General features: G+C 64.0%; 173 protein-coding genes, 2 tRNA genes, 1 other RNA gene and 2 pseudogenes (1 of these 178 running past the window's edge). 100 read left to right on the top strand and 78 right to left on the bottom strand.

From position 1 onward, the window contains the following. Positions 1–322: 322 nt before the first annotated feature. The 3 genes from JL811_RS10155 to pyrC all read right to left on the bottom strand — a co-directional run bounded on the left by JL811_RS10155 (position 323) and on the right by pyrC (position 3,918). Positions 323–1,834: a replicative DNA helicase gene (locus tag JL811_RS10155; protein ID WP_237684898.1), complete on the bottom strand. Its 1,512-nt coding sequence runs from the start codon at positions 1,832–1,834 to the stop codon at positions 323–325. 245 nt (positions 1,835–2,079) lie between these two features. Further along, positions 2,080–2,760, bottom strand: a complete 681-nt coding sequence (locus tag JL811_RS10150; RefSeq protein WP_202688487.1) for an orotate phosphoribosyltransferase — start codon at positions 2,758–2,760, stop codon at positions 2,080–2,082. A 117-nt stretch (positions 2,761–2,877) separates the two neighbouring features. Then, positions 2,878–3,918, bottom strand: coding sequence for a dihydroorotase (gene pyrC / locus JL811_RS10145; RefSeq protein ID WP_202688486.1), 1,041 nt, complete (start codon positions 3,916–3,918; stop codon positions 2,878–2,880). A gap of 108 nt (positions 3,919–4,026) precedes the next feature. Between pyrC and JL811_RS10140 the strand changes: the two genes are divergently transcribed. After that, positions 4,027–4,461 carry a lysozyme inhibitor LprI family protein gene (locus tag JL811_RS10140; RefSeq protein WP_237684897.1) on the top strand — a complete coding sequence of 145 codons (435 nt, stop codon included), beginning with the start codon at positions 4,027–4,029 and terminating at the stop codon, positions 4,459–4,461. Between the two features lie 70 nt (positions 4,462–4,531). Here the strand turns inward: JL811_RS10140 and JL811_RS10135 are convergent, their stop codons facing one another. Continuing rightward, positions 4,532–5,587 (bottom strand): phosphoadenosine phosphosulfate reductase, encoded by a 1,056-nt coding sequence (locus JL811_RS10135; RefSeq protein ID WP_202688485.1) that lies wholly within the window; start codon positions 5,585–5,587, stop codon positions 4,532–4,534. Positions 5,588–5,860: 273 nt separating this feature from the next. Further along, positions 5,861–6,829 (bottom strand): hypothetical protein, encoded by a 969-nt coding sequence (locus tag JL811_RS10130; RefSeq protein WP_202688484.1) that lies wholly within the window; start codon positions 6,827–6,829, stop codon positions 5,861–5,863. 129 nt (positions 6,830–6,958) lie between these two features. Between JL811_RS10130 and JL811_RS10125 the strand changes: the two genes are divergently transcribed. From JL811_RS10125 to JL811_RS10090, 8 genes are all read left to right on the top strand, one after another. Next, positions 6,959–8,341: an NAD(P)/FAD-dependent oxidoreductase gene (locus JL811_RS10125; protein ID WP_202688483.1), complete on the top strand. Its 1,383-nt coding sequence runs from the start codon at positions 6,959–6,961 to the stop codon at positions 8,339–8,341. Between the two features lie 205 nt (positions 8,342–8,546). Beyond that, positions 8,547–9,647, top strand: coding sequence for an ABC transporter substrate-binding protein (locus JL811_RS10120; protein ID WP_202688482.1), 1,101 nt, complete (start codon positions 8,547–8,549; stop codon positions 9,645–9,647). Between the two features lie 99 nt (positions 9,648–9,746). Further along, complete coding sequence (locus JL811_RS10115; protein ID WP_202688481.1) at positions 9,747–10,613, top strand: ABC transporter permease; 867 nt, start codon at positions 9,747–9,749, stop codon at positions 10,611–10,613. Next, on the top strand, positions 10,610–11,392 hold the full coding sequence (locus JL811_RS10110) for an ABC transporter permease (RefSeq protein ID WP_202688480.1): 783 nt from the start codon (positions 10,610–10,612) through the stop codon (positions 11,390–11,392). The genes JL811_RS10115 and JL811_RS10110 overlap by 4 nt, the downstream gene beginning before the upstream one ends. Then, complete coding sequence (locus JL811_RS10105) at positions 11,392–12,450, top strand: ABC transporter ATP-binding protein (RefSeq protein WP_202688479.1); 1,059 nt, start codon at positions 11,392–11,394, stop codon at positions 12,448–12,450. The genes JL811_RS10110 and JL811_RS10105 overlap by 1 nt, the downstream gene beginning before the upstream one ends. 109 nt (positions 12,451–12,559) lie before the next feature. Beyond that, positions 12,560–13,213 carry a protein-L-isoaspartate O-methyltransferase family protein gene (locus tag JL811_RS10100; protein WP_202688478.1) on the top strand — a complete coding sequence of 218 codons (654 nt, stop codon included), beginning with the start codon at positions 12,560–12,562 and terminating at the stop codon, positions 13,211–13,213. 52 nt (positions 13,214–13,265) lie between these two features. Then, on the top strand, positions 13,266–14,639 hold the full coding sequence (locus JL811_RS10095; protein ID WP_202688477.1) for a TolC family outer membrane protein: 1,374 nt from the start codon (positions 13,266–13,268) through the stop codon (positions 14,637–14,639). A 131-nt stretch (positions 14,640–14,770) separates the two neighbouring features. After that, positions 14,771–15,790, top strand: coding sequence for a hypothetical protein (locus tag JL811_RS10090; protein WP_202688476.1), 1,020 nt, complete (start codon positions 14,771–14,773; stop codon positions 15,788–15,790). A gap of 321 nt (positions 15,791–16,111) precedes the next feature. On the opposite strand, the gene JL811_RS10085 is transcribed toward JL811_RS10090, so the two are convergent. The 3 genes from JL811_RS10085 to JL811_RS10075 all read right to left on the bottom strand — a co-directional run bounded on the left by JL811_RS10085 (position 16,112) and on the right by JL811_RS10075 (position 19,336). Continuing rightward, positions 16,112–16,432 (bottom strand): DUF6280 family protein, encoded by a 321-nt coding sequence (locus tag JL811_RS10085; protein ID WP_202688475.1) that lies wholly within the window; start codon positions 16,430–16,432, stop codon positions 16,112–16,114. Positions 16,433–16,760: 328 nt separating this feature from the next. Beyond that, positions 16,761–17,534 carry a CAF17-like 4Fe-4S cluster assembly/insertion protein YgfZ gene (ygfZ, locus tag JL811_RS10080; protein WP_202688474.1) on the bottom strand — a complete coding sequence of 258 codons (774 nt, stop codon included), beginning with the start codon at positions 17,532–17,534 and terminating at the stop codon, positions 16,761–16,763. A 38-nt stretch (positions 17,535–17,572) separates the two neighbouring features. Continuing rightward, positions 17,573–19,336 carry an ABC transporter ATP-binding protein gene (locus JL811_RS10075; protein ID WP_202688473.1) on the bottom strand — a complete coding sequence of 588 codons (1,764 nt, stop codon included), beginning with the start codon at positions 19,334–19,336 and terminating at the stop codon, positions 17,573–17,575. 247 nt (positions 19,337–19,583) lie between these two features. Between JL811_RS10075 and JL811_RS10070 the strand changes: the two genes are divergently transcribed. Beyond that, positions 19,584–20,792: a pyridoxal-phosphate-dependent aminotransferase family protein gene (locus JL811_RS10070; protein WP_202688472.1), complete on the top strand. Its 1,209-nt coding sequence runs from the start codon at positions 19,584–19,586 to the stop codon at positions 20,790–20,792. A gap of 4 nt (positions 20,793–20,796) precedes the next feature. After that, positions 20,797–22,005 (top strand): NAD(P)/FAD-dependent oxidoreductase, encoded by a 1,209-nt coding sequence (locus JL811_RS10065; protein ID WP_202688471.1) that lies wholly within the window; start codon positions 20,797–20,799, stop codon positions 22,003–22,005. 69 nt (positions 22,006–22,074) lie between these two features. Here the strand turns inward: JL811_RS10065 and JL811_RS10060 are convergent, their stop codons facing one another. Next, entirely contained in the window at positions 22,075–23,127 is a 1,053-nt protein-coding gene (locus tag JL811_RS10060; protein WP_202688470.1) for an extracellular solute-binding protein, read from the bottom strand. 240 nt (positions 23,128–23,367) lie between these two features. On the opposite strand from JL811_RS10060, the gene JL811_RS10055 reads away from it, so the two are divergent. The 8 genes from JL811_RS10055 to JL811_RS10020 all read left to right on the top strand — a co-directional run bounded on the left by JL811_RS10055 (position 23,368) and on the right by JL811_RS10020 (position 34,953). Further along, the gene (locus tag JL811_RS10055) at positions 23,368–24,603 is read left to right on the top strand and encodes an aminotransferase class V-fold PLP-dependent enzyme (protein ID WP_202688469.1); all 1,236 of its coding nucleotides are present in this window, start codon (positions 23,368–23,370) and stop codon (positions 24,601–24,603) included. Between the two features lie 1,542 nt (positions 24,604–26,145). Next, on the top strand, positions 26,146–27,573 hold the full coding sequence (locus JL811_RS10050; RefSeq protein ID WP_202688468.1) for a cryptochrome/photolyase family protein: 1,428 nt from the start codon (positions 26,146–26,148) through the stop codon (positions 27,571–27,573). A 56-nt stretch (positions 27,574–27,629) separates the two neighbouring features. Further along, positions 27,630–28,889, top strand: coding sequence for an SAM-dependent methyltransferase (locus JL811_RS10045; protein WP_202688467.1), 1,260 nt, complete (start codon positions 27,630–27,632; stop codon positions 28,887–28,889). Between the two features lie 90 nt (positions 28,890–28,979). Beyond that, positions 28,980–29,420 (top strand): TrgA family protein, encoded by a 441-nt coding sequence (locus JL811_RS10040; protein ID WP_202688466.1) that lies wholly within the window; start codon positions 28,980–28,982, stop codon positions 29,418–29,420. 1 nt (position 29,421) lies between these two features. Next, positions 29,422–30,540, top strand: a complete 1,119-nt coding sequence (locus JL811_RS10035; protein WP_202688465.1) for an NUDIX domain-containing protein — start codon at positions 29,422–29,424, stop codon at positions 30,538–30,540. A 95-nt stretch (positions 30,541–30,635) separates the two neighbouring features. Then, positions 30,636–31,670 (top strand): cysteine synthase A, encoded by a 1,035-nt coding sequence (locus tag JL811_RS10030; RefSeq protein WP_202688464.1) that lies wholly within the window; start codon positions 30,636–30,638, stop codon positions 31,668–31,670. Beyond that, positions 31,667–34,234: a DUF3772 domain-containing protein gene (locus JL811_RS10025; protein ID WP_202688463.1), complete on the top strand. Its 2,568-nt coding sequence runs from the start codon at positions 31,667–31,669 to the stop codon at positions 34,232–34,234. The genes JL811_RS10030 and JL811_RS10025 overlap by 4 nt, the downstream gene beginning before the upstream one ends. Continuing rightward, entirely contained in the window at positions 34,234–34,953 is a 720-nt protein-coding gene (locus JL811_RS10020; protein WP_202688462.1) for an alanyl-tRNA editing protein, read from the top strand. Before JL811_RS10025 ends, JL811_RS10020 begins: the two co-directional genes overlap by 1 nt. Here JL811_RS10020 and JL811_RS10015 read toward each other — a convergent pair. From JL811_RS10015 to JL811_RS09975, 9 genes are all read right to left on the bottom strand, one after another. After that, positions 34,931–35,197 (bottom strand): ribbon-helix-helix domain-containing protein, encoded by a 267-nt coding sequence (locus JL811_RS10015; RefSeq protein WP_202688461.1) that lies wholly within the window; start codon positions 35,195–35,197, stop codon positions 34,931–34,933. The genes JL811_RS10020 and JL811_RS10015 overlap by 23 nt on opposite strands. Beyond that, positions 35,194–35,382, bottom strand: coding sequence for a DUF4169 family protein (locus tag JL811_RS10010; protein ID WP_202688460.1), 189 nt, complete (start codon positions 35,380–35,382; stop codon positions 35,194–35,196). Before JL811_RS10010 ends, JL811_RS10015 begins: the two co-directional genes overlap by 4 nt. Before the next feature lie 106 nt (positions 35,383–35,488). Beyond that, positions 35,489–36,883 (bottom strand): class II fumarate hydratase, encoded by a 1,395-nt coding sequence (gene fumC / locus JL811_RS10005; RefSeq protein WP_202688459.1) that lies wholly within the window; start codon positions 36,881–36,883, stop codon positions 35,489–35,491. A gap of 125 nt (positions 36,884–37,008) precedes the next feature. Then, on the bottom strand, positions 37,009–37,476 hold the full coding sequence (locus tag JL811_RS10000) for an SspB family protein (RefSeq protein WP_202688458.1): 468 nt from the start codon (positions 37,474–37,476) through the stop codon (positions 37,009–37,011). 146 nt (positions 37,477–37,622) lie between these two features. After that, positions 37,623–38,285 (bottom strand): DUF1194 domain-containing protein, encoded by a 663-nt coding sequence (locus JL811_RS09995; RefSeq protein ID WP_202688457.1) that lies wholly within the window; start codon positions 38,283–38,285, stop codon positions 37,623–37,625. 72 nt (positions 38,286–38,357) lie between these two features. Beyond that, on the bottom strand, positions 38,358–38,933 hold the full coding sequence (locus JL811_RS09990) for a retropepsin-like aspartic protease family protein (protein ID WP_202688456.1): 576 nt from the start codon (positions 38,931–38,933) through the stop codon (positions 38,358–38,360). A gap of 69 nt (positions 38,934–39,002) precedes the next feature. Beyond that, positions 39,003–39,617 carry a MarC family protein gene (locus JL811_RS09985; protein WP_202688455.1) on the bottom strand — a complete coding sequence of 205 codons (615 nt, stop codon included), beginning with the start codon at positions 39,615–39,617 and terminating at the stop codon, positions 39,003–39,005. A gap of 179 nt (positions 39,618–39,796) precedes the next feature. Then, on the bottom strand, positions 39,797–40,423 hold the full coding sequence (locus JL811_RS09980) for a nitroreductase family protein (protein ID WP_202688454.1): 627 nt from the start codon (positions 40,421–40,423) through the stop codon (positions 39,797–39,799). A gap of 254 nt (positions 40,424–40,677) precedes the next feature. Next, positions 40,678–42,528 (bottom strand): ABC-F family ATP-binding cassette domain-containing protein, encoded by a 1,851-nt coding sequence (locus tag JL811_RS09975; protein WP_202688453.1) that lies wholly within the window; start codon positions 42,526–42,528, stop codon positions 40,678–40,680. Positions 42,529–42,723: 195 nt separating this feature from the next. Here JL811_RS09975 and ndk point away from each other — a divergent pair, with 195 nt between their 5' ends. From ndk to JL811_RS09960, 3 genes are all read left to right on the top strand, one after another. Further along, entirely contained in the window at positions 42,724–43,146 is a 423-nt protein-coding gene (ndk, locus tag JL811_RS09970) for a nucleoside-diphosphate kinase (protein WP_202688452.1), read from the top strand. Between the two features lie 145 nt (positions 43,147–43,291). Next, complete coding sequence (locus JL811_RS09965) at positions 43,292–45,130, top strand: ABC-F family ATP-binding cassette domain-containing protein (RefSeq protein ID WP_202688451.1); 1,839 nt, start codon at positions 43,292–43,294, stop codon at positions 45,128–45,130. A gap of 252 nt (positions 45,131–45,382) precedes the next feature. Continuing rightward, positions 45,383–45,982, top strand: a complete 600-nt coding sequence (locus JL811_RS09960) for an outer membrane protein (RefSeq protein WP_202688450.1) — start codon at positions 45,383–45,385, stop codon at positions 45,980–45,982. A gap of 108 nt (positions 45,983–46,090) precedes the next feature. Here the strand turns inward: JL811_RS09960 and JL811_RS09955 are convergent, their stop codons facing one another. From JL811_RS09955 to JL811_RS09945, 3 genes are all read right to left on the bottom strand, one after another. After that, a complete protein-coding gene (locus JL811_RS09955; protein ID WP_202688449.1) occupies positions 46,091–46,855 on the bottom strand; it encodes an SDR family NAD(P)-dependent oxidoreductase in 765 nt (254 codons plus the stop codon). Positions 46,856–47,020: 165 nt separating this feature from the next. Then, on the bottom strand, positions 47,021–47,908 hold the full coding sequence (locus JL811_RS09950; protein WP_202688448.1) for a TPM domain-containing protein: 888 nt from the start codon (positions 47,906–47,908) through the stop codon (positions 47,021–47,023). Then, positions 47,905–49,299 (bottom strand): pyridoxal phosphate-dependent decarboxylase family protein, encoded by a 1,395-nt coding sequence (locus tag JL811_RS09945; RefSeq protein ID WP_202688447.1) that lies wholly within the window; start codon positions 49,297–49,299, stop codon positions 47,905–47,907. The genes JL811_RS09950 and JL811_RS09945 overlap by 4 nt, the downstream gene beginning before the upstream one ends. Before the next feature lie 246 nt (positions 49,300–49,545). Between JL811_RS09945 and cysS the strand changes: the two genes are divergently transcribed. The 3 genes from cysS to JL811_RS09930 all read left to right on the top strand — a co-directional run bounded on the left by cysS (position 49,546) and on the right by JL811_RS09930 (position 53,731). After that, positions 49,546–51,054: a cysteine--tRNA ligase gene (gene cysS / locus JL811_RS09940; RefSeq protein WP_202688446.1), complete on the top strand. Its 1,509-nt coding sequence runs from the start codon at positions 49,546–49,548 to the stop codon at positions 51,052–51,054. Between the two features lie 168 nt (positions 51,055–51,222). After that, positions 51,223–52,869, top strand: a complete 1,647-nt coding sequence (gene cimA, locus JL811_RS09935; RefSeq protein WP_202688445.1) for a citramalate synthase — start codon at positions 51,223–51,225, stop codon at positions 52,867–52,869. 91 nt (positions 52,870–52,960) lie between these two features. Then, entirely contained in the window at positions 52,961–53,731 is a 771-nt protein-coding gene (locus JL811_RS09930) for a squalene/phytoene synthase family protein (protein WP_202688444.1), read from the top strand. A 3-nt stretch (positions 53,732–53,734) separates the two neighbouring features. Here JL811_RS09930 and JL811_RS09925 read toward each other — a convergent pair whose 3' ends face one another. Further along, positions 53,735–54,292 (bottom strand): LOG family protein, encoded by a 558-nt coding sequence (locus JL811_RS09925; protein WP_202688443.1) that lies wholly within the window; start codon positions 54,290–54,292, stop codon positions 53,735–53,737. A gap of 1,937 nt (positions 54,293–56,229) precedes the next feature. On the opposite strand from JL811_RS09925, the pseudogene JL811_RS20300 reads away from it, so the two are divergent. Continuing rightward, a pseudogene (locus tag JL811_RS20300) lies at positions 56,230–56,412 on the top strand (LysM peptidoglycan-binding domain-containing protein); the annotation flags it as partial. A gap of 102 nt (positions 56,413–56,514) precedes the next feature. Next, on the top strand, positions 56,515–58,347 hold the full coding sequence (locus JL811_RS09915) for an ABCB family ABC transporter ATP-binding protein/permease (RefSeq protein ID WP_202688442.1): 1,833 nt from the start codon (positions 56,515–56,517) through the stop codon (positions 58,345–58,347). A gap of 58 nt (positions 58,348–58,405) precedes the next feature. On the opposite strand, the gene JL811_RS09910 is transcribed toward JL811_RS09915, so the two are convergent. The 3 genes from JL811_RS09910 to JL811_RS09900 form a co-directional block, all read right to left on the bottom strand. Beyond that, complete coding sequence (locus JL811_RS09910) at positions 58,406–58,954, bottom strand: hypothetical protein (RefSeq protein WP_202688441.1); 549 nt, start codon at positions 58,952–58,954, stop codon at positions 58,406–58,408. A gap of 128 nt (positions 58,955–59,082) precedes the next feature. Continuing rightward, positions 59,083–62,688: an efflux RND transporter permease subunit gene (locus JL811_RS09905; RefSeq protein ID WP_202688440.1), complete on the bottom strand. Its 3,606-nt coding sequence runs from the start codon at positions 62,686–62,688 to the stop codon at positions 59,083–59,085. After that, positions 62,685–63,935, bottom strand: a complete 1,251-nt coding sequence (locus tag JL811_RS09900) for an efflux RND transporter periplasmic adaptor subunit (RefSeq protein WP_202688439.1) — start codon at positions 63,933–63,935, stop codon at positions 62,685–62,687. Before JL811_RS09900 ends, JL811_RS09905 begins: the two co-directional genes overlap by 4 nt. 270 nt (positions 63,936–64,205) lie before the next feature. Between JL811_RS09900 and JL811_RS09895 the strand changes: the two genes are divergently transcribed. The 3 genes from JL811_RS09895 (at position 64,206) to der (ending at position 67,825) form a co-directional block, all read left to right on the top strand. Further along, the gene (locus tag JL811_RS09895) at positions 64,206–64,859 is read left to right on the top strand and encodes a hypothetical protein (protein ID WP_202688438.1); all 654 of its coding nucleotides are present in this window, start codon (positions 64,206–64,208) and stop codon (positions 64,857–64,859) included. Between the two features lie 64 nt (positions 64,860–64,923). Beyond that, the gene (locus JL811_RS09890; RefSeq protein WP_237684894.1) at positions 64,924–66,291 is read left to right on the top strand and encodes an outer membrane protein assembly factor BamB family protein; all 1,368 of its coding nucleotides are present in this window, start codon (positions 64,924–64,926) and stop codon (positions 66,289–66,291) included. Between the two features lie 58 nt (positions 66,292–66,349). Beyond that, complete coding sequence (gene der / locus JL811_RS09885; protein ID WP_202688437.1) at positions 66,350–67,825, top strand: ribosome biogenesis GTPase Der; 1,476 nt, start codon at positions 66,350–66,352, stop codon at positions 67,823–67,825. Between the two features lie 162 nt (positions 67,826–67,987). On the opposite strand, the gene JL811_RS09880 is transcribed toward der, so the two are convergent. Genes JL811_RS09880 through JL811_RS09865 form a run of 4 tightly spaced genes read right to left on the bottom strand, consistent with a single transcriptional unit; the run spans position 67,988 to position 72,328 of the window. Next, a complete protein-coding gene (locus JL811_RS09880) occupies positions 67,988–68,614 on the bottom strand; it encodes an ABC-type transport auxiliary lipoprotein family protein (RefSeq protein WP_202688436.1) in 627 nt (208 codons plus the stop codon). Between the two features lie 51 nt (positions 68,615–68,665). Next, entirely contained in the window at positions 68,666–70,384 is a 1,719-nt protein-coding gene (locus JL811_RS09875; RefSeq protein WP_202688435.1) for an MlaD family protein, read from the bottom strand. Between the two features lie 4 nt (positions 70,385–70,388). Then, positions 70,389–71,198, bottom strand: coding sequence for an ABC transporter ATP-binding protein (locus JL811_RS09870; RefSeq protein WP_202688434.1), 810 nt, complete (start codon positions 71,196–71,198; stop codon positions 70,389–70,391). After that, the gene (locus JL811_RS09865; RefSeq protein ID WP_273542488.1) at positions 71,195–72,328 is read right to left on the bottom strand and encodes an ABC transporter permease; all 1,134 of its coding nucleotides are present in this window, start codon (positions 72,326–72,328) and stop codon (positions 71,195–71,197) included. Before JL811_RS09865 ends, JL811_RS09870 begins: the two co-directional genes overlap by 4 nt. A 146-nt stretch (positions 72,329–72,474) precedes the next feature. Here JL811_RS09865 and JL811_RS09860 point away from each other — a divergent pair, with 146 nt between their 5' ends. The 3 genes from JL811_RS09860 (at position 72,475) to JL811_RS09850 (ending at position 74,732) form a co-directional block, all read left to right on the top strand. Then, positions 72,475–73,749 (top strand): glutamate-5-semialdehyde dehydrogenase, encoded by a 1,275-nt coding sequence (locus tag JL811_RS09860; RefSeq protein ID WP_202688432.1) that lies wholly within the window; start codon positions 72,475–72,477, stop codon positions 73,747–73,749. A 207-nt stretch (positions 73,750–73,956) separates the two neighbouring features. Continuing rightward, the gene (locus tag JL811_RS09855) at positions 73,957–74,274 is read left to right on the top strand and encodes a hypothetical protein (protein WP_202688431.1); all 318 of its coding nucleotides are present in this window, start codon (positions 73,957–73,959) and stop codon (positions 74,272–74,274) included. 38 nt (positions 74,275–74,312) lie between these two features. Then, the gene (locus tag JL811_RS09850; protein WP_202688430.1) at positions 74,313–74,732 is read left to right on the top strand and encodes a hypothetical protein; all 420 of its coding nucleotides are present in this window, start codon (positions 74,313–74,315) and stop codon (positions 74,730–74,732) included. Between the two features lie 124 nt (positions 74,733–74,856). On the opposite strand, the gene JL811_RS09845 is transcribed toward JL811_RS09850, so the two are convergent. Beyond that, on the bottom strand, positions 74,857–75,456 hold the full coding sequence (locus JL811_RS09845; RefSeq protein WP_202688429.1) for a histidine phosphotransferase family protein: 600 nt from the start codon (positions 75,454–75,456) through the stop codon (positions 74,857–74,859). Between the two features lie 29 nt (positions 75,457–75,485). On the opposite strand from JL811_RS09845, the gene JL811_RS09840 reads away from it, so the two are divergent. From JL811_RS09840 to olsA, 3 genes are all read left to right on the top strand, one after another. Then, positions 75,486–75,671 carry a DUF3553 domain-containing protein gene (locus tag JL811_RS09840; RefSeq protein ID WP_202688428.1) on the top strand — a complete coding sequence of 62 codons (186 nt, stop codon included), beginning with the start codon at positions 75,486–75,488 and terminating at the stop codon, positions 75,669–75,671. Between the two features lie 175 nt (positions 75,672–75,846). Further along, entirely contained in the window at positions 75,847–76,629 is a 783-nt protein-coding gene (olsB, locus tag JL811_RS09835; protein WP_202688427.1) for an L-ornithine N(alpha)-acyltransferase, read from the top strand. Further along, positions 76,626–77,432: a lyso-ornithine lipid O-acyltransferase gene (olsA, locus tag JL811_RS09830; protein WP_202688426.1), complete on the top strand. Its 807-nt coding sequence runs from the start codon at positions 76,626–76,628 to the stop codon at positions 77,430–77,432. The genes olsB and olsA overlap by 4 nt, the downstream gene beginning before the upstream one ends. 89 nt (positions 77,433–77,521) lie before the next feature. Here the strand turns inward: olsA and JL811_RS09825 are convergent, their stop codons facing one another. Further along, entirely contained in the window at positions 77,522–78,142 is a 621-nt protein-coding gene (locus tag JL811_RS09825) for a thiamine phosphate synthase (protein WP_202688425.1), read from the bottom strand. A 153-nt stretch (positions 78,143–78,295) separates the two neighbouring features. On the opposite strand from JL811_RS09825, the gene JL811_RS09820 reads away from it, so the two are divergent. After that, positions 78,296–79,045 carry an RNA methyltransferase gene (locus JL811_RS09820; RefSeq protein ID WP_202688424.1) on the top strand — a complete coding sequence of 250 codons (750 nt, stop codon included), beginning with the start codon at positions 78,296–78,298 and terminating at the stop codon, positions 79,043–79,045. Between the two features lie 69 nt (positions 79,046–79,114). Here the strand turns inward: JL811_RS09820 and JL811_RS09815 are convergent, their stop codons facing one another. Continuing rightward, positions 79,115–79,951 carry a MipA/OmpV family protein gene (locus JL811_RS09815; RefSeq protein ID WP_202688423.1) on the bottom strand — a complete coding sequence of 279 codons (837 nt, stop codon included), beginning with the start codon at positions 79,949–79,951 and terminating at the stop codon, positions 79,115–79,117. 332 nt (positions 79,952–80,283) lie between these two features. Here JL811_RS09815 and ctaA point away from each other — a divergent pair, with 332 nt between their 5' ends. The 3 genes from ctaA to JL811_RS09800 all read left to right on the top strand — a co-directional run bounded on the left by ctaA (position 80,284) and on the right by JL811_RS09800 (position 84,181). Beyond that, a complete protein-coding gene (gene ctaA / locus JL811_RS09810; protein WP_202688422.1) occupies positions 80,284–81,450 on the top strand; it encodes a heme A synthase in 1,167 nt (388 codons plus the stop codon). Continuing rightward, positions 81,447–82,940 (top strand): carboxypeptidase M32, encoded by a 1,494-nt coding sequence (locus JL811_RS09805; RefSeq protein WP_202688421.1) that lies wholly within the window; start codon positions 81,447–81,449, stop codon positions 82,938–82,940. Before ctaA ends, JL811_RS09805 begins: the two co-directional genes overlap by 4 nt. A 74-nt stretch (positions 82,941–83,014) precedes the next feature. Next, positions 83,015–84,181 (top strand): MFS transporter, encoded by a 1,167-nt coding sequence (locus JL811_RS09800; RefSeq protein ID WP_202688420.1) that lies wholly within the window; start codon positions 83,015–83,017, stop codon positions 84,179–84,181. Positions 84,182–84,191: 10 nt separating this feature from the next. On the opposite strand, the gene JL811_RS09795 is transcribed toward JL811_RS09800, so the two are convergent. The 3 genes from JL811_RS09795 to JL811_RS09785 all read right to left on the bottom strand — a co-directional run bounded on the left by JL811_RS09795 (position 84,192) and on the right by JL811_RS09785 (position 89,134). Continuing rightward, the gene (locus tag JL811_RS09795) at positions 84,192–86,615 is read right to left on the bottom strand and encodes a GcvT family protein (RefSeq protein ID WP_202688419.1); all 2,424 of its coding nucleotides are present in this window, start codon (positions 86,613–86,615) and stop codon (positions 84,192–84,194) included. A 223-nt stretch (positions 86,616–86,838) separates the two neighbouring features. Continuing rightward, the gene (locus tag JL811_RS09790) at positions 86,839–87,963 is read right to left on the bottom strand and encodes an SLC13 family permease (protein ID WP_202688418.1); all 1,125 of its coding nucleotides are present in this window, start codon (positions 87,961–87,963) and stop codon (positions 86,839–86,841) included. Between the two features lie 187 nt (positions 87,964–88,150). Next, positions 88,151–89,134 carry a LacI family DNA-binding transcriptional regulator gene (locus tag JL811_RS09785; protein ID WP_202688417.1) on the bottom strand — a complete coding sequence of 328 codons (984 nt, stop codon included), beginning with the start codon at positions 89,132–89,134 and terminating at the stop codon, positions 88,151–88,153. Between the two features lie 138 nt (positions 89,135–89,272). Here JL811_RS09785 and JL811_RS09780 point away from each other — a divergent pair, with 138 nt between their 5' ends. The 9 genes from JL811_RS09780 to gluQRS all read left to right on the top strand — a co-directional run bounded on the left by JL811_RS09780 (position 89,273) and on the right by gluQRS (position 100,521). Beyond that, positions 89,273–90,337 (top strand): ABC transporter ATP-binding protein, encoded by a 1,065-nt coding sequence (locus JL811_RS09780; RefSeq protein WP_202688416.1) that lies wholly within the window; start codon positions 89,273–89,275, stop codon positions 90,335–90,337. Positions 90,338–90,362: 25 nt separating this feature from the next. Further along, positions 90,363–91,493, top strand: coding sequence for an extracellular solute-binding protein (locus JL811_RS09775; protein WP_202688415.1), 1,131 nt, complete (start codon positions 90,363–90,365; stop codon positions 91,491–91,493). Positions 91,494–91,575: 82 nt separating this feature from the next. After that, positions 91,576–92,454: an ABC transporter permease gene (locus JL811_RS09770; protein WP_202688414.1), complete on the top strand. Its 879-nt coding sequence runs from the start codon at positions 91,576–91,578 to the stop codon at positions 92,452–92,454. Next, complete coding sequence (locus JL811_RS09765; RefSeq protein WP_202688413.1) at positions 92,451–93,287, top strand: ABC transporter permease; 837 nt, start codon at positions 92,451–92,453, stop codon at positions 93,285–93,287. Before JL811_RS09770 ends, JL811_RS09765 begins: the two co-directional genes overlap by 4 nt. Before the next feature lie 5 nt (positions 93,288–93,292). Beyond that, on the top strand, positions 93,293–94,108 hold the full coding sequence (locus JL811_RS09760) for a metallophosphoesterase (RefSeq protein ID WP_202688412.1): 816 nt from the start codon (positions 93,293–93,295) through the stop codon (positions 94,106–94,108). 101 nt (positions 94,109–94,209) lie between these two features. Then, entirely contained in the window at positions 94,210–96,930 is a 2,721-nt protein-coding gene (gene gyrA / locus JL811_RS09755) for a DNA gyrase subunit A (protein ID WP_202688411.1), read from the top strand. Positions 96,931–97,045: 115 nt separating this feature from the next. Further along, positions 97,046–97,912 (top strand): LysR family transcriptional regulator, encoded by an 867-nt coding sequence (locus JL811_RS09750; protein WP_202688410.1) that lies wholly within the window; start codon positions 97,046–97,048, stop codon positions 97,910–97,912. A 412-nt stretch (positions 97,913–98,324) separates the two neighbouring features. Further along, entirely contained in the window at positions 98,325–99,665 is a 1,341-nt protein-coding gene (gene trmFO / locus JL811_RS09745) for a methylenetetrahydrofolate--tRNA-(uracil(54)-C(5))-methyltransferase (FADH(2)-oxidizing) TrmFO (protein WP_202688409.1), read from the top strand. 4 nt (positions 99,666–99,669) lie between these two features. Continuing rightward, positions 99,670–100,521, top strand: coding sequence for a tRNA glutamyl-Q(34) synthetase GluQRS (gluQRS, locus tag JL811_RS09740; RefSeq protein WP_202688408.1), 852 nt, complete (start codon positions 99,670–99,672; stop codon positions 100,519–100,521). Between the two features lie 7 nt (positions 100,522–100,528). Here gluQRS and JL811_RS09735 read toward each other — a convergent pair whose 3' ends face one another. Then, entirely contained in the window at positions 100,529–101,677 is a 1,149-nt protein-coding gene (locus JL811_RS09735; RefSeq protein WP_202688407.1) for a PQQ-dependent sugar dehydrogenase, read from the bottom strand. A 187-nt stretch (positions 101,678–101,864) separates the two neighbouring features. On the opposite strand from JL811_RS09735, the gene JL811_RS09730 reads away from it, so the two are divergent. The 5 genes from JL811_RS09730 to JL811_RS09710 all read left to right on the top strand — a co-directional run bounded on the left by JL811_RS09730 (position 101,865) and on the right by JL811_RS09710 (position 107,118). Then, on the top strand, positions 101,865–103,049 hold the full coding sequence (locus tag JL811_RS09730) for an ABC transporter substrate-binding protein (RefSeq protein WP_202688406.1): 1,185 nt from the start codon (positions 101,865–101,867) through the stop codon (positions 103,047–103,049). A gap of 132 nt (positions 103,050–103,181) precedes the next feature. Then, positions 103,182–103,973 carry an ABC transporter ATP-binding protein gene (locus tag JL811_RS09725; RefSeq protein ID WP_202688405.1) on the top strand — a complete coding sequence of 264 codons (792 nt, stop codon included), beginning with the start codon at positions 103,182–103,184 and terminating at the stop codon, positions 103,971–103,973. A gap of 125 nt (positions 103,974–104,098) precedes the next feature. Continuing rightward, complete coding sequence (locus JL811_RS09720) at positions 104,099–104,809, top strand: ABC transporter ATP-binding protein (RefSeq protein ID WP_202688404.1); 711 nt, start codon at positions 104,099–104,101, stop codon at positions 104,807–104,809. Positions 104,810–104,812: 3 nt separating this feature from the next. Then, positions 104,813–105,823, top strand: a complete 1,011-nt coding sequence (locus JL811_RS09715) for a branched-chain amino acid ABC transporter permease (RefSeq protein WP_202688403.1) — start codon at positions 104,813–104,815, stop codon at positions 105,821–105,823. Next, complete coding sequence (locus tag JL811_RS09710) at positions 105,820–107,118, top strand: branched-chain amino acid ABC transporter permease (RefSeq protein ID WP_202688402.1); 1,299 nt, start codon at positions 105,820–105,822, stop codon at positions 107,116–107,118. The genes JL811_RS09715 and JL811_RS09710 overlap by 4 nt, the downstream gene beginning before the upstream one ends. Before the next feature lie 138 nt (positions 107,119–107,256). On the opposite strand, the gene rocF is transcribed toward JL811_RS09710, so the two are convergent. After that, complete coding sequence (gene rocF, locus JL811_RS09705) at positions 107,257–108,180, bottom strand: arginase (RefSeq protein ID WP_202688401.1); 924 nt, start codon at positions 108,178–108,180, stop codon at positions 107,257–107,259. A 191-nt stretch (positions 108,181–108,371) separates the two neighbouring features. Between rocF and JL811_RS09700 the strand changes: the two genes are divergently transcribed. The 10 genes from JL811_RS09700 to JL811_RS09655 all read left to right on the top strand — a co-directional run bounded on the left by JL811_RS09700 (position 108,372) and on the right by JL811_RS09655 (position 121,917). Continuing rightward, positions 108,372–108,683, top strand: a complete 312-nt coding sequence (locus tag JL811_RS09700) for an SH3 domain-containing protein (protein ID WP_202688400.1) — start codon at positions 108,372–108,374, stop codon at positions 108,681–108,683. A 371-nt stretch (positions 108,684–109,054) separates the two neighbouring features. Next, a complete protein-coding gene (locus tag JL811_RS09695; RefSeq protein WP_202688399.1) occupies positions 109,055–110,809 on the top strand; it encodes an acetolactate synthase 3 large subunit in 1,755 nt (584 codons plus the stop codon). A gap of 76 nt (positions 110,810–110,885) precedes the next feature. After that, positions 110,886–111,446 (top strand): acetolactate synthase small subunit, encoded by a 561-nt coding sequence (ilvN, locus tag JL811_RS09690; RefSeq protein ID WP_202688398.1) that lies wholly within the window; start codon positions 110,886–110,888, stop codon positions 111,444–111,446. Between the two features lie 140 nt (positions 111,447–111,586). Further along, positions 111,587–113,557, top strand: coding sequence for a heme lyase CcmF/NrfE family subunit (locus JL811_RS09685; protein WP_202688397.1), 1,971 nt, complete (start codon positions 111,587–111,589; stop codon positions 113,555–113,557). Next, positions 113,554–114,015 carry a cytochrome c-type biogenesis protein gene (locus JL811_RS09680; RefSeq protein WP_202688396.1) on the top strand — a complete coding sequence of 154 codons (462 nt, stop codon included), beginning with the start codon at positions 113,554–113,556 and terminating at the stop codon, positions 114,013–114,015. Before JL811_RS09685 ends, JL811_RS09680 begins: the two co-directional genes overlap by 4 nt. Positions 114,016–114,096: 81 nt before the next feature. Further along, complete coding sequence (locus JL811_RS09675; protein WP_202688395.1) at positions 114,097–114,873, top strand: enoyl-CoA hydratase-related protein; 777 nt, start codon at positions 114,097–114,099, stop codon at positions 114,871–114,873. A gap of 521 nt (positions 114,874–115,394) precedes the next feature. Further along, positions 115,395–118,277: an Rne/Rng family ribonuclease gene (locus JL811_RS09670; protein WP_202688394.1), complete on the top strand. Its 2,883-nt coding sequence runs from the start codon at positions 115,395–115,397 to the stop codon at positions 118,275–118,277. A gap of 161 nt (positions 118,278–118,438) precedes the next feature. Further along, positions 118,439–119,191, top strand: a complete 753-nt coding sequence (locus tag JL811_RS09665; RefSeq protein WP_202688393.1) for a cytochrome c biogenesis CcdA family protein — start codon at positions 118,439–118,441, stop codon at positions 119,189–119,191. A 108-nt stretch (positions 119,192–119,299) separates the two neighbouring features. After that, positions 119,300–120,535, top strand: coding sequence for a hypothetical protein (locus JL811_RS09660; RefSeq protein ID WP_202688392.1), 1,236 nt, complete (start codon positions 119,300–119,302; stop codon positions 120,533–120,535). Beyond that, positions 120,535–121,917 carry a cytochrome P450 gene (locus JL811_RS09655; protein WP_202688391.1) on the top strand — a complete coding sequence of 461 codons (1,383 nt, stop codon included), beginning with the start codon at positions 120,535–120,537 and terminating at the stop codon, positions 121,915–121,917. The genes JL811_RS09660 and JL811_RS09655 overlap by 1 nt, the downstream gene beginning before the upstream one ends. Before the next feature lie 39 nt (positions 121,918–121,956). On the opposite strand, the gene JL811_RS09650 is transcribed toward JL811_RS09655, so the two are convergent. Next, positions 121,957–122,595 (bottom strand): J domain-containing protein, encoded by a 639-nt coding sequence (locus tag JL811_RS09650; protein WP_202688390.1) that lies wholly within the window; start codon positions 122,593–122,595, stop codon positions 121,957–121,959. A 73-nt stretch (positions 122,596–122,668) separates the two neighbouring features. On the opposite strand from JL811_RS09650, the gene JL811_RS09645 reads away from it, so the two are divergent. After that, positions 122,669–122,923, top strand: coding sequence for a BolA family protein (locus JL811_RS09645; RefSeq protein ID WP_202688389.1), 255 nt, complete (start codon positions 122,669–122,671; stop codon positions 122,921–122,923). 8 nt (positions 122,924–122,931) lie between these two features. Here JL811_RS09645 and JL811_RS09640 read toward each other — a convergent pair whose 3' ends face one another. Then, positions 122,932–124,173: an MFS transporter gene (locus tag JL811_RS09640; RefSeq protein WP_202688388.1), complete on the bottom strand. Its 1,242-nt coding sequence runs from the start codon at positions 124,171–124,173 to the stop codon at positions 122,932–122,934. 257 nt (positions 124,174–124,430) lie between these two features. On the opposite strand from JL811_RS09640, the gene JL811_RS09635 reads away from it, so the two are divergent. Both JL811_RS09635 and JL811_RS09630 read left to right on the top strand, forming a co-directional pair. After that, the gene (locus JL811_RS09635) at positions 124,431–125,060 is read left to right on the top strand and encodes a DNA-3-methyladenine glycosylase family protein (protein ID WP_202688387.1); all 630 of its coding nucleotides are present in this window, start codon (positions 124,431–124,433) and stop codon (positions 125,058–125,060) included. Beyond that, a complete protein-coding gene (locus tag JL811_RS09630) occupies positions 125,057–125,725 on the top strand; it encodes an alpha/beta hydrolase (protein WP_202688386.1) in 669 nt (222 codons plus the stop codon). The genes JL811_RS09635 and JL811_RS09630 overlap by 4 nt, the downstream gene beginning before the upstream one ends. 30 nt (positions 125,726–125,755) lie before the next feature. Here the strand turns inward: JL811_RS09630 and JL811_RS09625 are convergent, their stop codons facing one another. After that, positions 125,756–126,223 carry a disulfide bond formation protein B gene (locus JL811_RS09625; protein WP_202688527.1) on the bottom strand — a complete coding sequence of 156 codons (468 nt, stop codon included), beginning with the start codon at positions 126,221–126,223 and terminating at the stop codon, positions 125,756–125,758. 14 nt (positions 126,224–126,237) lie between these two features. Next, the gene (locus JL811_RS09620; protein WP_202688385.1) at positions 126,238–126,816 is read right to left on the bottom strand and encodes a YqaA family protein; all 579 of its coding nucleotides are present in this window, start codon (positions 126,814–126,816) and stop codon (positions 126,238–126,240) included. Between the two features lie 203 nt (positions 126,817–127,019). Here JL811_RS09620 and ypfJ point away from each other — a divergent pair, with 203 nt between their 5' ends. After that, complete coding sequence (gene ypfJ / locus JL811_RS09615; protein WP_202688384.1) at positions 127,020–127,865, top strand: KPN_02809 family neutral zinc metallopeptidase; 846 nt, start codon at positions 127,020–127,022, stop codon at positions 127,863–127,865. 161 nt (positions 127,866–128,026) lie between these two features. Beyond that, positions 128,027–128,110 (top strand) — tRNA-Leu (locus JL811_RS09610). A 227-nt stretch (positions 128,111–128,337) separates the two neighbouring features. Here JL811_RS09610 and JL811_RS09605 read toward each other — a convergent pair. Then, the gene (locus JL811_RS09605; protein WP_202688383.1) at positions 128,338–131,523 is read right to left on the bottom strand and encodes a valine--tRNA ligase; all 3,186 of its coding nucleotides are present in this window, start codon (positions 131,521–131,523) and stop codon (positions 128,338–128,340) included. Between the two features lie 111 nt (positions 131,524–131,634). Then, the gene (locus JL811_RS09600) at positions 131,635–132,066 is read right to left on the bottom strand and encodes an Lrp/AsnC family transcriptional regulator (protein ID WP_202688382.1); all 432 of its coding nucleotides are present in this window, start codon (positions 132,064–132,066) and stop codon (positions 131,635–131,637) included. 222 nt (positions 132,067–132,288) lie between these two features. Between JL811_RS09600 and JL811_RS09595 the strand changes: the two genes are divergently transcribed. The 3 genes from JL811_RS09595 to JL811_RS09585 all read left to right on the top strand — a co-directional run bounded on the left by JL811_RS09595 (position 132,289) and on the right by JL811_RS09585 (position 136,891). After that, positions 132,289–133,434: a type III PLP-dependent enzyme gene (locus JL811_RS09595; RefSeq protein WP_202688381.1), complete on the top strand. Its 1,146-nt coding sequence runs from the start codon at positions 132,289–132,291 to the stop codon at positions 133,432–133,434. Positions 133,435–133,532: 98 nt separating this feature from the next. Continuing rightward, the gene (locus JL811_RS09590; protein ID WP_202688380.1) at positions 133,533–135,827 is read left to right on the top strand and encodes a xanthine dehydrogenase family protein molybdopterin-binding subunit; all 2,295 of its coding nucleotides are present in this window, start codon (positions 133,533–133,535) and stop codon (positions 135,825–135,827) included. Then, on the top strand, positions 135,824–136,891 hold the full coding sequence (locus tag JL811_RS09585) for a DUF2235 domain-containing protein (protein ID WP_420496776.1): 1,068 nt from the start codon (positions 135,824–135,826) through the stop codon (positions 136,889–136,891). The genes JL811_RS09590 and JL811_RS09585 overlap by 4 nt, the downstream gene beginning before the upstream one ends. Positions 136,892–136,907: 16 nt before the next feature. Here JL811_RS09585 and JL811_RS09580 read toward each other — a convergent pair whose 3' ends face one another. The 3 genes from JL811_RS09580 to gltX form a co-directional block, all read right to left on the bottom strand. Then, the gene (locus JL811_RS09580) at positions 136,908–137,390 is read right to left on the bottom strand and encodes a PaaI family thioesterase (protein WP_202688378.1); all 483 of its coding nucleotides are present in this window, start codon (positions 137,388–137,390) and stop codon (positions 136,908–136,910) included. A 68-nt stretch (positions 137,391–137,458) separates the two neighbouring features. Beyond that, a complete protein-coding gene (gene gltA, locus JL811_RS09575; protein WP_202688377.1) occupies positions 137,459–138,754 on the bottom strand; it encodes a citrate synthase in 1,296 nt (431 codons plus the stop codon). 113 nt (positions 138,755–138,867) lie between these two features. Further along, positions 138,868–140,274, bottom strand: a complete 1,407-nt coding sequence (gene gltX, locus JL811_RS09570) for a glutamate--tRNA ligase (protein WP_202688376.1) — start codon at positions 140,272–140,274, stop codon at positions 138,868–138,870. A 175-nt stretch (positions 140,275–140,449) separates the two neighbouring features. On the opposite strand from gltX, the gene JL811_RS09565 reads away from it, so the two are divergent. Beyond that, on the top strand, positions 140,450–142,561 hold the full coding sequence (locus JL811_RS09565; protein WP_202688526.1) for a ComEC/Rec2 family competence protein: 2,112 nt from the start codon (positions 140,450–140,452) through the stop codon (positions 142,559–142,561). 238 nt (positions 142,562–142,799) lie between these two features. Here JL811_RS09565 and lexA read toward each other — a convergent pair whose 3' ends face one another. The 7 genes from lexA to JL811_RS09530 all read right to left on the bottom strand — a co-directional run bounded on the left by lexA (position 142,800) and on the right by JL811_RS09530 (position 148,511). Next, a complete protein-coding gene (lexA, locus tag JL811_RS09560; protein ID WP_202688375.1) occupies positions 142,800–143,522 on the bottom strand; it encodes a transcriptional repressor LexA in 723 nt (240 codons plus the stop codon). Positions 143,523–143,670: 148 nt separating this feature from the next. Beyond that, positions 143,671–144,852, bottom strand: a complete 1,182-nt coding sequence (locus JL811_RS09555; RefSeq protein ID WP_202688374.1) for a molybdopterin molybdotransferase MoeA — start codon at positions 144,850–144,852, stop codon at positions 143,671–143,673. Then, on the bottom strand, positions 144,849–145,355 hold the full coding sequence (gene moaC, locus JL811_RS09550) for a cyclic pyranopterin monophosphate synthase MoaC (protein ID WP_202688373.1): 507 nt from the start codon (positions 145,353–145,355) through the stop codon (positions 144,849–144,851). The genes JL811_RS09555 and moaC overlap by 4 nt, the downstream gene beginning before the upstream one ends. Next, a complete protein-coding gene (gene trpC / locus JL811_RS09545) occupies positions 145,355–146,170 on the bottom strand; it encodes an indole-3-glycerol phosphate synthase TrpC (RefSeq protein ID WP_202688372.1) in 816 nt (271 codons plus the stop codon). Before trpC ends, moaC begins: the two co-directional genes overlap by 1 nt. A 105-nt stretch (positions 146,171–146,275) precedes the next feature. Continuing rightward, positions 146,276–146,920, bottom strand: a complete 645-nt coding sequence (locus JL811_RS09540) for a uracil-DNA glycosylase (protein ID WP_202688371.1) — start codon at positions 146,918–146,920, stop codon at positions 146,276–146,278. After that, the gene (gene trpD / locus JL811_RS09535; RefSeq protein ID WP_202688370.1) at positions 146,920–147,933 is read right to left on the bottom strand and encodes an anthranilate phosphoribosyltransferase; all 1,014 of its coding nucleotides are present in this window, start codon (positions 147,931–147,933) and stop codon (positions 146,920–146,922) included. The genes JL811_RS09540 and trpD overlap by 1 nt, the downstream gene beginning before the upstream one ends. Further along, a complete protein-coding gene (locus tag JL811_RS09530) occupies positions 147,930–148,511 on the bottom strand; it encodes an anthranilate synthase component II (RefSeq protein WP_202688369.1) in 582 nt (193 codons plus the stop codon). The genes trpD and JL811_RS09530 overlap by 4 nt, the downstream gene beginning before the upstream one ends. 393 nt (positions 148,512–148,904) lie before the next feature. Between JL811_RS09530 and JL811_RS09525 the strand changes: the two genes are divergently transcribed. From JL811_RS09525 to JL811_RS09495, 7 genes are all read left to right on the top strand, one after another. Beyond that, positions 148,905–150,701 carry a DUF6538 domain-containing protein gene (locus JL811_RS09525; RefSeq protein WP_202688368.1) on the top strand — a complete coding sequence of 599 codons (1,797 nt, stop codon included), beginning with the start codon at positions 148,905–148,907 and terminating at the stop codon, positions 150,699–150,701. Positions 150,702–150,776: 75 nt separating this feature from the next. Beyond that, positions 150,777–151,988: a phage portal protein gene (locus JL811_RS09520; RefSeq protein ID WP_202688367.1), complete on the top strand. Its 1,212-nt coding sequence runs from the start codon at positions 150,777–150,779 to the stop codon at positions 151,986–151,988. Continuing rightward, on the top strand, positions 151,981–152,367 hold the full coding sequence (locus JL811_RS09515; protein WP_202688366.1) for a gene transfer agent family protein: 387 nt from the start codon (positions 151,981–151,983) through the stop codon (positions 152,365–152,367). The genes JL811_RS09520 and JL811_RS09515 overlap by 8 nt, the downstream gene beginning before the upstream one ends. After that, on the top strand, positions 152,364–153,866 hold the full coding sequence (locus JL811_RS09510; protein WP_202688365.1) for a phage major capsid protein: 1,503 nt from the start codon (positions 152,364–152,366) through the stop codon (positions 153,864–153,866). Before JL811_RS09515 ends, JL811_RS09510 begins: the two co-directional genes overlap by 4 nt. A gap of 1 nt (position 153,867) precedes the next feature. Next, on the top strand, positions 153,868–154,482 hold the full coding sequence (locus tag JL811_RS09505; RefSeq protein WP_202688364.1) for a hypothetical protein: 615 nt from the start codon (positions 153,868–153,870) through the stop codon (positions 154,480–154,482). Beyond that, a complete protein-coding gene (locus tag JL811_RS09500; protein WP_202688363.1) occupies positions 154,479–154,823 on the top strand; it encodes an HNH endonuclease in 345 nt (114 codons plus the stop codon). Before JL811_RS09505 ends, JL811_RS09500 begins: the two co-directional genes overlap by 4 nt. Continuing rightward, positions 154,816–155,076 (top strand): hypothetical protein, encoded by a 261-nt coding sequence (locus tag JL811_RS09495; protein WP_202688362.1) that lies wholly within the window; start codon positions 154,816–154,818, stop codon positions 155,074–155,076. The genes JL811_RS09500 and JL811_RS09495 overlap by 8 nt, the downstream gene beginning before the upstream one ends. Here JL811_RS09495 and JL811_RS09490 read toward each other — a convergent pair whose 3' ends face one another. Beyond that, entirely contained in the window at positions 155,077–155,493 is a 417-nt protein-coding gene (locus tag JL811_RS09490) for a DUF6941 family protein (RefSeq protein ID WP_202688361.1), read from the bottom strand. Next, positions 155,480–155,908, bottom strand: coding sequence for a helix-turn-helix domain-containing protein (locus JL811_RS09485; protein WP_202688360.1), 429 nt, complete (start codon positions 155,906–155,908; stop codon positions 155,480–155,482). The genes JL811_RS09490 and JL811_RS09485 overlap by 14 nt, the downstream gene beginning before the upstream one ends. Before the next feature lie 785 nt (positions 155,909–156,693). Between JL811_RS09485 and JL811_RS09480 the strand changes: the two genes are divergently transcribed. The 4 genes from JL811_RS09480 to JL811_RS09465 are packed head-to-tail and all read left to right on the top strand — an operon-like array spanning position 156,694 to position 158,184. Beyond that, on the top strand, positions 156,694–156,996 hold the full coding sequence (locus JL811_RS09480; RefSeq protein ID WP_202688359.1) for a head-tail connector protein: 303 nt from the start codon (positions 156,694–156,696) through the stop codon (positions 156,994–156,996). Beyond that, the gene (locus tag JL811_RS09475; protein WP_202688358.1) at positions 156,996–157,454 is read left to right on the top strand and encodes an HK97-gp10 family putative phage morphogenesis protein; all 459 of its coding nucleotides are present in this window, start codon (positions 156,996–156,998) and stop codon (positions 157,452–157,454) included. The genes JL811_RS09480 and JL811_RS09475 overlap by 1 nt, the downstream gene beginning before the upstream one ends. Further along, positions 157,451–157,876 carry a tail completion protein gp17 gene (gene gp17, locus JL811_RS09470; protein WP_202688357.1) on the top strand — a complete coding sequence of 142 codons (426 nt, stop codon included), beginning with the start codon at positions 157,451–157,453 and terminating at the stop codon, positions 157,874–157,876. Before JL811_RS09475 ends, gp17 begins: the two co-directional genes overlap by 4 nt. Beyond that, a complete protein-coding gene (locus JL811_RS09465; protein WP_202688356.1) occupies positions 157,873–158,184 on the top strand; it encodes a phage head closure protein in 312 nt (103 codons plus the stop codon). Before gp17 ends, JL811_RS09465 begins: the two co-directional genes overlap by 4 nt. 5 nt (positions 158,185–158,189) lie before the next feature. On the opposite strand, the gene JL811_RS09460 is transcribed toward JL811_RS09465, so the two are convergent. After that, positions 158,190–158,570, bottom strand: coding sequence for a hypothetical protein (locus JL811_RS09460; RefSeq protein WP_202688355.1), 381 nt, complete (start codon positions 158,568–158,570; stop codon positions 158,190–158,192). Positions 158,571–158,617: 47 nt separating this feature from the next. Here JL811_RS09460 and JL811_RS09455 point away from each other — a divergent pair, with 47 nt between their 5' ends. The 9 genes and pseudogenes from JL811_RS09455 to JL811_RS09415 all read left to right on the top strand — a co-directional run. Next, on the top strand, positions 158,618–159,016 hold the full coding sequence (locus tag JL811_RS09455; protein ID WP_202688354.1) for a P27 family phage terminase small subunit: 399 nt from the start codon (positions 158,618–158,620) through the stop codon (positions 159,014–159,016). Continuing rightward, the gene (locus JL811_RS09450) at positions 159,013–160,629 is read left to right on the top strand and encodes a terminase large subunit (protein ID WP_237684892.1); all 1,617 of its coding nucleotides are present in this window, start codon (positions 159,013–159,015) and stop codon (positions 160,627–160,629) included. Before JL811_RS09455 ends, JL811_RS09450 begins: the two co-directional genes overlap by 4 nt. 11 nt (positions 160,630–160,640) lie before the next feature. Continuing rightward, on the top strand, positions 160,641–162,971 hold the full coding sequence (locus JL811_RS09445) for a phage tail tape measure protein (protein ID WP_202688353.1): 2,331 nt from the start codon (positions 160,641–160,643) through the stop codon (positions 162,969–162,971). A 452-nt stretch (positions 162,972–163,423) separates the two neighbouring features. Continuing rightward, positions 163,424–163,894, top strand: a complete 471-nt coding sequence (locus tag JL811_RS09440; RefSeq protein WP_202688352.1) for a hypothetical protein — start codon at positions 163,424–163,426, stop codon at positions 163,892–163,894. 64 nt (positions 163,895–163,958) lie between these two features. After that, the gene (locus JL811_RS09435) at positions 163,959–164,549 is read left to right on the top strand and encodes a hypothetical protein (RefSeq protein ID WP_202688351.1); all 591 of its coding nucleotides are present in this window, start codon (positions 163,959–163,961) and stop codon (positions 164,547–164,549) included. 116 nt (positions 164,550–164,665) lie between these two features. Beyond that, on the top strand, positions 164,666–164,893 hold the full coding sequence (locus JL811_RS09430; RefSeq protein ID WP_202688350.1) for a hypothetical protein: 228 nt from the start codon (positions 164,666–164,668) through the stop codon (positions 164,891–164,893). A gap of 248 nt (positions 164,894–165,141) precedes the next feature. Next, entirely contained in the window at positions 165,142–165,669 is a 528-nt protein-coding gene (locus JL811_RS09425; RefSeq protein WP_202688349.1) for a hypothetical protein, read from the top strand. A gap of 111 nt (positions 165,670–165,780) precedes the next feature. After that, positions 165,781–166,221 (top strand): hypothetical protein, encoded by a 441-nt coding sequence (locus tag JL811_RS09420; protein ID WP_202688348.1) that lies wholly within the window; start codon positions 165,781–165,783, stop codon positions 166,219–166,221. Beyond that, a pseudogene (locus tag JL811_RS09415) lies at positions 166,221–166,461 on the top strand (biotin/lipoyl-containing protein); the annotation flags it as partial. The gene JL811_RS09420 and the pseudogene JL811_RS09415, both read left to right, overlap by 1 nt. Before the next feature lie 345 nt (positions 166,462–166,806). Here the strand turns inward: JL811_RS09415 and JL811_RS09410 are convergent. Beyond that, positions 166,807–166,881 (bottom strand) — tRNA-Gln (locus JL811_RS09410). A 163-nt stretch (positions 166,882–167,044) separates the two neighbouring features. Between JL811_RS09410 and JL811_RS09405 the strand changes: the two genes are divergently transcribed. After that, positions 167,045–168,220, top strand: coding sequence for a BaiN/RdsA family NAD(P)/FAD-dependent oxidoreductase (locus tag JL811_RS09405; RefSeq protein ID WP_202688346.1), 1,176 nt, complete (start codon positions 167,045–167,047; stop codon positions 168,218–168,220). Positions 168,221–168,342: 122 nt separating this feature from the next. On the opposite strand, the gene ssrA is transcribed toward JL811_RS09405, so the two are convergent. The 9 genes from ssrA to miaA form a co-directional block, all read right to left on the bottom strand. Then, positions 168,343–168,697, bottom strand: a transfer-messenger RNA (tmRNA) gene (gene ssrA / locus JL811_RS09400). A gap of 121 nt (positions 168,698–168,818) precedes the next feature. Beyond that, positions 168,819–169,460: a 3-oxo-tetronate 4-phosphate decarboxylase gene (gene otnC / locus JL811_RS09395; RefSeq protein WP_202688345.1), complete on the bottom strand. Its 642-nt coding sequence runs from the start codon at positions 169,458–169,460 to the stop codon at positions 168,819–168,821. After that, positions 169,457–170,698: a 3-oxo-tetronate kinase gene (gene otnK / locus JL811_RS09390; RefSeq protein ID WP_202688344.1), complete on the bottom strand. Its 1,242-nt coding sequence runs from the start codon at positions 170,696–170,698 to the stop codon at positions 169,457–169,459. The genes otnC and otnK overlap by 4 nt, the downstream gene beginning before the upstream one ends. Before the next feature lie 81 nt (positions 170,699–170,779). Further along, complete coding sequence (locus JL811_RS09385) at positions 170,780–172,861, bottom strand: dipeptide ABC transporter ATP-binding protein (RefSeq protein ID WP_202688343.1); 2,082 nt, start codon at positions 172,859–172,861, stop codon at positions 170,780–170,782. A 99-nt stretch (positions 172,862–172,960) separates the two neighbouring features. Continuing rightward, on the bottom strand, positions 172,961–174,118 hold the full coding sequence (locus JL811_RS09380) for an ABC transporter permease (RefSeq protein ID WP_202688342.1): 1,158 nt from the start codon (positions 174,116–174,118) through the stop codon (positions 172,961–172,963). Between the two features lie 12 nt (positions 174,119–174,130). Continuing rightward, complete coding sequence (locus JL811_RS09375; protein ID WP_202688341.1) at positions 174,131–175,213, bottom strand: ABC transporter permease; 1,083 nt, start codon at positions 175,211–175,213, stop codon at positions 174,131–174,133. 128 nt (positions 175,214–175,341) lie between these two features. Beyond that, complete coding sequence (locus JL811_RS09370) at positions 175,342–177,000, bottom strand: ABC transporter substrate-binding protein (protein ID WP_420496775.1); 1,659 nt, start codon at positions 176,998–177,000, stop codon at positions 175,342–175,344. 224 nt (positions 177,001–177,224) lie between these two features. Continuing rightward, positions 177,225–178,022, bottom strand: coding sequence for a helix-turn-helix domain-containing protein (locus JL811_RS09365; RefSeq protein ID WP_202688340.1), 798 nt, complete (start codon positions 178,020–178,022; stop codon positions 177,225–177,227). A gap of 234 nt (positions 178,023–178,256) precedes the next feature. Next, the gene (gene miaA / locus JL811_RS09360; RefSeq protein ID WP_202688339.1) at positions 178,257–179,135 is read right to left on the bottom strand and encodes a tRNA (adenosine(37)-N6)-dimethylallyltransferase MiaA; all 879 of its coding nucleotides are present in this window, start codon (positions 179,133–179,135) and stop codon (positions 178,257–178,259) included. Positions 179,136–179,259: 124 nt separating this feature from the next. On the opposite strand from miaA, the gene JL811_RS09355 reads away from it, so the two are divergent. Continuing rightward, positions 179,260–179,811 carry a histidine phosphatase family protein gene (locus tag JL811_RS09355; protein ID WP_237684891.1) on the top strand — a complete coding sequence of 184 codons (552 nt, stop codon included), beginning with the start codon at positions 179,260–179,262 and terminating at the stop codon, positions 179,809–179,811. A gap of 2 nt (positions 179,812–179,813) precedes the next feature. On the opposite strand, the gene typA is transcribed toward JL811_RS09355, so the two are convergent. The 10 genes from typA to JL811_RS09305 all read right to left on the bottom strand — a co-directional run bounded on the left by typA (position 179,814) and on the right by JL811_RS09305 (position 188,609). After that, positions 179,814–181,631, bottom strand: a complete 1,818-nt coding sequence (typA, locus tag JL811_RS09350; protein ID WP_202688338.1) for a translational GTPase TypA — start codon at positions 181,629–181,631, stop codon at positions 179,814–179,816. A 78-nt stretch (positions 181,632–181,709) separates the two neighbouring features. After that, entirely contained in the window at positions 181,710–182,312 is a 603-nt protein-coding gene (locus JL811_RS09345) for a YitT family protein (protein WP_202688337.1), read from the bottom strand. Between the two features lie 71 nt (positions 182,313–182,383). Beyond that, positions 182,384–183,070, bottom strand: coding sequence for a M48 family metallopeptidase (locus tag JL811_RS09340; RefSeq protein ID WP_202688336.1), 687 nt, complete (start codon positions 183,068–183,070; stop codon positions 182,384–182,386). 39 nt (positions 183,071–183,109) lie between these two features. Next, positions 183,110–183,715, bottom strand: coding sequence for a DedA family protein (locus JL811_RS09335; protein ID WP_202688335.1), 606 nt, complete (start codon positions 183,713–183,715; stop codon positions 183,110–183,112). After that, positions 183,712–184,131: a hypothetical protein gene (locus JL811_RS09330; protein ID WP_202688334.1), complete on the bottom strand. Its 420-nt coding sequence runs from the start codon at positions 184,129–184,131 to the stop codon at positions 183,712–183,714. The genes JL811_RS09335 and JL811_RS09330 overlap by 4 nt, the downstream gene beginning before the upstream one ends. Beyond that, the gene (locus JL811_RS09325; protein ID WP_202688333.1) at positions 184,128–185,312 is read right to left on the bottom strand and encodes a vWA domain-containing protein; all 1,185 of its coding nucleotides are present in this window, start codon (positions 185,310–185,312) and stop codon (positions 184,128–184,130) included. The genes JL811_RS09330 and JL811_RS09325 overlap by 4 nt, the downstream gene beginning before the upstream one ends. Before the next feature lie 4 nt (positions 185,313–185,316). Beyond that, complete coding sequence (locus JL811_RS09320; protein WP_202688332.1) at positions 185,317–185,481, bottom strand: hypothetical protein; 165 nt, start codon at positions 185,479–185,481, stop codon at positions 185,317–185,319. A 40-nt stretch (positions 185,482–185,521) separates the two neighbouring features. Then, positions 185,522–186,901, bottom strand: a complete 1,380-nt coding sequence (locus tag JL811_RS09315; protein WP_202688331.1) for a DUF2927 domain-containing protein — start codon at positions 186,899–186,901, stop codon at positions 185,522–185,524. A gap of 2 nt (positions 186,902–186,903) precedes the next feature. Next, on the bottom strand, positions 186,904–187,353 hold the full coding sequence (locus tag JL811_RS09310) for a hypothetical protein (protein WP_202688330.1): 450 nt from the start codon (positions 187,351–187,353) through the stop codon (positions 186,904–186,906). Positions 187,354–187,772: 419 nt separating this feature from the next. Beyond that, positions 187,773–188,609, bottom strand: a complete 837-nt coding sequence (locus JL811_RS09305) for an AAA family ATPase (protein WP_202688329.1) — start codon at positions 188,607–188,609, stop codon at positions 187,773–187,775. A 183-nt stretch (positions 188,610–188,792) separates the two neighbouring features. On the opposite strand from JL811_RS09305, the gene dksA reads away from it, so the two are divergent. Both dksA and JL811_RS09295 read left to right on the top strand, forming a co-directional pair. Next, entirely contained in the window at positions 188,793–189,215 is a 423-nt protein-coding gene (gene dksA / locus JL811_RS09300; RefSeq protein ID WP_202688522.1) for an RNA polymerase-binding protein DksA, read from the top strand. 77 nt (positions 189,216–189,292) lie between these two features. Further along, complete coding sequence (locus tag JL811_RS09295) at positions 189,293–190,474, top strand: FAD-dependent monooxygenase (RefSeq protein ID WP_202688328.1); 1,182 nt, start codon at positions 189,293–189,295, stop codon at positions 190,472–190,474. 94 nt (positions 190,475–190,568) lie between these two features. Here JL811_RS09295 and xth read toward each other — a convergent pair whose 3' ends face one another. Together xth and erpA are read right to left on the bottom strand one after the other, a co-directional pair. Next, entirely contained in the window at positions 190,569–191,351 is a 783-nt protein-coding gene (gene xth / locus JL811_RS09290) for an exodeoxyribonuclease III (protein WP_202688327.1), read from the bottom strand. Between the two features lie 168 nt (positions 191,352–191,519). After that, positions 191,520–191,855 (bottom strand): iron-sulfur cluster insertion protein ErpA, encoded by a 336-nt coding sequence (gene erpA / locus JL811_RS09285; RefSeq protein WP_202688326.1) that lies wholly within the window; start codon positions 191,853–191,855, stop codon positions 191,520–191,522. 128 nt (positions 191,856–191,983) lie between these two features. Between erpA and JL811_RS09280 the strand changes: the two genes are divergently transcribed. From JL811_RS09280 to JL811_RS09270, 3 genes are all read left to right on the top strand, one after another. Then, on the top strand, positions 191,984–193,171 hold the full coding sequence (locus tag JL811_RS09280) for a deoxyguanosinetriphosphate triphosphohydrolase (RefSeq protein WP_202688325.1): 1,188 nt from the start codon (positions 191,984–191,986) through the stop codon (positions 193,169–193,171). A 442-nt stretch (positions 193,172–193,613) separates the two neighbouring features. Further along, on the top strand, positions 193,614–194,147 hold the full coding sequence (locus JL811_RS09275) for a putative pterin-binding protein (protein ID WP_237684890.1): 534 nt from the start codon (positions 193,614–193,616) through the stop codon (positions 194,145–194,147). Next, positions 194,147–194,592, top strand: partial view of a sensor histidine kinase gene (locus tag JL811_RS09270; RefSeq protein ID WP_202688324.1) — the 5' end (the start) only. It continues 979 nt past the right edge of the window; the window shows 446 of its 1,425 coding nt (coding positions 1–446); its start codon is at positions 194,147–194,149; the stop codon falls past the right edge of the window. Before JL811_RS09275 ends, JL811_RS09270 begins: the two co-directional genes overlap by 1 nt.

Genomic DNA, 194,592 nt, shown 5'->3' with positions numbered 1-194,592 from the left:
GCATCCGCAGCAAAGAAAAAGAAGGAGACAACACAGATCTTGACCCCTGCCTGACCCGAAATCCATACTCAAAGCCGGGTCAATTCTCGATGAAAAACCCGGGTCAGTTCTGGGTGAAAATCAACAGGTAAGTGATTTCAAGGCCTTGCAGGCGTCCCTCCACCGTCTCCATCGGGGATAGTTGCAGCCAGAAAAAACCAGGCCAGGCCGCAAGGCGGATGATCGTTTTTTCTGTCTAGAAATATCCTCGGGGGGAGGATTTGCGCTCTGCAAATCCGTGGGGGGCAGACGGCCCCCCGCGCTGGCGCAAGGGCGGCAGGGATCAGAACCGCTCGCCATCCTGCCAGGGTTTGACCAGATTGCCGAACCGGGTGAACCGCCCTTCGAAGCTGAGTTCGACCGAACCGATGGGGCCATGGCGCTGCTTGCCGATGATGACCTCGGCCTTGCCATGGACCTGCTCCATGATCGCCTGCCACGAGGCCATCTTTTCCAACTCGTGATCGCCGGGCTTCTCGCGTTCTTTGTAGTATTCATCACGGTAGACGAACATCACCACATCGGCATCCTGTTCGATCGACCCCGATTCCCGCAGGTCCGACAGTTGTGGGCGCTTGTCCTCGCGGCTTTCGACCTGACGCGACAGCTGCGACAGGGCGACCACGGGGATATTCAGTTCCTTCGCGATGGCTTTCAATCCTTGTGTGATTTCCGACACTTCCTGCACACGGCTTTCCTTGGACGAGCCTTTCAGAAGTTGCAGATAGTCGACCATCAGCACATCCAGCCCATGCGTGCGTTTCAGCCGCCGCGCGCGCGCCGCGACCTGACTGATCGGCAGGGCGGGCGTGTCGTCGATGTAAAGCGGGCAGGCCTCAAGGCTTTTGGCGGCATCGACGAAGCGGCGGAATTCGGCCTCGGTCATGTCGCCGCGGCGGATCTGTTCGCTTGGCACTTCAGATGCTTCCGACAGGATCCGCGCGGCCAGCTGTTCGGCGCTCATCTCAAGGCTGTAAAAGCCGACAACGCCGCCCTCGACCGCGCCTTCTGATCCGTCGGGCAGGCGGCCCCGCCGGTAAGCCTTGGCGATGTTGAAGGCGATATTCGTCGCCAGCGAGGTCTTGCCCATCGAGGGACGCCCGGCAAGGATCAGAAGGTCGGACGGGTGCAGCCCGCCCAGTTTGCGGTCCAGATCGGTCAGGCCGGTGGAAATCCCGGCCAGCCCGCCATCGCGCTGATAGGCGGCATTGGCGACATTCACCGCATCGGTCACGGCCTTGAGGAAGGACTGGAAACCGCGTTCGGCAACCCCCTGTTCGCCCAGCTTGTAAAGCCGCTGTTCGGCCTCGACGATCTGTTCTTTCGGTTCCGAGGCGACATCGACCTTGGCGGCCTTGGCCGAAATATCGCGCCCCAGCGCGATAAGCTCACGCCGGACCGCCAGATCATAGAGCATCTGGGCATAATCGCGGGCGGCAAAGGCCGAGATCGCCGCCCCCGCCAGACGCGCCAGATAGGCGGGTCCGCCCAACTCCTTCAGCCCCGGATCATCCTCAAGAAACGCCTTGAGCGTGACCGGCGAGGCCAGTGCGTTCTTCTGGATACGGGCCGCTGCGATCTCGAAGATGCGGGCATGGACCGGATCATAGAAATGTTCGGCCTTCACAAGGCTGGAGATACGATCATAGACATCATTATTGGTCAGGATCGCGCCCAGAAGCTGCTGTTCGGCCTCGATATTATGGGGCAGGGCCTCGGCTGTGGCCGCAGTCTCCGCCGTCGCACCGCCCTGGGTTGCGGGAAGCGCGCTGCGCAGGGGGGTGATCTCGGTCATGTCTGCCTCACTTCGGGAAGGTCTCTGGATGCCCGTTCGGGGTGCGTCGCGCAAGGCAGGGACAAGTCTGTGGAAAAGCCCCATCCCGGGCCGCGCCTTGGGGGAGGCCCCGTTTACACCCTACCATATCTGGTAGGGGCGCGCATCAATGCCGCGCGATCTGTGTCGCGAATCGGAGGTTTTCCCCAGAATGGCCGCGTCGGGCCGCGCGTGCCGGGCGGTTTTTGCGCCTTCCGGGCGGGCGCTCAGGCGGGTTTCCGCGCGTCCTGCCAGGCGCGGGGGGAAGTCAGGAAGGCCTCCACCTCACGCAGGGTCTCGGCCTCGAAGGCGCCCGAGGCGCGCGCCTCGGTCAGAACGTCCCACCAGGTGCACAGATGATGCAGCCGCACGCCATGGGCGGCCAGACGATCGGTGGTTTCGGGGAAGATGTCGTAATAGAAGATCACCGCGGTATCGGCGCAAACCGCGCCGGTTTCCCGGATCGCATCGACGAAAGACAGTTTCGATCCGCCATCGGTGGTCAAATCCTCGACCAGCAGCACGCGCTGGCCCTCGGTCATCGCGCCCTCGATCCGGGCATTGCGCCCGTAGCCCTTGGGTTTCTTGCGCACATAGGTCATGGGCAGGGCCAGACGTTCGGCCATCAATGCTGCGAAGGGAATACCCGCCGTCTCTCCGCCCGCGATATTGTCGAAGGCCTCAAACCCCGCATTGCGCATCACCGTCACGGCCATGAAATCCATCAGGGTGGACCGGATGCGCGGATAGGAAATCAGCTTGCGGCAGTCGATATAGGTCGGCGAGGGCAGGCCCGAGGCCAGCGTGAAGGGTTCGGCCGCATTGAAATGCACCGCCTTGATTTCCAGCAACATCCGTGCGGTCAGGCGGGCGATTTCGGTGGCGGGCGGATAGCTGGAGGGGATCATCGCATTTCCTTTTGGGGCGGGCGTGTTTTCACCTTGGGCCAAGTCCCTCTGCCAAAGGCTCCTGCGGCCTCTGCCGGACGCTCCGCGGGAGGTATCTGGACCAAGGTGACCATGCGGTCAGGATTCGACATGCCAATGGACGGTAAAGCCGGGATCGAACACCGTTACCGGCCCGGCCTCGGTCAGGATCTTGTCGGGCCAGGTGGCGGCGTCGCCCTTGCGTAGCGTCATGCGTGTCTCATTCGGCGGCAGACGATAGAAGGCGGGGCCGTTCAGCGAGGTGAAGGCCTCCAGCCGGTCCAGCGCGCCCTCTTCCTCAAAGACATGGGCGAGCAGGGCCATCGTATTGGTCGCGGTGAAACAGCCCGCGCAGCCGCAGGCATGTTCCTTCAGGGCATCGACATGCGGCGCGCTGTCGGTGCCAAGGAAAAAGCGCCCTTCGCCGGATGTGGCCGCGTCGCGCAAGGCAAGGCGGTGCTTTTCGCGTTTGGCGACCGGCAGGCAATAGTAATGCGGCTTGATCCCGCCAACGAGGAGATGGTTACGGTTGAGGATCAGGTGATGAGTCGTGATCGTGGCCGCCAGATCGGGGCCGCCGGAACGGGCATAGGCCACGCCTTGGGCCGTCGTGAGATGTTCCATCACGACACGCAGGCCCGGGGTGGCGCGGCGCAAGGGATCCAGCACCGTGTCGATGAACACGGCCTCACGGTCGAAGATATCGACCTCGGGCGTCGTTACCTCGCCATGCACGCAAAGCGGCAGACCGATTTCGGCCATGCGTTCCAGCACCGGGCGCACGCGATCCAGATTGCGCACGCCGCCATGGCTGTTGGTGGTGGCCCCCGCAGGATACAGTTTCACCGCCTTGACCAGGCCCGAGGCGGCGGCATCGGCCACATCCTGCGGATCGGTGCCTTCGGTCAGATAAAGCGTCATCAGGGGCTCGAACCGCATCCCATCGGGCAGGGCGGCCATGATCCGGGCGCGATAGGCGACAGCATCGGCGCCGGTCACCACTGGCGGTACCAGATTGGGCATGATGATGGCACGGGCGAAATGGCGCGCGGTTTCGGGCAGGACACCTTTGAGCATGGCGCCATCGCGCAGATGCAGGTGCCAGTCATCGGGGCGGCGGATCGAGATTTGCTGGGTCATGTCATGGCGCTAGCCGATCACGCGGCGATTCTCCAGTCCGAAACGCAAGCGGATCCCTGCCGGGAGCAGGGGGGGGGGCGGATTTGCGTTTCGCCACAGGCGCGGTTTATGCTGCGCGAAATCCTTGCCGGAGGCCCGTTCCCTATGCGCCCGATCCCCTTCCTGCTGCTTGCGACCGCATCCACCCTTGGCATCGCCACCGCCGCGCACGCCGATTGCGACAATGCCTATATGCAGGCCGAAATCACCCTCTGTCTGGAGGAGGAGCGGGCCCGGGCCGATGCGCGCCTGAATGAGGTCTATGCCGAGGCCATGACGGCATTGCGCGCGATGGATGCGGCCCTGTCCCCCGAAGATCGCGGCGCCGAAATGGCCCTGCGCGCGGCGCAGCGAAACTGGATCATCTTCCGCGATACGGCCTGTGAAGCCGAAGGATATCTGATGCGCGGCGGCAGCGGTGAGACGATGGTGGTCGTCGGCTGTCAGGCGCGGCTGACCGAGGCGCGCATCGCCGATCTGGAAATCCTGACCGAGACGCGCTGACCGGTTCTGACCGTCTGCGCCCCTGTCCGGCAGCGGCGTGGCGATCCGATGCAGCAGAGGCGGCGGTATGTCAGGATGATGCGTGGATCATATTCTTGCCCGTGTTGTTCTTGACTGTGGTGTCCGTCCCATCGGTCGCGCTGTTCGCTGATGATGCAGGCGCGTCCCGCTCTGATCTTTTCGGAAGCAGCCCCCTTGCCTCAAGATCCTTCAGATGGCGGCGGAAGCTGGGCGCTTTCATCCGCGCGATGACCCAGCGGCAGATTGCGGCCTCGCGCCGGTGATGCCCGGCCCGGGCGCAGCACTGCAGAAGATTGCGCAGATAGCGCGGCGTATCGCGCCGCTTGCGCCAGAGCCGGGCAAAACCGCCGGGCGCAAGTCCGCCCGCCATCGCAAGGGTCAGGATCTCGGGCAGGATGCCCATGGCCTGCAGGTCGCTTTCAGTTTCGCCGCCCAGATGCGGCAGGCGCAGCGGCGTGACATGCGGCCCGCGATACAGTGCTGCATGCATCGCGTCTTCCCGCTGCAGCGGGTCGAACAGCAGATGGACCTGTGCTGCCCCCGCAACCATATCGGGCCCATAGCCGTAGCGGGTGGTGAAATCGAGCCGCCGCAGGGCCCGGTGGCGCTGGTCCCAGCCCGCCTGACGCGGATCCAGTGTCGCGCAGGGATCGAGCGCCAGAACCTGCGCGCCCGGGGCGGCAACTGAAAAGGCACAGGCGGCATGGGCGGCGGCCCCGGCGCCGAAGAACAGCACTCGGTCGAAGCCGCCGAAGAAATCCTCATCCACCAGCCGGTCGAAATAGCGATAGACATTGGCGCTGCGATAGCGGTCCGGCCCCTCGACGATCACGCTCAGATGCGACCAGCCGCGCCGGGTGGCCAGCGCAAAGGCGGGCGGCATCTGGCCGGCGGATCCGGCAGTGATGGTTTCCAGCGCGTCGAAGGTGACCAGCAGATCGCCGCCATCTTCATTGAACAGGGCCCAATGACGGGGGCCAAGCGTCTCGAATCCGCCGCCTTCCTCACCCATGCCGCGCAACAGGGTCAGCCAGTCGTCACGATCCAGCGCCGCTGCGGGCGGCGGCGTGGTTTCGGTGCTGATTTCCATGTCATCGCTGGGCATTGGTCAGTCCTGAGACGTCCGGAAATGTCCCGGATGATGTTACTGTCTCAATGTCGCGTGGCGATGCTGGGCTGACAAGTGGGCAGGAAAGTGAATTCGGCGTGTAGTTTGCGAACAGTCCGGCGGCACTGTTTCCGCGCATATCCTCTCGCATGAATGCAGAGGTCGTTAATCGCGTAAAGGTTGTATTTGATGGAGATTTGCCCCAGCCCTTGTTTTGGTACCGACCCGATCCGCAAGATAATGCATTGGATCGGGGCGGCAAGGCGCGCCTCAGGCCGTGGGTGCGCCGCCGAATTTCGATCCGACCCAGGAGGTCGCCCGCTGGCCCATCGAACGGAACTTGTCCGAGACCTTGGCCAGCCGCGCCTCCCATTCCGGGTCGGGGGTCTGGCCCTTGGTGACCTTGAAAAAGACCTGCAACATGCAGGCAATCGCGAAAGGTTCGATCAGGGCTGCCTTCACCGCCCAGGCAAAGACCAGCGCGAAGACCAGCCCGCCCGCCGACCAGGCACCGGGGATCAGCCAGACCACCGCTGCCGCCGGGGCCAGCATCAACAGAAAGACGAGGAAGGAGAGGCCATAGACGATGGCCGTCAGCCAGGCCGCGTTGATCAGCATCGGCTTCGCGTTCTGCCCGTAAAGCACCAGCGCCTCACGCGCGCTGTCCCAGGGGTTTTCGGCCTTGGTGCGGATCGCGTGGGCCAGGATCACCTCATCCACCAGCCCGACCGCCAGCCGCAGATAGGCCCGCAGCACGCCCATGGCCCGGTCCATTCCGGGAACGAAGGCAAGGATGCCCTGCACCAGACCGGTCACCGCCGCAATCACGCCCTTGATGACCTGATCCAGCGCGAACAGCAGCGACGCCTGACCAAAGCGCTGTTTCACCACCGAGGCGGCATAGTCGATCTGGCCGCGCCCGCCGGGAATGGTGCCGCCTTCCATCAGTTCGACCATCACCGCGATATGGCCCGCCTTGACGACATAAAGCAGGTAATCGCGGAAAAAGAAGATGACCCCCGCCGTGATCCCGAAGCCGCCGATCCCGCCATAGAAGGTCGAGGAAATGCGAAACTCCTCATCCCCGAAATTGCCGATGCCCCAGCCCAGCCCGGCCCCGGTGCCGGTGGCAAGGATCAGCGCGACGGTGATGCCGAAATAGACGACAACCCGGAATATCAGGAAAGGCGCAGTGCGCCGCATGAGGCCAAGCGCCTCGGAAACTGAAAAATCCCACATCGTGAAAACCCCCTGTCAGTTTTAATGCGTGACATAAGGTCATGCCGGTTTGTTTCATGCAACCCTTGTGCGGGTCATAACCCTGCACTTGCCGGGAATTGCCGCATTGCGCATTGTCGGACGGCAAGGATGAAAGGGGCAGGGATGGAACAGGGCGGCGTGTCCTTCTGGTGGGCCGATCTGGACGGCTTGCCCACGCGGCGCGCACCGCTGGCGGGCGATTACACGGCGGACATCTGTATCATCGGGGCGGGCTATACCGGGCTCTGGACCGCCCATGCGCTGCAGGCCTGCAACCCGGATCTGCGCATCCTGATTCTTGAGGCGGAATTTGCGGGTTTCGGCGCCTCGGGGCGCAATGGCGGCTGGCTGACCGGCGGGTTTGCCTGGTCGCATGACCGCTATCTGACCACGGGAAGTGCGGCGGATGTCCGTGCCATGGTGCGCGCGCTGGCGGGCACGGTGGATGCGGTGATTGCCACCGCTGAACAGGGCGGCTTTTCCCAAGGCATCCGGCGCTGTGAGGAACTGGTGGTTGCGACCAACCCTGCGCAACTGGCGCGGATGCGCGACGAGATCGCCCATCGTCGCCACTGGGGTGAGGAGATCTGCGAACTGGATGCCACTGAGGCCACTGCAAGGGTTGCTGTTCCGGGCGTGTTGGGGGCGATGGCAGTGCCGGGCGTGGCGCGGATCCATCCGGCCCGGCTGGTGCAGGGGCTGGCGCGGCTGGTGGAAAACGGGGGGGCTGTGATCGCCGAACAGACCCGGGCGTTGCGCATCCTTCCGGGACGGGTGGATACCGCCCGGGGTACGGTGACCGCCCCGGTGATCCTGCGCTGCACCGAAGGCTTTACCGCAGGGCTTCCGGGCCATCGCCGCGACTGGCTGCCGCTGAATTCGGCGCAGATCGTCACCGCGCCGCTTTCCCTCGCGCAATGGTCGAAGATCGGTTGGCAAGATTATGAAATACTTGGTGATTTTGCGCATCTTTACTGCTATTGTCAGCGAACTGAGGATGGCCGCATCGCGGTCGGCGCACGCGGCACGCCTTATCGTTTTGCCAGCCGCCGCGATGTCGACGGGCGCCCCGATGCCGCCACGATCCGCCGCCTGACATCCGTGCTGCACCGGCATTTTCCCAGTCTGCAGGATCATCCGGTTGATCACGCATGGTGCGGAACGCTGGGTGTGCCCCGCGACTGGTGCGCGACGGTGGGCTTTGATCCGGCCACGGGCATCGGCCATGCGGGGGGCTATGTGGGCGTCGGGGTCTCGACCTCGAACCTTGCGGGCCGCACCTTGGCCGATCTGGCCTTGGGGCGGCAGACGGCGCTGACCCAGCTTCCTTGGGTGAATCGCCCCCTGCGCCGGTGGGAGCCCGAACCGCTGCGCTGGCTGGGCGTGCGCGGCATGTATGCGCTGCTGGCACTGGCCGACCGGCATGAGGCGCGGCCGGGGTCCGGACCCTCGCATTTGGCAAAAATCGGATACCGTCTTGCAGGGCGTTGATTTGTTTAATTTTTCCTGAATTATCATCGGACAATCCTGGCATTGACTGACCAGACAATAAAAACATGTGACAGAACGTCGCCAGAGTGTCACAAATTCCTGTCACATGCTCATCAGGCACAAGGCCTGACCGTCCGGAATTCAAATTCCCGGGAAGCGGAACATGGCAGGACAGCCACGGATATTCATTGACGGGAGTTTACAGATGAAGACCACCACCCTGCTTGCCACCAGCGCCAGCCTGACGGCACTTCTGGCCGCCGGAAGCGCCTCGGCGCAATCGGCCGAACTGATCGAGGCCGCCAAGGCCGAGGGCATGCTGACCACCATCGCCCTGCCGCATGACTGGTGCGGCTATGGCGACATTATCGCCGCCTTCAAGGCCAAATACCCCGAGATCACCGTCAACGAACTGAACCCTGATGCGGGGTCGGCCGATGAGATCGAGGCGGTGAAGGCCAACCAGAACAACAAGGGCCCGCAGGCGCCGGACGTTCTGGATGTCGGCCTGTCCTTCGGACCCTCCGCACAGGCCGAAAACCTGCTGCAGCCCCACAAGGTTGCCGTCTGGGACCAGATCCCCGACGGGCTGAAGGATCCCGAAGGCCATTGGGTCGGCGCCTATTACGGTGTCATGGGCTTTGTCGTGAACAAGGACATGGTTGAGAATGTTCCGCAGGACTGGGCAGACCTTCTCAAGCCCGAATATGCGGGCATGGTGGCGCTGGCGGGCGATCCGCGCGCCTCGAATCAGGCGATCCTCGGCGTTCTGGCCGCAGGCATGGCCATGGGCGGCGCTGCCGGTCAGGAAGCGGGCGAGAAGGGTCTGGATTTCTTCAAGCAGCTGAATGATGCGGGCAATTTTGTCCCGGTGATCGGCAAGGCCGGCACGCTGGCGCAAGGCACGACCCCGATCATCATCGCCTGGGACTATAACGGGCTGAACTGGGGCAAGGGCCTGAACGGCAACCCGCCGGTCGAGGTGGTGATCCCGAAATCGGCGGCCCTTGCGGGCGTCTATGTGCAGGCGGTCAGCGCCTATGCGCCGCAGCCCAATGCGGGCAAGCTGTGGATGGAGCATATCTTCTCGGACGAAGGCCAGCTTGGCTATATCAAGGGTGGTTGCCAGACCGCGCGCTTCACCGAACTGGTCGAGGCGGGCAAGGTTCCGCAGGACGTGCTGGATGCGATGCCCCCGGCCGATGCCTATGCCAATGCCTATTTCCCGACCGTCGCCGAGGTAGAGGCCAATAATGCCGCCGTCACCGGTGGCTGGGATGCGACCGTGGGCGCCAACGTCGAGTAAGGCCGCGCTGCCATCGCCCCGCCCCGGCCGATGCGCCGGGGCGGGGCCCGTCTTTGGGGTCCTGCCGTTCAGGCAGGGCTGGTCGTGACAGGGAATTTCATGGCTTCGAAATCAAGGCGCCTGCCTTTCAACGCGGCATGGCTGGGGCTTTTGCCCTTCACCGCCTTTGCCGTTCTGTTTCTGATCCTGCCGACGATGAAGATCGTCATCGGCGCTTTTCAGGGGCAGGAGGGCGGATTCACATTGCAGAATTTTGTCGATCTCAACACCGCGTCGAACCGCAATGCCTATTGGACCTCGATCAAGCTGTCCTTCGTCACGGCGCTTCTGGGCTGTGCGGTGGGCTTCGGCATGGCGGCGGCGGTGGTGTTCGGGGGCCTGCCCAAGGGCCTGCGCAACCCGCTGATCACCTTTTCCGGGGTTGCGTCTAATTTCGCGGGCGTGCCGCTGGCCTTTGCCTTCATCGCGACATTGGGTCCGGTCGGCCTGATCACCGTCTGGCTGCGCAGTGAATTCGGCATCAATCTGCGGGCGATGGGGTTCAACCTTCTGTCCTATTGGGGCCTTGTCATCACCTATCTGTTCTTCCAGATCCCGCTGATGATCCTCATCATCACCCCGGCGCTGGACGGGCTGAAACGCGAATGGCGTGAGGCGGCCGAGGTGCTGGGCGCCACGGGCGCGCAATACTGGCGCATGGTGGCGCTGCCGATCCTGTTTCCCTCGATCCTTGGCACGTTTGCGCTGCTTTTTGCCAATGCCTTTGGCGCGGTGGCGACCGCCTTTGCCCTGACGGGGCCGCAGTTGAACATCGTGCCGATCAAGCTGTTCGCGCAGATCCGGGGGGATGTGCTGGGCAATCCCAATCTGGGCTATGCGCTGGCCTTCGGGATGATCGTCATCACTGCGGCGGCAAACATCCTGTATATCTGGCTGCGGGTGCGGTCGGAAAGGTGGCTGAAATGATGCGCTTCCTTGCCTGGACCGTGTTTCTGCTGGGATGTTTCTATTTCCTGATGCCGCTGGTCGGCATGGCCGAATTCTCGCTGCGGATGCGGCGGGGGGAATATTCGCTGGATGCCTATGCGGTGGTCTTTGCCGATCCGCGGTTCTGGGCGACCTTCGGCTATTCGCTGAAACTGGCGGGGGCGACGATCCTGTTCGGCGTGCTGCTGGTTGTGCCGACCGCCTATTGGGTGCGGCTGAAACTGCCGCAGGCGCGCCCCTTTGTGGAATTCGTCACATTGCTGCCGCTGGTGATCCCGGCCATCGTGATCGTCTTCGGCTATATCCGGCTTTACAACACCTCGTCCTGGCTGCCGATGACGGGTTCGGCCCTTGGCACCGATATCCTGCTGACCATGGGCTATGCGACGCTGGCACTGCCCTATATGTATCGAGCCGTCGATACCGGGCTGCGCACCATCGATGTCGGAACGCTGACCGAGGCGGCGCAAAGCCTTGGCGCCGGATGGATCACGATTCTGGCGCGGATCATCCTGCCCAATGTCATGGTGGCGGTGCTGTCGGGGGCTTTCCTGACGCTGGCCATCGTGATGGGCGAATTCACCATGGCGGCCCTTCTGAACCGTCCCGCCTTCGGGCCGTTCATGCAGTTGATCGGCGCGAACCGCGCCTATGAACCCCCGGCGCTGGCGGTGATCGCCTTCGCGCTGACCTGGGGCTGCATGGGGTTGATGCAACTGGCCACGCGCCTTGCCAAACATGAAAGGGCCAAGGCCTGATGTCCTATCTGACGCTCAACCATCTGGAAAAATCCTTTGGCGCCAATCATGTCGTCAAGGATTTCAACCTTGATATCGACAAGGGCGAGTTTGTGTCCTTTCTCGGCCCCTCGGGCTGTGGCAAGACGACCGTGCTGCGCATGGTCGCGGGGTTTGAGATGCCCAGTTCGGGCAGTATCGTGATCGAAGGTCAGGATGTGACCGGGCTGCGCGCCAATGCCCGCAATATCGGCATGATGTTTCAGGCCTATGCGCTGTTTCCCAACCTGACCGTGGCCGAGAATGTGGCCTTCGGGCTGCGCGTCAAGGGCGTCGCCCGGGCCGAGCGGGATGCCCGTGTGGCAGAAATGCTGGCCCTGATCGGCCTGCCCGATCTGGGCGCGCGCTATCCGTTCCAGCTTTCGGGGGGCCAGCAGCAGCGTGTGGCACTGGCCCGCGCGCTGGCCCCGCGACCGCGCGTTCTGCTGCTGGATGAACCGCTGTCGGCGCTGGATGCCAAGGTCCGCGTCTCACTGCGCAATGAGATCCGCGCGATTCAGCAGGATCTGGGCATCACCACCATTTTTGTCACCCATGATCAGGAAGAGGCGCTGTCCATTTCCGACCGGATCGTGGTGATGAATGGCGGTGTCGCCGATCAGGTGGGCACGCCGTTTGAGGTTTACAACAAACCCTCCAGCGCCTTCGTGGCGAATTTCGTCGGCACGCTGAACCTGTTTCGCGGCGTGCTTGAGGTTCCGGCCTCGGGCGTGGTGCGGCTGGGGGAGGTGCTGGTGAAACTGGGGCGGGCGGTGGACCGGCCGCGCGGTGCTGCGGTCACGCTGGCCCTGCGCCCCGAGGCGGTGCATCTGGGCCGCGATCCGGCCCGGGAGGTCACGCTGCCCGCCCGCATTGACCAGGTGCATTTTCTGGGTTCGGTCATCCGGATCCGGGTCGGGGCTGCGGGAACGCAGGTCAATCTGGACACGTTCAACCGTCCCGATACGCCGCCGCCGCCGGTCGGATCGCAGACCGAGATCAGCGCCGCTGCCGCAGATTTCATCCTTCTGGAGGAGTAAGTCTGCCACAGCGCCCGGGTTGGGCGGTCGGGTCATCCATCGCTTGTTGCCGTGACCGCACAACTGTGGCAGAACCGATTTTGAAAAAACCAGACCGACGAGTTCAGCTATGACCGACTATTCCTCGCGCCGGACGATGATGGTGGACACGCAGGTGCGCCCCTCGGATGTCACAAAGTTTCCGATCATTGAATCGATGCTGGCGGTCCCGCGTGAGGCTTACGTTCCCGATGCGCAGCGCGAGACGGCCTATATGGGCGAGAATCTGGACCTTGCCCCCGGGCGCGTGATTCTGGAGCCGCGCAGCTTTGCCAAACTGCTGGATGCGATGGATCTGCGCCCCGGGGAACTGGTGCTGGATCTGGGTTGTGGTCTTGGCTATTCGGCGGCAGTCGTGGCACGGATGGTCGATGCGGTCATCGCGCTTGAGGAAGATGCCGACATGGCCGCCGAGGCCGAGCGTCGCCTTGCCGCAGGCGGGGTCGACAATGCCGCGGTTGTGACCGGCCCGCTGACAGAAGGGGCTGCCAAACATGGCCCCTATGATGCCATTCTTGTCGAAGGCGCGGTTGAGACAGTGCCGCAGGCGCTGCTGGATCAACTGGCCGATGGCGGGCGGATCGGCTGCATCTTCATGGAAGGGCGGCTTGGCGTGGCCCGGATCGGATTGCGCAGCGCGCAGGGGATCTCCTGGCGCGATGCGTTCAACGCGGCGGCCCCGGTGCTGCCGGGTTTTGCGAAGGTTGCGGAATTCACGCTCTGATATCAAGGCCGGCGATAACGGCAGGTCGATCAGGCGCAGGAAAGGGCAGGATATGCGGGTATTGAAGCGGGCCTTGACCGTGACGGCGGTTGCGGTTGCCCTGTTCGGCGGCCAGATGGCCAGCGCCGAGACGCTGGCGGATGCGCTGATCGCGGCCTATCGGAATTCGGATCTTCTGGACCAGAACCGCGCCGTGCTGCGGGCTGCGGATGAGGATGTCGCGCAAGCCGTCTCCAGCCTGCGCCCGATCATTGCCCTGCGGGCCGGAGCCACCCATACGAATGAAAGTGGCGGGGGCCTGAATGACGGGCTTGCCGCATCGCTGTCGCTGTCGGCGGAACTGACGCTACTGGATTTCGGGCGCAACGCCGCCGCGATCCGTGCGGCCGAGGCAGGCGTTCTGGCAACCCGTCAGGCGCTGGTTGGCGTTGAACAGGATGTGCTTCTGGCCGCCGTGTCCTCCTATGTGAATGTGCGTCTGACACAGGATGCGGTGTCCTTGCGTCAGGCGAACATGCGTCTGATCACGCAGGAATTGCGCGCCGCGCGCGACCGGTTCGAAGTGGGTGAGATCACCCGCACCGATGTGTCCATCGCCGAGGCGCGGCTGGCCTCTGCCCGGTCCGCGCTGGCCGAGGCCGAGGGCGATCTGGCCATCGCGCGTGAGAATTACCGCCTTGCCGTCGGCAATTCGCCGGGACAGCTGGCGCCCATGCCGCGCCCGCCCGCGATCCCGGCAAGTGTGGATGAGGCCCGCGCCATTGCGCTGCGCACCCATCCCTCGATCCGGCAGTTGCAGCAACAGGTCGCGGTTTCCGAGGCCAATGTCGACCGGGCCAAGGCCGATATGGGGCCTACCCTGTCGGCCAGCGCCGCAATCAATGACCGCGCCGGAAGCTCTGATTCGCAAAGCTTCGGCCTGACGCTGAACCAGACGCTTTATTCCGGCGGGCGCAATTCCTCGCTGTATCGCCAGTCCATGGCGCGGCGGGATTCGACCCGGGCGCAATTGCATCGTCAGGGTGCGGTGATCTCGCAGGCGGTGGGGGAGGCGTGGTCGAACCTTTCGGTTGCGCGCGCCAGCATCTCGGCCAGCGATGAGCAGATCCGCGCCGCCCAGACCGCCTATGAGGGTGTGCGGGAAGAGGCGCGGCTGGGGTCGCGCACCACGCTGGACGTGCTGAATGCCGAACAGGAATTGCTGAACGCCCGCACCACGCGGCTTTCGGCCGACGCGCTGCGCGATACCGGCACCTATACCCTGCTGTCGCGCATGGGACTGCTGACAGTCGAGCATCTGAAGCTTGGCATCCCGACCCATGACCCCGAGGCCTATTACCGCGCGGTGCGCAATGCGCCGGCGACATCGACGCAGGGCAAGCGGCTGGACCGGGTGATGAAATCCATCGGCAAGACCCGGAACTGACGCGTCGCTTTGGGCCGCATTCCGCGCAATCCGTGTCTTTGCGCGGATTTCGTTGACCGCACCCGTGCCAATTCTTGTCACCGGGGCCGGGGGCGGATTAGACTGGGCCCGAGGGGCAAAGGGCAGAGAACATGTCAGAACCGATGAGTTCAGGCGAGATCGAGGATGTCTTGTCCTCTATCCGTAGGCTGGTTTCCGAAGACCTGCGACCCGCGGAACCCCGCATGGGCGCGGCGGCGGGAACGGAAGGGGCCGATGCGGCACGCGCTGCTATGGCTCTTGCCGAGGATGACAAGCTGATCCTGACGCCCGCTTTGCGGATTGTTGAGGATGCCGAGCCTGCGCGCCCGCCGGAAGAGGCCGCGCGGCCTTTTGAAGCGGCCCCTCCCGCCGCGCCGGGGCCTGCGCAACCCGCCAGCAACGAAGGCAGGGCGCCCGACGCTGCAGCCGCAGATGAAGGGCCGGTGCTGTCCTTCACCTCGGTCCGCGCCAGCCCGCTGACGCTGGATGCAAGCCAGCGGAGTGATGTGACCGAAGGGTCACCCGGGCCGCGACCCGCAGATCCGGCATCCGCGCCGATAACAGCGGGGGTGACGCAGCCGCCTGTGGCGGGGCTGGGCGCGGTCCTGTCCTCCATCGGATCTGCCGTCGATCAGAACCGGGAAGAATGGGAATCGGAAACCGGGGATAGCGGTTTCGGCAGTTTCGCATGGAAGCGGCCCGAATGGGGCAGCGATATCGCCTCGCCCATGCCGGATGCGCCGCTGGTGGAAGCCGATAACGGGCTTTCCCCGACCGAGGCCGAAGCCGCCGAGGCCGCCGCCCGGGCCGAGATCGAAGCCGCAGAACGGGCGGAATCCGAGGATGAAACACGGCAGCAGCAGGCCGGGACAGCGCGCGCGGAACGGGATCGTGGTGCAGAGCACCGGGCATGGTTCGGGGGATCAGAGGATGACGACGGCCCGGATGGCGCAGACGACGCCATTGGCGCCGCCGGTCCGCATTATGACGAGGCATTGCTGCGCGATCTGGTCCGCGACATCATCCGCGAAGAGCTGAGCGGCACCCTGGGAGAGCGCATCACCCGCAATGTCCGCAAGCTGGTCCGGGCCGAGATCGCCCGCGCCCTGACCTCGCGCGATTTCAACTGATCTGTTTCGACCGGGCAGGGTGCATGGATCGCAAGGCAGGCCCTGCGGCCTGAGTTGTGCACCCCGTGTCGTTGGAACTGCCAGCGCGGTCTTGTGGCGTAAGTCGAAGGCCTAGGTGCTGCGCATCGCCCCAAGTTTCGTACACAGCAGGATGGACATACCGGGCTTCGCCCTCTTGGTAGGACATCACAAGCCGACCCTGCCGGGGCATGGCGCGACCGCCGATGTGACAGGCAGCCGATATGGCAAGGCAGCAGCCTGCAAAAGCCAAACGCGCCCCGGAAGAGGCGCGCTCAACTGGCTTGCAAAGACAGAAGGATCTCAGGCTGCTTCGGCCTGTTCCAGCGCATTGCGGCGCTCGGATTCCTCACGCGACAATGCGACCGAGGTGCGCACGCCTTTCGAGACGAATTCCATCAGCCCCTTGACCACCCGCTCATTCGGGTCGATCCCGGCGCAGGACAGAACCTCGCGCCCGTCGCGCGACCGCGCCCAGCGGGCAATCTGGTCGGGACCATTGCCATATTTCTTATCATCGGCGATCGCGTCGTCCAGAGCTGCCAGCACGACTGCTGCAAACAGCTTGCGCGCGCGCTGCCCCTGTTCAAAGTTGAACGCTGTACCATCAACGAAATCGACCATCTCGCCGTCCTATTCTTGCTCTTGCGTTTTCTGACGTCCGCGCACTATGACGATTTATCTGCGATTCGTCATTTCCAGTTTGGAATGACTGCCATGCGTCTAGTGCATGGCTTATCGGAGCGATCACAGCATTTCGTGGTAGTCACGGCCTGTTCTTACGTAGATCTAGGGGTCTGGGGCTGATCTTCAAGCTGTTGTCAGGAAATTGCCATATTCCGGGCGAGTCCCTGCTGCCGCAGGCGATGGGGGCACGGTGGCCGAATTATTCTATCCTGGGTTGTCAGGTGGGGGCGTTTCTTGGCCTAGACGACTCAACCCGCGTGGGTTTTCATGGTTCGCCTGAAATTCGGGCAGATCCTGCCTGCATCTCGCCCTTTGCCTGATCGAAGCGCAGATAGGCCAGTGCGGCATCCCCCGATTGCGTGCCAAGGCGCCCCACAACCTTGTCCCCGGCGGTGATCTCGGTGCCGGGCGGGGCCGCGCCCTCGATGCGCACCCGGGCCAGCCCTTTGCGCAACTCGGTCTTGTGCTTCATCCGCGCGGTGACCTCTTGCCCGACATAGCAGCCCTTGCGGAAATCGACGCCATGCAGCCGGTCAAAGCCCATCTCAAGGATGTAGCTGTCATCGGGCACAAGTTCGATCCCGGTCTCGGGGATCAGATGCGCCACGCGGATCGCGTCCCAGTCGATACCGGCCGCATCGGTCGCATCGGGGGCGTAGTGGCGCCAGCCAAGGGCGGGATGGCGCGGATCGGGCAGTGCGCCGGCGGGCGCATCCCCCAGACCGCGCCCGACCGACAGTCCTGATGCCGCAAAGGCGACATCGGCGCGCAGCCGGTACATGTTCAACCGTTTCAGCACCCCTTCGGCCACTGTGGCGGGCAGGTCCAGCAAAAGCGCCGCGCCGGTCTGTACCACGAAGAAATCTGCCAGATATTTGCCCTGCGGTGTCAGCAGCGCGGTCCAGACGATGCCGGGGCCGCGCGACAACGGCAGCAGGTCATTGGTGACCATATCCTGCAGGAAGTTCAGCGCATCGGTGCCGGTCACTTCGGCCAGATGACGTTCGGGCAGGGCGGCAGGGGTGAGGGCGGCAGTCATGGCATTCTCCTGTATCGCCCCAATATAGGGGGCGGGGGTCAGGACTGAAACTGCAGCTTGCACAGATCGGCATAAAGGCCGGAGCGGGCCAGCAGGTCATCATGCGTTCCCTGATCCACAACGCGCCCGCGATCCATCACCACAATCAGATCGGCATCGCGGATTGTGGCCAGCCGATGTGCAATCACCAGCGTCGTGCGCCCTTGCGAAAGCCGGGCAAGCGCGGAGGAGACCAGCGCCTCGGATTGCGCGTCCAGCGCGCTTGTCGCCTCATCCAGCAACAGAACCGGCGCGCGGGCCAGAAGGGCGCGGGCAATGGCCACGCGCTGGCGCTGACCACCCGACAGGGCCGAACCGCGCGGCCCGGCGGCGGTGTCCAGCCCCTTGGGCAGGGCGCGCAGGAATTCCGCAACATGGGCGGCTTCAAGTGCGGCCTCCAGATCCTGCGGCGTGACCTCGCGGCCCAGCACGATATTTTCACGGATCGTTTCGTCGAACAGCGCCGAATCCTGCGACACGACGGCAAATTGCGCGCGCAGATCCGCCAGCGGCAACGTCGCGATATCGGTTCCGTCCAGCGTGATCCGGCCCAAGACCGGTTCGGCCATGCCGGTCAGCAGCGAAAACACCGTGCTTTTGCCCGCGCCCGAGGCGCCGACCAGCGCGGTCATGCGTCCCGCAGGCGCGGTGAAATCCAGACCGTCCAGCACCGGCCCGCCACCCTCATAGGCGAAATGCACATCCTGCAGCCGGATCGCGGGGGCCGCGCCGGCATCGGGCAGGCGGCCGGTCGCGGCGGGGCGGGGCGCGGGTTCGGTGTCGAACAGCCGGAACAACCGTTCCAGACTGGCCGCCGCGATCTGCCAATAGCCCGCGACATCGCCCAGCCGCCGGATCGGCTGAAATGTCAGCGCCATGGCCGAGAAGAAGGCCATGAAATCCCCCACGGTCCGCGACCCATCCATGATCTGCGGTCCGGCCAGCATGAGAACGGCAAAGAATCCGATCCCGGTAATCACGTCGATCAGCGCCGGAATAGTCGAGCGCCCGGCCATTGTGCGGATTTCCCAGCGCAGGATGCGCGACAGGATCTGCTCAAAGCGGCTGGCCTGATACTCTTCCATGCGGTTGAGCTTCACCGCGTTGATGCCGTGAAAGATCTCGTCCAGCCGGGTGGCGCGCAGACCCGCCTCATTGCGCATCAGGGCGGTCTTGCGACGGATATAGCGCTGCACCACCAGCGCGGGCAGGATCAGCAATGGCGCGCCGACCAGGGCGGCCAAGGTCCAGACCGGATCAATCGCCAGCGCCACCGTGAACAGCCCCACCAGCGCCACCGCATCGCGCCCGACCCCGGTGATGAAAACCGACCACACGCCCTGCACGGCCAAAGTGTCGCCCTGAACCCGTTCGATCAGCGCCCCGGGCGGGTTGCGCTGGAAAAAGCCCGCATCCAGCGTCAGGATATGGCGCAGCAGATCGGCCTGCATCCGCGCCGAGGATTTCTGCGCGATGCTGGTCATCAGCGTCTTGGAGGTGATCGAGGTCACCGCGCGGACCAGAAACAGGCCCAGAATTGCAGCGCCCACCCAGACCAGTGCGCCGCCGTCGCCCGCGGCGAAAACCCGGTCGAACAGCGGCTTGATCATCCAGGACAGCGCGCCGAGGGTCGAGCCTTCGATCACCATGATGCCAAAGGCCAACGCCATCAGCCCGCGATAGCGGTGCAGCCATCCCGACCAGAGCCGCCCGAAGAGGCGGGTCGAGCGATAGGGGTTGGTCTTGCGGTCTGCGTCCAACATGCGGGCCTTCCCTGAAGCCTGCCCGGTGTAGCCCGGAATGCCGCCCCCCTCAAGCCGGGGGCTACGGGGCTGCGGCAAGGGAGAGAACCGGGGCCGGGGCGGGGGGGCCGGGGAGACCGCAGGAGACCGGATTGCGCGGCCCTGCTGCCGCATTGCACAGGTGCCGCAGCAGCCCGGCCACAAGCCCGCATTGACGAAGTCTGCGGGCGGGCGTAGCCAAGCCTTGCAACATGTCGGAGCCCCCTCGATGCCGCCTTCCGTTTCCCTTGCCCATGGCCGCCCCTATCTGGCCATTCCCGGACCTTCGGTCATGCCCGACCGGGTACTGAATGCGATGCATCGCGCCTCGCCCAATATCTATGCGGGCGATCTGATCGAGCAGGTTGCAGGGCTTTGGCCCCGCCTGCGCGCGGTTGCGGGCACGGCGGCGCATGTCGCGCTGTATATCGTCAACGGCCATGGTGCCTGGGAGGCGGCCAATGCCAACCTGTTCAGCCGGGGCGACCGTGCGCTGGTGCTGGCGGTCGGGCGCTTCGGCAATGGCTGGGCCGAAAGCGCGCGCGCGGTGGGGGTGGAGGTCGATCTCCTGGATTTCGGCAAATCCTCGCCGGTCGATATGGCCCGGGTCGAGGCGGCACTTCGGGCTGACAAGGACCACCGCATCAAGGCGCTGATGACCTGTCATGTCGATACATCCAGTTCGATCCGCACCGATATTCTTGCGCTAAGGCGCCTGCTGGACGATCTGGGCCATCCGGCCCTGCTGGCCGTTGATTGCATTGCCAGCCTTGGCTGCGACGAATACCGCATGGATGACTGGGGCGTGGACATGACTGTGGCCGCCAGCCAGAAGGGGTTGATGACCCCGCCGGGGCTGGGCTTCATCTGGTTTTCGGAAAAGGCGCGGGAACGCTGCAAGACCAGCGATCTGCGCACGCCCTATTGGGACTGGACGCCGCGCGCCCTTGGCACCGAATTCTGGCAGCATTTCTGCGGCACCGCGCCGACGCATCATCTGTTCGCGCTGTTCGAGGCGCTGACCATGATCGAGGAGGAGGGGCTGGACAATATCTGGGCGCGGCATCGGGCGCTGGCGGGGGCGGTCTGGGCGGCCTTTGACGCATGGGGTGCGGGGAACCCCGCCATTGCGCTGAATGTCGCCAATCCGGCGCATCGCGGTTCGGCGGTCACGGCGGCGCGGATCGGCGGGCGCGATGCCACCCGCCTGCGCGAATGGTGTGAGCATGAGGCTGGCGTGACGCTGGGCATCGGTCTTGGCATGGCGGCCCCGACCGATCCGGCATGGCACGGCTTTCTGCGCGTGGCGCATATGGGCCATGTGAACGCCCATATGACGATGGGGGTTCTGGGCGTGATGGAGGCGGGGCTGACCGCACTGGACATCCCCCACGGCCCCGGCGCGCTGGACGCGGCGGCGCGCGCGCTTCTGGGCTAGGGCGATGGCGACGTTTCAATCCCCGGCCCATGTGGCCTATGATGTCGTCATCATCGGTGGCGCAATGCTGGGCTCTGCCACCGCCTTCTGGCTGACGCGGGATCCCGGCTTTGCCGGGCGGGTGCTGGTTGTCGAACGCGATCCCAGCTATGAATTCGCCGCGACCAGCCACAGCAATTCCTGCATCCGGCAGCAATATTCCACCGAACTGAATGTGCGCATCTCGCAATTTGGCGCAGAATTCGTCCAGGACCTGCCGCGTTTCATGGGTCCGGATGAGCGGCTGCCAAAGCTGCGGATCCGGAATTTCGGCTATCTCTACCTTGCGGCCACCGAGGCCGGGGCCGAGGTGCTGCGCGACAATCAGGCGATGCAGGCGCGGCTGGGGGCGGGCACCAGGCTGCTGACGCCCACAGAGATCGCCGCCGAATATCCGTTCATCGAGGTCGATGACCTGCTTCTCGGATCACTCAATACCCGGGATGAGGGGTATTTTGACGGCATCACCGTGTTCGACTGGTTCCGCCGCAAGGCGAGGGAGGGCGGCGTCGAATATGTCGCGAATGAGGTTGTCGCGATCAACCGGGCCGGTGGCGTGGTGAACTCGGTAGCGCTGGCAACGGGTGAGGTGATTTCCTGCGGGCAGGTGGTGAATGCGGCAGGAACCCGTGGCGGCGCTGTCGCGGCGATGGCGGGGCTTTCAATCCCGGTCGCACCGCGCAAGCGCTTCACCTGGATCATCAGCACCGCGACACCGCTGGCGCGGGATCTGCCGCTGACCGTCGACCCGTCGGGTGTGCATATGCGTCAGGACGGCAAGTCCACCTATATGATCGGGGGGCATGCCGATCATGACCCCGATGTGGACCCCGATGATTTCGACATGGATCACGCGATCTGGATGGACAAGATCTGGCCCGCCATCGCGACCCGCATCCCGGCCTTTGAAGCGGTGCGCGTGCTGCGCGAATGGGTGGGGCATTACGATTACAACCGCTTTGACCGCAACGCGATCACCGGGCCGCATCCGGAACTGCCGAACTTCATCTTTCTGAACGGGTTTTCCGGCCATGGGCTGCAACAATCCCCGGCGATGGGGCGTGCGGTGGCCGAATGGCTGGTCCATGGCGGCTATCGCAGTCTGGACATGACGCCTTTCCATATCGACCGGCTGATCGCGGGCCGTCCCTATGTGGAACGGGCAATCATCTGACACTTCGGCCAGCCGTCAGCTAAAAGGCCCGAGGTGATCCCCGGGCCTTTTGGCTTCAGGTCGGACCGGTCAGAACCCGGCCTTGATATTCTCGAATTCCTGCAGCATCCGGTCGCGCATCGCATTGTCGATCGGCACCTGCGCCAGCAGGGTGCTGTCGACCGGCGACACATCGGCGGCGACAAGATCCTCGGCCGGGATGGTGGCAAGCGCCGCGTCATTGGCATGGGCATAGCCGAAGCCATCGACCAGACCACGGGCGGAACCGTGATCCATCCAGGCATTGATGAAATCATAGGCCTTGTCTTCGGAACCGGGCGAGTCCTTGACGTTCACATAGCCGCAGAACCAGCTTGAGGCGCCCTCGGCCGCGTCGCGCTTGAAGCCGACGGGGAAGCCCTCTTCGCGCATCAGCGCGATGGAATCGTTCCATGACCAGGCGACCTGCACCTGCCCGCCTGCCATCAGTTGCGACAGTTCCGACGGGTCGGCCCAATAGGCCACGACATTCGGATGCGCCGCGCGCAGCCATGTCGCCGCCGCCTGGAACTGGTCCTCGGTCACATCCGACCAGTCCGAAACGCCGGTGGCCAGCAGTGCCAGCGCCCAGACATCATCGGTATTGTCGGGCAGTGAGATGCGCCCGGCATATTTCGGATCGTGGAACACCTGAAGGCTGGCGATATCCTCTTCCGGGACCGCCTCGGTGTTATAGGCGATGGCGGTATAGGCGTAATCCGTCGGGATATACCAGACCGTGTCGCCATCGACGAAGATCTCGGAATCCTTGAAACGCTCGGCGATATTGCCCCATTCGGGGATGCGCGACACGTCCCAGGGTTCGATCAGCCCGGCATCGCGGTATTTCGACACCATCTGCGAGCAGGGATGCACGACATCGGCGCGAAAGCCCGAAGCGACCTTTTGGAAGGCCTCGTCATCATCGCCGAAGAAGGTATAGGTCGGCATCTGGCCGTGTTTTTCGACATAACCGGCGATCAGCGATTCATCCTCAAACCCGGCCCAGTCGAAGACGATCAGTTCAGGATCGGCGGCCTGGGCGGCAAAGGGCAGGGCCAGCGCAAGCGCGCAGCCGGTCAGGAGTCTGGTTCTGGTTTTCATCTTGGCTCCTCATCTGTTGGGTCGTTCGGTCTTGTGACGGAAGGCGCGGTTCTATGGGGCGCCTGCCGCTCCGGGAATGAGGCTAGGCGAGGGTGAGGGACCGCTCAAGGGGGGAAACACCCAAGGGGCGGCGGAAATGCACGCAACGGCGTCACATTTCCGCATGCTGCCGCTTTGTCGGGCAGCCGCTTGCGCGCCCTTCGCCATCGGCTAGGCTGGCCGCAACAGAAAGGCATTGCCATGACCCAGCTAGACAGCGATTTCACCCGCCGCCAGTTTCCCGCCTTCGACAGCCCGCTGTTGTCTGCCGGGGCCTTCTTTGAAAATGCGGGCGGGTCCTTTCCCTGCCGGCAGGTTGTGGACCGGCTGACGCGGTTCTACACCCATCGCAAGGTGCAGCCCTATGCGCCCTATGAGGCGTCCCGCCTTGCAGGCGAGGAGATGGACGAGGCCCGCACGCGGCTTGCCGCCCTGATGGGGGTGGCATCGGATGAAGTGTCCTTCGGCCCCTCGACCTCGGCCAATACCTTCGTTCTGGCGAAGGCGCTGCGGCGGCATATCGCGGATAAGGGCGGTGCGGTGGTCGTTACCGATCAGGATCATGAGGCGAATTCCGGCGCATGGCGCAGGCTGGCCGAGGATGGCATCGAGATCCGCGAATGGCGCATCGACCCGGCGACGGGCCATCTGGACCCGCAGACGCTGCGCCCCCTGCTGGCCGATGGCCGCGTGCGGCTGGTGGCCTTTCCGCATTGTTCCAACGTGGTGGCGGCGATCAACCCGGTGGCCGCGATCTGCGCCATGGCGCGGGAGGCGGGCGCGTTAAGCTGTGTCGACGGGGTCAGCTATGCCCCCCATGGCCTGCCCGACATTCCCGCGCTGGGGGCCGATATCTACCTTTTTTCGGCCTACAAGACCTATGGCCCGCATCAGGGCATCATGGTGATCCGGCGTGAGGCGGGCGAGGCACTGCCCAATCAGGGGCATTTCTTCAATGGCGGCTCGCTTTACAAACGCTTTACCCCCGCAGGCCCCGATCACGCGCAGATCGCGGCCTGTGCGGGCATGGCCGATTACATCGACGCCGCCCATGCGCATCACTTTCCGGGCAGCGGGGCTGGGCCGCTGGCGCGCAGCCGCGCCGTGCATGACCTGATGCGCGCCCATGAAACCGCGATCCTGCAACCCTTGCTGGATTTTCTGGCCGACCGGAACGACCTGCGCCTGATCGGCCCCCGCGACGCCGCGACCCGCGCCCCCACCGTGGCGCTGGTCCATGACCGGGAGGGGGAGAAACTGGCGATGGATCTTGCCCCGCATGGCATCATGGCGGGCGGCGGCGATTTCTACGCGGTCCGCCCCCTGCGCGCGATGGGCGTGGACCCCGACCACGGCGTGCTGCGGCTGAGCTTTGTGCATTACACGACGAAGGAGGAGGTGGGGCGGCTGGTGGAGGCGCTGGGGCGGGTGTTGTGAGGGGGAGGATGGCTCGAAGCTGCCGGTTGAGCATCGCCGATGCTGCGCGGCGGCATTCCCGGGAGCGGCCGCTAGACACCGGTTACAACATTTCAAACTAATGAGGGTCTGCGGTATGGGCGTTCGCAACTGCGCAGCGTGATCTGCTGCCGAATGCTACTCGGAGAGAAAGCGGTAGTTCACCAGACATGTTCCACTACAATCACATCGAATGTCGCTTGGCGGAATCCTAAAGAGAGTGATTTACATGCTGCGGCGCCCGACAATGAATGGTTACAACTAATGGCCATCTGAGACGGTATTTGAAAATTAAAACCCTTGCTATTCAATCTGAAATTCTGGATCGAATTCTCCTACAAACCAATCCAAGCTCATTTCCTGCCTTCCACCAGACAACAAGCAATACTACCCCCAAGGACAGCCCGAGAAATGCGACGATAGTGAAAATGTTGAAGTGCCGCTCCGGCATCGTTGTAGTCAGAAGGGACACAAGGAAAGACAGGCCAACGGATAGGAAAAATATCGAGAAATTGAAGTGTGTAGAACTCGGGGAGCCGCGCTCTAGAACCCCAAGCTCATAATCTGTTATTTCGTAGAGAGTCAGGGAATCGACTTTTCCCCGCTTAATTTTCGGTTCGTTTGTCCCTGATGAGTGCGCATCATTCTGGTCACCGGCATCTGTCATAGCCATTTCTTGAGCCATTCATTTTTGCACCTCGAATTGCGCCAAGCAGCTTCAGTTCCAGACTTTACGACAAAAAGACGGTCATTCTTGTCCATCACATCGAAAAGTCGATCCCTTAGTTCTTTCGCGGATTCATCCGTCACAACCGCCCATGTAGACTCACTAATTTTGGCCCACGCAGTCCTAGACTTTAGCTCTTCGTAGAGCCTTTCATAATCTCCGCCTTTCACTAAGTCGTAAGAAACTATGTAAGTTGTCATACTGCAGATGATCCCCCAGGACGACCTTGAGTGAAAATGTCGCACAAAACATACATAGTCGGAGACGCCCATTCAATGAAAAATGTAATCCAGTAGATACTTATTTTGAAATTTTACGACAACGAAATCGGCACCTGAACGCGCTGATGGGTTGTGTTGACACTGCTCTGCGAGGCGGTCATTTGCCCCCAGAGACCTACAGATAGCTATTTTGCCGTGCAGCAACGAATGCCTTCCCCTCAGAAGACTGCAGCACAGCAGAGCTGGCGGGTCTGTTCCAAGTGTCGTGCCGAACCAACTTGCTGCACGTGCTGCGCTGTGGCCTGCCTGAATGTTGCAGAACGGCTCTGAGTGGCGTGCGGCGGGGTAGAGTGAGTAATCCTAGATTGACGGGACCTCCCGACCGCTGTGTAGGGGCGGGCAGTCCGAAGCTACCGTTCGAAAAGGTCGAGCGAGCGCAGTCGTACGAGGACCATCACTGCCCCTCACCATGGGTTCACACGTCACACCGCCACTCTATTAACAGCCCACCCCCCCAACTGATCCAACCCGCCCCCTCCTGCGTAACCCCTTTCCACACCGGAAAGATCGCAGCCCATGCCCGACCGTCCCCTCCTTCTCTGGTTCCGCCGCGATCTGCGGCTGGATGACCATCCGATGCTCACGGCGGCGGTGGCGACCGGGCGGCCGCTGATCCCGGTTTTCATCCTCGACCCCGAGACCGAGGCTTTGGGCGCCGCGCCGAAATGGCGGCTGGGGCGGGGGTTGGAGGTTTTTGCCGAGACGCTGCAGGGCCTCGGGTCCCGCCTGATCTTCCGGCGGGGTCCGGCGCTGGACAGCCTGCGCGCGCTGATCGCTGAGGCCGATGCGGCGGGGGTGGTCTGGTCGCGCGCTTATGATCCGGCCTCGATCACGCGGGACAAGACCGTGAAGGCAGGTCTGCGGGAGGGCGGCTTGCTGGCCGACAGCCATCCGGGCCATCTGCTGCATGAACCCTGGACGGTGGAAACGGGGCAGGGCGGGTATTACCGCGTCTACACCCCCTTCTGGAAGGCGGTGAAGGACCGCCCGCTGCCCGACGCGGCCCCTGCGCCGAAGGCCTTGCGCAGTCCCGACACATGGCCCGCCAGTGATGCGCTGGCGGACTGGCATCTGGGCGCTGCCATGCGGCGCGGTGCGGATGTGGTCGCGCGCTATTCCATCCCTGGTGCCGCCGAGGCGGAACGGCGTCTGGCCGATTTCCTCGACGGTCCGGTTGACGGCTATGGCGAGCGGCGCAACCTTCCCGCCGAAGCGGCTACCTCCGCCCTGTCGGAATTCCTGAGCCTTGGGGAAATCGGCCCCCGCCGGATCTGGCATGCCGCCTTTCGCCGGATGCAAGAGGGCAGCCCGGGTGCCGAAACCTTCCTGAAGGAACTCGTCTGGCGCGAATTCGCCTGGCATCTCCTGTATCACAGTCCTCATATCGCGACCGCGAACTGGCGTGAGGACTGGGAGGCCTTTCCCTGGCGCGACGACAATCCCGATGCCGAGCGCTGGCGGCAGGGCATGACGGGCGAACCCTTTGTCGATGCGGCCATGCGGGAAATGTATGTGACCGGGCGGATGCACAACCGCGCGCGGATGATCGCGGGGTCCTATCTGACCAAGCACCTGCTGACCCATTGGCGTGTGGGGCTGCGCTGGTTCGAGGACTGCCTGACCGACTGGGATCCGGCCTCGAACGCGATGGGATGGCAATGGGTGGCGGGGTCCGGCCCCGATGCCGCCCCCTATTTCCGCATTTTCAACCCCGCGACTCAGGCCGAGAAATTCGACCCCGATGCCGCCTATCGCCATCGCCATATCGCCGAACTGACCCGCCATCCCGGTGCGCTGGCGCTGGATTATTTCAGGGCGGTGCCGAAGTCCTGGGATCTGGCGCCCGACCGGCCTTATCCTGAACCGCTGGTCGATCTGGCCGAGGGGCGGGCGCGCGCGCTTGCCGCCTATCAGCGGCGGGATACTGCCGCGCAGGACGGCTGAACTTGCGGGAATCACCGAATTTCGGAACAATACACGGCCGGAGGCCAAGGAAACGCATGACGATACCGACCCATACGACAGCGACCGGAACAACATCGGCCAGCGCGATCCTGACCGGCACGGCGGGCCAGAAGGGTCTGCCCCGGCATTTTGCGCAGGTCTTCCGGCAGGCGCAGGGGCTGTCAACCGGACGGCTGGACCTGATCCTGCCCGACGGGCGCCGCTTTCGCGCCGAGGCACCCGCCCCCGGGCCGCATGCCGTGGTCGAGATCCACAATGACGATCTTTTTGCCCGGCTGATCCGAGAGGGCGATATCGGCTTTTCCGATGCCTATCTGGATGGCTGGTGGTCCACCCCCGACCTGCAATCCTTCATGGATCTGGTCCATGCCGACAATGACGCGCTTTATGACGGCTTTTACGGGCTGGCGATCCTGCGCGCGTTCGAGCGGTTCCGCCACTGGCTGCGCGGCAATTCGAAAACGCAGGCGCGCCGGAACATCGCCCATCACTATGATCTGGGCAATGATTTCTACCGGCTCTGGCTGGATGAGACGATGACCTATTCCTCGGCCCTGTTCCGCAGCGGTCAGGAAAGCCTTGAGAAGGCACAGATCCAGAAATACGCCTCCATGGTGGACCGGATGGGCGCGCGTCCCGGCGATCATGTGCTGGAGATTGGCTGCGGCTGGGGCGGTTTTGCCGAATATGCCGCCGCCGAACGCGGGCTGCGCGTGACGGGGCTGACGATCTCACAGGCGCAGTATGATTTCGCGGTGGACCGGATGGCAAAGGCGGGCCTGTCGGACCGGGTGACGATCAAGTTGCAGGATTACCGGGATGAGCGGGGGCTTTACGACGGCATCGCCTCGATCGAGATGTTCGAAGCCGTGGGCGAAAAATACTGGCCGGTCTATTTCGAGACATTGCGCGAGCGGCTGAAACCCGGGGCCAATGCGACGCTGCAGATCATCACGCTGCAGGAAAAGCGCTTTGAGGTCTATCGCAAAGGGGTTGATTTCATTCAGAAACACATCTTCCCGGGTGGCATGGTGCCCAGCCCTTCGGCGCTGCGGCGTGAGGTGGAACGCGCCGGGCTGGACCTGCGGGAAAGTTTCGAATTCGGGCGCAGCTATTCCGACACCCTGCGCCGCTGGCATGAAACCTTCAATGACCGATGGGAGGATGTGGCGCGGCTGGGCTTTGATGACCGGTTCCGGCGGATGTGGAATTATTACCTTACCTCTTGCGCCGGTGCCTTCCAGAGCGGAAACTGTGATGTGACACAGATCACCGTGACCCGTCCTGCTGGCTGAAACTTGGCTTCCTGAAACGGGTCGCCTGAAACCGGGCAGGCGGGGCGGGCCGGACAACGGGCCGGATAGTGAGACAGGCGCAGGGACAGGATGCCGACATTCTCGAAACTGATCGCGGCGGTCGCCTTTGCGGCGGTGGCGCTGTTTTCGGCGCAGGCCTTCATGGCGGCGCATCCGGATGGCGTTCAATATGGCCAGTTCCTGCCTTTCTCGACCCTGATCGGCCTTCTGTGCGGCTGGCGCATCATGGGGCGGGCGACAGGGCAGGGCTACGGCGCGGCCCTTGGGTCCGGGGTCAAGACCTCGGCCATGATCGTGGTCTGGGCGCTGATCGTGTTTTCCATCGTGCTGATGGTGCGCAAGGCGTTCCGCAAACGCTATGACGGGCCGATGGAGGCGGTGGTCGATATTTTCGCGCTGGCGCTGGAACAGGTGCAGTTGATGCTGAACGCGCCGTTCCTGCTGACGCTGCTGATCGGTGGCCTGCTGGGCGGACTGATCTCTGAATGGGCTAGGCGCCGCTGGGAGTGACATGACCGACACCGTTTTCGTCTGGGGGGAGCTGTGCCACCCGCCGCTGCTGTCGCTTGTGCTGGGGTCGGATGATCTGCCGGAGGCCGTTCCGGCGCAGCTGCCCGGCCACGCCCTGCGGCGGATGGATGAGGTTGCGGCCCTGATACCCGATCCAGGCCAGTCCGCGCCGGGGCTGTTGATCGGGCCAGTGCCGCAGGGGATGCGCGCACGGCTGGAACGCTATCAGGGTTTTCACGACAGGGCAGCGCTGGTTTACCGGGTCGAGGGGCCGGAGGGCCCGGTTCAGGCGCTGGTGCATCTGCCCCCCTCTGAAACCGCGGATCTGCCGCCATGGGATGCCGGGCGCTGGCTGGCCGATGGTGCCGCTTTCGCGCTATCTGTCGCGGCCGAGGTGATGCAATTCCACCCCGGCCCCATACCCGCCCCGCAGCGCAAGACCCCGATGCGGGTGCGCGCCGCCAGTCGTGCACGGGCAAGGGCCAAGGACGCGCCGGTGCTGATCCGTCACGATGCCATGGCCGCCGATACCCGCGTCGGCGCGCATCGTGAGACCTATGCGAACTTCTTTTCGGTTGAGGAATATGACCTGACATGGCGGCGTTTCGACGGCACCTTCGGTCCGGTCGTGACCCGTGCCAGTTTCATCTCCGGTGACGCGGTGACGGTGCTGCCCTATGATCCGGTCCGCGACAGGGTCTTGCTGATCGAACAGTTCCGGGCCGGCCCATTGGCGCGGGGCGACCGTCAGCCCTGGCAACTTGAGGTGGTTGCAGGCCGCATCGACCCGGGCGAAAGTCCCGAAGAGGCCGCGCGCCGTGAGGCGGTCGAGGAGGCGAGGCTTCATCTGGGCGCACTTTTGCCAATTGCGGCCTATTATCCGTCGCCGGGGGCGAAAACCGAATATCTTTACTCGTTTATTGCGCTGACGGATCTGCCGGACGGATCGGCCATCATCGGCGGTGAGGAAAGCGAGGCGGAGGATATCAGGGGCCATCTGGTCGGCTTCGATGCGCTGATGGATCTGGTTGCCAGCGGTGAGATCGCAACTGCGCCGCTGATCCTGTCCGCGCTCTGGCTGCAACGTGAACGGCCCCGCCTGCGCGGCGCGGCGGTCTGATCGCGGGCAAATCCCGCAGGTCCGTGAACGCGCCCCGCTTGAGTTTCCCGGCCCCGGGCCCTACACCTTGGGGCAAAGCGGAAAGGATATTCGCCATGCAGATTTACAAGGATCTGGCCGATGCGATCGGCAAAACCCCTCTGATCCGGCTGAACAAGGCCAGTGAGATGACGGGCTGCGAGATTCTCGGCAAGGCGGAATTCATGAACCCGGGCCAGTCGGTCAAGGATCGTGCAGCGCTTTTCATCATCCGCGATGCAGTCGCGAAGGGGCAGCTGAAACCGGGTGGCACGATTGTCGAGGGCACGGCGGGCAATACCGGCATCGGTCTGGCGCTGGTCGGGGCCTCGATGGGGTTCCGCACCGTGATCGTGATTCCCGAAACGCAAAGTCAGGAGAAAAAGGACATGCTGCGCCTTGCCGGGGCAGAGCTTGTTCAGGTCCCGGCAGCCCCCTATCGCAACCCCAACAACTATGTCCGCTATTCGGGCCGTCTGGCCGCTGAACTGGCCAAGACCGAACCCAATGGCGCGATCTGGGCCAATCAGTTCGACAATACCGCCAACCGCATGGCGCATATCGAAACCACCGGCCCCGAGATCTGGGACCAGACCGGCGGCAAGGTTGATGGCTTCATCTGCGCGGTTGGTTCGGGCGGCACGCTGGCCGGGGTGGGCATGGCGCTGCAACCCCATGGCGTGAAGATCGGTCTGGCCGATCCCGAGGGCGCGGCGCTGCACAGTTTCTATACCGAGGGCAAGCTGGAATCGCCCGGAACCTCGATCACCGAGGGCATCGGGCAGGGCCGCATCACCGCCAATCTTGAAGGCTTCCGCCCCGATTTCAGCTATCGCATCCCGGATGCCGAGGCGCTGCCCATCGTCTTTGACCTTCTGGCCGATGAGGGGCTTTGCCTTGGCGGATCCTCGGGCATCAATATCGCGGGTGCCATCCGCATGGCGCGCGAAATGGGACCGGGCAAGACCATCGTGACGGTGCTGTGCGATTACGGCACGCGCTATCAGTCGAAACTGTTCAACCCCGAATTCCTCAAGGCCAAGGGGCTGCCGGTTCCCGCATGGCTTGACCGTCCGGCGGCGGGCATCCCGACCGTGTTCGAGGACGCATGAGATATTCGGTGCCGAAAGTGACCTTGCGTCTTCTGCCCGTTCTTGTGCTGCTGGCTGGACTGCTGCTGGTCTTGCCGGGCAGTGCATGGGCGCAGGCGAATTTCTCGACCGGGGCGGGGCCGAATGACAGTGCCACCGCGCCCGGGCCGGACCAGCCGATTGACTATGAGGCATGGCGCGTCATCGCCGAGGAAAGCGAGGCGCTGATCGGCACGCCCGGTGTCAGCGAGGTGCGGCTGGAACAGATGCGCGCCGAACTGGTGCATTGGCGCGAGCGTTTTCTTGCGGCTCAGGGCGCAAATTCCAGCCGCATCGCCACGCTGCGCGGCCAGATCGAGGCGCTGGGGCCAGCCCCGGCTGAAGGTGCGACCGAGTCCGAGGAAATCGCGGCCCTGCGCAACGATCTGAATGAACAGTTGCTGCGTCTGCAGGCCCCCGGCATCAGCGCGGTCGAGGCCCATAGCCGCGCCGATGGTCTGGTGCGGGAAATCGACCGTATCCTGCGCGACCAGCAGGCCGAGGCGCTGCTGCAACTGTCTCCGTCGCCGGTCAATCCGGTGAACTGGCCTCAGGCCATTACCGCATTTTACGACAATATCGGCAAACTGGTGCAGGAATTGCGCGCCAACTGGTCCGATGCCGGGCGGCGGCAGGAACTGACCGACAATCTGCCGGTGGTGATCGGCCTGCTGCTGTTCGCGGCCCTGATGATCCTGCGCGGCCGCCACTGGATCGAAGGGCTGGCGCAGCGCCTGCAGGCCAAGGCCTCCAGCCGGGGCCGTGAGGTCTGGGCTTTCCTTGCCTCGCTGGGTGCGATCATTGTGCCGCTGACCGGAGTTGTCGCCGTGGCGACCGCTTTCGTGCTCAGCGGCATGGCAGGGCCGGTCGGCATGGTTCTGGCGCAGAACCTTTTCGGCATCGGCTTTTCCATCTTTGCTGCTTTCTGGCTGGCCGGCCGGCTGTTCCCGGCGCGGGAAGAGGCTGCCTCGGCGCTGCGCCTGACCGTGCAGGAGCGCGCACAGGGCCGGTTCCATACGGTTCTGATCGGTGTTGCGCTGGCGGTTGAAACGGTGCGCCGCGTGGTTCTGCCCGAAGAGGCGATGTCACCCGCCGCAGCATCCGTTCTGGCCTATCCGACGGTCGTCGTCATCTGCATCGCGCTGTTCTATATCGGCAAGCTGATGGTGCGCCATGACAAGGCCGTTCTGGCCGCCTCGGAAATCACCGATGGCGCGACCCAGAACCGCGGGGTCTATGACCGGCTGGTCGGCTTCATCGGCAAGGCGATGATGGCGGTGGCGCTGCTTGCGCCGCTTCTGGGGGCAGCGGGCTATGTCGCGGCGGCAACGGCAATGGCCTTCCCGGCCGCGATGTCGCTGGCGCTGATCGCACTGCTGACGCTGTTGCAGCGGTTCGTGGGCGACCTGTGGACCGTCATCACCCGGTCCGACGATTCGGGCCGGGATGCGCTGGTGCCGGTGCTGTTCGGCTTTGTTCTGGTGCTGGCCTCGCTACCGCTTTTCGCGCTGATCTGGGGCGCACGCGGGTCCGAACTCGCCGAGATCCTGTCGCGCCTGCGCGAAGGGTTCGTTCTGGGCCAGACCCGGATCTCGCCCTCCGATTTCATCGTTCTGGGCCTTGTCTTCGGCATCGGCTATCTGGCCACGCGCCTGGTGCAGGGTGCCTTGCGGTCGTCGATCCTGCCCAAGACCTCGATGGATCAGGGCGGTCGGAATGCCGTTGTTGCCGGTGTCGGCTATCTGGGCATATTCCTTGCCGCCCTGATTGCTATCACCACGGCGGGGATCGACCTTTCGGCGCTGGCCATCGTGGCCGGGGCGCTGTCAGTCGGTCTGGGCTTTGGTCTTCAGAACATCGTGTCGAACTTCGTATCCGGCATCATCCTTCTGATCGAACGTCCGGTATCCGAAGGCGACTGGATCGAGGTCGGCACGGTCATGGGCACGGTGCAGTCGATCTCGGTGCGCTCGACCCGGATCCAGACCTTCGACCGCACCGATGTGATCGTGCCGAATTCGGACCTGATTTCCGGCACGGTGACGAACTGGACCCGATTCAGCCTTTCGGGACGGATCATCATCAAGGTTGGCGTCGCCTATGGCACCGATTCCCGCAAGGTGGAGCGTATCCTGTCCGAGATCGCCGAGGCGCAGCCGCTGGCGGTGCTGAACCCGCCGCCTGCGGTGGTTCTGATGGGCTTCGGTGCCGACAGTCTGGATTTCGAGATCCGCATGATCCTGCGCGATATCAATTTCGGGCTGGGCGTGCGGTCGGATATCAATCACGAGATCCTGCGCCGCTTTGCCGAGGAAGGCATCGAAATCCCCTTCGGCCAGCGCGATATCTGGCTGCGCAATCCCGAAAAGCTGCGTGATGCGCTGGTGCCGGGCGGTGGGGGTGAGTCGCCCAAGCCCAAACCCGAGGCGGCAGAGGCTGGTTCTGCGCCACGCCCCACACCGCGGATATCTTCCCTTGATGCGGATGCCCCCGATCCGGGCGAGGGGCCGGATATGACCGGGCCCGCAGATGCAGGACGCTCCTGATGACCGAACTTCTGTTCCGCGACGACCCCTATCTGGCCGAGGCCGAGGCGCGCGTCATCGCGCACACGCCCGAGGGCGGCATCGTGCTGGACCGTTCGGTCTTCTATCCGACCTCGGGCGGGCAGCCGGGCGACAGCGGCCGTCTGATCTGGCAGGAGGGGGTGATTCCTGTCGCCACGGCGGTGAAGGCCGAAGGTGGCCATGTCGCGCTGGTTCCGTCCGAACCCGTGGCGATGCCACCCCCCGGCACGCTGCTGCGCCAGCAGATCGACTGGACCCGCCGCCACCGCCATATGCGTGTCCATACCGCGCTGCATCTTTTGTCAGTGGTGATCCCGCTGCCGGTCACCGGCGGGCAGATCGGCACGGATCGCGGGCGGCTGGATTTCGACATGCCCGACCCGCCCGAGGATATCGCGGCGCTGGAGGTCCGGCTGAACGGACTGATCGCGCGTGATCTGCCGGTGACGGAAAGCTGGATCACGGATGACGAATTGCTGGCCAATCCCGGACTGGTCAAGACGATGTCCGCGCCGCCCCCCATGGGGCAGGGCCGCGTGCGTCTGGTGCGGATCGGGCAGGGCGCGGATCAGATCGACCTGCAGCCCTGCGGCGGCACCCATGTCGCCCGCACCGCTGAAATCGGCCGCATCGCCTTTGGCAAGATCGAAAAAAAGGGCCGTCAGAACCGCCGCGTCACGATTTCGCTGGTGGACTGACCGTTCCGGCCGAAATGACCGGTGCCGCGGCGGCGCGATAGTGGCGCAGCACAAAAACCCGGATCGCCGAGGCCAGCCCGATATCGCCCGCGCGCCCCTCGTCGATCTCGACCGCCAGCGCATTGATGCCAAGGCCCCGCGCAGTGGCGATCTCACGGAAGGCCAGCCAGAATTCCGCCTCAAGCGACACCGATGTACGATGACCGCGTAAGGTAAGGGAATGTTTTTCGGGCCGCGCGCTCATTCCGCTCTATCTTCTTCCCGTCGCGCCCCGTCCAGATCACGCCGCACTTTCGCGGCTTCGGCCTGATCGCGCAGCCGTTCAGCCTTGCTGCGCCCGAATTTCACCGCATTGGCATCAGCCTGCGCCCGCTTTTGCGCGCGCGCCCTCTCCTTGCGGACCCGGTTGAGACTGGTCACTTCCGCCATGCGCCGTCTCCTTCCGGCCCGCCTGCTTTCATCTGTTCCCAAATATCCTCGGGGGGTGCGGGGGGCAGACGGCCCCCCGTTCAAACGGCAACGCCGCGCGCAAACCTCAGCACTTGGGGCCGATCATATCCTCGGGCCGCACCACACGGTCGAAGGTTTCCCCATCCACGAAACCAAGCGCAATCGCCTCTTCGCGCAGGGTCGTGCCGTTCTTGTGCGCGGTCTTGGCCACCTTGGTCGCGTTGTCATAGCCGATGGTGGGTGCCAGTGCCGTGACCAGCATCAGCGATTCCTTCATCAACTTGTCGATCCGCGCGGTATTGGCCTGCGTGCCCGCCACCATATTGTCGGTGAAGGATCCCGCCGCATCGCCCAGAAGCTGCATGGATTGCAGCAGATTGTAGCTCATCATCGGGTTGTAGACATTCAGTTCGAAATGCCCCTGACTGCCGGCAAAGCCGATGGCGGCGTCATTGCCCATCACATGCGCGCAGACCATGGTCAGCGCCTCGGCCTGTGTCGGGTTCACCTTGCCCGGCATGATCGAGGAGCCGGGCTCATTCTCGGGCAGGATCAATTCCCCCAGGCCCGATCGCGGACCCGAGCCCAAGAGCCGCAGGTCATTGGCGATCTTGAACAGGCTGGCCGCCACGGTTTTCAGCGCGCCCGAGAACATTACCATCGCATCATGCGCGGCCAGTGCCTCAAACTTGTTGGGCGCGGTGACGAAGGGCAGGCCGGTGATCGTGGCAATCTCGGCCGCCACGCGGGCATCCCAGCCGACCCGCGTGTTCAGCCCCGTGCCGACCGCCGTGCCGCCCTGCGCCAGTTCATAGATATCGGGCAGGCAGGCCTTTACCCGCTCGATCCCCTTGGCAACCTGATGGGCGTAGCCGCCGAATTCCTGACCCAGCGTCAGCGGCGTTGCATCCTGCGTATGGGTGCGACCGATCTTGATGATATCTCTGAACTCTTCGGATTTCGCGGCCAGCGCGGCATGCAGCTTTTCCAGACCGGGCAGCAGCACATCCCGCGCCATCATGCCGGTTGCCACATGCATCGCGGTCGGGAATGTGTCGTTCGAGGACTGCCCCATATTGCAGTGGTCATTCGGATGGACCGGCTTTTTCGTTCCCATCACGCCGCCCAGCATCTCGATCGCGCGGTTCGAGATCACCTCATTGGCATTCATGTTCGATTGCGTGCCCGATCCGGTCTGCCAGACGACCAGCGGGAAATTGTCGTCAAAGCGCCCCTCGATCACCTCGGTCGCGGCGGCGTCAATCGCATCGGCCAGTTCCGGCGCCATATCGCCCTGTGCCTTGTTGACCAGCGCGCAGGCCTTCTTGATGACGCCAAGCGCGCGGATGATCGCGACGGGCTGACGTTCCCAGCCGATAGGGAAGTTCCGGATCGAACGCTGGGTCTGCGCGCCCCAGTATTTGTCGGCGGGCACGTCAAGCGGGCCGAAGCTGTCGGTTTCGGTGCGGGTCGCGGTCATTTCTCGCCTCCTGTCGCTGTTGCGACGGGCATAGAGCAGGGGCGGGCGTAAATCAATCGGTATGCGGTGGTATACCGATTTTGCACCCCATGGCTGCAGGCGATCTCGGAACCCGCCCTGACGCGTTACTTGCGGAACTTGTCGAGGCTGACCACTTCGGCCTCATGCGGCGGATCGGGGTCGTCGTCGCCGTCATCCCCGGCGGGGTCGTCGCCGTTCTCATCCTCGTCGTCATCCTCGGCATGGGTCTCGAACCGCAGGCCGAATTCCACCGACGGATCGACAAAGGTCACCAGCGCATCAAAGGGAATCACCAGCGGTTCAGGCTGATTGCCGAAATTCAGCGTGATCGAGAATCCGTCCTCGGTGACTTCCAGATCGCGGAACCAGTGCTGGATCACGATGGTCATGTCGCCGGGATAGCGGGCGCGCAGCCAGTCGGCGATATGCACATCGGGATGGGTGGTGTCGAAGGTGATGAAGAAATGATGCGCCCCAGGCAGCCCGTTATTCGCAATATCGGTCAGCACGGACCCGATCAGGCCGCGCATCGCCCGGTGCATCAGATTGCCGTAATCAATGGTCCGCGTCATTTCATCCCCGTTCATCATGTCGCCAGCATAGGGGATTCGTGTCTGAAAGGAAGGGCTGAAAGGCGCTTGCGGCGGGATGAAAGCGCGGCCTTTCGTCAGGTTCCGCCCTTGCCGCCGCCCCGAAATCTGGTGCAGGCCCTCTTCGATCAGCCACTGGGGCGGATCAGTTCGCGCAGCAGTTTTTCGCGCATCGCGCGGGGATAATCCTGCAATCCGCGTGCGGTCATCACAAAGGCCCCCCGTGTGATGACCCAGTTGCGGTAAAAGGCGCTGATCGGGGCGCTCTGGCCCATATCCTCAATCGCGATGGCATTGATCTCGATCCCGGCGGCAATGGCATCCGCCCTTGCGCGCCCGGCGGTGTTGCCGACATTTTCCGGCCCGTCGCCCGATATGTCGATGACCCGTCGGCGACAATCGGGCACAGCGTCGAACTGCTCAGCGGCGAAGGCCAATGCCTCACCCACGGCGGTATCCGAGCCTGAAAACGCGCGGGGCAGCGCATCGACCTGTGCCGTGAAATCGCGCAGATGGCGCGGGGACAGGATCCGGTGCCAGGGCAGGGACAACGCCTGCTGCCCGACGCCCGACCATTGCACCACCGCGACCGCAACCTGCCCCTGCAACAGGGCCGCCGCAACATCCGGGTCGCGCAACGCCTGCGCCAGCCCGACCGTCTGCAGCGCATATTCGCCCCGGTCGATGGACCCCGAAACATCAATCGCCAGCAGCAGCGCCGTGTCGCAGGCCCGCGCGGCAGGGGCGGTCGCGGCGGTCAGGGCAAGGCAAAAGGCAAGCGCGCGGATCATCGCCCGATCCTGCGGCCAAGTCCGGTGCCGGGCAAGACAAATCCGGAAGGCCGCGCCCCAACCCTACGCGCTTTACCGCGTCAGGATCATCCGGTCGCCCGCGATCTCGATGCGGAAGCGGCCAAGGTAATCCATGCCCAGCAGCCCGCCCTCCATATCCCCATCGGTGACATAGGCGTTCAGCCTTGCATCCTGGATCGGCCCCAATGAGACATCCTCCAGCGTGACCCGCGCGGTGCGCACGATGCCGTTCGCGGTTTGCGCCGTGCCCAGATAGACCAGTGCGTCGGGATCAATGCCAAGGGATTCGGCGGTGTCGCGTCCGATCACGATATTGGTGGCCCCGGTATCGGCCATGAAGGTCATGTCCCGGTCGCCGATCTGCAGGGTGACATAGTAATGCCCGTCCGGCGCGCGCGGGATCTCTATCGTGTTGGCATCGACGACCGACTGGCGCGGAACGAGCGTGCTGCGCATATCCGTCCACAGCCCGTAGCCCGCCATCAGCCCGACAATGATCAGCCCCCAGGCCGCCGCCTGCCGCAGCGCCTGTCCCATGCGGCCCCGGAATTCCACGAATACATAGCCGCCCACGGCGACGATCAGGAGGCCGAGATAAAGCAGGCGGGCAGTCATGTCTCCGTCCATGGGGGGTCCTTGTTCTAAAAGGGGACTGGGGTGATATGGGGAAGGGGGCTGCGGCAGGCAAGACGGATCTCAGCCGATCAGGCCGGTGCCGCGCACCCCGTCGATCACGAATTGCACCGAAAGCGCGGCCAGCAACATACCCAGAAGCCGCGTGATGACCACGGTTCCGGTGCGCCCCAGCGCGCGTTCCAGCGGTCCGGCAACCAGAAAAAGCAGGAAAGCCATCAGCACCACGCCCAGCATGACCAGATGCACCGCCAGCGTGCCCTGCCAGCCACCCGATTGACCAACCAGCAGGATCATCGTCGCAATCGCCCCCGGCCCCGCGATCAACGGAATGGCCAGCGGAAAGACCGATGGATCATGGTCGCTGACCGTGGTCTGGCCCTCGCGCCGCTGGGTGCGGCGTTCGAACAGCATGTCCAGCGCGGTCAGGAACAGAAGGATGCCGCCCGCGATGCGGAAGGCAGGCATGGAAATGCCGATGAAGCCCAGAACCGCCTCACCCGCCAGTCCGAACAGCGTCAGGATCGCGATGCCGACAAGACAGGCGCGCAGCCCGATGGCGCGGCGCTGCATGGGTGACATGCCCGGTGTCAGGGCGATGAACAGCGGGATAAGACCCGGCGGGTCGATCACCACGAAAAGCGTGGCAAAGGCGGTGATGAGAAAGGCCATGTCCATGTCCCGCAATAGCCGGCGGCGGCGGCGCGTGGCAAGCCTTCTATGTCGGGCCGGAAGGGCGGATGGGAAACAGCGAAAAGGGGGATGGCAGAACCACCCCCCTGATCATCAGACCGGTCCGGGCGCGCAGGTCCAGCCGGGGCTGAGTGTGCAAAAGCCGGTTGAGTATTCGGCCGTGATTACTCGGCTGCGACTTCGGCGCCTTGGAACACGCGGAACCGGGTTTCGTCCTCGATGAAAGTCTTCGGCCCGATCTCGGCCTCGTTGGACCCGAAGGGCATCTGCGCGCGCAGGGCCCAGCTTGCGGGCAGGCCGAACTCCTTGGCAACGGCCGCGTCGATCAGCGGCTGATAATGCTGCAGGCTGGCCCCGATGCCGACCTCGGCCAGCGCCGTCCAGACGGCAAATTGCGCCATGCCGGCGGAATGTTCGGAAAAGACCGGGAAGGCATCTGCATAAAGCGGGAAGTTTTCCTGCAGCCCTTTCACCGTATCCTGATCCTCATAGAACAGCACCGTACCCGCGCCTGCGGCAAAGGACTCCATCTTGGCCTTGCTCGGTGCGAAATCCGCTGCCGGAACCACGGGGCGCAGCGCCTCGGTCACGATGTCCCAAAGCCGTTCCGAGGCCGCGCCGAACAGGATCACGACGCGCGAGCTTTGCGAGTTGAAGGAGGAGGGCGCAAGCCGCACCGCCTCTTTCACCAGCGCCTCGATCTCGGCGGGGGAGTGTTTCAGATTGCGGCCAAGCGCGTATTGCGTGCGGCGTTTGGTGAAAAGATCGAGTGCTGCGGTTTTCATGGTCATGTCCCGATTTTGCAGTTGCAGCACAGATCTGCGCCCCGGCGCGCGGTTCTTCAAGGCCGGGGTCTGTGCAGGGATGCAGAGGAGGTCTGCGTTTCGGCGTGATGCGCGCGCCACCGCACGGCAGGCGCCCGGAGGGCGGGCAAGACAGCCGGGCCGGGTCAGAAAGTCGGGGCAGGGGGCGCTGCCCCCTCACGGCCCCGGCGGGGCCGTTTCACCCCCGGGGTATTTGAACCAAGAGAAAGGGGCAGAGCGGCTCAGGCGGCGGCGCCTTCCAGCGCCTCCTGCGCCTTCAGCCAGAGCGCCTCGGCCCGGTCGAGCCCTTCCATCACCTCGGCATATTTCTTTTGCCAGGTTTCCATCTCACCAAGGCGTTCAGGCTCATAAAGCGCGGGATCGGCAAGTTTTTTTGCCAGCCGGTCGCGCATATCGTTGAGCTTGGCCAGACGGTCCTCACATTTGCGCACCTCGGCGCGCAAGGCAAGAACCTCGTCGCGCGTGGCGCGGCGGGGTTTGGGCGCGGAGGCCTTGGCCGGTTTGGTATCATCCTCACCGGCAAGCAACTGGCGGCGATAGGCGTCCAGATCCTCGGTATAGGGTTTGACAGTGCCGCCCTTGACCAGCCACAGCCGGTCCGCGACCAGCCCCAGCAGATGCATGTCGTGGGACACAAGGATTACAGCACCCGAATAGGTGGTCAGCGCCTCGACCAGCGCCTCGCGGCTTTCCATGTCGAGGTGGTTGGTCGGTTCGTCAAGGATCAGCAGATGCGGCGCGTCCAGCGTGGCCAGCAGCAGCGATAGCCGTGCCTTCTGCCCGCCGGACAGCCGCCCCACCACGGTTTCGGCCTGATCGGCCAGAAGGCCGAAGCCCGCAAGGCGCGCGCGCAGGCGCGGCTGACCCTCGGCCGGGCGCAGGCGCTGCAGATGCTGCAGCGGGGTTTCGTCGATGAACAGTTCATCCACCTGATGCTGCGCGAAATAGCCGATGCGCAGTTTCGAACTTTGCGTCATCTGCCCCGCGCCCGGTTTCAGCTTGCCCGCCAGCAGCTTGGACAGCGTCGATTTGCCCTCGCCATTGCGGCCCAGCAGCGCGATGCGGTCATCCTGATCAATGCGCAGATCCAGACCGCGCAGCACCAGCGGCCCGCCATAGCCGACACCCGCCGCGTCAAGATTGATGATCGGGGGCGAAAGCTCCTCGGGCTCGGGAAAGGTGAAGACCTGTTTGCGCGCCTCCTCGGGCGGCGTGATGGTTTCCATCTTTTCCAGCATCTTGACCCGGGACTGGGCCTGCACAGCCTTGGAGGCCTTGGCCTTGAACCGGTCCACGAAGCTTTGCAAATGGGCGCGGCGGGCCTCCTGCTTTTTCGCCTCGGCAATCAGCACGGCACGGCGTTCGGCCATCTGGCGGGCGAACTGGTCATAGGGGCCGGTCCAGTAGGTCAGCTTTTTCTCATCCAGATGCAGGATGCCCTGCACCGCACGGTTCAAGAGGCCGCGATCATGGGAAATGATGATGACCGTATGGGGATACTTCGCCAGATAGCTTTCCAGCCACAGCGCGCCTTCGAGATCAAGATAGTTGGTCGGTTCGTCCAGCAGCAGCAGGTCGGGCTGCGCGAACAGCACCCCCGCCAGCGCCACGCGCATCCGCCAGCCACCCGAGAAATCCGAACAGGGGCGCAGTTGCGCCTCGGCGTCGAATCCAAGCCCCTTGAGGATGCTGGATGCGCGCCCTTCGGCCGACCATGCGTCGATGTCGGAAAGCCGCGTCTGCACCTCGGAAATGCGATGCGGGTCGGTCGCGGTTTCCGCCTCGGCCAGCAGCGCTGCGCGTTCGGTATCGGCGGCCAGTACCGTATCGAGCAGCGAAGTGGCGGAAGACGGCACCTCTTGCGCGACGCCGCCGATGCGGGATCGCGCGGGCAGGCTGATCTCGCCGCCTTCCAGCGCCAGTTCTCCCCGGATCAGGCGGAAAAGCGTCGTCTTGCCGGTGCCGTTTCGCCCCACAAGGCCGACCTTGTGACCGGCGGGAATCGTGGCGGAAGCGCCCACCAGCAGCGGGCGGCCTTCGACGGAATAGGAAATGTCTGATATACGCAGCATGGGCGCCCCATGCCTGAAAGGCGGGGCAGGGTCAATGCTGTGCCCTTGTTGCGGTGACTGCCGTGTTGGCGTCGCGGGTTGACTGTTCCAGCGCCGGTTCCTGTGGCGAGGCTTTTCAAGGCGTCATGCCCATGCTAGCAGGGCGCCGCAATAACTGGGCGCCGAGGTGCGCCCCCCATATGAAGCGAGAGAACCATGGCCGTTGAACGCACGCTGTCGATGATCAAGCCCGACGCCACCAACCGCAACCTGACCGGCAAGATCAATGCGAAATTCGAAGAGGCGGGCCTGCGCATCGTCGCGCAGAAGCGCATCCATCTGAGCCCCGCACAGGCCGGTGCCTTCTATGCCGAGCACAAGGAACGTCCCTTCTATGGCGAGCTGTGCGAATTCATGTCCTCGGCCCCGATCGTGGTGCAGGTTCTGGAAGGCGAAGGCGCGATCCTGAAAAACCGTGAAGTGATGGGCGCGACCAATCCGGCCAATGCCGCCGATGGCACGATCCGCAAGGACTTCGCGCTGTCCGTCGGTGAAAACTCGGTCCATGGCTCGGACAGCCCCGAAGCGGCGGCGCGCGAGATCTCCTTCTATTTCTCGGGTCTCGAACTGGTCGGCTGAGGCCGGTCGATGCGATTGCCCCGGGCGCGCAGGACGCGGCCGGGGAAGCCTCCGGCGGAGGTATTTTTGCCAAGATGAAGGGCAAGGGGGCTGCGGCATCCAAGCCCGGTTGACGGCGGCGCGGGGGCGGCATAGGCAGCGGCCCATGGCACGCGCACCCCTTCTTCAGCTTTCCGGCATTTCCCTGACCTTTGGCGGCGATCCTGTCTTTGACAGGCTGGATCTGGTCGTTCAGCCCGGCGACCGCGTGGCGCTGGTCGGGCGCAACGGATCGGGAAAATCCACCCTTCTCAAGGTCATGGCGGGGCTGGTCGAGCCCGATGCGGGCACGCGGGTCGTGCCGCCGGGCGTGACCGTCGGCTATATGGAGCAGGATCCGGATCTTTCCGCCTATGCGACACTGGGCGATTACGCGGCGGCGACGCTGGCGGAGGGGGAGGAATACCGCGTCGCCATGGCGGCGGAAGGGTTGAAATTCGATCCCGAAACCCCGGTCGCCAGCGCCTCGGGCGGTGAACGGCGGCGCGCGGCGCTGGCGCGGCTGATGGCCGAGGCGCCGGAACTGATGCTGCTGGACGAACCGACCAACCATCTGGACATTCAGGCCATCGAATGGCTGGAGGCGGAACTGCGCGGCACGCGCACCGCTTTCGTGCTGATCAGCCATGACCGCGCCTTCCTGCGTGCGCTGAGCCGTGCGACGCTCTGGATCGACCGGGGTCAGGTGCGGCGGCGCGAGTCGGGGTTTGACGGGTTCGAGGACTGGCGCGAAACCATCTGGGCCGAAGAAGATGAGGCGCGCCACAAGCTGGACCGCAAGATCAAGGCCGAGGCGAAATGGGCGGTCGAGGGCATCTCGGCACGGCGCAAGCGCAATCAGGGTAGGGTGCGGGCACTGGCGGCGCTGCGCGATGAACGTGCAGGCCAGATCCGGCGGCAGGGCACGGCGGCGATGGCACTGGAGGGTGGTCCCGTCTCGGGCAAGAAGGTGATCGAGGCCAAGGGGATATCGCAGTCCTTTGGCGACCGCGTGATCCTGCAGGAGTTCGATCTGCGGGTGCTGCGCGGCGACCGGGTGGCCTTTGTCGGGCCGAACGGGGTGGGCAAGACCACGCTGCTGAAGATCCTGACCGGAGAGATGATGCCGGATCAGGGAGAAGTTAAACTGGGCACCGCTCTGGAGATCGCGGTCTTCGATCAGGCCCGGGCGCGTCTGGATACCGATGCCACGCTTTGGGAAAACCTGGCCGGCGATCCGCTGCTGTCGGTCTCGGGCAATTCCGATCAGGTGATGGTACGGGGCGTGCCGCGTCATGTGGTCGGGTATCTGAAGGATTTCCTGTTCACCGAGGCGCAGGCCCGCGCGCCGGTTCGGTCGCTTTCGGGCGGGGAAAAGGCGCGGCTGCTGCTGGCCAAACTGATGGCGAAGCCGTCCAATCTGATGATCCTCGACGAACCGACCAACGATCTGGATGTCGAGACGCTGGACCTGTTACAGGATCTGCTGGGCGACTATGACGGCACCGTGCTGCTGGTCAGCCATGACCGTGATTTCATAGACCGGGTGGCCACGGCGACCGTCGCGATGGAAGGGGATGGGGTTGTCGGGTTCTATCCCGGCGGGTGGTCGGACTATGTCGATCAGCGCCCTGAACGGGCCGAGACGGTTGCGACGCGGCCGAAAGCGGCGGCTCGGGCTGTCTCCGCCCCGACGCTTGCCGCCCCGACGCGTGCCGATGCGCCGAAGCCCGCAGCAAGCACCCTGACCTTCACCGAACGCAAGCGGCTTGAGGCGCTGCCCGATCTGATCGCGAAGCTGGAGGCAGAGATCACCAAGCTGGGCGAATTGCTGGCCACGCCGGATCTGTTCACGCGCGAGCCGGTGAAGTTTCGCAAGGCGACCGGGATGCTGGCCGAGCGGCAACAGGCGCAGGCCGCTGCCGAAGCGGAATGGCTGGACCTTGCCGAACGCGACGGGGCCTGATCGTAACGGGGCCTGACTGCCGGCTCCGCGCCCCGTCCGCCCGCACCTGCGGCAAGTCCTGACCCAGCGTCAACCATTGGAACCCGCGGCTTTCCGCCGGTTAACGCCGGGTGTCAGGCGCCTTTCCGCCATTGTTATCAAAGACTTTTCACAGCGGCGTGAGAGGGCCTGTCATTCGGGATCCCGCAGGTCCATCTGGGGTTGATCCGTCCCGGGTAAGAAACCCGGGCGATTGAGAGACAGGAGACGACAATGAAATATCTTGCAGCCCTCGCCCTTGGTTCCGCGCTTTCCGCTCCGGCCTTTGCCGGTGGCATGAATACCCCCGTGCAGGAGCCGGTGATTTCCCAGCCGGTGACCTATGCCCCCGCCGCGCCGAATGGCGAATGGACCGGGCTTTATGCCGGTGCGCAGCTTGGCTATGGCGATATCGACAGCGATGTTGCGGGTCTTGACGGCAATGGCGCCATCGGCGGTGTGCATATGGGCTATCGTCACGACTGGGGTCAGTTCGTTGGCGGGATCGAGCTTGCACATGACCGGTCCAATATCGACCTTGCCGATGGTGCGGGCGATCTGGACCACATGACCACGCTGAAACTGCAGGGCGGCTATGATCTGGGCCGGACGCTGATCTATGCCAATCTGGGTGCGGCCCATGCCAAGGTTTCGGGGGTTGGTGGCAGCGCTTCGGACAACGGCTGGCTGGTCGGTGTCGGCGTCGATTACCAGCTGACCGATACCTGGACGCTGGGTGGAGAACTGAACCATTCCCGCTTCAACAATTTCGACGACAGCGGAATCGACGTGAAGGGCACGACCGCACAGCTGCGCGCGTCCTATCGTTTCTGATCCCTGTCTGCGGACAGATCAAAGGGGCGGCTTCGGCCGCCCCTTTTCCATATCTGGTCCGTATTCCGGGCAGAATGCCCTAGTAAGCAACGGTTCGCTTTCCGGGCTTCAGCGCATCCGCAGCGCGCCGTCGAGGCGGATCACCTCACCGTTCAGATAGGCGCATTCGAACAGGAAGGCCGCCAAGGCGGCGAATTCCACCGGCTCCCCCAGACGGCGGGGAAAGGTCACTTCGGCGGCCAGCCCGTCGCGGATCTCCTGTCCCAGCCCTTCCAGCATCGGGGTCGTGAAGACGCCGGGCGCAATGGCATTCACCCGGATCCCTAGTGAGGCCAGATCGCGCGCGGCGGGCAGGGTCATGCCCGCGATGGCGGATTTCGAGGCGGCATAGGCGGCCTGACCCTTTTGTCCGTCAAAGGCGGCGATTGAGGCGGTGTTGACGATAACGCCGCGTTCGCCATCGGCATTGCCGCCTGCCGGGGCATTGCGCGCCATTTCGGCGGCACAGAGCCGCAGACAGTTGAAACTGCCTGTCAGGTTGATGTCGATGGTGCGGCGGAACAGGGCCAGATCATGCGCCCCGTCACGCCCGACGATCCGCGCGCCGGTCGCGATTCCCGCGCAATTCACCAGCCCGTTGACCTGCCCCATCGTCTCGACCGCTTCTGCGATGGCCGTGGCGACCGAAAGCTCATCCGTTACATCGACCGTGCAGAGGCCCGCGCCGGTTTCCTGCGCCAGTTCAGCCCCGCGATCGGCATCACGGTCAAAGATCGTGACCGCAGCGCCGCGTGCGCGAAAGCCCCGCACCACGGCGGCCCCCAGCCCCGAGGCCCCGCCGGTCACCACGACGGCCGCATCCTTCAGTTTCATCTTCCGCTCTCCATTGCCCGGAATTCAGGAATTGAACACTTGTTCATTAAGGCGCGGTCAATAGGCCCCGGTTGCGGTGCTGTCCAGTCTGGGCGGGGCGGGCTCCAGCTACGTCACATATCACATCCGCATGACCATCGTCCTGAATCTACCAGCGCCCTAAATCTACCAGCGCCCTGAGGCGCCGCCGCCCGAGGAGCGCCCGCCGCCAAAGCCGGATTTGCGCGATTTGCGCGCTGCGCGCCGCCGGGCCCGTGACGGGATGCTGTGCCGGGTCGGCCGATCGGACCCGCACTGCAGGCAGATGCGGTGAAGGATCTCTTGTCCGTCTGTGGTTTCACCCGGTTCTTCAACGGTTTCGCGTTCTTCCTTCAAGCCCCTATGCCCGCAGGCTGGGCATTGCCGGAACCGCAGAAGAAGGGCTGATGCTGCGGTACCGATCCTGCCTGCAAATGCAATCATCCCGGCCATGACCGCGAATGCGCCGAACATCAGGGCGCCGCTCCAATCCGTTGGCTCTTCGGGAAAGCCGGACGTTTCGGTGACCTCCATCCGGGCGGCGAAGGGCCGGGCCAGATGGTCAATCGCGGATTGTGCGCCTGCCTCCAGCCCGCCCGCATAATCGTCATTGCGGAAGGAGGGCAGCATGGCGGTGTCGATCACCCGTTGTGCCCGCCCGTCCCAGACCGCGTCATAGCCCGCGCCAAGGGCTATTCGCATTTCGCGGTCATCCCGGCCGACAAGGATCAGGATACCGTCATTGCGGTCCGCGTCGCCGATACCCCATGCGTTGAACCAGCCGGTCGCGAAATCGGCAAATCGCCCGGTGCCGCCATAGTCCGCCTGCGACCGGATTGTGGCCATCGCGATATGGATACCGGTTTCTTCCCGCGCGTCCTGCAACAGGGCGGTCACGCGGGCCTTGGCCTCAGGCGGCAGCAGTCCGGCATAATCGCTGACCGTATCGGTCAGCGGTTCGGGATAATCCTGTGCCATGGCCGCCAAGGGCAGCAGCAGCGTCAGGGCGAGGGGCAAAAATTTCCGACCGATCATTGCGGCACCTCCATCAGGTCGCGGACAACCCGCGCGATCATGGCCACATCCTCGGCCCGGCAATTGAAGGAACCGACCTGCACGCGGATCACGAACCGCCCCTGATGGCGGGTCTGGGTCAGATAGATCCGCCCGTCGGCGTTGATCCGGTCCAGCAATGCGGCAGTTGCGGCGTCACCCTCGCGCAGCGCGAAGGTGAACAGCGACAGAACCGGCGGCGACACCATCTCAACCCCCGGCAGCGCGGCAAGGTCGTCATGGCAGGCCCGCGCCCATGCTACATGGCTCCGGATCATTTTCCGAAGGGTTTCAAGCCCGTAGGCGCGCAAGTGAAACCAAAGCTTCAAGGCGCGGAAGCGGCGGCCAAGCGGCAGGGTCCATTCGTTGAAATTGGTGATATCGTCGTCACCCGGCGTTTCCAGATAGGAGGGGCGCAGCCCTAATGTGCGGATCTGGCGGCCCGGGGCGCGCAGGAACTGCACCGCGCAGTCGAACTGCACGCCCAGCCATTTATGCGGATTGAACACCACGCTGTCCGCCGCTTCAATTCCGTCCCATAACACCCTGAATTCCGGGCAGATCATCGCCGAACCTGCCCAGGCGGCATCGACATGGACGGGCAAGCCCTCGGCCTGCGCCACTGCAATGCAGTCGCGGATCCGGTCCACCGCGCCGATGCCGGTGCCGCCGACGCACAGCACCACGCCCGCAGGCAGGAACCCCGCCACCCGGTCCGCCGCAATCGCCCCTGCCAGCGCGCCGGGTTTCATTGCGTGTTGGGTGTCGGTCGGCACTTTCACAAGGTTGTCCTGCCCGAACCCCGCCACCCGCGCCGCCTTGTCGACCGAGGAATGGGTTTCGGCGCTGGCATAAAGCCGCAGGCGCGGCTGACCCGACAGACCGTCCTGATTGCCGCGCCAGTCCAGTGCCGTCTCCCGCATGGTCAGCACTGCAGAAAGCGTGGCGGTGGTCGCGCTGTCATGGATCGTGCCGCTGAAATCATCGGGCAGGCCAAGGGCACGGGCCAGCCAGCGGATCATCACCTGTTCCATTTCGGTCGCCGCAGGGGCGGTCTGCCAGATCATCGCCTGCGCCGCCATCGCATTGACCAGTTGTTCGGCCAGCATCGAGGCGGGGGAGGCATTGGCCGGGAAATAGGCGAAGAAACGCGGATGCTGCCAATGGGTCAGGGCATCGGGCACCAGTGTTTCAAAATCGTGCCAGATCCGGTCCATCGGTTCGGGCGTCTCGGGCGCGTGGCCGGGCAGTTGCGCCGCCAGTGTCCCCGGCGTCAGGGGCGCGCGCACGGGCCGGTCGCGCAGGGTGCGGTGATACTCGCGCGCCCAGTCGGCGGCGCGTTTCGACCAGTGGTTCAGATCGTCATGGTTCATGGCGGCCTCCCGTGCTGCCGATCTGGCCTGCGGGCGCGGCAAAAGGCAAGTCTTTGCCGCGTCGCAAAAACGCTTGGCGGGGCGCGCAAGTCAGCGTAAGACGGCAGGCATGAAATCGACGCGCAACATCTGCATCTGCATTTGCCGCTGACCTTCGGTCGCGGGCGCCCCTTTTCGTTTCCCTAACCAGACGAAAATCGGTAAGCCCGCGCGGGGTTGAAGGCGCTGTCTTGCGAGGGAAGAACCATGGTGACGATCCGCCTGCACAATTCGCTGACCCGGAAGAAGGAGGAGTTTCAGCCTCTGGATCCGAAAAACGTGCGGATGTATGTCTGCGGCCCCACCGTCTATGACCGCGCCCATCTGGGCAATGCGCGCCCCGTGGTGGTGTTCGACACGCTCTATCGTCTGCTGCGGCATGTCTATGGCGAGGGGCATGTGACCTATGTGCGCAACTTCACCGATGTGGATGACAAGATCAACGCCGAGGCACAGCGGCGCAAGGCGGCGGGGCGCAGCGAAAGCCTTGAGGATCTGATCCACGAGCGGACGGAAGAAACCATCGGCTGGTATCATGCCGATATGGATGCCATCGGCGCGCTGCGCCCCGATCATGAACCGCGCGCGACGGAATACATTGCTGAGATGATCGCGATGATCGAAGGGCTGATCGCGAAGGATCATGCCTATGCGGCCGAGGGGCATGTGCTGTTCCGCGTCCGGTCCTATCCCGGCTATGGCGCACTGTCGGGGCGCACGGTCGATGACATGATCGCAGGCGCGCGGGTCGAGGTCGCGCCCTACAAGGAGGATCCGATGGATTTCGTCCTCTGGAAACCATCGGATGCCGATCTGCCGGGCTGGGACAGCCCCTGGGGAAGGGGTCGTCCGGGCTGGCATATCGAATGTTCGGCCATGGCGGACCGGCTGCTGTGGGAACGGATGAAGGACCGGCTGTCGCCGCAGGCGCTGGCGGCCCCGCATGTGTTCGATATCCATGGCGGCGGGCTGGACCTGCAATTCCCGCATCATGAGAATGAACTGGCGCAAAGCTGCTGCGCGCATCATGGCGAGGGCGCGGAGGCGGCAGGGTTCGCGCGGTTCTGGCTGCATAATGAGATGTTGCAGGTCGAAGGCAAGAAGATGTCCAAGAGTTTGGGCAATTTCTTTACGGTCAGGGATTTGCTGGACGCGCCGGAGATTTCGCAACGGAATGAAGCGATTCCCAAGATGACCGGTGATGAGATCAGGCTGGCCTTCCTGATGACCCATTATCGCAAGCCAATGGATCTGACGCTGAGCCGCGTGGGAGAGGTAAAGGCGACGCTCGAGAAATGGCAGCGCCTCGCAATGGATGGCGATGTTGGATACGATCCGGATTTCAGGATTATCGAAGCCCTTGCGGATGATCTGAACACACCACTTGTTCTGCAAATTCTGCATGAAATGTCTGCTGATTTAAGTTCACCTGAGAAACGAAATATTTTCAGATCATCGCTCCATTTTCTGGGAATTGGTTTGAAATGGCGATCCCATACTCAGGCTATTATTCAAGGACTTCTTCGTGAGGACGATGAGTTTCGTAGAATTGAAGAGTTGATTAATAAAGCTCGTTCAGAAAAAAACTACGCACGTGCAGATGCGCTGCGCGATGAAGTCAGAGAGAGTGGCGCTGAAATCAGCATAACCAAGGATGGCGCCAAGATCTCATACGGTGCATTGGTCGATTATGACATGTTGAGGCAGGTCAAATGACCCCAACCGTCCCCGTCCCGGGCTTGACCCGGGACCTCTTTTGCCACCCGGGGTCCCGGGTCAAGCCCGGGACGGGGTTAAAGAATCGTGAATCTGGTTTCGTAACCACATGATTTTACAAAAAGAAAAATTCTGTCCACTGTGGACACCCGAAATCGGACCCCGCCCATGACCGAACGCCTCTACCTCTTCGACACCACGCTCCGCGACGGCCAGCAAACACAGGGCGTGCAGTTCTCGGCGGCGGAAAAGCGCCAGATCGCCCTCGGCCTCGATGCGCTCGGCATCGACCAGATTGAGGGGGGCTGGCCGGGCGCCAATCCGACCGACAGTGATTTCTTTCGCGACGCCCCCGCCACCCGCGCCACGATGACCGCCTTTGGCATGACGAAACGCGTGGGACGGTCTGCCGATAACGATGATGTGCTGGCCGCCGTTCTGGATGCGGGCACGCCTGCGGTCTGCCTTGTCGGCAAGGCGCATGTCTTTCATGTCACCACGGCCCTTGGCGTCACGCTGGACGAAAACCGCGAGGCGATCCGCGCCTCCATCGCGCATCTGGTGGGCAAGGGGCGTGAGGCGCTGTTTGATGCCGAACATTTCTTCGACGGCTACCGCGCCGATCCCGGCTATGCGCTCTCCTGCCTGCGCGCGGCGCTGGATGCGGGCGCACGCTGGGTTGTGCTTTGTGATACCAATGGCGGCACCCTGCCTGCGGAGGTGGGGCGCATCACCGCCGAGGTGGTCGCGGCGGGCATTCCCGGCGACCGGCTGGGCATCCATTGCCATGACGATACCGGCAATGCGGTGGCCTGTTCACTGGCCGCCATTGATGCAGGCGCACGGCAGGTGCAGGGCACGCTGAACGGGCTGGGCGAACGCTGCGGCAATACCAGCCTGACAACGCTGATCCCGACGCTGCTGCTGAAGGAACCCTATGCCAGCCGGTTCCAGACCGGGGTCAGCCTTGAGGGGCTGGCAGGTCTTGTGCGTCTGTCGCGCAGTCTTGACGACATTCTGAACCGGGTGCCGAACCGGGCGTCTCCTTACGTCGGGGCCTCGGCCTTTGCGCATAAGGCGGGGCTGCATGCCAGCGCGATCCTGAAGGATCCGACCACCTATGAACATGTGCCCCCCGAAACCGTGGGCAATGCGCGCATCATCCCGATGTCCAATCAGGCCGGACAATCGAACCTGCGCGCCCGTCTGGCGGCAGCGGGGATCGAGGTCGCGCCCGGCGATCCGCGCCTTGCCCATATTCTGGATGAGATCAAGCGGCGTGAGGAAGACGGCTATGCCTATGACGGCGCGCAGGCGAGTTTCGAATTGCTGGCGCGTCGGGAACTGGGGCTGTGCCCGCAGTTTTTCGAGGTGAAGCGCTACCGCGTCACGGTGGAACGGCGCAAAAACAAGTATGACCGCATGGTCAGCCTGTCCGAAGCGGTGGTCGTGGTGAAGATCGGGGATCGCAAGATGCTTTCGGTCTCGGAATCCATGGATGAAAGCGGCACGGATCGCGGCCCGGTCAATGCGCTCTCGAAAGCGCTGGCCAAGGATCTGGGGCCCTATCAGGCGATGATTGACGATCTGAAACTGGTCGATTTCAAGGTGCGGATCACGCAAGGCGGCACCGAGGCCGTCACCCGCGTCATCATCGACAGCGAGGACAGTGCCGGGCATCGCTGGTCGACGGTCGGGGTCTCGGCCAATATCGTCGATGCCAGTTTCGAGGCGCTGCTGGATGCGATCCACTGGAAACTGATCCGCGACGGCGCGCCCTCGCAGGGCCGGATATCATCAGGGCAGGCGGGATGAGCATTTTCGATCTGTTCGACGGGCTGGACCGGGCCGGGCCGGGCGATGCCGACAGCCTGCGCCGCGCCTGTGCGGCAGTCGCGGACCCGGCATGAGCACTGCCTGCGCAGCACTTGTCGAACGCGCCGACCCCGCGCGTTTCGCCGCCGTGATGGCAGCACCTCGGGGCCTGCGCGCGGATCTTTTCACGCTTTACGCCTTCAATCTTGAAGTTGCCCGCGCCCCCTGGGCCAGTGCCGAGCCGCTGGTCGCCGAGATGCGCCTGCAATGGTGGCGCGACGCGGCAGAGGCGGCAGGGCGGGGCGCGCCGCCCCCCGCGCATGAGGTCATGGGACCGATGGCGCGGCTGATCGCGGCGCGGTGTCTGCCGGGCGATGTGCTGGATGCGCTAATCGCCGCGCGCCGCTGGGACATCTACCGCGAGCCTTTCGAAGATCAGGCCGCCTTTGACGCCTATCTTGACGCAACGGGCGGTGGGCTGATCTGGCTGGCGGCGTTGATCTGCGGCGCTGGGTCAGAGGCCGAGGCCCCTGCGCGCGCGGCGGGCCGGGCGGCGGGACTGGCGGCCTATCTTCAGGCCGTGCCGGAACTTGAGGCCCGCGGCCGCATCCCGCTGGTCGACGGGCGCGAGGCGGCGGTGGCCGGTCTGGCGCGGCGCGGGCTGGACAGTCTGGCCATGGCCCGGAAAGGGCGGGCCGCGCTGCGACAGGCAGCACCTGCGCTGATCCCGGTCTGCCATGCCGAACCGCTGCTGCGACGGGCGGCGCGAGACCCGGGCCGCGTGGCTGCCGGGGCCTTGCAGATCTCGGAATTCACCCTGCGCTGGCGGCTTTTGCAGGCGGGGATTGCCGGGCGCTGGTAGGGATCAACCCGCCAGCGTTCCGGCCAGTGCCGCCTCAAGGGCCGCGACATCGGGCACCAGCGAAAAGAAGCTGCGCAGATCTTCGGCGGCAAAGGATTCCGCGATGACATGGTCGATCAGCCCGGCCAGCGGCTGCCAGTAGCCATCGGTGTCCAGCAGCAGGATCGGCTTGGCATGCAGCCCGATCTGGCGCCATGTCAGAACCTCGAAAAACTCATCCAGACTGCCCGCCCCGCCGGGCAGCACCACGATCACATCGCTGTTCATGAACATGACTTTCTTGCGCTCATGCATGTTCTCGGTGATGACCAGCTGCGACAGGTCGCGCCGCCCCTGTTCACGGCCCATCAGATGCGTCGGGATCACGCCCATCGTCGTGCCGCCCTCGGCCATCGCGGCACGCGCCACCTCGCCCATCAGGCCGACATCGCCTGCGCCATAGACCAGCCGCCAGCCGCGCCCGGCGATCATGCGGCCACAATCGCGCGCCGCCCGGGCATAGCTTTCCCGCGCTCCGGGACGAGAGCCGCAAAAGACACAAACGGATCGCAGCGCGTTCATGGTATGATTTCTCCGGTTGAGATTGGTTTTTGCCGTGGTATCGGGCTTTGGGGATAATGAAAAGCGGCGCGCCCCGCATGGGCGCGCATGATGGGAAAAGTGGCGCACCCTGACTTGGGCGAGTTGGGCGCGCGCGATGGGAGACGGCGATGACCAAAGGCGCGGCAGGCGGGACCGGATCGGGGATCGCGCTCGGGGCGGTGGCCAAGGGCGGGGCGCTGGCCGCAGTTGTTGTGGTTGCCGCTGCCGTGGCCGCACATTTCACGCTGCGCGAGGCCGATGCGCCGATGCCGCTGGCCGGATTGCCACAGGGCAGCCTGCCGGAGGCAGGGCAAGGGGCCGAGGCCCCAGCAACAGTGCCAGAACCGAAAACGCCCGCAGCGCCGGTCGCATCCGAGCCCGCAGCGCAGGCGCAGATCGCGGCCCTGCCTGACGGCGTGGCAGATCCTGACACGGGGACCGGGACGGAAGACGCGCCGGGCGCCCCGGGTCCCGCAATGCAGACCCCGCCCGCAATCCCGCCAGGATTTGACCTGCTGCGGATGGAGCCGGATGGATCGGGCCTTGTCGCAGGCCGCGCACAGCCGGGAAGCCGTGTGGTGCTGCTGGTCGACGGGCAAGAGGCGGGTTCGGCAGAAGCCGGGGCGACGGGTGGGTTTGCGATCTTCTTCACCCTGCCGCCCAGTGAGAAGTCCAGATTGCTGACGCTGCGGATGCGGCTGGCCGATGGGAGCCAGATCGCCTCGGTCGATCAGGTCGTGCTGGCACCGGGGGATGTGGTGGCATTCGCGCCTGTTGCCGAAGCACCCCCCGCCGATGCGTCCCGTGCCGACACCTCCCTTGCCGAGGCACCCCATGCAGAAGCAACGCCGGACGTGATGTCTGCCGGGGATACGACATCTCCTGCCGCCGATCTGCAATCCGCCCCCGATCTGCAGGAAGGCAGTGCCGCGACGCCGACAGCCGCTGCGGAGGCGGTGGCTGTGGGACAGGCCCCCGAACTTGCGGATCCCGCCGCATCCTCGCCTTCGCAGGCAGAACTGTCCGCTCTGTCAGATGCCGCAACCTCGGTTGCTGCAGCCCCGGCAGCCCCCGGCCTGCCTGCCACGCCCGAGGCCCCCGCTGCCGCCGATGCGCCCCCCTCCGCCCCGCAGACCGGGCCGGAAATGGCGGCAATCCTCATGGGGCCCGATGGGGTGCGGGTGCTGCAGCCCGGGGCGACCGCGGCACCGGGGCAGTTGCGCCCTGTCACGATCGACGCGATTTCCTATACCGCGACCGGCGCTGTGCAGATGGCCGGGCGCGGCATGCCGGGGCAGGCGGTGCGACTTTATCTGAACAATCAACCGCTGACCGAATTTCCGGTGGCGGCGGATGGTGGCTGGGGCGGGGTGCTGCCCGAGGTGGCCCCGGGCCGCTATACCCTGCGGGCCGATCAGATCGGGGCGGAGGGTGTTGTCACGGCCCGGTTTGAAACCCCCTTCCAGCGCGAGACGCTGGCGGCACTGGCGGCGGCAACAGGCCGCCCGGTCGAAGATGACCCGAGCAGCGGCAAGCCGGTCGCCGGGGCCGACATATCAGGGGCCGCCACAAGCGGTGACCGGCCCGCGGCCGATCCCGCGCCTGTGACGGTCGCCGCCGTGTCCTCTGCTGCGGATGGGACGGCTGAACCCGCGCAAGGGGCGGCAACCCGTCCCGCGACCGCCCCGCCAGCCCCCACAACAGCCCCCGTCCCGACAGCCGAACTACTTGTTCCGGCAGGGACTGCCCCAACGGCCCAGCCCGCCACCCGCACGGAAACGGTCGCGGTCCCGCAACCCGCCCCGGTTCTTGCCCCAGCGGTTGAACCCGCCGCGCCGCAACCGGACCTCGTGGCGGGCACGACTGTTGCCACCGTCCCGGCGGCGGTTCCCGCCACCAGCCCTGCGCCGCCCGCTGCCGCCGCCCCGGTCAGCGTCACGGTGCAGCCCGGTTTCACGCTTTGGGCCATCGCGCGCGACCAGCTTGGCGAGGGGGTGCTTTATGTGCAGGTTTTCGAGGCCAATCGCGACCGGATCCGCGACCCTGACCTGATCTATCCCGGTCAGGTCTTTGCCATTCCCGAACGCGCCAGCCCCTGAACCGGACGGGCCTTTGCAGCCGCAGCAGTTCCGGTCGCTGCCCCGTCTGGTCATTCCTGCCGCAGGGGGATAAGGAATGTCGCCTGCCATCGGGGAAGAACCATGCGCCGCGTCACAAAATCCGTCACCAGCGCTGACAGCGCCTCCACTTCGGCCACGCCGGGCCAGACGATCCGCCGGGTCGTGCCTTATCTCTGGCCCGACAATGCACCCTGGGTGCGGCGCCGGGTCATCATGGCGATGGTGTTTCTGCTGCTGTCCAAGATCGTTTCGGTCGCAACACCCGCGCTTTACAAATTTGCCGTGGATGCATTGGCGGGGGATGCGCCCGAACCGGGCCTGTTGCTGGCGCTTGGCGCGGTCGGTCTGACCATCGCCTATGGGATGGCGCGGCTTTTGTCGGTGGGCTTCGGAGAATTGCGCGACGCGGTCTTTGTGCGCGTCGGCCAGCGCGCGCTGCGCCAGCTGGCGCTGGAGACCTTCACCCATATCCACCGCCTGTCGATGCGCTATCACATCACGCGCAAGACCGGCGGGCTGAGCCGGATCATCGAGCGCGGCGTCAAGGGCGTCGATTTCCTGCTGCGCTTCATGCTGTTCTCCATCGGGCCGCTGATCCTTGAACTGACCATGGTCGCAGTGATTTTCGCGGTTGTCTTCGGCCTGTCCTATATGGCGGTCGTGGTGGTGACGATCACGCTTTATGTCATCTTCACCCTGCGCGTCACCGAATGGCGGGTGCGGATCCGCAAGGAAATGAACGATCAGGATACCGATGCCAACCAGAAGGCAATCGACAGCCTGCTGAATTTCGAGACCGTCAAATATTTCGGCGCCGAGGCGCGGGAAGCCGCGCGCTATGACGATGCGATGCGACAATATGAGGTGGCAGCCGTCAAGACCGGGCAAAGCCTGTCCTTCCTGAATTTCGGGCAGTCGCTGCTGATCACCTCGGGTCTGGTCATCGTGATGGTGATGGCGGCCATGGGCGTGCAGGCAGGCACGCTGACCGTGGGCGATTTTGTCATGGTCAATGCCTATATGATCCAGATCACCATGCCGCTGAACTTCCTTGGCACGGTCTACCGCGAGATCCGGCAGGCGCTGGTCGATATGGGTGAGATGTTCGGCCTTCTGGGCCAGCCCGCCGAGATTTCCGACCGCCCCGGCGCGACCGCGCTGGCCGTATCGGGCGGCGAGGTCGTCTTTAACAACGTGACCTTCGATTATGAGACCGAGCGCGCGATCCTCAAGGGCATTTCCTTCCGCGTTGCGCCCGGTGAACGTGTGGCGCTGGTCGGGCCTTCGGGATCAGGCAAATCCACCATCGGGCGGCTTCTGTTCCGGTTCTACGATGTGACGGGCGGGGCGATCCGTATAGACGGGCAGGATCTGCGCGAGATCACGCAGGACAGCCTGCATGCGCAGATCGGTGTCGTGCCGCAGGATACGGTGCTGTTCAATGATACGGTGCTTTACAACATCGCCTATGGACGACCCGAGGCCAGCCGGGCCGAGATCGAGGCAGCGGCGAGGGCGGCGAAGATCCATGACTTCATCCTGTCCTTGCCGGATGGATATGAAACCACGGTGGGCGAACGCGGGCTTAAACTGTCGGGCGGTGAGAAACAGCGCGTGGGCATCGCCCGGACCCTGTTGAAAAATCCGCCGATCCTGCTGCTGGATGAGGCGACATCGGCGCTGGACACGCAGACCGAGCGTGACATTCAGGACAGCCTGCTGGCCATGGGCAAGGGGCGGTCGGTCATCACCATCGCGCACCGGTTGTCCACGATTGCCGATGCTGACCGGATCATCGTGCTGGAGGCTGGCCTGATCGTCGAGGAAGGCCGGCACGACGACCTGCTGGCACGCGGTGGCCGCTATGCCGCGATGTGGGCGCGCCAGTCCAGCGAAGAGGAAGAAGCCGCCTGAGGCGAAGCAGGCGGCTTGTACGCGCGTCAGGCAGGGTGCGGGCCGGGCAACAGCCGGGTCAGGCTAGCGCCACCAGATGCAGCGCCTCGGGCGGCAGATCCGTCACCCCGCGCAGATCGGCGACGGGGCGGCCGTTGAAGCGGATCAGGGTGCCGCTGTCGCTGTCATTGTCCAAAAGCTCGATCATGGGGGCGAAGGGTGCCCCGCTGCCATCGGTTTCGGGCCGGTAAGTCAGTTCCAGCGCATCCGAGGCGGGGCTGAAGCCTTCGACCACGACAGGAGCGGTCTCAAGGGCAGTGGTGGTTGCCTTCTGCTGCGGCGCAGGCAGGATCCAGTCCAGATCGGCATTCAGGAAATGCGCAAGGGCGCGCTCTGCCTCGGCACCCAGTTCGGCCCAACTGTCCGGCAAGGGGGCTGCGTTCATCGCCTTGGCGACAGTCGAGTCGCAGGGCGTCAGCGCCGCTGCGGGCGGGGCTGCGGGTTGGGCCGCTTGTCCCACCGCCGGGGCCCCTGCCGCGCGCGCCGTGTTTCCGGGCGCGGCAAGGCCACTGCCCAAGCCAAAGGATCCCAGAACCAATAGCACATAAGACGCAAGCAACAGTTCCATAGTGCAGCCCTCCCGTCATGCGGATGGGCCGGGATTACCGGCTGAAACCGATTTATTTTGGACCGAATTGCGGCAGTTCCGCCCAATTGTCCCTGAGATCGAAACAATCGCCCGGATGGGCGCCCGGCCTATTCAGCCGCCTGTTCTGCCGCGCGCAGGGGCGGGTGCGGGCCGGTCTGCTGCTGCGTCGGCGCATCGGCGCTTGCCTCTGCCTCGGGGGTGTCTTGCGGCGCATGGGGCAGTTCTTCCCACTGGATTTCCGGCGCCCGGGTCCGGCGGGCGGCGCTGTCCAGCACACGGTCGCGGGCGGCGGCGCTGCCCTGCCCATGCGACAGGGCCGACAGCAGCGCAAGGCTGCGATAGGCGCCGACCCCGAACCAGACCCGCAGCGCCAGCAGCGCGGGCGTGAAGATCAATGTCAGCACGGTTGCGATGCCCAGCCCGAACACCACCGCCGTTGCCAGTTGTTTCCACCACAGCGCGGTGGGGCTGTCGATGGAATAGCCGCCATTGATGAAATCAAGGCTGATCCCCAGCATCATCGGCGACAGCCCTGCCATAGTGGTGATCGTGGTCAGCAGAACCGGGCGGATGCGCTGCTCGGCGGTGCGGATGATCGCCTCGATCTTCGGCATGTAGCGGCTGAAATCCTGATAGGTGTCGATCAGAACGATGTTGTTGTTCACCACGATCCCGGCCAAGGCCACGACCCCGGTGCCGGTCATGATGATGGAAAAGGTCTGATCCATCACCAGCATGCCGATCAGCACCCCCGTCGTTGACAGAACCACCGCGACCAGCACCAGAACGGAATTGTAGAAACTGTTGAACTGCGCCAGCAGGATGATGAACATCAACCCCAGTGCGCCCAGAAACGCCTGTGCAAGGAAGGCGCCGCTTTCGGCCTGATCCTCCTGATCGCCGGTGAATTCCCAATCCACCCCGGCGGGCAGCGGCGTTTCGGTCTGCAGCCATTCTGTCAGCAGCGCGATCCGTTCATTGGCGTTGATCGGTCTGCCATCCGGCCCGGTCAGGCCCGGGGTCACATCGGCCTTGACGTCGAAATGGCGTTGCTGATCGACCCGGTCGATCCGGCCCAGTTTCTGAACCGGGGTCCGGGTGATGAAATTCGACAGCGGAATAAGCCCGTCAGCCGTGCGCAGTTTCAGGCTATCCAGCGTCGACAGCACACGGTCCCCCTCGGGCAGGCGGACGCGGATCTCGATTTCCTCATCCGATGTGTCGACCCGCATCGTGTCCAGCAGGATGCCGCGCGTCACAAGCTGCACCATGCCGCCCACAGTGGCCACATCGGCCCCGAACCGGCCTGCGCGGGTCACATCGACATCAATCTGCCAGTCGATGCCGGGCAGGGGGCGGGTATCCTCGATCCCGATGATGCCGTCCATCGTTTCCAGCTTGGCGCGCGCGGTCTCTACGGCGCGTTCCAGCACCGCGAAATCGTCACCCTTGAACCGCAGATGGATCGGCTTGCCCGAGGCGGGGCCGCGGCTCTGGCTCAGCGCCTCGGTCTGGATGCCGGGAATGCCCGCCAGCCGCGCCATGATTCCGTCCAGCACCACATCGCCATCCAGATCGGCGCGGTCCTTGCGGTCCTCCCACCGGATCATCTCGATCTGGACCTGTCCGATCGTGTCCAGCGGCGCGGTGGCCCCCCCGGTATTCGAATTCAGCCCTCCCGTTCCGGCAAAGGCAAAGGCGCTTTCGACCCCTTCGGTGGTCAGGATCACCTCTTCCACCTGCCGCAGCAGTTCGTCCTTTTCGGGCAGCGACAGATTGCCCCTTGCGCGGACATAGACGATGGCCTGTTCAGTCTCGGATTCGACGAAGAATTCCACGCCCCGGGAATGTTCGGTGAAATACAGGAAGGTCGCGATGACAAAGCCGATCACCGCCGCAATCGAGACCAGTGGCATTACCGGATTGGCCGCGATCAGGCGGATCACATGGCCAAACGGGGTGCGGCGATAGCCGCTTTCGACCCGCCGGGGCGCCCGTTCGATCCGTGCCGCCGTCAGCGTGACCGAGGCGGAAAAGCCGCCAAGCGCGAACAGCAGCGCGCCCGGCAGGACCGACAGCGCGCCCGTGGGCGCCGCAGACCCCAGCAGATAGGCCGGATTGATCATCTGCATCGCGCCCAGAAACATCAGATACAGCGCAGGCGGCACAAGGGCTGCGCGCGCAATCCACGGCAGGGGGCGCAGCAGGGCGGCGATCCGGTCCAGAATCCGGCTCATCCGGCCCGCGACCCCGCCGATCACCGGCAGATAGATCAGCGCCACGATCAGGCTGGCGATCAGCACGAAGATCAGCGTGACCGGCAGCATCCCCATGAATTCACCCGGAACACCGGGCCAGAACAGCATCGGCAGAAAGGCGCAAAGCGTCGTCGCCGTCGAGGCGACGATCGGCCAGAACATGCGCTTGGCGGCCTCCGTATAGGCGGCCATCGGCCCCGAGCCTTCGGCAATGCGCTTGTCGGCATATTCCACCACGACAATCGCGCCATCGACCAGCATCCCCACCGCAAGGATCAGGCCGAACATCACGATATTCGACACTGTGATCCCCATCACCGCAAACAGCGCGAAGGTCATCAGGAACGAGGTCGGAATGGCGATGCCGACCAGAAGTGCCGAGCGGGTGCCAAGACTGGCCAGAACCACGATCATCACCAACGCAATCGCGGTCATGACCGAGCCTTCAAGCTGGCTGACCATTGACGCGACCTGCGTCGACTGGTCCAGCGACGCGCGAACCTCGATGGCATCGCGCAGCGGCTCGGGCCAGAGCGCGCGTTCGGCATCGATCTGGCGGCGCACCTCGGCGGTGGTGTCGATCAGGTTGAACCCCTTGCGCTTGACCACCTGAATGGCAACGGTGGTTTCCCCGTTGAACCGCGCCGTGCCGGTGCGGTCCTCGAAGGTCAGGCGGATATCGGCCAGATCGCCCAGCCGGATCACCCGGTCGCCATTCACCTTGACCGGCAGGTCATGCACCTGACGCGGATTGTCGAATGAGGCCGGGATCTTGACCGCGAAGGCGCCGCTTTCGGTCTCGATCTCACCCGCCGCGATCAACTGGTTGTTGTTGCGCACGACATTGATCAACTCACCCGCCGTGACGTTATAGGCCTCCAGTTTCAGGGGGTCGATCACGACCTCAAGCATTTCATCGCGATGTCCCGCCAGTTCGGCATTCAGCACCGCATCCATGCCTTCGATCCGGTCCTGCAGATCCTTGGCCGCGCGCAGCAACGTGCGTTCGGGCACATCGCCCGACAGCGCCACGATGATGATGGGAAATTCCGAGAAGTTGATTTCGTTGATCGAATATTTCTCGGCCCCGGCGGGGAATTTCGCCTCGGCCGTGTTCATCTTGTCGCGGACATCGGCGATGATCTTGGTCTTGTCCCAGCCGAATTCGAATTCCATCGCCAGCCCGGCATAGCCTTCCGACGCCGTGCCGGTCATGGTTTTCAGCCCGTCGAGGCCCGACATCTCTGTTTCCATGACCTTGACCAGCAGACGCTCACTGTCGAGCGCGGAAATGCCGGGGAAGGGGACCGAGACGAACAGCGCCGGGATCTCGATATCCGGCTCCCCCTCCTTGGGCAGGCTGACATAGGCGAAAGTGCCCGCAAGGATGGACAGCGCCACGAAGGCAATCACCATCCTTGCGCGGGAGGCGGCCCAGTCGATCAGGCCGGTCATTCGGTGGCATCCCGCCATGTGGGTGCAAGCGGCGTGCCCTCGGCCACGAATTCCTGCCCGACGACGATGACATCCACCGCATCCGGCAAACCGGTCAGCCAGACGCCGTCGACCGTATCGCGCAACAACGTCACCGGCAGGAAGGCCGCGCGCCGCTCGGCATCCACGACACGGATGCCCAACTGCCCGTCATCATCCAGTGTCAGGGCGGAACCCGGCAGCAGATGGCCGCTGCGCCCCTCGGTCTCGATCCTGATTTCGGCGGTCTGTCCGTCACGGATCGCCAGATCGGAATTGGCCACCGTCACCTCGACCCGAAAAGTGCGCGTCAGCGGATCGGCTGCACGCGACAGGAAGGTGACGCGCCCCATCGCCTCGGTCCCGGAAACCAGCCGCGCGCCCGCCAAGGCGCCGACATCAACCTTGTCCACATCGGTTTCGGACAGGAACCCCACCAGCTTCACCGGATCGAGCTGGATCACCGTGCCGCAGATCGCACCGGGTTGCAGCAAGGCACCCAGTTCGGCGGTGTCGCTTTCCAGCAGACCGTCGAACGGCGCGCTGATGGTCAGCCGGTCCAGTTCACGCCGGGCTGATTCGACCGCCGCCTCGGCGGCCAGGATCCCGGATTGCGCGGTCTGCAACCCGGCCTCGGCGGCGCTGACGCCGGCCCGGGCCGAGGACAATGCGGCCTGCGCCCCCGCAACCCGGGTTTCCGAGGCAAAGCCGCCCGCACTCAGTTGTGCGGCGGCGCGGTCATTGATTTCAGCCTCCTGAAGCTTTGCCCGGGCCTCTTCCAGCCGCGCATCGGATTCGGGAATGCGGCTTTGCGCCTCCATCTCACGGGCCTCGGCCTCCAGCAGCATCGCGGGGCGTGTGCCGGGGTCAAGCTGGCACAGCGTCTGTCCCGCGCGGACATAGGCGCCCCGGCGCAGCGGTTCCGAAATCACCAGCCCCGAGGTTTCGGCCCGCGCCTCGACCTGCCGGGCGGCCTCGGTCCGGCCCCTGACCAGAATGGCGGCATCGACATTCTGCGCGCGGCTGGCCTGAACGAGCACCGAAACCGGCCGGGGGGCCGAGGCGTCAGACCGCTGTTCCGGAGTTCCGCTTTCCACTGCGGGTTCAGCCGCCTGCGCCGCAGGCGTAGCACCGCCCGAGGCGAAGGACCAAAGCCGCTCGCGCTCAAAGATCAGCAGATAAAGCGATCCGGTCACCGCAAGCGCCGTCAGGAAGGGAACCACTCTCATCACATGCCTCATACCGCCGAAGGTCCGGACCCGTCCTGCAGACCCTTCCGGAACTGCCGGATGGCGCGCTGCGTGGGGTCGGCCGCCCCGCACTGAACTGTCCGGTTCAGATTAATCGCTTCGGCAGATCCCTGCAAGCGTCGTGATCGCTGTCGTAAAAGGCAAATCGGGGGGGGGCGGGCGGCGGCACGATGCCGGGTACCGGGCGGGGCAGGGCTTGGCAAGATATGGCGCTTATGTGTAAGACAGGGCAAACGAACGGAGACCCTCTTGAGCAACCCCGACAGTTTCATCGATGAGGTGACCGAAGAGGTCCGCCGCGACAGAATGTTCGCGATGATGCGGCGCTATGGCTGGATCGCGCTTTTGCTGGTCGCGCTGGTCGTCGGCGGCGCGGCCTGGACCGAGTGGCAAAAGGCGCAGACCCGGGCGGATGCCCAGGCATTCGGCGATGCGCTTCTGGATGCGCTGGACCTGCCCGCGCCCGAGGATCGTCTTGCCGCCCTGTCGGCTGTCGAGGCCCCGGGAAGCGCCGACGCGGCGGCCTTGCGTGACCTTCTGGCCGCATCCGACCCGGAATCGGACCGCGCGGCGGCGCTGACCGCGCTGGAACGGGTCGCTGCCGATGGCGCGGCCTCGCAGGTTTACCGTGATCTTGCAGTACTGCGGCAGGTGCTGCTGGCGGGCACCGAAATGGAAATTTCCGCCCGCCGCGCAGCGCTTGACCCGCTGACCGTGCCGGGACGGGCGTTCCGTCCGCTGGCGCTGGAACAGATCGCCTATCTTGAGGTCGAGGCAGGCAATACCGAAGCCGCGATCACGCAGCTTCGCGCGCTTTTGGCCGATCAGCAGGCCCCGACGGGCTTGCGTCAGCGCGCCGGTCAGATGATTGTGGCCCTTGGTGGCGAAAGCGCCGAGGGCTGAACGGTGCTGCCGGCGGTACAGGGTCGGCAGGCAGGGTCTTGGCACAGATGAAGGGCAGGCGGGCATGATGGTTATGACGCGAATGGGCCGGCGCACCGGATTGCGGGGCTTGGCGCTGATGACGGCTGTGGCCCTTGTCGCGGCCTGCGAGAAGGAAGTGATCCTTGAAGGGGAACGCTTCGATCCGCGCACGTCGCTTGAGGCCTCGATCCCGACCGAGGGCAATCCGCGCCCGACGGATCCGGCGGCGGCCCTGCTGAATGAAAGCCGTCCGATTTCGCTGCCGCCCGCGCGCAGCACTGCTGACTGGACGCATCGGGCCGGAAATGCGCGGCATTTCGCAGGCCATGTCGCCCTGTCGCCGCAACCCGCCCTGATCTGGAGCGCGAATATCGGCGCAGGCGACAGCCGCCGCTTCCGCATTTCCGCAGCACCCGTCGTGGCGGGCGGCCGCATCTTCACGATGGATGCCCAGGGCGGGATCACTGCGACCGGGCTGAACGGCGCGACGCTGTGGCAGATGGAAACCAAGCCGCAGGGCGCGCGCAGCGACATGTCCGGCGGCGGGCTGGCCTTTGGCGATGGCCGTCTGGTGGTGACGACCGGCTATGGTGAGGTGCTGGCGCTGGATCCGGCCTCGGGTGGGGTGGTCTGGCGTCAGAAGGTCGATGCGCCCGCTTCGGGTGCGCCTGCGGTGGCCGATGGGCAGGTCTTTGCCGTGGCGCGGGACGGCGCGGCCTGGGCGCTTCGTCTGGCCGATGGCCGCGTGGACTGGCGCCTGCCCGGCGTTCCGTCGCGCACCGGCATGATCGGCGCCGCCGGACCCGCGATCGGGGACAACACCGTGCTTTTGCCCTTCGGCAATGGTGAGGTCGTGGCCGCCCTGCGGGCCGGGGGGGAACGGGTCTGGAACACGCAGGTTCAGGGCCGCCGGGTAGGGCAGGGCTACACCTTCCTGTCCGATATCACCGGCGATCCGGTGATCGACGGCGCAACCACCTATATCGGCAATCAAAGCGGGCGCACGGTCGCCGTCGACAGCGCGACCGGCAACCGCCGCTGGACCGCGACCGAGGCCGCCTACGGCCCGGTCGTTCCCGCGGGCGGGTCGGTCTTCCTGATTTCCGATCAGGCGCGGCTGGTGCGGCTGGATGCCGCGACCGGGCAGGCGATCTGGTCGGTGGAAATGCCCTATTACACCTCGACGCGCGAACGTCGCCGCAGCGAGATCACGCCACATTTCGGCCCCGTTCTTGCGGGCGGGCGGCTGGTTGTGGCCTCGGGCGACGGGCTTTTGCGCTTCTTCAACCCGGCGGATGGCGCGGTGACTGCGACCGTGCCGCTGCCCGGTGGCGCGGCCTCGGCCCCGGCGGTGGTGGGTGGCGTTCTCTATGTCGTCTCCAGCCGCGGGCAACTTCACGCTTTCCGTTGAGGCCCGGGCGGTGTAATGGACGCGGCTTGACGTTTCCTTGCCGCCCTCGGAGGGCCTGATGACCTTTACGCTCGCCATTGTCGGCCGCCCCAATGTGGGCAAGTCGACGCTGTTCAACCGTCTTGTCGGCCGCAGGCTGGCGCTGGTCGATGACCAGCCCGGCGTCACGCGCGACCTGCGCGAGGGCGATGCGAAGCTGTTCGACATGCGTTTCACCGTGATCGACACCGCCGGACTTGAGGATGTCACCGATGACAGCCTTCAGGGCCGAATGCGCCGTCTGACCGAACGCGCGGTGGAACTGGCCGATGTCTGCCTGTTCGTGGTCGATGGCCGCACCGGCCTGACCGCCACGGATGAGGTTTTCGCCGATATCCTGCGGCGCAAGAACGCGCGGGTGATGCTGGCGGTGAACAAGGCCGAGGGCAAGGCAGGCGATGCCGGCGCGATCGAGGCCTGGAGCCTCGGGCTGGGGGAGCCGATCCGCATATCCGCCGAACATGGCGAGGGGATGGACGACCTTTACCACGCGCTGCGCCCCCTGAACGCCGAATTTGCCGAACGCGCCGAGGCCGACGCACCGCTGGTCGATGTCGATATCCCCGAGGAGGAGGCCGAGGAAGAGGTTGATCCGGAGGCCTATCGCCCGACCTTGGCAAAACCGCTGCAGATTGCGGTGATCGGTCGTCCGAATGCGGGAAAATCGACGCTGATCAACAAGATCATCGGTGAGGACCGGCTGCTGACCGGGCCCGAGGCCGGGATCACGCGCGATGCGATCTCGGTCAAATCCGACTGGCTGGGCACACCGGTGCGGATTTTCGACACGGCGGGAATGCGCAAGAAGGCGCGGATCTCGGACAAGCTGGAAAAGCTGTCGGTCGCCGACGGGTTGCGGGCCGTGCGCTTTGCCGAGGTTGTGGTTGTGCTGCTGGATGTGGAAATCCCCTTTGAACAGCAGGATCTTCGCATCGCCGATTTCGCCGAGACCGAGGGCCGCGCGGTCGTGGTCGCGGTCAATAAATGGGATCTGGAAGATGAGAAGCAGGAAAAGCTGGCCGAATTGCGCGAGATGTTCGAGCGCCTGCTGCCGCAGCTGCGTGGCGCGCCGCTGGTTACCGTTTCCGCCCGCACGGGGCGCGGACTTGACCGGCTGAACGCCGCGATCCTGCGCGCGCATGACATCTGGAACCGGCGCATTCCGACGGCGCGGCTGAACACATGGCTTTCGGCAATGACCGAGGCGCATCCGCCCCCGGCCCCCGGCGGGCGACGCATCAAGCTGCGCTACATGACGCAGGTCAAGACCCGCCCGCCCGGTTTCATCGTGATGTGTTCGCATCCCGATCAGATGCAGGACAGCTACAAACGCTATCTGGTGAACGGGCTGCGCGACCATTTCGACATGCCGGGCACGCCGATCCGCCTGACGCTGCGCGGGCAGGGCGACAAGAATCCGTTCAAGGACAAGAAATTCCACACGCCCAGCCGGCTGCGCAAACATATGGGTCAGAAAAGCCCCAAGGGCAGCTGATCCGCACCACCCGTCGGGGCCTGCCCGGCCCCTGCCACGCGGCCTTTCATCCTGGCGAAAATACCTTTGGAAGGGGGAGTCCCGGAACGGGACGGGGGAGGCTGACAGCCTCCCCCTCCTTCTGTCAGACGCAAGTGCGTTTTGCGCCTGTTCAGGCGGCGCTCAGCGCGCCCCGGCCCCTGTCGTAGTCAGCACCCAGGCCGACAGATCCCGCAGCATCGACTGGCTTGCCGTATTGAACCCGTCGACCAGATCCAGCGTTTCGGTCGTGGCACTGGCGGCGGCGGCATTGAAGGTGCGTGAGGCGATCACGGCGGCATCGCTTTCGCGCACCACCCGTGCGGTCAGCCGCACCCGAATCGTGGCGCCGTCCCCTTCGGGCTGCGCCTCGGCCTGCAGGTCGGTCAGTTCCGAGATCAGCACGAAATCCCCGAAACTGCCCAGCGGACGGCGGCCGACATAGCGAAAGCCGTTGCTGTCCTCCAGCGTGCGCAGGATCAGCGTCTGCATCATCACCGGTGCCTCGGAGGCCCATTGCCCGTCGGGCAGATACTGTGCCTGCAGCGGCCGGGGCCGGATCAGGATACGCTCGGTCATCAGGGCACCCGGCGCGGTCGGAATTTCCACGACCAGTTGCCGCGCAAGGCTGCGGCGCGCCTGCGGCGCATCCACGGGGGCGGCGAGATCATAGTTTTCCAGTGGTGTGGCGGCCCCGCTCAGGGCCGAAATCGCGGCACAGCCGGGCAGAAGGGCGGCACAGGTCAGGGAAATCAGGGTCAGACGGAGCATGGCAGTGCCCTTCCTTGGCATCTTGGTTCTGGCGGTCCCGGTCGGGGCGGCTCAGCGGCGATAGGCGGGGGTATTGCCCCCAAGGAAAAACCGCGCGGGATCACGCTGGATCTGGCGGGTCAGCAGGTCGAGATTGTTGATCAGCGCGCGGCTTTCGCGCGCAAGTCGGGTGAATTGCGGCAGCGCCGTGGTCGAGAATTCGCGCAGCGGCCCGCCCGAGGCGGTGACGGTGCGCGCGACATCCTCAAAGGCCAGCCTTGCGGATTCGCTGGCGGCTTTCAGATCGGCGGTGACGCCCGGAATATCCTGCGACACCTGCCCGATGGCGGTATCCAGCGAATTGATCGTGCGGCGCAGATCGGCGGTAATGGTCGCGATATCCTCATTGATGACCCGGTCCGCGCCTTCAAAGGTGCTTTCCGCCGCCGTCAGCGTCCGTTCGCCCACAACCAGCGCAGAATTGATTGCGGCCAGCGTCACATTGGCATTGGCAAAGGTGCCCGTCACCGTGTCCAGCGTGACACCCGCATCATCCATCAGCCCGTCAACCTTGCCCGCGGCCATGGTCAGGCTTTCGCCCACATCGGTGATCGTGCGGGTCGCGGTTTCGGTCGCGGTGCGGATATCGGCCATCAGGGCGGGCAGGTCGTTCTGTGCGGCCGCCGAAATCGGCGCGATCGCGGCGCGGGCCTCGGCCACGAATTCCGTCGCGTCCTGCGTGATCAGCAGATCGAAATTCACGGCGGCCCGGTCCATCGATTCCAGTGTCGCAGACAGTTCGTCGATCAGCACATCGGTCGCGCGGATCGTCGCCTCGGCCTCGGTCAGGCGGGCGCTGGCCACCACGCCGGTCTGGCGGAACTCGGCCAGCATCGCGGTTGCCTCGGTGCCGATCGTATCCATCTGGGCGCGCAGTTCGGCAAGCCCGGCCTGCAGCTCGGTCGTGCTGCGGCGCAGATCTTCATTGATGAAGGTATCGGCGCTGCGCAATGTGGTCGAGGCCTGCGCGAAAGCCTCCGCTCCGGTATTCATCGTCGTGCGGGCATCCTCGGCCAGCACACCGATTTCGGCCACGGTGTCATTTGCGGTCTCGAACAGGGTTTCCGCCTTGGACGTGACCCCTTCCAGCATGACGTTGAAATTCGAGATCTCGATGGCAAAGCCTGAAACCGCCGAGGCGACCACGGTGAAATCGTCCAGCGACTGCGCGAAACCTTCCGAGGCGGTTTCGATATTGGCGATGATATTGTCGATACGCTGCACGTTCTCGCTGCTGACAAGTTCTGAAATGTCGCGCACCACGCGCAGCACCTCTTCCAGCAGTTCCGGCGCATCCTCGGTCAGGCTTTGCAGCATGGACCGGCCTGCGGGGATCTCGGGCACCGCATCGCTGTCGTCCTCGCGCAGCATGGGATCGGTATTTTCCCCCGGGCTGATGCCGACATAGGAAACGCCCGTGACGCCCTGCGATTCGATGGTCGCCACCGACGAGGCGCGCACCGGCACATCGGCCGAAACCTCAAGCCGCACCAGCACCGTGCCATCCTGATCGGGGGACAGCCGCACATCGACGACCTGACCCACCGGCAGGCCCGCGAAACGCACATCCGAGGCGCGCGCCAGACCCGAAACCGAGGTGAAGCGCACATCGTAATAGGCGAACTGGCGGTCAAGCTCGACCCGGGCGAACCACAGGAAGAAGGCAAGGATGCCGACGAAACCCGCAAGGGTGAAGGCGCCGATCAGGATATAATTCGCTCTGGTTTCCATGGCGTTACCTCGCGTCCTTCATGTCTTTTGCGGTCAGGGCGGCGCGTGCGCGCGGACCGTGGAAATAATCGTGAACCCATGGGTGATCGACTTCCAGCATCTCATCCATCGTGCCGGTCACCAGAACCTTCTTTTCGGCCAGAACCGCAATCCGGTCGCAGATCGCATGCAGCGTATCAAGGTCATGGGTGACCAGAAACACCGTCAGCCCCATCGTATCGCTGAGCTGCCGGATCAGCGTGTCGAAATCCGCCGCCCCGATCGGGTCCAGCCCGGCGGTCGGTTCGTCCAGAAACACGATCTCGGGATCCAGCGCGAGGGCCCGGGCCAGACCGGCGCGCTTGCGCATGCCCCCCGACAGTTCGGACGGAAACTTGTCGCCTGCAAGCCAGGGCAGGCCGGACAGCGAGATCTTGAGATCGGCCATGGCGCGGCGCAGGGCAGGGTCCAGCCCCGCCACGCCGCGCATGGGCACCTCGACATTTTCACGCACATTCAGCGACGAAAACAGCGCCCCGTCCTGAAACATCACACCCCAGCGGCGTTCCAGCGCCGTGCGCTCCTCTTCCGAGGCGCTGCGGACATCGGTGCCCAGCACCTCGATTTCGCCCGCGGCCGGGCGGATGAGGCCCGCGATGGACCGAAGCAGCACGGATTTCCCGGTGCCCGAACCGCCGACAACGCCCAGAATTTCCCCCCGGTAGACATCCAGATCCAGCCCGTCATGCACGACATGGCTGCCGAACTGGTTGCGGATGCCGCGCAGGCGGATCACCACATCCTTTTCGCTGCGCTGTGGCGCTGGTCCCGTCATAGCCCCACCTGCGCGAAGAAGATCGAGAACATCGCATCGGCCACGATCACCGAAAAGATCGCGGTCACCACGGCGGCCGAGGTTTTCTGGCCAAGGGATTCGGCATTGTTGCCGACCTTCATGCCCGCCTGACAGCCGACCACGCCGATGATGATGGCAAAGACCGGCGCCTTGACCATGCCGACGATCAGATGGGAAATATCGGTGCCCTCGATCAGGCGCGAGCGGAACATGGCGGGGGAGATGCCCAGTTCGACCCAGGACATGATCGCACCGCCGATCAGCCCCGCCGCATTCGCGATCAGCCCGAGGATCGGCAACATCAGGAAAAGCGCCAGCACACGCGGCACGATCAGCGCCGTGGCCGGGTCGATCCCCAGCGTGCGCATGGCGTCGATCTCTTCGCGCATCTTCATTGAACCGATCGCGGCGGTGAAGGCCGATGCCGTGCGCCCCGCAACGATGATCGCGGTCAGCAGGATGCCCAGTTCGCGCAGGATCGACACCGCGATCAGATCGACAACGAACACCTCGGCCCCGAACTGCCGCAACTGGGTCGAGCCCTGAAAGGCCAGCACCACCCCGATCAGAAAGGCCATCAGCGCGACGATGGGCACGGCCTTCAGCCCGACCTCCTGACAGTGATGGACCAGTGCTGTCAGGCGGAATTCCGACGGGTGGCGCAGGCTGCGGGCCAGCCGGGCCAGAAACAGCCCCAGATAGGCGACAAGATCGGCCAGAAAGGCCAGCGCGCCCATAATCGCGCGCCCCAGACCCTCCATCCGGTCGGCAAGGCTTCTGGCCTTCACCTCGTCCGCATCGGGTTTCGGCAGGGCCTTGCGCACGGTTTCGATCAGCGACAGCGTATCGGGGTTGCCCCCGGTCAGGGTCAGCGTTTGACCGGCCGCCTTTGCGCGCAATTCAGCCTCGGCAATCGCCCATGCAGCCCCGGTGTCCAGACGCGTGACCCCTGTCAGATCCACCTCAACGGGTTTCTGTCCCGTCGCCGCTGTCAGTCTGCTGTTCAGCGCGGTCAGATCGGCCAGCGCAAAGCGCCCGGAAAGGCGCAGCCGGGTGACGGCATCCTCTTCCAGAACCTCGATCTTTGCGGGGGCGGGATTGTCGGTCAAAGGGTTGGTTATCCAAGGGAAGTGGTAGCGCTGGTTACCATGGTGCCGGTGCGGGGCCAAGGGACCGCCCGCCCGTGCCTGCGGGGTTTGTTGCACCATGTTACAAAAGGGCCTAAAACAGCCTGCGGTTTTCAGTGAGGCAGGACATGGACGGACAGGATACGGCCGGAACGGTGGCAGGAATGATGGCGGATATCGGCGCGCGCGCGAAGGCGGCGGCGGCGGAACTGGCCTTTGCCCCGGCCCCGGTGAAAGAGGCCGCCCTGACCACCGCTGCCGACGCGCTGGAGGCCTCGCTGGACGCGGTGCTGGCGGCCAATGCGCGCGATATGGAGGCTGCGACCGAAAAGGGGCTGACGCCCGCGATGCTGGACCGCCTGCGGCTGGACGCGGCGCGGGTTGCGGGCATTGCCGAAGGACTGCGCGCCGTGGCCGCTCAGCCCGATCCCGTGGGGCAGGTGATTGCCGAATGGGACCGGCCCACGGGGCTGAACATCCGCCGGGTGCGCACGCCGCTTGGTGTTGTGGGCGTGATCTACGAATCGCGCCCCAATGTGACGGCGGATGCCGGGGCGCTGTGCCTCAAGGCCGGGAATGCGGTAATCCTGCGGGGCGGGTCGGAAAGTTTCCATTCGTCCGGCGCGATTCATGCGGCGATGGTGGCAGGGCTGCGCGCGGCGGGCCTGCCCGAGGATGCGATTCAACTGGTTCCGACCCGCGACCGCGAGATGGTGGGCGCGATGCTGCGCGCGGTAGAGCATATCGACGTGATCGTGCCGCGCGGCGGCAAGGGGCTTGTGGGCCTTGTGCAGGCCGAGGCGCGGGTGCCGGTCTTCGCCCATTTGGAAGGCATTTGCCATGTCTATGCCGATGGCGCGGCCGATCTGAAAAAGGCGCGGGCGGTGGTGCTGAACGCCAAGACCCGCCGCACCGGGATCTGCGGATCGGCGGAATGTCTGCTGATCGACCGGGATTTTTATGCCCGTCACGGCGCGGTGCTGATCGAGGATCTGCTGGCCGCCGGCGTCGAGGTGCGCGCGGAGGGCGAACTTGCCGCCATTCCCGGCACGGTTGCCGCCCGGCCCGATGATTTCGGGCGCGAATTTCTGGACATGATCATCGCGGCGAAACTGGTTGACGGGGTGGACGGGGCGATTGCCCATATCCGCCGCTATGGCTCCAGCCATACCGAGGCGATTCTGACCGAGGATGACGCAACCGCCGAACGGTTTTTCCAGCGGCTCGATTCCGCGATCCTGATGCGCAATGCCTCAACCCAGTTCGCCGATGGTGGTGAGTTCGGCATGGGCGCGGAAATCGGCATTGCCACCGGCAAGATGCATGCGCGCGGCCCGGTGGGGGCCGAGCAGCTGACGAGTTTCAAATATCTGGTGACGGGGGATGGCACCTGCCGGGAGTAGGGGGCGGGACGCGCGAAGGGGATTGTGCACGGCAATCTAAGGGCCTCCCCGCTGCGCTTGTGCGGAGCCGATGCAACCCCGACGGCCCGTTTGATGCCGAACCGCTGCGGCGAGGGGCACCGCGAGGTTGAGGCGCGCAAAAGGGATTGCAGAGCGATCCTTCTCCTTGCACATAGACAAAAGTGTAAAGAGTTCAGGAGTTAACCAATGAGAAATCTCATCCTGCTGGCTGTTCTTGCGGCCGGCGCAGGGCTTGTCTTTGTGATTGGCCCGAATGTCCTGATGGGCGGCCCCTCTAAAAGCGAAATTGAGCGTGTAAGCCGCGAGATCATCCGTGCCACGGCCCCCTCGCCAGAGCTTGCAGCCGCCGCCGAAGCCGCCAGCGTGACCCCCAAGGGGCTGTGCAACAAGCAGGATGCGGTTTTTGCCTGCAGTGTTGAAATGCAGGTGCCGGGTGCGGCAGCGTCAATCTTCATTGCCGAACTGCGCAAGGATCAGGCGGGCAATTGGGTCGCCGCGCAATAGCGCGCGGCCCCTCGCCGGACATCGGAAAGGACTGTGAAATGCCTGTGAAATGCCTGCCCCTGATGCTCTGTGCGGCAATGCTGGGCAGCGGCGCCGCCGCCGAAGACCTGACCATCCCGCAGCAAGCCATCGTCGCAGAAATGCGCGATACGGTTCTGGCCTATTCAGTGGTGAACCGCCTGCAGGACATGTGCGCAGACGTCATTGCCGATGACGCAAGGCTATCGGCGCATCGCGATCATGTGATGTCTCTGGCCCAAGACGTGTTTGCGTCAAAAGAGGCTTTCATGAAGGCCGCCGGTGCCGGTGAGCAGGAAAAGATGGGAGAGGCCATACGACGCTTCTTTCTGGATCGCGGCGTGACATGGGAGGATTCGGCTGACACCTATTGTGCGTTGGCTCGGGCGTTACAGGCCGTTAAGGCCCCATTGAGTGCGAATTTCACCCTGCGTGATTAGGTGCCCAGTACCGGAGCAAACCCTGAGGCGACCACTGGCGCGACAATCGGAGGATCCCCGCAAATCCGGATCGAGCCATGCGTTTACGCCCCCGGGGCCTTCCGTTCTTGGCCGTTGCGTGCCCCTAAACTACCATTTTGATTTCCGTCTCGCGCAGGTCCACTGCGATGAGGCGGCTCAGTCGGGTGACCTCTTCGCGCAGCAGGGCGAAATGAACGACCGGGGGCGTCACTCCCGCGCCGCCGCTGCCCGGCGTCAGGATGTTCCACGTCCCGGGGTCGATCTTCAGCCGCGCGGCCTGACCCGTCACGACAAGGCGGCCGCCGTCAAAGGTCACGCTTGTCCTGCCGCCAAAGGCCATCGCGGTTTCAAGACACATCAACGCCAGAAACCCCAGTTTGACCTCCGCGCGCGGCAGGTTCTGCGCGATCTGCCAGTCGGTCGTGATCCGCGCCGCCGACGAGAGGTTGGCAAGGATCGAACGGATTTCTGCCGCCCCAAGCCTCTGATCGTGCGAGGCCTGACCGAAGGCCACGCGAAAAAAACGGATGCGCGCATTGGCCGAGGCTGCGCTTTCGGAAATCAGCGCGACCTCGGGGCCGGAAAGTTCGGCGCCTTCCATCAACATCAGTTCAATGCCGTTGCCGATTGCGCCGATCGGGCTGATAAGGTCATGGCAGATGCGAGATCCCAGAAGGGCGGTCAGGTCGGGGCGTTCGGTCATGCGTCTCTCCGGAAAAGGAATTGCAACGAATGGACATTCTGTTCGAACCCGGCATGTTGGTGCGCCATCCCTCAGAACCCGACTGGGGGCTGGGACAGGTGCAATCCAGCATCGGAACCCGGATCACGGTGAATTTTGAACATCGCGGCAAGGTGACAATCGACGGTCGACAGATATTGTTGATACGGGTGTTCTCCGGAGGTGGATCAACCTGAAGCCGAAAATTGTCGGTTTTCTTTGATCAGCAAAGAGGGCCGGCGATTTGCGGACACGCAATGCGGGGCAGAGTTGCAATCGCGCCGCGACCTTTCTAGAAAACCGCTTCCTCTGCGTGAAGGCAGTGGCAAGGTCAAGGCGGGGCCGGACAGCAGGAGGCGCGGGAACAGCCGGATGCAGGCAAGGGACGGATATTACTCGGTTCGGCTGGCGCAGGGGGCACGCGATCTCGCTGCCGCGCAGCGCCTGCGCTACCGGGTCTTTGTCGAGGAACTGGGCGGGGACGGCCCGCTGGTCGATCATGCGAACCGTCTGGAACGCGATGCGTTCGATCCGCTGGTCGATCATCTGATCCTTGTCGATGCACGGCGCGATGCGGCGGCGCTGGAGGATGTGGTGGGCGTTTACCGGCTGTTGCCGGGCAGCAGGCTGCCACCGGGGGGGCGGTTCTATTCGGAAGGCGAATTCGACCTGACCGCGCTCAAATCCTGCGGCCGCCCGCTGCTGGAACTGGGGCGGTCCTGCGTCGATCCGGCGCATCGCGGCGGCACGGCCATGGTTCATCTGTGGAACGGGCTGGCCGATTATGTGCTTTCGCAGGGGATCGAGATCCTGTTCGGGGTGGCCAGTTTCCACGGCACCGATCCCGAGGCGCTGGCGCAGCCGCTGTCGCTGCTGCATTACAACCATCTTTCGCCTGATGGGTTGCGCGTGCGCGCCACCGGCCCCCATGCGACCGCGCTGGACCGGCTGCCCGCTGACCGGCTGGACCGCAAGGTGGCCATGCTGGCGATGCCTGCGCTGATCAAGGCCTATCTGCGGCTGGGCGGCCATGTCGGCGAGGGGGCCTTTGTCGATCATGATTTCAACACGACCGATGTCTGTCTGGTGATGGATACGCAGCGCATGTCGGTGCGGCATCGCGATTACTACACCCGCAGGGCTGATCCGGAATGAGCGACTGGCGGACAAGCCGGGTGCCGCAGCGCCCCGCCAGTCCGCTGGCGCAGGGGTTTGCCGCATTGCGCCTTGGGCTGATGGGGATTGTGGTCTTCGGCGGGCTGGCGCTGCTGCTGGTGCTGCGGCTGGTCGAGGCGCCGTTCTTCGGGGCTGCGCGGCCCTGGACCCCCTCTATCACACAGGGCGTCTGCCGCATCGCGCTGGTCCTGCTGGGGATCCGTTTGCAGCAACAGGGCCGCCCCATGCGCGCGCGCGGCGCGGTGGTGGCCAATCACGCCTCATGGTTGGATATCTTCGTGCTGAATGCCTGTGACCGGGTTTATTTCGTCGCCAAATCCGAGGTTGCACGCTGGCCCGGGATTGGCTGGCTGGCGCGGGCGACGGGCACGCTGTTCATCGCACGCGATCCGTCCGAGGCAAAGCATCAGCAGGGCCAGTTCGAGGCGCGGCTGCGCGCAGGTCACCGGCTTTTGTTCTTTCCCGAAGGAACCAGCACCGATGGTCAGCGCATCCTGCCCTTCAAGACCACGCTTTTCGCGGCCTTCTTCACCCATGGGATGGAGGAGATCATGCATATCCAGCCGGTGACGGTGCGCTATCACGCGCCCGAAGGGCAGGATGCGCGGTTTTACGGTTGGTGGGGCGATATGGACTTCGCGGGCCATCTGTGGCGGGTGCTTTGCACGCCCGCGCGCGGCCGGGTTGATGTGACCTTCCATCCGCCGGTTGCCGTGGACGGGTTCGACGGGCGCAAACCGCTGGCGGCGCATCTGGAAGGCGCTGTGCGCGGCGGGTTCTGATCCCGGGGAGGGGCGGCGGCAGGGAGGGGGGCACTGCCCCCCGGGATCTTTGCAAAGAGAAGAATCGGGGCGCCAGTCAGCCCAGCCGGTCAGCCCAGCGGGGCGAGCAGGGATTTCAGCGCCGATGCGGCATCCTCGGCGCCCCAGATTTCCGGGCCGAACGAGAAGAAATCGGTGACAGGTGCGAAACCGGCCACAAGTTCTGCGGTCAGCGCACCTTCGGCAACCACCGGGATCTCGATCATTTCCGACCACCACTCGAAGACCGCGCGGTCCACGCTGGCACCATCCCCCAGTGGCGAGGGGCCGACCGGACCGAAGGACACATAATCGGCCCCCGCCTCGGCTGCGTTCAGCCCGTCATGGCGCGACAGGCCGCAAGAGGCGCCGATGATGGCATCCGCGCTCATTTCGCCGCGCAGCTTGCGGATGTTCTTGCGGGTATTGGTCAGATGCACCCCGTCAAGGCCCAGACGGTCGGCCAGCAGCACATGATCGTCCAGCACGATGGCAAGATCGCGGGAATGGGCGATTTCACGCAGCTTGTCTGCGGCGCGGGTGATCTCATCCTCATCGCGCGAGGCCAGCGAGAGGCGCAGGCAGGCCACCTCGACCGCGTCCAGCACGGCGGACAGGCGGTCGGGAAACTCTTCAAGACTGAAGGCGGGCGGAGTGACGAGATAGATCTGCGGGCGTTCGGTATCGGCCATGGCTGCGGTCCTTCGATGCGTGCTGCGCGCTTTAGCGCAGATCGCGGGGATTGACCATCGGGCGCGTTGATCGGTGCAGGACCGGAATGGGGCGGTGGCTGTTGCCATATGGGGGGGCTGCGCGTATCAGGCGGCAAAACCGCGAGAGGCAAGATGACCGACCCTGTTTCGTCCGACCCCATTCCGCCGGTCTTCATCCTTGTGCGTCCGCAGATGGGTGAGAATATCGGCGCGGCTGCCCGGGCCATGCTGAATTTCGGGCTGGAGCGGCTGCGCGTGACCGATCCGCGGGATGGCTGGCCCAGCCCCAAGGCGGTGGCCATGGCCAGCGGGGCGGGGCGCCTGCTGGATCATGCGGGCCCGTTCCGCGATGTGGCCCATGCCATCAGTGATTGCGATTATGTCTTTGCGACCACGGCGCGGGGGCGGGAACTGACCAAACCCATTCTGACGCCCGAGGCCGCCATGGCCGAGGCGCGGGCACTGTCGGCGGCGGGCAAGCGGGTGGGCGTTCTGTTCGGGCCTGAACGGACGGGGCTGGAAAATGACGATGTGGCGCTGGCCAATGCCATCGTCTCCGTGCCGGTGAACCCGGATTTTCCCAGCCTGAACCTTGCGCAATGCGTGCTGCTGATGGGCTATGAATGGCGCCGGCAGGGCGTGCCGGTGGAACCGCGTGTCATGGAACTGGCGCGGACCGAATTCGCCTCACGCATCGAGGTCGAGAAACTGGGTGATCATTTCGAGGAACGGCTGGAGGCGGCAGGGTTCTTCTTTCCGCCGACCAAGGCCCCGGGGATGCGCCTTGCCCTGCGCAACATGTGGGCGCGGCTGGGGCTGACGCGTGCCGAGGTGCAGACCTTCCATGGCATGTTGCGCCAGATTGCCCGCCATCTGAAATGAGCGGTCCCTGAATTGACAAGCGCCGCCCGGTCAGGGGGCGGCGCTTGCGGTTTTCGGGGATATGCTGGTTCAGAACCCCAGCGAGATGCGCCGGGTCAGACCCAGCCGAAGGCTGACCGCGTCATCACGGCCCTGCTGCACGATGGGGCTGTCCTTGGCATCATTCAGATAGCGGTCATAGCGGATTGCGCCGTCGATGCCCCAAAGATCGTTGATCGCATAGGTCGCCCCGATCTCGATCCCGGCGCTGAGCGCGCCCCCGCTGGCGCTGAAGGCGGGCAGGGCCACGCTGGCCTCGGCCGGGGTCACGCCGAAATAGGTGTTGGCATAACGGCTGTCACCCATGAAGACGCGCGGGCCGGCCCGCAGTGTCAGCCGGTCGCTGGGGCGCAGCACCAGATTGGCGCCCAGTTCCCCGACCCATGCGTTATGGCCGATCACGCCGTAACGCAGATCGGCATAGGCCTCAAAATTGCGCTGCGTATAGCCGAGGCCAAGGCCCAGCTCGACCGAAGCCTTCACATCATCCAGTCCCGCCAGTTCGGAGTGATCATTGGCCGACCGCTTGGCGATATAGCGGAAGGATCCGCGCGGCGCGAATCCGTAGCGCGGGCTGGCCGGATCGGGATTGCCAAGCGTCATGCCGCCCGGCAGGCGCAGAAATTCGAAGCTGAGCGCGAAATCCGGCCCGGCCTTGAGATCGCGCGAGCCGAAATATTCCGGTGCTGCCCCGACCCCGCCGCGCAGTTTGAAGGCAAGGCCCGGGCGCGGCGCGGGGGCCGGGGGCGGCGTGTAGACCGCCTGATCCTGCGCCGTCGTTTCAAGGCTGCCCGCGAAAGCGGGGGCAAGGGGGGCCGCAAGAACGCTCAGCGCAAGGGCCGCTGCTGCAAGACGGGGATGGGTCATCACACACTCCAACAAAGTCGCGGGCCCGGTCTTCCGGGGGCCCGTCCGGGATCTGGACCCGGGTCTGTCCGGGGTCTGGTCTGGGGCAGGGCAGAACCCTGTTGTCATTAAGCCCTGTGCGGCACTGCTGCACAAGGACTTGCGCGATAGGGGATTCTTCCATCGGCAACAAGCCACCGGCAACGCAAGATCCCGTGATCGCGTTCCTTTTGCAACAGGGGGTGGCCGCGCTGTGTCCGGGATGCTGCGGCGCGCGGGCGCAGGCCGGGCGCGGACCCTTGAAGCGGACCGGACCCCGGCCTACTGTCCGGCTGTCAACGGAGGCGCAGGTGATGGCCGCAAAACGCAGCATATTCGAGGAAGTCGCAGGCGCGGAAAAGCCCGCAGCCCCGCAGGGCGGAATGATCGCGCGCCGCAATGAGGGCGCGCGCGGCGCAATCCGCGTCTGGCTGATGCTGCTGTTCGCGCTGGTCATGGTGATGATTGCGGTGGGCGGCATGACGCGGCTGACCGATAGCGGGCTTTCGATTACCGAATGGCGTCCGGTGACCGGCGCGCTGCCCCCGCTGAGCGCCGAGGCCTGGACGGCGGAATTCGAGAAATACCGCCAGATCCCGCAATATCAGCTTTTGAATGCGGGGATGAGTCTTGAGGAATTCAAGGCGATTTATTGGTGGGAATGGGGCCACCGGCAGCTTGGCCGGGTGATCGGTCTGGTCTGGGCGCTAGGGTTCTTCGGCTTTCTGGCGGCGCGGAAAATCCCGTCGGGCTGGACGGGACGGCTGGCGCTGCTGGGCGTGCTTGGCGGATTGCAGGGCGCGATCGGTTGGTGGATGGTCGCCTCGGGGTTGACGGGGCAGATGGTTTCAGTCGCATCCTACCGGCTGGCGGTGCATCTGGGGCTGGCCTTTGTGATCCTTGGGCTGATCGCATGGTATGTGTTCCTTCTGGGGCGCAGCGAGGCCGGGCTGTTGCAGGCACGCCGCGCCCGGGAGGACAAGCTGTTCCGCATGTCCACCGGCCTGATGCATTTCGCCTTTCTGCAGATCGTGCTGGGCGCGCTGGTGGCGGGCATTGATGCCGGGCGCGGCTTTCCGACTTGGCCGCTGATGAACGGGCAGTTCTTCCCGGCCGATGCCTTTTATGTGCCGGACGGGCAGGGGGGCAGCCTGCCGGTCTGGCATGCCTTCTTTGAAAATCCGGGCCTGGTGCAGTTCATTCACCGCGTGTCGGGCTATCTGCTGTTCATCTTCGGCGTCGTGGTCTGGCTGCGCGGGCGCCGTTCGCCGCACGGGTCCACGCGGCGCGCGGCAGACTGGATGGCGGTGATGCTGTTCGGTCAGGTGGTGCTGGGGATCGGCGCGGTGGTGACGGCGGCGCAGTTGCATGTCGCGATCAGCCATCAGATCGGGGCGGTGGCTCTGTTCGTGCTGATCCTGCGGCTGCGGCATCTGGCGCTTTATCCAAGACAGGGTTCGATCCGGGGAGGCAAGGCATGAGCGGGCAGGAAACACAGGGATCGGCCTATGCGGCGCTGATGGACTATCAGCGCGAGACCGAGGCGCTGGCGCAGATCGCGGGTCGTCTGGGTTGGGATCAGGAAACCACCATGCCGCGCGGTGCCGCGGCGCAGCGGGCCGAGGAAATGGCGGCCATTGAGGGGGTGCTGCATGCGCGGCGCACCGATCCGCGCATGGCGGACTGGCTGGCCGAGGCTGCGGCCCCCGATGCGGTCGCGGCGGCGCAACTGCGGCTGATCCGGCGCAGCTATGCAAGGGCCAGCCGCGTTCCGGCGGCGCTGGCGCAGGCGCTGGCGCGGCTGACCTCATCGGCGCAGGGCATCTGGGCCGAGGCGCGCGCCAATGACGATGTGGCGGCCTTCCTGCCGACACTGGCCGAGGTTGTGGCGCTTAAGCGCGAAGAGGCGGCCTGTCTGGCCGGGGATGGCAGCCTTTATGATGCGATGATCGACGATTACGAACCCGGTGCCACGGCGGCCAGCCTTGGCGCGATGTTCGATGCGATGCGCCCGCGTCTGGTGGCGCTGAAAGCCGCCGCATTGGACAGCCCGCATCAGCCTGCCGATCAGCAGGGGGCTTTCGGGCAAGAGGCGCAGATGCGGCTGTCGCGTGATCTGGCGGCCGCCTTCGGTTATGATTTCACCCGCGGGCGGCTGGATCTGGCGGTGCATCCGTTCAGTTCCGGGTCAGGGTCGGATGTGCGGATCACGACGCGGGTGGTGGAAACCGATCCCTTCAACTGCCTGTATTCGACGATCCATGAAACCGGCCATGCCTGCTATGAGCAGGGCATAGACCCCGATTATGCGCTGACCCCGCTGGGGCAGGGCGTGTCCATGGGCGTGCATGAAAGCCAAAGCCGGATCTATGAAAACCAGATCGGGCGGTCGCGCGCCTTCACGGGTTGGCTCTATGAGCGGATGCGCGGGGTTTTCGGCGATTTCGGCAGTGCCGATGCCGATGGGTTTTATGCCACGGTGAACAAGCTGCGCCCCGGTTTCATCCGCACCGAGGCCGATGAGGTGCAATATAATTTGCATGTCATGCTGCGTTTCGATCTGGAGCGCGCGCTGATCGCGGGGGATCTGGCGGTTGGGGATCTGGAAGCGGCCTGGAATGACCGGTTCCGCGCCGATTTCGGGCTTGAGGTGCCGCGCCCCTCGCTGGGACTTTTGCAGGATGTGCATTGGTCGGTGGGGCTGTTCGGTTATTTCCCGACTTACAGTTTGGGCAATCTTTATGCGGGTTGCCTGCATGCGGCTTTGCGGGCCGATATCCCCGATCTGGATGCAGACCTTGCGCAGGGCCAGACCGGTGCCGCAACCGGCTGGCTGCGCGAAAAGGTGCAGCGTCATGGCGGGTTGATGGAGCCGCGCGCCCTGATCGCGCAGGCCTGCGGGGCCGAGCCTTCGGCAGAACCGCTGCTGGATTATCTGGAGGCCAAATTCGCCGGGATCTACCGGCTTTGATCACGGGCCCGGATCATGCGGGCAAAGTGGGAAAACCGGCATGAGGGACGCGCAGGCATGAAGGTCACAGAAGGATGAGGGCAGGCGGCAGTCTGGGGGTCTGGTTGCTGGCTGTCGGGCAGACCGTGGGATTTGCCTGTCTTTTTTACCTTTTTGCCGCGCTGATCCTGTCGATCCATGCCGATCTGGGCTGGGACAGGCGGCTGCTGGCGGCGGGACCGATGCTGTCCATCGGAGTCACGGCACTTCTGTCCCCCATTGCGGGGCGGATGGTGGACCGGGGGCAGGGCCGTATCCTTCTGATCGCCGGGCCGCTGCTGGGCGCGGTCGCGCTGACCGGGCTGGCCTCGGCGACGCTGCCCTTGGTCTGGCTGGCGTCATGGGCCGTCATCGGCATTGCCCATGCGATGAGCCTTTATGACGTCTGTTTCGCCTATCTTGTGCGCCGATACAGCAGCGATGCACGCCCCCGCATCATCAAGGTGACGCTGGTGGCCGGGCTCGCCTCGACCTTGGCCTTTCCGGCCGGGGCAGCACTTGCCGAGGCCTATGGCTGGCGCATTGCGGTGCTGGTCGCGGCGGGGGCCATGGCCTTTGTGACGCTGCCCTGCCACGCTTTCGGCACGGCGCTGGTGCGGGCCGATACCGCGCTGTCCGACCGGCCCCGGCAGGTCGGGCCCCCGCCGCCCATGCTGCGCAACCCGGCCTTTCTGGCGATTGCGGCGCTGCTGGTGCTGACGGGGCTCAATCACTGGATGCTGATTGCCTTCCTTGTGCCGCTGCTGACCGGTCTGGGGGTGGGTCTGCCGGTGGCTATTCTTGCGGCCTCGCTGATCGGTCCCGCACAGACGCTGGGGCGGCTGTTTCTGATGACGGTCGAGGCGCGCATGGGCAATCGCGCCGCCCTGCGGTTGATGCTGGCCAGCCTGATCGGGGCCTCGGCCCTGCTGCTGGCGGTGGGACTGGCGCCGGTTCTGGTCTTTGCCTTCGCAGCCCTTCAGGGCTCGGCCATGGGGATCCTGACGATCCTCCGCCCGTCGCTGGTGGCCGAAACGCTGGGGCAGGGCAATTTCGGCGCGATCAACGGCATGCTGTCGATCCCGGCCCATGCCTCATCTGCCTTCGCCCCGGTGCTGGCGGCCGCTGTGTTGCAGGGGGCAGGCCCTTACGGGCTGGTCGCGGTCTGTCTGGTGCTGGCGCTGGCGACGATTGCCGCCGCCCGCGCCATCCGGCCTGTCTAAGCCGGTTGCCTCAGCCCCGCATCCTTGCGCCATCGCCATCCCAAAGCGGTGCCAGATGCACCTTTGCCGGGCGGCGTTCGCCAAGGATCTCGATCTCGCAGTCCAGACCGTCCTGCACCTTGTCGGCAGGCAGGAAGCCCATGGCCACGGATTTCCCCGTCCAGTGGCTGAACCCGCCGCTGGTGCAGAACCCCACCACTGCACCGTTCAGCCAGATCGGTTCCCATGCCACGACATCGGCCTGATCCGCATCAATGACGAACCCGACCAGCCGCCGCGCGGTACCTGCCGCCTTTTCGGCCATGGCGGCGGATTTGCCGATCCAGTCGGTCTCCTTGTTCCAGGCGGTGAACCGGTCCAGTCCGGTCTCGCAAGGCGTGTAATCGGGGCTGAACTCCCGCCCCCAGGACCCGAACCACTTGTCCAGACGCAAGGACATCATCGCCCGCATCCCGAAGGGGCGCAGACCCAGATCGGCCCCTGCCGCGTTCAGCACATCCCACAGATGCCGCACCGACATATGATCGGTGAAGATCTCATAACCCAGATCGCCGGTATAGCTCACGCGCTGCACAAGGCAGTTGGCCATACCGACGGTCATGCGCTTCACATCCATGAACTTGAACGCCTCGGCACTGACATCGGCCCGCGTGACACGGGACAACAGTTCCCGCGCCTTCGGCCCCGCGATCTGGAAGCCGGACTTCGCATCCGACACATTCTCGACCCGCACGCCCGGGGCGGCATTCTGGTCAAACCAGCGCATATGCCAGCCCTGCGCGCCATAGCTGGCGGTCAGGCGGAAGTTTTCCGGCCCAAGGCAGGACACGGTGAAATCCCCGATGATCTTGCCCGAGGGCGCCAGCATCGGCGTCAGGCTCAGCCGTCCCGGCTGGGGAATGCGGCCTGCCATGATCCGGTCCAGCCAGGCGCGCGCACCGGGGCCGGTGACGCGGTACTTGCCGAAGTTCTGCACCTCGTTGATGCCGACGCCTTCGCGGACCGCCAGCACTTCCTGCCGCGTCGCCTCCCAGGCGTTCGAGCGTTTGAAGGACGGTTCCTCATAGCGCGGTTCCCCCGGCAGGGCGTGGTAATTCACCACTTCCAGCCCGTATTGCTGCCCCCAGACCGCGCCCAGCTTGTCGAACACCTCATACATCGGGGTGGTGCGGAAGGGCCGCGCGGCGGGGCGCTCCTCGTTCGGATAGCTGACCGAAAACCGCATCTGATAATTCTCGATCACCTTCGGCACGGTATAGCCGGGGCTGGTCCAGTTGCCGAAGCGGGCGACGTCAAAGCCGCGCGGATCGCGCTCCACTTCCCCTTCGATCATCCATTGCGCCAGCGCCAGACCCATGCCGCCGCCTTGCGAAAATCCCGCCATCACCGCGCAGGCCGACCAGTAATTGCGCAGGCCCGGCACCGGCCCGATCAGCGGGTTGCCATCGGGGGCAAAGGTGAAGGGGCCGTGGATCACGCGCTTCACGCCTGACCGTTCCAGCACCGGAAAGCGGCGATAGGCGAAATTCACCGAATCCTCGATCTTGTCGAATTGTTCATTCAGCAGTTCATGGCCGAATTCCCAAGGGGTGCCATCGACCGACCAGGGTTCACAGGGTTTTTCATAGAACCCGATGCACAGACCCCGGCCCTCTTGCCGCAGATAGCTTTCCCCGCCCGGATCCATCACATGCGGGAATTCGCGGCCCGATTTCAGAATCTCCATGATTTCGGGAATGTCGTCCGTCACCAGATACTGATGCGCCATCGGCAGAAGCGGCAGATAAACCCCCGCCATCGCGCCGATCTCACGCGCCCAGAGGCCGCCCGCATTGACCAGATGTTCGCAGGTCACGGTGCCTTTCTCGGTCACCACTTCCCAGCCGTCTTTCGTCGGGTTGGTCTCCAGAACGCGGTTGTGCAGCACGATCTCGGCGCCGCCCATGCGCGCGGCTTTGGCATAGGCATGGGTCGTGCCCGAGGGGTCCAGATGCCCGTCCAGCGGGTCGTAAAGCGCGCCGATGATGCCCTCAAGGTTCACCATCCCGTCGGTCAGCTTGTGGATCTCCTCGGGGCCAAGGATTTCGGTCTCCAGCCCCATATAGCGATGTTTGGCGCGTTCGGCCTTCAGCATCTCGAATCGCGCCATATTGTCGGCCAGCGTGATGCCGCCGACATGGTGCAGACCGCAGGACATGCCGGTGATCGCCTCAAGCTCTTTATACAGCCGGATCGTGTAGCCCTGCAGGGCCGCCATGTTCGTATCGCCGTTCAGCGTATGAAACCCGCCCGCCGCGTGCCAGGTGGAGCCCGAGGTCAGTTCTGACCGCTCGATCAGCATGACATCGGACCAGCCGAGTTTCGTCAGGTGGTAAAGCACCGAACATCCGACAACGCCGCCCCCGATGACAACGACACGGGCATGGGTTTTCATGATTTGGCTCCTGCACAGGTTTCCGTGCAGGGTTGCCCGGGGCGGCGGGCGCGGTCATGCCAGACTGCGACAGAAAATGTCGCATCCGGGCCTTGAGCCGGGCTTTGCGGGTCGTTGCATTCTTGCCGTCTGCCGCGTTCATCTTGGCCAAAACACCTTCGGGGGTGAGGCGCAGCATGCGCCGAGGGGGCAGACAGCCCCCTCTCTGTCCGGGTCAGCCTGCTCAGCCGGGCAAAAGCAGGGCCCCGGCGGCAAGGCTCAGCGCAAAGACCGGCAGCGACCACAGGTGGAATTCGCGCCAAAGCCCCGGCACCCGCGCCAGCCGCAATGCGATCAGATTGGCCAGTGATCCGATGGCCAGCCCGAAGCCACCGACACTGACCCCCCAGGCCAGCGCCTGCAGGTCGGGGCTGAAGGGCGCCAGAAAGATTGCCGCCGGAACATTCGACATGCCCTGCGACAGCAGCGCGCCCAGCGTATAGGCCCCGCCCGGCAGGTGCAGCGCGCGCGGCACCAGATCGGCAATGACGGGCAGGCGGCCCAGCAGGCCCAGATCCAGGAACATCAGCACGAAAACCAGCAGAAGCGGCCAGTCGATCCCGCGCAGAAGGCCGCGAAAGGCAATCGCATAAAGGGCGATGACCGCCATGGCGGCAGGCAGGGCATGGCCCGCATTGACCAGCGCCAGAAACAGCGGATAGGCCGCCAGCGAAAGGATCATCAGCCCGCGCTGCAAAGGCGGGGTGGGCACATCGCGCCTTGAAGGCAGGCGGTGCGGGGCAAATCCCAGCGGCACCAGCAGGATCAGCACCGCCAGCATCGCCAGCCCCAGGGGCAGCATCGTCATCAGAAACTCACCAAAGCCCAGACCCGAGATCTGCCATAGAAACAGGTTCTGCGGATTGCCGACCGGGGACAGGGTCGACCCGGCATTGACCGCCAGCGCCTGAAAGATCACCAACCGACCGGTCCGCAGGGGCAGGATCCGCGCCAGTGACAATGTCAGCGGCACGGTGACAAACAGCGCCACATCATTCGTCACCACCGCCGCCAGCAGCGCTGCAAACAGAACCAGCGCCAGCGCAAGGCGACGCTCATTGCCCAGTCGCGCCAGCAGACTGCGCCCGGCCCGGTCGATGGCGCCGCTCAGCTCCAGCCCCCGGCTCAGCACCATCAGGCCTGCCAGCGCACCGATCGTCTTCCAGTCGATCAGCGCGGCCAGTTGCGCGCCCTCTTGCGGCACCAGCCACAAAAGCGGCGGCAGCAGGATCAGAAGAAGGACCAGCAGCCATTCCGCGCGCAACCACTGAAGGAACCGGCCGGGCGCGGCGGGGGAAGGGTGCATCATGATCGGGGGCGTCTCGGGGCAGGGCGGACATGGGGTCGTGGGGCCTTGTCGGTCCCGACTCTGCCTTGCGCGCAAATTGCCACGCCGCGCGGGGGGCAACAATCCCCCATGCCCCAAGCAAGGACGGAAATAAAGGCGCCTTGCCGTGCGGTCCGGTCCGCGTCTGTCCGGGGAGGGCGCGTGGGGGTCACAGGCTGGCGCGCTGGCGAAAGGCGGGCGCGATGCGGATCGTCTCGGGCGAGCCCGCCTCACCGGCAATGCGGCGGGCCAAAAGGCGCAACGCCTCTTCCACCGTGCGGGCAACCGGATTGGCCACGGTGGTCAGGCTGTAGGGTTCCCATGCCGCCGCCGGTATGTCGTCAAACCCCGCCACGGCCAGCGCCCCGGGCACCGCGATGCCCAGCCTGCGCGCGGCGGAGATCGCGCCGATGGCCATGGCATCATTGCCGCAGACAATCGCGTCGGGGCGTTCGGGGCCGGTCAGCATGGCCAGCGCCTGCGCCATGCCGCTGTCGACCGAATAATCGCCGCGCCGCGTGGCCACCAGCGCCAGCCCCTGCGCCGCCAATGCCGCCTCCAGCCCCTTAAACCGCTCGACATTGGAAAAGGTCTCATCCCGCCCGCCGATCCAGCCGATCCGGCTGCGCCCGGTTGCCGCCAGCCGTTCGGCGATCATCGCCATGCCGGCATGGTTGTCGCAGCAGACCGAATCGGCACCGCCCCCCTCCAGCACGCGCCCCACCACGACAATCGGCGCGCCACGCGACGAACAGCGTTCGGCCAGCTTGCGGTTGACCGATCCCGCCGCGATCACCGCACCATCGACCTGATAATCCAGCGCATGGTCCAGCGCAGGTTCGATCTCCTGCCCCGGCGAGACCGGAACCAGCAGCGGCCAGAGCCCCAGCGCGCGGATCTGCTGCGACAGAACATCAAGAAACCAGCTTTCATATGGGTTCGAGATCGTGCCGACCACCACGGCGATCAGCCCTGTCGCCCCCCCGGTCAGCCCGCGCGCCATCAGATTGGGGCGATAGCCCAGTTCATCGGCGACAGCGCGGATATGCGCGCGCTTTTCGGGCTGGATGCTGGCGCCCGGGGTGAAGGCACGCGACACCGCCGAGCGCGAGACTCCGGCCCTTGCCGCCACATCATCGGCCGTTACACGCATCGGCAAACCCTTATTGAACGCGCTTTCACAATAGTCATGTGCCTGTCACAGTTCAACATTAAATATTCTTGACAGAAGGGCTGCGAGTCAGGAACCATGATTGCACACGCTTGCAAAACCAGGTCGGGGGAGGACGATATGGGAGTCGAGGCGCTGGCGCTGCAAGGGCTGTCGATCCGGCTTGGCGGGGCAAATATTCTGGAAGATCTGTCGCTGGATGTGCAGGCGGGAAGCTTCACCTGCCTGCTGGGGCCGTCGGGCTGTGGCAAGACCACGCTGTTGCGCGCCATTGCCGGATTTGCGCCGCCCAGTTCCGGGGATATCCGCATCGGGGCGCGGTCCATTGCGGCCCTGCCGCCGGAAAAGCGCGAAACGGCGATGGTGTTCCAGTCCTATGCGCTCTGGCCGCATATGACGGTGGCGGGCAATCTGACCTATCCGCTGAAACTGCGCGGCATCGCCCGGGCCGAGCGCGAGGCGCGGGCCGAACGGATCCTCGAACTCCTGGACCTTCCGGGCTTCGGGCCGCGCCGGGTGACCAGCCTTTCGGGCGGGCAGCGCCAGCGGGTGGCGCTGGGTCGCGCGCTGATCGTCGATCCGCCGATCCTGCTGCTGGATGAGCCGCTGTCCAATCTGGATGCCGCGATCCGGCGCAACCTGCGCGGTGAATTGCGGCGGCTGCAGCAGAAACTGGGCATCACCACGATCATGGTCACCCATGATCAGGAAGAGGCGCTGTCGATGGCCGATACGATCGTGCTGATGCGTGCGGGCCGGATCGTTCAGGTCGCCCCGCCGGAAGAGCTTTATTCCCGTCCCGCCGATCTGGAGGCCGGGCGCTTTCTGGGCGTCGACAATCTGCTGGCGGGGCGTCCCGAAGATCCGGTCGCAGCCGCGACCATCGGCTTTCGCAGTGGCGATGCCCGGCTGGCCGGGGCCCCCGGAACGGGTGCGCTGAACCGCCGGGGCAGGGTGCTGGACTGCGCCTATGCCGGGGGCGGCTATCACCTGCAGATCGCTGCGGGCGATGAGGTCATCGCCGCGGTCTCAGGCTTGCCCGTCGCGCTGCAGACCGAGGTCTGCGTCACCGTTCCTGCCGCCGCCCTGATGGGTTTCGGCACTGACCACAGGCTGCTGCCCCGTGAAACCCGGCCTGATAGCGGGGCGACGGCGCGTCCGTCCCCTGAACTCCTGTCCCATTGATCCAACCCAAAGTGGAGACCTGTCCATGAAACCCTCTTTCGCCCTTGGTGCCGTGCTTGCCACAGCCCTTGCCCTGCCTGCCACCGCCCAGACCCTGAATGTGGTCACGGCGGGTGACACGAATATGGTGGATTACATCAACGATTATCTGGGCCCGAAATTCGAGGCCGCCAATCCCGGCGTGACCGTGCGCGCGCTGGGCACCGGCCCCGGTGATGGCGGCAGTCAGGCGCTTTATGAAAAGCTGGCCGCGCAGAAGGAGGCCGACACATGGGATGTCGATGTCGGGGTCGTGCATCAGCGCATGGCGGGACAGTTGGTGGCCGAAGGACTGCTGCAGTCCTATCGCGACCGGGCGGCAACGTCGGATCTGGTGACGGCGGCCAATGCCGAAAGCGCGCTGGGGGTCGATGTGGCGGGCTATGTGATCCCGATGTTCCAAAGCCAGATCGCCCTTGCCTATAATCCCGCGCTGGTGACCGAACCGCCGCAAAGCTATGCGGATCTGGTGGACTGGGCCGCCGCCAATCCGGGGCAGTTCGGCTATAACGGCATCACCGGCGGCATGGCGGGCGTGGGTTTTGTCTTTGGCTGGATGTATGCGTTTTCCGACATGGCCGAGCAGTTGCGCAACGGCCCCTATGAGGCGGATGCCCCCGCGCAATGGACCCCGGCGCTGGAAGGGCTGAAAGCCTTCAACGCCAATGTCACGATCACCCCGGGCAATGCCGGAACGCTGGATGCGCTCAATCGTGGTGAGATCGCAATGGGGCCGGTCTGGATGGACATGTTCTATACATGGGTGGCGGACGGGCGGCTGAACCCCGATCTGAAACTGCTGATCCCCGCCCCCGGCATGCCCGGTCAGCCGATGTATTACGTCGTGCCGGAAAAGGCGGCCGAGGCCGATCTGGCGGTAAAGTTCATTGAGATGGCGAGTTCACCCGAGGTGCAGGCAGAAGGCATCGTGCGGCGCTTCAACTGGCTTCCGGGGATCGACGCCAATGCGGTGCGCGAGAATCTGACCGAAGCGGAATGGGGGGCGCTGTTCACTGATGTGACGCCCGAGTTGCTGGCCGAACGCGGCATGTCGATGCCGCAGGCAGACTACTTCCGCGCCATCCTCGAATCCTATGAACGTGAGGTTGCGAACTGATCGCGACCCTGAAAACCGGGGCCGGGGCGCGGGGGATACCCTCCGCGCCTCTGCCGTCATTGCCATCCGACCCGAGGGCGCCATGACCCTATCCCGCACCGCAGCGCCCAAGGCGCCCGGCCCGTTCCGGGCCCTGCTTCCCGGCCTGATGCTGGTGGCCCCTGCGCTGCTGGCCATCGGCTTTCTGTATGTCCTGCCGCTTGTCCGGTCGGTGGTCTTTGCCTTTGTCGATGCCGAAGGCGGGTTCACCACCGCGCATCTGCGCGTTGCGGCAGAGCTTTACGGGCGGGATGTGCTGTTCACGATCTTCGTGGCACTGTCCTCGCTGGCGCTGATAGCCGTTCTGTCCATCGCGATTGCGGGCTATCTGACACTCGGGGCCACGCCCTGGGCGGTGGCGGCGCTGCGCTGGCTGTATCGCTGGCCCTTGTTCATTCCCTTCATCGTGGCGGGCCAGACCGCGCGCAGTTTCCTTGCGCGCAACGGGTTGTTTAACTCTCTGCTGATCGACAGCGGGCTGATGGATCCGGCCATGGCGCAAAGCCTGCTGGACTGGCGCGGGCTGGTCCTGACCTTCGCGTGGAAACAGGTGCCTTTCGTGACACTGCTTCTGGCCGGGGCCATGGCCTCGGTCGACCGCTCCACCATCGAGGCCGCGCGGAATATGGGGGCAGGGCGGTTGCGCTGTCTGATCCAGATCCTGTTGCCGCAGGTCAGGGGCACGCTGCTGGTCGGGCTGATTCTGTCGCTGGTCACCATCATGTCGGTCCTGTCGGTGCCGATGATGCTGATTGCGGGCAATCCGACAATGATGACCGCGATGATGGCGCATCGCGTGACTTATTATGGCGATTATCCGGTCGCCAATGCGCTGGGCCTGTTTTCCTATATCCTCACCGCCCTTGCGGCATTTGCCTATCTGCGCATGACCATGGCCCAGCGACGGGAGTCGGAACGATGACCACCCCCGCCGCCTTCACGGGCGCGCTGCGCCGTCTGCCGGGGCATCTGCTGCCCGCATTGATGATCGGGCTTTGCGCCTTTGCGGTCTTCGGGCCGCTGGGCAATCTGCTGCTTTGGGCCTTTGCGGAAAAATGGTTCTTTCCGGCGCGCTATCCCACCGAATACGGGTTCGATTTCTGGCACCGGGTGTTCCGCCCCCGGGCGGGGGCATGGGATTCTCTTTTCGCCTCGGTCTGGATCGCGCTTTCGACGGTTCTGCTCTCGATGGTGCTGGCAGTGCCTGCGGGCTATGCGCTGGCGCGGCTGGCCTTGCCGCTGCGATCGGTCATCATGCTGCTGTTTCTCTTGCCGCAGGCCTTTCCCAGCCTGCCGATCTTCGTCAATATCGCGCGGATGTTTTACGGCATGGGGCTGAACGGCACCTATTTCGGTGTGGTTCTGGTGCATTCGCTGCCGGGGCTGGTCTATGCGGTCTGGATCGCGACAGCCGCCTTTGCCGCCGTGGACCGCTCGATGGAGGAGGCCGCGCGCAATCTTGGCGCGGGCCCCTTGTGGACCTTTCGCGACATCACTCTGCCGCAGGCCTTTCCGGGGCTGGTCGCGGCCTCTATCTTCGTCTTTCTGGACAGCATCGATGAATTCACCGGCACGTTCTTTGTCGGCACGCCCGATATCTCGACCCTGCCGATCCTGATGTTCAACGCCTCGATGGGCGGGAATTACCAGATTGCCGCGATCACCGCGCTGATCCTGCTGATCCCCTCGGTCGGTTTCATGCTGGTGATCGAGCGGTTCCTGAAGGCCGATGTCCTGTCGCGGATCGGAAGGTGACGCGGATGCTGATTGCCCATCTGTCGGATTTTCACATCTCTGCCGGGCCGCCCGAAACCGCGCCCGTGCGCCGCGACGCGGCAGCCATCGCACGGTTGGTGGTGGTGGACCTGATGTCGCGCTTGCAGCGGCCTGATCTGGTGCTGATCACCGGTGATCTGGCCGATGGCGGTTCGGCGGCCGATTATGCGCTGGCGCGCGACATCCTTGCGCCCCTGACGATGCCGGTGCTGGTCGTGCCCGGCAATCACGACCGGCGGAACGAGATGCGCGCGGCCTTTGGCGCCGATATTCCCTACGGCCCGACCGATCTGCGCTTTGAGATGGGCTTTGACGGGCTGCGGGTGATCGGACTGGACAGCCTGATCCCCGGCAAGGTGGAAGGCGCGCTTGGGGACGATCAGCTGGACTGGTTCGAGGCGCGGCTGCAGCAGGGGCGCGATCCGGTGTTCCTGATGCTGCACCACCCGCCCTTTCCCTCGGGCAATGCCCATTGGGATGCCAGCGCCCTGCGCCAGGGTGGCGCGCGGCTTGAGGCCATCCTGCGCGCCAGTCCGGTGCCGGTACGACTGCTTTGCGGGCATGTGCATCAGGCCTTTCACGGCCTATGGGCAGGTGGGTATGCCGCCGTGGCGGGCAGTCCGGCCTTTCAATATGCCTTCGGCTTTGACGGGGAGGACGAGCCGCCGCTGACCGACGGGCCATTCGTCTGGTGGATGCATCACCGCCGCGCCGACGGGCAGTTCTTCACCCATCCCGCCTTGCTGGCGTTGCCGCCGCGCGACGATCTGCCCGCCGTGCCGCGGGCCGGATTCCCCTGACAGGACCTGTCGCCATTGCACCCCCCATCTTGCTTGGTCTATAGTCCGGGCAACTAGATATCGGGCCCGACCAGCGCCCCGGAAGCAGAAAGTGCAGTGCCGTGACCGACTCACCGGAAGACATTGATAACGCAGGGCCGGCCCCCGAACGCCCCGCCTTTTCCGGGCCGACCGTTTCAATCGCCGAGGAAATGAAGACCGCCTATCTCGATTACGCGATGAGCGTGATCGTCTCCCGCGCGATCCCCGATCTGCGCGATGGTCTGAAACCGGTGCATCGGCGTATCCTTTATGCGATGCACGAATCCGGTAACAGCCATGACAAGGCTTACCGCAAATCTGCGCGCCCTGTGGGTGACACGATGGGGAAATATCACCCCCATGGGGATTCCGCGATCTATGACGCGCTGGTGCGCATGGCGCAGCCCTTCTCGATGTCGCTCAAGCTGTTGGACGGGCAGGGGAATTTCGGGTCCATGGATGGCGATAACGCCGCCGCCATGCGCTATACCGAGGTGCGGATGGACAAACCCGCCGCCTTCCTTCTGGCCGATATCGACAAGGAAACCGTCGATTTTCAGGACAATTACGACGGCAAGGATCGCGAACCCACGGTTCTGCCTGCGCGCTTTCCGAATATGCTGGTCAATGGCGCGGGCGGGATCGCGGTCGGCATGGCGACCAATATCCCGCCGCATAATCTGGGTGAGGTGATCGACGGCACGCTGGCGCTGATCGAGAATCCGGATCTCTCGACCGAGGCGCTGATGGAGATCATCCCGGCGCCGGACTTTCCCACAGGGGCGCTGATCCTTGGCCGCTCGGGCGCGCGCAAGGCCTATCTGGAGGGACGCGGCTCGGTCATCATCCGGTCAAAGACCCGGGTCGAGGAGATCCGCAAGGACCGGTTCGCCATCGTCATCGACGAGATCCCCTATCAGGTGAACAAGGCCTCGATGATCGAGAAAATCGCCGACATGGTGCGCGAAAAGCGGATCGAGGGCATTTCCGGCGTGGCCGACGAATCCGACCGGATCGGCGTGCGTGTGGTGATCGAACTGAAGCGCGACGCGACGCCCGATGTGGTGCTGAACCAGCTATTCCGCTTCACACCGATGCAGACCTCGTTCGGCTGCAACATGCTGGCGCTGAACGGCGGGCGGCCCGAACAACTGACGCTGCGCGATTTCCTGTCGCATTTCATCACCTTCCGTGAGGATGTGGTGGCCCGGCGCACGGCCTATGAATTGCGCCGCGCGCGCGAACGCAGCCATGTTTTGTGCGGTCTGGCCGTGGCCGTTTCCAATGTCGATGAGGTCGTGCGCACGATCCGCGCCAGTGCCGATGCGGCCGAGGCGCGCGAAAAGCTGATGACGCGACGCTGGCCTGCGGCCGAGATCGCGCCCTTCATCCTGCTGATCGACGATCCGGCCCACAAGATGAATGAGGACGGAACCTACAACCTGTCCGAAACACAGGCCCGCGCCATTCTGGAACTGCGTCTGCAGCGCCTGACGCAGCTTGGGGTCAAGGAAGTCACAGACGAGCTGGAAGAACTGGCCGCGAAGATCAAGGATTACCTTGATATCCTGTCCTCGCGCGACCGGATCATGGCCATCATCTCGGATGAGCTGCGCGAGGTGCGCGAATTGTTCGCCGTGCCCCGCCGCAGCGAGATCGTGGACTGGGCCGGCGATATGGAGGATGAAGACCTTATCGAGCGGGAGGATATGGTCGTCACCATCACGAGCGGAGGCTATATCAAGCGTACGCCGCTGGCCGAATTCCGCCAGCAGAACCGGGGCGGCAAGGGTCTGGCCTCGATGGCGACGAAAGAGGATGACGTGGTCACCACGCTGTTCGTTGCCAATACCCATACATGGCTTTTGTTTTTCACCACCGATGGCATGGTCTACAAGCTCAAGACATGGCGTCTGCCGCTGGCGGGACGCACGGCCCGGGGCAAGGCCATGGTCAACGTCCTGCCAATCCAGTCCGGCATCACCATCGCAGCACTGATGCCGGTGGATGAACCCGAAGAAAACTGGGAAAATCTGCAGATCGTCTTTGCAACCTCGGATGGCGATGTGCGTCAGAACGATCTGTCGGATTTCACCAATGTCATGCGCAACGGCAAGATCGCGATGCGGCTGCCGGAAGGCGTGACGCTTGTGAATGCCGCCATCGCGGATGAGAATGACGATGTGATGCTGGTCACCGAACTTGGCCGGGCGATCCGCTTTTCCACCACGGAAATCCGCGTCTTCAAGTCGCGCGGCTCAACCGGGGTGCGGGGCATCCGTCTGGCAACAGGGGACAAGGTGGTCTCGATGTCGATCATCCGGCATTTCGAGGCCAGCCCCGAGGAACGCGTGGCCTATCTGAAACAGCGCCGCCTGATGGCAGGCGTGACCGAGGATGAGGCCGAAAGCGACGAGGAAGAGGACGGCGTGGCCAGCGGGCAGCTTTCGCCCGAACGCTATGCCGAAATGTCGGCATCCGAGGATCTGATCCTGACCATCACCACCGGCGGGGCGGGCAAGCTGTCGTCAAGCCATGGCTATCCGGTGCGCGGGCGCGGCGGCATGGGCGTCACGGCCATGGACAAGGCGATGCGGGGCGGGCGGCTTGTGGCCTCATTCCCGGTCGAGATGTCCGATCAGATCATGCTGGCCACCTCAACCGGTCAGTCGATCCGGGTTCCGGTCGATCAGATCAGCTTCCGTTCGCGTTCGGCGGGCGGGGTGCGCGTCTTCAACGTGACGGCTGGAGAGCAAGTTGTCTCGGTCGCGCGGGTTGCCGAACAGGGCGATCCGACCTGACGGGAACCGGAACCGACCTCTTGCGTTGCCCCACATTGGCGGGCGGATGCCACGGCATCCGCCCGAAATTCATTTACGGCAGACCCTGTGCTGCCCCGGTGTTACGGAATAACCGATGCCGCATTCCTGGGATGACTACCGCTTCATGCATCATCTGCATCGTCTGGGCACGATGGCGGCAGTCGCGCGCAGGCTGAACACCACAACCGCGACCGTTTCACGCCGGATCGAGAAGGTGAATCACAGATTCGGCTTTCCCGTTTTCAGCCGCCGGGGCGAACGCTGGGTCCTCAATCCGGATCTTGAACCGGTGCTGGAGGTGATCAGCCGGTTCGCGGATGAGATGGAAGTGCAGCACAACAATCTCAATGATGCCTCGACGCGGGTCACGACGGCGCTGGCGCTTGGCTGTCCGCCCTATATCGCCTCCTGCATCCTGCTGCCGAACATGACCGAGGCTGGGGAATTGCCCGAACATGTTGAACTGACGATCCATGACCGGGCGATGGAGCAGGGGCTGGGCGATTGCGATATCCTGCTGCGGCACGGGCAACCCGAAGGGGGGCGGCTGGTGACGCGCCGCGCCGGTGCCACCGGATTCCGGCTTTACCGTCCGGTCGGAACCCGCAGGATGGACCGTTGGGCGGGGCTGACGCGCGATCTGGATGATTTTGCGCCCATGCGCCGCGCGGCAGAAATTCTCGGTTGCCCGCCATCGCTGCGCGTCTCGCAGTTCGGCCATCTGCGCGAGGCGATCCTTGCTACCGGTCTGCCCGGTCTGCTGCCCGATATCCTTGCCGCTGCCGATGACCGGCTGGAGCCGGTCTGGACCGGCATGGAGATCCAGTCCGATCTCTGGCTGACCTATCACGAGACCCGGCGCAATGACCGTGCATTGCGGGCAACGGTCGACTGGATCCTCGCAAGTTTTGCAAAATGCGAAATTCGTCATTCCTGTAAACCCGATGTTTCGGATTTATAGGGTTGTGATCGGGTGCGCTGTGCCTGAAGGTGAAGATAACGAGCATAAAACAACCTGAGGCCGAGAGTATTTTTCTGTCAATCTGTTACGGGCAGTCTGTTGCGGTGGGCTAAGAGGGTGTTCCCTCTGACTGCACCACCATCCGCCCCGGAATGAGGCTTAGACTTCCGGCACGCAAGCACAGGCGGATTTCGGTCAGGATCGCATGCTCATTTGAAATTGAAAGGCCGGACATGGGGCGTGTCGAACCCTCGCCCTGTCCGCCGTCTTTCGGACGGGTTTGTCACGAGTTCGGTTTGTAACCTACACGCTCTCAACTTGAACCGCCATTCCTTGTGAATGGCGGTTTTTTCTGGCCTTTCCCTTGCCCGGCTTTCGTCCTATCCCGGTCGCAACGGACCCGGAGGACAGCATGACGCAGAAGCTGCATATCATCGGCGGCGGGATGGCCGGATCAGAGGCGGCATGGCAGGCGGCCGAGGCGGGCGTGGATGTGGTGATCCATGAGATGCGCCCGAAAACCGGTACTTTCGCGCATCGCACTGGCGATCTGGCCGAGATGGTCTGCTCCAATTCCTTCCGCTCGGATGATGACGAACGCAATGCCGTGGGGCTGTTGCACTGGGAAATGACGGCGGCGGGTGGTCTGGTGATGGACTGCGCCCGGGCGCATAAACTGCCTGCGGGCGGTGCGCTGGCGGTGGACCGCGATGCGTTTTCTGCCGCTGTCACGGCGCGCCTGCGGGCCCATCCCCGCGTAACTGTCAGCGGTGAGGAGATCACCGAACTGCCGCAGGACGGCCAATGGATCATCGCGACCGGGCCGCTGACCTCATCGGCGCTGGCCGACAGCATCCGGGGCGAGACAGGGGCCGAGGCGCTGGCGTTTTTCGACGCGATTGCCCCGATCGTCTATGCAGACAGCATCGACATGTCCGTGGCATGGCGGCAAAGCCGCTATGACAAGGGCGAGACGGAAGAGGAACGCACCGCCTATATCAACTGCCCGATGACGAAGGATCAGTATGAAACCTTCATCGACGCGCTGCTGGCGGCGGACAAGACCGAATTCCATGAGGGGGAGACGGCAGGCTATTTCGACGGCTGCCTGCCCATTGAGGTGATGGCTGAACGCGGGCGGGAAACGCTGCGCTTTGGTCCGATGAAGCCCGTCGGGCTGACCAATGCGCATGATCCGCAGGTCAAGGCCTATGCCGTGGTGCAACTGCGCCGCGACAACAAGCTGGGCACACTTTACAATATAGTGGGCTTCCAGACCAAGATGAAATACGGCGCGCAAACCGCTGTTTTCAAATTGATTCCGGGGCTGGAGCGGGCCAGTTTCGCGCGGCTTGGCGGCATTCACCGCAATACATTCATCAATTCGCCCACCCTGCTGGATGACCGGATGCGGCTGCGCTCTCGCCCCAATATCCGCTTTGCCGGGCAGATCACCGGGGTTGAGGGCTATGTCGAAAGTGCGGCCATGGGATTGCTTGCAGGCCGGATGGCTGCGGCTGAACTGTCAGGGCGCCATCTGCCGCCGCCGCCGCCCGAAACCGCGATGGGGGCGCTGATTACCCATATCACCGGAGGGGCGGAGGCGAAAAGTTTCCAGCCGATGAATGTCAATTTCGGGCTGTTTCCGCCGATTGACGCCAAAGGCGGACGCAAGGGGCGAAAGGACCGCTATCTTGCCTATACGTCGCGGGCGAAAGAGGCGTTTTCCCAATGGCTTGCCGGTCAGGATTGATGTGATGGGTGAATTTGTCACCCGTTTCGCACCTTCGCCCACCGGCCCATTGCATCTGGGCCATGCCTATTCGGCGATGCTGGCGCATGACCGTGCCCGGGCGGCAGGCGGGCGGTTTCTGCTTCGGATGGAAGACACCGACCTCCAACGCAGTAAACCCGAATGGGAGGCGGCGATCATCGCCGATCTTGACTGGCTGGGGTTGACGTTTGATGGCCCGGTGCACCGCCAGTCCCCGAAGATCCCCGACTATAACCGACGGCTGGAAGGTCTGGCCGATGCCGGGCTGCTTTACCCCTGTTCCTGCAGCCGCGGCGATATCCGGGCCGCCGTTTCGGCGCCACAAGAGGGGGTGGTGCATCCGCATTATCCCGGCACCTGCCGGGGCAGGCCGATGTCCGACCGGCAACCGGGTGATGCGCTGCGGCTGGATCTGGGCCGTGCGCTGGCGCGGCTGGGACCGGACCTCCCGGTCTTTGCCGAAACCGGCCCCGGACAGGCCGGGGACCACCGCATTGACCCCGATCAGGCCATCACGCGGATCGGCGATATCGTGCTCAGCCGCAAGGGTGAGGATATCGTCGCCTATTTCCTCGCCTCGGCCTTCGACGATGCCGATCAGGGCATCACCCATGTCATCCGGGGGGAGGACCTGTTCGATTTCACGCCGGTGCAGGTGATCCTGCTGCATCTCTTTGGCCTGCCGGTGCCGGTCTATCACCATCACCGCCTGATCCGGGATGAGGCGGGCAAGCGGCTGGCCAAGCGCGACGATGCGCGCGCCATTGCGAAGTTCCGCGACGAAGGGGCCAGCCCGCAGGATATCCGCGCGCGGGTCGGCCTGTTGCCCGTCTGATCCGCAATCAGCCCGGTACCATCCGGTAAAGCGCGCCGTCGGCCACCGACAGGAACCAGATCGCCCCGTCCGGCGCCTCGGTCACATCGCGCACCCGGCCGGTCTCGGGCGTCTCAATCCGGTATTCGCGGAACCGGTCGGCAGGGTCGAGGCGTGAGATGAAATCGGAATTCAGGCTGCCGGTCAGGAAATGGCCCTGCCAGCCGGGAAACAGATCGCCCTTCAGGATCGTAAGCCCCGAGGGCGCGATAGAGGGATCCCAGTAATGGGCGGGCTGTTCCATACCCGGATGCGTTGTGCCCTCACCGATCTTCGTGCCGTTGTAATTCACGCCATAGGAAATCACCGGCCAGCCGTAATTCAGACCCGCCTCCACGCGGTTGACCTCATCGCCGCCGCGCGCACCGTGTTCGACGACCCAAAGCTGACCCTCGGCATCCAGCGCGGCACCCTGAATATTGCGATGGCCGAAACTGTGCAGTCCCGGCACCGCATCGGACATCGAGGTGAAGGCGGGGGCGGTCTGCGGCGCACCGGTCGGGGCGAAGGCCAGCACCTTGCCCTCGGGTCGGCTGATATCCTGGGCCAGATCGCCGGTGCCCCGGTCGCCGGTTGTCAGAAAGACCACCCCATCCGCCGCCTCGACCAGTCGCGCGCCGAAATGCCGACCGCCATTGCGCGCTGCCGGTTCATGCAGGATGCGGAAATCCTCCAGCGTGCGTCCATCCCCGGACAGGTGCCCATATCCCAATGACGTGCCTGCGCCGCCGCCATCGGCGGGGGCGGCGAAACTGATCCAGATGCGGCGGCTTTGGGCGAAATCGCGCGGCACCAGCACATCCAGCAACCCGCCCTGACCGCCGACGGCAATCTCAGGCAGGCCCGAAACCCCGACCGGATCAGCCCCTTCGCCCGCGAAATGCAGCAGACGCCCCCCCCGTTCGGTCACCAGAAAGCCGGTATCGGGCAGGAAGGCCACGCCCCAGGGTTCATTCAGGCCCTGCACGACCGGTGTTATGCGCAGTTCCTGCGCGGCCAGTGATCCGGGTTCAAACATGGTTGCGGCAAGCGCCAGCGCCAGAGCGGCGGGTGCTGCAACGCGGGCGCGGAGGTGATTTATGCTGCGGGCGGGGGGGATGCGTGCAGGGTTCGGCATGACGGCTCCTTTGCGGCTTTCCCATCAATCTGGGGCTGCCTGCCGCTGCGGCAACCTTGTAAACTTCGTTCCAAGGCTCACAAATCCGTGGGGAAAGGCCGCATAACACTGCTTTTCGGCGCTTTTCTTTTGGTTTGGCCGCGTCTAACCTGTTGCACAGGATCAAGGTCCAACATGGGAGAGACCAATGAAAAAATTGCTTGCCGCCACTGCCGCGACCGCACTGTTCGCCGGTGCCGCAATGGCCGAAGAGGTCAAGATCGGCATCATTCTGGGCTTCACCGGCCCGCTGGAATCGATCACGCCCGGCATGGCTGCCGGTGCTGAACTGGCGATGAAGGAAGTCACGGATTCGGGCAAGTTCATGGATGGCTCGTCCGTCGTTCCGGTCCGTGCCGACAGCACCTGCGTCGATGCCGCCGCCGCCACCGCCGCCGCCGAACGTCTGGTCACCTCTGACGGGATCAAGGCGATCATGGGGTCGGATTGCTCGGGCGTCACCGGTGCGATCCTGCAGAATGTGGCGCGTCCCAATGGCATTGCGATGATCTCGCCCTCGGCCACTTCGCCGGGCCTGTCCACCGCCGAGGATGACGGTCTGTTCTTCCGCACCGCACCCTCGGATGCGCGTCAGGGCGTCGTGATGACGGACATCCTGATGGACAAGGACATCAAGACCGTCGCCGTGACCTATACCAACAACGATTACGGCAAGGGTCTGGCCGACAGCTTCCAGGCGGCGTTCGAGGCTGCGGGCGGCACCGTCACCATTTCGGCCGCGCATGAGGACAACAAGGCCGACTATTCGGCCGAGGTCGGCGCGCTGGCCGCTGCCGGTGGCGATGTGCTGGTCGTGGCGGGCTATACCGACAAGGGCGGCAAGGGCATCATTCAGGCCAGCCTCGATTCGGGCGCCTTCGATACCTTCGTTCTGCCCGATGGCATGGTCGGACAGCAACTGGTCGATGATATCGGCGATGGCCTGACCGGCAGCTTCGGCCAGTATCCGGGCACCGACAGCGAAGGCGCGGAAATCTTCCAAGGCATGGCGACGGCTGCGGGCTTTGAAGGCACTGGCGCCTTTGCCCCGGAAAGCTATGACGCGGCGGCGTTGATCATGCTTGCCATGGCGGCGGCGGGATCGACCGACAGCAAGGACTGGGCCCCCAAGGTGATGGATCTGGCCAATGCACCGGGTGAGCCGATCCTGCCGGGCGAACTGGGCAAGGCGCTGGATCTGATCGCGCAAGGCGTCGAGATCGACTATATCGGCGCGACAGCGGTGGAACTGATCGGACCGGGCGAAAGTGCGGGCAATTACCGCGAGATCGAGATCAAGGACGGCGTGATCGAGACGGTCCGCTTCCGTTGATCGCGACCTGACAGAACTGGGAACGGCCCGGGGCGCAGCAATGATGCCCCGGGCCGTTGACTTAAGGCAAAAGCTCTGGCGGCGGCTCCGATACGGGCCGGAAAGACCGGGGCGACAGGGGAGTATGAGGGAATGATCGTCGTTGACGGGCTTCACAAGCATTTTGGCGGTTTCCATGCCGTGGATGGCGCGTCGCTGTCTATCGCGGAGCGCTCGATCACCGGGCTGATCGGCCCGAACGGTGCGGGCAAGACCACGCTGTTCAACGTGATCGCCGGGCGGCTGAAGCCGACCTCGGGCCGGGTTTCGATGGCGGGTGAGGATATTACCGGACTGACGCCTCATGAACTGTTTCACAAGGGGCTTTTGCGCACCTTCCAGATTGCGCATGAATTCGGCTCGATGAGCTGTCTGGAAAACCTGATGACGGTGCCGGGCGCCCAGTTGGGGGAAACGCTGTGGAATGCGTGGTTCCGGCGCGGCGCCGTGGCGGCGGAGGAGGCGCGGCTGCGCGACAAGGCACAAGAGGTGCTGAAATTCCTGACCATCGACCATCTGGCCGATCAGAAGGCCAGCCAGATTTCCGGCGGCCAGAAAAAGCTGCTGGAACTGGGCCGCACGATGATGGTCGATGCGAAGATCGTTTTTCTGGATGAGGTGGGCGCGGGTGTGAACCGCACGCTGCTGAACACGATCGGCGATGCGATCATCCGCCTGAACGAGGAACGCGGCTATACGTTCTGCGTGATCGAACATGACATGGATTTCATCGGCAGGCTGTGCAATCCGGTCATCTGCATGGCCGAAGGTAAGGTTCTGGCAGAAGGAACGGTCGAGGACGTGAAGAACGACGAACGGGTGATCGAGGCCTATCTGGGCACCGGATTGAAGAACAAGGTGAAAGCGGAGGTCGCCCATGCGTGACCGTTGGGTGCAGTTTCCGGCCGGGCAGGGGCGCCGTCTGCCCCCCTCGGATTTTCGGGGCAAATCCTCACCCCCCCAACCTCCATTTTCCGGGGATATTTTCAAACAGATGAAGGGGCGGACGCATGGCTGAGCCATTCCTGATCGGGGATGCCATGACCGGAGGCTATGGCGGGGCGGATATCCTGCATGGCTGCACCATCGCGGTGGAAAAGGGCGAGATCGCGGTGATTGTCGGCCCCAATGGCGCGGGCAAATCGACCGCGATGAAGGCGGTTTTCGGCATGCTGAACCTGCGCGCCGGTCAGGTCCGGCTGGCGGGGGTGGATATTACCGCCCTGTCGCCGCAGGACCGCGTGGCGCAGGGCATGGCCTTCGTGCCGCAAACCGCGAACATCTTCACCTCGATGACGGTCGAGGAGAATCTGGAAATGGGCGCGTTTTTGCGGCGCGACGATATTTCGGGGACCATGGCGCAGGTCTATGACCTGTTCCCGATCCTCAAGGAAAAGCGCCGCCAGCCCGCAGGGGAACTTTCGGGCGGGCAGCGCCAGCAGGTTGCGGTGGGGCGTGCGCTGATGACGCGGCCGCAGGTTCTGATGCTGGATGAACCGACAGCGGGCGTCAGCCCCATCGTGATGGATGAGCTTTTCGACCGCATCATCGAGGTGGCGCGCACCGGCATTTCGATCCTGATGGTCGAACAGAATGCCCGGCAGGCGCTGGAGATTGCCGACAAGGGCTATGTCCTTGTGCAGGGCGCAAACCGTTTCACCGATACCGGCAAGGCCCTGATGGCCGACCCGGAGGTGCGTCGTTCTTTTCTGGGGGGCTGAGGCATGGATCTTCTCAACGCCCTTGTGGCATTTCTCAACTTCGTTGTTGTCCCGGCAACCGCCTATGGCGCGCAGCTTGCGCTTGGTGCGCTGGGGGTGACTCTGATCTATGGTATCCTGCGGTTCTCGAATTTCGCCCATGGCGATACGATGGCGCTTGGCACCACGGCGGCGATCCTGATGACATGGGGTCTGCAGGCGGCCGGTATCAGCTTTGGCCCGCTGCCGACTGCATTGCTGGCGCTGCCCTTCGCGATTGCGGTCACAGCACTTGTCGTGCTGGGCACGGACCGGGTGGTCTATCGCTTCTATCGCAAGCGCAAGGTCAGCCCCTCGATCCTTGTGATCGTCAGTCTTGGGGTGATGTTCGTGATGAACGGGGTCACCCGCTTCATCATCGGCGTTCAGGACCAGAGTTTCGCGGATGGTGAGCGTTTCCTTGTCACCGCGCGCGGGTTCCGGGACGCCACCGGGCTGGCCGAGGGGCTGGCGATCCGCACAACACAGGTGGTGACGGTGGTGGTTGCGGTGATTGCGGTGGCACTGCTGTTCTGGTTTCTGAACCGCACCCGCACGGGCAAGTCGATGCGCGCCTATTCCGATAATGAGGATCTGGCACTTCTGTCCGGCATCAATCCCGAACGGGTTGTCGCGGTGACATGGATCATCACGGCGGCGCTGGCGACCACGGCGGGGGTGCTTTACGGGCTCGACAAGAGCTTCAACCCCTTCACCTATTTCCAGCTTCTGCTGCCGATCTTCGCATCGGCCATTGTCGGCGGGCTTGGCAATCCGCTGGGCGCCATCGTGGGCGGGTTCGTTATCGCCTTTTCCGAGGTGACGGTGACCTATGCCTGGAAAAAGGTGCTGACCTATATTCTGCCGGACAGTCTGGCGCCCACCGAACTGGTGCAGCTGATGTCGACAGATTACAAATTCGCGGTCAGTTTTGCGATCCTCATCCTTGTTCTGCTGTTCATGCCGACGGGGCTTTTCAAGGGGAAATCGGTATGAACGGGCGCAATTTCATGCTTTTCGCGCTGGTCGGGCTGCTGTTCGCGGTCACCGGCTTTCTGCAAAGCTGGAACCTTTCGCTGTCGATCCTGCAAATGGCGCTGGTCTCGGCGATCATGGCGCTGGGGGTCAATATCCAGTGGGGCTATGCGGGGCTGTTCAATGTCGGCGTCATGGGTTTTGCGGCGCTTGGCGGGCTTGCGGTGGTGCTGACCGCTTCGGCCCCCGAGCCCGAGGCCTGGCGCGCGGGCGGGCCGGGGATCCTGCTGGCGCTGGTGCTGGGGGCGGTCACCGTCACGGCAGCGGTGCAGGTCTATAAACGCATGGCACCGGGGCTGGCGCGCATGGTGCTGCTGCTGGGGGTGCTGATCGGCGGGTTCTTCCTGTTCCGGGCGGTTCTCGACCCCAATGTTGCGGCGGTCGAGGCGATCAACCCTTCGGTTTCGGGCAATCTGGGCGGGCTGGGCCTGCCGGTGGTCCTGGCCTGGCCTGCGGGCGGGCTTCTGGCCGCCGCCGCCGCCTGGGTGATCGGCAAGACGGCGCTTGGCCTGCGCTCGGACTATCTGGCCATCGCCACGCTGGGCATTGCCGAGATCGTCATCGCCGTGATGAAGAATGAGGACTGGCTGGCGCGCGGCGTCAAGAACGTGATCGGCCTGCCGCGCCCGGTGCCCTATGAGGTGAACCTGCAGCGCGATCCGGGTTTCCTTGACTGGGCGCAGGGCTGGGGCTTCGATCCGGTCACGGCCTCGTCGGTTCTTGTCAAACTGTCCTATTGCGGGCTGTTTCTGGTCGTGCTGCTGGCCATCGTCTGGTTGTCGGAAATGGCGCTGCGCAGCCCCTGGGGCCGGATGATGCGCGCGATCCGCGACAATGAGGTTGCGGCCGAGGCGATGGGCAAGGATGTCACCCGTCGCCATCTGCAGATCTTCATTCTGGGATCGGCGGTGATCGGCATTGCCGGGGCGATGATGACGACGCTGGACGGGCAACTGACGCCGGGCACCTATCAGCCCTTGCGCTTCACCTTCCTGATCTGGGTCATGGTGATCGTCGGCGGTTCGGGCAACAACTGGGGCGCGGTTCTGGGCGGCTTCCTGATCTGGTGGCTTTGGGTGATGGTAGAGCCGCTGGGGCTGGCGCTGATTGCCGGCATCACCTCGGGCATGGCCGAAGGGTCCTGGCTGAAATCGCATCTGCAGGATGCCTCGGCGCATATGCGGCTGCTGACGATGGGTGTGATTCTGCTTCTGGTGCTGCGCTTCAGCCCACGCGGCCTGATCCCGGAAAAATGACCAAGGGAGAGGGGGAAACCCCTCTCCCATCACCTGTCCCTGCTTTCATCTTGGCAAAATACCTCGGGGTTGCGGGGGCTGGCCCCCGCGCGCTGCCCAAGCTGCCCATGGGTTCAGACCCGTCCCCCCTTCGGCGCGCTACTTGCTGCGCGTCGGCCGGTCGAACACCTTGCGTCCCATCAGCGAACCGACCAGATCGACCATCAGTTTTGCGGTCATGCCGCGATCGTCCAGAAACGGGTTCAGCTCTACCAGATCCAGCGATGTGACCAGTTCCGATTCGTGCAGCAGTTCCATCACCAGATGCGCCTCGCGGAAGGTGGTGCCACCGGGCACGGTCGTGCCCACGGCGGGGGCGATGGCGGGGTCGAGGAAATCAACATCCAGACTGACATGCAGCAGGCCATTCGCCGCGCGGACCTGATCCAGAAAGGCGCGCAGCGGGGCGACGACGCCCTGTTCGTCCAGCACCCGCATGTCATTGATCGCGATATCATGGTCCAGCAACGCCGCATGCTCTGCGGGATCGACCGACCGGATGCCGTAAAGACAGATCCGTTCCGCCGGGATCGGGGCCGGGAAGGGCGGGAAGGGCGCAAATCCCGAACGCCCCGCGATATAGGCGACGGGTGTGCCATGCAGATTGCCCGATGTGGTGGTCATCGGCGTGTGGAAATCGGAATGCGCATCCAGCCAGAGCAGGAACAGCGGCCGCCCCACCCGCGCGGCATGATCCGCCGCACCAGCGACCGTGCCAAGCGCCAGCGAATGATCGCCGCCCATGATGATCGGAAAGCCATGCGGCAGCGCCTCGGCCATGACGCGGCGCAGGGCCGCGGTCCAGCCCAGAACCTCTGCCAGGGAATGCACGGCCGGATTGTCGCAGGTGGCATCCATTTGCGGCGTCATCGCAACATCGCCCAGATCGGTCGCCTCATGCCCCAGATCGCGGATCGCCTGCGCCAGTCCCGCCACGCGATAGGCGACAGGCCCCATCAGGCAGCCCGCGCGGCGCTGGCCTGCATCAATGGGTGCTCCGATCAGCAGACAGGATTTCGGCATGGGCTTTCCTTCTCGGCCGGGGCCGGCGCATCCCGACCGGCCGGGGCGCCTTTCTGGGGGCGTTATCCCGCACTCTGCCGGTCCGCGACAAGCGAAAAGGCCCCATGACCGCGCAACATGGCTGGGCAAGGGGCTGTTCGGACCCCCGCCGGTCGGGGTAAAACCGGCCAGAGGCAGAAACAGGACGGATCATGGACAGGACAATCAAGGCCGCGATGCTGGCCGCATTGGTGACGGGCGGGGCGGCGGCCCTGCCTGCCGGGGCGGCATCGCCCGGCTGGTATGAGGTTTATGGCGTCAGCGATGACGACATGCTGAAAATGCGCGCAGGCCCCGGCACGGGATTCAACATCATCCTGGGCTTGCCGAATGGCACCGCGCTGCGCGTGCATCGCTGCGAACAGACCGGCAGCACGCGCTGGTGCGAGGTTTCATTGGAACGCGCGCGGGGGCTGCGCGGCTATGTCTCGGCGGCCTATATCCGCGAACGCGACAGGCGCTAGGCCTGGGCGGCAGGGTGATCCCGGTCGTGGGCTGACAGCGCAGGCCGTCGGATCTGCCCGGCTGGATGAGTCGGATAACATCGCTGAGTTTGCTGTTCTTGCGACCAGGCGCCCCATCTCCGCAATATACGGAAAGAAAAAAACCACCCAGAGACAGATTATTCCGTCTTTTGGCGGTTGACGCCCCGGAATGCCCGCCATAAGGTCGCCCGGTCCAAAGGGGTCGATCATGGAAATTCTTCTTGTAGTCGGGGCGTGGCGCATGGGTCGGTGACGGTCTCCCAGATCACACTCCATGCGCCCCCGACTGACCCCCGGGGGCTTTTTGTTGCAGGATCGCCGCGAATGCGCGGCAGCAGAGGATAAAGACGATGTCGAAGGCGATGACCGGCGCGAGAATGGTGGTTGAGGCCCTGCGCGAACAGGGGGTCGATACCGTATTCGGATATCCGGGCGGGGCGGTTCTGCCCATCTATGACGAGATTTTCCAGCAAAATGACATCCGCCACATCCTTGTGCGGCATGAACAGGGTGCCGTGCATATGGCCGAGGGCTATGCGCGGTCCACCGGCAAGCCGGGCGTGGTGCTGGTGACCTCGGGGCCGGGGGCGACCAATGCGGTGACGGGGCTGGTCGATGCGCTGATGGACAGTATCCCGCTGGTGGTGCTGTCGGGACAGGTGCCGACCTTCATGATCGGCACGGACGGGTTTCAGGAGGCCGATACCGTCGGCATCACCCGGCCCTGCACGAAACACAACTGGCTGGTGAAGGACACGGCGAAACTGTCGGAAGTGATCCATCAGGCCTTCCATGTCGCGACCTCGGGCCGTCCGGGGCCGGTGCTGGTGGACATACCCAAGGATGTGCAGTTCGCCACGGCCGATTATACGCCGAAACCCAAGGCCAAGGTGTCGCACTATCAGCCCCGGGTGAAGGGCGATATCGAGGCGATCACCCGCATGGTCGAGATGCTGGAAACCGCCGAGCGGCCGGTGTTCTATACCGGCGGCGGGGTGGTGAATTCCGGCCCTGCGGCCAGTCAGTTGCTGCGCGAATTCGTCGAGGCGACGGGCTTTCCCGTCACCTCGACGCTGATGGGGCTGGGGGCTTATCCGGCCAGCGGCAAGGCCTGGCTGGGCATGCTGGGGATGCACGGGCTTTATGAGGCGAACCTCGCCATGCATGGCTGCGATCTGATGATCAATGTCGGCGCGCGCTTCGATGACCGCATCACCGGGCGGATTGCCGATTTCAGCCCCGGTTCGCGCAAGGTGCATATTGATATCGACGCCTCCAGCCTGAACAAGGTGATCCGGGTCGATGTGCCGATTCAGGGCGATGTCGCGCATGTGCTGGAAGATGCGCTGCGGATCTGGAAGGCACGCGGGCGCAAGGTCAACAAGGAAGGTCTGGCCGCATGGTGGGCCCGGATCGAGGAATGGCGCGCGGTGCGCTGCCTGACCTATCGCAATTCCGACAAGGTCATCAAACCGCAATATGCGCTGGAACGGCTTGAGGCGCTGACCAAGGGGATGGACCGCTACATCACCACAGAAGTGGGTCAGCATCAGATGTGGGCCGCGCAGTTTCTGGGCTTTGATGCCCCGAACCGCTGGATGACATCGGGTGGTCTTGGCACCATGGGATACGGCCTGCCTGCCAGTATCGGCGTGCAGGTGGCCCATCCCGAAGCGCTGGTGATCAATGTGGCGGGGGAGGCATCCTGGCTGATGAACATGCAGGAAATGGGCACGGCCATGCAGTTCCGCGCCCCGGTCAAGCAGTTCATCCTGAACAATGAACGGCTGGGCATGGTGCGCCAGTGGCAGGAGCTTCTGCACGGGGAACGCTATTCGCAAAGCTGGTCGGAAAGCCTGCCCGATTTCGTGAAACTGGCCGAAGCCTTCGGCTGCAAGGGGATCAAGGTGTCCGATCCGAAGGATCTGGATGACGCGATCATCGAGATGATCCGCTATGACGGGCCGGTGATTTTCGACTGTTTGGTGGAAAAGCACGAAAACTGCTTCCCCATGATCCCCTCCGGCAAGCCGCATAACGAGATGCTGCTGGGAGATGCCGAGACCAAAGGCGCGATTCAGGCCGGTGGTGCGGTTCTGGTCTGATCCCGTCAACTGACAGCGCCGGGGGTTTTACCCCCGGACCCCCAAGGTATTTTTGCCAAGATGAAAGGGAGAGGCGATGTCGCCGCTCAATATCAAGCAAGGTTCGACCAGCCATTCCGCCTATGACCTGCGCGATCCCAATGCCGAGGTGATCGAACAGCATACGCTGGCCGTGGTCGTGGACAATGAAAGTGGCGTTCTGGCGCGGGTGATCGGGCTGTTTTCCGGCCGGGGCTACAATATCGAAAGCCTGACCGTCGCCGAAACCGATCATGAAGGCCATCGCAGCCGTATCACCATCGTCACGCGCGGCACGCCGCAGGTGATCGACCAGATCAAGGCGCAACTGGGCCGGATGGTGCCGGTGCATGATGTGCATGATCTGACGGTTGAAGGGCCATCGGTGCAGCGCGAACTGGCGCTGGTCAAGGTGGCGGGCAAGGGCGATCACCGGATCGAGGCGCTGCGTCTGGCCGAGATCTTCCGCGCCAATGTCGTGGACAGCACGCTGGAAAGCTTTGTCTTCGAGATGACCGGGACGCCGGAAAAGATCGACGCCTTTGCCGAACTGATGCGCCCCTTGGGCCTGCGAGAGATCGCGCGGACCGGGGTGGCGGCACTGGCGCGCGGAATCTAGGGGCGGGGAGTGGGGGGCCGGGCGCCGCCAGCCTGCGGCGCCTTGGCGCATCCCCATTGGCCCGCCCGCCGATCCGGCGTAACCTCGGTCGCGATCCGGCCCCCTGTCCGGCGGCGGCCCGATCCGGCTGAGGAGTGAGCATGATCGTCGAACTTGGACATTTCGCCCTGATCCTCGCGCTTTGCGTGGCGGTGGTGCAGACGGTCGTGCCGCTGGCCGGGGCGCATCTGCGCCGCCCGGGCTGGATGGCGCTGGGGGAACCGGCGGCGGTGATTCAGGTCCTCCTGATCGGGTTCAGCTTTGCCGCGCTGACCTATGCCTTTGTGGTTTCGGATTTCTCGCTGCGGCTGGTGGTCGCCAATTCCCATACGATGAAGCCGATGATCTACAAGATTTCCGGCGTCTGGGGGAATCATGAAGGCTCGTTGCTGCTCTGGGCGCTGATCCTTGCGCTGTTCGGGGCCTGCGTTGCCTTTTTCGGCGGCAACCTGCCGCCCACGCTGCGCGCCCGGGTGATCGGGGTGCAGGGCTCGATCGGGGTGGCGTTCCTGTTGTTCATGCTGCTGACATCGAATCCGTTCCTGCGGCTGGAAGTGCCGCCGTTCAACGGGCAGGATCTGAACCCGCTTTTGCAGGATCCCGGGCTCGCCTTCCATCCGCCCTTTCTGTATCTTGGCTATGTCGGGCTGTCGGTCGCCTTTTCCTTTGCCGTCGCCGCCCTGATCGAAGGTCGCGTCGATGCGGCTTGGGGCCGCTGGGTGCGGCCCTGGACGCTGGCGGCCTGGATCTTCCTGACCATCGGCATCGCGCTGGGGTCCTGGTGGGCCTATTACGAGCTGGGTTGGGGCGGGTTCTGGTTCTGGGATCCGGTGGAAAACGCCAGTTTCATGCCCTGGCTGCTGGCTGCGGCCCTGCTGCATTCGGCGATTGTCGTGGAAAAGCGCGAGGCGCTGAAGGCCTGGACGATCCTGCTGGCGATCCTGGCCTTCGGCTTTTCGCTTATCGGCACGTTCATCGTGCGCTCGGGCGTGCTGACCTCGGTCCATGCCTTTGCCAATGATCCCGAACGCGGTGTCTTCATCCTGCTGATCCTGGGTATCTTCATGGGCGGCGCGCTGACGCTGTTTGCCCTGAGGGCGGGGGTGATGGAGGCCAAGGGCATCTTCGCCCCGGTCAGCCGCGAAAGCGCGCTGGTCGCCAACAATCTGATCCTTGCGGTGTCCTGCTTCGTGGTGTTTGTCGGCACGATCTGGCCGCTGGTGGCCGAAATGCTTTGGGGGCAGACCCTGTCGGTGGGGGAGCCCTTCTTCAACGCGGCCTTCACGCCTTTCATGGTGGTGCTGGCGTTGATCCTGCCTGTCGGGGCGCTGATGCCGTGGAAACGCGGCCGGATCGGCGGGGCGTTGCGCCCGCTCTGGCCTGCCGGAGTGCTGGCCGTGGCGCTGATGGCGCTGGCCTTTGCCCTGCAGACCGGTGGTTCGGCGCTGGGGCCGGTCGGTCTGGCGCTGGGGGCCTGGGTTGTTTTCGGGGCCATCACCGAGATCTGGACCCGCAGCGGGCGGGGGGCCCTGGCGGGGCGGTTCGGACGGCTGACGCGTCTGCCGCGCGGCGACTGGGGCAAGATGGTTGCCCATGCCGGGTTTGGGGTCACGGTCTTTGCCTGTTCCGCGATGATCGCATGGCAGACCGAAGATATCCGCACGGTGAATATCGGCGAGACGTTCACGATGCGCGGCTATGACATCACGCTGGCGGCGGTCGACCGGGTGGAGGGGCCGAATTACCTGTCCACCATGGCCACGATGATCGTTGAGCGGGATAACGCCCCCGTCGCGATCCTGATGCCGGAAAAGCGTGTCTATCCGGTGGCGAACATGCCCACGACCGAGGCCGCGATTGATTACGGCATCTGGCGCGATCTTTATCTGGTGATCGGAGATGCGCAGCAGAACGGAAGCTGGGCGGTTCGCAGCTATCACAAGCCCTTTGCCAACTGGATCTGGGGCGGGGCAATCCTGATGGCGCTTGGCGGCGCGATCAGCCTTGCCGACCGGCGGTTCCGGGTTGCGGCGGGCGCGCGCAGGCGCAGTAATGCGGTGGCCGCGGAATGAGACGGATCCTGCTTCCCCTTGCCCTTGCGGGGTTTCTGGCCGGTCCCGCGCTGGCCGTGCAGCCCGATGAGATACTGGACGATCCGGCGCTGGAGGCGCGGGCGCGGGAAATTTCCCGCGATCTGCGCTGTCTGGTCTGCCGGAACGAGAATATCGACGACAGCGATGCGGGCCTTGCCCGCGATCTGCGGCTTCTGGTGCGCGAAAGGCTGCTGGAAGGCGACAGCAACCGCGAAGTGGTCGATTTCATCGTCGACCGCTATGGTGAATATGTGCTGCTCAATCCCCGGCGTGAGGGGATGAACCTGCTGCTCTGGCTGGCGGGGCCAGCGATGCTGATTCTGGGGGGTGGGGTCTCACTGGTCTATATCCGCCGCCGCCGGACCGATGCGACCTTGCCCGATACGCCGCTTTCCCCCGAAGAACAGAAGCGGCTGGACCAGATTCTGGACCGCTGACCGCGCGGATGACGTGCCGTTCCGCTTTCGCCGGGCGGCGCAGGCGCTATGCTGCGCCATCGGAACATGCGGGAGCGGATCATGGATTATGCAACCATCACCTGTCAGATCGAGGACGGGATCGGGGTCATCACGCTGAACCGGCCCGAGGTGATGAATGCGCTGTCATCGCAGATGCGGGCCGAACTGCTGCATGCGGTGCGGGAAAGCGCGAAAACGGCCCGGGTTCTGGTGCTGACCGGGGCAGGGCGGGCCTTTTGTTCCGGGCAGGATCTGGGTGACGGGGCGCGTCTGGGGGCGATTGATCTGGAACGCACGCTGCGCGACGAATATGAACCGCTGTTGAACGCGATCTATGACTGTCCGGTGCCGACCATCGCGGCGGTCAATGGCACCGCGGCGGGGGCGGGGGCCAATCTGGCATTGGCCGCCGATGTGGTGATCGCGACCGAAAGCGCGGGGTTCATTCAGGCCTTCACGCGGATCGGGCTGGTTCCCGATGCCGGGGGCAGCTATTGGCTGCCGCGCCAGATCGGGACGGCGCGGGCCATGGGGGCGGCGCTCTTTGCCGACCGGATCAGCGCGAAACAGGCGGCTGACTGGGGCATGATCTATGAATATGTACCTGATGCCACCTTCGCCGCCCATTGGCAGGCGCGCGCCGCGTCACTGGCCACGGGGCCGACCGTGGCCTATCGCGGCGTCAAGACCGCGATCCGGGCCAGTTTCGGCAATGATCTGGAAACCCAGCTGGCGCTTGAGGCGCAGTTGCAGGGCGCCTGTGGCATGACCCATGATTTCAAGGAGGGGGTTCTGGCCTTCCTTGAAAAGCGCCCTGCAAATTTCGAGGGCCGCTAGACCCGACTGCGCCTCCGCTCGCCCCTGGGTGGCAGGGGCGATGACGGGGGCGATGACGGGGGCGATGACGGGGGCCATGACGGGGGCCATGACGGGGCCGATTGCTGCCTGCCGGAGGGCGGGTGCGAAATTGGTCATTGTCATTCCGCATGGGCTGGCCTTATGGTCAGCACATGCGTCTGTCTTGTCGCTGTTACAGGACACTACGTTGAAGGTTTCGCGCTGCGGCAGGGGCAGTGATCGCAGGATCACCCGTCACGCCGAAAGCGGATCACCGGCCGAAAGGTCAGAAATCGCCCGGCAGATCAAGGGTTTGCGGGCTTCTTATCAGGGTGCCGAGAGGCATTCGGGACACATCGCGATGCGGCGCGCCGAACAAGGATCATGGACGGAAAGGGGCCCTGCGGGGCCGCTGCCCGTCTGGTCGATGCGCGCACACGCCCCTACAAGTCACCACGGTTCACGCCTGCGGCCTCCGGCGCTGCCGGGCAGACGGGCTAGACCGGGTGCCATGGAACACAATGGCAAAGAAAATGTTGATCGATGCCACCCACGCCGAAGAGACGCGTGTGGTGGTTGTGGACGGGAACAAAGTCGAGGAATTTGATTTCGAGACTGTCAACAAGCGCCAGCTTGCGGGCAATATCTATCTGGCAAAGGTGACGCGGGTCGAACCCTCGCTTCAGGCGGCCTTTGTCGATTATGGCGGCAACCGTCACGGGTTCCTCGCCTTTGCAGAAATCCATCCCGACTATTATCAGATCCCCGTGGCCGACCGGAAGGCGCTGCTGGATGAGGAACGCGCCATGGCGCGAGCCGAGGATGAGGAAGAGCGCGACGGCAACCGCCGCCGCCGCCCGCGTCCCGCCCGGGCCGAACAGGCGAAATCGAATGACGAGACCCGCAGCGCCGAGGTCGGCAGCATGGATGTCGTCGATCTGGGCGAGGAGGAAGATCAGGGCGGTCCCGACCTGTCGCTGACCACTGCCGATACCGCAGCGTCCCCCGAGGCCGAAACCGCCCGCAAGGGGACGTCCCGCAACGCCGACAGCCGCAATGGGGACAGCCGCAACGGGGACAATGGGTCTGAGGAAGAGGGCAAACCCTATCGCGCGATGGACAGCGCCTCGGATACCGATGACGAGATCGAATCCGTCGCGGATGAGGATGTGAGCGAGGAAATCCGAGCCCCCCGTCGCCCGCGTGCGCGCCGCTACAAGATTCAGGAGGTCGTCAAGGTCCGCCAGATCATGCTGGTGCAGGTCGTCAAGGAAGAGCGCGGCAACAAGGGGGCTGCGCTGACCACCTATCTGTCGCTTGCAGGTCGCTATTGCGTCCTGATGCCCAATACCGCGCGTGGCGGTGGCATCAGCCGCAAGATCACGCAGGCCAATGACCGCAAGAAGCTGAAGGAAATCGCCTCGGAAATCGAGGTGCCGGAAGGTGCCGGGCTGATCATCCGCACGGCAGGGGCCAAGCGCACCAAGCCCGAGATCCGGCGCGACTACGAATACCTCATGCGGCTTTGGGAACAGATCCGCGAACTGACCCTCAAATCCATCGCACCCGCCGCGATCTACGAGGAAGGCAACCTGATCAAGCGCTCGATCCGCGATCTTTACAGCCGCGAGATTGACGAGGTTCTGGTCGAGGGGGCCGAGGGTTACCGCGTGGCCAAGGATTTCATGCGGATGATCATGCCCTCCCATGCAAAGGCCGTTCAGCCCTATAACGATGCCGTGCCGTTGTTCGCGCGTTATCAGGTCGAAAGCTATCTGGCGGGCATGTTCAACCCGACAGTGCAGCTGAAATCGGGTGGCTATATCGTCATCGGTATCACCGAGGCGCTGGTTGCGGTCGACGTCAACTCGGGCCGGGCCACCAAGGAAGGCTCGATCGAGGAAACCGCGCTCAAGACCAACCTTGAGGCCGCCGAGGAAGTGGCCCGCCAGTTGCGCCTGCGCGATCTGGCCGGGCTGATCGTGATCGACTTCATCGACATGGAAGAGCGGCGCAACAATGCCGCTGTCGAGAAGCGGCTGAAGGACAAGCTGAAAACCGACCGCGCGCGGATTCAGGTCGGGCGCATCTCGGGCTTCGGCCTTCTGGAGATGAGCCGCCAGCGCCTGCGCCCCGGGATGCTGGAATCCACGACGCAGCCTTGCGCGCATTGCCATGGCACGGGTCTGATCCGGTCCGATGACAGCATGGCGCTGACCATCCTGCGCGCGCTGGAAGAGGAAGGCACGCGCAAGCGCTCCAAGGAGGTTTTGCTGCGCGCGCCGGTCGCGGTGGTGAATTTCCTGATGAACCAGAAGCGCGAACATATCGCGATGATCGAGGCGCGCTATGGCATGTCGGTGCGGATCGAGGCCGATCCCGCGATGATCAGCCCCGATTTCACCATCGAGAAGTTCAAGACCGCCACCCGTAACGTGCCCGAACTTTCGGCTGCGATCTCGGGCAATGCCTCGCTCATGGGGGCGGCGGTGGATGATATCGAAGATCCCGATATCCCGGATGAAGAGGAAGAAGACGCCGCCGAGGTTGAGGCCGAAACAACCGCATCCGCGCCGCGTGAAGACGCCGAGGGCAATGGCACCGGACGCAAGAAGCGCCGTCGTCGGCGGCGTCGGCGGAGCGGGTCGGACGAGAACGGAAATGGCGAAAACGGCTCCAATGGCGATGATGAGGGCGGTGAGGATGAGGCCGAGGCTGGCGCAGACGTGACGCCCGCTGCGGCATCTGCCGAAACCCCCGAGGAAGCCGCAGAGGAACCCAAGGCCAGAAGGTCCAGAAGCCGGAGCTCGAAATCCACGGGTTCGAAGTCGCGGAGTGCAAAGTCTGCTGAGGCTGAGGCTGAGACCGTTGCGCAGGCCGAAGTCGCGGCAAGCGGGGCGAATGCTGCCGGGGTGGAAACTGCCGAAACCGCAGGGTCTGAAACCGCCGAGGCCGAAACGGCGCCGAAGAAAACCAGCAGGTCTGCTTCCAGCCGGTCGCGGTCCAGCAAGTCCAGATCGGACAAGACCGAAGCCGCCGGGACGGAAACTGCTGGCGCAGGCGAAGCAGCGCCCGAAGCCGAGGCCGAGAAGCCCAAGCGGACGCGCAAGCCCCGCAGTTCCAAATCCGCGACCAAGGCGGATGCGGACGCGGCACAGGCTGCGACTGCGGAGGCCGGAACCGAGGCCGGACCGGTGATGGCAGAGACCGCCCCGGCAGAGCCCGCGCCCGCCCCGCAGCCCGAACCGGTCGCAGCGGCGCCCAAAGCCGAAGCAGAGGCCACCGAAACGCCGGCCGATGCCGAGGTGACGCAGGCTGAATCCAACCCGGAACCCGCCGCCGAGGCAGAACCGGATGAGGCAAGCAAGCCCCGCCGTCGCGGCTGGTGGAGCCTCGGTCGCTGACCGGACCAAAGCTTATGGTCAAGATCAGGGGGCGCAGATCCGGGGGATCTGCGCCCCTTTCACTTGGCGCGCGCGGCATACGGCCACGGCAATGTGACGCGATGACCGGGTGACGCCGCGCGCGATCCGGGCTAATCGAAGGGCAGAAAGCGAGGCGGAGCATGGCCGGAATAGACCTGATCGACGCAGCCCTTCTGCCGGCGATGTTTGTGGCACTGCTGGCGGGGATCCTGTCCTTTCTGTCGCCTTGTGTCCTGCCCATCGTGCCGCCCTATCTGGCCTATATGGGCGGCATCTCGATGGGCGAGATCCGGCAGGACGGTGTGGCGCGGCGGCGGGTTCTGCTGCCTGCGCTGTTCTTCGTGCTGGGATTGTCGACGGTCTTTCTGTTTCTGGGCTTCACCGCCTCGATCTTCGGGCGGTTTTTCCTGCAATATCAGGATATTCTGTCCAAGATCTCGGGCGCTGTGGTGATTGTGTTCGGGCTGCATTTTCTGGGCCTGTTCCGCATTCCGCTGCTGGATCGTGAGGCGCGACTGGATGCGGGGGATCAGGGCGGTTCGGCCTTTGGTGCCTATCTTCTGGGACTGGCCTTCGCCTTTGGCTGGACGCCCTGCATCGGTCCGCAACTGGGCGCGATCCTGTCGATTGCCGCGACCGAGGCCAGTATCGCGCGGGGCACCACCCTGCTGGGGGTCTATGCGCTGGGGCTGGGCCTGCCTTTCCTGCTGGCCGCCCTGTTCATCGAGCGGGCGATGGGGGTGATGGGGCGGCTGAAGCGCCATATGCGCCTGATCGAACGGGTGATGGGGATTTTGCTGTTGATCGTCGGGCTGGCGCTGATGACCGGGGCATTCTCGGATTTCTCATTCTATCTGCTGGAAACATTTCCGGTTCTATCCACGCTGGGCTGAGGCGATTGCGGCATTTCTTCATGGTCTTGCTTGATTTTTCCAGCATGATGGTCCGGGACAAGGGCGGCGATGCCGGTGCGAATGGTCAGGGACAGGGCAGGAACGGGAATGCAGGCGAAAACGGCGGTCTTCCGGCGCAAGGTGTTCTATATTCCCGGCTATGATCCGTTCCATCCCCGCCGCTACCGCGAGCTTTACCGCAGCGAAGGGGCGGCGCAGGCGGAAATTTCGGGCTACCTGCTGCATCTGACGCCCGCCGCGCGCAAGGGGCGCTATGGCTGGCATGTCACGACCGCGATCGAGGGGCGCCGCACCGAGGCTGAGATCGAGGTGCTGGTCTGGTCCGATATCGTGCGCGGATCCATGGGCAGCGGCATTCTGGCCACCTATCTGCAGCTTTTCCGCACCGCATGGGCCTATATCGGGTCGGGGGCGCTGTTCCGGCTGATGCGGCTGCGCAAGGGGCCGGTGATTGCCGCGCTTTATCCGGTGCTGTTCCTGCTGGCGCAACTGGGCATGGCGGTAGGGCTGTGTCTGGCACTGGTCGCGCTGGCAAAGGCGGCTCTGCCGGCGTCGCTTGGCGTGGCTACGGGCTGGATCGCGGGCCTTGCGGCCGGCTGGGGGCTGCTGCATCTGTTCCGCCGCCATGACAACCGGTTCTTTGCCTATTACCTGATGCATGATTATGCCTATTCCGCGCAGGCGGGCGGCGCGAACCCGCCCGAGCTTGAGGCGCGGATGGCCCTGTTTCGCCATGAGATCGCCGCGGCCCTGCAGGGCGATGAGGATGAGGTTCTGGTCGTCGGCCATTCCTCGGGCGCGCATCTGGCGGTGTCGATTCTGGCTGATCTGGGAAGGGCTGGCGGCATTCCCGCCACGGGTTCCGGCAGGGGGCCGCGCCTTGGATTTCTCAGCCTCGGGCAGGTCGTGCCGATGATGTCCTTCCTGCCGGGGGCGGGGCGGCTGCGCGCTGATCTGCATGACCTGTGCCAGCGCGATGATCTGACATGGCTCGACGTCACCGCCCCCGGCGATGGCTGCGCCTTTGCGCTGTGCGATCCGGTGGCGGTTTCGGGCGTGGCGCCTGCATCGGGCAAGCGCTGGCCGCTGGTCATTTCGGCCGCCTTCACCCGCACGCTGTCCCCTGCGCGCTGGCGCGCATTGCGCTGGCGGTTTTTCCGGCTGCATTTTCAGTATCTTTGCGCCTTCGACCGGCCCGGGGATTACGATTATTTCCGCATCACCGCCGGGCCGCTGACGCTGGCCGAGCGCTTTGCAGGCCGCGCGCCGTCAAAAAGCCGGATCGAGCGGGCGGTGTCGGGCCATGTCACGATGGCCGCCTGATGCAACCGCCCAAACCCGCCGCCCGGCCTGACCGGGTTTCCCTCTGGCGCTATCTGCGGCTGTTCCGGCAGGATATCCTGTCGGCGCAGCCCGCGCGGCTGTACCGCGCCTGGATGGCTGAATTCCGCACGCCGTTTTTCCGCAGCTTTCTGTGCAACGATCCCGCATTGGTGCGGCTGATCCTGCAGGAACGCCCGCGCGATTTTCCGAAATCCGACCGCGTGGGGGAGGGGTTGCGCCCGCTGTTGGGGAATTCGGTCTTTGTCACCAATGGTGCGGTCTGGGAAGGCCAGCGCCGCATCATCGACCCGGCATTCGAGGGCGGGCGGCTGCGCGACAGTTTTCCGGCTTTCCGGGCGGCGGCAGGGGCGGCGGTGGCGCGCATGCCCGAAGGCGTGGTCGAGGTTGAGGAACAGGCCAGCCATGCCGCTGCCGATGTGATCTTCCGCACGCTGTTCTCGCTGCCCATCGAACATGAGATCGCGAGCCGGGTCTTTGCAGAATTCCGCGCCCATCAGCGCAGCCAGCCGATCCTGAACCTTGCGGCCTTCCTGCCGCTGCCACGCTGGTTTCCGCGCTTTCACCGCGCCGAGACAAGGCGCACGGCGCAGGTGATCCGCAGCCTGATCACCGGGCTGACCGAGGCCCGTGCGGCTGAGATCGCCGAAGGGCGGGCACCGCAGGATCTTGCAACCAAGATCATGCAGACACCCGACCCCGAAACCGGCGCGCGGTTCGGCACCTCCGAAATGGTCGATCAGGTTGCGATCTTCTTTCTGGCCGGGCATGAAACCTCGGCCTCGGCGCTGGCATGGTCGCTTTATCTGCTGGCGCAGTTCCCCGAAGCGCAAGCGCGTGTCGCGGCCGAGGCGGCAGACCTTGGCACGGCGCCGGAATTTTCGGCCATGGCGCGGCTGCGGTTCACCCGGGATGTGTTTCGTGAGGCGCTTCGTCTTTACCCCCCCGTGCCGATGATGGTGCGCCAGAATCAATGCCCCGAACATCTGCGTGGGCGCGATATCGCCCCCGGTGCGCAGATGGTGCTGAGCCCCTGGCATCTGCACCGCCATTCCCGCATCTGGGATCGGCCCGACGACTTCGACCCCGACCGCTGGCAGACCGAGAGCTGCCGCCATGCCGCGCGGGAGGCCTATATTCCCTTTTCCGCCGGTCCGCGCGTCTGCCCCGGCGCGGGGTTCGCGATGATCGAGGGCACGCTGTTGCTGGCGCGCCTGATCGGTGAATTCCACTTCGCGACGCTGCCGGGCGATGTGCCCGTGCCGGTGGCGCATCTGACGGTGCGCGCCCGGGACGGGATCCGCCTGCGCGTGACGCGGCGCGAAGCCAAGGCCCCCGCCGCGTCCGGCACCGCCGCGTCCTGATCGTCAGGCCGGTTGCAGGACTTGGCCGGTAACAGCCCCTCAATCCCGGAAATTGCGGCTGTCCTTGATCTGATCCCAGGCCCAGACCACCTCTTGCAGGCGTTCCTCATCGGCGCGGTTTCCGCCGTTCAGATCGGGGTGAAGATCCTTCACCAGACTTTTGTATTGCTTGCGGATTTCCGACTTTGTCCAGCTGTCGCGCGCGTCCAGAATTTCGACCGCCTTGCGCTCGGTCGGGGGCAGTTTCCGGGTTGCGCCCGACATGGGTTGCTTGCCGGGGTTCTGTGTCGCCTTTTCCCCCAGAAGCGCCATCGGATCATTCACCCCCAGCCGCGACCAGACGCGCCCCTCATCCGGGCGTTTGGCAAAGGGCTGGGTCTCACGTCCCCAAAGCCGGTCCTTTTCAAGGAAGGCCTGAAAATCCTCATCGCTGCTGCCCTGAAAGAAATTCCATTTCAGGTTATACTCGCGCACATGGTCCCGGCAGAACCACAGATATTCATCCAGCAGGTCCGGGCTTTTCGGGGCACGGTAAACGCCGGGCTCCTGACAGCCGGGATATTCACAGACCCGGGTCGAGGTCTCAAAAGCCCCCGACATGCCCCTGCGCCCGGTTTTGCGCTTCTTCTTGTCCGCAGACACGCGCATGTCGAATTCGAAGGGGGGCCGATTACTCATGAGACTTGCCTTTCCGACTCGGAGGCAAGAGTTTAGATCAATGCCACGCGGATTGAAGGGGGTTGACAGAGATATGGACATGGCAGAGCGCATTCGTGACCGGCTGCAGGCGGCCTTCCGCCCGGATCGGCTGGACGTCGTGAACGAAAGCCACCGCCATGCGGGCCATGCAGGCGATGACGGATCGGGGGAATCGCATTTCGCGGTGATGATCCGCGCCGGGGCATTGGCCCCGCAATCGCGGGTCGCGCGGCACCGGGCCATCCATGCCGCCCTTGGCCCCGAAATCGTCGGGCAGATCCACGCGCTGGCCATCGACGCGGGTTAAGGGCGCCGTCAGCCCCGCATCTCACGCGGGCGCAGGGCCAGCCAGATCAGCGCGCCGCCCGCCAGCACAAGGAAGGGCAGCATGGCAAGGTTGACCGCCTGCCAGCCTGCCTCGACCGAGCCGCCGGAACAGTTCATCAGCCCGCCGGAGGAAAATGAGGCCAGCGTCACCCCGCCAAAGACCAGAAAATCATTCAGCCCCTGCATCCGCCCGCGTTCTGCCGGGGAATGGGCCCCGGCCAGCATGGTCGTCGCACCGATGAAACCGAAATTCCAGCCCAGCCCCAGCAGGATCAGCGCCAGGAAGAAATTCGGCAATTCCACCCCGGTCAGCGCCACAGCACCCGCAGCGGCAAGGATCACAAGCCCGGTGGCCACGATCTTCTCGACCCCGAACCGCGCGATCAGATGGCCGGTGAAGAAGGAAGGCGCATACATGGCCAGCACATGCGCCGTCACCACATCGGCAGCATCCGAGGTTGAAAAGCCGCAGCCCACCACCGCGAGCGGTGACGACGTCATCACGAGGTTCATCAGCGCATAGGACACGGTCGCGCAGATCACCGCGACCGCAATGCGCGGATTGCGCAGCATCTCACGCCGGGACCGGATCGGGATGTCACCCTGCCGGGGCGGGGCGGGTTTCGGGATTTTCAGGAAAACGAACAGGAAGGATCCCACGAGGTTCAGTGCGATCACCGCCAGATAGGTGCCAAGAAAGGGCACAACCATGGATTCGGCGGTCACCTTGACCAGTTGCGGCCCGATCACCGCTGACAGCAGCCCCCCCGCCATGACCCAGGAAATCGCCTTGGGCCGGAACGCCTCGGATGCGGTATCGGCGGCGGCAAAGCGGTAAAACCCCTGCGCCGACATGTAACTGCCCGAGAACAACGCCCCCAGCAGGAACAGCGGGAACGAGGCGACCAGCAGACCCCAGGCCCCGATGGCGGCACCCAGCCCGCCGATCAGCGTACCCGCGACAAAGCCCGCGCGCCGCCCATGCCGCTGCATCAGCGCCGAAAGCGGGGTGGCCGACAGCATCGAGCCGATAACCATGACCGAGATCGACAAGGTTGCCCAGCAGGCATTCGTCGCCAGCGTCTGTCCGGCCAGACCCGCGATGGTAAAGATCATCGGCATCTGCGCGCCAAGGATCGCCTGTGCGGCGACCAGCACAAGCACATTGCGGCGCGCCTGCCGGTCATCGGCGGGGAGTGCTGCGGCGGTCGGGGAGGGGATCTGTGTCATCCCGCAGGATTAGGCCCGCCCTGCCGCGAAGGTCCAGCGCGAAATTGTGCCGGGGACAATCGGCCGTGACAGGGGGGCGCGGATCCGTCGCTGGTGGCACGACCGAGCGCATCAGGACGGGGAAACGGCGGAACGGGGGCGCTGCCCCCGCGCCCATTCCGGGCTTCCCCCGAGGTATTTCGGCCAGGATGAAAGGGCAGGGTGCGGTTTCCCTTTGCGCCGGGATGGCGCTAGGCTGGCGGAAAACGGAGGCTGGAATGGTTGGACGGATCATCAGGGGCGCGGAATGCGTGGCCGAAGGCGCGGCATGGCTTGCAGCGCATGAGCCGCGCTTTGCCCATGCGCTGGCCCTGACCGGTCCCTTGCCTGACAGGCTACGCCCTGACGGCTTTGCCGCCCTTCTGGGGGCGATTGTCAGCCAGCAGGTCAGCGTCGCCTCGGCCCGGGTGATCACCGCGCGGCTTGAGGCGGCGGGGCTGACCGACCGCGCGGCAGTTGCGGCGGCGACGGATGAGGATTTGCGGCTTTGCGGATTGTCGCGCCAGAAGATCCGCTATGCACAGGCGCTGGCCCGGGCCGATCTGGATTTTGACGCCCTGCGCGGGATGGAGGATGCGCGGATCATGGCGGATCTGACAGCCCTGCCGGGGATCGGGATCTGGACCGCCGAGATTTATGCGATGTTCAGCCTTGGCCGGGCGGATATCTTTGCCCCGGGCGATCTGGCCTTGCAGGAAAGCGCGCGGCGGCTGTTCGGGCTGGCGGCGCGCCCGAAAGAGCGGGATCTGCGTGCCATGGCGGCGGATTGGTCACCCTGGCGTTCGGTTGCGGCGCGGCTGCTTTGGGCCTACTACCGGGTGGAAACATCACGGGAAGGGATCACATGACGCGGGAATTGCAGTTCGGACGCAAGGGCGCGGCCCCCGGCACGGCGCGGCGGATGGTGGTCTTCCTGCATGGGTATGGCGCGGATGGCGCCGATCTGCTGGGGCTGGCCGATCCTCTGGCGCCGCATCTGCCCGACACGGTATTCCTTGCGCCGGATGCGCCCGAACGGGTGCCGGGCGCGCCGTTCGGGCGGCAATGGTTCCCGATCCCCTGGCTGGACGGATCCAGTGAGGCGGAAAGCCGTGCGGGGCTGCAGCGTTCGGTGGCCGATCTCAATGCCTTTCTGGAGGCGCGGCTGTCCGGGGAAGGGCTGGGGCCCGAGGCGCTGGCGCTGGTCGGGTTCAGTCAGGGCGCGATGATGGCGCTGCATGTGGCACCGCGCCGCGCAGAACCCATCGCCGGGGTGGTGGCGATTTCGGGCCGGTTGCTGGCGCCGGAGTTGCTGGCCGCCGAGGCGGTGTCGAAGCCGCCCGTTCTGCTGATCCATGGCGATGCGGATCCGGTCGTGCCCTTTGCCGATATGGGCCTTGCCGGGGACGCGCTGCTGGGCGCGGGGTTCACGACCTATGGACATGTGATGGAAGGCACCGGCCATGGCATCGCGCCGGATGGTCTGTCGGTGGCACTGGCCTTTCTGCGCGATGTGCTGCCGGGGGGCGACTGACACCTTCGCGCGGCGGGGGCGCTACGGGCGTCAGCCGCGCCGTGCCGCCGCGACCCAGAAGAAGGCCAGCAGCAAGGAGGCGATGCCGTTCCAACTGGCCATCGACAGCGACAGGAACTCCCAGGCAACCGTATCGCAGCGCACCGGATTGGCGACCGCGATATCGGGGTTCAGCAGATCGCCCGCCGCCAGACCCGAAAGCGAACCGCCCGAACAGGCGGCAAGCCCTTCCCACCAGCCATATTCGACCCCGGTATGAAACAGCGCGATCCCGGCGGTGACCAGCATGGCCAGCGCACCGAGCCAGCCCAGAACCCTTGTGCCGAAGATCAGCGCCAGAAGTGCGAGCAGAACCGCCACCGCATGCGGCCAGCGTTGCCAGAGGCAAAGTTCACAGGGGAACAGGCCGCCCAGATGTTCAAAAGCAAAGGCCGCACCCAGCAGGATCGCTGAACCGCTGCCTGCGACCAATGCCAGCAGGCGGCCCTCGGCCCTCATCGCGTCGCGTGATCTCACAGATACCTCACCACAACAAATCCTCCGATCAACAAGGCACAGGCCAGTGTGAACATCAAGCCGAGCCGTCGCTCGATGAAGTCACGGATCGGCGCGCCGAATTTCCACAAAAGGGCCGCGACAATGAAAAACCGCAGCCCCCGGGCAAGAAGGGAGGCAAACATGAAGACAGTAAAGGACAGATCAGACATGCCTGACAGGATCGTGATGACCTTGTAGGGAAAGGGCGTGACCCCGGCGACCAGCACGACCCAGGTGCCCCAGGCATTCAGCCGTTCGAAAAAGTCTGCGGCATGGGCCTCCTTGCCGTAGAATTCCAGCACCGGCTGGCCGATGCTTTCGAAAAACGTCGCCCCGATCCAGTAGCCGAACGCCCCCCCCAGCACCGAAAACAGTGTCGCCACGCCCGCGATCAGGAAGGCGCGGCGCGGTGCGGCAAGGATCATCGGGATCATCAGAACATCGGGCGGGATCGGGAAGAAGGAGCTTTCGACAAAGGCCACGATGGCCAGCGCCCAAAGCGCATGGCGCGACTGCGCCAGCGACATCGTCCAGTCATAAAGGGCGCGGATCATGCGGATCTCCGTCGGGGTCCGGGCCTCTGACCATGGGGCGGGGGCGGGGTCAAGTGGCCAGCATGCGGGCCGCAGGGGCAGTTGGCGGATTGGCGCGCCCCGGTGGCGGGTGGAGGCGCAAATGCCGATTGTCAGGCTTCCGGGCTGGCGGCAAGCCAGCTAAGCTGCACCCGGGTCAGAGGTGTTCGGGGAAAGGTTCCGAAATGCAGTGGAAGGGTCGGCGCACAAGCCGCAATGTCGAGGACCGGCGCGGCGGGGGCCGGGGGGCAGGCGGCGCGCGGATCGGCGGGGTCGGGCTGATCGTCGTGCTGGCGCTGGGGTATTTCCTGGGTGTCGATGTGACGCAATTGCTGGATCCGCAGGGCGGCCGCAGCAGCCAGACGCCGCAGGCCGCGACCGATGACGGCGGCGCGGGGGAGTTTGTGGCCGTCACGCTGGCCGATACCGAAGAGGTCTGGCAGGCGGTGTTCCGTGAACAGCTTGGCCGCGAGTACCGGCCTGCGGTGATGGTGCTGTTTTCCGATGTGACGGGTTCGCCCTGCGGCGGGGCCGAGGGGGCCTCGGGGCCGTTTTACTGTCCGGCGGATCGCAAGGCCTATCTCGACACACGGTTCTTTGCGACATTGCGCGACCGGCTGGGCGCGCAGGGCGATTTCGCCGCCGCCTATGTCGTGGCCCATGAGATCGCGCATCATGTGCAGAATGAACTGGGTGTCCTTGCCGAGGTGCATCAGCTGCGCCGTCAGGTGTCCGAGGCGCAAAGCAATGCGCTGTCGGTGCGCACCGAATTGCAGGCCGATTGTCTGGCCGGGATCTGGGCGCGCGAGGCCGAGGCGCGTCTGGGCACGGTAGAGGCGGGCGATCTGCAAGAGGCGGTCAATGCCGCGCGCCAGATCGGCGATGACATCCTGCAGCGCAATGCCGGACGCAGGCCGGTGCCCCATACCTTTACCCATGGCACATCGGAACAGCGCGCGCGCTGGTTCGTGACCGGGTATCGCAGCGGGCAGATGGACGATTGCGATACATTTACGGCGGCACGCCTTTGATCGGCAAAGGGGGCCGCCATGGTGATCCGACCCGTTCGCGGCGGATTGACGCGCGGCGGCCTGCGCGCTAAATCCCGCGCAGAGCCTTGGTGTTTCATACCGGGGCGAGGGCCATCCCGACGTGCCGAACGGCGCGTTTCTGCCATGGGAGGGCCGGACGGGCGGGTGTGGCGGAATGGTAGACGCGACAGACTCAAAATCTGTTTCCGCAAGGAGTGTCGGTTCGAGTCCGACCACCCGTACCAGATCATTCCTGTGCTGATTTCATGCTGATTCTGGCCGTCGCCTCTGGCGGGGTTTGCAGCATTGGGCTGTGCAAATTTGCGCTGTGCAAAGTTATGTGCGGCAGCGTTGTGCGGGACGGGTCATACCTGACGGAGAACGGGAAGGGGGGCTGTCTGCCCCCCTCGGCCCGGACGGCCTTCCCCCCCGGGGATGTTTGAGCCCAAGGGTAGTTGACCAACGAAAAAGCTCAGAGCAGCTCCGCAAGGCGCGCAAGGGCGGCGGACAGAGTCGCGGCCTCCTCCTCGCCTTGTGCGAGTTTCCCGCGGGTTTCCTCGACCACCTCTTCCTTGGCGCTTGCGACAAATTTCGGATTGGACAGGCGCGCGCGCAGTCCCGCCAGATCCTTTTCCAGTTTCGCCAGCGTCTTTTCCAGCCGCGCCTTCTCCTCGGCAATGTCGATCAGCCCTTCCAGCGGAATCGCGAACGTGCCGCCTTCGGCCGCGATGGTCAGCGCACCCTTGGGCACGGTTTCGGCATCTGTCACCGTTTCGATCCGGGCCAGCCGCGCGATCAGACCGGCATTGCGGTCGCAGGCGGCGCGGGCCGTGTCATCCAGCCCGATGCGCAGCAGCGTGACCTTCAGCCCTGCGGGCACATGCATCTGCGCGCGGGCCGACCGGATGGCGTCGATCAGCCCCGTCACCCAGGTCATTTCCCGCATCGAGGGCGCGTCGATCAGCGTCTCGGGCAGGTTGGGCCAGTCGGTCAGGGTCAGGGGGGCGACGCGTTTGCCGGTGGTTTCCCACAGCTCTTCGGTGATGAAGGGCATGATCGGATGCAGCAGGATCATGCAGTGATCCAGCACCCAGCCCATCGTGGCGCGGGTTTCTGCGGCGCTGTCGCCGTCGAACAGGGGTTTTGCGAATTCCACATACCAGTCGCAGACCTTGCCCCAGACGAATTTGTAAAGCGTGTCGGCGGCCTGATCGAAGCGGTATTCGGCAAGGGCGGCGTCCACCTCATGCAGGGTGCGGACGGTTTCACCGATGATCCAGCGGTTCGCGGTGGCTGTGGCATCGGGCGGGGCGGATTGGGTGCTGTGCCCCTCCCAGACGCCATTCATTTCGGCAAAACGGCAGGCATTCCAGAGCTTGGTGGTGAAGTTGCGATAGCCCGCGATGCGCGCGGTATCGAGCTTCAGCACGCCCCCGAGGGAGGCCATGGCCGCATTGGTAAAGCGCAGCGCATCGGCGCCGTATTCGTCGATGATTTCCAAGGGGTCGATGACATTGCCAAGCGATTTCGACATCTTCTTGCCCTTGGCATCGCGCACGAGGCCGTGGAGATAGACGGTGTGAAACGGCACCTGATCAACCACCGCAAGCTGCATCATCATCATCCGGGCGACCCAGAAGAACAGGATATCCTGCCCGGTCACAAGGACCGATGTTGGGAAATAGCGTTGCAGTTCCGGGGTCTGTTCGGGCCAGCCGAGCGTGCCGAGGGGCCAGAGGCCGGAGGAAAACCAAGTGTCGAGCACGTCGGGGTCGCGGGAAACGAAAACTACCCAAGCGCCAGTATTTTCAATTCCAAAACCGCCAAGCTCATCGTTCTCTCTTGAAACAAGATTGTTATAAGCGAGCTTCAGTTTTGTTCCTGCGGGCAGTTTTCGTGCGAGCTTCTTAAGAGCTTCACTTTCAGTAGAAGCACAAACCTCGTGCCGAACGACCTTTAGACCTGCAAATCGTTCGGGCTCTTTCCCGTCATAAGCACTTCCTTGATTTCTGACCCATTCAAGTTTTTCGCGATAAGCATCAAAGTCTTCAGGTGCGGTTGCGTACCAAACCGGAATCTGATGCCCCCACCACAACTGGCGGCTGATGCACCACGGCTCGATATTCTCAAGCCAATGGAAATAGACCTTCTCGCCGCTTTCGGGGATGATCTTGGTGGTGCCGTTCCGCACGGCCTCCAGCGCCGGTTCCACGATTTTCGCGGTATCGACAAACCACTGATCCGTCAGCATCGGCTCGATCACCACTTTCGACCGGTCGCCAAAGGGCTGCATGATCGGCTTGGCCTCGACATAAGGCACCATCGCAACCCCGTCCCGGGCCTGACCCGGGACCTCGTCCGATGCCGCAGCGCCCGGTTCAGCCAGAGGCCCCGGGTCAAGCCCGGGGCGGGGTGTCGTGGGCGGGGCCGGGATCATCACCGCCAGCCCTTCGGCGGTGATCTGCTCTACCACGCGCTCTCGGGCTTGTGGTTTGTTGTCTTCCGGGCGCTTGAACCTGTGCAGCCCCCTTAAGTCATCCGGCACGAGATTCAGCGCATCAATCTCAGCCTCTGTTAACGTCCGCTCACCGCGCGCTACTTCTTGTGCGATCATGGCGGATTCGGCATACGGTGCACCGTCTGTCCGAAGATTGCCCTGTGTATCCATCAGCCGGTAACAGGGGATATTGCCACGCTTGGCCACGGCGTAATCGTTGAAATCATGCGCGCCGGTGATCTTCACGGCACCCGAACCGAAACTCGGGTCGGGATATTCGTCAGTGATGATCGGGATCAGGCGGCGGTGTTCCTTCGGCCCAACGGGGATTTCACAAAGTTTCCCGACGATTGGCGCATAACGCTCATCCGATGGGTGAACCGCGACCGCGCCATCGCCCAGCATGGTTTCGGGCCGCGTCGTGGCAATTGAGATATAGTCGCGCGTCTCGCGAAGGGTCACATTGCCCTCGGCGTCCTTCTCGACATAGTCATAGGTTTCGCCACCGGCCAGCGGATATTTGAAATGCCACATATGGCCGGGCATTTCGATATTCTCGACCTCAAGATCCGAGATCGCGGTTTCGAAATGCGGGTCCCAGTTGACCAGCCGCTTGCCGCGATAGATCAGGCCCTTGTTGTAAAGATCGACAAAAACCTTGATGACGGCATCGTGGAAATTGCCCTCTTCACCCTCGGGCGCATTGGGCGCGCCGGACATGGTGAAAGCCTCGCGCGACCAGTCGCAGGACGCGCCAAGCCGCTTCAACTGCCCGATGATCGTGCCACGCGACTTGATCTTCTGCTGCCAGACCCGCTCCAGAAACGCCTCGCGGCCCATTTCGCGCCGGCTCGGTTCGCCCTTCGCGGCCATTTCGCGCTCGGTCACCATCTGGGTGGCAATCCCCGCATGGTCGGTGCCGGGCTGCCAGAGTGTATCGAACCCCCGCATCCGGTGCCAGCGCGTCAGGATATCCTGCAGCGTGTTGTTGAAGGCATGCCCCATATGTAGCGCGCCGGTCACATTGGGCGGCGGGATCATGACGCAGAAGGAGTCATCGCGCGACTTGTTGGCCCCGGCGGCGAAGGCGTTCTTTTCCTCCCACATCGCGGTGATGCGGGGTTCGGCCTCGGCGGCGTTGAAGGTTTTTTCCATCGGCATGTCATTCATCCTTGCGGCGCTGCGGCCCCGGCGCGGGGGGCCTTTGTCGGGACGGGTTCTATCGCGGCGGCGGGCGAAGGGAAAGCGCCGCGCGGGGGCGAAAGCGGCGGATCAGATCGCGCGGTCGATCTTGGTCGACAGATGGATCAGGCTTTCCGAGCTGCGCACCCCGGTCATTGCGCCGATCTCATCCAGAACCTGATCCAGAACCTGCGTGTTCGGGGCCGAGATCTGCAACAGCAGATCGAACCGCCCCGAGGTGGTAAAGACCCGCTCCACCTCGGCCACGGATTTGAGACGCGTCAGGATAGCGGCCTGCGCGCGCGGTTCAATCGTGATCAGAACCGAGGCGCGCAACCGTCCCTGACGCCCGGCCTCTCCCAGTTTCACGGTATAACCCGCGATGATGCCGGTGGTTTCCAGCCGTTCCAGCCGCGCCTGAATGGTCGAGCGCGCGACCTTCAGCCGCCGCGCCAGTACCGCAACCGACATGCGGGCATCCGCCCCCAGAAGGCCGAGGATGTTGCGATCGAGGTCATCCATGCAGTTTGCCTTCCTTTTTCGTCATTGTGACGAAGATGCGATGCGATTCACCTATTTTGATCGGTGATTATGTGCCCCATTTACGGCATCCTTGTTTTCAGGAAAAGGGCGGCTCATACGCACCTGGCCTGGTTTTGGATAAACCGCGCAGGTGCCCACGACCCGCCCGCAACCCGGGCAGGGCCTGAAGCTTGCGTCTCGGGCTCGGAAAGGACGACGCCGATGGGACTCTCGAAAACAATCTGGACCAACCCGACCGAATATCTGCGCAATGTGCAGCCGGAAAACCCGGTTCTGTTCTTTGCGCCTTCGGTTCTGCAGACGACCGCCCGCCGTTTCATCGACGGGTTTCCGGGCATGGTTACCTATGCCGTGAAATCCAACCCCGAAGAGGCGGTGATCGAAAATCTGGTCGCGGCCGGTCTGCGCGGTTTCGATGTGGCATCCCCCTTCGAGATGCGGCTGATCCGCCGTCTCGCCCCCGATGCGGCGTTGCATTACAACAATCCCGTCCGCAGCCGGGCCGAGATTGGCGTGGCGGTGGAACTGGGCGTGAAATCCTATTCCATCGACAGCGCCTCGGAACTGGCCAAGCTGATCGAACTGGTGCCCGCCGAAGGCACCGAGATCACCGTGCGCTTCAAGCTGCCGGTGGCGGGGGCTGCCTATAATTTCGGCGCGAAATTCGGGGCAACGGCGGAACTGGCGGTCGATCTGCTGAAATCCGTGGCGGATGCGGGGTTCATCCCCTCGATCACCTTCCATCCCGGCACGCAATGCACCGAGCCTGCCGCCTGGGAAAGCTATATCCGCGTTGCGGCTGAAATCGCGCGCGATGCGGGCGTGACAATTGCGCGTCTGAATGTCGGCGGTGGCTTCCCCTCGCATCGTCTGGCGGCGGTGGCCCCGGATCTTGAGGCGATCTTTGCCACGATTGACCGCGTCGCGTCTGAGGCCTTCGGTGAACAGCGCCCGATTCTGATTTGTGAACCCGGCCGCGGGCTGGTGGGGGATGCGTTTTCGGTCGCGTCCTGCGTCAAGGCCGTGCGCGACGATACCCATGTCTTCCTGACCGACGGGGTTTATGGGTCGTTGACCGAACTGCCGATGATCGGCGTGATCGACCGGACCGAGGTTCTGACCGCCACGGGGGAAAAACGTCAGGGCGAAACAGCCAATCGTATCGTCTTTGGCCCGACCTGTGATTCGGTCGACCGTCTGCCGGGGGAACTGGCGCTGGATGCGGGGATTTCCGAGGGTGATTTCCTGATTTTCCACGGCATGGGGGCCTATTCCACGGTGACCAATACAAGGTTCAACGGCTTTGGCGAGTTGGCCATGGCCACGGTGCTGTCGCTGAAACTCTGACCACACAACCGCAGGAAGACCTTTCCCCCGGCTGGACAAAACCCGCCGGGGGGCTACTCTGCGCCCAAAATCAATGCAAGATCAATGGAGGGCGCGGCATGGACAGTTTCGGCAAGGCACAGGGCGGACGGTTTGAGGATCGCCGCTTTCTGACCGGCGGGGGCCGCTATGTCGAGGATACCGCGCCCGCAGGGGTGCTGCAGGCGCTGTTCCTGCGGTCCCCGGTTGCTGCGGGCCAGATCCTGTCGCTGGATGTTTCGGAGGCCGAGGCCGCGCCCGGCGTGCGTCTGGTGCTGACCGCCGAACGGCTTGAGGCTGCAGGTGTCATTCTTGGCATGAAGGGCACGACCGTTCGGGCCGAGGATGGTACCAAGGGGGCGACCCCGGAACGCCCCGTACTGGCCCGCAAGGCGCTGCGCCATGTCGGGGAACCGGTGGCGATGGTGGTGGCCGAAAGCCTTTCCGCCGCCCGCGATGCGCTGGAACTGATCGAATTCGATTATGCGGATGCGACGGCCAAGCTGGATATCGCCCCCGGCGGGGTGGTGGTGCATCCCGAGGCCCCCGACAACCGCGCCTATCGCTTTGGTCTGGGCGATGCGGCGGCGGTCGAGGCGGCTTTTGCCGCATCGGCCCATGTGGTGCCGGTCGAGGTGGTACATAATCGCGTTATCGTCAATTCGATGGAACCGCGCGGTGCATGGGCGGCATGGGCAGATGGGCGGCTGCATCTGTGCGTGAACGGGCAGGGCGTGTGGAACCAGAAGGCCGAACTGGCGCGGATGCTGGCGCTTGATCCCGAGGCGGTGCGCGTCACCAATCCCGATGTCGGCGGCGGGTTCGGCATGAAGGCCATGGCCTATCCCGAATATGTGGTGCTGGCACAGGCGGCGCGGCAACTGGGCCATCCGGTGGGCTGGATGTCGGACCGGACCGAGGCGATGCTGACCGATAACGGCGCGCGCGATCTGGTGGCGCGGGTCAGGATCGGCTTCGACCAAGATCTGAAGATCACGGCCTATCATGCTGATGTCATGTCAAATATGGGCGCTTACAATTCGCAGGAAGGCCAGATCATCCAGTCCGAACTGTTCGCCAAGGTGCTGACCGGGCTTTACGATATCAAGGTGGCGCGGCTGGATGCCTGCGGGATCTATACCCATAGCGTGCCGCTGGACGCCTATCGCGGCGCGGGCCGGCCCGAGGCGATTCTGACCATCGAAAGGGCAATGGATTATGCCGCACGGGCCCTGGGCGTCGATCCGTTCGAACTGCGGGAACGCAATTTCATCCGCGAATTTCCCTATTCGATGGTCAATGGCGAGGTCGTCGATGTCGGCGATTTCCAGCGCGTGCTGGATGCGCTGCGGGTCAATGCCGATCTGGCCGGATATGGCGCGCGCAAGGCGGCCTCGGCGGCGAAGGGAATGCTGCGGGGCATGGGGCTGGCCTGCTATGTCGAAACCGTGCTGGGCGATCCGTCGGAAACGGCGGCGGTCAGTTTTGATGACGATGGCGGCGTGTCACTTTTTGTCGGTACGCAGTCGAATGGGCAGGGCCATGAAACGGTCTATGCACGGATGCTGTCGGAACAGACCGGCATCGCGACCGATCTGATCCGCGTGGTGCAGGGCGACAGTGACCGCATCGACAAGGGCGGCGGCACCGGGGGCTCGCGTTCGGTCACGACGCAAGGCATGGCCATCGGCGCGCTGTCGGGCGGCATGATCGCGGATTTTGCGGCCTTTCTGGCCGATGAACTGGGGGCCGGGGCGCATTTTGACGACGGGGCCTTCGGTGCCCCGGGCAGCAATCTGCGCATCACGCTTGTCGAGGCGGCGGAACGGGCGCGGGCGGCGGGACGGACCGACCTTTTGCGCCACAGCCGCACGACTCGCCTGCCGGGCCGGTCCTTTCCGAATGGCGCGCATCTGGCCGAGGTGGAGATTGACCCCGAAACCGGCGCGCTGGTGCTGGACCGCTACACGGTGACCGATGATTTCGGCACGCTGATCGCCCCGCAACTGGTGGAAGGACAGGTCCATGGCGGTATCGCGCAGGGCTTTGGTCAGGCGGTTCTGGAAAATGCTGTCTATGACGCGCAGGGGCAGCTTCTGACGGCGAGTTTCATGGATTACGCCATGCCGCGCGCCGCCGATTTCCCGCCGATCCGGTTTGATACCGAATCCACGCCTTCGACCAACAATCCGCTTGGCATGAAGGGCTGCGGCGAGGCAGGCACGGTCGGATCGCTGGGGGCCGTGTCGAATGCGGTGGCCGATGCGCTGGCGGGCGCGGGTGTGGCCCGGGTCGATATGCCCTTCACGCCGCAGCGGATCTGGTCATGGCTGCTCGCGGCGCAAGCGGAGGCCGGGGCGGAGGCGAGGCGCTGAGCTTTTTCAAACGTCTCTGGTCCTATTTCCGGCCTGGCCCGGTTGTCGTCACCGAGGCGCCGCCCGCTGCCGGTGCCCTGCAACGCGGGCAGGTGGATCATGTCGTCATCCTTGACGGCACGATGTCCAGCCTGCGCCGGGGCTATGAAACCAATGCCGGACTGACCTTCAAGCTGCTGACCGAGGGCGGGCGCAACCGGCAGCGGACGGTCTATTACGAACCCGGCGTACAGTTTGAGGACTGGCGCCATCTGGCGGCGGTGGCGCAGGGGCGGGGTATCAACCGTCAGATTCTGCGGGCCTATGGCTATCTGGCCAGTCGTTACCGCCCCGGCGACCGGATTTTCCTGATTGGCTATTCGCGTGGCGCCTATGCGGTGCGGTCCCTGGCGGGGGTGATCGACCGGATCGGGCTTTTGCAGCGCGATCACGCGACCGAACGCAACCTGCGGCTGGCCTTTCGCCATTACCGGCGAGATCCTGACCGCGTGGCGGCCCGCGCCTTTGCCCGCCGGTTCTGCCATGCCCGGACCCCGATCGAGGCGGTGGGCGTCTGGGATACGGTCAAGGCGCTTGGCATCCGCCTGCCGCTGTTGTGGATGCTGACCGAGGGCAATCACAGGTTCCACAACCATCAGTTGGGGTCGGGGATCCGGCACGGCTTTCATGCGCTGGCGCTGGATGAGACGCGCGTCGCCTTTCAGCCGGTGCTGTGGGACTGTCCGCCCGACTGGCATGGCAATGTCGAGCAGGTCTGGTTTCGCGGTGCCCATGCCGATATCGGCGGGCAGGTCGGCTGGAAGCCCCGGGCGCGGCCCTTGTCACATATTCCGCTGGTCTGGATGCTGGACCGGATGGAAAGCTGTGGGCTGGCGCTGCCACCGGGCTGGAAAGACCGCTTTCCCTGCGATGCCTCGGCCCCGATGGTTGGCACATGGCGGGGATGGGGGGCGCTGTTCCTGCTGCGCCGCCGAAGGATCGTCGGGCGCGACCGGTCCGAGCGGCTGCATCCCACGGCGCTCAGCCCGAAACAGGGGCCGGTTACCGTGGTTGATCCCGAATGAAGGCCCGGATGAGAGGTCAGTCCAATAGGATGCAGGTCGTGCTGCCTGTGGCGTAAAGCCGGTTATCCCCGGCCCCCCGCATCTCGGCCCTGGCAGTGGCTGTGGTTCGGCCCGCATGTTCGCTGAACCCGGTCACAAGCACTGGGGTCTCCAGTGGCAGGGCGCGCAGCAGGTTCACCTTGTATTCCAGCGTCGTATACCAGCGCCCCTGCGGCACCTTTGTCATCACCGCGCAGCCAAGTGCCGAATCCAGCAGCGTGCCATACCATCCGCCATGCACCGCCCCCATCGGGTTGGTATGGGGCAGGCGGGCCAAGGCCTCAAAGGTAACCTGCCCGTCGTCGACTTCGCGCAGCCGATAGCCGAACAGCCCCGCAATCGCCGGATGCGGCACGCGCCCGGCCAGCATTTCGCGCATGTAATCCAGCCCCGACATGGACAGGATAAGCTGTCGCCCCGGCACGTCTTCTGCCGATTGCACGAAATTCTCGGGGGTCATCACCCGCTCCTGCAAAGAAAAACGACCAAGGAAAAACGGCGGCCCAGGGGCCGCCGCAGCATCCGGTATCAGCGCCCGGACAGATCCTTGTAGTCGCGCCGCGCCTCACCGATGTAAAGCTGCCGGGGACGGCCGATGCGCTGGTTCTTGTCGGCAATCATCTCTTTCCATTGCGAAATCCAGCCCACCGTGCGCGACAGCGCAAAGATCGGCGTGAACATCGAGGTCGGGAATCCCATCGCGTCAAGGATGATGCCCGAATAGAAATCAACATTGGGATAGAGCTTTTTCGAGATGAAATAGTCATCCTCCAGCGCGATCCGCTCCAGTTCCTTGGCGACCTGCAGGGTCGGATTGTTGTGGATCCCCATCAGGGCCAGCACCTCATCGGCGCTTTCCTTCATCACCTTGGCGCGTGGGTCGAAATTCTTGTAGACCCGGTGACCAAAGCCCATCAGGCGGAAGGGATCGTCCTTGTCCTTGGCGCGGGCGATGAATTCGGGAATGCGGTCCACGGTGCCGATTTCGCGCAGCATTTCCAGACAGGCCTGATTGGCCCCGCCATGCGCCGGACCCCAAAGACAGGCGATCCCGGCCGCGATACAGGCAAAGGGGTTCGCGCCCGACGATCCGGCCAGACGCACGGTTGAGGTGGAGGCGTTCTGTTCATGATCGGCATGCAGCATCATGATCCGGTCCATCGCCTTTTCAAGGACCGGATCGACGACATAATCCTCGGCCGGAACCGCGAAACACATATGCAGGAAATTCCCGGCATAGGAATGTGTGTTCTTCGGATAGACGAAGGGCTGACCGATGGAATATTTATAGGCCATGGAGGCGATGGTCGGCAGTTTCGCGATCATGCGGATCGCGGCCACTTCACGCTGCCAGGGGTCGGAAATATCAGTGCTGTCGTGATAGAAGGCCGACATCGCGCCGACGACGCCCACCATGGTTGCCATCGGATGCGCGTCCCGGCGGAACCCACGGAAGAAGTTGTGCATCTGTTCATGCACCATCGTGTGCCGCGTCACGCGGGTCTCGAAATCGGTCATCTGGCTGGCGCTCGGCAGTTCGCCGTAAAGCAGCAGATAGCACAGTTCCAGAAAATGCGAATGTTCGGCCAGTTGCTCGATCGGATAGCCCCGATGCAGCAGTTCGCCCTTGTCGCCATCGATGAAGGTGATCGCGCTTTCACAGGCGGCGGTCGAGGTGAAGCCCGGGTCATAGGTGAAGATATCGCCTTGGGCATAAAGCTTGGAGATATCGACCACATCGGGGCCAAGGGTCGGGGAATAGACGGGAAAGTCGATCTCCTTGTCGCCCAGCTTCAACGTCGCGGATTTCGTCGAGTCTGCCATGGTCCGGTCCCTCTCTCGGTTGGGTGGCCGCAGCCCCCCTAAGGGGCGCGACCAATACACAGGCTCCCCCGTTTCCGGGGGTATTCCGCTACGTCCCGAACGGGGCCGGATCCTTACCCGGCGGCGTCGTTCAGACGTGCAATCGTCTCATCCTGCCCGATGACCAGCATCATGTCATAGACGCTTGGCGTCACTTTACGGCCGGCAAGGGCGGCACGCAGGGGGGCTGCCAGCTTGCCGAAGCCAAGGCCATGCGCGGCGGCGGTTTCGGTCAGGATGGGCTCCAGAGCGTCCTTGGTCCAGCTAGCATTTTGCAGGCGCGGCGTCAATTCCTTCAGTATACCACGGGATACCGCATCAAGGCTTTCGCCCGCATCCGTCGCAATCTCCAGCGGCCGGGCCGTCAGCACAAAATGAGCCTTTTCAAGAAGTTCAGGGAAGGTCTTGGCGCGATCCTTGACGCAGTAAAGCGCCCGCCCCAGCCCCTCCGCCTGTTCCGGGGTCAGGGCAGGACGCCCGGCCGCCACCAGATAATCGGTAATTTCATGCAGCAGTGCAGCATCGTCGTCGGCGGCGATATGCTGGCCGCACAGGTTTTCCAGCTTCTTGAAATCCAGCCGGGCCGGGGCGCGGCCGATTCCGTCCAGATCGAACCAGTCCATCGCCTGCGCCGAGGTGAAAAACTCCTCATTCCCATGCGCCCAGCCCAGCCGGGTCAGGTAATTGCGCATCCCCGCCGCAGGATAGCCCATGGCCTGATATTCCTCGACACCCGTGGCCCCGTGACGCTTGGACAGTTTCTTGCCGTCCGGGCCAAAGATCAGCGGGATATGCGCCCAGACCGGGATGTCCCATCCCATCGCATCATAGACCATCTGCTGACGCGCGGCATTGTTCAGGTGGTCATCCCCCCGGATCACATGCGTCACCCCCATATCGTGATCGTCCACCACCACCGCCAGCATATAGGTCGGTGTGCCGTCGGATCGTAACACCACCATGTCATCCAACTGATCGTTGCGGAAGGTAACGCGGCCCTGCACGCGATCCTCGATCACCGTCTCGCCCTCACGCGGGGCCTTCATGCGGATTACATAGGGGGCATCGGGATGGCTGGCGGGGTCGGCATCGCGCCAGGGGCTGCGATAGAGGGTAGAGCGTTTTTCCGCCTCTGCCTCGGCGCGGAACGCCTCGATCTCGGCCTGCGTGGCAAAGCATTTATAGGCGGCCCCCCGCGCCAGCATTTCATGGGCGACTTCGGCATGACGGTGGCGTTGCTCAAACTGGCTGACGGCGTCATCGTCCCAGTCCAGCCCCAGCCAGCGCATCCCGCGCAGGATTGCTGCCGTCGCCTCGGGCGTGGATCGCTCACGGTCGGTATCCTCGATGCGCAGCAGGAATTTCCCGCCCCGTCCCCGGGCATATAGCCAGTTGAACAGCGCCGTCCGGGCCGTACCGATATGCATGTAACCCGTCGGCGAGGGGGCGATACGGGTCACAACGGGGCGGGGGACGGACATGCAGCATTAACCTTTCGGAAACCATGGGAGGGATAGGCTCGGGCCTTGTCTAGGCAATCGCAGGACGGGAAACAAGGTGGGCGACCTTGCGGCGGCGCTGCGCGGAAGGCTGGCAGAGTGGCGGGCGGCCTCGGCCCCGGTGCGGGGCGGGCTCTTTCCCTTCGTGCCGGTTCTGATGGCGGTGGGGACGGGGTTGTGGTTCACCCTGACGACCGAGCCGCAGGCCGGGGCCTATCTGCTGGCGGCGGCGGTGCTGCTGACGGGGATTGCGCTGCGCTGGCGGGGGGCGGAAGGGCTGCATGCGCCGGGGATCGCGCTTTTCTGTCTGGCGCTTGGGTTTATGGCGGCCGGGGCAAGGGCGCATCTGCTGGCCGCCCCCATCCTTGACGGGCGCTATTACGGCCCGGTGCAGGGGCGGATTGTGATGATCGACCGCGCGCAATCGGACCGGATGCGCCTGACGCTGGACCGGGTGATTCTGGCCGATCTGGCACCCGATGCGACGCCTGCGCGGGTGCGCGTGTCCCTGCATGGCGATCAGGCGCACCTGCGCCCCGAACCGGGCCAGACCGTGCTGATGACCGCACATCTGTCGCCCCCCGATGGGCCGGTAGAGCCCGGCGCCTTTGATTTCCAGCGGATGGCCTTTTTCGACCGGCTGGGTGCCGTCGGCTATACCCGCGTTCCGGCGGTGATCTGGGCCCCGCCCGCGCCGGGGGAGCAGCGGATCAACCGGCTGCGCGCCTTGATCCGCGCCGGGGTCGAGGCCCGGATCGGCGGAGAGCCGGGGGCCTTTTCAGCGGCCCTTCTGACCGGGGACCGGGCCGGGATCGGGCAGGCGGTGCTGGAGGATCTGCGGCGCTCAAACCTTGCGCATCTGCTGGCGATTTCGGGGCTGCATATGGGGCTGCTGGCGGGCATCTTCTTTGGCGGGGCGCGGCTGGCGCTGGCGGCGGTGCCGGTTCTGGCGCTGCGGCTGCCGGTCAAGAAGGTCGCGGCGGTCGTGGCGCTGATGGCGGGGGGGATCTATCTTGCGCTGTCGGGCGGCAATGTCGCGACGGAACGCGCCTATGTGATGGTGTCGGTCATGCTGGGGGCGGTGCTGTTCGACCGGCGCGCGCTGTCGCTGCGATCTGTCGCGCTGGCGGCGGTGATCCTGCTGCTGATCCAGCCCGAGGCGTTGCTGGAGCCCGGTTTCCAGATGTCCTTTGCCGCGACAGTGGCGCTGGTTGCAGGATTTGCGGCGGTCTATGGCACGGGCAACGCGGGCGGCAAGGGCGGCGGCGGCGCAGGGGCCGGGATGCGGCGCATGCCCCGCTGGCTGCGCCCTGTCTTCACGCTGATCCTGTCCTCGACGCTGGCCGGGCTTGCAACCGCCCCGGTGGGGGCGGCACATTTCAACCGCCTGTCAAGCTATGGTCTCGTGGCCAATCTGATGGCGGTGCCGGTCATGGGGACGGCGGTCATGCCAGCGGCGGCACTGGCCGGGCTGCTGGTCCCTTTCGGGCTTGAGGCCCCGGCCCTGTGGGTGATGGAACAGGGCACGCGGTGGATTCTTTGGGTTGCGGCGCTGGTGGCGGAACTGGACCATTCCGTCCATCCCGTGCCGCAGCCCGGCATGCTTGTCCTGCCACTGCTGGCGCTTGGCGGTTTGTGGATGATCCTCTGGCGTGGGCCGCTGGCGCTGGCGGGGCTGCCGCCGGTGCTGGCTGCTTTCGCGATCTGGGCGGGGGCCGAACGGCCGCAGGTGCTGATCACCTCGGATGGCGGCATCGTCGGGCTGATGACCCCGCAGGGGCGCAGCCTGTCCGCGCCCCAGGGCGGCAGTTTCGCGGTCCGCCAATGGCTTGAGAATGATGGTGATATGGCCCTGCAGGACGATGCGGCAGTGCGGCCAGGATTTCACGGTGAGGCGCGCGAACGCCGCTTCACCTTTGGCACATGGCGCGCGGTGCAGATCAAGGGGAAGGGGGCGGCGGATCGTTTGCAGGCGGTCTGTGCCGGGGCCGATCTGGTGATCCTTGCGGGATTTGCCCCAAGGGATGCCGCGCCCGGCCCCTGCCTGCTGATTGATGCACGACTGTTGCGCAGAACGGGCGCGGTTTCGCTGACCGATCTGGGCGGGGGGCGGTTGCGGCTGGATCCGGCCCGCGCGCGGGCAAGGCTCTGGACCGGGGGCAAGGCCAGTGCGGCGATGATCCTGAGCCGCCCACGCGCTGAGAAAGGACCGGAGATCACGTCCGAGAGGAATGCGGCCGGTCTTGAGGATGTGCCAAAGCAGCCCTGAAAATGAGAAGACCAAACCGCGGAACCATCGGCCCGAAACCCCGGAACTACCAGTTCACACCGCAGCATCCCGACTGCCCGGAATGGTGGGCCAATTGACCGGTCCTTGTTTCGAATGGTCAGAGGGGCAGGCCCGTCAGAATGGATCGCGCGGCGGGACTGCCTGCGACCCTGTCCTGCAACGCCCCCAAAGGCAAAGCGCAGCGGCAGGCCGGGCCCCATCCCCCCAGCGGCTTTGGTCAATAAGACCGGATCAACCCGACCAGACGCCCCTGAACCTTCACCTTATGCGAGGGCAGGACGCGGGTTTCATAGGCGGGATTTGCAGCCTCCAGCAGGATCATGCTGTCGCGACGGCGAAAGCGTTTCAGCGTTGCCTCCTGATCCTCGACCAGCGCTACGACGATATCACCATTTTCGGCGGTGGTCTGTTCGCGGATCACGACGATATCGCCGTCATTGATCCCGGCCTCGATCATCGAATCGCCCCGCACCTCCAGCGCGTAGTGCTGGCCCCGGCCCGACAGCATGGCACCGGGCACGGCGATATGATGCGACACTTCCTGAATCGCCTCGATCGGCACACCGGCGGCGATCCGGCCCATGACAGGCAGTTCCAGCGCATGGACGGGTTCGACAGGCCGCGCGCCCCTGGGCTGGGCGGGGCGATCGCCCTCGATCACGCGGGGGGTGAAGCCGGAGGCGGCCGCCGCAGCCCCCCCGGGCACGAAACCGGCCCGTTCCATCGCCTCGGGCAGCTTCACGATCTCAATCGCGCGGGCACGATGCGCCAGACGGCGGATGAAGCCGCGTTCTTCCAGCGCAGTGATCAGCCGGTGGATGCCGGATTTCGATTTCAGATCCAGCGCCTCCTTCATCTCGTCAAACGAGGGGGGCACGCCTTCCGCCGCCATGCGGTTTCGGATGAAATCCAGCAGTTCCAGTTGCTTGCGGGTCAGCATGCCAATCCTCCGTAAGGGGCCCCGACAGGATGCGCGCAGGGCCTTCCCGGTTTTCGGCACCTGTTCGGCCTGCCGGGGTTGCCTGACTGTTCTGCCCGTGTTCCCGGTTTGTGTCAAGCCCTGCCACTGCGCTGCTGGGACGGCTGCTTCAGATCGGATGGTATTCGACCACGCTGCCCGCAGGCAGTGGTCCATCGCCCTCGGGCCGGATCAACAGGGCATCCGCCCCGCCCAGCACGCCCAGAAGGGAACTGTCCTGCAGCCCGAAGGGCGTGATATGGGGCAGGCCATCCGTCTGCGGCTCCAGCCGGGCGCGCATATAGTGGCGGCGTGGCCCGGCGGGGCCGGTCTCGCTGACCAGAACCGCGCGCAGCCGTGCAGGCGCTTGGGCGGGCTGACCCGCCAGATGCCGCAGGGCCGGGATCAGGAACAGATGCGCGCAGACGATGGCCGAGACGGGATTGCCCGGCAGGCCCAGCATCGGCACGCCCTGCAAAAGCCCCGCCATCAGCGGCTTTCCGGGCCGCATCGCGATCTTGTAGAAGGCGCGGTCCATCCCCATCGCCTCGGCCACCCGTCCCACAAGGTCATGATCCCCGACCGAAGCTCCGCCGATTGTCACCACCAGATCGGCGTCCAGCGCCAGCCGCAGCACCATGCGCAGATCGGCCTCGGTGTCGCGGGCAATGGGCAGCATCCGTGCGATGCCGCCTGCCTCCTCGACCATCGCGGCAAGGGCGAATGTGTTTGAGGTGATGATCTGGTCGGGGCCGGGGGTCTCACCCGGCATGACCAACTCATCCCCCGTCGCGATCAGTGCGATGACGGGGCGGCGATGAACCGGAACGCGCGCGATATTCATCGAGGCCAGCAGCGCCAGATCGGCAGGGCGCAAAAGGCGCGGCGTGACCTCGGCCCCGGCCCGGAAATCCTGCCCGCGCGGGCGAATATGGCGGCCTTCATCCAGCCCCGGGTTCAGCGTGATGCGGTCGCCTGCAGCCGTCACATCTTCCTGAATTACCACACGGTCTGCGCCTTCGGGGACCGGCGCACCGGTGAAGATGCGCACGGCCTCACCCGGTCCGACACGGCCTGCAAACCCCTTGCCCGCCTGAGCCGTGCCGATCACGCGCAGCGACAGGCCCGGGCGGGCGGCATCATGGATCGCATAACCATCCATGGCCGAGGCATCAAAGGGCGGCTGATCGCGCAGAGCAGTGACCGGCGCGGCAAGAATCCGGCCATTGGCCTGTCTCAGGGGCACCGTTTCCACCGGCAGGGGAGAGACGAGCGCGAAAACCCGGGCAAGCGCCTCATCAACCGAAATCATGGTGCAGGGTCCGTATCAGGCGCTGATCCCGCCGCATAACGCCCCGATTTGCCGCCCTCTTTCAGCAAAAGGCGGATGCCGCCGATCTCCATCGCCTTGTCGGCGGCCTTGACCATGTCATAGACGGTCAGGGCGGCGACGGACACGGCGGTCAGCGCCTCCATCTCAACCCCGGTCTGGCCGCCGGTCTTGACGGTCGCCTCGATGCGGATGCCCGGCAGGTCGGGATCGGCGCGCAAATCCACCGCAACCTTGGTGATCGGCAAAGGATGGCAAAGCGGGATCAGATCGGCGGTTTTCTTGGCCCCCATGATCGCGGCCAGCCGCGCCACCGACAGAACATCGCCCTTCTTGGCGCGGCCTTCGGAAATGAGCGCCAGCGTCTCAGAGGTCATGCGCACGAACCCCTCGGCCACCGCCAGCCGCGCGGTCACGGGCTTGTCCGAGACATCGACCATATGCGCATGGCCCGCCGCGTCGAAATGCGTCAGCGTTCCTGCCATCACATTCCGCCCCCGGGCGGCATTTCGGGGCGGGCCAGAATGGCGCGGGTGGCCGCCGTCACATCCGCCTGCCGCATCAGGCTTTCCCCGATCAGAAAGCAGCGCGCGCCGAACCGGGCCACATCGGCAAGATCGGCCGGGGTGAACAGCCCCGATTCCGAGATGATCAGCCGGTCCTCGGGCACCATGCGCGCCAGATCCCGCGTGGTCTGCAGCGTCACCTCAAAGGAATGCAGGTTGCGGTTGTTGATCCCAAGCAGCGAGGATTTCAGCATCGCGGCGCGGTCCAGTTCGGCCCGGTCATGCACCTCGATCAGCACATCCATGCCAAGGGCGAAGGCCGCATCTTCAAGCTCGGCGGCCTGAGTGTCCGAAACCGAGGCCATGATGATGAGAATGCAATCGGCATTCAGCGCGCGCGCCTCGGTCACCTGCCAGGGATCATAGAGGAAATCCTTGCGCAGGCAGGGCAGTTCGGTCGCCTCATGCGCCTGCATCAGAAATTCGTCCGCACCCTGAAAGGACGGGCCGTCGGTCAGCACCGAAAGGCAGGTGGCGCCGCCCGCCTCATAGGCGCGGGCAAGCGCGGGCGGGTCGAAATCGGCGCGGATCAGGCCCTTGGAGGGGCTGGCCTTCTTGATTTCCGCAATCAGCCCATACCCCTGTTGCGCTGCCGATTTCAGCGCCTGGGCAAAGCCACGCGGCGCTGGCGCCTCGTGGGCGGCGTCCTCCAGATCGCTGAGCGGTCGGGCGGCCTTGCGGGCCGCGACCTCCTCCAGCTTATAGGCTTTGATCTTGTCGAGGATGGTGGCCATGGCGGAAAACGTCCTTCAGGGGGATTTGACTTTGCTTAGGGCGAAACCGGCGCGCTGGCCAGCCCTTCGCAAGATGGGCCCGGCTTGCCGCGCCCGCATATCCCGTCAACGCGCCCAGTCGATGGGGCGTTCCCCCTGTCCGGCCAGCCAGTCATTGACGGCGGAAAAGGGACGCGAGCCGTAAAAGCCGCGATAGACCGACAGCGGTGAGGGATGCGCGGTTTCCAGAAACAGATGGCCGTCACGCGGCAGGGTGCGGCACAGTTTCTGCGCAGGCCCGCCCCAAAGCAGAAAGGCGCGCGGCCCGTCGCCCGCCACCGCCGCCAGAACCTGCGACACCAGCCGCTCCCATCCCCGCCGTTTATGGCCATGGGCGCGCCCGACGGGCACGGTCAGCACGGTATTGAGCAAAAGCACCCCCTGTTCCGCCCATCCGGACAGATCGCCCGAGACGCGGGGGATGCCCAGATCGGTTTCCAGTTCGGTCAGGATGTTCTTCAGGCTGTCGCGCGGCGGCGTGCCGGGCGGGAAGGAAAAGGCAAGCCCCGTCGCCCGGCCCGCTGTGTGATAGGGATCCTGTCCCAATATAACCACGCGCACCCGATCACGCGGGGTCAGGTGCAGGGCGCGAAAGACCTGATCGCGCGGGGGCTGCCAGCCGCTTTCTGCATCAAGTTCGGCCTGCAACCTGTTCCAGTCATTCTGGAAAAATGGCAGATCCGCCCAGCTTGCAGGAATGTCGGGCCACATCAGGCGTTGGTCAGCTTGGCCAGTGCGGCCACCTTGGCCCGCGCGGCACCGCTGTCGATACTGCTGCGCGCCATGGCCGCACCTTCCTTCAGGTCGCCCGCCTTGCCCGCCACCAGCAGGGCTGCAGCCGCGTTCAGCAGCACCGCATCGCGGTAGGCCCCGGGCGCGCCGTCCAGCAGCGCGCGGAAGGCCTGTGCATTCTCGGCAGGTGTGCCGCCAAGGATCGCCTCGAACGGATGGACGGGCAGGCCCGCTTCCTCGGGATGGACCTCAAACTCGCGCACTGTGCCGTTTTCAAGGGCGGCCACCTGTGTCGTCCCGGCAATGGTGATCTCATCGGTCCCGTCGGACCCATGAACAAGCCATGCCGCCTCGGACCCGAGCGCGCGCAGCACCTCGGCCATGGGCCGGATCAGGGTTGCGGAAAACGCCCCCGAAAGCTGCCGCTTCACCCCGGCGGGATTTGTCAGCGGTCCCAGCACGTTGAACAGCGTTCTTGTGCCCAGTTCCAGCCGCACCGGTGCGACATGGCGGGTTGCAGGATGGTGCATCGGCGCCATCATGAAGCCGATACCCGCCTGATCCAGACAGCGCTCCACCACCGAGGGGCCGACCATGACATTCAGCCCCAGTTCGGTCAGAGCATCCGCCGCGCCCGATTTCGAGGACAGGTTGCGATTGCCATGTTTGGCCACCACCACACCCGCCCCGGCGACGACAAAGGCCGTCGCGGTCGAGATATTCAGCGTGCCCTTGCCATCGCCGCCGGTGCCGACAATATCCATCGCGCCCGCAGGCGCCGTCACCGGATTGCATTTCGCGCGCATCACGGCGGCGGCGGCGGCGATTTCATCCACCGTTTCGCCGCGCGTGCGCAGCGCCATCAGGAAACCGCCCATCTGGGCAGGCGTGGCCTCCCCTTCAAAAAGGGCAGTAAAGGCGGTTTCGGCCTCGGTCCGGCTTAAGGCGCGGTCGGCGGCCAGCCCGATCAGCGGTTTCAGATCACCGCTCATGCCGCAACCCTCGCCAGATTCAGGAAATTGCGCAGGATCTGATGCCCATGTTCCGAGGCGATGCTTTCGGGGTGGAACTGCACGCCCTCAACCGGCTTTTCACGATGCCGCAGCCCCATGATCGTGCCATCGGCAAGGCTGGCGGTCACTTCAAGACAATCCGGCAGACTGTCGCGTTCGACGATCAATGAATGATAGCGCGTCGCAAGGAAGGGGGAGGGCAGACCCGCAAAGACGCCTTTGCCCTCATGCTGCATCGCGCCCATCTTGCCATGCACGATTTCATGACAGCGCACGACGCGGCCGCCAAAGGCCTGACCGATGGTCTGATGACCAAGGCAAACGCCCAGAAGCGGGATCCCTGCCTCGACCGCCGCCAGTGTCAGCGGCAGGCAGATCCCGGCCTGATCGGGGTCACAGGGGCCGGGGGACAGCACGATTGCAGAAGGCCGCAGCGCCATCGCCGCCTGCACATCCAGCGCGTCATTGCGTTCCACCCGGATATCGGCGCCCAATTCGCCGAAATAATGGACAAGGTTATAGGTGAAACTGTCATAATTATCGATCAGCAGCAGCATATCGGTCGTAACCCATTCTGTTCCTTGGGTTCCTTCCGTGGTCGTCTGCCGGGTTGCCCGCCGCGATTCCGGCAGGTCATGCCGCCGTCGCGCCGGGCCGGTTTCGGCCCCGAGGAACGTCACCCGCTTATCGCCGATCTGCCCCGGCAGGGCAACCGTTCGCGATTGGGAGGTTCTGGAGGTTGCGATATCGCGACCGGTGCAGAATTCGCCGATCTTCTGTAACGATGTCAGGAAAAATACGATTGGCTGGGGCGCCAGGACATTATTACAGTTTTTTCTAAGCCCTTATTTTCTTATATGTAATTGACAAACAATAGATTTTCAACGCAAAAGTGTTCCGGACGGGTGTTCCGGAATCGTGGTCCGGAGTGCCGATTTTTGGAGGTTTTCGTGGCCCGTATCTCATACCTTTGGCGTCGTGGTTCGGTCTATTACGCCCGGATTGACGTTCCTCTTGATCTGGTGCCGGTGCTGAAAAAACCGACCTTGAAGCAGTCGCTGAAAACCAAGGATGAAGCCGAAGCCAAGCGCCGCCTGCATCCGGTCCTAGCGAACTGGCAGCTTCAGTTTGACGACCTGCGCGCCCGTCGCGACTTGATGCCTGCCGACCGGGAAAACGCGGTCTGGGATCACTACACCGCGACTTTGGATCGCGACGACAGTGCGCGCGCAGGACTGCCGGGCGCAGCCGAGATAGAGGCCGAAACCGCCGAACTTCATGCAAGGGTGGATCGGGGCGAGATCACCGGCACTGATCCTTTGACGATCCTTGACGCGACCCTTGACCTGCAAGTGACGCAGAAGGCGGGCGAGATCAGCGCAGAGTTCCGCAAGGTGAAGCAGGCTGAACTTCGCAAACACCTTGCGAAAGGTGAGACTCCGCTGATCGCGCATGAGGTTGACGACTATCTGGAGAAAAACCGCTTGCTGGTGCAGCGTGGAACGCCTGACTGGATTAGCCTTGCCCGTCACATGATGCGGGCCGAGGTCGAGGCGCTACAGCGCAGTAGGGAACGCGACCGGGGCGATTACACCGGGCAGCCGAGTGACCCGCTGGTGAAGCCTGCCACGGGCACCCGCCGCGAGGTCGCGAAGCCCGGCGAAACGATCATGGAAATCTTTGAAATCTTCGCCCGCGAAAACAAGAACGGTGTGGCGAAGGATCGGCTTGACCAATCCCGGCGCGACATTGGCACCTTTCTTGATGTTGTCGGTGCCAGCTTTCCTATCGCCAAGATTACGAAGGTCGAGGTTCGCACATGGAAGCAACTTCTGATCATGTATCCGGTGAAGGCCACCGAAACCAAAGCCTTCGCCGGGATGAACATTCATCAGATCATTAAGGCGAACGAGAAAGTGGGGAAGCCGGTGCTGGCTGACCGCACGGTGAACCGCTACTTATCCAGTCTTGGGGCTTTCCTGTCATGGGCGGTTGATCAAGGCTACATCACCAGCAACCCGACCGAGGGGCTGATGTTGAATAAAAAGGCCAAGGCCCCGACCTTGCCCTTCAAGACCGAACAACTGACTAAGCTGTTCAACTCGCCTTGGTTCGCGGGCTGCAAGAGTGCCGACGAATGGCGCAATGTCGCCAAGCCGGGTGATGTTCTGATTAGAGATCACCGTTTTTGGGTTCCGCTGATCATGCTGTTCTCTGGTGCCCGCCCCGGCGAGATCGGCCAGCTTGCGGTGAACGATGTTCGGCAACAGCATGGGCATTGGATCATGCACATCACGACCGAAGGCGATGAAACCGACGAAGGAAAGTCTGTGAAGACAGCCGGTTCAATGCGCGTGGTGCCGGTTCACCCGGAACTGATCCGGCTAGGCTTCATTGATTACCACGCGGGCCGGGTGAAAGCGGGCGGGGCTTCGCTGTTCCCCGGTGCGGTGCGCAATTCGCGCGGGCAGATGATGGCCGATGTATCGCGCGAGTTCGGGCGCTACATGACCAAGATCGGCTTGAAAGAGGGCAGGGGCCTTAGCCTCTATTCCTTCCGCCATGGTGCAACCGACGCCTTGCGCCGGGGTGGTTTCTTGGATCAGCAATTCGGCTTCATCCTTGGACATGCTGAACCTAGCATGACGGGCAAATATGGCATCATGCCCCAAGGGATGCTGGAACAGCGCGTGGAACTGGTGAACGCCATTGCCTATCCCGGTCTGAGTCTGGATCATCTTTTGTGATATAACATAACATTTCCCTTGTGGGCGGATTCCTGACTGTGGTATTATGATACCGTAGTCAGTAACGAGTTCCTTATGGGTATCCTGTCCAGCCTCGCCCGCTTTGTCGGGCGGGGCGCATCCGAACAGAAGGGTTTCCCCCTTTCTTCGCCCGAGGCGTATGCGCTGTTCGCAGCGACCCCTGCCGCCTCGGGCGTTTCCATCACTGCACAAACTGCGATGCGCGTTCCTGCTGTTCGCAGGGCTGTTTCCCTGATCGCGGAATCCGTCGCAACGCTGCCTTTCAAGACCTACACAGAAGGGAAGGACGCCGCGAAGGCGCATCCGTCCTATGGGCTGGTGCATGACTGGGCGAACGACTGGACCAGCGCCGAGGAACTGCGCGAACTGCTGACCGCCGATGCCCTGCTGACTGGACACGGCTTCGCGCAGGTGGTGCGCAATGCCGAGGGCAAGCCGGTTGAACTGCACCGGATGGACCCCGGCGCGGTCGCCATTGAATATGATGCCTACAGCGAACCATCCTACCGCGTCCGGCTGATCGATGGCCGCAGCACGATCCTTGCGCATCATGACGTTTTGCACATTCAGGCGCTGCGGGGCGTGTCACCGATCACCCTTGCGCGTGAAGCTGTCGGGCTGGCCTTGGCTGCCGAGGGCCACCTTGCCGGGTTCTTTCGCAATGGGGGCCGCCCCTCGGGCGTGATCCTGCATCCGAACAAGCTGGAAGCCGAAACCTCAAAGAAGCTGGCCGCAAGCTGGTTTCAGTCGCATGGCGGGGAACAGTCAGGATCGACCGCAATTCTTGATGAAGGCATGGACTTCAAAGAGATCGCCGTAAAGCTGGCCGATGCCGAGTTTTCCGAGGTCCGGCGCGAACAGGTCCGCGAGATCGCCCGCGCCTTCAACGTGCCCCCTGCGCTGCTTTATGAACTGTCGCGGGGCACTTGGAGCAACTTTGAACAGTCGCACCGCGATTTTCTGACCGGCACCCTGCGCCCATGGATTGCCCGCTGGCAGGCTGCCTATTCCCGCGTCCTGCTGACCCCCGAGGAACGCGCCGCCTTTTATATCGAGGCCACGCCGGATGACCTTCTGTCGGTCGAGTTCGCCGCCCGTGCAACCGCCTACAGTCAGTATCGGGCCATGGGCGTCATGACCGCGAATGAAGTCCGTTCCGGTCTGAACCTGCCGCCGATGGCCGAGGGTGACGCCCTACAGAACCCCTTCACCACGACCGGCGCAGATGCCCCTGCGCCTGAACCCGAGGAAACCCCGAATGAATGACACGATCACGCACCGCGCCTTTTTTGGCGATGCCGAATATTCCTTCTGCCTGACCGATCCGATGCTGACCGAACTGGAAAGGATCACCGGCCTTGGCGTCGGTGCGCTGTATTTCCAGATGCTGAATCTGGCCTATCCTGCCGAGTATCTGCGCGAGATCATCCGGCTTGGCCTGATCGGTGGGGGTATGAACCCCGAACAGGCGAAGCGCCTTTGCGATGCTTACGGCGTGAACCGCCCGCTGGCCGAGGTGCTGGGGCTGTCCTTTGAGATCATGGCCGCGCGCTGGACCGGCAAGACCGAAACGCCCGACGATATTGACCAGAACGCGGTCGCAGACTTCGAACGCTTCGCCGCTGCCTTGCCGGTGGCAGCATGACCGATCGGCTTGAGGTCAAGGCATCCCTGACCGTCTCGGATGCGGGCGAGATCACCGGCACCGCATGGCCCTTCGGTTCGCCTGACCGCGTGGGTGATGTGATCGAGAAGGGCGCATTTGACCGCCCCGAGACATTGCCCATGCTTTTTTCCCATGATCCGACACAGGTAATCGGCGTTTGGGATGAGATTGCCGAAACCGATAGCGGGCTGACCGTGAAGGGGCGGCTTCTGGTGGATGATGTGGAACGCGCCCGCGAGGTCCGCGCCATGGTCAGGGCCGGGGCTGTCTCGGGCCTGTCCATCGGTTTCGTGACGAAAGGCGCAAAGCGCCATGGCAAGGGGCGCACGATCAGCGCCCTTGCGCTGCATGAAATCAGCATTGTTGCGGTCCCGGCACATCCGGGCGCGCGGATCACCTCTTTGAAATCTGTAACGAGTGAGGAACCCCCTGTGGAGAATGACGACCCCAAGACCCCGGCCAATGCGCCGGAAATCGACACGAAGGCTTTCAACGCGATGCTGTCGCGGCTGGATAAGCTGGAAGCCAAAGCGAACCGGCCCGCCGCCCCGGCCATTGTTCAGGGCGACGAAACCGAACGGAAGGCTTTCGTTTCCTTCCTTCAGGGCGGTGACTTTGACAAGAAGGCCCTGACCGTCGCCAATGACGCCCCGGCCTATGTGCTGGCCCCTGAAGAAACCTCGGGCGAGTTCATCCGCAATCTGGTCGAGTTTAGCCCGATCCGGTCCATCGCTGACGTGCGCAGCACCGGCAGTCATACAATCCTGCTGCCCAAGCGCACCGGGATCACGAATGCGGTCTGGGTGGGTGAAACGACTGCCCGCACCGCCTCGGAACCGACCTTTGACCAGTCGGAAATCGCGGTGAAGGAAATCGCCACGCATGTTGATCTGTCGCTGCGGATGCTGGAAGATTCCGGCAATGTCGAGGCCGAGGTTCGCCTTGCACTGGCCGAGGACTTCGGCGCGAAGGAAGCGCTGGCCTTTGTGAAGGGCAGCACCGCCGTTGAACCGACCGGCTTTATGACCGCTGCCGGTATCGCGGAAACGAGCAACGGGCATGTTGCGACCCTTGCCGCCGATGCGCTGATTCAACTCATGTATGCGATGCCCGCGACCTATCGGAACCGGGGTTCCTGGGTGATGAACGGCACCACGCTTGCGACGATCCGCACCATGAAGGACGGGAACGGCAATTACCTGTGGCAGCCGAGCTATCAGGCAGGCCAGCCTGAAACCATCCTCGGGCGTCCTGTGGTGGAAGCGGTGGACATGCCCGACATTGCCGAGGATGAAACCCCGATCATCTTCGGTGACTTCAAGGCAGGTTATCGCATCTATGACCGCGTGACGCTGGACGTGCTGCCCGACCTGCTGACCCAGCGCACGACAGGGCTTGCCCGCTTCCATGCCCGCCGCCGTGTCGGTGCTGGTGTGGTGCGCCCCGATGTGTTCCGCAAGCTGAAAATGAGCGCGTGACATGCCCGGCACGATCCGGCCCGCTTCGGAAGTCCTGCTGCGCCATGGTGACTACACCGTGACGCTGCGGGCGTCCCTGCGGGCTGCGGTCGCGCTGGAAAACACGCCGGAAGGCTTTGCAGGTCTGTTCGATCAGATCGCCGGGCAGAGCCTTTCGGCAACCTACACCGTCATTCGTGCCGCCGCGAAAGACATGGCCGAGGCCGAAAGGCTTCTGGCGCATGTCGGCACGGAACCGCTTGCCGCTTTCCTCCGGAGCGCGCAGGCGGATTGCCTCGCCCTGATGTGGGCCTGTCTCCTGCCTGCGCAGGGCGAGGCGTCAAACCCTGAACCGGCTGCCGGTCCCGAGATCACGCTTTCGCAGTTTTTCACCGAACTGTTCAGCCGCGCGACAAGCTGGCTGCACTGGCCTCCGTCCGAAGTCTGGAATGCCAGTGTGTCCGAGATCGTCACCGCGCTTGAAGCGCAGGCCGACCGCGAGTTGCGCAGGGCAGGGGTGGAACCGACCGACACCGCCGCGAAGGACGCGCAGCGAAAAGCGAACATTGCCGCAGGGCTTGATCCGGAATTTGACCGCGAGAAGTTGCGGGCGCTGAGGTCCAAGCTGCGCGGATGAGCAAACCGCCCCGCCTGTGTTCCTGTGGTGAGATCGTGCCTGCCGGAAGCCTCTGCGCCTGTCAGATCGAGGCAACACGCGCCCGCAACCGTCGCCATGACGCCAGACGCCCGAACAGCCGCCAGCGCGGCTATACACGCCAATGGGAAGCCCTGCGGGCCGAGTTCCTGCGCCTGCACCCGGCCTGCGCTTTCTGTGGATCACCGGCTGAACATGTTGACCATATCAAGCGCCACAGGGGCGACGCTGCGCTGGTGCTGAACTGGAACAACCTGCAGTCCCTCTGCGCCCATTGTCATAACTGCGTGAAGCAGCGGCAGGAACGGGCGCGCGATGTTTGACGATCCGGGCCGCAGCAGTCCTGAGCGCGCCCTATGGCAGGAAGTGCTATACCGCGTGATATCTGACGCCCGACTTGACTCGGATGGCGGGAAGATACCGCGCCGCAGGCAAGAGGAATACACCGAAGCCCGCGCCTACCTGACCGAACCCAGCGAAGACCTTGCGCTTGTCTGTGAGATGGCAGGCGTTGACATGGGTGCGCTTGTGGAGAGGATAGCAGAAAAAATATTCCTTCCTGATGTCAAACAGTAATCAAGATTCATCTAATGCGCTAATTTCAGTCATGTCGACAGATAGCTCAACTGGAACTTCAAGTAGAGTAGTCCATTTTTTTGAGTCAGAAAGCTTCCACGACAAAACAAACGATCCCGATTGCTCAGTGTTAAATGGAATTCCCGTGATCTGAAGTGTGGCTCCCATCACGCCTTCTGGGATGAAAGCGCTAATCTGGGTCTGAGTGGACTTTTTCTCTGGTGAAGTCAACTTCAGATCAATATTGTGTTTACCTTCTGGGAGGCCGTGAAAGTTAACATATAGACAGAAATCAGATTTAAAAAATGGACCATTGGTTTCCAATACCCCAGCCATCACGCCAACAAGGATAAACTTGCCGTTAACTTCCTGATGGATGCCATCGCATAGAATTGCGTCTGTTCTAATGGCTGGCATTGTCAAGCCTAATGTTTCTCACAGCATTTCGTGCTTTTACAAAAGTTTCCTTCCCTTTATGGTCACCCCAAGAGTGGGTTGGAATGTTTGCGCTGTGGGCGCCGGAAATTATCTGGCGTTTATGATTTCCTTTTATGGCATCATTCTCCATTGGGCAGTAGTGCACTACAGGGAAAAGGTCCAAAGCCCACGCAATCTCACTTATCGTCCGGAGTGTCATATTGCCTTGTCCATTGAGAGCTTTTGACAAGGTGGCCTTATCCATGCCAATTGCTCGTGCAATTTCAGCTTGACAAACGCCAGGTGAATTCTTCTTTGCTTCCAATAGGGCTAAAACAAGGCCACGCCTCGTTTCGCCAATAAATTTAGCTGACGCGAGATCCTTTTCATCGATCTCAAAATCCAAGAATGTCATTTATTTCACCTTCGATGAACTTCGGTGGAGTAAGGTCAAGTGCATCCCTGTCTGCACGACATGTTTCCAAGCAGCCCGCATACGTCACACGCCTAGCGCTAAACTCCGACTTTGGAAGGATTGTGGATACGATTAGGTCAGTGCTTCGCCAGAACCAGCCGAATATCCTAAGATCAGCCGTCCGGAGTTCATGCAACCATTCTGGTTGTTTCCAGAGTGTCTTTGGAGGAAAAGCATTTACATTCTCTCCTGTCATTACACGCCGAAATACATCGGCCAATTGCTCACGAGGGTTCTCAACTCCATCAAAGAATCCATCCGGCTTAAGATTCTTCAAGTTTTCAAGAATCCAATCTTCAGCACGCCTACATATGTAAATGTTCCTCACGACGGGCTTTCCCAGCGCCAGCTTGTGCGGCCAAACCTTCAGTTGGCCTTCTCTTGAGAGCTGCGCAGGTGTTGGCATTTATGTCAACCGTCGAGTTGTTTCAAGTAACAAGTGAAACGCAGATGGAAAGATTTCGTGATTACGCGGTCACATCAATGCACTTTTAGTGCTATCTAGTCGAACCTGACACACAATATCCTGTCTCGGCAACCGCTTTTTGTAGTCCTTCAGAGGGCGGGGCGCATCTGTTGGGATGCCCCGGGCACCCCCCAACTTCCGCCCCCTGATGGGAACCGGCGTTGGGAGCGTCACGCAAGACACGTTATAATATAACTTTTCACTACTGGGGTAATATGATACCGTATAGGGAAGTCCTGTTCCCTTGTGAGTATCCAGTATGCCCCTGTCTCTTGACCTGATCCGGTCCCATCTGAACCTTGACGACGACCGCGACGAATCCTTGCTGACCCATTATGCCAACGTGGCCGAGGCATGGGTTCAGGCTTACACCGGCCAGCCCTTCGACACCGCAAGCCCGCTGATGGTGCAGGCAGCGCTTCTGCTGATCGCGCACCAGTATGAGGCGCGCGAGGCTGTCAGCTTTGCCAGTGCCTACCAGCTTCCGTTCGGGGTTCATGACCTTCTGTCGCCGCTGAAAGACCGCGTGACGGGCTATAGACCCGAACCGGAGGCCGCGTAATGCCGAAGCGGGTAACGGGTTCTGAGGCGCTGGCGAAGCGCATGGCCGCGATTCCGCAGTCGGTTCTTGAAGCGCTGCGCCCGGCGCTGACCAGATCGGTGCAGGAAATCGCAGCCGATGCCCGTGCGCTGGCCGAGTCATCGCGCCGGTCTGGTGCGCTGGTGGAGTCTATCGAGGCAACAGCACCGGGTGAGACGACGCCCGCCTTCGCCTCGGATGGGGGCAGGCGCACCGCTGATGAAGGGCAGGCTTTCGTGACGGCTGGTGATCCTGATGCGCGGCATGGGCATCTGGTCGAGTTCGGAACGGCCGAGCGGGTTCATAAGGACGGCAGCCCTACGGGCACGATGCCCGCGAAGCCCTTCCTGCTGCCCGCATGGCGGCTGAACAAGACCCGCGTTCGGAACCGGCTGCGCCGTGTGATCCGTTCGGAAGTGAAGAAGGGGGCGGCGGAATGATTGAGCCAAGCCTTGCCCTTCAAACCGTAGTGCGCGCGGCGCTGATCGGCAACCCTGCTGTCCTTCAGCATGTCGCGCCCGAGAATATCCGCGCCGGTTCAATCCGGTCTGTGAACATGCCGGGGATCGTGCTTGCCCCGGCCCGTGTCGAAGTGATGGGCCGCGCCTCGGGCGGTCAGATCGTCGCAGAGGTTCGCGCCATGCTTCATATCTGGACAGTGCAGGACGGTTCCGAGGTCGCGCAGGCGATTGCGGGCGCGGTGCTGGCTGTCCTGATGGATGCACCGGCAGGGCAGGGCTTCACGATTGATGATTGGGATCGCCCTGAACTGGTCTGGATGCCCGACCCTGACCCGGCGCAGTCTTGCGCCCATGGCGCTGTCGCGCTGCGGGCTGTCCTGCGGTGGAGGGTGGCAGCATGAAGGCCGGGAAACTTCAGCACGCAATCGAGTTGCAGCGCATGGCCGAGACAGTCAGCCCGAGCGGGGCGGCTGCACAGGTCTGGACGACCTATGCGACCGGCAGGGCGGAACTTCGGCAGGCCGGGGTTTCCGAGTTCCTGACAACCTATGGTGAGGGCGTGGCGAATAACGCGGTGTTTTTGCTGCGCTGGCTGCCGGGTGTGTCTGTCGCGGATCGGATCATTCATGCCGGGAAGGCTTGGAACATCGTCGCGATTGCCGAGATCGGGCGCAGGAAGGGCTTGGAACTGCGGGCGGTGGCCGCATGAACCGCCTAGTAGAACATCCAGCGTTCGCGTTCTTCTCCGACAACCGGATACATCATGCGGCTTTGCTTGTCATAAGTGCAGAGCATCGAAGGGGAATCGTCATTGGGCATCCTATCTCTAGCGATTGTCCAATCTTTGTCAGACGCTGGAATAATCTCAAAAATCAACTGACCGTGCTTTTTCCACGACCTTCCAAGCGCCAGAGTAAAGCCGCGCTCTGTTGCTTTTCCGTTCAGCCAGTCAACGCAAGCGGTCCCATAAACGTCGCGTTCCCGGTCTGTGACTTTATCCGAAACTGTAGCCTGATATCGGTGATTGGTGACGTAGAGTTGGTAGCCAGTCGCAAGGTTTGTGACGACAAGAATTGCGATAAGAGTTCGGCTCATGCGGCGCTTTCCGTGTGTTGCTTTGGTAAAACATATTCGGTGCCGGTATGAGTGCCAAGCATCTGCGGGGCGTGAAGCCCGCTATTCGCCCGGATCAGGAACCGCTGACACGCGCGCCGAAAGCGCCCGCGTGGTTCAGCACCTATGCCCGCGAGGAATGGAAGCGGGTTTTGCCGGTGCTGGTGGCCCGGCGGGTGATCTGTGCTGCCGATCTGGCACAGGTAGAAACCTATTGCCTTATGAACGGCTTAGTGAAGCAAGTTGAGGTAGAGCGTCAACTTGCGGGCGGTCAGATCGACCCCAAAATGTTCGGGGTGCAGAACCGTGCTGCACAGACCGCCCGGCAGATCGCCGCGACCCTCGGGCTTGATCCGGTCAGCCGGGCGAGGATGGGGCAGCCTGCAGAGGATGACGACGACACCGACAACCCCTTGGCCGTGGTATGATGACCGGCAGCACCTTCCCGGCATGGATTCATGACGCATCGCCAATCCCTGACCCGATGGGGTTCGGGGAACGGGCTGTCACCTTCCTGCGCCGCCTTCGGCATCCGAACAGCACCGCACCGGGCCGGGCCTTTCAGCTTTTCGACTGGCAGGAACGGATCGTCAGGCGCATCTATGGTCCGCGCAATCCCGATGGCAGCCGGATCGTCAAGACGGTGATGCTGCTGCTGCCGAGGGGCAACCGCAAGACCAGTCTGGCCGCAGCACTTGCGCTGCTGCATCTGTTCGGCCCGGAAGCCCGTGCTGCCGGGCAGGTGGTGTTTGCGGCCTGTGATCGTGAACAGGCGTCTATCGGGTTCCGCGAGGCCGCGAACATCATCCGCGAGGACCGCCGGCTGCTGAAGGCGGTAACGATCCGCGATGCTTTCAACAGCAAGAAGCAGATCACCTTCGGAAAGAACGGTAGCACCCTGACCGCCCTTGCCTCGGATGGCGGGGCTGCGCATGGCCTGACCCCCTCATTCACGCTGATTGATGAGATTCACGCATGGCGGGGCCGCGACCTTTGGGAAGCAATCAAGAGCGGTCAGGCCAAGACCGACGACACGCTGATGATGATCGCCACGACCGCCGGGCGCGGTTCGGAAGGGCTGGCTGCCGATCAGTTCAATTACGCGGTGCAGGTCGCGAAGGGCGAGATCGTGAACCCGGAATTTCTGCCGGTCCTGTTCATGGCCGAACCGGGTGACGACTGGCAGGACGAAACAGTATGGCAGAAGGTGAACCCCGGCCTTGTGCATGGCTTCCCGTCCTTGTCGGGCTTGCGGGCGCTGGCGAAAGAGGCCGAGGGGAACCCTGCCGAACTGTCCAGCTTCCGGCAGTTCAACCTGAACATCTGGCAGGCGAACAGTCGCGACCCGCTGTTTGATCTTGGCGCATATGACGCCCGTGCGCTGGACGATGACGACACCGACCTTGAACAGCTTGCCGCCTATATTGGCGTTGATATGTCAGTCTCGGGCGACCTGACCGCCGTTTCGGTGGCCTTCCGCCATGATGATGGGCAGATCACGCTTCGCAGCGCGGTATTTGTTCCTGGCGATGATCTGCGGGGCAGGGCGGATCGTGACCGCGCCCCCTATGAACGCTGGCGCGATGATGGGCTGATCCGCATCTGCCCCGGCCCGATCATTGATAACGCGATGGTCGAGGATCACATTCGCGACCTTTGCGCGACCTATGACGTGCAGGAAATCGCCTTTGACCCGCACCTTGCCCGCGTGACGATGCAGCGCTTGCATGATGACGGGCTGCCGGTCTTTGCCTTTCCGCAGCGTCCGCTGACCATGGGTGTTGCGGCGGGTGATATGGAACGGATCGTCACCGGGCGGTTGATCCGCCATGATGGCGACCCGGTGCTGCGTCATCACTTTGAGAATGTCGTGACCAGCCGGAACCCGTCATCCGGCCTGATCCGGATGCACAAGGCGAACGGCCATAGCCGCATAGATGCAGCCATTGCTTCGGCCATGGCCGTTTCGCGGGCTGTCACCGCCCATAACAAGAAATCCCGCTATGACTCGCCCGAGGTTCTCGGGCTGACCATGTTCTAGGAGTAAAGAGTATGTCCGTTGAAATGATGGGCCTGATTGTCAAACTTGAGGCGCAGCAGAAGCAGTTCAAGCGCGATTTTGACCGCGCAATCTATATCCAGCGCAAGGCCGCGCAGCAGATGGAAACGCGGGCGAAACAGAGCGCTGACCGTATCGCGCAGAGCTATGAAGGCATGGGCAGCCGGATCGGCGGTGCCTTCAAGACCATTGCAATGCCGAGGATTGCGGGGCTGGCCGGTGCTGCTGCCGGTATCGGTGTTGCCGGGGCGGTCAGCACCTTGCGCCGCACGGTGCAGGGAATTGCCGAGATCGGCGACGCGGCCAAGCGCGCCGGGATGCAGGTCGAGGCGTTTCAGGAATGGCGCTATGTCGCGGAACAGAACCGGATCGGCATTGACGCCCTGACCGATGGGTTCAAGGAACTGAACCTGCGCGCGGATGAATTTGTCATCACCGGCAAGGGCAGTGCTGCCGAAGCCTTTCAGCGCCTCGGGTTCGGGGCAGATGATCTGAAGGACCGCCTGAAAGACCCGTCTGAGCTGATGCTTGAAATCATCAGGCGTCTTGAGGGTGTGGACAAGGCCGCGCAGATCAGGATCGCGGATGAGATTTTCGGCGGTTCTGCCGGTGAACGCTTTGTGGAACTTCTGGACCGGGGCGCAAACGGCATCCGCAATCAGATCGACCGGGCGCGCGACCTTGGGCTGGTGATGGATGAGGGCGCGGTTCGCAAGGCTGCCGAACTGGATGCGAAGTTCGCGGAAGTGACCAGCCGCTTGCAGACCCTGTGGCGCACCGGCGTTGTGGGGGCCGCTGAGTTTTTCGGCATGGTGGAACGCGAGCGGGCGAAGCTGGAATTTGACCCGAGCATGACCGGGCAGGTCTTCGGTGACGATATGGCCGCGTCCCTCGGGAAGCTGCCCGAGGTCGGGCAGGACGCCCTTGCGGTGATCGAGGGGATGCGGGCCGAGATCGCGGCCCTTGAGGCCGAGGCACGGCAGCTTGTCCCGGCCTTCTCCGATGCCTCTTTAATGCTGCGCGGTCTTGGGGAGGATGCGACCGCGCAGGCCCTGACCGATCTTGCGACCCGGTTTCAGGAAACCAGTCAGGCATTCGCGGATGGAACCCTGACCGGGGATGAGTTCGCCAAGGCCCTGACCGATGTGACAGAGGAAGCAACAGAGACGCTGGCCGGGCTGGATGATCTGGACAAGGCCCGGTTGGCCGGTGTGATCGGTCAGGTATCCAGTCTGCTGGACTGGATCAGGAAACTGCCTGCTGCGGTGCAGGACGCCCGGCGCGAGATCAACAGCCTTGAGATGATGGACACCGGCACGATGCTTTCCGGTGAAGATCAGAACCTGCTGCCGCCGGGGCGGTTCGCGCCGGGGCGGTCCATCCGCCCGAGATCCGCACCCGCGCTGCTGGGGGAACCGGAACTGCCCAAGGCCGGTTCGGGCGGTGCTGGTGGTCGGTCGCAGTCCGAGTTTGACCGGGTTCTGGAAAGCCTGAACCGCGAGAGGATGGCGCTTGAGGCCGAGGCGGTGGCGCTGGTGGCCGCGACACAGGCGGGCATGGAATACGCGGATGCAATCGACTTCGCGCGCATCCGGGCCGAACTGCTGAACGCCGCAAAGCGGGATGGCCGGGCCGTGACGCCCGAACTGACTGCCGAGGTTGACCGGCTGGCCGAGGCGCATCTTCGCGCCGGTCAGGCCGCGCAGAAGTCAGCCGACGACATGAAGGCGGTAGAGCAACGGGGCAAGCGCGGGGCCGAAGCCCTGACCGATACGTTCATGGCGGTGCTGGATGGGTCCAAGAGCGCCGAGGAAGCCCTTGCTGATCTTCTCATTCAGATGGCGAAGGTCCAGTTTCAGAAGGCGTTGATGGGGATATTCGAAGGCAGCGGCGTCGGTGAATTTGTCGGTGGCCTTCTCGGGTTCGCAGATGGCGGGTTCACCGGGCGCGGTGGCAAGCATGAACCGGCGGGCATTGTCCATCGCGGGGAATATGTGTTCAGCAAGCAGACAGTCCAGCGCCTCGGGGCGGGCAACCTTCACAGACTCCATGAGAGCGCCAAGAAAGGGTATGCAAGCGGCGGGCTGGTCGGTGATGCCGGAAAGGTCGCAAAGGCCACGGGCGGGCCGCTGCGCGAGTCCACGGGGGCATCCGCACCGGCAGTCACGATCAATGCGCCGATCACGGTGCAGGGCAGCGCCGGAACGACCGAACAAAATGCCGATCTGGCGAAGCAGGTGGCAGCCGAGTCCGAACGCATGTTCCGGGGGCTGGTGCGGGATGAACTGGTCAGACAGATGCGGCCCGGCGGCTTGTTCCGCTGAGACTCCACAGGATGCCCGCACAGACGCTTTGACGCGCCGGGCAGCACATGGGCGGGAAAGCCGCGTCATGCCTCTGTGTGGGCTTCTCCGTGAGTCGGAGCGCGTATCAGGCAGCCGGGGCGAGGGAGGTGAGCGGGCGCAGCCCGCGAGTTCCCCGAGGCAGGTTCATCATCATGACCGGGAAGGGGTTCCTAGGACCGGGGAAGGGTGTTTGATGAGGCGTGTCGTTTTGCCCGTTACTCATATATCTCTTAAGTTATGTGTATAAGAGTAACTTTTCTTAAGAAGTATATAAATACGGGCAAAAGGACACGCTTTCCCCGGCCCGGTTTTGTGCACGTTTAGGTTGCAAAAAGACACGCAAACCTGTCCGGTCAACCTCTTTGCGTAACGGGCAAAACGACACGCCCTTGCGGATGCCTATTGACAGTTAACGGTTAGCGGATTATATCATGCTGATCGTTAACAAGAGTGTCCCCATGACAAACCACATCAGACTGCCCGCCGAACGTATCGAGCAACTGCGCCGGATCGCGCAGGCCAAGGAAAAGACCATCACGGAGGTGATCGCGGATTACGTCCGGTCCGAGATCGCCGCAGGCACCATCCCTGCATCTGTTCCCGGTTTCGACGTTGCCAGCGAAGGCGCATCCATCACCATCAGGGCGAACGGGTTTGAGGCTTCGGTTCCGATGGGCGAAGGCCCGACCGTTGCCGATCTGCTGAAAGAGGCGGGGAGCGCGAACGCTGACCCCGAGCGCAAGAAGCGGTGGATCGAAGGTGCTGCGGCCATGTCCGGTATGACGGTGAAGCGGGCCGGGAACGGCCTGAAGCTGGTTTCGCCGATCACCGGGCGCGAGTTCCCGTTGAATCTGGATATCGCTGCCGATCTTGCGGAACAGATCGAACGCGCTGCCGAATGAAAACAGGGGCCAGCGCGGCAACGCTGAACCCCTGAAAAGCTGTCTCACTGATAGGTCATAACATATGCGGAATCCCGCTGACTCACAAGCCGAAGATGATGATGAAGGCCCGATCTATGAACCCGTCAAGCTGACGCCCTATGATCGCCGCCGGAATGAGTTGCGCGAACTGGAAGCAAAGCGCGATGCCATCTTGGCGCAGGATGAGATCACCGACAAAGACCGCCAGCGGCTTGTCGTCCTCGCCCCGCTGATCGAAAGGGCGCAGCAGCGTTTTGATCGTGAAGGCGAACGGGCGAGGGACGACACCTTTCGGTTGCGCCGGGGGATTGACGACTGGCGGGCTGACGAGGGCCGCGAGGAATACAACGCCAAGCGGCGCAAGGTCCGCCTGCATCCGAATTACAAGCTGTCTGTTCTGACCCCGGACGAAAAGAAGGAATATGAGCGCGACCGCCGTTCAGATGCGAACTGGTTCAAGCGCCTGCGGGATAAAGGCGTGTCCGAAGTCGAGATTACAGCAGCCTATGCCATCCGTCTTGAAGAGAGGGAGAAGGCGCGCGAGGCGCAGCGGGCAGCAAACGCCGAAGAAGATGCAGCCGAGGCCGAACTTCGCAATCATCCTAACTTTGGCATCATGGGTTCCGCGCAGTAGCTATCCAGCTAAATAGCTAAATACACATGAAAAACAATTACTTAAGGTGATTTTGGCGCTTGCGCTGCGATTCCTGATCGGCCTAGGTTCGGCAACCAGTCACCATAGGAGCGAACATGCCGACCTTCCTTTCCGACGATGCCTATTCCCGCCTGCTGGACGATCTGGCCGGGGCGTTCATCGCTGCCGCCTCTGCGCCCGGTGTGGTGCTGCGCGACAAGCTGGCCGAGGTGCTGGCGGGCGCTGATGTGCTGCCCGAGGGCTGCCGGGGTGACTTTGAGGGGGAGGGGGTTACGGGAGCAGGATTCTCCACTGGTGACTTTGCAAAGACCGCAGTTTTCTAGGAAATTCAGCAAAACTGTGCAAATCTGGTGGTCAATATATCTATGAATCAAAGGGTTAGTGGGGGTGTAAAACCTTTTACTTTCCTTGCGACAAGCTGTTGAAAGCTGCTTATTAGTAGGTTTGCTCGATGCGAAGTGCTGCGCGACCAGATAGCAAGTTGACGTAACGTAATGTGGTTGCCGGTGCATTTTCTTATGGCAGGCAGATAAAGTGTCGGTTACATGTAACCAACACGAAAGGATAGAGCATGGCTATGACAAATGCAGAAAAGGTTCGCCGCTATCGCGAACGACAGAAGCAAAAGGAGACACAGGAAAGCCTGACGGTGACGGGCGTCTTTCAAGCCCCGTTCTTCAAGTTTGTCGGTGAGGATGGCCCCGGTGAGTTGTCGGAAGTCGAACAGAATCTAGCGCATATCGGTTTCGAATGCCCCGTGTTCGATGACGACCGTGGCCCCGAGTGCTTCAATCTCGATGGCACATTCGACCCATCGGATCGTGACAACTATCCCTTTAGGGATGTTCACGGTTCATTGGGACGCGCTGAGTTGATGGTGGGGATGCTGACTGAGGCCGCCCGATCCTTGGCCTATCAGATCAGCGCTTACAAGCGCAGCGAGATCAAAGCCCGCCTTGCCGAGATCGAGGCTTCCGACCTGTCGGAACCCGAAGCCAAGAAGGCAGCGCTGAAAGAGGCCGCGAGGCTGAACAAGATGCTGGACCAGCTAGACAAGCAGGTCCGCTGGACCTTCCCACAGTGGAAGGTGACGGGCTGAAAGTAGCCCTGAACCGTCATACTGCGCCCGGTTCAGTAGCGACAAGAGCGGATGTGTTTGGACGCCGCCCGCCCTTGTCGCAAGCAGATAACTGATGAACGGAGTATCACCATGCCTAAAGACTATTTCAATCCCGCTTCGGCGGCAACGTCCATCGCTGATATCGGCGGGCTTCACCGGAAGGTGATAGTGCAGGGGCTGATCTACGGCATTGCCCAGATCCAGAGCCTTCCGGATGAGCGCCGCGAGGAACTTTCCCACAGCGCGATGTGTGATCTTGTTCGCAAGATCACAGACGACCACGACCTTGCGTATACACTCTGGGGTGTTGAGCATCATGTCGGATTTGACGTTGATCTGTGGCCCGAAAACAGCGGTCCCGGCCCGTATGGTTCTTACTCGGATGAGGAAATGGACCGCAAGGAAGACGTTCGCTTTTGTATCTACAAAGCGAAAAGGAAGTTCGCCCAGACTTGCGCACTTGCCGATGCGCCGCCGTCCGATGTGATCCGGTTCTTTGGTTTCGACGGTAGCGAAGGGGAGGCTGAATAATGGGCAAGGTTCGGACGCTGGAACAGTTTCTTATGCCCGCTCTTTCTCCGATGATGCAGGAAGGCACTCTTGCTAAGTGGCTGGTGAAGGAAGGCGATCTGTTCAAGCCCGGTGACATTATCGCCGAGATCGAAACCGACAAGGCGACGATGGAATATGAAGCTACGGCAGATGGTGTCGTTGTCTCGATTCTTGTCGAGGAAGGAACGCCGGGCGTGAAGGCCGGAACGCCGATTGTAATCGTCAATTCAGACATGGGCGCAGTCGCAGAAACCCGGCGTAGGGCGAAAGCGCGTGACGAATTGCAGATGAAGAACGTGCCACACTACGGCGTGTTTTAGTCGGCAACCTGCGGGCAGTCATAGTTCATCCACCCCCACAAGGCACGGTTACGCGACACCGGCCACGCGGTGCCGAGTGACACTTACTAGCGCGATTGAGAGGGGCGGGGCGAAAGCCTCGCCCTTTTTGTCTGTCTGACGAGTCGGTAAGGGTGCTGTGAGGCGGTTCCATGGTCCGGAAAAGTGTTCCGGATGCGCCGACTCGGCTTCAGCTAAGTGATTGAAATTAAAGGAAAAATACGATTGGCTGGGGCGCCAGGATTCGAACCTGGGAATGTCGGTACCAAAAACCGATGCCTTACCACTTGGCGACGCCCCAACCGTGCGGCGGTGTTTAGCGAAGGCTTTGAGGCGCCGCAAGGGGGATGGTGGAGAAAATTCATCCGGCGTTTTCAAAGGGGGCGCTCCGCTCTGTCCTCCCCGGATCGGGCGCTCTGCGCGTCGTGCTTGCCGCAAGGGGGCGAAGCGGATAACAGGCGCGGATGCAGGTGGATGTGGCAATTCTCGGGGGCGGGGCGGCGGGGCTTTTCTGTGCTGCCGAGGCGGCAGGGCGCGGCCGTCGGGTGCTGGTGATCGAGGGCGCGAAAGCGGCCGGCGAAAAGATCCGCATCTCGGGCGGCGGGCGCTGCAATTTCACCAATCTGGGCATCGCGCCCGAACGCTTCCTGTCACAAAATCCGCGCTTCGCGCTTTCGGCGCTGAAACGCTTCACACAATGGGATTTCATCGGCCGGGTCGATGCGGCGGGTATTGCCTGGCATGAAAAGACGCTGGGGCAGTTGTTCTGCGACGGGTCGGCCACGCAGATCATCGCGATGCTGCTGGAGGATATGCGCCGCAAGGGCGCTGATCTGTGGCTTTCGACGCGTGTCGATGGGGTCGAGCGGGCCGGTTCTGGCTTTCGCGTCCTGACCAGCCGCGGTGTGGTCGAGGCGGGCCGCGTCGTGGTCGCCACCGGGGGCAAGTCGATCCCGAAGATGGGGGCCAGCGGCATCGGTTATCGCATCGCCGAAGGTTTCGGCCTGTCGCTGGTCGAGACGCGCCCGGCACTGGTGCCCCTGACCTTTGCGGAACAGGAGCTGGAAGGTTTGCGCGGGCTGGCCGGGATTGCGGTGCCGGGCAGGGTCAGCGCAGGCCGCACAAGCTTTGATGAGGCGCTTTTGTTCACGCATCGCGGGCTGTCCGGCCCGGCGATCCTGCAAATCTCAAGCTATTGGCGTGAGGGGGACGAGATCGCGCTGGATCTGGCCCCGGGCCGCGATGTGGCGGCGGAATTGCGCGTGATGCGGGGGCAGGGCGGACGCATCGCGCCCCGCACCGCGCTGGCGCAGATCCTGCCCGAGCGTCTGGCGCGGCATCTGGAAGACCGCGCGGGCCTGACCGGCACGCTGGCCGATCAGGGCAATGCGCGGCTGGACCATCTGGCGGCACAGGTGCGCGACTGGCGGCTGCGCCCGGTCGGATCGGAAGGCTACCGCACAGCCGAAGTGACGCTGGGGGGCGTTTCGACCGAGGCGCTGGAGGCCCGGACGCTGGAAGCCAAAGCCGTGCCGGGGCTGCATTTCATCGGTGAGGTCGTGGATGTCACTGGCTGGTTGGGCGGCTACAACTTCCAATGGGCCTGGTCTTCGGCCTGGGCGGCGGGGCAGGCGGTCTGACACCTGCTGCGGCAGATATTTCCGGCCTGAATATCGTCAGTCGCCGCACGGGCAAACCGATACGGGAGCGCACCGGTCAGGCGGAATCGATCCGAACGGCATGGAAAAAGGGGGGGGGGTAAAGTGCAGGCTTCTGTTGCCAGGTGCCTGCGGACCCCGCCTTACGCGGCTAAGCGCAAGGGCTTAAGTTTCGATCTCTCGAACTGCTTACGCAGCCAGAGCGACCGGAGCACGGTTGTCATTGGCAACTGTACTTTTCGGACCGATAACGGTGGTACCTCACCGAGCGAAAGCTGGCCTCTTTAGTCGTTCGTCGATCCTGTTTCGGCCCCGTCCGCCCGCAATGCCGGGTGATTGGTGGAGCCGCCGGGTACCGCCCCCGGGTCCGATCCGATTATTACAGGTGCGTTTATCGCCATAGTCCGGGCAAGCCCGAACAGACCCAATATAGGGGGCGGTGCAGCGGGGTGCAATGGGGCGTTCAGTGTTGGGCAGGGGTGAAAGGGGCAAGGGGGGGAAAGGGGCAGGGGGCTGTCTGCCCCCTCGCCGCCGCTGGCGGCTCACCCCCGAGGATATTTCCGAACAGATGAAGACCCCTTCAGCGGCCCTTCAGGGCGGCGGCCTGTTCGGGTGTCAGGGGACGGATGTCGCGGCCATGCAGCATCAGATGCAGCCTTGCGGTCTCTTCCAGCTCCTCGGTCGCATATTGCGCCTCGGTCAGGGTCTTGCCTGCGACGACAGGGCCATGATTGGCCAGCAGCACGGCATGGGAGGCCCCCGCCCGATCCTCGACCGCGCGGGCAAGGGCGGCATCGCCGGGGGCGAAATAGGGCACAAGCGGCAGTTTTCCGACCCGCATGACATAATAGGCGGTCAGAGGCGGCAGCACGTCTTCAGGGTTCACATCGGCCAGAATCGAGACCGCAACCGAATGGGTCGAATGGATATGCACGACCGCCCCAGCCTCACCCCGCGCACAATACATGCATTGATGCAGGAAGGCCTCTTTCGTCGGCTTGTCACCCGCGACATGCGCCCCGTCCGTATCGAACAGTGACAGGCGTGCGGGGTCCAGCGCGCCAAGACTGGCATTGGTGGGCGTCATCAACAGCCGCCCGTCCGACAGCCGCGCCGAGATATTGCCGGTGGAGCCGAAGGTCAGCCGCCGGTCGAAGATCGACTTGCCGACGGCGGCGATCTGATCGCGCAGTTTCGTTTCTTCGGAGAGTGTGCCGGTCATAGCAGCGTCCAGGCCTTGGTGAAGAAATCCTCGGCGCCGAAATTGCCCGATTTCAGCGCCAGCGCCAAGGGCGTGTCGCCCAGGCTGACGGTCCAGGGCACGCCGGGGTCGATTTCGGGGCCGATCTTCATGGCGCTGACGCCAAGGGCGGTGACGACCGCCCCCGAGGTTTCCCCGCCTGCGACCAGAAAGCGCCGGAAGCCCCGGTCGCGCAGGCTGCGCGCGACGTCGCCCAGAAAATGCTCGACCAGTTCGCCTGCGCGATCGCGGCCGAGTGTGGCCTGTGCTGCGCGGACCTCGTCGGGATCGGCGCTGGAATAGATCAGCGGTGTCGCCGTCGCGGCGGTCACGAAATCCAGTGCCGCATCGACGGTCTGGCGTCCGTCGGCAATGGCCAGTGGGTCGAGTTTCAGCACCGGCACACCTGCGGCGATGGCATGGGCGATCTGGCCGCGCGTGGCCTTGCTGCAGGACCCGGCCAGCATGACGGCGGGGCCTTCGGGGGCGGCGAAATCCTCGGCCTCGCCCGCGCCGGTCAACCAGCCGCGCCGCCGGTAGGCCTCGGGCAGGCCAAGGGCCAGACCGGACCCGCCCGTCAGCAGCGGCAGATCGGCAATCGCCTCTCCCAGCACGCGCAGATCTGCATCGGTGATCGCATCGAGGATCAGGAAGCCCTTGGCCTCGGCAATCTGTGTCCGCACCGCTTCGGCGCCTGCCGCGATGCTGTCATGCGCGATCAGGCCGACGGGGGCAGAAACCTGTTCGGCCAGTACGGCGACCAGATCGGAATTGGTCATCGGCGTCAGCGGATGGTCCTTCATCGGGCTGTCGGACAAAAGCTGCCGCCCGACAAACAGATGGCCGTTGAACACGGTGCGGCCATTGGCGGGGAAGGCGGGGCAGGCGACTGTGACATCGCTGCCCAGATCGGCCATCAGCGCCTCGGCCACCGGGCCGATATTGCCTTGGGGCGTCGAATCGAAGGTCGAGCAATATTTGAAATAGATCTGCCGCGCGCCGGCCTTTTGCAGGCGGGCAAGGGCTGCGCGCGACATCGCCACCGCCTCATCCACCGGATTGGTGCGCGATTTCATGGCCACGACCACCGCCTCGGCATCGCCGAAATCGGCGCTGTCGGGCACGCCCACGACCTGCACGACGCGCATGCCCTCCCGCGCCAGCATCAGGGCAAGATCGGTCGCCCCCGTCAGGTCATCGGCGATAGCACCCAGGATCATCGTTTCGGCCCTCCATCTGGTATACCAGTTATGGGTGCCCGATCCGTGCCGTAGGGGCAAGGGCTTTCGGCCCTGCCATGGCTATTCGGCGGCGATGGTGATAACCGGCTCCATCTTCGTCAGCACCTCATCGGGCAGATGGCATTTGATCTGATGTCCCGTCGCCAGATGGCGTACCGGAGGCACCTCACGGTCACAAAGCCCGCCCGGCACTTCTGATTTCCAGCGGCAGCGCGTCTGGAAGGGACAGCCCGGGGGCGGGTTCATCGCGGATGGGATATCCCCCTCCAGCACGATGCGTTTCTTGGTCACCCGGGTATCGGCAATCGGCACGGCAGACAGCAGCGCCTCGGTATAGGGGTGATAGGGCGGGGAAAACACCTGATCGGTGGTGCCCAGCTCCACCACATGGCCCAGATACATCACCATCACCCGGTCTGACAGATAGCGGACGATGGAAAGGTCATGGCTGATGAACAAAAGCGTCGTGCGGTTCTTGCGCTGGATTTCCATCAACAGATCGGTCACGGCGGCCTGCACCGACACATCCAGTGCCGAAACGGGCTCATCCGCCACCACGATCTTGGCGCCGCCCGCAAAGGCACGCGCGATGCCGACCCGCTGTTTCTGGCCACCTGACAACTGGCGCGGCATCCGGTCGCCGAATTCGCGCGGCAGTTTCACAAGATCCAGCAGTTCCAGCATCCGGGCGCGGCGTTCCTCATCGCTGTTGCCTTCGCCGAAGATTTCCAGCGCGCGGATGATCTGGCGGCCCACCGTCATGGACGGGTTGAGCGTATCGAACGGGTTCTGGAACACCATCTGCACCGAGGAGACCGTATCGGTTGACCGCTTCTCGATCGGCGTGTCCTGAATGTCCTGATTATACATCACGATCTTGCCCGATGTGGCGGTTTCCAGCCCCATCAGCACTTTGGCGAAGGTGGATTTTCCGCAACCGGATTCACCCACAATGGCCAGCGTTTCGCCTTCACGCGCGGAAAAGGACAGGGTTTCATTGGCCTTGACCACCTTGGCCTCACCGCCGCCGAAGAACTTGCCCGAACCCACCTCGTAATATTTGCGCAGCGCGTCCATTTCGAGAACGACCTCACCCACGGGGGTTTTCTCGACCTTTTTTACGGCTTTCAGCGGGGCATCCCAGTCGATTTCCGCGAATTTCAGACAGCGGGAGCCGTGACGGTCGCCGGGCACTTCGGCCATGCGGATCTCGGTGGCATCACAGCGGCCCGCCTCAAAGTAATCGCAGCGGGGGCCGAAGTTGCAGCCCGGCGGGCGTTCATGGGGCAGGGGGAAATTGCCCGGGATGGCGACCAGCGGGCGGGAATTCTTGTCCGCCCCCGGCAGCGGGATCGACCGGAACAGCGCCTGAGTATAGGGATGGCGCATCTTGTCGAAAACCTCGGCGACATTGCCGGTTTCCACCGCCTCACCGGAATACATCACGCAAAGCCGGTCGCAGACCTCCAGCACAAGGCCCAGATTGTGGCTGATGAACAGCATCGAGGTGCCGTATTTCTCACCCAGTTCCTTGACCAGATCGACGATGCCCGCCTCGACCGTCACATCCAGCGCGGTGGTCGGTTCGTCAAGGATCAGTAGCGCCGGTTTCGACATCAGCGCCATGGCGATGACGATGCGCTGTTGCTGGCCCCCTGACAACTGGTGCGGATAGGCGCGCAGGATGCGGTCTGGGTCAGGCAGGCGCACATCAGCCACGATATCGCGGGCAAGTTTCCATGCCGCGTCCTTGGACATCGATTCGTGGATCATCGGCACTTCGGCCAATTGCGCGCCGATGGTCATGGCGGGGTTCAGCGAGGCCATGGGTTCCTGATAGATCATCGCGATTTCCGAGCCGCGCAGATGGCGCAGGTCTTCCTCGGACATCGTGGTGAGATCGCGGCCCTTGAACCGGATCGATCCGCCGGTGATCCGGCCATTCTTGCCCAGATCGCGCATTACGCCCAGGGCCACGGTGGATTTGCCGCAGCCGGATTCGCCCACCAGCCCCATCGCCTCACCCGGCATGACGGTGCAGGAAAAATCCATCACCGCCGGAATTTCCCGCAGGCGGGTGAAGAAGGAGATTGAAAGGTTTTCAATCTCGAGGATCGGTTTTGTCTTGTCCCATTCGGTCATGGCTTGCTCCGGTTGACTGCCGCAAGGCCCGGGGGGTTCACACCCCCGGACCCCCGTGGGATATTTTCAAAGAGGCGAAGAGGGGCGGGATGCGCTGCATCAGTCCCTCAGACTTTCTTCGCGCAGCCCGTCGGCCAGAAGATTGAGCCCGAGAACGAGGCTCATCAAGGCAAAGGCCGGCACGACCGCAGGATGGGGGAAGATCGACAACAGGCGGCGCCCGTCATTGATGGTCGAGCCCCAGTCCGGGCTTTCGGGGCTGACGCCGAGGCCGAAGAAGCCAAGCGTGCCCAGAAGGATGGTCGTATAGCCGATGCGCAGGCAGAAATCGACGATCAGCGGCCCGCGCGCATTGGGCAGGATCTCCCACAGCATGATATACCACGCACCTTCCCCCCGGGTCTGGCCTGCGGCGACATAGTCGCGCGACCGCAGATCCAGCACGATGCCGCGCACGATGCGGAACACGGTGGGGGCGTTCACGAAGACCACGGCGACAAAGACATTCAGCAGGTTCGGATCCATCGACCAGACGCCCAGCGGGTCCATGTTGAAGGCAAGACCCGAATAGGCCCAGAGGCCAAGAACCAATGTGATGCCGATGAACAGGTTTCGTTTCGGCGGATCGGTGAAGTAGCGGCTGTTGAACAGTGTGATGAAGAAGATCACCGGGAAGATGAACAGAACGGCGGCCAGAATGATCGGGATGCCGGTATCGCGGATCTCCGGCGTGACCAGCAGATAGAACAGCAGGATCACCGGGAAGGCCAGCACGAGATTGGCAAGGAAGGAAAGCCCGGTATCCAGCCTGCCGCCGAAATAGCCCGCAGGCAGGCCCAGCGTGATGCCGACCATGAAGGCGAAGGCCGTGGCGGCCGGGGCGATGGCCAGCACGCGCCGCGCCCCCATCACCATGCGGCTGAAGACATCGCGCGCAAGGTTGTCACCGCCCAGCAGGTAATAGGCATAGGACGATCCTTCAGGTGCCGCTTCGCCCGGCGGCTTGTTCTTCATGCTGGAGATCTGGACCAGCGGATCCTGCGTGATGATGAGATCGGCAAAAAGCGCGGTGAAGACCCAGAACATCACGATGGCAAAGCCGATCATGCCGATCGGGCTGTCGAACAGCTTGCCGTAGAGGCCCAGCTTGCGTTTCTGATGGATCGAGACCGCGAAGGTCACGATCAATGCGGCCCAGACGGGCCAGAACTGAATTGCCATACGGGCGAAGATGCCACCCCAGCCAAGCGGTTCCATGGGCGATCCTCCTCAGGAAATCCGGATACGGGGGTTAAGGAAAGCATATCCGATATCGGATATGAGCTGCGTGACCAGAACAACGATCACCGCGACAACCGAACAGGACAGCAGAAGGTCGATGTCGTTATTGCCCGCCCCCTGCACCAGCGTCCATCCGAAGCCTTTGTAATTGAACAGGGTTTCGACAATCACAACGCCGTTCAAAAGCCAGGGAAACTGCAGCATGATGACGGTGAAAGGCGCGATCAGCGCATTGCGCAGCGCGTGGCGTATCACCACATCGCGGAATTTCACGCCCTTGAGCCGCGCGGTGCGGATATATTGCGCTGTCATCACCTCGGTCATCGAGGCGCGCGTCATGCGGGCGATATAGCCCATGCCGTAAAGCGCGATGGTCAGCACCGGCAGGCCGAAATTCCAGAAGGTGATCTTGTCCATGGCCGATGTGGCGGTGCCCTGAAAGAGCGTGCGGCCGCTGATCCAGCCCCATTCGGCCAGAACCGGCGAGATGCCCGCCGTGGCCGATGCAAAGACAACGATCAGGATAACGCCCGAGACATATTCGGGCGTCGCAGTGGTGGCGATGGCCACGGTTGACAGCGCGCGGTCGGTGCGCGTGCCTTCGCGCATCCCCGCAAGAACACCCAGCAGCAGCGCCGAAGGCACCATCACGATCATGACCCAGAGCATCAGCCAGCCCGTCGCGGCGAGGCTGCGGCCCATGATTTCACCCACCGGGCGCTTGAACACCGAGGATTGCCCCCAATTGCCCTGCAGAACGCCGCAGCGGGTGGGCGCAGTTTCCGCCGTCAGCCCGCCCCGGATACATCGCCCGGTGACCGATCCATCCACGTCACGCGTCCAGCCGGGCAGCACGCCCAGCCATTCGCCATAGCGCATAATCAGGGGCCGGGCGTGGCCATTGGCCTCCAGCCAGCTGGTCACCTGATCGTCGCTCATGCGGACCGAACCTTCGGACCGGGCGAGTTTCTCAAGATTGGGCTCTAGATTGGTCAGGAAGAACACAACGAAGGTGAGGCAGAGTGCCGTCAACGCCATGATCCCCAGACGGCGGGACAGAAACATCAGCATGGGCCGTCCTTTTCCGGAAACTCAGGAATGGGGTGCTGCGCGGAGGGATCTGCCCCCCGCCCGGCCGGAATCAATTTTTGCGGGAATCGGGCCGGGAAAAATGCCCCCGGCCCGGTGATCCGGATGGATCAGGCAGCCATCCACCACTTGTAATGGTGGTGTTCAAAGGTCGGGTGCATTTCGGCGCCCTTCACCTTGGGATCGTAATGGCGGTAAAGCGAGCGCCAGTAGGGCTGCACCATGACACCCTGTTCCTGCAGGATTTCCTGAATACGCTTCATCACCACGCGGCGTTCATCGGCATCGGCGATGGAATTCGCCTGCGCCAGAACCGTGTCGAATTCCGCGTTCGAGAAGGCGGATTCGTTCCAGGCTTCCCCGGTGCGATAGGCCAGCGAGATGACCTGCACGCCCAGCGGACGCATGTTCCATTCCGTCGCCGAGAAGGGGAATTTCAGCCAGTCGTTCCAGTAGGTCGAACCTGGCAGAACGGTGCGCTTGATGTTGATACCCGCATCGCGCATCTGGGCCGCCACCGCGTCACAGGTCGCGGCCTGCCAGGCATCGTCAAGCGAGACCAGTTCAAACTCCTGATCGGCCATGCCCGCCTCGGTCAGGGCCGCCATCGAGGCGGCCGGATCGGGCGTCAGCGGCGGCAGTTCGGCATATTCCGGATGGATCGGGCAGACATGGTGGTTTTCGGCCAGCGTGCCCAGCCCGTTATAGCCAAGTTCAAGCACGACATTGTTGTCCACCGCGCCGACCAGCGCCCGACGCACATTCACATCCTTGTAGATATCGGCATCCTGGTTAAAGCGCACGGTGATCGTGGCCGAGGTGATGGCTTCCGACTTTTCCCAGCCCAACCCGTCAAGGATGTCGATGAAATCGCCAACCGATTGATAGGTTGCGTCAATCTCACCCGAACCGGCAGCGGCGATATGGGCCGAGGGGTCGGTGCCGAGGTCGATATATTCGATCCGGTCCAGATAGGGGCCGCCATAGACCTCGGTGCCCCACCAGGTGTGATCCTCATTGCGCACAAGCGTCTGGCGCACGCCGACCTCGTTCAGTTCGGGCAGATAGGGCCCGGTGCCGATCGGGTTTACCGACGGGTCACCGCCGTCATAGGACTGGTGGACGACCGCCGCAGGGTAATCGGCCATGTTGATGATGATGGAAATATCGGGGGCCGACAGTTTCAGCGCCACGGTCTGCGCATCGACGACAGTGATCGCGCCTTCGGCGGCCTTCTGCGTTTCGGGATTCTGCAGGGTCGCCATGCGGCCCGCCATGGAATTGCCCTCGACCGTGCCATCGCACCAGCGGTCGATATTGAAGGCGACATCCTCGGCGGTGAAATCGTCGCCATTGCTCCATTTCGCGCCCTGACGCACTTTCAGCGTGAATTCGGTCGCATCGTCATTGGCTTCCCAGCTTTCCAGAAGCATTCCGCGCAGGCTGCCATCAGTATTGTATTCGACCATGTATTCCAGCCAGCCACGGGTGAAGTTGGCGATCTGGCTCCAGTCGGCGGTGCGCGGGTCTTTTAGGCCTTTGGTTTCCATCTCCATCCGCAGCGTACCGCCGGATGTCGGGGTTTCCTGCGCCTGCGCCGCGGGGGCGGCAAGGCCCAGAAGCCCGTAAGCGGCCGGGGCCATGACACCGAGCGCCGAGGCGCGGGTCAGGAACTCGCGGCGGCTGAGCTTTCCGGCCTTCACTTCTTCCGAATACATCACGGCTGCAGGATGCAGTTTAACACCGTTTCCGGTTCTGTCGGTCATCATGATCTCCCTGTCATGTTTTGTCTTGGTGAACAGACCGCAAGCCCCTGCAAGAACTGCAAGGGGTCGGACGTGCCGGACACGCGTGTATTTCCGCATGTCTGGCCGCAACGGTCAACGATTGCTTTCGGCACTTGATCGCTTAAAAACGACATGGCCCCAGCCTACAGGACTGAACCCGGAGGTCTACCCCCTAAGCCAACCCCAAAGGCACGGAAAGCAGGGTCTCAGGCGCCCTTGCGGAAGGCCGAGGGCGATTTTCCGGTGCGGTGCTGGAAGGCGCGGGTGAAATAAGCGGGCGAGGTGAAGCCCAGAACATCCGCGATCCGTCCGACCGGGATACGGGTTTCCGCAAGCATCTGCCGGGCCTCGAAAATCAGCCGGTCATGCAGCAGCGCCGAGGCGGGCCGCCCGCAGGCCAGCTTGCAGCAGCGCGTCAGATGGGTGGGGGTCACGCCAAGCGCCGAGGCGAAATCGGCCACCCCCATGCCAGACCGGAAATCCCGTTCCAGCAGGGCCGAATAGCGCGCCACCAGCCGATGCGCCGCATCGGGGCGTTTCTGTTCGGCGGCGACCTTGTCGACCTGCCGTTCCAGCCAGACCCCCAGCAGCCCCAGATAGTGCCGCGTGGCGCGGTCCTTGCCGGGGCTGGTGCTTTCCGTCTCACGGGTGATTGCATCCAGCGTGATGTTGAGTTCCTGCGCGGCAAAGGTTTCGCGGATGCGCAGATGATGCGGCACTTTCGGCAATGTCACGTCACAATCGCGCCCGAAGAACACCGCTGTGCCGAACACCGCCGGACCGGCCTCAAACCCATGCATGACGCCGGGGGGCAGAAAGATCGCGTTATGGGCGGTATAGCCCCGGGTTGACCCCGCGATGGTAATGCGTCCCTGTCCCTTGGTGAACCACAACAGCATCGGCTCGGAGAGTGACCGCATCGCCTCAACCCGCCAGCGACCACCGGCCGTCAGGCGCGGCACTGCAACCAGTCGCAGTTGCGAGATCGGATAGGAACGCGTCATCGGTTTTCCTTTCGGCTCCCAGCGGGGCCTCTGGCATGTCCCGGACAGGCCCCAAGCGGGCAGAGTAAGCGCGGCTTTCGGGCAATCCAAAGCAGAAAATGTACGAAAAGTGACATTTACACAGATCTATCCACAGGTTTGGCGCTTTTCCCGCGTTGAGGAGCGAATCATGGCGGCGGTTCGGCAGGACCGGATGCCGCGCGGTCATTCCACCGCCCGAATCAGTCAAGACCGTCAGGGCAGGTCCAGCAGATGCCAGCCTTTCAGACGGTTGCGGAACCATGTGCGCTGCCGTTTGGCATATTGTCTTGTCGCGATTTTTGCCGCCTCGACAGCCTCTTCCAGCCCGGTCTCACCCCGCAGATGCCTAATCAGCTCCGGCGCGCCGATGGCCCGGGAGGATGGCAGCGCCGGATCCCAGTGGGGCAAGGCGGCGCGGGCCTCCTCCAGCGCGCCGTCCTGCATCATCGCCTCGAACCGCAGGTCGATCCGCCGGGCCAGCCAGTCGCGGTCGGGTCGCAGGATCAGGGGTTCGCATTGTGAAAGTGGCAGCAGTGGCGGGCCGGTTTCGTCCTGCCAAGCGGCCAAGCCCCGGCCGGTGGCCTGCTGCACCTCCCATGCGCGCTGCACGCGGGCCGGGTTCTGCCGGTCGATGCGGGCGGCGGTCTGCGGGTCGATGCCCGCCAGCAGTGCTGCAATCCCGCCTTCGGCCCGCAGCCGGTTGCCCTGTGCGCGGATGTCGGGCGGGGTTTCGGGGATCCGGGCCAGACCTGCGGTCAGGGCCGTGAAATACAGCCCCGTCCCCCCGACGATCACCGGGCGGGCACCGTTTTGCATAATCTCGGCCACAGCCCGCAGCCAATGACCGGCCGACCAGACATCATGCCGCCCGACATGACCATAAAGCTGGTGGGGCAGTGCGGCCTCTTCCGCGACCGAGGGCCGCGCCGTCAGCACGCGCCAGCAGTCATAGACCTGCAGCGCATCGGCATTGACAATCACGCCCCCCGAACGCGCCACGATTTCAGCCGCCAGCGCGGATTTTCCGCTGGCGGTCGGCCCGGCGATCAGCAACGGGCGGTCGGGCGGTAAATCGGGGAGACCGGTCCACATGCCAGCGTTCTGCGGGATTTGCGCGTCTGAGGGAAGCCCGGAAATCGCGGAAAGGGTCGCGGGATAAAGCCTGCAGGGGCGCTGCGATCTTGCCCTTTCGTCCCAGTGTCCTACCTGCCCCGCCATGCATATGCTGATAGCCGCCTTCTTTCTTGCCCTGTGGCCGACCGTAGCGGCGTCTGATCTGTTGCAACAGACCGGGATCGTGATGCTGATGCGTCATGCCACGGCGCCCGGAACCGGCGATCCGCCGGGGTTTCGCGTGGATGACTGCGCCACGCAGCGCACTCTTTCCGACGCAGGCCGGGACGAGGCCCGCCGCCGGGGCGCGCAATTTCGGGCAGCGGGGATCAGGCCGGATATTCTTGCCAGTTCCGGCTGGTGCCGGGCGCGCGAAACGGCGGAATTGCTGGATCTGGGCGCAGTGACGCACTGGCCGTCACTCGACAGCTTCTTTGCCGATCGTGGCCGGGAAGGCACCGCCAGCGCCGAAACGCTGGCGCAACTGCGCGGGCTGGGGTCCGGGCGCGCGCTGCTGGTGACGCATCAGGTCAATATCACCGCCCTGACCGGAATCGTGCCCCGTTCAGGAGAGATCATCGTGACACGGCTGGGCTCGGCAGGGCCGGGCGCAGCAGGGCGGCTGACGGTTCTGGGCCGCCTGCCGCCGCCCTGAAATCAGGACGCGCGCGACTGGCGCTTGCGCTCATGCGGGTCAAGGAAGCGTTTGCGCATGCGGATGTTCTTGGGCGTGACCTCGACCAGTTCATCATCCTCGATATAGGCGATGGATTCCTCAAGGCTCATCCGGACCGGTGTGGTCAGGCGCACCGCTTCATCCGTGCCCGAGGCGCGGACGTTGGTCAGCTGCTTGCCCTTCAGCGGGTTGATCTCAAGATCATTGTCGCGGTTGTGTTCGCCAAGGATCATGCCGGTATAAACGGCTTCCTGCGCGCCGATGAAGAACTTGCCGCGATCTTCCAGTTTCCACAGGGCATAGGAGACCGAAATCCCGTTCTCCATCGAGATCAGAACCCCGGTGCGGCGGCCCTGAATCGGGCCCTTATGCGGGGCCCAGCTGTGAAAAATGCGGTTCAGAACCCCGGTGCCGCGCGTGTCGGTCAGGAACTGCCCGTGATAGCCGATCAGCCCGCGCGACGGCACATGCGCCACGATGCGGGTCTTGCCGACGCCTGCGGGTTTCATCTCGACCAGATCACCCTTGCGTTCGCCGGTCAGTTTTTCGATCACGACGCCGGAGTATTCGTCATCCACGTCGATGATGACTTCCTCGATCGGTTCCATCCGCACGCCATCTTCCTCGCGGAAGATCACGCGGGGGCGGGAGATCGACAGCTCGAACCCTTCACGGCGCATGTTCTCGATCAGAACACCCATCTGCAATTCGCCCCGGCCCGAAACCTCGAACGCCTCACCGCCGGGAGTGTCGGCGATCTTGATCGCGACATTGACCTCGGACTCATCCATCAGGCGCTTGCGGATCACGCGGCTTTGCACCTTCGATCCGTCCTTGCCCGCCAGCGGACTGTCATTGATGCCGAAGGTCACGGTGATGGTCGGCGGGTCGATGGGCTGGGCGGGCAGCGGCACCTCGACCGAAGGGTCGCACAGCGTATCGGCGACCGTCGCCTTGGTCATGCCGGCAAGCGTCACGATATCGCCGGCCACGGCCTCGTCGATGGCGGTCTGGTTCAGCCCGCGAAAGGCAAGGATCTTGGTGACGCGGAACGCCTCAAGCCGTTCACCGGTGCGCGACAGGGCTTTGAGCTGCGCGCCCACCTTGATCGTGCCCGCCTCGACCCGGCCGGTCAGGATGCGTCCGATGAAAGGATCCGCCGAAAGCGTGGTGGCCAGCATGCGGAAAGGTTCATCCGCCGCCGAAACCTGTTTCGGGGCGGGCACATGGCGCACGATCAGATCGAACAGCGCATCAAGGTTTTCGCGCGATCCGTCCAGTTCGGCATCGGCCCAGCCGGACCGGCCAGAAGCATAGAGATGCGGGAAATCAAGCTGTGCGTCGCTGGCACCGAGATTGGCGAAAAGGTCGAACACCTCATTCAGCGCGCGGTCGGGTTCGGCATCGGGCTTGTCGACCTTGTTCAGCACCACGATGGGCCGCAGGTTCAGCGCCAGCGCCTTGGCCAGAACGAATTTCGTCTGCGGCATCGGCCCTTCGGCGGCATCGACCAGCAGGACAACACCGTCGACCATGCTCAGGATGCGTTCGACCTCACCGCCGAAATCGGCGTGGCCGGGGGTGTCGACGATATTGATGCGGACACCGGCATGTTCGACCGAGGTGCATTTGGCCAGGATCGTGATGCCGCGTTCGCGTTCGATGTCATTGCTGTCCATCGCACGCTCGGTCAGCGCCTGATTGTCGCGGAACGTGCCGGACTGTTTCAGCATCTCGTCCACTAGGGTGGTCTTGCCATGGTCGACATGCGCGATGATGGCGATGTTGCGAAGCTCCATCGGGAGGTCTCTTTCACTTAAGCAGGGTTGGCGCGGCCTTACAGGAGGCGGCGGAGAAAGGCCAGTGAAACATATGCGTCACGTCGCGACATACCGGTCGCGGCGGTGATTGATCGCAATGGTCAGGTTGACAATCGCGGCCCCGAGAAAGGACCACAGCACCGTCGGCAGGTCCACGATGGCCAGCGCCACCGCGAAAAGCACCGCATCGAAACCAAGCTGGACCCAGCCTGCGCGGATGCCGAAACGGTCCTGCAGGATCAGCGCCACGATGCCGATGCCGCCAAGGCTGGCGCCGTGGCGGAACAACGCCAGAAGCGCGGCTCCCGAGACCAGACCGAACAGCACCGCGCCAAAGCCGGTATCGAGATGGGCAAAGCTGACCCAGCCCGGCATCACCATGGTCAGGCCCGATAGGGCCGCCACGGCAAGGAAGGTCTTGATCATGAACCGCGCGCCCATGCGCCAATAGCCAAACGCATAGAAAGGAATGTTCACCACGAAAAACACCGGACCGAAACCCCAGCCCGTGACATAGGAGATCAGCACCGCAAGTCCGGCCGTCTGGCCGGTGACAAGGCCCAGATGCGTCAGGATCATGATGCCGAAGGCGGCCATGGTCGCGGCAAAGGCGATGCCCTGCGCATCCTCGGTCAGGCTGTGGGTTTTCGGATCGGCCATGTCTTCTCATGCCGCGCTGCGGCATCGGCGTCTACCCCGAAAATCCGTGCCTTTGCGGCAATTCTGCTGCTTCAGCCCTGTTGCCAGCGCGCATCGCGGGTTTCAATGGCCCGGATACGCTCGGCGGTCCGGGGATGGCTGCGCAGCCATTGCGGCACCGCCTGCCCGGCAGCCCCGGTCAGCGCGTCCAGCTTACGGAACAGCGATTTCTGCGGCCCGGTTCCGAACCCGGCCTTGACCATCAGGGCCGACGCATAGGCATCGGCCTCATATTCATCCTTGCGCGACAGGCCCGCCGCCAGCGCGGTGGAAATGCCCCGGGCGATCCAGATCCCGATGATCGGGATGAACCGCCCTAACAGCCCGGCCAGCACAACGAAAACCGCGTTCTGCCCGGTCACGTCGATCATGCGCCGCTTTGTATGGCCCATCGCGACATGGCCCAGTTCATGCGCGATGACGCTGGCCAGTTCCTCGGCTGTCACTTCGTCCTGACGGTATTTCTGCAGAAAACCCCGGGTCAGGAAGATCCGGCCATCCGGCGCGGCCAGCCCGTTGACCGGGTCCACGTCGAAGACGAAAACCTCGATCTTCGGCAGATCCACCGCATCGGCCAGCCGTTGCAGTGTCTGTTCCAGCGCAGGCTCGCGCAGCGGGCGCGACTGTTCGTCCAGCATCCGCGAGGTGCGCCAGACCGAATAGTGATACATGACCCAAGCATAAAGGATCGGCAGAAGGATCGGGAGGAACTTGACCATGCGCCTAATCTGGGTTGCGCGCGGGTTTGTGCAAGCGGATCATTCGTCATCGGCCCGGTTTTGCCGCATCTGCCGGTAAAGCAGCCACAGCGCCAGCGTGACCAGCCCCGCCGACAAAAGCCCGATCACCGAGCCGAGTGTTTCGGAAACCTCCTCGATCCGGGTGGTGAAGACATAGCCAAGGCTGACATAGAGCGCGACCCAAAGCGCCTCACCCGACATATTGGCGGCGGTGAACCGGCCCCAGCGCATTTCGGTCGCCCCGGCGGACAGGGTGACATAGGGCGCCAGCGGGCTGAACAGCCAGCGCGAGAGAAATACCGCCCAGCCGCCGCGCCGGTCCAGAAACCCCTCGGCGGCGGTCATCAGGCGTCCTGCGCCCTTGCGCGCCGACAGCCATTTCCACAGGCGCACGCCGCCGCCGCGACGGACCAGCCAGTAAAGTGACTGATCGCCCAGAACCGCGCCCAGAAAGGCCGCAAGGCAGACTGTCCAGAGATCCAGATCCTCGGTCGCGGCAAAGGCCCCCCCCGCCATCATCAGAAGCGAGGCGGGCGAGGGCAGGCCAAGGCAGGACATCACCGTGGCCACGAAAATCACCAGAACCCCGTAATCGGTGACAGCAAGCAGCAGCAGATCGGTCATTCGCCGCTGCCCCCGCCCAGTCTTTTGCTGTCCGGTCCGCTGTGGCCGGGGGCGTTGGCACCGGGGCTGCCGGTGCCCCCGGGCTGGCGTTCGCCTTCGTCGCGCAACGCCTCGACCGCCGCGATCAGGTGGGCGACGGGCAGGCCCTGACGTTCGGCGATATCGGCAAGCGGTTTGCGCGGACTTTGCCCGGTGGGCAGGCCAAGGGCTGCATCCACCCGGTCCGGAGGCAGGCCATAGGTCCGCACGATATAGCGCGGCGTCATCCAGGCCTCGACCGCATGGCGCTGCGGGTCACTTTCCATCCAGATCGTCGCAAAGAAGATCGCGCGCAGCAGGAACAGCAGCGTCAGCCCCGCCGCAAACCCCAGCGCGATCCGCAGCCAAAGCCCGCCTGTGGACCGCGCGCCGATCACCGGCCCAGCACTTTCGTGCCCCGGGTGATGCCCTCGATCGTCATCGGCACCATGCGACCGTCCAGGATCTGCCGGATGATCCCAGTGGACTGGGTATGGCGCCAATGCGCCTCGGGCACGGGATTGATCCACAGGTGCGACGGCCATTGCGCGCAAAGCCGTTCCAGCCAGACCTGACCGGATTCCGCGTTCCAATGTTCATTTGCGCCGCCCGGATGCAGCACTTCATAGGGGCTCATCGAGGCATCGCCGACAAAGATGCATTTCCAGTCGGGCCCGAAACGGTTCAGCACCTCCATCGTCGGGGTCTGCTGATCCCAGCGGCGACGGTTGTCGCGCCAGAGCCCTTCATAGATGCAGTTGTGGAAATAGAAATGCTCCAGATGCCGAAATTCCGACCGCGCGGCGCTGAACAGATCCTCGACCAGCTGCACATGTGAGTCCATTGATCCGCCGATATCGAGAAACAGCAGCACCTTCACAGCATTGCGCCGCTCGGGCCGGGTACGCAGATCCAGCCAGCCCTGCCGGGCGGTCGCGCGGATCGTGCCGTCAAGGTCCAGTTCCTCGGCGGCACCGTCCCGTGCCCATTTGCGCAGCCGTTTCAGCGCCACCTTGATCGTGCGCGTGCCCAGTTCGCGGCTGTCGTCAAGATTGCGGAATTCGCGCCGGTCCCAGACCTTGACCGCGCGCTGGTGCCGGCTTTCATTCTGGCCGATCCGCACGCCTTCGGGGTTGTAGCCATAGGCCCCGAAAGGCGAGGTTCCGGCGGTGCCGACCCATTTGTTGCCGCCCTGATGGCGGCCTTTCTGTTCCTCAAGCCGCTGCCGCAGGGTTTCCATCAGCGCATCGAACCCGCCAAGCGCCTCGACCGCCGCGCGTTCCTCAGGCGTCATATGGCGTTCGACCAGTTTGCGCAGCCAGTCCTCGGGCAGGTCCAGCGCCTCGATCACCGCCTCGGGCGCGATCCCTTCCAGTCCCTTGAACGCTGCCGAAAAGGCGCGGTCGAAGCGGTCCAGATGCCCCTCGTTCTTGACCATCGCGGCGCGGGCCAGAAAATAGAACCCGTCCACATCCCATGTGACCAGCCCCGCTGCGACGCCTTCCAGAAAGGTCAGGAATTCCCGCGGGCTGACCGGGACGCCCGCCTTCCTCAGCTCTGCGAAGAAGGGCAGGAACATGGGCTTACGCCATACGCTCGATGAAGATGGTCAGGAACAGGCCCAGCAGGCCGCAGCCGATGGCATAGGCCGCGCCATATTGCAGCGCATCAAGCCGTTTGCCCCCGCGCCGCAGTGCTGTGCGCGCACCCAGAACAGCCCCCAGCAGGATGCCTGCAATCACGATCATGGCCTGCCGCCTTTATGGTTGCGGGCAGATCCCTTGCCCGTCAGCTTCGCTTGCCGCGCCGGGCAAGGGCGGCGATTTCCGCCATCCGCGCCCGGACCTGCGCGTCCGAACCGAAGCCATAGCGCGCCCAACCCTGACTGTCCATGCGCAGGGCTTGCGCCTCACTGTCGCGCCCCTGCAGCGTCAGCGCCTCGGCCCGCAGCATCAGGACGGTCGCCATCAGCGCCGCGTTTTCCGAGGCGGCGACGACGGGCGTGATCCGGTCGGCGATAGCCAGCGCCCCGCCGGAGTCACCGCTTGCCAATGCCACGGCCGCGATCTGCATATCGACATGGGCTGCATGGATGGCGCCGCCGGGTAGCCCGCGATAGACACGCCCCGCCTCGGCAAAGGCCGACATCGCTTTGGCCGGGTCCGACCCCAGCAATTGCCGCCCCACCGCAAAATAGCTGAAGGCAAGGCGCCCGTCGGTCCAGCCCTGCGCCCGCGCCATTCCCAGCGCCTGCTGCGCCAGATCCGCCCGCCGCCCCGCAGGGCCGGACCCCGACAGGGCGCCCTCGATCGCATTGATCCACGCGCGCGGGGTGGGGGAATGGGGTGCTGCGCCTGCCGCTCTGCCCCCCGCCGGATTGATCCGCGCCAGCACCAGCGGAAGCCGTGCCGCCACCTCGGCCTCGGTCATGCCCGAGCGCAATTCCGGCGCGTAAGTGGCGCGCAGGATCAGCATGTCGAACCCGGTCAGCGAGGTGTGGAAATTGTCATCGTTGAAGACGGAATCCGTCAGCCGGTACAGATCGTTCAGGGGGCCCAGCGCCTGGGCCAGTTCCTCATGCAGGCAATCGCGCACTTCCTGCGCTGAACTGTCTGCAGGCAGAAAGACCGCCAGCTTTTCGCGCCGGTGCAGGCTTGGCCAGTCAAGTTGGCCGGTATTGCGGGCGGCTTTGAACTCCTCCCAGCCGGAAACGCGGGGGGCGACGAAACAGGCGACATTGGCATAGGTGGTCTGGATCACCTTGCGCGGCAGGAATTGCAGCGTGATCGCGGCCTCACCTTGCGGGATTTCGCGGATGTCGATGCCCGCCTCGCTGCGCAGCCGTTGCAGCAGCCGGGACAGATCGGTCGCCGCCGAGGGCGGGACCGCCCCCGTCATCCGCACCGTGACCGGGCCTTCGAAACGGCTGAACCGTGGCAGGGGGCGTCCGCTTTCCATCCGGAAGCTGAGATCGAGAAAATCGCGCGCCAGTTCGGCATTGCCGCGCCGGGGCCGTTCGCCCGGTTTCAGCCCATGCCCGTTCATCGCGGACGGTGGCGGGAAGGATACTCCCAGGTCACCTTGCGCGAAATTCATCGACACCTCGGCCCCCGGCGTCGGCAGGCAGGCGGTCAGCAGACAGACCGAAAGGACAGAAGCCAAGCGCATCGTCAGGCCGCTTTCCGGTCAGGGCCGGTCGCGTCCGCCGCAGGGCGGAACCCGGTCACGGCAGAGGGCCAATAGACCAGCGGCGCGCCCTGCGCCTCGGCCGCCATATACAGAAAGCCGATCAGATGCGCGCCTGCGCCGGTCCCGGACGCCTCTGGCCGGAACAGCCATTCGGTCACCTCAAAGACGCTGTCCAGCGCGTCGCGGCCCCGCGTGATGCGATAACAGGCAAGGCCGACCGGACGGTACCCGCGCAGAACAAGCATCGCGGCATCGCTGCCATTCTGGGACACAAGACGTTTGAGGGTCGCCGCAGCCACCGCCGGGTCTTCCTGCGGCAAAAGGTCGGCACGTAAGCCATGCCATTCCGCCGCAAGACAACTGGCCAGAGGCCGGATTGCAAGGCGGTCGGCGGCAGGGGTATCGGGATCGGTCAAACTCGTATCGGCCATTTTCGGCATTCCGCACTGTTGTTCTGCTCAGGATCACAGAACGGGATGCGAGTGTCAGGAACGCGGCCCGTTCATGTCAATCTTTGGGAATTTCATCTGCTGCCGTGATTCAAGGCCTAGCGCAGCCGGACGGGCCGCGCGCCAGATTTGCGCGGGCGCCCTGACGATATGTGTCGAATTGTTTCAGATCTGGCCAGTTTCGTGATCGAATGATGTTGGAAATGCGGCAATCGGCGAGGCAGAAGAGCGATTTGGCCCTTGGGCAAAGGGCAGTATCCCTGTGTGCCTCCATGGACTTGGCGGGCGTTGTTCAAGTGCCCCTTTCCCGGCGCCGGACCGTGCAACGCCGCGGGGCCTTTCAAAGCGCTGCGGGGGCATCCGCAATCCGGCGCGGGGTGACCTGCGATGACGGACGACGATCAGCGCCCCGAGCGGGCCATGAAGGCCAGACGTTCGAACAGATGCACATCCTGTTCATTTTTCAGCAGCGCACCATGCAGCCGGGGCAGGGCCACCTTGTCGCGGGCCAGATCCTCGGCGGTCAGATCCTCGGCCAGCAGCAGTTTCAGCCAGTCCAGCGCCTCGGAAGTCGAGGGTTTCTTCTTGATCCCCGGCATGTCACGGATCTCAAAAAACTGCGTCAGCGCCGTCGATAGCAGCGTTTCCTTGATAGCGGGGAAATGCACCCGGACGATGGCGCGCAGCGTCTCGGCATCTGGAAAGCGGATGAAATGGAAGAAACAGCGGCGCAGAAACGCGTCGGGCAGTTCCTTTTCATTGTTCGAGGTAATGATGACCACCGGACGGTGCGTGGCGCGGATCGTCTCTCCGGTCTCATAGACATGGAATTCCATGCGGTCGAGTTCCTGCAACAGATCGTTCGGGAACTCGATATCGGCCTTGTCGATCTCGTCGATCAGCAGCACCACGCGGCTTTCCGCCTCAAACGCCTGCCAGAGCTTGCCCTTGCGGATATAGTTCTTCACGTCATGGACGCGGGCGTCACCCAGCTGGCTGTCGCGCAGGCGGCTGACGGCATCATATTCGTAAAGCCCCTGCTGGGCGCGGGTGGTTGATTTCACATGCCATTCAAGGATCGGCAGGTTCAGCGCGGTTGCAACCTCGCGCGCAAGCTCGGTCTTGCCGGTTCCCGGCTCTCCCTTCACCAGCAGCGGGCGTTGCAGCGTCACGGCGGCATTGACCGCAACCGTCAGGTCCTCGGGGGCGATATAGCGATCGGTGGATGTGAATTTCATCTTGCAGTTGAAGCCTCTGGCCGGATCGGGGGGAACGCGCACGGGGCGACCCTAGCCCCGGGCCGAATTTGTCGCAACCGCTAGTGACATTCGCGCAGCCTTCGGCTAATTGACCCGCAACAGGAGCGTGCAATGACCTATGCCCCAGTGTCGGCGTCGCGTGACGTCAAGGAGAATCCAGCAATGAAGGCCGAATCCTTCCTTCCCGACGATTACCGCCCCGCCGAGAATGAACCCTTCATGAATGACCGGCAGCTGGAATATTTCCGCCGCAAGCTGCTGGTCTGGAAGCAGGAGCTTCTGGATCAGTCGGCCGAAACGATCGAGGGGTTGCAGGGATCGGCGCGCAATGTGCCCGATATCGCCGACCGCGCATCCGAGGAAACCGACCGCGCGCTGGAACTGCGCACCCGCGACCGTCAGCGCAAGCTGGTCTCGAAGATCGACGCGGCGCTGCGGCGGATCGAGCATGGCGAATACGGCTATTGCGAGGCCACCGGCGAGCCGATCTCGCTCAAGAGGCTGGATGCGCGGCCCATCGCCACGATGACGCTGGAAGCGCAGGAAAAACATGAACGGCGGGAACGGGTGCATCGCGACGACTGATCGCGCGTTTCACATATGATCTGCAGAACGCCGGGCCCGTGCTGGACCCGGCGTTCTGCATCCTGAAAGGGCGGAACATGGCGGTGACCGGGGCAGGGATCACGGTTCTGGGCGGTGGCATTGCGGGGCTCGCCGTGGCGCGGGCGCTGGCCTTGCGCGGGGCGCGGGTGACCGTGCTGGAACAGTCCGATGCGATCCGCGAGGTGGGTGCAGGCCTGCAGATCAGCCCGAACGGCGCGCGGGTGATGGCGGCGCTGGGGCTGGGTCCGGCGCTGGCCACAGCCGCGATGCGGGCCCGGGCCGTGCACCTGATCCGTGGGGATACCGGTGCCGGGGTGATGCGTCTTGATCTGGCAGCGGCCCGGCCCGGCTGGGACTATCACCTGATCCACCGCGCCGATCTGATTGCGCTGCTGCTGGAGGGGGCGCTGTCAGCGGGGGTGGAACTGCAGCTTCTGCAAAAGGTCGAGGCTGTGGATCTGTCCGGCGCGCGGCCGCGGCTGCGCATGGCTACAGGCGCTGCGCGCGAGGCAGATCTGCTGATTGGGGCGGACGGGTTGCATTCGCGCCTGCGCGCCGCCCTCAATGGCGATGTCGCGCCGCTTTTCACCAATCGCATCGCCTGGCGGGCGACCATCCCGGCCTTGCCTGGTGAGGGTGGCGATCCGGTGGCCGAGGTGCATATGGGACCGGGGCGTCATCTGGTCAGCTATCCGCTGCGGGGCGGCACCCTGCGCAATATCATCGCGGTCGAGGAGCGCCGCCGCTGGGCCGCCGAGGGCTGGTCGCTGCGGGACGAGCCGGGTGAACTGCGGCAGGCCTTTGCCGGGTTCGCGCCGCGCGTTCAGGGCTGGCTGGACCGGGTGGCCGAGGTCGGGCTCTGGGGGCTGTTCCGGCATCCCGTGGCGCAAAGCTGGCATCAGGGCCGCGCGGCCCTGCTGGGCGATGCGGCCCATCCGACGCTGCCCTTTCTGGCACAGGGTGCCAATCTGGCGCTGGAGGATGCCTGGGTTCTGGCCGAGGCGCTGGACCGGCATGACCGGCCGGAGGACGCCTTTGCCGCCTATCAGGCCGCAAGGCGCCTGCGCACGTCGGCGGTGGTCGCGGCGGCCGATCGCAGCGGGCGGATCTATCATCTGGGATCGCCGCTGCGGGAGGCCGCGCATCTGGCAATGCGGCTGGGATCGCGGATCGCGCCATCGCTGCCGCTGCGCCGCTTCGACTGGATCCATGGCCATGATGTGACAGCGGGGGATTGAAAGGGCTGAGGGGGGCGCTGCCCCCCACGGCGGCAAGGCCGCCTTCCCGCCAAGGTATATGAGCCAAGATGAAAGAGGTGCGAGGCGGTCCTGATCAGGCGGCAAGCGCGATATGGACCGGCACATGGTCCGAGGGTTTTTCGCCAGCGCGCGTCTCACGGTCGATGGCCACATCCTGCAACAGATCCGCCGCCTGCGGCGACAGCAGCAGATGGTCGATGCGGATGCCGTTGTTCTTTTCCCAGGCGCCTGCCTGATAATCCCAGAAGGAATAATGCCCCGGCCCCGCGATCCGGGCGCGGAACGCATCGGTCAGTCCCAGATTGACAAGACGGCGGAAGGCGGCACGGGTCTGGGGCAGGAACAGCGCATCATCATGCCACGCCCCCGGCCGGGCGGCATCCTCGGGCTGCGGGATCACATTGTAATCCCCGGCAAGCACCAGCGGTTCCTCAAGCGCCAGAAGCTCGCGCACCCGCGCCTCCATCCGCGCCATCCACGCCAGTTTGTAATCGTATTTCGGCCCGGGCGCGGGGTTGCCATTGGGCAGGTACAGCCCGCAGAGGCGCACCGCCTGAACCGGACCGATCACCGTGGCCTCTATCCAGCGCGCCTGTTCGTCGGCATCGTCCCCCGGCAGGCCACGCGTCACATCCTCAAGCGGCAGGCGCGACAGGATGGCCACGCCGTTGAAGCCTTTCTGGCCATGGGTTTCCACCCGCCAGCCCGAATCCTCGAACAGCGCACGGGGGAATGCCTCATCCACCGACTTGATTTCCTGAAGCGCCACGACATCGGGTTTCGCACTCTCAAGCCAGCGGGGCAGGGCCTCGATCCGGGCCTTGATACCGTTGATGTTGAATGTCGCGATCTTCATGGCAGCGGTCTCCGCAAGTTCCGGTCAGGGCCGTTGCAGTGTGACCCGGATCCGGGGGGAGAGACCAGCCCTGATTGAGGGTATGTGTTGGGGGGCTGGCATGGGCCACGCTGCCCGGGCCAGAACGCGCACCGACCTGCAGCCCCGGGTTTCAGATCGAGCCGGGGGTCAGATCGAAAAGGAGGTGCCGCAGCCGCAGGAACTGCTGGCATTGGGGTTTTCGATCACGAAACGCGCGCCGATCAGTTCTTCCGAGAAATCAATCACGGCATTGGTCAGGAAGGGCAGGGAGACCGTATCGACCAGCACCTGCAGCCCGTCCTTTTCCAGCACCATGTCGTCGGGCAGGGCCGCATCCTCAAGCCGGATATCATACTGAAAGCCCGAGCAGCCGCCGCCCTCGACCGCCACACGCAGCGCCTTGGGCGCGCCGGTCGTCTCGATGATTTCCGAAAGCCGCGCATAGGCGCGGTCGGTGACGCGGGGGGGAAGGGTGAGGTCCATGTCGGTGGCTCCGCCAAATGCTGTGAACTCAATATAGGGATGCGGGGCGCAAGGCTCAAGCGCCGTGCGTTTGCGGGGCGAATCGCCTATAGACAGGCGAAACTGCTGATCCAAGAACGGGACCCTTCATGCTCGCCCCCTTTGCCTGCCAGCCCGATGCCTCACGCGGACGATTGTTCGATGAGGGGATGAGCACCTTCCGGTCCCCCTTTCAGCGCGACCGCGACCGGATCATCCATTCCAGCGCCTTCCGGCGGCTGAAACACAAGACGCAGGTTTTTGTCGAACATGAGGGCGATTATTACCGCACGCGGCTGACCCATTCGATCGAAGTGGCGCAGGTCGCGCGCACCATCGCGGGCGTTCTGGGCCTGAACACCGATCTGGCCGAGGCCATCGCGCTGGCGCATGATCTGGGTCATACCCCCTTTGGCCATACCGGCGAGGATGCGCTTGGGGCGCTGATGGCACCCTATGGCGGGTTCGATCACAATGCGCAGGCGCTGCGGATCGTGACGCGGCTGGAACGCCACTATGCCGGTTTCGACGGGCTGAACCTTACATGGGAAACGCTGGAAGGCATCGCCAAACATAACGGCCCGGTGATCGGACCCTTCGCCGATGAAAAACACGGCCATGCGCCCGATGCGCTGCCCTACGCGCTGGCCGAGGTGAATGCCGCCTGGGATCTGGAACTGCACACTTTCGCAAGCGCCGAGGCGCAGGTTGCAGCGATCGCCGATGATGTGGCCTATTCGCATCACGACCTGCATGACGGGCTGCGCTCGGGCCTGTTCGACGAGGCCGATCTGATGGACCTGCCGGTGACCGGCCCCGCCTTTGAGGTGGTGGACGGGCTTTATCCGGGGCTTGATCCGATGCGGCGGCGGCATGAGGCGCTGCGCCGGGTGTTCGGGCGCATGGTCGAGGATGTGATCGCGGTGGCCCGTGGGCGGCTGGAGGCGGCACAGCCGCAATCGGTCGAGGAGATCCGCGCAATGGAGGGCACGGTGATCCGCTTTTCCAAGCCGCTTTATCAGGAGTTGAAGGCGATCCGGTCCTTCCTCTTCACACGGATGTATCGTGCGCCGTCCGTGATGCGGGAACGGGCAAGGGTGACGGCCATGGTCAATGACCTTTTCCCGCTGTTTCTGACCCGCCCCGAATTCCTGCCGCAGGAATGGCGCGAGGATGTGGCGGCGGTGCGGTCCGAGACTGAACTCGCGCGGATTGTGGCCGATTACGTCGCCGGGATGACCGACCGGTTTGCGATTCAGGAACATGCGCGGCTGTTTGGATCCGGGGACGCGGCCTGAACGGGCGGGGCCTGAACAGGCAGTCAGACCGGCGCTTTTGCAGGGAATAGCGGCACCGTGCCGGGACTGACGATGGGGCAAGGCAGTCGCGCGCCCTGCATGAAATATGCAATATTCGCAGCAGCTTGCTGGCGCAGACCAAAGGGGAACCGGCTATTCCCTAATTTTTGGGAATATCGAAATTTAGGCGAATCGGGCATTCAGAGGGCAAGCGGTCGCGTTAATTAGTGATCTTCCTCCCGGTGCAGTGGTCGCTTTGGTTGTTAAAGAGTTGCTGGTTTCGAGGGTCAGCCTGACTGAGTTTCATGCAGGCAGACAAGCGGTAAGCTCTATGACTGTGTGATGAGCAGCTTGCCGCCTCTCTGGCGCCGCCCTGGTCCTGGCTTCAGGCAACTGAAGTAGGGCGGGCGGCGCCATCGCTACTCTGGAGGAGGACGACCGCATGACGCGGCACCCGCGTTTCCCCGATCAACTGGCCCGTTCTGATCGCCGCATGTTCCTTGCTGCCGGATTGGCTGCGCTCGGTCTGCCGCGCATCGCACAGGCCCAGTTGGCCGGGCGGCCCATGCTGAAGATCACCGCGCCGGATGGTACCGTGACCGAACTTGACGAAGAGGGCTTCGCCCGCCTGCCCTGGCATGAGGTGACGACCCATACCCGCTGGACCGACGGACCGCAGCAGTTTCGCGGGCCCTTGCTGCGGGATGTGCTGGAACTCGCGGGGGCGGGAGAGGGCGTCTTGCAGGGCCGTGAATTGCGCATGACCGCGATGAACGAGTTTCAGGTCGATATCCCGGCCTCGGATGCCTGGGACTTCCGCCCGATCCTTGCGCGAGAGATGAACGGGCGCACCATGCGCATCCGCGACAAGGGGCCGATCTGGCTGATCTATCCGCGCGACGACATTGCGGCCTTACAGAACCCGGTCATTGATGAACGCTGGATCTGGCAGCTTGTGGATATCACGGTCATCTGATGCTGAAACAGGCCTACGCCCTTGCTGCCCTGACTGTCGCAAGTTTCGTGGCCCTTCTGGTCTATGCCTTTCTGAACCTTGTCGGCATCCAGCGCGAATTGCAGCAGGAACTGGTCGATGCCAATCTGTGGTCTACCGCGCAGGCCGAGCGGGAGACGCAGCAATTGATGATCGCGCTGGCAGGCGGCTTTGCCGATCCGGCCAATAACGATGTCTCATTGCGGTTTGAGATCCTCTACAGCCGGGTCGCGTTGCTGGCAGAGGGGCCGCAGTTGGCCTATTTCCGCTCGGCCGGGTTTGAACCGGTGGTGACCGAGGCGCAGCGCCTGCTGGCCGAACTTGACGATATGCTGGCCACCCCCCTGACGGATGACGACAGCCGCAGCCGGTTTTTGCAGCGCACGGCCGAACTGGCGGATGAACTGCGGACCCTGTCAAATGCCAC

This window comes from Szabonella alba (genome assembly GCF_016765775.1).
Lineage (GTDB): Bacteria > Pseudomonadota > Alphaproteobacteria > Rhodobacterales > Rhodobacteraceae > Szabonella > Szabonella alba.
The sequence above is the reverse complement of the archived record's forward strand: the minus strand, read 5'-3'. Positions and strand labels throughout refer to the sequence as shown.

Bases quoted from the DNA above. Each gene is read 5' to 3' on its own strand.
- erpA (WP_202688326.1), bottom strand. From the start codon at position 191,855: ATGGACCTCACCCTTCCCCCCCGCGTCACCGACCGCGCCTATGCGCGG.
- JL811_RS09465 (WP_202688356.1), top strand. From the start codon at position 157,873: ATGAAGGCCGGGAAACTTCAGCACGCAATCGAGTTGCAGCGCATGGCC.
- JL811_RS09565 (WP_202688526.1), top strand. From the start codon at position 140,450: ATGGCGGTGGGGACGGGGTTGTGGTTCACCCTGACGACCGAGCCGCAG.
- JL811_RS09665 (WP_202688393.1), top strand. From the start codon at position 118,439: ATGGCCGGAATAGACCTGATCGACGCAGCCCTTCTGCCGGCGATGTTT.
- JL811_RS09965 (WP_202688451.1), top strand. From the start codon at position 43,292: ATGGCACGCGCACCCCTTCTTCAGCTTTCCGGCATTTCCCTGACCTTT.
- gluQRS (WP_202688408.1), top strand. From the start codon at position 99,670: ATGGGTGAATTTGTCACCCGTTTCGCACCTTCGCCCACCGGCCCATTG.
- ygfZ (WP_202688474.1), bottom strand. From the start codon at position 17,534: ATGACTGCCGCCCTCACCCCTGCCGCCCTGCCCGAACGTCATCTGGCC.
- rocF (WP_202688401.1), bottom strand. From the start codon at position 108,180: ATGCCGAAATCCTGTCTGCTGATCGGAGCACCCATTGATGCAGGCCAG.
- JL811_RS09480 (WP_202688359.1), top strand. From the start codon at position 156,694: ATGCCCCTGTCTCTTGACCTGATCCGGTCCCATCTGAACCTTGACGAC.
- JL811_RS09430 (WP_202688350.1), top strand. From the start codon at position 164,666: ATGCCGACCTTCCTTTCCGACGATGCCTATTCCCGCCTGCTGGACGAT.
- JL811_RS10155 (WP_237684898.1), bottom strand. From the start codon at position 1,834: ATGACCGAGATCACCCCCCTGCGCAGCGCGCTTCCCGCAACCCAGGGC.
- xth (WP_202688327.1), bottom strand. From the start codon at position 191,351: ATGAAGATCGCGACATTCAACATCAACGGTATCAAGGCCCGGATCGAG.
- JL811_RS09980 (WP_202688454.1), bottom strand. From the start codon at position 40,423: ATGACCATGAAAACCGCAGCACTCGATCTTTTCACCAAACGCCGCACG.
- JL811_RS09605 (WP_202688383.1), bottom strand. From the start codon at position 131,523: ATGCCGATGGAAAAAACCTTCAACGCCGCCGAGGCCGAACCCCGCATC.
- JL811_RS09760 (WP_202688412.1), top strand. From the start codon at position 93,293: ATGCTGATTGCCCATCTGTCGGATTTTCACATCTCTGCCGGGCCGCCC.
- JL811_RS09875 (WP_202688435.1), bottom strand. From the start codon at position 70,384: ATGGAAACCAGAGCGAATTATATCCTGATCGGCGCCTTCACCCTTGCG.
- JL811_RS09340 (WP_202688336.1), bottom strand. From the start codon at position 183,070: ATGGTCAAGTTCCTCCCGATCCTTCTGCCGATCCTTTATGCTTGGGTC.
- JL811_RS10085 (WP_202688475.1), bottom strand. From the start codon at position 16,432: ATGGTCGATTTCGTTGATGGTACAGCGTTCAACTTTGAACAGGGGCAG.
- JL811_RS09680 (WP_202688396.1), top strand. From the start codon at position 113,554: ATGAGACGGATCCTGCTTCCCCTTGCCCTTGCGGGGTTTCTGGCCGGT.
- JL811_RS09530 (WP_202688369.1), bottom strand. From the start codon at position 148,511: ATGCTGCTGCTGATCGATAATTATGACAGTTTCACCTATAACCTTGTC.
- JL811_RS09640 (WP_202688388.1), bottom strand. From the start codon at position 124,173: ATGACACAGATCCCCTCCCCGACCGCCGCAGCACTCCCCGCCGATGAC.
- trmFO (WP_202688409.1), top strand. From the start codon at position 98,325: ATGACGCAGAAGCTGCATATCATCGGCGGCGGGATGGCCGGATCAGAG.
- JL811_RS09725 (WP_202688405.1), top strand. From the start codon at position 103,182: ATGATCGTCGTTGACGGGCTTCACAAGCATTTTGGCGGTTTCCATGCC.
- JL811_RS10115 (WP_202688481.1), top strand. From the start codon at position 9,747: ATGGCTTCGAAATCAAGGCGCCTGCCTTTCAACGCGGCATGGCTGGGG.
- gp17 (WP_202688357.1), top strand. From the start codon at position 157,451: ATGATTGAGCCAAGCCTTGCCCTTCAAACCGTAGTGCGCGCGGCGCTG.
- JL811_RS10065 (WP_202688471.1), top strand. From the start codon at position 20,797: ATGGCGACGTTTCAATCCCCGGCCCATGTGGCCTATGATGTCGTCATC.
- JL811_RS10125 (WP_202688483.1), top strand. From the start codon at position 6,959: ATGAAAGGGGCAGGGATGGAACAGGGCGGCGTGTCCTTCTGGTGGGCC.
- JL811_RS09815 (WP_202688423.1), bottom strand. From the start codon at position 79,951: ATGACCCATCCCCGTCTTGCAGCAGCGGCCCTTGCGCTGAGCGTTCTT.
- JL811_RS10025 (WP_202688463.1), top strand. From the start codon at position 31,667: ATGAGATATTCGGTGCCGAAAGTGACCTTGCGTCTTCTGCCCGTTCTT.
- JL811_RS09405 (WP_202688346.1), top strand. From the start codon at position 167,045: ATGCAGGTGGATGTGGCAATTCTCGGGGGCGGGGCGGCGGGGCTTTTC.
- JL811_RS09855 (WP_202688431.1), top strand. From the start codon at position 73,957: ATGAGAAATCTCATCCTGCTGGCTGTTCTTGCGGCCGGCGCAGGGCTT.
- JL811_RS10055 (WP_202688469.1), top strand. From the start codon at position 23,368: ATGACCCAGCTAGACAGCGATTTCACCCGCCGCCAGTTTCCCGCCTTC.
- JL811_RS09860 (WP_202688432.1), top strand. From the start codon at position 72,475: ATGGACGGACAGGATACGGCCGGAACGGTGGCAGGAATGATGGCGGAT.
- JL811_RS09625 (WP_202688527.1), bottom strand. From the start codon at position 126,223: ATGAGGGCCGAGGGCCGCCTGCTGGCATTGGTCGCAGGCAGCGGTTCA.
- JL811_RS09375 (WP_202688341.1), bottom strand. From the start codon at position 175,213: ATGCTGATGTTTCTGTCCCGCCGTCTGGGGATCATGGCGTTGACGGCA.
- JL811_RS09840 (WP_202688428.1), top strand. From the start codon at position 75,486: ATGGACATTCTGTTCGAACCCGGCATGTTGGTGCGCCATCCCTCAGAA.
- JL811_RS09710 (WP_202688402.1), top strand. From the start codon at position 105,820: ATGAACGGGCGCAATTTCATGCTTTTCGCGCTGGTCGGGCTGCTGTTC.
- JL811_RS09770 (WP_202688414.1), top strand. From the start codon at position 91,576: ATGACCCTATCCCGCACCGCAGCGCCCAAGGCGCCCGGCCCGTTCCGG.
- ctaA (WP_202688422.1), top strand. From the start codon at position 80,284: ATGGCCGCAAAACGCAGCATATTCGAGGAAGTCGCAGGCGCGGAAAAG.
- otnK (WP_202688344.1), bottom strand. From the start codon at position 170,698: ATGATCCTGGGTGCTATCGCCGATGACCTGACGGGGGCGACCGATCTT.
- JL811_RS09650 (WP_202688390.1), bottom strand. From the start codon at position 122,595: ATGAGTAATCGGCCCCCCTTCGAATTCGACATGCGCGTGTCTGCGGAC.
- JL811_RS09540 (WP_202688371.1), bottom strand. From the start codon at position 146,920: ATGTGGCCCGACATTCCTGCAAGCTGGGCGGATCTGCCATTTTTCCAG.
- JL811_RS09590 (WP_202688380.1), top strand. From the start codon at position 133,533: ATGGACAGTTTCGGCAAGGCACAGGGCGGACGGTTTGAGGATCGCCGC.
- JL811_RS09985 (WP_202688455.1), bottom strand. From the start codon at position 39,617: ATGGACATGGCCTTTCTCATCACCGCCTTTGCCACGCTTTTCGTGGTG.
- der (WP_202688437.1), top strand. From the start codon at position 66,350: ATGACCTTTACGCTCGCCATTGTCGGCCGCCCCAATGTGGGCAAGTCG.
- JL811_RS09450 (WP_237684892.1), top strand. From the start codon at position 159,013: ATGATGACCGGCAGCACCTTCCCGGCATGGATTCATGACGCATCGCCA.
- JL811_RS09355 (WP_237684891.1), top strand. From the start codon at position 179,260: ATGCATATGCTGATAGCCGCCTTCTTTCTTGCCCTGTGGCCGACCGTA.
- JL811_RS09500 (WP_202688363.1), top strand. From the start codon at position 154,479: ATGAGCAAACCGCCCCGCCTGTGTTCCTGTGGTGAGATCGTGCCTGCC.
- JL811_RS10020 (WP_202688462.1), top strand. From the start codon at position 34,234: ATGACCGAACTTCTGTTCCGCGACGACCCCTATCTGGCCGAGGCCGAG.
- JL811_RS09515 (WP_202688366.1), top strand. From the start codon at position 151,981: ATGAATGACACGATCACGCACCGCGCCTTTTTTGGCGATGCCGAATAT.
- JL811_RS09900 (WP_202688439.1), bottom strand. From the start codon at position 63,935: ATGAGAGTGGTTCCCTTCCTGACGGCGCTTGCGGTGACCGGATCGCTT.
- ilvN (WP_202688398.1), top strand. From the start codon at position 110,886: ATGTCGCCGCTCAATATCAAGCAAGGTTCGACCAGCCATTCCGCCTAT.
- JL811_RS09380 (WP_202688342.1), bottom strand. From the start codon at position 174,118: ATGGAACCGCTTGGCTGGGGTGGCATCTTCGCCCGTATGGCAATTCAG.
- JL811_RS09495 (WP_202688362.1), top strand. From the start codon at position 154,816: ATGTTTGACGATCCGGGCCGCAGCAGTCCTGAGCGCGCCCTATGGCAG.
- pyrC (WP_202688486.1), bottom strand. From the start codon at position 3,918: ATGACCCAGCAAATCTCGATCCGCCGCCCCGATGACTGGCACCTGCAT.
- JL811_RS09765 (WP_202688413.1), top strand. From the start codon at position 92,451: ATGACCACCCCCGCCGCCTTCACGGGCGCGCTGCGCCGTCTGCCGGGG.
- JL811_RS10135 (WP_202688485.1), bottom strand. From the start codon at position 5,587: ATGCCCAGCGATGACATGGAAATCAGCACCGAAACCACGCCGCCGCCC.
- JL811_RS09790 (WP_202688418.1), bottom strand. From the start codon at position 87,963: ATGATGCACCCTTCCCCCGCCGCGCCCGGCCGGTTCCTTCAGTGGTTG.
- JL811_RS10050 (WP_202688468.1), top strand. From the start codon at position 26,146: ATGCCCGACCGTCCCCTCCTTCTCTGGTTCCGCCGCGATCTGCGGCTG.
- JL811_RS09880 (WP_202688436.1), bottom strand. From the start codon at position 68,614: ATGCTCCGTCTGACCCTGATTTCCCTGACCTGTGCCGCCCTTCTGCCC.
- JL811_RS09425 (WP_202688349.1), top strand. From the start codon at position 165,142: ATGGCTATGACAAATGCAGAAAAGGTTCGCCGCTATCGCGAACGACAG.
- JL811_RS09385 (WP_202688343.1), bottom strand. From the start codon at position 172,861: ATGACCGAATGGGACAAGACAAAACCGATCCTCGAGATTGAAAACCTT.
- JL811_RS09520 (WP_202688367.1), top strand. From the start codon at position 150,777: ATGGGTATCCTGTCCAGCCTCGCCCGCTTTGTCGGGCGGGGCGCATCC.
- olsB (WP_202688427.1), top strand. From the start codon at position 75,847: ATGCAGGCAAGGGACGGATATTACTCGGTTCGGCTGGCGCAGGGGGCA.
- JL811_RS10140 (WP_237684897.1), top strand. From the start codon at position 4,027: ATGCTGCGCGAAATCCTTGCCGGAGGCCCGTTCCCTATGCGCCCGATC.
- JL811_RS10100 (WP_202688478.1), top strand. From the start codon at position 12,560: ATGACCGACTATTCCTCGCGCCGGACGATGATGGTGGACACGCAGGTG.
- fumC (WP_202688459.1), bottom strand. From the start codon at position 36,883: ATGACCGCGACCCGCACCGAAACCGACAGCTTCGGCCCGCTTGACGTG.
- JL811_RS09910 (WP_202688441.1), bottom strand. From the start codon at position 58,954: ATGGAACTGTTGCTTGCGTCTTATGTGCTATTGGTTCTGGGATCCTTT.
- gltA (WP_202688377.1), bottom strand. From the start codon at position 138,754: ATGGCAGACTCGACGAAATCCGCGACGTTGAAGCTGGGCGACAAGGAG.
- JL811_RS09280 (WP_202688325.1), top strand. From the start codon at position 191,984: ATGCTCGCCCCCTTTGCCTGCCAGCCCGATGCCTCACGCGGACGATTG.
- JL811_RS09595 (WP_202688381.1), top strand. From the start codon at position 132,289: ATGGGACTCTCGAAAACAATCTGGACCAACCCGACCGAATATCTGCGC.
- cysS (WP_202688446.1), top strand. From the start codon at position 49,546: ATGGTGACGATCCGCCTGCACAATTCGCTGACCCGGAAGAAGGAGGAG.
- JL811_RS09490 (WP_202688361.1), bottom strand. From the start codon at position 155,493: ATGCCAGCCATTAGAACAGACGCAATTCTATGCGATGGCATCCATCAG.
- JL811_RS10015 (WP_202688461.1), bottom strand. From the start codon at position 35,197: ATGAGCGCGCGGCCCGAAAAACATTCCCTTACCTTACGCGGTCATCGT.
- JL811_RS09995 (WP_202688457.1), bottom strand. From the start codon at position 38,285: ATGATCCGCGCGCTTGCCTTTTGCCTTGCCCTGACCGCCGCGACCGCC.
- JL811_RS09750 (WP_202688410.1), top strand. From the start codon at position 97,046: ATGCCGCATTCCTGGGATGACTACCGCTTCATGCATCATCTGCATCGT.
- JL811_RS09635 (WP_202688387.1), top strand. From the start codon at position 124,431: ATGGTTGGACGGATCATCAGGGGCGCGGAATGCGTGGCCGAAGGCGCG.
- JL811_RS09435 (WP_202688351.1), top strand. From the start codon at position 163,959: ATGCGGAATCCCGCTGACTCACAAGCCGAAGATGATGATGAAGGCCCG.
- JL811_RS10035 (WP_202688465.1), top strand. From the start codon at position 29,422: ATGACCGACACCGTTTTCGTCTGGGGGGAGCTGTGCCACCCGCCGCTG.
- JL811_RS09960 (WP_202688450.1), top strand. From the start codon at position 45,383: ATGAAATATCTTGCAGCCCTCGCCCTTGGTTCCGCGCTTTCCGCTCCG.
- JL811_RS09445 (WP_202688353.1), top strand. From the start codon at position 160,641: ATGTCCGTTGAAATGATGGGCCTGATTGTCAAACTTGAGGCGCAGCAG.
- JL811_RS10120 (WP_202688482.1), top strand. From the start codon at position 8,547: ATGAAGACCACCACCCTGCTTGCCACCAGCGCCAGCCTGACGGCACTT.
- JL811_RS09780 (WP_202688416.1), top strand. From the start codon at position 89,273: ATGGGAGTCGAGGCGCTGGCGCTGCAAGGGCTGTCGATCCGGCTTGGC.
- otnC (WP_202688345.1), bottom strand. From the start codon at position 169,460: ATGACCGGCACACTCTCCGAAGAAACGAAACTGCGCGATCAGATCGCC.
- JL811_RS10060 (WP_202688470.1), bottom strand. From the start codon at position 23,127: ATGAAAACCAGAACCAGACTCCTGACCGGCTGCGCGCTTGCGCTGGCC.
- JL811_RS09440 (WP_202688352.1), top strand. From the start codon at position 163,424: ATGCTGATCGTTAACAAGAGTGTCCCCATGACAAACCACATCAGACTG.
- JL811_RS09850 (WP_202688430.1), top strand. From the start codon at position 74,313: ATGCCTGTGAAATGCCTGCCCCTGATGCTCTGTGCGGCAATGCTGGGC.
- JL811_RS10030 (WP_202688464.1), top strand. From the start codon at position 30,636: ATGCAGATTTACAAGGATCTGGCCGATGCGATCGGCAAAACCCCTCTG.
- JL811_RS09695 (WP_202688399.1), top strand. From the start codon at position 109,055: ATGTCGAAGGCGATGACCGGCGCGAGAATGGTGGTTGAGGCCCTGCGC.
- JL811_RS09715 (WP_202688403.1), top strand. From the start codon at position 104,813: ATGGATCTTCTCAACGCCCTTGTGGCATTTCTCAACTTCGTTGTTGTC.
- JL811_RS09630 (WP_202688386.1), top strand. From the start codon at position 125,057: ATGACGCGGGAATTGCAGTTCGGACGCAAGGGCGCGGCCCCCGGCACG.
- JL811_RS09730 (WP_202688406.1), top strand. From the start codon at position 101,865: ATGAAAAAATTGCTTGCCGCCACTGCCGCGACCGCACTGTTCGCCGGT.
- ndk (WP_202688452.1), top strand. From the start codon at position 42,724: ATGGCCGTTGAACGCACGCTGTCGATGATCAAGCCCGACGCCACCAAC.
- JL811_RS09315 (WP_202688331.1), bottom strand. From the start codon at position 186,901: ATGCGCTTGGCTTCTGTCCTTTCGGTCTGTCTGCTGACCGCCTGCCTG.
- lexA (WP_202688375.1), bottom strand. From the start codon at position 143,522: ATGCTGACCCGCAAGCAACTGGAACTGCTGGATTTCATCCGAAACCGC.
- JL811_RS09700 (WP_202688400.1), top strand. From the start codon at position 108,372: ATGGACAGGACAATCAAGGCCGCGATGCTGGCCGCATTGGTGACGGGC.
- JL811_RS09825 (WP_202688425.1), bottom strand. From the start codon at position 78,142: ATGGCCGATACCGAACGCCCGCAGATCTATCTCGTCACTCCGCCCGCC.
- miaA (WP_202688339.1), bottom strand. From the start codon at position 179,135: ATGTGGACCGGTCTCCCCGATTTACCGCCCGACCGCCCGTTGCTGATC.
- JL811_RS09460 (WP_202688355.1), bottom strand. From the start codon at position 158,570: ATGAGCCGAACTCTTATCGCAATTCTTGTCGTCACAAACCTTGCGACT.
- JL811_RS09675 (WP_202688395.1), top strand. From the start codon at position 114,097: ATGGATTATGCAACCATCACCTGTCAGATCGAGGACGGGATCGGGGTC.
- JL811_RS10040 (WP_202688466.1), top strand. From the start codon at position 28,980: ATGCCGACATTCTCGAAACTGATCGCGGCGGTCGCCTTTGCGGCGGTG.
- JL811_RS10000 (WP_202688458.1), bottom strand. From the start codon at position 37,476: ATGACGCGGACCATTGATTACGGCAATCTGATGCACCGGGCGATGCGC.
- JL811_RS09555 (WP_202688374.1), bottom strand. From the start codon at position 144,852: ATGATTTCGGTTGATGAGGCGCTTGCCCGGGTTTTCGCGCTCGTCTCT.
- trpC (WP_202688372.1), bottom strand. From the start codon at position 146,170: ATGGCCACCATCCTCGACAAGATCAAAGCCTATAAGCTGGAGGAGGTC.
- JL811_RS09805 (WP_202688421.1), top strand. From the start codon at position 81,447: ATGAGCGGGCAGGAAACACAGGGATCGGCCTATGCGGCGCTGATGGAC.
- JL811_RS09945 (WP_202688447.1), bottom strand. From the start codon at position 49,299: ATGAACCATGACGATCTGAACCACTGGTCGAAACGCGCCGCCGACTGG.
- JL811_RS09930 (WP_202688444.1), top strand. From the start codon at position 52,961: ATGAGCACTGCCTGCGCAGCACTTGTCGAACGCGCCGACCCCGCGCGT.
- JL811_RS09915 (WP_202688442.1), top strand. From the start codon at position 56,515: ATGCGCCGCGTCACAAAATCCGTCACCAGCGCTGACAGCGCCTCCACT.
- JL811_RS09845 (WP_202688429.1), bottom strand. From the start codon at position 75,456: ATGACCGAACGCCCCGACCTGACCGCCCTTCTGGGATCTCGCATCTGC.
- JL811_RS09660 (WP_202688392.1), top strand. From the start codon at position 119,300: ATGCAGGCGAAAACGGCGGTCTTCCGGCGCAAGGTGTTCTATATTCCC.
- JL811_RS09820 (WP_202688424.1), top strand. From the start codon at position 78,296: ATGACCGACCCTGTTTCGTCCGACCCCATTCCGCCGGTCTTCATCCTT.
- trpD (WP_202688370.1), bottom strand. From the start codon at position 147,933: ATGAGCGGTGATCTGAAACCGCTGATCGGGCTGGCCGCCGACCGCGCC.
- gltX (WP_202688376.1), bottom strand. From the start codon at position 140,274: ATGTCCGTCCCCCGCCCCGTTGTGACCCGTATCGCCCCCTCGCCGACG.
- JL811_RS10110 (WP_202688480.1), top strand. From the start codon at position 10,610: ATGATGCGCTTCCTTGCCTGGACCGTGTTTCTGCTGGGATGTTTCTAT.
- JL811_RS09365 (WP_202688340.1), bottom strand. From the start codon at position 178,022: ATGACGCGTTCCTATCCGATCTCGCAACTGCGACTGGTTGCAGTGCCG.
- JL811_RS09655 (WP_202688391.1), top strand. From the start codon at position 120,535: ATGCAACCGCCCAAACCCGCCGCCCGGCCTGACCGGGTTTCCCTCTGG.
- JL811_RS09870 (WP_202688434.1), bottom strand. From the start codon at position 71,198: ATGACGGGACCAGCGCCACAGCGCAGCGAAAAGGATGTGGTGATCCGC.
- JL811_RS10130 (WP_202688484.1), bottom strand. From the start codon at position 6,829: ATGTGGGATTTTTCAGTTTCCGAGGCGCTTGGCCTCATGCGGCGCACT.
- JL811_RS09735 (WP_202688407.1), bottom strand. From the start codon at position 101,677: ATGCCGAACCCTGCACGCATCCCCCCCGCCCGCAGCATAAATCACCTC.
- JL811_RS09800 (WP_202688420.1), top strand. From the start codon at position 83,015: ATGAGGGCAGGCGGCAGTCTGGGGGTCTGGTTGCTGGCTGTCGGGCAG.
- JL811_RS09420 (WP_202688348.1), top strand. From the start codon at position 165,781: ATGCCTAAAGACTATTTCAATCCCGCTTCGGCGGCAACGTCCATCGCT.
- JL811_RS09685 (WP_202688397.1), top strand. From the start codon at position 111,587: ATGATCGTCGAACTTGGACATTTCGCCCTGATCCTCGCGCTTTGCGTG.
- dksA (WP_202688522.1), top strand. From the start codon at position 188,793: ATGAAGGCCGAATCCTTCCTTCCCGACGATTACCGCCCCGCCGAGAAT.
- JL811_RS09905 (WP_202688440.1), bottom strand. From the start codon at position 62,688: ATGACCGGCCTGATCGACTGGGCCGCCTCCCGCGCAAGGATGGTGATT.
- ypfJ (WP_202688384.1), top strand. From the start codon at position 127,020: ATGCAGTGGAAGGGTCGGCGCACAAGCCGCAATGTCGAGGACCGGCGC.
- JL811_RS09505 (WP_202688364.1), top strand. From the start codon at position 153,868: ATGCCCGGCACGATCCGGCCCGCTTCGGAAGTCCTGCTGCGCCATGGT.
- olsA (WP_202688426.1), top strand. From the start codon at position 76,626: ATGAGCGACTGGCGGACAAGCCGGGTGCCGCAGCGCCCCGCCAGTCCG.
- JL811_RS10045 (WP_202688467.1), top strand. From the start codon at position 27,630: ATGACGATACCGACCCATACGACAGCGACCGGAACAACATCGGCCAGC.
- cimA (WP_202688445.1), top strand. From the start codon at position 51,223: ATGACCGAACGCCTCTACCTCTTCGACACCACGCTCCGCGACGGCCAG.
- JL811_RS09795 (WP_202688419.1), bottom strand. From the start codon at position 86,615: ATGAAAACCCATGCCCGTGTCGTTGTCATCGGGGGCGGCGTTGTCGGA.
- JL811_RS10105 (WP_202688479.1), top strand. From the start codon at position 11,392: ATGTCCTATCTGACGCTCAACCATCTGGAAAAATCCTTTGGCGCCAAT.
- JL811_RS09720 (WP_202688404.1), top strand. From the start codon at position 104,099: ATGGCTGAGCCATTCCTGATCGGGGATGCCATGACCGGAGGCTATGGC.
- JL811_RS09600 (WP_202688382.1), bottom strand. From the start codon at position 132,066: ATGGATGACCTCGATCGCAACATCCTCGGCCTTCTGGGGGCGGATGCC.
- JL811_RS09485 (WP_202688360.1), bottom strand. From the start codon at position 155,908: ATGACATTCTTGGATTTTGAGATCGATGAAAAGGATCTCGCGTCAGCT.
- JL811_RS09475 (WP_202688358.1), top strand. From the start codon at position 156,996: ATGCCGAAGCGGGTAACGGGTTCTGAGGCGCTGGCGAAGCGCATGGCC.
- JL811_RS09345 (WP_202688337.1), bottom strand. From the start codon at position 182,312: ATGGCCGATCCGAAAACCCACAGCCTGACCGAGGATGCGCAGGGCATC.
- JL811_RS09320 (WP_202688332.1), bottom strand. From the start codon at position 185,481: ATGATCGTGATTGCAGGCATCCTGCTGGGGGCTGTTCTGGGTGCGCGC.
- JL811_RS09455 (WP_202688354.1), top strand. From the start codon at position 158,618: ATGAGTGCCAAGCATCTGCGGGGCGTGAAGCCCGCTATTCGCCCGGAT.
- JL811_RS10010 (WP_202688460.1), bottom strand. From the start codon at position 35,382: ATGGCGGAAGTGACCAGTCTCAACCGGGTCCGCAAGGAGAGGGCGCGC.
- JL811_RS09645 (WP_202688389.1), top strand. From the start codon at position 122,669: ATGGACATGGCAGAGCGCATTCGTGACCGGCTGCAGGCGGCCTTCCGC.
- typA (WP_202688338.1), bottom strand. From the start codon at position 181,631: ATGGAGCTTCGCAACATCGCCATCATCGCGCATGTCGACCATGGCAAG.
- JL811_RS10095 (WP_202688477.1), top strand. From the start codon at position 13,266: ATGCGGGTATTGAAGCGGGCCTTGACCGTGACGGCGGTTGCGGTTGCC.
- JL811_RS09975 (WP_202688453.1), bottom strand. From the start codon at position 42,528: ATGCTGCGTATATCAGACATTTCCTATTCCGTCGAAGGCCGCCCGCTG.
- JL811_RS09925 (WP_202688443.1), bottom strand. From the start codon at position 54,292: ATGAACGCGCTGCGATCCGTTTGTGTCTTTTGCGGCTCTCGTCCCGGA.
- JL811_RS09955 (WP_202688449.1), bottom strand. From the start codon at position 46,855: ATGAAACTGAAGGATGCGGCCGTCGTGGTGACCGGCGGGGCCTCGGGG.
- JL811_RS09785 (WP_202688417.1), bottom strand. From the start codon at position 89,134: ATGCGTGTAACGGCCGATGATGTGGCGGCAAGGGCCGGAGTCTCGCGC.
- JL811_RS09620 (WP_202688385.1), bottom strand. From the start codon at position 126,816: ATGATCCGCGCCCTTTATGACTGGACGATGTCGCTGGCGCAGTCGCGC.
- JL811_RS09305 (WP_202688329.1), bottom strand. From the start codon at position 188,609: ATGAAATTCACATCCACCGATCGCTATATCGCCCCCGAGGACCTGACG.
- JL811_RS10070 (WP_202688472.1), top strand. From the start codon at position 19,584: ATGCCGCCTTCCGTTTCCCTTGCCCATGGCCGCCCCTATCTGGCCATT.
- JL811_RS09990 (WP_202688456.1), bottom strand. From the start codon at position 38,933: ATGGACGGAGACATGACTGCCCGCCTGCTTTATCTCGGCCTCCTGATC.
- JL811_RS09335 (WP_202688335.1), bottom strand. From the start codon at position 183,715: ATGACCGATCTGCTGCTGCTTGCTGTCACCGATTACGGGGTTCTGGTG.
- JL811_RS09325 (WP_202688333.1), bottom strand. From the start codon at position 185,312: ATGTTCCTGCCCTTCTTCGCAGAGCTGAGGAAGGCGGGCGTCCCGGTC.
- JL811_RS09295 (WP_202688328.1), top strand. From the start codon at position 189,293: ATGGCGGTGACCGGGGCAGGGATCACGGTTCTGGGCGGTGGCATTGCG.
- JL811_RS09580 (WP_202688378.1), bottom strand. From the start codon at position 137,390: ATGACCCCCGAGAATTTCGTGCAATCGGCAGAAGACGTGCCGGGGCGA.
- JL811_RS10090 (WP_202688476.1), top strand. From the start codon at position 14,771: ATGTCAGAACCGATGAGTTCAGGCGAGATCGAGGATGTCTTGTCCTCT.
- JL811_RS10075 (WP_202688473.1), bottom strand. From the start codon at position 19,336: ATGTTGGACGCAGACCGCAAGACCAACCCCTATCGCTCGACCCGCCTC.
- JL811_RS09890 (WP_237684894.1), top strand. From the start codon at position 64,924: ATGATGGTTATGACGCGAATGGGCCGGCGCACCGGATTGCGGGGCTTG.
- JL811_RS09510 (WP_202688365.1), top strand. From the start codon at position 152,364: ATGACCGATCGGCTTGAGGTCAAGGCATCCCTGACCGTCTCGGATGCG.
- JL811_RS09275 (WP_237684890.1), top strand. From the start codon at position 193,614: ATGACGCGGCACCCGCGTTTCCCCGATCAACTGGCCCGTTCTGATCGC.
- moaC (WP_202688373.1), bottom strand. From the start codon at position 145,355: ATGGCAGGAACGCTGACGCATTTCGACGCGGCGGGCCATGCGCATATG.
- JL811_RS09775 (WP_202688415.1), top strand. From the start codon at position 90,363: ATGAAACCCTCTTTCGCCCTTGGTGCCGTGCTTGCCACAGCCCTTGCC.
- JL811_RS09670 (WP_202688394.1), top strand. From the start codon at position 115,395: ATGGCAAAGAAAATGTTGATCGATGCCACCCACGCCGAAGAGACGCGT.
- JL811_RS09370 (WP_420496775.1), bottom strand. From the start codon at position 177,000: ATGATGACCGACAGAACCGGAAACGGTGTTAAACTGCATCCTGCAGCC.
- JL811_RS09950 (WP_202688448.1), bottom strand. From the start codon at position 47,908: ATGATCGGTCGGAAATTTTTGCCCCTCGCCCTGACGCTGCTGCTGCCC.
- JL811_RS09310 (WP_202688330.1), bottom strand. From the start codon at position 187,353: ATGGCCGATACGAGTTTGACCGATCCCGATACCCCTGCCGCCGACCGC.
- JL811_RS10150 (WP_202688487.1), bottom strand. From the start codon at position 2,760: ATGATCCCCTCCAGCTATCCGCCCGCCACCGAAATCGCCCGCCTGACC.